The organism is Patulibacter americanus DSM 16676, from assembly GCF_000420025.1.
Classification (GTDB): Bacteria; Actinomycetota; Thermoleophilia; order Solirubrobacterales; family Solirubrobacteraceae; genus Patulibacter; species Patulibacter americanus.
Window position 1 is genome coordinate 1 of the sequence record NZ_ATUD01000007.1, and the last position, 224,798, is coordinate 224,798.

216 protein-coding genes, 2 tRNA genes and 1 other RNA gene (1 of these 219 running past the window's edge) are annotated in these 224,798 nt (G+C 74.5%); 95 read left to right on the forward strand and 124 right to left on the reverse strand.

Annotated elements, in window-relative coordinates; all coding sequences use genetic code 11:
* From F593_RS24845 to F593_RS0112330, 9 genes are all read left to right on the forward strand, one after another.
* Positions 1-537, forward strand: a 537-nt coding sequence (locus F593_RS24845; protein ID WP_245540799.1) for a methyl-accepting chemotaxis protein, incomplete at its 5' end; no start/stop codon positions are given.
* A 493-nt stretch (positions 538-1,030) separates the two neighbouring features.
* Positions 1,031-1,189, forward strand: a complete 159-nt coding sequence (locus F593_RS29905) for a hypothetical protein (protein ID WP_157251776.1) — start codon at positions 1,031-1,033, stop codon at positions 1,187-1,189.
* 17 nt (positions 1,190-1,206) lie between these two features.
* Positions 1,207-1,752, forward strand: coding sequence for a chemotaxis protein CheW (locus F593_RS24850; RefSeq protein WP_022929056.1), 546 nt, complete (start codon positions 1,207-1,209; stop codon positions 1,750-1,752).
* Positions 1,749-2,861 (forward strand): chemotaxis-specific protein-glutamate methyltransferase CheB, encoded by a 1,113-nt coding sequence (gene cheB, locus F593_RS0112305; protein WP_022929057.1) that lies wholly within the window; start codon positions 1,749-1,751, stop codon positions 2,859-2,861. The genes F593_RS24850 and cheB overlap by 4 nt, the downstream gene beginning before the upstream one ends.
* Positions 2,858-3,688, forward strand: coding sequence for a CheR family methyltransferase (locus F593_RS24855; RefSeq protein WP_022929058.1), 831 nt, complete (start codon positions 2,858-2,860; stop codon positions 3,686-3,688). Before cheB ends, F593_RS24855 begins: the two co-directional genes overlap by 4 nt.
* 2 nt (positions 3,689-3,690) lie before the next feature.
* Positions 3,691-5,772: a chemotaxis protein CheA gene (locus F593_RS0112315; protein ID WP_022929059.1), complete on the forward strand. Its 2,082-nt coding sequence runs from the start codon at positions 3,691-3,693 to the stop codon at positions 5,770-5,772.
* A complete protein-coding gene (locus tag F593_RS24860; protein WP_022929060.1) occupies positions 5,769-6,359 on the forward strand; it encodes a chemotaxis protein CheC in 591 nt (196 codons plus the stop codon). Before F593_RS0112315 ends, F593_RS24860 begins: the two co-directional genes overlap by 4 nt.
* Entirely contained in the window at positions 6,356-6,871 is a 516-nt protein-coding gene (locus F593_RS24865; protein ID WP_157251778.1) for a chemotaxis protein CheD, read from the forward strand. Before F593_RS24860 ends, F593_RS24865 begins: the two co-directional genes overlap by 4 nt.
* A gap of 138 nt (positions 6,872-7,009) precedes the next feature.
* Positions 7,010-7,372, forward strand: a complete 363-nt coding sequence (locus tag F593_RS0112330) for a response regulator (protein ID WP_022929062.1) — start codon at positions 7,010-7,012, stop codon at positions 7,370-7,372.
* Positions 7,373-7,708: 336 nt separating this feature from the next.
* Here F593_RS0112330 and F593_RS28335 read toward each other — a convergent pair whose 3' ends face one another.
* From F593_RS28335 to F593_RS0112435, 21 genes are all read right to left on the reverse strand, one after another.
* Positions 7,709-8,215, reverse strand: coding sequence for a GNAT family N-acetyltransferase (locus tag F593_RS28335; protein ID WP_022929063.1), 507 nt, complete (start codon positions 8,213-8,215; stop codon positions 7,709-7,711).
* A gap of 93 nt (positions 8,216-8,308) precedes the next feature.
* Positions 8,309-8,713, reverse strand: a complete 405-nt coding sequence (locus F593_RS0112340) for a hypothetical protein (protein ID WP_022929064.1) — start codon at positions 8,711-8,713, stop codon at positions 8,309-8,311.
* Positions 8,710-9,078, reverse strand: a complete 369-nt coding sequence (locus F593_RS28340; protein ID WP_022929065.1) for a hypothetical protein — start codon at positions 9,076-9,078, stop codon at positions 8,710-8,712. Before F593_RS28340 ends, F593_RS0112340 begins: the two co-directional genes overlap by 4 nt.
* Positions 9,079-9,310: 232 nt before the next feature.
* A complete protein-coding gene (locus F593_RS24880) occupies positions 9,311-9,556 on the reverse strand; it encodes a flagellar FlbD family protein (protein ID WP_022929066.1) in 246 nt (81 codons plus the stop codon).
* A 29-nt stretch (positions 9,557-9,585) separates the two neighbouring features.
* Positions 9,586-10,446: a flagellar hook-basal body complex protein gene (locus tag F593_RS0112355; RefSeq protein ID WP_051160521.1), complete on the reverse strand. Its 861-nt coding sequence runs from the start codon at positions 10,444-10,446 to the stop codon at positions 9,586-9,588.
* A gap of 16 nt (positions 10,447-10,462) precedes the next feature.
* Complete coding sequence (locus F593_RS30590) at positions 10,463-11,008, reverse strand: flagellar hook capping FlgD N-terminal domain-containing protein (RefSeq protein ID WP_022929068.1); 546 nt, start codon at positions 11,006-11,008, stop codon at positions 10,463-10,465.
* 12 nt (positions 11,009-11,020) lie between these two features.
* Complete coding sequence (locus F593_RS0112365) at positions 11,021-12,667, reverse strand: flagellar hook-length control protein FliK (protein WP_022929069.1); 1,647 nt, start codon at positions 12,665-12,667, stop codon at positions 11,021-11,023.
* A complete protein-coding gene (locus F593_RS0112370) occupies positions 12,664-13,314 on the reverse strand; it encodes a lytic transglycosylase domain-containing protein (protein ID WP_022929070.1) in 651 nt (216 codons plus the stop codon). The genes F593_RS0112365 and F593_RS0112370 overlap by 4 nt, the downstream gene beginning before the upstream one ends.
* Positions 13,311-13,766: a flagellar export protein FliJ gene (gene fliJ / locus F593_RS0112375; protein ID WP_022929071.1), complete on the reverse strand. Its 456-nt coding sequence runs from the start codon at positions 13,764-13,766 to the stop codon at positions 13,311-13,313. The genes F593_RS0112370 and fliJ overlap by 4 nt, the downstream gene beginning before the upstream one ends.
* Before the next feature lie 134 nt (positions 13,767-13,900).
* Positions 13,901-15,283, reverse strand: coding sequence for a globin-coupled sensor protein (locus tag F593_RS0112380; protein WP_022929072.1), 1,383 nt, complete (start codon positions 15,281-15,283; stop codon positions 13,901-13,903).
* Positions 15,284-15,507: 224 nt separating this feature from the next.
* Positions 15,508-16,845 (reverse strand): FliI/YscN family ATPase, encoded by a 1,338-nt coding sequence (locus tag F593_RS24890; RefSeq protein ID WP_051160534.1) that lies wholly within the window; start codon positions 16,843-16,845, stop codon positions 15,508-15,510.
* A gap of 26 nt (positions 16,846-16,871) precedes the next feature.
* Positions 16,872-17,492, reverse strand: coding sequence for a FliH/SctL family protein (locus F593_RS0112390; RefSeq protein ID WP_022929074.1), 621 nt, complete (start codon positions 17,490-17,492; stop codon positions 16,872-16,874).
* Positions 17,492-18,583, reverse strand: a complete 1,092-nt coding sequence (gene fliG / locus F593_RS0112395; RefSeq protein WP_022929075.1) for a flagellar motor switch protein FliG — start codon at positions 18,581-18,583, stop codon at positions 17,492-17,494. Before fliG ends, F593_RS0112390 begins: the two co-directional genes overlap by 1 nt.
* A 2-nt stretch (positions 18,584-18,585) precedes the next feature.
* Positions 18,586-20,151, reverse strand: coding sequence for a flagellar basal-body MS-ring/collar protein FliF (gene fliF, locus F593_RS0112400; protein ID WP_157251780.1), 1,566 nt, complete (start codon positions 20,149-20,151; stop codon positions 18,586-18,588).
* Positions 20,152-20,154: 3 nt separating this feature from the next.
* Positions 20,155-20,481, reverse strand: a complete 327-nt coding sequence (gene fliE / locus F593_RS0112405) for a flagellar hook-basal body complex protein FliE (RefSeq protein ID WP_022929077.1) — start codon at positions 20,479-20,481, stop codon at positions 20,155-20,157.
* A complete protein-coding gene (flgC, locus tag F593_RS0112410; protein ID WP_022929078.1) occupies positions 20,478-20,927 on the reverse strand; it encodes a flagellar basal body rod protein FlgC in 450 nt (149 codons plus the stop codon). Before flgC ends, fliE begins: the two co-directional genes overlap by 4 nt.
* Entirely contained in the window at positions 20,927-21,277 is a 351-nt protein-coding gene (locus tag F593_RS0112415) for a flagellar basal body rod protein FlgB (protein ID WP_022929079.1), read from the reverse strand. The genes flgC and F593_RS0112415 overlap by 1 nt, the downstream gene beginning before the upstream one ends.
* Before the next feature lie 220 nt (positions 21,278-21,497).
* A complete protein-coding gene (locus F593_RS0112420) occupies positions 21,498-21,842 on the reverse strand; it encodes a hypothetical protein (RefSeq protein WP_022929080.1) in 345 nt (114 codons plus the stop codon).
* A complete protein-coding gene (gene fliS, locus F593_RS0112425; protein ID WP_022929081.1) occupies positions 21,839-22,207 on the reverse strand; it encodes a flagellar export chaperone FliS in 369 nt (122 codons plus the stop codon). The genes F593_RS0112420 and fliS overlap by 4 nt, the downstream gene beginning before the upstream one ends.
* A gap of 20 nt (positions 22,208-22,227) precedes the next feature.
* The gene (fliD, locus tag F593_RS0112430) at positions 22,228-23,565 is read right to left on the reverse strand and encodes a flagellar filament capping protein FliD (RefSeq protein WP_022929082.1); all 1,338 of its coding nucleotides are present in this window, start codon (positions 23,563-23,565) and stop codon (positions 22,228-22,230) included.
* Positions 23,566-23,568: 3 nt separating this feature from the next.
* Complete coding sequence (locus F593_RS0112435) at positions 23,569-23,976, reverse strand: hypothetical protein (RefSeq protein ID WP_022929083.1); 408 nt, start codon at positions 23,974-23,976, stop codon at positions 23,569-23,571.
* Positions 23,977-24,157: 181 nt separating this feature from the next.
* Here F593_RS0112435 and F593_RS0112440 point away from each other — a divergent pair, with 181 nt between their 5' ends.
* From F593_RS0112440 to F593_RS0112480, 9 genes are all read left to right on the forward strand, one after another.
* The gene (locus tag F593_RS0112440) at positions 24,158-24,853 is read left to right on the forward strand and encodes a flagellar hook-basal body protein (RefSeq protein WP_022929084.1); all 696 of its coding nucleotides are present in this window, start codon (positions 24,158-24,160) and stop codon (positions 24,851-24,853) included.
* A gap of 110 nt (positions 24,854-24,963) precedes the next feature.
* The gene (locus tag F593_RS0112445) at positions 24,964-25,704 is read left to right on the forward strand and encodes a flagellar hook-basal body protein (protein ID WP_022929085.1); all 741 of its coding nucleotides are present in this window, start codon (positions 24,964-24,966) and stop codon (positions 25,702-25,704) included.
* Positions 25,701-26,111: a rod-binding protein gene (locus F593_RS0112450; RefSeq protein ID WP_022929086.1), complete on the forward strand. Its 411-nt coding sequence runs from the start codon at positions 25,701-25,703 to the stop codon at positions 26,109-26,111. Before F593_RS0112445 ends, F593_RS0112450 begins: the two co-directional genes overlap by 4 nt.
* A complete protein-coding gene (locus tag F593_RS0112455) occupies positions 26,108-26,638 on the forward strand; it encodes a hypothetical protein (protein WP_022929087.1) in 531 nt (176 codons plus the stop codon). The genes F593_RS0112450 and F593_RS0112455 overlap by 4 nt, the downstream gene beginning before the upstream one ends.
* Positions 26,638-28,020, forward strand: a complete 1,383-nt coding sequence (flgK, locus tag F593_RS0112460) for a flagellar hook-associated protein FlgK (RefSeq protein ID WP_022929088.1) — start codon at positions 26,638-26,640, stop codon at positions 28,018-28,020. Before F593_RS0112455 ends, flgK begins: the two co-directional genes overlap by 1 nt.
* 66 nt (positions 28,021-28,086) lie before the next feature.
* A complete protein-coding gene (flgL, locus tag F593_RS0112465) occupies positions 28,087-28,998 on the forward strand; it encodes a flagellar hook-associated protein FlgL (protein ID WP_157251782.1) in 912 nt (303 codons plus the stop codon).
* Positions 28,999-29,030: 32 nt separating this feature from the next.
* The gene (gene fliW, locus F593_RS0112470) at positions 29,031-29,459 is read left to right on the forward strand and encodes a flagellar assembly protein FliW (RefSeq protein ID WP_022929090.1); all 429 of its coding nucleotides are present in this window, start codon (positions 29,031-29,033) and stop codon (positions 29,457-29,459) included.
* Complete coding sequence (gene csrA, locus F593_RS0112475) at positions 29,459-29,677, forward strand: carbon storage regulator CsrA (RefSeq protein ID WP_022929091.1); 219 nt, start codon at positions 29,459-29,461, stop codon at positions 29,675-29,677. Before fliW ends, csrA begins: the two co-directional genes overlap by 1 nt.
* Before the next feature lie 119 nt (positions 29,678-29,796).
* Positions 29,797-30,165: a response regulator gene (locus F593_RS0112480; protein WP_033207279.1), complete on the forward strand. Its 369-nt coding sequence runs from the start codon at positions 29,797-29,799 to the stop codon at positions 30,163-30,165.
* A gap of 25 nt (positions 30,166-30,190) precedes the next feature.
* On the opposite strand, the gene F593_RS0112485 is transcribed toward F593_RS0112480, so the two are convergent.
* Positions 30,191-31,294, reverse strand: a complete 1,104-nt coding sequence (locus F593_RS0112485) for an alkene reductase (protein WP_022929093.1) — start codon at positions 31,292-31,294, stop codon at positions 30,191-30,193.
* 78 nt (positions 31,295-31,372) lie between these two features.
* Here F593_RS0112485 and F593_RS0112490 point away from each other — a divergent pair, with 78 nt between their 5' ends.
* A complete protein-coding gene (locus tag F593_RS0112490; protein WP_022929094.1) occupies positions 31,373-32,368 on the forward strand; it encodes a GTP-binding protein in 996 nt (331 codons plus the stop codon).
* Positions 32,365-32,721 carry a hypothetical protein gene (locus tag F593_RS0112495; protein WP_022929095.1) on the forward strand — a complete coding sequence of 119 codons (357 nt, stop codon included), beginning with the start codon at positions 32,365-32,367 and terminating at the stop codon, positions 32,719-32,721. The genes F593_RS0112490 and F593_RS0112495 overlap by 4 nt, the downstream gene beginning before the upstream one ends.
* Positions 32,722-32,772: 51 nt before the next feature.
* Here the strand turns inward: F593_RS0112495 and F593_RS28345 are convergent, their stop codons facing one another.
* Complete coding sequence (locus tag F593_RS28345) at positions 32,773-34,764, reverse strand: hypothetical protein (protein WP_022929096.1); 1,992 nt, start codon at positions 34,762-34,764, stop codon at positions 32,773-32,775.
* 136 nt (positions 34,765-34,900) lie between these two features.
* Here F593_RS28345 and F593_RS24900 point away from each other — a divergent pair, with 136 nt between their 5' ends.
* Positions 34,901-35,578: a DedA family protein gene (locus tag F593_RS24900; protein WP_022929097.1), complete on the forward strand. Its 678-nt coding sequence runs from the start codon at positions 34,901-34,903 to the stop codon at positions 35,576-35,578.
* Between the two features lie 2 nt (positions 35,579-35,580).
* Positions 35,581-36,300, forward strand: coding sequence for an SRPBCC family protein (locus tag F593_RS0112510; RefSeq protein WP_022929098.1), 720 nt, complete (start codon positions 35,581-35,583; stop codon positions 36,298-36,300).
* 124 nt (positions 36,301-36,424) lie between these two features.
* On the opposite strand, the gene F593_RS24905 is transcribed toward F593_RS0112510, so the two are convergent.
* Together F593_RS24905 and F593_RS0112520 are read right to left on the reverse strand one after the other, a co-directional pair.
* Positions 36,425-37,120 (reverse strand): DedA family protein, encoded by a 696-nt coding sequence (locus tag F593_RS24905; RefSeq protein ID WP_022929099.1) that lies wholly within the window; start codon positions 37,118-37,120, stop codon positions 36,425-36,427.
* Positions 37,121-37,162: 42 nt separating this feature from the next.
* Positions 37,163-37,849, reverse strand: coding sequence for an Rv0361 family membrane protein (locus F593_RS0112520; RefSeq protein ID WP_022929100.1), 687 nt, complete (start codon positions 37,847-37,849; stop codon positions 37,163-37,165).
* 76 nt (positions 37,850-37,925) lie between these two features.
* Between F593_RS0112520 and F593_RS0112525 the strand changes: the two genes are divergently transcribed.
* Complete coding sequence (locus F593_RS0112525; protein WP_022929101.1) at positions 37,926-38,489, forward strand: hypothetical protein; 564 nt, start codon at positions 37,926-37,928, stop codon at positions 38,487-38,489.
* Positions 38,486-39,016: a GNAT family N-acetyltransferase gene (locus F593_RS0112530; protein WP_084629968.1), complete on the forward strand. Its 531-nt coding sequence runs from the start codon at positions 38,486-38,488 to the stop codon at positions 39,014-39,016. The genes F593_RS0112525 and F593_RS0112530 overlap by 4 nt, the downstream gene beginning before the upstream one ends.
* A gap of 15 nt (positions 39,017-39,031) precedes the next feature.
* On the opposite strand, the gene F593_RS27420 is transcribed toward F593_RS0112530, so the two are convergent.
* The gene (locus F593_RS27420; protein ID WP_051160523.1) at positions 39,032-42,415 is read right to left on the reverse strand and encodes an NAD-glutamate dehydrogenase domain-containing protein; all 3,384 of its coding nucleotides are present in this window, start codon (positions 42,413-42,415) and stop codon (positions 39,032-39,034) included.
* Positions 42,416-42,549: 134 nt separating this feature from the next.
* On the opposite strand from F593_RS27420, the gene F593_RS0112540 reads away from it, so the two are divergent.
* From F593_RS0112540 to F593_RS0112560, 5 genes are all read left to right on the forward strand, one after another.
* Positions 42,550-44,106 (forward strand): spermidine synthase, encoded by a 1,557-nt coding sequence (locus tag F593_RS0112540; RefSeq protein WP_022929102.1) that lies wholly within the window; start codon positions 42,550-42,552, stop codon positions 44,104-44,106.
* Positions 44,107-44,222: 116 nt separating this feature from the next.
* Positions 44,223-45,272 (forward strand): L-glyceraldehyde 3-phosphate reductase, encoded by a 1,050-nt coding sequence (mgrA, locus tag F593_RS0112545; protein WP_022929103.1) that lies wholly within the window; start codon positions 44,223-44,225, stop codon positions 45,270-45,272.
* Between the two features lie 125 nt (positions 45,273-45,397).
* Positions 45,398-46,123, forward strand: a complete 726-nt coding sequence (locus tag F593_RS0112550; RefSeq protein ID WP_157251787.1) for a hypothetical protein — start codon at positions 45,398-45,400, stop codon at positions 46,121-46,123.
* A 28-nt stretch (positions 46,124-46,151) separates the two neighbouring features.
* Positions 46,152-47,273 (forward strand): alcohol dehydrogenase catalytic domain-containing protein, encoded by a 1,122-nt coding sequence (locus F593_RS0112555; RefSeq protein ID WP_022929105.1) that lies wholly within the window; start codon positions 46,152-46,154, stop codon positions 47,271-47,273.
* A gap of 82 nt (positions 47,274-47,355) precedes the next feature.
* Positions 47,356-48,048 (forward strand): uracil-DNA glycosylase, encoded by a 693-nt coding sequence (locus F593_RS0112560; RefSeq protein ID WP_022929106.1) that lies wholly within the window; start codon positions 47,356-47,358, stop codon positions 48,046-48,048.
* A gap of 26 nt (positions 48,049-48,074) precedes the next feature.
* On the opposite strand, the gene F593_RS0112565 is transcribed toward F593_RS0112560, so the two are convergent.
* Together F593_RS0112565 and F593_RS0112570 are read right to left on the reverse strand one after the other, a co-directional pair.
* Positions 48,075-48,584 carry a hypothetical protein gene (locus F593_RS0112565; RefSeq protein ID WP_022929107.1) on the reverse strand — a complete coding sequence of 170 codons (510 nt, stop codon included), beginning with the start codon at positions 48,582-48,584 and terminating at the stop codon, positions 48,075-48,077.
* Positions 48,585-48,696: 112 nt separating this feature from the next.
* Positions 48,697-50,511: a phosphoenolpyruvate carboxykinase (GTP) gene (locus F593_RS0112570; RefSeq protein ID WP_022929108.1), complete on the reverse strand. Its 1,815-nt coding sequence runs from the start codon at positions 50,509-50,511 to the stop codon at positions 48,697-48,699.
* A 268-nt stretch (positions 50,512-50,779) separates the two neighbouring features.
* On the opposite strand from F593_RS0112570, the gene F593_RS28350 reads away from it, so the two are divergent.
* Entirely contained in the window at positions 50,780-51,421 is a 642-nt protein-coding gene (locus tag F593_RS28350) for an aminotransferase class IV (protein ID WP_169449190.1), read from the forward strand.
* 78 nt (positions 51,422-51,499) lie between these two features.
* On the opposite strand, the gene F593_RS0112580 is transcribed toward F593_RS28350, so the two are convergent.
* Positions 51,500-52,123 carry a TetR/AcrR family transcriptional regulator gene (locus tag F593_RS0112580; protein ID WP_022929110.1) on the reverse strand — a complete coding sequence of 208 codons (624 nt, stop codon included), beginning with the start codon at positions 52,121-52,123 and terminating at the stop codon, positions 51,500-51,502.
* A gap of 205 nt (positions 52,124-52,328) precedes the next feature.
* Here F593_RS0112580 and F593_RS0112585 point away from each other — a divergent pair, with 205 nt between their 5' ends.
* On the forward strand, positions 52,329-53,621 hold the full coding sequence (locus tag F593_RS0112585) for a ribonucleotide-diphosphate reductase subunit beta (protein WP_022929111.1): 1,293 nt from the start codon (positions 52,329-52,331) through the stop codon (positions 53,619-53,621).
* 43 nt (positions 53,622-53,664) lie between these two features.
* On the opposite strand, the gene F593_RS0112590 is transcribed toward F593_RS0112585, so the two are convergent.
* On the reverse strand, positions 53,665-53,958 hold the full coding sequence (locus F593_RS0112590; protein ID WP_051160536.1) for an MGMT family protein: 294 nt from the start codon (positions 53,956-53,958) through the stop codon (positions 53,665-53,667).
* A gap of 76 nt (positions 53,959-54,034) precedes the next feature.
* On the opposite strand from F593_RS0112590, the gene lepB (F593_RS0112595) reads away from it, so the two are divergent.
* Positions 54,035-54,655, forward strand: coding sequence for a signal peptidase I (lepB, locus tag F593_RS0112595; protein ID WP_022929113.1), 621 nt, complete (start codon positions 54,035-54,037; stop codon positions 54,653-54,655).
* 4 nt (positions 54,656-54,659) lie between these two features.
* Here the strand turns inward: lepB (F593_RS0112595) and F593_RS24920 are convergent, their stop codons facing one another.
* Entirely contained in the window at positions 54,660-55,436 is a 777-nt protein-coding gene (locus tag F593_RS24920) for a SigB/SigF/SigG family RNA polymerase sigma factor (RefSeq protein ID WP_022929114.1), read from the reverse strand.
* Positions 55,437-55,903: 467 nt separating this feature from the next.
* On the opposite strand from F593_RS24920, the gene lepB (F593_RS28355) reads away from it, so the two are divergent.
* Positions 55,904-56,620 (forward strand): signal peptidase I, encoded by a 717-nt coding sequence (lepB, locus tag F593_RS28355; RefSeq protein ID WP_022929115.1) that lies wholly within the window; start codon positions 55,904-55,906, stop codon positions 56,618-56,620.
* A gap of 122 nt (positions 56,621-56,742) precedes the next feature.
* Here the strand turns inward: lepB (F593_RS28355) and F593_RS0112610 are convergent, their stop codons facing one another.
* Positions 56,743-57,270, reverse strand: a complete 528-nt coding sequence (locus F593_RS0112610) for a MaoC family dehydratase (RefSeq protein ID WP_022929116.1) — start codon at positions 57,268-57,270, stop codon at positions 56,743-56,745.
* 93 nt (positions 57,271-57,363) lie between these two features.
* Between F593_RS0112610 and F593_RS24930 the strand changes: the two genes are divergently transcribed.
* The 4 genes from F593_RS24930 to F593_RS29915 are packed head-to-tail and all read left to right on the forward strand — an operon-like array spanning position 57,364 to position 61,295.
* A complete protein-coding gene (locus F593_RS24930) occupies positions 57,364-58,668 on the forward strand; it encodes an Nramp family divalent metal transporter (RefSeq protein ID WP_084629977.1) in 1,305 nt (434 codons plus the stop codon).
* A 56-nt stretch (positions 58,669-58,724) separates the two neighbouring features.
* A complete protein-coding gene (locus tag F593_RS0112620; RefSeq protein WP_022929118.1) occupies positions 58,725-59,777 on the forward strand; it encodes an HpcH/HpaI aldolase/citrate lyase family protein in 1,053 nt (350 codons plus the stop codon).
* Positions 59,778-59,787: 10 nt separating this feature from the next.
* A complete protein-coding gene (locus F593_RS0112625; protein WP_022929119.1) occupies positions 59,788-60,477 on the forward strand; it encodes a hypothetical protein in 690 nt (229 codons plus the stop codon).
* Positions 60,474-61,295 (forward strand): hypothetical protein, encoded by an 822-nt coding sequence (locus F593_RS29915; RefSeq protein ID WP_022929120.1) that lies wholly within the window; start codon positions 60,474-60,476, stop codon positions 61,293-61,295. The genes F593_RS0112625 and F593_RS29915 overlap by 4 nt, the downstream gene beginning before the upstream one ends.
* A 72-nt stretch (positions 61,296-61,367) precedes the next feature.
* On the opposite strand, the gene F593_RS0112635 is transcribed toward F593_RS29915, so the two are convergent.
* Both F593_RS0112635 and F593_RS0112640 read right to left on the reverse strand, forming a co-directional pair.
* Positions 61,368-62,573: an ArsA family ATPase gene (locus F593_RS0112635; RefSeq protein ID WP_022929121.1), complete on the reverse strand. Its 1,206-nt coding sequence runs from the start codon at positions 62,571-62,573 to the stop codon at positions 61,368-61,370.
* A complete protein-coding gene (locus F593_RS0112640; RefSeq protein ID WP_022929122.1) occupies positions 62,570-63,508 on the reverse strand; it encodes an ArsA-related P-loop ATPase in 939 nt (312 codons plus the stop codon). Before F593_RS0112640 ends, F593_RS0112635 begins: the two co-directional genes overlap by 4 nt.
* Before the next feature lie 88 nt (positions 63,509-63,596).
* On the opposite strand from F593_RS0112640, the gene F593_RS24935 reads away from it, so the two are divergent.
* Complete coding sequence (locus tag F593_RS24935) at positions 63,597-64,610, forward strand: lysylphosphatidylglycerol synthase domain-containing protein (protein WP_022929123.1); 1,014 nt, start codon at positions 63,597-63,599, stop codon at positions 64,608-64,610.
* A gap of 117 nt (positions 64,611-64,727) precedes the next feature.
* Here the strand turns inward: F593_RS24935 and F593_RS28360 are convergent, their stop codons facing one another.
* Positions 64,728-65,138, reverse strand: a complete 411-nt coding sequence (locus tag F593_RS28360) for a cupin domain-containing protein (protein WP_022929124.1) — start codon at positions 65,136-65,138, stop codon at positions 64,728-64,730.
* 197 nt (positions 65,139-65,335) lie between these two features.
* On the opposite strand from F593_RS28360, the gene F593_RS0112655 reads away from it, so the two are divergent.
* The gene (locus F593_RS0112655; protein ID WP_022929125.1) at positions 65,336-66,283 is read left to right on the forward strand and encodes an HpcH/HpaI aldolase/citrate lyase family protein; all 948 of its coding nucleotides are present in this window, start codon (positions 65,336-65,338) and stop codon (positions 66,281-66,283) included.
* Between the two features lie 5 nt (positions 66,284-66,288).
* Complete coding sequence (locus tag F593_RS0112660) at positions 66,289-67,239, forward strand: ATP-grasp domain-containing protein (protein ID WP_211216168.1); 951 nt, start codon at positions 66,289-66,291, stop codon at positions 67,237-67,239.
* An 88-nt stretch (positions 67,240-67,327) separates the two neighbouring features.
* Here the strand turns inward: F593_RS0112660 and F593_RS0112665 are convergent, their stop codons facing one another.
* Both F593_RS0112665 and F593_RS0112670 read right to left on the reverse strand, forming a co-directional pair.
* The gene (locus F593_RS0112665) at positions 67,328-67,759 is read right to left on the reverse strand and encodes a hypothetical protein (RefSeq protein ID WP_022929127.1); all 432 of its coding nucleotides are present in this window, start codon (positions 67,757-67,759) and stop codon (positions 67,328-67,330) included.
* Positions 67,760-67,887: 128 nt separating this feature from the next.
* A complete protein-coding gene (locus tag F593_RS0112670; RefSeq protein ID WP_022929128.1) occupies positions 67,888-68,529 on the reverse strand; it encodes an NUDIX hydrolase in 642 nt (213 codons plus the stop codon).
* Between the two features lie 113 nt (positions 68,530-68,642).
* On the opposite strand from F593_RS0112670, the gene F593_RS0112675 reads away from it, so the two are divergent.
* Positions 68,643-69,581 (forward strand): Fpg/Nei family DNA glycosylase, encoded by a 939-nt coding sequence (locus tag F593_RS0112675; protein ID WP_022929129.1) that lies wholly within the window; start codon positions 68,643-68,645, stop codon positions 69,579-69,581.
* A 76-nt stretch (positions 69,582-69,657) separates the two neighbouring features.
* Positions 69,658-70,980: a hypothetical protein gene (locus F593_RS29920; RefSeq protein ID WP_022929130.1), complete on the forward strand. Its 1,323-nt coding sequence runs from the start codon at positions 69,658-69,660 to the stop codon at positions 70,978-70,980.
* Between the two features lie 93 nt (positions 70,981-71,073).
* Here the strand turns inward: F593_RS29920 and F593_RS0112685 are convergent, their stop codons facing one another.
* Positions 71,074-71,934: an ABC transporter ATP-binding protein gene (locus tag F593_RS0112685; RefSeq protein ID WP_022929131.1), complete on the reverse strand. Its 861-nt coding sequence runs from the start codon at positions 71,932-71,934 to the stop codon at positions 71,074-71,076.
* A 62-nt stretch (positions 71,935-71,996) separates the two neighbouring features.
* Here F593_RS0112685 and F593_RS24945 point away from each other — a divergent pair, with 62 nt between their 5' ends.
* Positions 71,997-73,697 carry a DUF6909 family protein gene (locus F593_RS24945; RefSeq protein ID WP_022929132.1) on the forward strand — a complete coding sequence of 567 codons (1,701 nt, stop codon included), beginning with the start codon at positions 71,997-71,999 and terminating at the stop codon, positions 73,695-73,697.
* Between the two features lie 80 nt (positions 73,698-73,777).
* Here the strand turns inward: F593_RS24945 and leuA are convergent, their stop codons facing one another.
* Together leuA and F593_RS24950 are read right to left on the reverse strand one after the other, a co-directional pair.
* Positions 73,778-75,523 (reverse strand): 2-isopropylmalate synthase, encoded by a 1,746-nt coding sequence (gene leuA / locus F593_RS0112695; protein ID WP_022929133.1) that lies wholly within the window; start codon positions 75,521-75,523, stop codon positions 73,778-73,780.
* Complete coding sequence (locus F593_RS24950) at positions 75,520-76,320, reverse strand: FadR/GntR family transcriptional regulator (RefSeq protein WP_022929134.1); 801 nt, start codon at positions 76,318-76,320, stop codon at positions 75,520-75,522. The genes leuA and F593_RS24950 overlap by 4 nt, the downstream gene beginning before the upstream one ends.
* A gap of 291 nt (positions 76,321-76,611) precedes the next feature.
* Between F593_RS24950 and F593_RS0112705 the strand changes: the two genes are divergently transcribed.
* Positions 76,612-76,932 (forward strand): YbjQ family protein, encoded by a 321-nt coding sequence (locus F593_RS0112705; RefSeq protein ID WP_022929135.1) that lies wholly within the window; start codon positions 76,612-76,614, stop codon positions 76,930-76,932.
* Between the two features lie 83 nt (positions 76,933-77,015).
* Here F593_RS0112705 and upp read toward each other — a convergent pair whose 3' ends face one another.
* Positions 77,016-77,639 (reverse strand): uracil phosphoribosyltransferase, encoded by a 624-nt coding sequence (upp, locus tag F593_RS0112710; RefSeq protein WP_022929136.1) that lies wholly within the window; start codon positions 77,637-77,639, stop codon positions 77,016-77,018.
* Between the two features lie 99 nt (positions 77,640-77,738).
* Between upp and F593_RS0112715 the strand changes: the two genes are divergently transcribed.
* Positions 77,739-78,206, forward strand: a complete 468-nt coding sequence (locus F593_RS0112715; RefSeq protein ID WP_022929137.1) for a winged helix-turn-helix transcriptional regulator — start codon at positions 77,739-77,741, stop codon at positions 78,204-78,206.
* A 4-nt stretch (positions 78,207-78,210) separates the two neighbouring features.
* On the opposite strand, the gene ilvA is transcribed toward F593_RS0112715, so the two are convergent.
* Positions 78,211-79,467, reverse strand: a complete 1,257-nt coding sequence (gene ilvA / locus F593_RS0112720) for a threonine ammonia-lyase (RefSeq protein ID WP_022929138.1) — start codon at positions 79,465-79,467, stop codon at positions 78,211-78,213.
* A gap of 96 nt (positions 79,468-79,563) precedes the next feature.
* Between ilvA and F593_RS28365 the strand changes: the two genes are divergently transcribed.
* On the forward strand, positions 79,564-79,974 hold the full coding sequence (locus tag F593_RS28365) for a GFA family protein (RefSeq protein ID WP_022929139.1): 411 nt from the start codon (positions 79,564-79,566) through the stop codon (positions 79,972-79,974).
* 49 nt (positions 79,975-80,023) lie between these two features.
* Here F593_RS28365 and F593_RS0112730 read toward each other — a convergent pair whose 3' ends face one another.
* A complete protein-coding gene (locus F593_RS0112730; protein WP_022929140.1) occupies positions 80,024-81,241 on the reverse strand; it encodes an acyl-CoA dehydrogenase family protein in 1,218 nt (405 codons plus the stop codon).
* Positions 81,242-81,471: 230 nt separating this feature from the next.
* On the opposite strand from F593_RS0112730, the gene F593_RS0112735 reads away from it, so the two are divergent.
* The 7 genes from F593_RS0112735 to F593_RS0112765 all read left to right on the forward strand — a co-directional run bounded on the left by F593_RS0112735 (position 81,472) and on the right by F593_RS0112765 (position 89,574).
* Positions 81,472-82,764, forward strand: a complete 1,293-nt coding sequence (locus F593_RS0112735; protein WP_022929141.1) for a cytochrome P450 — start codon at positions 81,472-81,474, stop codon at positions 82,762-82,764.
* Positions 82,765-82,882: 118 nt separating this feature from the next.
* Complete coding sequence (locus F593_RS24960) at positions 82,883-83,620, forward strand: FadR/GntR family transcriptional regulator (protein ID WP_022929142.1); 738 nt, start codon at positions 82,883-82,885, stop codon at positions 83,618-83,620.
* 89 nt (positions 83,621-83,709) lie between these two features.
* Complete coding sequence (eat, locus tag F593_RS0112745) at positions 83,710-85,167, forward strand: ethanolamine permease (protein ID WP_022929143.1); 1,458 nt, start codon at positions 83,710-83,712, stop codon at positions 85,165-85,167.
* Positions 85,164-86,501, forward strand: coding sequence for a glutamine synthetase family protein (locus F593_RS0112750; protein WP_022929144.1), 1,338 nt, complete (start codon positions 85,164-85,166; stop codon positions 86,499-86,501). Before eat ends, F593_RS0112750 begins: the two co-directional genes overlap by 4 nt.
* 37 nt (positions 86,502-86,538) lie before the next feature.
* Positions 86,539-87,360 carry a gamma-glutamyl-gamma-aminobutyrate hydrolase family protein gene (locus F593_RS24965; RefSeq protein WP_022929145.1) on the forward strand — a complete coding sequence of 274 codons (822 nt, stop codon included), beginning with the start codon at positions 86,539-86,541 and terminating at the stop codon, positions 87,358-87,360.
* Positions 87,357-88,718, forward strand: a complete 1,362-nt coding sequence (locus F593_RS0112760) for an aldehyde dehydrogenase family protein (RefSeq protein ID WP_022929146.1) — start codon at positions 87,357-87,359, stop codon at positions 88,716-88,718. Before F593_RS24965 ends, F593_RS0112760 begins: the two co-directional genes overlap by 4 nt.
* A gap of 67 nt (positions 88,719-88,785) precedes the next feature.
* Positions 88,786-89,574 (forward strand): 3-oxoacyl-ACP reductase, encoded by a 789-nt coding sequence (locus F593_RS0112765; protein ID WP_022929147.1) that lies wholly within the window; start codon positions 88,786-88,788, stop codon positions 89,572-89,574.
* A gap of 66 nt (positions 89,575-89,640) precedes the next feature.
* Here F593_RS0112765 and F593_RS0112770 read toward each other — a convergent pair whose 3' ends face one another.
* Together F593_RS0112770 and F593_RS0112775 are read right to left on the reverse strand one after the other, a co-directional pair.
* The gene (locus tag F593_RS0112770) at positions 89,641-90,348 is read right to left on the reverse strand and encodes a hypothetical protein (RefSeq protein WP_169449191.1); all 708 of its coding nucleotides are present in this window, start codon (positions 90,346-90,348) and stop codon (positions 89,641-89,643) included.
* 305 nt (positions 90,349-90,653) lie between these two features.
* The gene (locus F593_RS0112775) at positions 90,654-91,046 is read right to left on the reverse strand and encodes a Rid family detoxifying hydrolase (RefSeq protein WP_022929149.1); all 393 of its coding nucleotides are present in this window, start codon (positions 91,044-91,046) and stop codon (positions 90,654-90,656) included.
* A 76-nt stretch (positions 91,047-91,122) separates the two neighbouring features.
* On the opposite strand from F593_RS0112775, the gene F593_RS0112780 reads away from it, so the two are divergent.
* The 5 genes from F593_RS0112780 to F593_RS0112800 all read left to right on the forward strand — a co-directional run bounded on the left by F593_RS0112780 (position 91,123) and on the right by F593_RS0112800 (position 99,547).
* Positions 91,123-93,069, forward strand: a complete 1,947-nt coding sequence (locus tag F593_RS0112780) for an alpha/beta fold hydrolase (RefSeq protein ID WP_022929150.1) — start codon at positions 91,123-91,125, stop codon at positions 93,067-93,069.
* A gap of 88 nt (positions 93,070-93,157) precedes the next feature.
* On the forward strand, positions 93,158-95,230 hold the full coding sequence (locus F593_RS0112785; RefSeq protein WP_022929151.1) for a thioredoxin domain-containing protein: 2,073 nt from the start codon (positions 93,158-93,160) through the stop codon (positions 95,228-95,230).
* Between the two features lie 174 nt (positions 95,231-95,404).
* Positions 95,405-97,912: an MMPL family transporter gene (locus F593_RS30595; RefSeq protein WP_022929152.1), complete on the forward strand. Its 2,508-nt coding sequence runs from the start codon at positions 95,405-95,407 to the stop codon at positions 97,910-97,912.
* Between the two features lie 63 nt (positions 97,913-97,975).
* Positions 97,976-98,686 carry a hypothetical protein gene (locus tag F593_RS0112795; RefSeq protein WP_022929153.1) on the forward strand — a complete coding sequence of 237 codons (711 nt, stop codon included), beginning with the start codon at positions 97,976-97,978 and terminating at the stop codon, positions 98,684-98,686.
* Between the two features lie 162 nt (positions 98,687-98,848).
* On the forward strand, positions 98,849-99,547 hold the full coding sequence (locus F593_RS0112800; RefSeq protein ID WP_157251791.1) for a hypothetical protein: 699 nt from the start codon (positions 98,849-98,851) through the stop codon (positions 99,545-99,547).
* Positions 99,548-99,685: 138 nt separating this feature from the next.
* Here F593_RS0112800 and F593_RS0112805 read toward each other — a convergent pair whose 3' ends face one another.
* The 4 genes from F593_RS0112805 to F593_RS0112820 form a co-directional block, all read right to left on the reverse strand.
* Positions 99,686-101,023, reverse strand: coding sequence for a glutamine synthetase family protein (locus tag F593_RS0112805; protein WP_022929155.1), 1,338 nt, complete (start codon positions 101,021-101,023; stop codon positions 99,686-99,688).
* A gap of 80 nt (positions 101,024-101,103) precedes the next feature.
* Positions 101,104-102,156 (reverse strand): hypothetical protein, encoded by a 1,053-nt coding sequence (locus F593_RS24975; RefSeq protein WP_022929156.1) that lies wholly within the window; start codon positions 102,154-102,156, stop codon positions 101,104-101,106.
* 71 nt (positions 102,157-102,227) lie between these two features.
* A complete protein-coding gene (locus F593_RS0112815) occupies positions 102,228-102,557 on the reverse strand; it encodes a winged helix-turn-helix transcriptional regulator (protein ID WP_245540800.1) in 330 nt (109 codons plus the stop codon).
* Positions 102,558-102,612: 55 nt separating this feature from the next.
* Positions 102,613-103,164 carry a carboxymuconolactone decarboxylase family protein gene (locus F593_RS0112820; RefSeq protein ID WP_245540801.1) on the reverse strand — a complete coding sequence of 184 codons (552 nt, stop codon included), beginning with the start codon at positions 103,162-103,164 and terminating at the stop codon, positions 102,613-102,615.
* Positions 103,165-103,458: 294 nt separating this feature from the next.
* On the opposite strand from F593_RS0112820, the gene F593_RS0112825 reads away from it, so the two are divergent.
* Positions 103,459-104,988, forward strand: a complete 1,530-nt coding sequence (locus tag F593_RS0112825) for an amino acid permease (RefSeq protein ID WP_022929159.1) — start codon at positions 103,459-103,461, stop codon at positions 104,986-104,988.
* Positions 104,989-105,264: 276 nt separating this feature from the next.
* Here F593_RS0112825 and F593_RS0112830 read toward each other — a convergent pair whose 3' ends face one another.
* The 4 genes from F593_RS0112830 to F593_RS0112845 all read right to left on the reverse strand — a co-directional run bounded on the left by F593_RS0112830 (position 105,265) and on the right by F593_RS0112845 (position 111,797).
* Positions 105,265-105,765 carry a hypothetical protein gene (locus F593_RS0112830; RefSeq protein ID WP_022929160.1) on the reverse strand — a complete coding sequence of 167 codons (501 nt, stop codon included), beginning with the start codon at positions 105,763-105,765 and terminating at the stop codon, positions 105,265-105,267.
* Positions 105,766-106,180: 415 nt separating this feature from the next.
* Positions 106,181-110,182 (reverse strand): DNA polymerase III subunit alpha, encoded by a 4,002-nt coding sequence (locus F593_RS24980; protein ID WP_281166657.1) that lies wholly within the window; start codon positions 110,180-110,182, stop codon positions 106,181-106,183.
* 7 nt (positions 110,183-110,189) lie between these two features.
* Positions 110,190-111,443, reverse strand: coding sequence for a hypothetical protein (locus F593_RS0112840; RefSeq protein ID WP_022929162.1), 1,254 nt, complete (start codon positions 111,441-111,443; stop codon positions 110,190-110,192).
* A gap of 78 nt (positions 111,444-111,521) precedes the next feature.
* A complete protein-coding gene (locus tag F593_RS0112845; protein ID WP_022929163.1) occupies positions 111,522-111,797 on the reverse strand; it encodes a hypothetical protein in 276 nt (91 codons plus the stop codon).
* 151 nt (positions 111,798-111,948) lie between these two features.
* On the opposite strand from F593_RS0112845, the gene F593_RS0112850 reads away from it, so the two are divergent.
* Genes F593_RS0112850 through F593_RS0112860 form a run of 3 tightly spaced genes read left to right on the forward strand, consistent with a single transcriptional unit; the run spans position 111,949 to position 113,981 of the window.
* The gene (locus tag F593_RS0112850) at positions 111,949-112,575 is read left to right on the forward strand and encodes a DUF47 domain-containing protein (RefSeq protein ID WP_022929164.1); all 627 of its coding nucleotides are present in this window, start codon (positions 111,949-111,951) and stop codon (positions 112,573-112,575) included.
* 30 nt (positions 112,576-112,605) lie between these two features.
* Entirely contained in the window at positions 112,606-113,718 is a 1,113-nt protein-coding gene (locus F593_RS0112855) for an inorganic phosphate transporter (RefSeq protein WP_022929165.1), read from the forward strand.
* Complete coding sequence (locus F593_RS0112860; protein WP_022929166.1) at positions 113,715-113,981, forward strand: hypothetical protein; 267 nt, start codon at positions 113,715-113,717, stop codon at positions 113,979-113,981. Before F593_RS0112855 ends, F593_RS0112860 begins: the two co-directional genes overlap by 4 nt.
* A gap of 4 nt (positions 113,982-113,985) precedes the next feature.
* Here F593_RS0112860 and F593_RS0112865 read toward each other — a convergent pair whose 3' ends face one another.
* Positions 113,986-115,254 carry a Y-family DNA polymerase gene (locus F593_RS0112865; RefSeq protein ID WP_022929167.1) on the reverse strand — a complete coding sequence of 423 codons (1,269 nt, stop codon included), beginning with the start codon at positions 115,252-115,254 and terminating at the stop codon, positions 113,986-113,988.
* A 56-nt stretch (positions 115,255-115,310) separates the two neighbouring features.
* On the opposite strand from F593_RS0112865, the gene F593_RS24985 reads away from it, so the two are divergent.
* Both F593_RS24985 and F593_RS0112875 read left to right on the forward strand, forming a co-directional pair.
* Positions 115,311-115,907 carry a GNAT family N-acetyltransferase gene (locus tag F593_RS24985; RefSeq protein ID WP_022929168.1) on the forward strand — a complete coding sequence of 199 codons (597 nt, stop codon included), beginning with the start codon at positions 115,311-115,313 and terminating at the stop codon, positions 115,905-115,907.
* Positions 115,904-116,605, forward strand: coding sequence for an HAD family hydrolase (locus tag F593_RS0112875; protein ID WP_022929169.1), 702 nt, complete (start codon positions 115,904-115,906; stop codon positions 116,603-116,605). The genes F593_RS24985 and F593_RS0112875 overlap by 4 nt, the downstream gene beginning before the upstream one ends.
* A 45-nt stretch (positions 116,606-116,650) precedes the next feature.
* On the opposite strand, the gene F593_RS0112880 is transcribed toward F593_RS0112875, so the two are convergent.
* Positions 116,651-118,549, reverse strand: a complete 1,899-nt coding sequence (locus F593_RS0112880; protein WP_022929170.1) for an LLM class flavin-dependent oxidoreductase — start codon at positions 118,547-118,549, stop codon at positions 116,651-116,653.
* A gap of 11 nt (positions 118,550-118,560) precedes the next feature.
* On the reverse strand, positions 118,561-119,568 hold the full coding sequence (locus F593_RS24990; protein WP_245540804.1) for a LysR family transcriptional regulator: 1,008 nt from the start codon (positions 119,566-119,568) through the stop codon (positions 118,561-118,563).
* Between the two features lie 71 nt (positions 119,569-119,639).
* Between F593_RS24990 and F593_RS24995 the strand changes: the two genes are divergently transcribed.
* Positions 119,640-120,659 carry an EamA family transporter gene (locus F593_RS24995; RefSeq protein ID WP_169449192.1) on the forward strand — a complete coding sequence of 340 codons (1,020 nt, stop codon included), beginning with the start codon at positions 119,640-119,642 and terminating at the stop codon, positions 120,657-120,659.
* A 69-nt stretch (positions 120,660-120,728) separates the two neighbouring features.
* On the opposite strand, the gene F593_RS0112895 is transcribed toward F593_RS24995, so the two are convergent.
* The 3 genes from F593_RS0112895 to lexA all read right to left on the reverse strand — a co-directional run bounded on the left by F593_RS0112895 (position 120,729) and on the right by lexA (position 122,616).
* Positions 120,729-121,367: a class I SAM-dependent methyltransferase gene (locus F593_RS0112895; RefSeq protein ID WP_028721659.1), complete on the reverse strand. Its 639-nt coding sequence runs from the start codon at positions 121,365-121,367 to the stop codon at positions 120,729-120,731.
* Positions 121,368-121,525: 158 nt separating this feature from the next.
* Positions 121,526-121,864, reverse strand: an RNA gene (gene rnpB, locus F593_RS28435) — RNase P RNA component class A.
* A 122-nt stretch (positions 121,865-121,986) separates the two neighbouring features.
* The gene (lexA, locus tag F593_RS0112900) at positions 121,987-122,616 is read right to left on the reverse strand and encodes a transcriptional repressor LexA (RefSeq protein ID WP_022929174.1); all 630 of its coding nucleotides are present in this window, start codon (positions 122,614-122,616) and stop codon (positions 121,987-121,989) included.
* Positions 122,617-122,732: 116 nt separating this feature from the next.
* Between lexA and F593_RS0112905 the strand changes: the two genes are divergently transcribed.
* Positions 122,733-122,817 (forward strand) — tRNA-Leu (locus tag F593_RS0112905).
* Positions 122,818-122,938: 121 nt separating this feature from the next.
* Here F593_RS0112905 and F593_RS0112910 read toward each other — a convergent pair.
* From F593_RS0112910 to F593_RS0112920, 3 genes are all read right to left on the reverse strand, one after another.
* Entirely contained in the window at positions 122,939-124,516 is a 1,578-nt protein-coding gene (locus F593_RS0112910) for a restriction endonuclease (protein ID WP_022929175.1), read from the reverse strand.
* Positions 124,485-125,057: a hypothetical protein gene (locus F593_RS29925; protein ID WP_022929176.1), complete on the reverse strand. Its 573-nt coding sequence runs from the start codon at positions 125,055-125,057 to the stop codon at positions 124,485-124,487. The genes F593_RS0112910 and F593_RS29925 overlap by 32 nt, the downstream gene beginning before the upstream one ends.
* A gap of 182 nt (positions 125,058-125,239) precedes the next feature.
* The gene (locus F593_RS0112920) at positions 125,240-126,295 is read right to left on the reverse strand and encodes a hypothetical protein (protein WP_022929177.1); all 1,056 of its coding nucleotides are present in this window, start codon (positions 126,293-126,295) and stop codon (positions 125,240-125,242) included.
* A gap of 137 nt (positions 126,296-126,432) precedes the next feature.
* Between F593_RS0112920 and F593_RS0112925 the strand changes: the two genes are divergently transcribed.
* The gene (locus F593_RS0112925; RefSeq protein ID WP_022929178.1) at positions 126,433-127,776 is read left to right on the forward strand and encodes a metallopeptidase TldD-related protein; all 1,344 of its coding nucleotides are present in this window, start codon (positions 126,433-126,435) and stop codon (positions 127,774-127,776) included.
* Between the two features lie 211 nt (positions 127,777-127,987).
* On the opposite strand, the gene secG is transcribed toward F593_RS0112925, so the two are convergent.
* From secG to F593_RS28375, 4 genes are read right to left on the reverse strand one after another with little or no spacing between them, the layout of a single operon-like run.
* Entirely contained in the window at positions 127,988-128,215 is a 228-nt protein-coding gene (gene secG, locus F593_RS0112930) for a preprotein translocase subunit SecG (RefSeq protein WP_022929179.1), read from the reverse strand.
* 12 nt (positions 128,216-128,227) lie between these two features.
* Entirely contained in the window at positions 128,228-128,677 is a 450-nt protein-coding gene (locus F593_RS29930) for a hypothetical protein (RefSeq protein WP_022929180.1), read from the reverse strand.
* Positions 128,674-130,941, reverse strand: a complete 2,268-nt coding sequence (locus tag F593_RS25000) for a heme lyase CcmF/NrfE family subunit (RefSeq protein WP_022929181.1) — start codon at positions 130,939-130,941, stop codon at positions 128,674-128,676. The genes F593_RS29930 and F593_RS25000 overlap by 4 nt, the downstream gene beginning before the upstream one ends.
* Before the next feature lie 6 nt (positions 130,942-130,947).
* Positions 130,948-131,388: a cytochrome c maturation protein CcmE domain-containing protein gene (locus F593_RS28375; RefSeq protein WP_022929182.1), complete on the reverse strand. Its 441-nt coding sequence runs from the start codon at positions 131,386-131,388 to the stop codon at positions 130,948-130,950.
* Between the two features lie 102 nt (positions 131,389-131,490).
* Between F593_RS28375 and F593_RS0112950 the strand changes: the two genes are divergently transcribed.
* The 4 genes from F593_RS0112950 to F593_RS25010 all read left to right on the forward strand — a co-directional run bounded on the left by F593_RS0112950 (position 131,491) and on the right by F593_RS25010 (position 135,063).
* Positions 131,491-131,892: a hypothetical protein gene (locus F593_RS0112950; RefSeq protein WP_022929183.1), complete on the forward strand. Its 402-nt coding sequence runs from the start codon at positions 131,491-131,493 to the stop codon at positions 131,890-131,892.
* 205 nt (positions 131,893-132,097) lie between these two features.
* Entirely contained in the window at positions 132,098-132,949 is an 852-nt protein-coding gene (locus F593_RS0112955; RefSeq protein ID WP_022929184.1) for an alpha/beta fold hydrolase, read from the forward strand.
* A 6-nt stretch (positions 132,950-132,955) separates the two neighbouring features.
* Positions 132,956-133,435, forward strand: coding sequence for a MaoC family dehydratase (locus tag F593_RS0112960; RefSeq protein WP_022929185.1), 480 nt, complete (start codon positions 132,956-132,958; stop codon positions 133,433-133,435).
* Entirely contained in the window at positions 133,432-135,063 is a 1,632-nt protein-coding gene (locus tag F593_RS25010) for an MFS transporter (protein WP_022929186.1), read from the forward strand. Before F593_RS0112960 ends, F593_RS25010 begins: the two co-directional genes overlap by 4 nt.
* Here F593_RS25010 and F593_RS0112970 read toward each other — a convergent pair.
* The 3 genes from F593_RS0112970 to F593_RS0112980 form a co-directional block, all read right to left on the reverse strand.
* Positions 135,060-137,762, reverse strand: a complete 2,703-nt coding sequence (locus tag F593_RS0112970; protein ID WP_022929187.1) for a helix-turn-helix transcriptional regulator — start codon at positions 137,760-137,762, stop codon at positions 135,060-135,062. The two genes, F593_RS25010 and F593_RS0112970, sit on opposite strands and share 4 nt — an antisense overlap.
* A gap of 84 nt (positions 137,763-137,846) precedes the next feature.
* On the reverse strand, positions 137,847-138,806 hold the full coding sequence (locus tag F593_RS0112975; protein WP_022929188.1) for an alpha/beta hydrolase: 960 nt from the start codon (positions 138,804-138,806) through the stop codon (positions 137,847-137,849).
* A 142-nt stretch (positions 138,807-138,948) separates the two neighbouring features.
* Entirely contained in the window at positions 138,949-141,771 is a 2,823-nt protein-coding gene (locus F593_RS0112980) for an ATP-binding protein (RefSeq protein WP_157251793.1), read from the reverse strand.
* Between the two features lie 250 nt (positions 141,772-142,021).
* Between F593_RS0112980 and F593_RS0112985 the strand changes: the two genes are divergently transcribed.
* Positions 142,022-144,817: an ATP-binding protein gene (locus tag F593_RS0112985; protein WP_022929189.1), complete on the forward strand. Its 2,796-nt coding sequence runs from the start codon at positions 142,022-142,024 to the stop codon at positions 144,815-144,817.
* On the opposite strand, the gene F593_RS0112990 is transcribed toward F593_RS0112985, so the two are convergent.
* Entirely contained in the window at positions 144,814-145,527 is a 714-nt protein-coding gene (locus F593_RS0112990) for an alpha/beta fold hydrolase (RefSeq protein ID WP_022929190.1), read from the reverse strand. The two genes, F593_RS0112985 and F593_RS0112990, sit on opposite strands and share 4 nt — an antisense overlap.
* A 280-nt stretch (positions 145,528-145,807) precedes the next feature.
* Here F593_RS0112990 and F593_RS25015 point away from each other — a divergent pair, with 280 nt between their 5' ends.
* Positions 145,808-146,716: an NmrA family NAD(P)-binding protein gene (locus tag F593_RS25015; protein WP_022929191.1), complete on the forward strand. Its 909-nt coding sequence runs from the start codon at positions 145,808-145,810 to the stop codon at positions 146,714-146,716.
* On the forward strand, positions 146,713-147,909 hold the full coding sequence (locus tag F593_RS25020) for a low temperature requirement protein A (RefSeq protein WP_051160539.1): 1,197 nt from the start codon (positions 146,713-146,715) through the stop codon (positions 147,907-147,909). The genes F593_RS25015 and F593_RS25020 overlap by 4 nt, the downstream gene beginning before the upstream one ends.
* 94 nt (positions 147,910-148,003) lie before the next feature.
* Here F593_RS25020 and F593_RS0113005 read toward each other — a convergent pair whose 3' ends face one another.
* Positions 148,004-148,405, reverse strand: a complete 402-nt coding sequence (locus F593_RS0113005; protein ID WP_028721661.1) for a cupin domain-containing protein — start codon at positions 148,403-148,405, stop codon at positions 148,004-148,006.
* Positions 148,406-148,564: 159 nt separating this feature from the next.
* Positions 148,565-148,637 (reverse strand) — tRNA-Gly (locus F593_RS0113010).
* A gap of 73 nt (positions 148,638-148,710) precedes the next feature.
* Here F593_RS0113010 and F593_RS25025 point away from each other — a divergent pair.
* From F593_RS25025 to F593_RS25030, 3 genes are read left to right on the forward strand one after another with little or no spacing between them, the layout of a single operon-like run.
* Positions 148,711-149,292, forward strand: coding sequence for a TlpA family protein disulfide reductase (locus F593_RS25025; RefSeq protein ID WP_022929192.1), 582 nt, complete (start codon positions 148,711-148,713; stop codon positions 149,290-149,292).
* Positions 149,289-149,870: a cytochrome c-type biogenesis protein gene (locus F593_RS0113020; protein WP_022929193.1), complete on the forward strand. Its 582-nt coding sequence runs from the start codon at positions 149,289-149,291 to the stop codon at positions 149,868-149,870. The genes F593_RS25025 and F593_RS0113020 overlap by 4 nt, the downstream gene beginning before the upstream one ends.
* Positions 149,867-150,634, forward strand: coding sequence for a cytochrome c biogenesis CcdA family protein (locus tag F593_RS25030; RefSeq protein ID WP_022929194.1), 768 nt, complete (start codon positions 149,867-149,869; stop codon positions 150,632-150,634). Before F593_RS0113020 ends, F593_RS25030 begins: the two co-directional genes overlap by 4 nt.
* A 9-nt stretch (positions 150,635-150,643) precedes the next feature.
* Here the strand turns inward: F593_RS25030 and F593_RS0113030 are convergent, their stop codons facing one another.
* From F593_RS0113030 to F593_RS0113040, 3 genes are read right to left on the reverse strand one after another with little or no spacing between them, the layout of a single operon-like run.
* Positions 150,644-151,822 (reverse strand): BaiN/RdsA family NAD(P)/FAD-dependent oxidoreductase, encoded by a 1,179-nt coding sequence (locus F593_RS0113030; RefSeq protein ID WP_022929195.1) that lies wholly within the window; start codon positions 151,820-151,822, stop codon positions 150,644-150,646.
* Positions 151,823-151,833: 11 nt separating this feature from the next.
* Complete coding sequence (argS, locus tag F593_RS0113035) at positions 151,834-153,495, reverse strand: arginine--tRNA ligase (RefSeq protein WP_022929196.1); 1,662 nt, start codon at positions 153,493-153,495, stop codon at positions 151,834-151,836.
* Between the two features lie 19 nt (positions 153,496-153,514).
* A complete protein-coding gene (locus F593_RS0113040; RefSeq protein WP_022929197.1) occupies positions 153,515-153,931 on the reverse strand; it encodes a 23S rRNA (pseudouridine(1915)-N(3))-methyltransferase RlmH in 417 nt (138 codons plus the stop codon).
* 230 nt (positions 153,932-154,161) lie between these two features.
* On the opposite strand from F593_RS0113040, the gene F593_RS0113045 reads away from it, so the two are divergent.
* The 3 genes from F593_RS0113045 to F593_RS28385 are packed head-to-tail and all read left to right on the forward strand — an operon-like array spanning position 154,162 to position 156,947.
* Positions 154,162-154,893: a metallophosphoesterase family protein gene (locus F593_RS0113045; protein WP_022929198.1), complete on the forward strand. Its 732-nt coding sequence runs from the start codon at positions 154,162-154,164 to the stop codon at positions 154,891-154,893.
* Positions 154,894-154,914: 21 nt separating this feature from the next.
* The gene (locus F593_RS28380; protein ID WP_022929199.1) at positions 154,915-155,592 is read left to right on the forward strand and encodes a hypothetical protein; all 678 of its coding nucleotides are present in this window, start codon (positions 154,915-154,917) and stop codon (positions 155,590-155,592) included.
* Positions 155,589-156,947, forward strand: a complete 1,359-nt coding sequence (locus tag F593_RS28385) for a serine/threonine-protein kinase (RefSeq protein WP_022929200.1) — start codon at positions 155,589-155,591, stop codon at positions 156,945-156,947. The genes F593_RS28380 and F593_RS28385 overlap by 4 nt, the downstream gene beginning before the upstream one ends.
* 97 nt (positions 156,948-157,044) lie before the next feature.
* Here F593_RS28385 and tgt read toward each other — a convergent pair whose 3' ends face one another.
* The 4 genes from tgt to F593_RS31085 form a co-directional block, all read right to left on the reverse strand.
* On the reverse strand, positions 157,045-158,322 hold the full coding sequence (tgt, locus tag F593_RS0113060; protein ID WP_022929201.1) for a tRNA guanosine(34) transglycosylase Tgt: 1,278 nt from the start codon (positions 158,320-158,322) through the stop codon (positions 157,045-157,047).
* A gap of 155 nt (positions 158,323-158,477) precedes the next feature.
* Positions 158,478-158,996, reverse strand: coding sequence for an Hsp20/alpha crystallin family protein (locus F593_RS25045; protein ID WP_022929202.1), 519 nt, complete (start codon positions 158,994-158,996; stop codon positions 158,478-158,480).
* A gap of 165 nt (positions 158,997-159,161) precedes the next feature.
* Positions 159,162-160,337 (reverse strand): hypothetical protein, encoded by a 1,176-nt coding sequence (locus F593_RS30360; protein WP_022929203.1) that lies wholly within the window; start codon positions 160,335-160,337, stop codon positions 159,162-159,164.
* Positions 160,338-160,430: 93 nt separating this feature from the next.
* The gene (locus tag F593_RS31085) at positions 160,431-160,556 is read right to left on the reverse strand and encodes a hypothetical protein (protein WP_281166658.1); all 126 of its coding nucleotides are present in this window, start codon (positions 160,554-160,556) and stop codon (positions 160,431-160,433) included.
* Between F593_RS31085 and F593_RS30365 the strand changes: the two genes are divergently transcribed.
* Positions 160,549-161,331 carry a molybdopterin-dependent oxidoreductase gene (locus tag F593_RS30365; RefSeq protein ID WP_022929204.1) on the forward strand — a complete coding sequence of 261 codons (783 nt, stop codon included), beginning with the start codon at positions 160,549-160,551 and terminating at the stop codon, positions 161,329-161,331. The two genes, F593_RS31085 and F593_RS30365, sit on opposite strands and share 8 nt — an antisense overlap.
* On the opposite strand, the gene F593_RS0113080 is transcribed toward F593_RS30365, so the two are convergent.
* On the reverse strand, positions 161,328-161,813 hold the full coding sequence (locus F593_RS0113080; protein WP_022929205.1) for a MarR family winged helix-turn-helix transcriptional regulator: 486 nt from the start codon (positions 161,811-161,813) through the stop codon (positions 161,328-161,330). The genes F593_RS30365 and F593_RS0113080 overlap by 4 nt on opposite strands.
* Positions 161,814-161,908: 95 nt before the next feature.
* On the opposite strand from F593_RS0113080, the gene wrbA reads away from it, so the two are divergent.
* Positions 161,909-162,523, forward strand: coding sequence for an NAD(P)H:quinone oxidoreductase (wrbA, locus tag F593_RS0113085; RefSeq protein ID WP_022929206.1), 615 nt, complete (start codon positions 161,909-161,911; stop codon positions 162,521-162,523).
* A gap of 112 nt (positions 162,524-162,635) precedes the next feature.
* Here wrbA and gpmI read toward each other — a convergent pair whose 3' ends face one another.
* From gpmI to F593_RS30370, 15 genes are all read right to left on the reverse strand, one after another.
* Positions 162,636-164,324, reverse strand: a complete 1,689-nt coding sequence (gene gpmI / locus F593_RS0113090; RefSeq protein WP_022929207.1) for a 2,3-bisphosphoglycerate-independent phosphoglycerate mutase — start codon at positions 164,322-164,324, stop codon at positions 162,636-162,638.
* Positions 164,321-165,079: a triose-phosphate isomerase gene (gene tpiA, locus F593_RS0113095; protein ID WP_022929208.1), complete on the reverse strand. Its 759-nt coding sequence runs from the start codon at positions 165,077-165,079 to the stop codon at positions 164,321-164,323. The genes gpmI and tpiA overlap by 4 nt, the downstream gene beginning before the upstream one ends.
* Before the next feature lie 115 nt (positions 165,080-165,194).
* Positions 165,195-166,457 (reverse strand): phosphoglycerate kinase, encoded by a 1,263-nt coding sequence (locus tag F593_RS0113100; protein ID WP_022929209.1) that lies wholly within the window; start codon positions 166,455-166,457, stop codon positions 165,195-165,197.
* 163 nt (positions 166,458-166,620) lie between these two features.
* Complete coding sequence (gap, locus tag F593_RS0113105; protein WP_022929210.1) at positions 166,621-167,619, reverse strand: type I glyceraldehyde-3-phosphate dehydrogenase; 999 nt, start codon at positions 167,617-167,619, stop codon at positions 166,621-166,623.
* Positions 167,620-167,822: 203 nt separating this feature from the next.
* Positions 167,823-169,760 (reverse strand): excinuclease ABC subunit UvrC, encoded by a 1,938-nt coding sequence (gene uvrC / locus F593_RS25055; protein ID WP_022929211.1) that lies wholly within the window; start codon positions 169,758-169,760, stop codon positions 167,823-167,825.
* 172 nt (positions 169,761-169,932) lie between these two features.
* The gene (locus tag F593_RS28390; RefSeq protein ID WP_051160527.1) at positions 169,933-172,095 is read right to left on the reverse strand and encodes a transglycosylase SLT domain-containing protein; all 2,163 of its coding nucleotides are present in this window, start codon (positions 172,093-172,095) and stop codon (positions 169,933-169,935) included.
* Positions 172,092-172,445, reverse strand: coding sequence for a hypothetical protein (locus tag F593_RS0113120; protein ID WP_028721664.1), 354 nt, complete (start codon positions 172,443-172,445; stop codon positions 172,092-172,094). The genes F593_RS28390 and F593_RS0113120 overlap by 4 nt, the downstream gene beginning before the upstream one ends.
* Positions 172,442-172,795, reverse strand: a complete 354-nt coding sequence (locus F593_RS25065; protein ID WP_022929213.1) for a TadE/TadG family type IV pilus assembly protein — start codon at positions 172,793-172,795, stop codon at positions 172,442-172,444. The genes F593_RS0113120 and F593_RS25065 overlap by 4 nt, the downstream gene beginning before the upstream one ends.
* Positions 172,796-172,917: 122 nt before the next feature.
* Positions 172,918-173,274, reverse strand: coding sequence for a hypothetical protein (locus F593_RS0113130; RefSeq protein WP_022929214.1), 357 nt, complete (start codon positions 173,272-173,274; stop codon positions 172,918-172,920).
* Between the two features lie 50 nt (positions 173,275-173,324).
* Positions 173,325-174,215: a response regulator transcription factor gene (locus F593_RS28395; protein WP_022929215.1), complete on the reverse strand. Its 891-nt coding sequence runs from the start codon at positions 174,213-174,215 to the stop codon at positions 173,325-173,327.
* A gap of 205 nt (positions 174,216-174,420) precedes the next feature.
* Positions 174,421-175,245: a phosphate signaling complex protein PhoU gene (gene phoU / locus F593_RS25075; protein WP_022929216.1), complete on the reverse strand. Its 825-nt coding sequence runs from the start codon at positions 175,243-175,245 to the stop codon at positions 174,421-174,423.
* 55 nt (positions 175,246-175,300) lie between these two features.
* Positions 175,301-176,179 carry a phosphate ABC transporter ATP-binding protein PstB gene (gene pstB / locus F593_RS0113145; RefSeq protein WP_022929217.1) on the reverse strand — a complete coding sequence of 293 codons (879 nt, stop codon included), beginning with the start codon at positions 176,177-176,179 and terminating at the stop codon, positions 175,301-175,303.
* Positions 176,180-176,222: 43 nt separating this feature from the next.
* Positions 176,223-178,217 carry a phosphate ABC transporter permease subunit PstC gene (gene pstC, locus F593_RS28400; RefSeq protein WP_022929218.1) on the reverse strand — a complete coding sequence of 665 codons (1,995 nt, stop codon included), beginning with the start codon at positions 178,215-178,217 and terminating at the stop codon, positions 176,223-176,225.
* Between the two features lie 107 nt (positions 178,218-178,324).
* Complete coding sequence (pstS, locus tag F593_RS25085) at positions 178,325-179,461, reverse strand: phosphate ABC transporter substrate-binding protein PstS (RefSeq protein ID WP_169449193.1); 1,137 nt, start codon at positions 179,459-179,461, stop codon at positions 178,325-178,327.
* 133 nt (positions 179,462-179,594) lie between these two features.
* The gene (locus F593_RS30370) at positions 179,595-179,951 is read right to left on the reverse strand and encodes a winged helix-turn-helix domain-containing protein (RefSeq protein WP_051160529.1); all 357 of its coding nucleotides are present in this window, start codon (positions 179,949-179,951) and stop codon (positions 179,595-179,597) included.
* Positions 179,952-180,078: 127 nt separating this feature from the next.
* Between F593_RS30370 and F593_RS25095 the strand changes: the two genes are divergently transcribed.
* Positions 180,079-180,720 (forward strand): DUF47 domain-containing protein, encoded by a 642-nt coding sequence (locus F593_RS25095; RefSeq protein WP_022929220.1) that lies wholly within the window; start codon positions 180,079-180,081, stop codon positions 180,718-180,720.
* A gap of 50 nt (positions 180,721-180,770) precedes the next feature.
* On the opposite strand, the gene F593_RS0113170 is transcribed toward F593_RS25095, so the two are convergent.
* Genes F593_RS0113170 through F593_RS0113180 form a run of 3 tightly spaced genes read right to left on the reverse strand, consistent with a single transcriptional unit; the run spans position 180,771 to position 185,183 of the window.
* A complete protein-coding gene (locus tag F593_RS0113170) occupies positions 180,771-181,541 on the reverse strand; it encodes a DUF2334 domain-containing protein (protein ID WP_022929221.1) in 771 nt (256 codons plus the stop codon).
* The gene (locus F593_RS0113175) at positions 181,538-182,764 is read right to left on the reverse strand and encodes a glycosyltransferase (RefSeq protein WP_022929222.1); all 1,227 of its coding nucleotides are present in this window, start codon (positions 182,762-182,764) and stop codon (positions 181,538-181,540) included. Before F593_RS0113175 ends, F593_RS0113170 begins: the two co-directional genes overlap by 4 nt.
* Positions 182,754-185,183, reverse strand: a complete 2,430-nt coding sequence (locus F593_RS0113180; protein WP_022929223.1) for a glycosyltransferase — start codon at positions 185,181-185,183, stop codon at positions 182,754-182,756. The genes F593_RS0113175 and F593_RS0113180 overlap by 11 nt, the downstream gene beginning before the upstream one ends.
* Before the next feature lie 190 nt (positions 185,184-185,373).
* On the opposite strand from F593_RS0113180, the gene F593_RS0113185 reads away from it, so the two are divergent.
* Positions 185,374-187,884 (forward strand): glycoside hydrolase family 31 protein, encoded by a 2,511-nt coding sequence (locus tag F593_RS0113185; protein ID WP_022929224.1) that lies wholly within the window; start codon positions 185,374-185,376, stop codon positions 187,882-187,884.
* A 16-nt stretch (positions 187,885-187,900) separates the two neighbouring features.
* Here the strand turns inward: F593_RS0113185 and F593_RS0113190 are convergent, their stop codons facing one another.
* The 6 genes from F593_RS0113190 to F593_RS28405 all read right to left on the reverse strand — a co-directional run bounded on the left by F593_RS0113190 (position 187,901) and on the right by F593_RS28405 (position 194,057).
* On the reverse strand, positions 187,901-188,557 hold the full coding sequence (locus F593_RS0113190) for an RES family NAD+ phosphorylase (RefSeq protein WP_084630007.1): 657 nt from the start codon (positions 188,555-188,557) through the stop codon (positions 187,901-187,903).
* Positions 188,554-188,943 (reverse strand): hypothetical protein, encoded by a 390-nt coding sequence (locus F593_RS0113195; RefSeq protein ID WP_022929226.1) that lies wholly within the window; start codon positions 188,941-188,943, stop codon positions 188,554-188,556. The genes F593_RS0113190 and F593_RS0113195 overlap by 4 nt, the downstream gene beginning before the upstream one ends.
* Positions 188,944-189,025: 82 nt before the next feature.
* Positions 189,026-190,054, reverse strand: coding sequence for a chorismate-binding protein (locus tag F593_RS0113200; RefSeq protein ID WP_022929227.1), 1,029 nt, complete (start codon positions 190,052-190,054; stop codon positions 189,026-189,028).
* Positions 190,054-192,153, reverse strand: a complete 2,100-nt coding sequence (gene abc-f / locus F593_RS0113205) for a ribosomal protection-like ABC-F family protein (protein ID WP_022929228.1) — start codon at positions 192,151-192,153, stop codon at positions 190,054-190,056. The genes F593_RS0113200 and abc-f overlap by 1 nt, the downstream gene beginning before the upstream one ends.
* A 24-nt stretch (positions 192,154-192,177) precedes the next feature.
* On the reverse strand, positions 192,178-193,473 hold the full coding sequence (locus F593_RS0113210; protein ID WP_084630009.1) for a DUF418 domain-containing protein: 1,296 nt from the start codon (positions 193,471-193,473) through the stop codon (positions 192,178-192,180).
* Positions 193,470-194,057, reverse strand: a complete 588-nt coding sequence (locus F593_RS28405) for a TetR/AcrR family transcriptional regulator (protein ID WP_022929230.1) — start codon at positions 194,055-194,057, stop codon at positions 193,470-193,472. The genes F593_RS0113210 and F593_RS28405 overlap by 4 nt, the downstream gene beginning before the upstream one ends.
* 210 nt (positions 194,058-194,267) lie before the next feature.
* On the opposite strand from F593_RS28405, the gene ade reads away from it, so the two are divergent.
* Complete coding sequence (gene ade, locus F593_RS25105; protein ID WP_022929231.1) at positions 194,268-196,031, forward strand: adenine deaminase; 1,764 nt, start codon at positions 194,268-194,270, stop codon at positions 196,029-196,031.
* Between the two features lie 48 nt (positions 196,032-196,079).
* On the forward strand, positions 196,080-196,274 hold the full coding sequence (locus F593_RS0113225) for a hypothetical protein (protein WP_022929232.1): 195 nt from the start codon (positions 196,080-196,082) through the stop codon (positions 196,272-196,274).
* A 54-nt stretch (positions 196,275-196,328) separates the two neighbouring features.
* Here the strand turns inward: F593_RS0113225 and F593_RS0113230 are convergent, their stop codons facing one another.
* Positions 196,329-198,125, reverse strand: coding sequence for a PKD domain-containing protein (locus F593_RS0113230; RefSeq protein ID WP_157251801.1), 1,797 nt, complete (start codon positions 198,123-198,125; stop codon positions 196,329-196,331).
* A 102-nt stretch (positions 198,126-198,227) separates the two neighbouring features.
* Positions 198,228-198,710, reverse strand: a complete 483-nt coding sequence (locus F593_RS28410; RefSeq protein ID WP_022929234.1) for a DUF4262 domain-containing protein — start codon at positions 198,708-198,710, stop codon at positions 198,228-198,230.
* A 97-nt stretch (positions 198,711-198,807) separates the two neighbouring features.
* On the opposite strand from F593_RS28410, the gene F593_RS28415 reads away from it, so the two are divergent.
* Entirely contained in the window at positions 198,808-199,221 is a 414-nt protein-coding gene (locus F593_RS28415; protein ID WP_022929235.1) for a VOC family protein, read from the forward strand.
* 139 nt (positions 199,222-199,360) lie between these two features.
* Here the strand turns inward: F593_RS28415 and F593_RS0113245 are convergent, their stop codons facing one another.
* The gene (locus tag F593_RS0113245; RefSeq protein ID WP_022929236.1) at positions 199,361-200,548 is read right to left on the reverse strand and encodes a hypothetical protein; all 1,188 of its coding nucleotides are present in this window, start codon (positions 200,546-200,548) and stop codon (positions 199,361-199,363) included.
* A gap of 13 nt (positions 200,549-200,561) precedes the next feature.
* The gene (locus F593_RS31090) at positions 200,562-200,684 is read right to left on the reverse strand and encodes a hypothetical protein (RefSeq protein ID WP_022929237.1); all 123 of its coding nucleotides are present in this window, start codon (positions 200,682-200,684) and stop codon (positions 200,562-200,564) included.
* Between the two features lie 100 nt (positions 200,685-200,784).
* On the opposite strand from F593_RS31090, the gene F593_RS0113255 reads away from it, so the two are divergent.
* From F593_RS0113255 to F593_RS0113275, 5 genes are all read left to right on the forward strand, one after another.
* Positions 200,785-201,258, forward strand: a complete 474-nt coding sequence (locus F593_RS0113255; protein ID WP_022929238.1) for a hypothetical protein — start codon at positions 200,785-200,787, stop codon at positions 201,256-201,258.
* Between the two features lie 146 nt (positions 201,259-201,404).
* On the forward strand, positions 201,405-202,739 hold the full coding sequence (locus F593_RS0113260; RefSeq protein WP_022929239.1) for an RtcB family protein: 1,335 nt from the start codon (positions 201,405-201,407) through the stop codon (positions 202,737-202,739).
* Positions 202,740-203,017: 278 nt separating this feature from the next.
* Positions 203,018-204,136: a carboxylate-amine ligase gene (locus tag F593_RS0113265; RefSeq protein WP_022929240.1), complete on the forward strand. Its 1,119-nt coding sequence runs from the start codon at positions 203,018-203,020 to the stop codon at positions 204,134-204,136.
* A gap of 192 nt (positions 204,137-204,328) precedes the next feature.
* Positions 204,329-204,979, forward strand: coding sequence for a rhomboid family intramembrane serine protease (locus F593_RS0113270; protein WP_051160530.1), 651 nt, complete (start codon positions 204,329-204,331; stop codon positions 204,977-204,979).
* Positions 204,980-205,091: 112 nt separating this feature from the next.
* The gene (locus tag F593_RS0113275; protein ID WP_022929242.1) at positions 205,092-205,907 is read left to right on the forward strand and encodes a GNAT family N-acetyltransferase; all 816 of its coding nucleotides are present in this window, start codon (positions 205,092-205,094) and stop codon (positions 205,905-205,907) included.
* 8 nt (positions 205,908-205,915) lie between these two features.
* On the opposite strand, the gene F593_RS25120 is transcribed toward F593_RS0113275, so the two are convergent.
* Positions 205,916-206,647, reverse strand: a complete 732-nt coding sequence (locus tag F593_RS25120) for an enoyl-CoA hydratase/isomerase family protein (RefSeq protein ID WP_022929243.1) — start codon at positions 206,645-206,647, stop codon at positions 205,916-205,918.
* A 27-nt stretch (positions 206,648-206,674) separates the two neighbouring features.
* On the opposite strand from F593_RS25120, the gene F593_RS0113285 reads away from it, so the two are divergent.
* Complete coding sequence (locus F593_RS0113285; RefSeq protein ID WP_022929244.1) at positions 206,675-206,947, forward strand: hypothetical protein; 273 nt, start codon at positions 206,675-206,677, stop codon at positions 206,945-206,947.
* 125 nt (positions 206,948-207,072) lie between these two features.
* Positions 207,073-209,055 carry an SDR family oxidoreductase gene (locus F593_RS0113290; protein ID WP_022929245.1) on the forward strand — a complete coding sequence of 661 codons (1,983 nt, stop codon included), beginning with the start codon at positions 207,073-207,075 and terminating at the stop codon, positions 209,053-209,055.
* Positions 209,056-209,117: 62 nt separating this feature from the next.
* Here F593_RS0113290 and F593_RS28420 read toward each other — a convergent pair whose 3' ends face one another.
* The 15 genes from F593_RS28420 to F593_RS28425 form a co-directional block, all read right to left on the reverse strand.
* Positions 209,118-209,693 (reverse strand): TetR/AcrR family transcriptional regulator, encoded by a 576-nt coding sequence (locus F593_RS28420; protein ID WP_084630017.1) that lies wholly within the window; start codon positions 209,691-209,693, stop codon positions 209,118-209,120.
* Between the two features lie 355 nt (positions 209,694-210,048).
* Positions 210,049-212,220 (reverse strand): polyphosphate kinase 1, encoded by a 2,172-nt coding sequence (ppk1, locus tag F593_RS25130; protein ID WP_022929247.1) that lies wholly within the window; start codon positions 212,218-212,220, stop codon positions 210,049-210,051.
* Positions 212,221-212,235: 15 nt separating this feature from the next.
* On the reverse strand, positions 212,236-212,844 hold the full coding sequence (locus F593_RS30845) for a CHAD domain-containing protein (protein WP_022929248.1): 609 nt from the start codon (positions 212,842-212,844) through the stop codon (positions 212,236-212,238).
* On the reverse strand, positions 212,841-213,425 hold the full coding sequence (locus F593_RS30850) for a CHAD domain-containing protein (RefSeq protein WP_022929249.1): 585 nt from the start codon (positions 213,423-213,425) through the stop codon (positions 212,841-212,843). The genes F593_RS30845 and F593_RS30850 overlap by 4 nt, the downstream gene beginning before the upstream one ends.
* A gap of 159 nt (positions 213,426-213,584) precedes the next feature.
* A complete protein-coding gene (locus F593_RS0113315) occupies positions 213,585-214,382 on the reverse strand; it encodes an ABC transporter permease (protein ID WP_022929250.1) in 798 nt (265 codons plus the stop codon).
* A complete protein-coding gene (locus tag F593_RS0113320) occupies positions 214,379-215,338 on the reverse strand; it encodes an ATP-binding cassette domain-containing protein (RefSeq protein ID WP_028721670.1) in 960 nt (319 codons plus the stop codon). The genes F593_RS0113315 and F593_RS0113320 overlap by 4 nt, the downstream gene beginning before the upstream one ends.
* A 172-nt stretch (positions 215,339-215,510) precedes the next feature.
* On the reverse strand, positions 215,511-216,125 hold the full coding sequence (locus F593_RS0113325) for a GNAT family N-acetyltransferase (protein WP_022929252.1): 615 nt from the start codon (positions 216,123-216,125) through the stop codon (positions 215,511-215,513).
* 12 nt (positions 216,126-216,137) lie between these two features.
* Positions 216,138-216,836 (reverse strand): universal stress protein, encoded by a 699-nt coding sequence (locus F593_RS0113330; RefSeq protein WP_022929253.1) that lies wholly within the window; start codon positions 216,834-216,836, stop codon positions 216,138-216,140.
* A 7-nt stretch (positions 216,837-216,843) separates the two neighbouring features.
* On the reverse strand, positions 216,844-218,058 hold the full coding sequence (locus F593_RS25135) for a histidine kinase (RefSeq protein ID WP_022929254.1): 1,215 nt from the start codon (positions 218,056-218,058) through the stop codon (positions 216,844-216,846).
* Positions 218,055-220,244: a potassium-transporting ATPase subunit KdpB gene (gene kdpB, locus F593_RS0113340; RefSeq protein WP_022929255.1), complete on the reverse strand. Its 2,190-nt coding sequence runs from the start codon at positions 220,242-220,244 to the stop codon at positions 218,055-218,057. Before kdpB ends, F593_RS25135 begins: the two co-directional genes overlap by 4 nt.
* The gene (locus tag F593_RS25140; protein WP_022929256.1) at positions 220,241-220,969 is read right to left on the reverse strand and encodes a potassium-transporting ATPase subunit C; all 729 of its coding nucleotides are present in this window, start codon (positions 220,967-220,969) and stop codon (positions 220,241-220,243) included. Before F593_RS25140 ends, kdpB begins: the two co-directional genes overlap by 4 nt.
* A gap of 15 nt (positions 220,970-220,984) precedes the next feature.
* On the reverse strand, positions 220,985-222,766 hold the full coding sequence (kdpA, locus tag F593_RS0113350; protein WP_022929257.1) for a potassium-transporting ATPase subunit KdpA: 1,782 nt from the start codon (positions 222,764-222,766) through the stop codon (positions 220,985-220,987).
* A complete protein-coding gene (locus F593_RS30600) occupies positions 222,767-222,856 on the reverse strand; it encodes a potassium-transporting ATPase subunit F (protein WP_022929258.1) in 90 nt (29 codons plus the stop codon).
* A gap of 189 nt (positions 222,857-223,045) precedes the next feature.
* Entirely contained in the window at positions 223,046-224,023 is a 978-nt protein-coding gene (locus F593_RS0113365) for a zinc-binding alcohol dehydrogenase family protein (protein WP_022929259.1), read from the reverse strand.
* A complete protein-coding gene (locus tag F593_RS28425) occupies positions 224,020-224,508 on the reverse strand; it encodes a MarR family winged helix-turn-helix transcriptional regulator (protein WP_022929260.1) in 489 nt (162 codons plus the stop codon). Before F593_RS28425 ends, F593_RS0113365 begins: the two co-directional genes overlap by 4 nt.
* A 128-nt stretch (positions 224,509-224,636) precedes the next feature.
* On the opposite strand from F593_RS28425, the gene F593_RS0113375 reads away from it, so the two are divergent.
* Positions 224,637-224,798 carry the start of an aldose 1-epimerase gene (locus F593_RS0113375; protein WP_022929261.1) on the forward strand. Its footprint extends 735 nt past the window's final position, so 162 of the gene's 897 nt are visible here — the first part of the coding sequence; the start codon lies at positions 224,637-224,639; the stop codon falls past the right edge of the window.

A 224,798-nucleotide genomic window follows, 5' to 3' on the forward strand; every position in this document is an offset into this window, starting at 1 on the left:
ATCGCCGGGCAGACCAACCTGCTGGCGCTCAACGCGGCCATCGAGGCCGCCCGCGCCGGCGAGCAGGGCCGCGGCTTCGCGGTCGTCGCCGAGCAGGTCCGCAAGCTCGCCGAGGAGTCCCAGGACGCCGCGGGCTCGATCGCCGACCTGGTGCAGGAGATCCAGGGCGACACCCAGCGCACCAGCGCGACGATCGACCGGGCGAACGAGCAGATCGCCGTCTGCACGAGCACCTCGGCGCAGAGCACGGATGCCTTCGGGCGGATCACGGGCTCGGTCGCCGACGTCCACGGGCGCATCGAGCAGATCGCGATCGTCATGGACCAGATCACGACGAGCGCCGACCGCGTCCGCGACGACATCGCGGAGGTCGCGGCGATCGCCGAGGAGTCCTCGGCGTCGTCCGAGCAGGTCTCCGCGTCGACGGAGGAGACGAGCGCCTCGACGGAGCAGGTCGCCGCGTCGGCCCAGGAGCTCGCGCGCACGGCGGAGGAGCTCTCGGCCCTCTGCACGCGGTTCACCCTCGCGGTGGCCTGAGCGGCGGACCCACGATCACCCGCCCCCGGCGACCTGCCGGGAACGGGGACACCAGGACGAGAGGCTCCCGACTGCGTCGGGGGCCTCTCGTCGTTCCCGGACCCCTCCGGGACGGCGCCCCTGCCCGGGCACGACCGACGCCAGGACGGCGGCGGTCGGTGACCCGCGCAGGGGCGGTCAACCCCTGGCTCCCTCATCTTCGGCCGCCGGACGCCCTCGGATCCCGATCTGGACGGATGCACTAGGCCGATCGGGCGAGACGGTCCCACGCGGGCCCCGCGTGGGTCCGTCGGACGAGCCCGGGTCGGCGCCCCGCCCGGTCGTGCTTCCGGCCCCCGGGGCGGGCCCGGACCGGCCGTCCCCCCCGCGCGGCCCGACCCCGGCCGGGGGCCGCGACCCCGCGGCCCGTTCGTCCGTCGCGCTCAGGTGCCCGGCCCCCGGGCCGAACACCACGGGCAGCAGGGAAGCCATCCGCGCGCCCGCGCCAGGACCCATGACCCGCACACCGCACCGCACCACCCGGAGCACCCGCACCGCCGCCCCGGCGGCACCCGCCCTCATAGCGGCCGACCTCGCCCCTCAAGAAGGGGCGCGCTCGGCCGACGAACGGGACGAGCTCTGCGGCCGCTTCGTCCTCGCCGGCGCTCGCTGACCACGAAAGACCCACCGATGACCGACTCCCTCTCCATCCACTCCGCCGGCACCGCGCCCGACGGGCCGTCGACCACCCAGCTCGTGGTGCTGCGCCTCGGGCCCGAGGAGTACGCGCTGCCGATCGCGTGCGTGCAGGAGATCATCTTCTTCACGCCGCCCCGGCCCGTCTCGTCGGACGTCCCGTGGGTCAGCGGCGTCATCGCCCTCCGCGGCAAGATCCTCCCCGTCTTCGACCTCGCGATGCGCCTCGGCGTCTCCCGCGGGCCCGACGCCGACCACGACGCGCGGATCGTCATCGTGGAGAGCGGTGGCGAGCAGATCGGCATCGTCGTCGACGACGCCACCGAGGTCCTCACGGTCGAGGACCACGACCTCGAGCCCATGCCCGCCGGCGCGGACCACGACCTGCTGCGCGCGATCACGAAGGTCGACGACCGCCTGATCGTCATCCTCGACGTGGCGCCGCTGTCCCCGGGCAACGTCCCGATGGGCGCCGTCGCCGGCGACGTCCCGGCCGCCGCCCCGGTCGCCCCCGCGCCGCAGCCGGTGTCGGTGGCGTGAGCACCCGCGCCCCCTCCTCCCGGCCGGCCGTGCGCCGGCCGCGCGTGGTCGTCGCCGACGACTCGCGCCTGATGCGGCGGATCCTCGTCCGCGCCCTCGAGGAGGGCGGCATCGAGGTCGTCGGCGAGGCCGCCGACGGCGACGAGGCGCTGGCGCTCTGCGCCTCGCAGCGCCCCGACGCGATGACGCTGGACCTGCACATGCCCGGCACGGACGGCCTCGCCGTCCTGCGGGCGCTCGGCGACGGCCCCGGTGGCCGTCCGCGCGTGCCCTCCGTCGTCGTCTCCGCGTTCTCGCCGGCCCACGGCGCCCGTGCCGTCGACGCCCTCGCCGAGGGCGCGTTCGACCTGGCCGCCAAGCCGGCCGTCGGCGAGTCCGTCGCGGCGTTCTCCGAGGCGCTGTGCCAGAAGCTGCACGCCGCCGCGTCCACCCGCACCCGGCTCGCGCCGGCCCCGGTCGCGGTCCCGCGGCCCCGGGCCGCCCGCGTCGCCCCGGTGGCGCCCGCCGCCCCGGCCGCCCCGCGCGCCGTGCGCCGGCCGGCCGCCGGACCCTCCCTCGTCCTCATCGCCTGCTCCACCGGCGGCCCGAAGGCGCTGGCCGAGCTCATGCCCGGCCTGCCCTCGCCGCTCGGCGCCGGCGTCCTCATCGTGCAGCACATGCCGCCGGGCTTCACCGGCTCGCTCGCGGCGCGCCTGGACAACGCCTCCCCGCTGTCGATCCGCGAGGCCGTGGCCGGTGACACCGTCGCCCCCGGCACCGCGCTCGTGGCCCCGGGCGGCAGCCACCTGCGCCTGTCGGATCCCCGCAACCTGGGGCTCTCCGACGAGGCGGCCATCGGCGGGCTCCGCCCCCGAGCCGACCTCACCATCCTCGACGCGGCGCGCCTCTGGGGCCCCAAGCTCCTGCTCGTCGTCCTGACCGGCATGGGCCGCGACGGCCTGGACGGTGCCCGCGAGGTGCGCAAGCACGGCGGTCGCATCCTGGTCGAGGCCGAGGAGACCTGCACGATCTACGGCATGCCTCGTGCCGTCGCCGAGGCCGGGTTGGCCGACGGCGTCATTCCACTCAACAAGATGGCCGAAGCCATCGTGGCGGAGGCCAACGCATGAGCACCACCCTTCCGACCCCGCGCCGTCAAAGCACGACGGGCGACGTCTACGAGTCCTTCTGCGAAGGCATCCGCAGCCTGACCGGGATCGACCTCAGCCAGTACAAGCGCGCCCAGATGGAGCGTCGCATCAAGACGTTCGCCGAGCGTCGTGGCACGCCGGACCTGATGGCCTACCTCGCCGAGCTCAAGGGCTCGCCCGAGGAGCGCGAGGCGTTCCTGGACCGCGTGACGATCAACGTCTCCCAGCTCTGGCGCAACCCCGAGCAGTGGGCCGTCATCGCCGACAAGATCCTGCCCGAGCTCGCCGAGAACGGTCGCATCCGCGCCTGGAGCGCCGGCTGCTCGTACGGCGCCGAGGCCTACACGCTCGCTGCGCTCTGCGCGCGGCAGGCGGAGAAGACCCCGCGCCTGCGCGCCGAGATCGCCGGCACCGACATCGACCCGCGCATGGTCGACAAGGCCCGCGAGGGCCGGTTCAGCGCCGCCGACGCCCGGGACGCGAAGCGCCCGGACCTCGAGAAGGCGTTCATCCGCGAGGCCGACGGTGGCTGGCTCGCCAAGCCCGAGCTCAAGAAGATGACGCGGTTCTCCGCCGGCGACCTGCTGCGCATGCGGACCCAGAAGGACGCCTACGACCTCGTCCTCTGCCGCAACACGGTCATCTACTTCAACGAGGAGGTCCGCGACGCCCTGCACGCCCGCCTCGTCGAGTGCGTGCGACCCGGCGGCTACCTCGTCATCGGCTCCACCGAGCGCGTCGCGAACGCCGCGAGCCTCGGCCTGAAGAGCACGCACCCCTTCACCTACCGCAAGAACGAGGCCTAGGCATGGACCTGTCCGAATACCTGCCGTTGTTCCTCGCCGAGGCGACGGAGCACCTGCAGGAGCTGAACCTCGCCGTCGTGCGCCTCGAGGAGGCGCCGGGCGATCAGGCCACGCTCGACGCGATCTTCCGCATCGCGCACTCCTTCAAGGGCTCCAGCGCCACCATGGGGTTCCAGGGCATCGCCGCCCTGACGCACCGCATGGAGGACGTCCTCGAGCTGCTGCGCGGTCGTCCCGGCGGCCTCGGTCGCGAGGCGATCGACGTGCTGCTGGCGTGCCTCGACGCCCTGTCCGACGCGGTCGGCGCGATCGAGGAGAACGGCTCCGAGACTCTCGATCCGAGCGCGATCATCGCTCGCCTCGACGCGCTCGTCGCCGCCGACGGCACCGCGGAGGCCGCGGCCGCCGCGGTCGCTCCGGCCGCCGCCAAGCCCGACGCCGCCGGTCCCGCCCCCGTCGTCCCCACGCACCCCGAGGTCCTCGCGGCGCTCGAGGCCGGCACCCGCGTCGTGTCCGTCGAGGTCGAGCTGGACGACGAGGCCGTGATGCCCGCCGTCCGCGCCTACCAGGTGATCGCCGCCCTCGGCGACCACGGCCAGGTGCTCGACTCGTCCCCCACGAACGACGAGATCGACACCTTCACGGGCCAGGTCATCGTCGCGTGGCTCGCCACGGAGCACGAGGACGCCCTCGTGGTGTCCAAGGCCGAGCGCGTCTCCGACGTCCGCCGCGCCACCGTGCGCCAGGCGTCCGCCCGCGCCGCGCAGCCCGTCGCCGCCCCGGTCGCCGACGTCGTCGTCCCGGCCGCCCCGCCGGCCCCCGCGACGCCGGCCCCGGCCGCACCGGCCGCGCCGGCCGCCGGTGGCAAGAACCACCGCGCCGCGGCGAGCGTCCGCGTCGACGCGGACCGCCTCGACATGCTCATGCACACCATGGGCGAGCTCGTGGTGCACCGCACGGCGCTCGAGGCGCTCGTCACGGGCTCCTCCATGCCGGGCCTGGCCCAGGCCGTGCAGGACGTCACGCGCTCCTCGCAGGCCCTGCAGGCCATGGTCATGCAGGTCCGGATGATCGCCGTCGAGGCCGTCTTCCTGCGCTTCCCGCGCGTCGTCCGCGACCTCTCCTCGCGCCTCGACAAGAAGGTCGAGCTCAAGCTCGTCGGCCAGGACACGGAGCTGGACCGCACCGTCGTGGACGCCCTCGGCGACCCGATGGCCCACCTCGTGCGCAACTCGCTCGACCACGGCCTCGAGGGCCCGGACGAGCGGACCGCGGCCGGCAAGGAGCCGACGGGCATCCTCGAGATCTCGGCGCGCCACTCCGGCGCGAACGTGCTCATCACCGTCTCCGACGACGGCCGCGGCATCGACGCGGCCCGCGTCGCCCAGCGCGCCGCGGAGCGCGGCCTGATCTCGCCCGACGCGGTCGCGTCGATCGACATGGCCGCCGCCGTCGAGCTGCTCTTCGCCCCCGGGTTCTCCACCGCGGAGACCACGAGCGACATCTCGGGTCGCGGCATCGGCATGGACGCCGTCCGCACGACGATCCGCGAGCTCGGTGGCGAGGTCACGATGCAGTCGGAGCTCGGCAAGGGCACGACGTCGATCATCCGGATGCCGCTGACCCTCGCGATCATGCCGGCGCTCGTCGTCGGCGTGGACGACGACCCGGCCGGCTCGCGCTACGCGATCCCGATCGACCGCATCGAGCGGATCGTCGACCTGCGGGACGTCACCGTGCGCTCCATCGCAGGCCGCGACATGCTCCTGCTGCCGGAGGGCACCCTGCCCCTCTCGCGTGGGTCCATGGCGTTCGGTGAGGGCGGCGACGCCCGCCCGGCCCACGCCGTGATCGTCCGCGGCGCGGATCGTCGCGTCGCCGTCGGGGTCACCCGTCTGCACGGCCAGCGCGAGCTGGTCACCCGGCCCCTGCCGCCGGACCTCAACACCACGGCCGCCGTTTCCGGCGCCGCCGTCCTCGCCGAGGGCGGCATCGCCCTCATCGCCGACTGCGACGCACTGGCCGAGGCCGGGGCGCCCGTGACCGGCCAGTTCCACGACCAGGAGATCGGGATTCCCGCATGAGCACCTACACAGACCTGCAGCTCGACGCGCTGCGCGAGATGGCCAACATCGGCTCCGGCAACGCCGGGACCGCCCTGAGCTCCATGCTCGGTAAGAGCGTCGACCTGTCCGTTCCACACGTCTCGGCGCTGCCGCTGGCCGACGCCGTCGACGCCCTGGGCGACCCGGAGTCGATGGTCACCGCCGGCGTCCTGCCGATCTTCGGCGACATGGACGGCGTCGTCCTGCTGCTGTTCACGCAGGAGGCGGCCGACACGCTCTGCACGCTCCTGGGCGTCCCGCCCGGAAGCGAGTACGGCGCGTCCGCCCTGTGCGAGATCGGCAACATCCTCGGCTCGAGCTACGTCCAGGCGATCGGCTCCATGGTCGACCTGCACATGGAGCCGCGTCCGCCCGAGGTCGTCGTCGACCAGCTCGGCGCCGTCGTCTCCAGCGTGCTGGCGCACGTCGCCGGCGACCAGGACGTGGCGCTCGTGATGGACACGAACCTCGAGGTCGAGCAGGAGGCCTGCGCCCTCTCCTTCCTGCTGGTCCCCGAGGGCGACGGTGTCAACGAGCTGCTCTCACGGCTGGGCCTTCCGACGTGATCTCCACCGAGACCATGGTGCGGATGGGCGAGCTCGCCGTCTCGACGGGGTCGGGCGACGTCCTGACCTCGATCGGGCTGGGCTCGTGCATCGGCCTGGTGCTCGTGGACCGTGCGAAGGGCGTCGTGGGCCTGGCCCACGTCATGCTGCCTGAGCGGCCGGCGTCCGTCGCCCCGCAGCCCGGCAAGTTCGCCGACACGGCCGTGCCCGCGCTCATCGACGCCGTGGTGGCGAAGGGTGCGCGGCGCGTCCGCCTCGAGGCGTTCATGGTCGGCGGGGCGCAGATGTTCACGTTCGGCGGTGGCTCGATGGACGTCGGAGCCCGCAACGCGGCGGCCGTCAAGGCCGGCCTCGCTGCAGCCCGGCTGCCCGTCCGTGCCGCCGAGACCGGTGGTGACCGCGGGCGGACCGTCCGCGTCTACGCCGAGGACTGCCGCGTGACCGTCAAGGCCGCCGGCGGCCCCGAGACCCCCCTCCTGAGCGCTCCCAGCGCCGGGCGGATGGCGGCCTGATGGCCTCCCCCGCCCCCGCTCCCGCGACGATCGCCGTCCCCGGCGACGTCGGCCCGCGGAGCACCAACTCTTCCCTACGCGCCGTTGGATTGCGGCGCACTTCGTTCAATACCCCTACACCAAGGATGGTGATGACTCATGGCCCGCGTGCTCGTGGTCGATGATGCGCTCTTCATGCGCAAGATGGTGTCCGACACCCTGGCCAAGGGCGGGCATGAGGTGATCGGTGAAGCGGCGAACGGCGCGGAGGCGGTCGAGCAGTTCAAGACGCTCAACCCCGACCTCTGCACGCTCGACATCACGATGCCGGAGAAGGACGGACTCGAAGCCCTGCGCGACATCATGGTGATCGACCCGGCCGCCCGGGTCATCATGTGCTCCGCGCTCGGCCAGGACGCGAAGGTGATCGAGTCCATCAAGGCCGGCGCCCGCGACTTCGTCGTGAAGCCGTTCAAGGCCGAGCGTGTGCTCGAGGCCGTGGAAAAGGCGCTCGCCGCCTGATCGCGCCTCAGGTAGCGCGGTATGCCACGTGACCCGACGGTCCGGCGATTCTCGCCGGGCCGTCGCGGCGTGGTGGCATCCCGCGGCCACGGCGGGAGGTTCCGCCGGGACCCCGGGTGACGGGCACGTCACCCGGGTGCGGTCGGCGGCACGCCGGCCGGATCGGGTCGGCGGGCACGCCGGCCGGATCCGGATGGCGACACGCCGGCCGCGGCCGGCCCGAGGGACGATGAGCGCCCCCGCCGCAGCGGGGGCGCTCATCGTCGTGCCCGCACACGCGCTCGGGCTCGTGCCGGGGGACGCCGCGGCGGACGGCGTCGCCGCGGCCCGATCCGCTTACCCCCGCGGCGGCCACCAGCCCATGATCATCGACGACCACAGCGCGCCGTCCGGGCGGCGCCAGTGGTCGCGCAGGATGCCCTCGACCACGAAGCCCCGCGACACGTAGAGCGCGATCGCGCCCCCGTTGTGCGGCCAGACCTGGAGCTCGACCTTGTGGACGTCGGGGTCCGTCGCGGCGTGGTCGAGCAGGCCGTCGAGGAGCAGGCCTCCCCCGCCCCGCCGGCGCCAGTCCGCGGCGATCGACATGCCCACGCCGTGGGCGCCTCGCACGTGCTCGCGGGTCAGGCTCGCGAGGCCGACGACGTCGCCCCCGCCGCGCAGGACGAGGACGTGCGTCCCGGGGTCGGCGACGGTCGCCGCGAAGCGCTCCTCGAGCGCCGCGACGTCCGTGCCGGCGGGCGTGCCGATCCACCGGCCCTCGTCGGCGACACCCCGCATCACGCGGGCGATGCCCGGCACGTCGTCGGGGGTGGCGACCTCGACGGTCAGCTCCTCGGCCATGGCCGAGGTTCTAGCAACCGGCTCGTGCGTCGGTCCGCTGCCCGCCGCGGGACGACCGGAGGACGCGGGCAGGCGGGAGGGCGGCGGTGCCGATCACCACAGGGAGTCCTCCAGGGGCACCAGCTCGCCGTCGACCTCGACCCAGACGAGGGTGCCGTCGGGGGCCACGCTGACGCTCCCGCACGCCAGCGAGCGGTGGAGGCGGGGCAGCAGCGACCCGGGGAACGTCCGCGCCGGCCGGGGGCGCCACACCGTCGCCGTGACGTCGATGCAGTCGGGGGCGTACAGGTTGGCCCGCACCTCGACCTCGGCGTCCAGCCCCCCGACGTCGTGCCGCACGAGGCCGTGTCCGCGGTCGCGCAGTGCGGCGTACCCCTCCGTGACGAGCTCGTCCACGCGGGCCTCCGCCCACGCCTCGAGCGCCGACGTCGAGGACACGTCGTCGTCGGAGTCCCAGCCCGGCGCGGGGACGCGCCGCGGGGGTCCGCCGGCGCTCATCGTCCCGGTCCGTCGCACCGCGCGGCGTCGGGCCCCGCGGCCCGTCGGGGCGATGGCGCCGCGTGCCACGCGTGGACCCGGTGGGCGACCGCGGAGCGCCGCGGATCCGCCGGATCCGTCGAGAGCCCCATCTCGCTGCGCTCGATCTCGAGCAGGCGGCTCGCGACGTCGGCCACGGACGCGCCGGCGCGCAGCAGGCCCACGAGCCCGAGCAGGTAGGGGTCGTACTCGTCGGCGGCCGCCGGGTCCCCGGCCACCCCGATCGGATCCCACGACCGCATCAGGACGTCGCGGAGCTCGGCCTCGGCTCCCCCGCGCCACCACGCGGCGAACAGCAGGGGGTCGACGGGTGCGGCGGGATGCACGGGCCCAGGGTACGACCCGCGCCCCCACCGCACGAGCGCCCCGGACGGCCGTCGGGGGCGCTGCCCGTCGACGCGGGCACCGGGAACGACGAAGGCCGCCGGCCCCCGAAGGGGCCGACGGCCGGTCGTCTCCTGCCGCCGTTCCCCGAAGGGCCGGCCGGCTCCGCGCCCGCCGTTCCCCGAGAGGCCGGCGGCCGTACGCCTGCGGCGGCCCCGCGGGGCCGCCGGTCGGTCAGCGCCGGCGTCCCATCGGGACGACGGACTCGTCCAGGCCGACGGCGCGCAGGGCGTCGACCAGGAGGCCGCTCTTCCACTGCGCGATGCGCTGGCGGACGTCGATCGGACGCTCGACGATCGAGAGCTTCTCGCCCGACGTCAGGGTGACGATCGTGTCGGGGCGAGCCTCCACGGACTGGATGAGGTCCGGATTGAGGAGGAAGGGGCCGGACTCGCGTCCGAGGCGGTGCAACTCGATCATCGACGTCTTCTATCTCACGCGGTGGCTGATCAGCGCTTCATGTTGACGACGTCCTGCAGCATCTCGTCAGCAGCCGAGATGACACGGGAGTTCGCCTGGAAGCCGCGCTGTGCCGAGATCATCGTGGTGAACTCGGACGCCAGGTCCACGTTGGACATCTCGAGGGCGCCGGCGAACACGGTGCCGTTGCCGTTGACCGCGGCGGTGCCGAGGTTGGCGGCACCGGAGTTGGCGCTGGCCTGCCACGCGGAACCGCCGGCGCGCTCGAGGCCCGCCTGGTTGTTGAAGCGGGCGACGGCGAGGTAGCCCGCGACCTGACGGGTGCCCTTCGTCGGGCTGCCCGCGGCGTTGTCGATGAAGGACACGGCGCCGTTCGCGGCGATCGTGACGTCGGACGCGCCGTCGGGCACGGTGATGTAGCTCGGGGCGCCCGTCGTGTCCGGGCCGCCGGCGGCGGCGGCGGGGTAGCCGAGGACGTACTTGCCCTCGGCCGTCGTCAGCTGACCGGTCGTCGTGGTGTTGAAGTTGCCGGCCCGGGTGTACTGGAAGGTCTCCGGGTTCGGCGCGCCGCCGCCCGGGGTGCCCTGGCCGATCGTGAACCAGCCCTCGCCCTGGAGGGCGACGTCGAGCGGGTTGCCGGTCATCTGCGTGGAGCTCGCGCCGACGAGGTTGTCGACGGACGCGACCTTCACGCCCAGGCCGACCTGCACGCCGTTGGTGCCGGCCGTCTGGGCCGTGGCGCCGGACGCGCCGCGGACCTGCTGCGAGAGCGAGTCGGAGAACGTGGTGCGCGAGGCCTTGTAGCCGACGGTGTTGACGTTGGCCAGGTTGTTGGCCGTGACGTCGAGCATCGTCTGGTGGGCCTTGAGGCCGGAGATGGCGCTGTACATGCCGCGGATCATCTGACTACTCCGTAACGGTGGTGGGGGTGCCGGAACCGGAGTCCGGTGCGGCAGTGGACGGGGAGGGTGTGGAGGCGACGGGGCCGCCGTGGACGATGGAGACGGCGCCGGGCTGCACGCCCTTCGCACCGCCGATCGTGAGGGTCGCGGCGCCCTTGTCGAAGACGACGGCGTCGACGACGCCGGTCTTCGTGACGCCCTTGTCGTCGACGTACGAGACGGTCTTGCCGGTCAGCGCGAGCGCCTGTGAGGTCGCCTGCGCCGACAGCTGGGCCGCCGAGATGTCGCCGAGGTTCGTGATCTGCTCGAGCGTCGTGAACTGGGCCATCTGGGCGAGGAAGGCGGTGTCGTCCACCGGCTTCATCGGGTCCTGGCGCTTCAGCTGCGTCGTCATGAGCTTGAGGAAGGCGTCCTTGCCGAGCGCGTTCTTGGGGGCCGTGGCCCCGCTCGCGGTGCTCGAGGAGGTGCCGGACGCGGCCGAGGTGCCGGCAGCGCCGCTCGCGGCGGTGAACGCCCCGGGCGCGGTGGTCGTGGAGGGAATGGTGGTCATGGGTCCTCGTGGTCAGGCCAGCACGTCCACGAGCGCGCCGTCGGGCAGCGCCAGGGTGGTGGCGGTCGTGGTTGAGGGCAAGGTGGTGGCGTCGTCGCCGGTCTCGACGTCGACGCGGGTGCGGGAGGCGCCGCCGGTCCGGCCGTCGGAGCCGGGCGCCTGGCCGTCGCGACCGGCGGCGTCGCCGCCGCGGGCGTCGGCCGTCGTCGCGTCCGAGATCTCGAGGCGCAGCACGGTGACGCCCTGGCTCTCGAGCTGCCGGCGCAGGCCTTCGGCGGCGTGCGTGAGCGCACGGGCCGCCTCGGCACCGTCGGCCGACAGGCGGACGTCGAGGCCCTGCGCGGTCTGGCGCAGGTGCACGTCGACGCCCCCGAGGGCCTCGGGCTTGAGGTGCAGGCGTGCGGTGCTCGCACCGCGGCTGACGAGCAGGTCGAGCGCGACCGAGACGGTCGACACGACGCGGCCGGCGACCGTGTCGCCGGCGCCCGGCATGGCTGGGGCCACCGGGGCGACGGTCGGCAGGACCGGAGCGGGCGACGCGGCACCCGGGCTCGCGGGCACCGCGGCCGGGGCGGCGGCGGAAGCGGCGGCCGGGGTCGGCGCGGCCGGGGACGTGCCCTCGGCCGCGAGGCCGCGGGCGCCCACGGCGACCGGGGCGCCGGCGGGCACGGGCGCGCCGGCGACGGCCGTCGGCAGCGGCGCGGCCTGCGGGTCCCGCGGGGCGCCGTCGGAGCGGCCGCCCTGTGCGGCGCCGCCCTGCGCGCCGCCACCCTGGGCGTCGTCCGCGCCGGGGACGGCGGCGGTCGGCGCGCCGGGCACGGCGGGCTGGTCGGGATCGGTGGGCGTCGTCGTGGCCGCGGCCGGCGCGGCGGGGACCGAGGGATCCCCGGTCGCGGCGGCGGGCAGGCCCGGGGTGAGCGGGACTCCGGCGGAGCCGACGGGTCGCGTGTCCGTCTGGCCGACGGTCGAGTCCGCGACGACGAGGGGTGCGACCGGGACGGTGGCGACGGGCATGGCCGGAGCGGCCGGTGCGGGCAGGGTGCCCGGCGCGGGCGGCACGAGCGCCGTGGCCGCGCCGCCGGGCGTGGTGAGCGCGGAGGGCGAGACGGGCAGGCCGGCACCGGCCGGCATCGCGCCGACGGGGAGCGCGTCGGCGGGCAGCGCGGCGGCGGGGACGACGGGCGTCGCGACGCCGGGCACCGGGGTCGTCCCGGCGGGGCTCGCGGCGGCCGCGGCGCCGTCGACGGTCTGCGCGGCCGTCGCGGTGGCGGCGGTCGTCCCGTCGGCGTTCGCGGCGGCCTGGTCGGCGCGGTTGGTCGCCGCCTGGTCGGCGCGGTTCGACGCGGCCTGGTCGGCGCGGCTCGCCGCGGCGCGGCCACCACGGCTCGCCGCGGCGTCGGCCCGTGAGGCGTCGCCCCGCGAGCCGGAGCGCAGGTCGTTGGGGTTGCGGCCGTCGTCGCGACCGGCGGACGAGCCGTCCGCCGTGCCACGGCCGTCGGTGCCGGGCCGGGCGGCCTGCGGGCGCGGGCCGTCGGAGATGGCGCCGCCGAGGAGCGAGGCGAAGTCGGACGCGGGCGCGTCCGAGGACCGGCCGCCGCGCGGCGTGGACGCCTGTGGGGCCGGGGCGGGGGCGCTCGCGGCGCGGGTCAGAGCGCTCACGCGGCGGACCCGGTCGAGCCGAGAATGGTCTTCACGTAGTGCTGCGTCTCTGCGTAGGGGGGAACGCCGCCGTGCCGCTGGACGGCGCCGGGACCGGCGTTGTAGGCGGCGAGCGCCTTCGTGTAGTCGCCGCCGAAGGTGTCGAGCTGCTGGCGCAGGTACTTCGCGCCGCCCTCGAGCGCCTGGGCGGGGTCGAAGGGATCCGAGACGCCGAGGCCCTTGGCCGTGGCGGGCATGAGCTGCGTGAGCCCCTGGGCGCCCGCGTGGCTGCCGGCCTTCGGGTTGAACCCCGACTCCTGGCGCACGAGGTTCTCGAAGACCTGGGGATCGATGCCGTGGCGCTGCGCCGCGGCCTGGATCATCGGGCCGTACTGGCCCGGGTCGGAGCCGCCCGTGGGCACGCCGGCGGGCCCCGGGAACTTGATCGAGCCCGTCGCGGAGCTCGCGGAGGCCGGGGCGGTCGACCGCGTGGTCGCCTGTGCGTCGGCGAGGGTGGAGGCGAAGCTGCCGTCCTGCCCCGTGCCGCCGCTCGACGCGGTGGCCGCTGCGGGCGCCGCGGCGGGCGCGGCGGGGACGGGGCGTCCGATCGCGCTCTGCATGAGCGCCTGGATCTCGGCCATGCGGCTCTGGACCGCCTCGACGCTCATGCGCTCCTCCGGCGGTGCATGCCGAGGGCGATCTCGTCGAGCGACTCCTGCTCCTGGCGGGCCATGACGGCCATGTGCTCGGCGCGGCGACGGACCTGCAGGCGCTCGAGGACCTCGCGCTCGCGGGCGGCGTCCGAGAGCAGGCCGCGACGGGCGTCGGTCTCGGTCCGGCGGCGGTCGTGCTCGAGCATGGTGGCCTCGTGCTCGCCGGCGGTGCGGGCGATCCACGCCTCCTGGGCGCGGAGCTGGTCGCCGGTCAGCGGGGCGCCGGCGGAGAAGCGCTCGGCCATCCCGCGGATCGCGGAGTCGGTCAGGCCGCGGGCGGCCTCGACCTGGTCGCGGGCGGCGTTCTCGACGACCATGGCGGCGGCGAGGGCGGACTGCGCTTCGGTCTCACGACGCTCGGAGAGCGCACGGACCGGCTCGAGGCGGAAGCGGAAGGCGGACGGCACGTGCGGGTGATCGGCCCCACACCCGACCCGTGCAGGGCGGGTGGACGTTCGTCCGATGCTTCGTTGCGAAACCCGCCCGCAGGACGGGCGGGTGCGCGCACCCGGAGCGGCGTGGGACCGGACCCGCACGGAGCTCAGTGCGCCTTCCGGCTGACGGAGGCGATGGTCTCGCGCGTGCCGTCGAGCGCGTCGCCGAGGGACTGCGCGAGGCCGCCGAGCTGCTCCGCGGTGCGGGCGACCTGCTCCGACACGCTCGTGAGGTCGCGCGCGGACTGGGAGACGACGTCCACGCCCTCGGCGATCTCGCCGAGCGCCCCTGCGGTGGTGTTCACGGCACCGTCGAGCGCCCCGAACCCGTCGCGGGCGGCCGTGGCCTTCTGCTCGACGTCGGCGACGCCCTCGCTCGTGGCGACGACGGCCGCGCGGACGGCCTCGATGGCCGAGAGCGAGTTCGTGTTGAGCTCGGAGATGTCCGTGAGCGACTCGCGGGTGCGGCCCGCCAGCTTGCGAACCTCGTCGGCGACGACCGCGAAGCCGCGGCCCTGCTCGCCGGCGCGGGCGGCCTCGATGGCGGCGTTCAGCGCGAGCAGGTTCGTCTGCTCGGCGATCTCGCGGATCCCGTCGACCACGGTGGTGATCTCGGCGGAGCGCTCCGCGAGCGCGGCGAGGTGGGTGGCCGTCTCGTCGACGGACTCGCGCATGCGGGCGACCGCCTCCTGCGTGTCGAGCATGAGCTGGCGGCCGTCGGCGGCCAGGCCGACGCCGTCGCCCATCAGCGCGGTCGCGCCCGTGGTGCCCTCGGCGATCGTCGTCGACGTGCCGGAGAGCTCGGAGGCCGAGGCGTGGGACTCCTGGGCAGCGGCGGCGAGCGACTCGGAGACGGACGCGATCTCGCGCTGCTGGGCGGCGACCTCGTCGGCCTGCGATTCGAGCTGCGCGACGAGGTCGACGGTCTTGTCGCGCTCGTCGATGAACACCTGGGTGACCATCGAGACGTCGGCCGTCGAGATCTTGCGGTAGGCCATGAGCGCCTGCACCAGGGTCTCGGGCTCGTCGGCGTAGCGCGCGACGAGCCACGGGATCACGACCCGGTCGATGCGCAGCACCGCGCAGATGAAGGTCATGATCGGCAGGTCGATGCGGTCGTGGACCACGCCGATGCGCAGGACGTCGTCGAGGCGGGAGCGGTCGAACGTGCCGGTGAACTGCGACGCGAAGTAGCGGCGCAGCGTCTTGCCGAGCCGCTCGACGGAGCTGTGCCGCTCGATCAGGGCCTTGAGCTCGGGCTGCTCCAGGACGTGGTCGTAGAAGGACCGCTCGACCTCGTCGGCGAGCGCGACGATGTCGCCCGCCTCGGAGAGCAGCTCCAGGTCGCCCTCGTTGAGCAGGGCGAAGCGCATGAGCGCGTCCCAGCGCTCCTCGCCGAAGGCGACGACGGCGCCGGTGGTGTCGACGCGGACCGGCTCGGGGGGCGCCGGCGGAGCGGCGGTACGGGCGGTGGTGGTGCGGGTGAACATGGTGCTCCTCCCCCGGTCGGGGGCTCGGGACTCCCGGGTCGGTGCGGGGTCGGGCCCGCGGGGAGATCTGGTTCGAGGCGCGTGTCCCGCGCCTCCCCGGTAGTCGGCCCGAGCGGCCGTGCGTTGGGCCGTAGTTCTCCGTGGTCCCGCGGCTGTGGAGCTCCGAGGTCCGGCCGACCACGGGGCCCGGCGGATGGATCCTGGGGCCCGGGCCCCAGGGTCACTCAGGCCGGACCGGCCTGGGGCTCGGCGGCCGGGGCACCCGTGGCGGCGTCGGCGAGCGCCTTGAGCGCCACGTCGGCCTCCTCGTACGTCGAGCGCTCGTCCGGCGCCTGGCGCAGGAACGCCTCGATGCCGTCGCGGGCGGCGATCGCCGCGTCCGTCCGAGGGTCGGTGCCCGCCTGGTACGCGCCGATCGCGATGAGGTCCTCGCGGTCCTTGAAGTCGGCCATCAGGCTCCGGACCGTCGAGGCGGCGGCCCGTTCCTGGGGCCCCGTGATCTCGCCGACCAGGCGCGAGACGCTCTGGAGGACGTCGATGGCCGGATAGTGGTTGCGGTGCGCGAGTTCGCGCGAGAGCACGACGTGGCCGTCGAGGATCGACCGGACGGCGTCCGCGATCGGCTCGTTCATGTCGTCGCCGTCGACGAGCACGGTGTAGAGGCCCGTGATGGAGCCCGACGGCGCGGTGCCGGAGCGCTCGAGCAGCTTCGGCAGGGCCGCGAACACGCTCGGCGTGTAGCCGCGGGTCGCGGGCGGCTCGCCGATGGCCAGGCCGACCTCGCGCTGCGCCATCGCGAAGCGGGTGACGGAGTCCATCATCAGGACGACGTTCTTGCCCTGGTCGCGGAAGTGCTCGGCGATCGCCGTGGCGGTGTAGGCGGCGCGGATGCGCACGAGCGCCGGCTGGTCCGACGTGGCGCAGACGACGATGGAGCGCCCCAGGGCGCTGCCGAGGTCGCGCTCGACGAACTCCCGCACCTCGCGGCCACGCTCGCCGACGAGGGCGATGACGTTGACGTCGGCCGTCGTGGAGCGGGCGATCATGCCCAGCAGGGACGACTTGCCCACGCCGGAACCGGCGAAGATGCCGAGGCGCTGGCCGACGCCGCACGGGATCAGGGCGTCCATGGCGCGGACGCCCAGGCCGACGCGGTCGACGATGCGCGGGCGCGAGAGCGGGTCCGGCGGCGGGGCGACGGTCGCGCGCGGGGTGCCGCTCGGGGCGGCGAAGCCGTCGAGCGGGGCGCCGAGACCGTCGAGGACGCGGCCGAGCAGGTCGTCGCCCACGGGAACGCGGAAGGGGTGGCCGGTGCCGGAGACCGTGGTGCCCGGGCCGACGCCGCCGAGCTCGCCGAGCGGCATCAGCAGCGTGCGGCCGGAGCGGAAGCCCACGACCTCGGCGGGCACGGGGTCGCGCGTGCGGCCCGCGTGGATGTGGCAGAGCTCGCCGACCTCGGCGCGCAGACCCGTCGCCTCGACGACGAGGCCGATGACGTCGACGACGCGGCCGTTGCGGACCCCGAGGTCGGACTCGCGCAGGTTCGCCGCGCGGTCGGCCAGGCGGCTGCCGGAGTGCTCGAGGATGCTCACGCCGGGACCTCGCGCAGCAGCTCGCCGGCCCGCTCGAGCTTCGCCTCGAGGCGGACGTCGATCTCGCCCTCGCTCGTGCGCAGGAGCGCGCCGCCGCGGGCGACGCGGCGCTCGGCCTGCACCTCGCAGTGCTCCACGCCGCCGAGCTCGGCGACGACGGCGCCGATGCCTGCGCGGACGAGCGGGACGTCGTCGGGGTGCACGAGGATCGTCAGGCGGCTGCGCTCGACGATGCCGCGGAGCGTGCCGGTGATGACGTCCAGCACCCGCTCGGGGCGCTCGGCGACGGCACCGGCGACGACCTTCTCGGCCACCGCCATGGCGAGCTCGACGGCCTCGCGCTCCAGCGACGCCGCGAGGCGGTCACCCTGGATGACGGCCTCCTGCAGCGCCTCGGCCAGCGCGCGGCCGGCGGGTGCCAGGTTCTGCTGGGCGTCCTCGAAGCCCTGCGCGAGGCCGGCGGCGTAGCCCTCGGCCCGCGCCTCCTCGCGGATGCGCTCGGCCTCGGCCTTGGCCGCGTTGATCTCGTCCGACAGCTTGCGGACGGTCGGGCGGACGATCGGCTGCAGCGGCTCGAACGCGAACTCGGCGCCGAGCGACGTGGGCGAGCCGTGCATCAGACCACGTCCCCGCCGTCGCCGCGACCGATGACGAGCTGTCCGGACTCCTCGAGCTTGCGGACCGCAGCGACAATCCGGCCCTGGGACTCCTCGACGACGCGCTTGAGCTGGGGCGGCTGGAACTCCATCTCCTCGCGGATGTTCTGCGCACCGCGGGAGGAGAGGTTGGAGAGCAGGCGCTCCTGGACGCTCGTGTCGACGCCACGGAGGGCGAGGGCGAGGTCGCGCTGGTCGACGTCGCGCAGGACCATCTGGATCGAGCGGTCGTCGAGGCCGGCAAGGTCCTCGAACACGAACAGCAGGCGGCGGACCTCTTCCGCGATGGCGGCGTCGGACTCCGCCAGCGCGTCGAGCACGTTGCGCTCGGTCGGCCGGTCGGTGTGGTTGAGGATGTCGGCCAGCGACTGCACGCCGCCGGCGGCCTGCGGGTCGGCGGAGACGACGTTGGCGAGCTTGCCGCGGACGACCGCCTCGATCCGCTTGACGACCTCGGGGTTGGTCTCGTTCATCGTGGCGACGCGCAAGGCGATGTCCGCCTGCTCGTCCGGGTCGAGGATCGAGAGCACCTGGGCCGCGAGGCGGGTGTGGAGGTTGGCGATGACCAGCGCGCGGGTCTGGGGCGACTCGGCGCGGAGGAAGGCGACGACCTGCTCCGGCGGCGTGCGCCGCAGGAACTCGAAGGGCCGCTTCTCGATGACGGACGCGAGGCGCCCGATGATCTCGTCGGCGCGGTCCGAGCCGAGCGAGCGCTCGAGCACGTCGCGGGCGAAGTCGACGCCGCCCTCGGCGAAGGACTGCATCGCGACGGCCATCGCGTCGGCCTCCTCGAAGACGCCCTCGACGTGGTCGGCGGGGACCTGGCCGAGCTTGGCCATCTCGAGGGACAGCGTCTCGATCTCCTCGTCGCGCAGGTGGCGGAAGACGTCGGCGGCGCGGTCGGCGCCGAGCGAGACGAGGAGGATCGCGGCCTTGCGGCGGCCGGCGATCGTCAGCGGCGGGCGGGGCGGCGGCTCCTGCAGGCCGACGGGCTGGCCGTCGACGAGCTCGAAGTCGTCGAATCCGGGGGTGGTGTTCGTGGCGACGGCCATGATTAGTCCTCCGACATCCAGTGACGGACTTGCGATGCGACCTTGGCGGGATCCCGCTCCGCCAGGTCTTCCATGCGGCGGCGGGCCGGGGCCTCGATCACCGCGTGCGGCTGCACGGGCTGCTGGGCCGCCTGGGCGGCGAGGCGGGCCGCGGCCGCCTGACGCTCGGCCTCCAGGTCGCGCAGGGAGCGCGGGGACTGGATCTCGGTCAGCCACACCGGCGAGGCGAGCGACTCCTGCTCCTTCTTGCGCAGGTGGCGCGCGATCAGGATGAAGAAGACGAGCAGGCCGAGGGCGAGGACCGCCCACTTGAGGTTGGCCAGCAGGCCGGTGGGGATGGACGGGCCGGCCTCGGGCGCCGGGGCCTTGGCGAAGGCCATCTGCGAGACGGTCAGCTGGTCGCCGCGCTCGCGGTCGATGCCGGCCGCGGCGGCGATGGCGTTGCGGATCGCCGGGATCTGCGCGGCGGGGACCTCGTCCGAGACGAGGACGGCGACGCTCTGCTTCTCGACGCCGCCGGCGGCGACCATCGTCTTCGTGACGGTCTTGTCCACGCCGTACTCGCGGTCGCCCGTGGTCTTCTGGTAGTTCGAGTTGCCGCCGCCGTTGCCGCCGGCCGCGGCGTAGCCGGGCACGTTGCCCGCGGTGCCGGCCGTGCCGCCCGCGGCGCCTGCGGTGCCGCGCATCCGCTCGTTGTCCGTCTTCTCCTTGAGGGCGACGGAGTTCTTGCCGTAACGGAGCTGCTCCTGCTGGGCCTGGTTCGCGTCGATGTCGGCGGACACCCGCACGCGGGCCTTGTCGGCGCCGACGGTCTGGGCCAGGACGCTCGTGAGGCTGGCCTCGAGCGTGCGCTGGTACTTCTGCGCGGCGGTCTGCTTGGCCAGCGCGGCGCCACCGGCGCCCGCGGCGTCGTCGCCGTTCCCCTGCGGCCAGAGGAGGCGGCCGGCGCCGTCGGTGATGGTGACCTTGGAGGGCTTGAGCGACTTGACGCTCGAGGCGACGAGGCTGGCGATGCCCTTCACCGCGGCGGGCTCCGGATCGCCGGCGCCCGTGAGCAGCACGGCGGCCGTGGCCTCCGGGGCGTCGTCGGAGAGCAGCGCGTCGTTCTCCGTGGGGAGCACGAGCTGGACCGAGGCGCCCTGGACGCCGTCGATCTCGCCGATGGTGCGGGCGAGCTCGCCCTCCATGGCCCGCTGGTAGGTGACCTGCTGCTGCATCTGCGACGAGCCCATCTTCTGGGTGTCGAAGAGCTCGAAGCCGGGCTGCACCGCTCCCCCGGCCACGCCGCCGCTCTCGGCGAGCGCGATCCGGGCCGGACCGACGTCGGCCTTCTCGACGGCGAGCGCCGTGCCGTTGTTCTGCAGCTCGTACGCCACGCCCTTCTCGTCGAGGGCGGCCGTCATCTTGCCGGTGTCGGCCGGGTCGAGGCCCGACACGATCGTGGTGTAGCCCGGCGACGACGCGAAGCTGAACATCATGTAGCCGACGACGAGCACGGCGAGGATCGCCCCGCCGACGGCGAGCCGCCCGCGGGCGGTCATATTGGCCAGGACCTTGGGGAGCGGCACGGGCTAGATCTGGGTGTGGAGGATGTCGGACAGGGCTTCGACGCCCTTCGTGCGCAGCGTGGAGGCCATCTGCATCGCGAGCTTGGCCTTCTCGACGCCCATGACGACGGCCTCGGGGCTCGTCGCCGTGCCGGCGGCCAGGTCGGCGGCGCCCTTGGCGGCCTCCGTCTGGGTGGCCTCGAGGCCACCGATGGCCTTCGACAGCGCGCCGCCGAAGTTCGTCGCGCCCTCGGCTCCGCTGACCGCCGGGGCGGCCTGCTGGAGGGGCGCGATGCCGCCGATGGCGGCCTCGGAGCCGAGCACCATGCTCGGGTCGATCGGAAGGATCATCGGAGGAGGTCCAGGGTGCGGGTGAACATCTGCTTGGCGCTCTGCATCGCCGTCACGTTGGCCTCGTAGGCGCGGGACGCGGCGATCAGGTCGACCATCTCGGTGACGGAGTCGACGGCCGGCATGGCGACGTAGCCGTCGTCGTTGGCGTCGGGGTGGCCCGGGTCGAAGACCAGGCGCGGCGGGGCCTCGTGGGCCACGATCCCGGAGACCTCGACGCCCGCGGGCGCCATGCCGCCGCGGTCCATGGCGCCGGCGAGCACGTTGCCGAAGCGCGGTGCCGCGTCGGCGCTCTGGAGCACGACGGACTTGCGCTGGTACGGGCCGCCGTCGGCGGTGCGGGTGGTCTGCGCGTTGGCGAGGTTCTCCGCCGTCACGGTCATCTGGGTGCGGCTCGCGGTCAGCGCCGAGGCGGAGACGTCGAGCGAGCTCAGGATGTTGGTCATCAGCCCTGTCCGTTGATGGCGTTGATCAAGGTGGAGAGGCGGGCCTGGGCGACGGAGACCAGCGCCTGCTGGTCCAGTGCGTTCTTGGCCAGCTCGGCGGACTCGCGGTCCATGTCGACGCCGTTGCCGTCGGCGGAGATCACGCCGGGCTCGGTGGTGGCAGCGAAGCGCGCCTCCTGCGGCCGGCCCGTCTCCATCGCCTGCTGCAGCGCACCGTGGAAGTCCACGTCGCGGCGCTGGTAGCCGGGGGTGTTGACGTTCGCGAGGTTCCCCGCGAGCAGGTCGTGGCGCATGGAAGCGCCCTGGATGGCGCTGTTGAGCGCACTCTGGGTGGGGTCGATCAGGCTCACGTCAAGGGGTCCGTCTGTCGCTCGTCCATCCGTGGACTGCGGAACGTCCCCTCCGTGGGACGCCTCGATGATCGGCCCGTTCCGGCGCGACTTGAGGCCGTTTCGCATCGAGTTGCGAAACGGAGGGCCCAGAACGCGCTCCCGCCCCACCACGACGACGGGCCCCTGCGCATGCGCAGGGGCCCGTGGGACCGCGTGGGTGGTGGTGACGGAGCGGCCGCTAGGCGCGGTGCTCGGCGTGCATGCCGGAGGCGGCGACGGCGGCCGTACCGGCGCCGTAGCCGGACGCGGTGCGGCGGCCGGTGGCGGCACGGGCGAGCTCGCGGCCCACCTCGTCCCGCGCGCCGCGCAGCAGCACGCCGAGCTGGGCGTGCGCGGCCGCGGCGCGGGCCAGGGCGGGGCCGGCGTGGCCGGGAGGGGCGTCCGGCAGCTCCCGGGCGGCGGCGGACCAGTCGTCGAGCAGGCGGTCGAGCAGGTCGGCGTCGTTCGTGCCGGCGGCCATCAGGGCCCGCTCGGTGATCGCCGCCAGGAGCTCGTACCCCGCGATGTCGACGGCGACGGTCACGACTGGATCGCGGCGAACGCGCCCCGCAGCTCGGCGGCCTGGGCGACGACCTGCAGCAGCTTCGCCGGATCCTGCTCGAGGCGGGCGGCGTCGAGGTGCCGGCGCCAGAAGGAGTAGATGGCGTCGAGCCGCGGCGAGACGTCGCCCCCGCGCTCGTGGTCGAGCGTGACCTGCAGCTCGGAGATGATGGCCTCGGCGCGCTGCATCCGCGCGGACGCGGTCGACGGGTCGCCGTCGCGCATGGCGATGGAGGCCTGCCGGAGGAAGCGGCCGATGCCGTCGTAGAGGGCGACGACGAGGCCGGCCGGCGAAGCGGTCAGCACGGCGTTGTCGCGGTAGGCGTTGGGGGCGGCGTAAGTGCTCACGGTCTGGTGATCGGTCGGGGTCAGCGGGCCTTGAGGCCATCGAGCTGGCCGGAGAGCCAGGAGCGCTGATCGTTGAACTTGGAGATCGTCGCCTCGAGGCGGGAGAACTGCGCCTTCAGCGCCGCCTCCTTGGCCGTCAGGCGGGCGTCGAAGTCGTCCATGCGCCGACCGAGGTCGGCGATCGTCTTGTCGGACGCCGAGATCCGCTCCGTCAGGGATCCGCTCGCGCCCGTGTAGGTGCCGATGGTCGAGGCGAGCGTCTTCAGGACGCCGTCGGTGGCGCCGAGGACGCCGCGGACGGCGGCGGGGTCGGAGGTGACCGCGGCGCTGAGCACGTCGGCGTCGAACTTGAGCTTGCCCGCGATCGCGTCGGCGGAGTACGTCGCCGTGCCGGAGGCCTTGCCCGTGGAGATCCCGAGCTTCTCGAGGGGCAGCGTCGAGACGCCGCCCGTCACCGAGATCATCGCGCTGCGCAGCTGGTTCTGCATGGCGGTGAGCGTCGAGTCACCGCCGAGCTGGCCCTTCGACGAGGCGCTCACGGCGGTGAGCTTGCGCAGCAGGTCGTTCGACGCGTTGTACGCGTCGACGAACGCCTTGGCGGCGTCGCCGACGCCCTTCGTGTCCGCGCCCGGCGCGCCCACGTTGACGGTGGTGCCGACGCTGTCGAGGCCGCGGAGCTGCAGCTTGACGCCGGGAATAGCGCCCTCGAGCACGTTGGTCGCCGAGGTGTGGACCTGGCCGTCGATGCGCACGGAGGCGTCCAGGCCGGCCTTGAGCGCCTCGCCGGACAGGACGTCGGCGGCGGTGGCGGTGAAGCCGCTGGCCGCGCCGGTGGCCCGGCTGGCGAAGGAGAGCCGCTCGACGCCGTCGACGGTCGTGACGGACGCGACGACGTGCAGGGCCGGGTTGCCGTTGATGCGAGCCACCAGGTCGGAGGCCTTCTCGTCCGCCTTCATCGCGATGGAGTCGCTCCACCCGGTGCCGGCGAGCTCGATGGTGCCGTCCGCGGTCGGCGGCGTGTAGGCGTAGCTGGCCTGGGCGGAGCGCGCGAGGCGGTCGACCTGCAGGGAGTAGCCGCCCGTCGGCGCGCCGGAGACGAGCGTCGCCGTCGCGGTCGCGGCGTTGCCGATCTCAACGCTCTGCTTGTTCCCGAACAGCGTCGGGTCCGAGAGCGCCTGAGCCGCGGTCTGGAGCTTCTTGAGCTGATCGGCGACGCCCTGGAGCGCCGTCTTCATCGACTGCTCGCTCGTCCGCTGCGTCACGACGCGCGTGCGCGGCTGGCGCTCGAGGCTCATCAGGTTCGCGATCAGCTCGTCCGTCGGGAGGCCGGTCGCGAGGCCGCTGAGGTTGATGGCCATGGCTCAGGCCTTTCGGTCGAAGGTGAACGACTCGTCGGGCCCGTCCGGGCTCGACGGCGGAAGAACGGGACGCTCGCCGGCGGCGATCTCCATCGCCTCGGTCACCGGGATGCGCCGGCGGACCTCACCGTCCTCGCCGACGACCTCGATGCGCACGCGGTTGCCCTCGCTGACGTCGAAGCGCAGCGAGACGTGCTCGGCGCGCAGGGCGTCGAGCCGGTCGAACTGCGCCGCGACCTCGGCCATCACCTCGAGCGGCGGGGCGGCGGGGATGCCGTCGAACCCGTCGAGCTTCGTGACGTACGCGTCCGTCAGGGCGGGCGCGTCGTCGCGGCGCAGGTGGGCGGGGACGACCCGCGCGACGGTGGTCGAGGAGTCGAACGAGGGGATGGAGGTGATCTGGTGCGTCATCGGGGGACTCCGAGTTCTGTGGACCTGGGTGTGGTCACTGGGGCGGTGGGGGCGTCCGCCTGGTGGTATGGCCCCGTGATCGGCACGCGGCCGAGATCCTTGAGCCGGGGAACCCGCAGGAGTTGCGGGGAACTACGGACGGGCCCTCAAGGCGCCGTGGCCCCGGCCGATCACCTCGCGCATGGACCGAGGCCTCTACATCGCCGCAGCCGGCATGCGTGCCGAACAGACGCGGCAGGATCAGCTGTCGTCCGACCTCGCGAACGTCGCGACCGCCGGCTACAAGCGGGATCGCACGACGCAGGCGTCGTTCGGCGACATGCTGCTGCACAACACGCGCACGGGCGCCCAGGTCGGCCGGGTCGGGCTCGGCCCGTACGCCGACCAGTCGCACACCGACCTGACGTCCAACCCGTCGCGCGAGACGGGCGAGGCGCTGGACTTCGCGATCGAGGGCGACGGCTTCTTCGCGCTCCAGACCGACGCGGGCGTCCGCTACACGCGCGGCGGCCAGTTCCGCGTCTCCCCCGCGGGCACGCTCGCGGACGCACGCGGCAACCAGGTCCTCGGCCAGAACAACCAGCCGATCCAGGTCGGGGCCGACGGTCGCGTCGATCCCCAGGAGCTGGGCGTCGTGGCGCTGACGGATCCCGTCAAGCGCGGCGAGGGCCTCTTCGAGGGCACCGCCGCCGGGAACGCCGGGGTCGGGACCGTCCGGCAGGGCGCGCTCGAGACCTCGGGCGTCGATCCCACCCGCGCGATGGTCGACATGATCGCGTCGCTGCGCGCATTCGAGGCCGGCCAGAAGTCGATCACCACGATCGACGAGACCCTCGGCCGCGCCGCCTCGCAGGTCGGTGACGCCCGGCGCATGTAGCGCCGGCGCGACCTGCACCCCAACCCCTTCCCGTCCTCAAGTCCTCCGGCCCCGAGCCGATGACCGGGACACCGCCGCGCCCCCGCGGGGGCCGACCCCAAGGATCTCCCATGCTCCAAGGCCTGTATTCGGCCGCCGCCGGCATGTCGGCACAGCAGTACCGGATGGACGCCACGTCGAACGACCTGGCGAACGTCAACACGACGGGCTACAAGCACCAGCGCGTCGCCTTCCGCGATCTGCTGTACGTCCGCGACGGCGAGCCGGGCGTCCACATCGGCGCCGGCTCGGCCGCCGCCACCATCGGCCGCAGCGACGCCCAGGGCGCCCTGCAGCGCACGGACCGCCCGCTCGACGTGGCGATCCAGGGCCGCGGCTACCTCGAGGTCCGCACGCCCGACGGCGCCACGGCGCTGACCCGCGCCGGCGACCTGCAGGTCGACTCCCAGGGTCGGCTGGCCACGCCGAACGGCGCGCTGCTCACGGGCGTGCGTCCGGTGCCCAACGGCACCGACCTGTCGAAGGTCTCGATCGCCCAGGACGGCACCGTGTCCGCCCCGGGCGCCAACGGCACCCCGGTCGCCCTCGGCCGGCTGCGCGTCGTCGACGTGCAGTCCCAGGACGGTCTGCAGAGCATCGGCAACAACCTCTACGCCGTGACGGCCGACAGCGGCCAGCCCGCCGTCGTGAACGACGCGCGGCTCGAGCAGGGCGCCCTCGAGGCCTCCAACGTCGACACGGGTACGGCCATGACCGACCTCATCGAGTCGCAGCGGGCGTTTGCCATGGCCAGCCGTGCCGTGCAGACGCAGGATCAGATGATGGAGATCGCCAACGGGGTCAAGCGATGAGCATCCCCGCCGTCGCCCCCGTCGGCCCGGCCACCCCCGCCGAGCCCGCCGCCCCGCGCACGCCGGACGCCCGGACGGTGCACGCCGCCAAGGCGTTCGAGCGCGTCATGCTCGAGCAGCTCACGAAGGAGATGGCCGCCTCGGCCGCCCCGGAGGACTCCGGCGACGGGGCCTCCGCCGCGACGAACGCGTACCGCGACATGCTCCCGGCCGCGATGGCCGACGCGCTGTCGCAGTCCGGCGGCATCGGCATCGCCACCCAGCTGCAGGCCACGCTGGCCGCGGCGAACGCCCCGGTCCCGGCCGACGCGCCGGCCACCGCCGCGCCGTCCGCCGGCACCCCGTCCACCGACGTCCCGGCCGCCACGCCTGGCGTCGCCGCCCTCCCGACCGGGGTCGCCTTGTGAGCCTCGCCGCCAGCACCCCGCTCGGCCGGGAGCTCCTCGGCCACCTCGACGAGCACCTGCGCTCCGTCGGGCGCCTGCGCGACGCCGTGCTCGCGCTCGGTGCCGCCGTCCGCACCCGCGACGTGGGGGCGGTCGTCCGCCACACGGGCACCGTCGACGCCGAGACGACCTTCCGGGCCACGCTCGAGGAGCGCCGCACCGCGCTGCTCGTCCGCGCCGCCGGCCTGCTCGGCCTGCCGCCGTACGAGGTCACGGTCACCGCGCTCTGCGTGCTCGTCTCACCCGACGAGGCCAAGGTCGCCCAGGAGCGCAGCGCTGCGCTCATCGAGCTGACGGACGAGGTCGCCCGCGAGCACGCGTGCAACCGCGCCCTGATGCAGCAGGAGCTCGCGTTCCTCGACCACCTGCTCCGGCTCGGCGGCGCGCCGCCCGAGCCGACGTACGAGCCGCCCGCCGGCTCGCGGCCCGGGCGCCACGCCACGGCCATGCCCTCCGTGCCCCACCACGTCCTCGATCTGCGCGCCTGATGCCCATCTCCTCCTTCCACGGCGTCGAGACCGCGCTGCGCGGGCTGCTGGCCCAGCAGCGGGCGATCGACATCACCGGTCAGAACATCGCCAACGCGTCCACCCCGGGCTACAGCCGTCAGCGGGTCGAGACCTCCGCCTCGCACGCGCTGTCGATCAACGTCGCCGGCGGCAGGGCGCAGCTCGGCCAGGGCGTCGACGTCACGGGCATCGAGCGCATCCGCGACCGCTTCGCGGACGTCCAGTTCCGGGCGCAGAACGCGAAGCTCGGCGAGGCCCAGACGAAGGCGTCGCTGCTCGGCCAGGCGGAGCTCGCGTTCTCCGAGCCCGGCGACAAGGGCCTCTCCGCCCAGCTCAACCGCTTCTGGAGCTCCTGGTCCGACGTCGCGAACTCGCCGACGTCGATCTCGGGCCGCCAGGTGCTGCTCGACACCGCCAAGGGCCTGGCGACCTCGTTCGCCAACCTGGACGACCAGCTCGCCACGGTGCAGAAGCAGGCGCAGGCGGAGTTCGACAACATCACCGCCGCCGGCGGCCCGATCGACCTGGCGGTCCAGGAGATCGCCGAGCTCAACGAGGCCATCGGCACCGCGATCGGCCGCGGCGACGCCCCGAACGACCTGCTCGACCGGCGCGACCTGCTGCTCGACAAGCTCTCCGGGTTCGCCCAGGTGCGCACGGAGCCGACCCTCGACGGGAACGGCGCCCCGATCCCCGGGCAGCTCGACGTCTACCTCGGCACGGACGCGACGCCGCTCGTCTCCGGGGGCCAGTCCCGCTCGCCGTTCTCCCTGTCCTTCGCCGCCACGGGTCCCGGCTCCGGCTCGCTCGGCGCGCTCGCGGCCGTCGCGTCGCCGACCGGTCCGATCGCGGAGTACCGCGCGCAGCTGGCCCAGTCCGCGCAGGAGATCGCCGGCGCCGTCAACGGCGTCCACCAGGCCGCCGGCGGCCCGCCGATCTTCACCGTGCCCGCCGGCGCGCCCGTCAGCGGCGTGCCGCAGCGGCCCCTCGAGGTCGGCGCCGGCATCGATCCCGCCAAGGGCGGATCGCTCGACGCCATCGTCGCCGGATCCACGAGCGTCAACGACGTGGCCACCGCGATCGCCGCGCTGCGCGGCAAGACCGGCGACCAGCGCTACCGCGCCCTCGTCGGCAAGCTCGGCTCCGAGGTCGCGGAGGCCAACCGCGAGGAGGCGACGGCCCAGACGTTGGCCGGCGCCCTGCAGGACCGCCGCGACTCCGTCTCCGGCGTCTCGCCGGACGAGGAGATGGCCAACCTCGTCAAGTTCCAGCGCGGCTACCAGGCATCCGCGCGCGTGCTCTCGACGATGGACGAGATGCTCGACACGCTCATCAACCGCACCGGGCGGGTCGGCCTCTGAGCCCGCGGGCCACCGCCTCCCACCCCGACCGACCCCCTTCCGAAACCCCGCACCAGAGGCCCGACCGTGAGCTATCGCATCACCAGCGGCATGATGAACCGCACCGTCCTGCAGGACCTCCAGTCCTCGTCCGCGCGGCTGACCCGCACGTACGAGCGGATGTCCTCCGGCATGCAGATCACCCGCCCGTCCGACGACCCGTACGGCACGACCCGCGCGATGGACCTGCGTGCCGAGCTCTCCCAGATCGCCCAGGCGCAGCGCAACGTGCAGGACGCCCAGGGCTGGCAGCGCACGACGGACTCCGCCCTGCAGGGCATGACCGACATGGTCCAGCGCGCCCGCGTGCTGCTCGTCGGCGCCGGCAACGACGCCGGCGGCCAGGCCGCTCGCGAGGCCGCGGCGGCCGAGATCGACCAGCTCATCCGCTCCGTCAAGACCACGGCCAACTCGACGTACGCCGGCGTCCCGATCTTCGCGGGCTCGGCCACGGCCGGCCTGCCCTACGCCGTCGACGGCGCCGACACGTTCAACGGCAACGCCGGCACGATCGTCCGCACCGTCGGCGCGGGCGTCGACGTGCAGGTCAACGTCGACCTCGCCGGGCGCGTCACCGGCAACGGCGGAGGCGACGGCAAGCTGCTCGACGCCCTGCGCACGATCTCCTCCCACCTCAAGGGCGGGACCGCCGCGGACGCCAACGCCCTGCGCACGACCGACCTCAAGGCCCTCGACGCCCAGATCAACGCGCTCGGCGGCCTGCGGGCCGAGGTCGGCGCGGCCGGCAACCGCATCACGGCGGCCTCGGATCGCCTGCTGGAGCTCCAGGAGAACGCGGACGAGCAGCGCTCGAACGTGGAGGAGGCCGACGCGGCGTCTACGATGATCACGTACGCGACCCAGCAGGCCAGCTACCAGGCGGCGCTGAAGGCCGGTGCGGGCATCATGCAGAGCTCGCTGCTGGACTTCCTGCGCTAGCCGACCACTCCCCCCAACGGATCCGGACCCCCATGGCGATCACCCTCCAGTCGACCCGCTTCGGCGACCTCGAGCTCTCCGAGGACGACGCCCTCGAGTTCCCCGACGGGCTCGTCGGCCTGCCCGGCACGCGCTACGCGCTGCTGCTCCCGGAGGACCCCGACGGCGCCTTCGCGTGGCTGCAGTCGCTCGACGACGCGTCCCTCGCGCTGCCCGTCACCCGCCCGGGGCGGTTCTTCCCCGACTTCGACGTCGTCCTCGAGGAGGAGGACGTCGACCCGGCGCTGCGCGACACGGAGGCCGTCGAGACGTGGGTCGTCGTCCGCGCCGGCGAGCGGCTCGAGGACTTCTCCGCCAACCTCCGCGCCCCGCTGCTCATCGTGGGCCGCCGCGGTTGGCAGGTCATCAACCGCGCCGACGAGGCGCCGCTGCGCGCCCCGCTCGTGGCCGAGGCCGCCTGATGCTGATCATCACGCGCCGCGAGGGCGAGAAGCTGATGATCGGCGACGACGTCGTGATCACCGTCGTCGAGGTCAACGGCGCCACGATCCGGCTGGGCATCGAGGCCCCGCGGGCGCTCCCGGTGTACCGCGAGGAGCTGTGGGCCGCGGTCCGCGACGAGAACCGCGCGGCCGCCTCGGCCCCGGTCAAGCTCCCCGAGCTGCCGCCCAAGGACTAGGACGAACGTCCACCGCGGTCACCGTCCGGGACCGGGACGCGAACAGGGGATGATCCCGCCGACGGCCACCACCGTCGCCGGGCTCGGCGTCTGTTCCGCCCCCCGATTCGACGAAGGTGATGACTGTGGCCCGCGTGCTCGTGGTCGATGACGCGCCCTACATGCGCCAGATGGTGTCCGACGCCCTGCGCGTGGGCGGACACGAGGTGATCGGCGAGGCCTCCAACGGCACCGAGGCCGTGGAGCGCTTCCGCGACCTGCAGCCCGACATCTGCACGCTCGACGTCACGATGCCCGGCAAGGACGGCGTCGCCGCCCTGCGCGACATCATCGGCATGGACCCGAGCGCCCGCGTGATCATGTGCTCCGCCCCGGGGCAGGACGCCCGCGTCGTCGAGTCGATCGTCGCCGGCGCCCGCGACTTCGTCGTCAAGCCCCCGCGCACGCAGCGCATGCTGGACGCCGTCCAGAGCGCGATGGCCGCCTGAGGCGACCACCGCGCCGCGACGGCGCCTACGAGGTGCCGAGCGCGGTCTCGCCGGCCATCGTCGGGTAGTCCGTGTAGCCCTCCGGGCCGCTGGCGTAGTACAGCTCGGGCCGGCCCTCGTTCTCGGGCTGCCCGGCCGCCCAGCGCTCGAGCAGGTCGGGCGTCGAGATGAACGCGCGGCCCACGACGGACGCGTCGGCGTGGCCGTCGCGCACGAACGAGATGGCCTCCTCGCGCTCCGTCTTCTTGGCGAAGCCCGTGTTCAGGAGCAGCGGCGCGCCGAACGCCGTCCGCAGCTCCTGGAGCAGCGGGTCGCCCGGCTGGCGCATGACGTGGACGTAGGCGAGGCCCAGCGGCGCCAGCTCCTTCGCCAGCGCGCGGTAGGTGTCGCCGCCGTCGAACTCCGTCGCCTCGTGCGCGGCGGGCGCCGGCGACAGGCGGATGCCGGTGCGGTCGGCGCCGACGGCCGCGACGACGGCCTTCGTGACCTCGACGACGAAGCGGGCGCGGTTCTCGGGGCTGCCGCCGTACTCGTCCTCGCGGTGGTTCACGCCGTCCGCGAGGAACTGGTGCAGCAGGTAGCCGTTGGCGCCGTGGATCTCGACGCCGTCGAACCCGGCCTCGATCGCGCGGCGGGCGGCGTCGGCGAAGGTCTGCACCAGGCCCCGGATCTCGTCCGTCGTGAGCTCACGCGGCGTCGGCACGGGCGCCTCGGCCTCGTGCGGCGTGAAGATCGTCAGCTTCTCCACCGCGGTGGGGGACGCGCACACCGTGTCCTCCCCCGTCGTGTCGGGGTGCGCCACGCGGCCCCCGTGCCAGAGCTGCGCGACGATCAGGCCGCCGGCCTCGTGCACCGCGTCCGTCGTCAGGCGCCAGCCCTCGCGGTGGGCGTCGTTCGCGATCCCGGGGGTGCGCGGGTAGGGCTTGCCCTGCTGCGCGACCCACGTGGCCTCGGAGACGATGAGCGCGGCCGAGCCGGCGCGCTGGCCGTAGTACTCCGCCATGAGGGCGTTGGCGGTCCCGTCCTCGTCGGCGCGGTTGCGCGTCAGGGGCGCCATGACGAGGCGGTGGGGCAGGTCCAGCGCACCGAGCTTCAGGGGCTGGCGGAGGACGTCGAAGTCGTCGGTCATGACCACCGACGATGGCAAAGCGGACCGCGGACCGGTGTGCGACGGGGCTCATGGGCGGTGGCGCCGTACGATGGCGAGATGCAGGAGGACCTGGGACGGACCCTCGCGGGCCGGCTGATCGACGGGGATCTGACGGCCGCCCCCGCGGTCCTCAATCTCGTGGAGAACCGGACCCCGGTCGCGCGGACGCAGACGGCCGAGCTGCTTCAGCGCCTCTCCCCCGCCGCCCTGGGCCGCGAGCCGGCCGGGCACGTCGTCGGGGTGACGGGACCGCCCGGGGCGGGCAAGTCGACCCTGCTCTCCGAGCTCGTGCGGACGCTGCGCGCCGGCGGGCGCTCCGTGGCGGTCCTGGCCGTCGACCCCTCGAGCCGCCGGACGGGCGGCTCGCTGCTCGGCGACCGCGCCCGCATCCACGTGGACCCGAAGGACGCGGGCGTCTTCATCCGCTCCACGGCGGCCGCCGACCGCCTCGGCGGCCTCGCCTGGGCCACCCGCGCGGCCGCGCAGGCGCTCGCCGTGGCGTTCGACGTGGTGATCGTCGAGACGGTCGGCGTCGGGCAGTCCGAGACCGACGTGGCCGACGTCGCCGACACCGTCGTCGTGATCGTGCAGCCCGGATCGGGCGACGTCCTGCAGTTCCTGAAGAGCGGGATCATGGAGATCCCGGACGTCCTGGTGATCACGAAGGCCGACCTCGGACGCATCGCCCAGCGCGCCCGCGCCGACGTCCGCTCCGCGCTGCGCTCCGTCGGGGACCGCACCACGAAAGTCGTGGCGGTCTCGTCGCTCCCGCCCGCTCAGGGCTTCGACGAGCTCATCGCCACGCTGGAGGCGCACCGGGAGACGATCGACGTGCGGGCCGCCCGCCGTGACGCGCGCCGACGCACCGCGATCGACGACTTCCGCCTCGAGCACGGCGAGCGGGCCCTGCGCGAGCTGGGCGGCCGACCCGCCGCGCGACGCGTCCTCACCGCGACCGGCGATGATCTGGCCGTGCCGATCCTCATGCAGGAGCTCGAGCGGGCCGCCGGTCTGCGCGACGCCGAGCCGAACACGACCGGGGCGACGCGATGAGCGCGGCCCGCCGCAAGCCGTCCGGCGTCCGCCGTGCCCCGGGGACCGGTGCCGGTTCGGGGTCGCCGGCCGGGACGGACCAGGGCTCCCCGGCCTCCGACGGCGGCCCCTCCCCCGTGCGGCGCCTGACGGACGCCGACGCCCGGCGGTCCCCCGCGCGGCGGCTCACGGACGCCGACGTCGCGGCCCCGCGCTCCCGCCCCTTCGCCGAGAACCTGGCGATCGTCGCCGGCGCCTTCGTCGTCTCGACGCTGATCGCCGAACTCGCGGGCGCCGCGAACCTCGGCACCGCGCTGAGCTTCGGCCAGATCGGCTTCGCGATCGCCCTCGTCTGGGTGCTCGTCCGCCGCTAGGCCCCGGGCGCGCGCGGCGGTCGGCCCCGTGCGCCGGTAGGCCCGCGCGCCTCAGCCCCCGAGGGGTGCGTCCGCGGGCAGGGGGCGGCGCGACTCGAGCCACCACGCCGCGGCGAGCAGGACCGCCCCGAGGGCCCCGAAGAGCAGCGGCCAGGCGGCCCCGGAGTCCCGGACCCCGCTGCCCGCCGCCGCGAACCCCAGCAGCGGATCCGACGGCGCGGTCGGGAGGACATCCGCCCCCGCCCGGACAGCCGCGCCGACCAGCCCGGCGAAGAGCGCGGCCTGCACCCCGCCGAGCAGCACGCCGGCCGTGACGGCGACGGACGGCCTGCGCGCGACGCTCGCGGCCAGGAGCGCGAGGCCGAGCAGCAGTGCGACGACCAGCAGGACCGCCACGACCCGGTCGGCACCCTGCAGCAGCGCGGGCGACGAGCCGTCCGTCGGCCTGCCGATGCCCCCGTACCCGCCGAGCGTCGGCGCGGCGACCGCCGCCGCGTAGGCCAATCCGGCCCCGACGGCCTGGGCCTGCCGCAGCACGCGCGCGGGCCCGACGAGGGCGAGGGCCGCGGCGACGACGAGTCCCACGGTGGGCGCGCCCAGGCTCGCGAGCAGCACGAGCGTGAGGTCGAGACCCTCCCCGCGGCCGAGCACGATGAACAGCATGGTCCCGATCTGCCCCGCCACGACGACGGCCGCCAGCGCCAGGACCGCCGGCTCGCGGTGGCGCCGCAGCACGACCAGGACGGCGGCGAGGTGGACGACGGTCACCGCGACGACCACGGCGGTGTCGTACTCCTCGAAGCCCGAGCGCCACAGGGCGGCCACGGCCGCCAACGCGGGCTGCGTCAGGTGGATCGCGGCCAGGCCGGCGAGCGCCGCGACCACGCCCGGCGCTCCCGGCAGCAGCACGCAGAGGGCCAGGACGACGGCGGCGAGCGCCACGACGGCGAGCGCCGCGAGCGCCGGCGCGTCCGGGTTCAGCCCGCCGATCGTGCCGGCCAGCGTCACGCACGCCACCGCCAGGGCCGCGAGCGCGGCGTCGCGGGACAGCGCCGCCCCGCCGTCCCCGCCGTCGACGTCGGTGGCGTCGCCGCGCATCACGCGGCCCAGCAGCCGGCCGGCGCCGGTGCGCGCGGGCGCCGACGCGACCAGGAGGCCGGTCACGAGCAGGCCGGCGAGCGGCACGGCCCAGAGCGCCGTCGCCGCGTCGTCCCCGGAGCCGGCGGTGAGCAGCAGCGCGGACGCGAGCACCGCCCCGACGACGTACCGGCGACGGGCGGCCACGACGAGCAGCGCGGCGGCGACGAGCAGCACGAGCCCCGCGCGGACGCTCGCGAACGCCTCGGAGGCGCCGCTCTCGGCCGCTCCCGGCAGGAGGTTCCCCGTGACGATCCCGACGAGCTGCGTCGCCTCGCCGCCCACGCACGCGAGCAGCACCGCGGCGACCACCACGGCCACCCGCGGCCCGCCCGCGTCGGTGCGGGCCGTCGCCGCCGCACCGGTGGCCAAGGCGGCGGCCACGAGCACCACGACGGAGCGCTCCTCCTCGTCCAGGACGAGGGCCCCGGCGCCGAGCAGCGCGACGAACGCGACGGCCACGGAGACGCCGAGCAGCGACTCCGCGGCGCGCATCGTCGCCCGCCCACCCTCGGGCGCGCCGAGCAGCGCCACGGCGGTGGCCGCGAGGGCGAGCCAGAAGAGCACGGCGCCCCAGCCGCCGAGGCCGCCTTCGGACCCGTCGATCTCGACCGCCAGCGGGCCCGCCACGAGCCCGACGCCGAGCACGATCACGATCGCCCCGAGCGCGTCGGAGAGCCCCGGTCCCAGCCGGGCGCCGGTGACCGTGCCGTGCGTCCGCAGGAGCGCCAGGCCGAGGACGACCACGGCCACGCCGACGACGGCGCGCGCCCCACCGGGGAGGTGCCCCGCGGCGAGGAGCACGGCGGCACCGAGCGGCACCGCGGCGGCCGCCGTCAGCAGGCCGCCGGGGCGCGGTGGGCGGACGACGTCCTCGGGTTCGTGGCGGGGGAGCACGGCGTCCATGCCGGGCAGCCTACGACCGTCGCGGCCACCGGGGCCTGCGACCGTCGGGAGCCCACGGGCCGCGGGCGCCGACGCGCGCAGCCGCGTTCACTACCCCGCTCAGGGAACGCTCATGCGGCCCCGCTACGCTGCGCCTGTGCTCACCCCGCTCCTGGCCGAGATGACGGCCCCGCTCGCCCTGCTGCCCGACTGGCTGAGCCCGGAGCAGATCCTGAGCAAGTACGGGCTGGTCGCGATCCTCGTGATCATCTTCGCCGAGACCGGGCTGCTCGTCGGCTTCTTCCTGCCCGGCGACACGCTGCTCTTCAGCGCGGGGATCCTGACGGAGCTCGGCACGATCACCGAGCCCCTGTGGATGCTCGTGGTCCTCGTCCCGATCGCCGCGATCCTCGGCAACCTCGTCGGCTACGAGATCGGCCACCGCGCCGGACCGGCGCTGTTCGAACGGGAGAACTCCCGCCTGTTCCGCAAGGACCACCTCGAGCGCTCGCGCCTGTTCTTCGAGAAGTACGGCACGATCACGATCTTCCTCGCCCGGTTCGTCCCCATCGTGCGCACGTTCGTGGCGGTCGTCGCCGGGGCTGTCGGCATGAACCGCCGGCTCTTCCTCCTCTGGTCGATCATCGGCGCGATCGCGTGGACCTCGGGCCTGATCCTCCTGGGCTACGGCCTCGCCGCCGCCCTGCCGCGCAGCACGGTCGACTTCATCCAGGGGCACATCGACCTGCTGATCATCGGGGTCGTCGTCCTCACGATCGCCGGCATCGTCATCGAGCAGCTGCGCCACCGCCCGCCGGCGCGCAACGAGGTCTGAGCGTGACGGCGGGTGACGGCGTCGTCCGGGTCGGCGTCGAGATCGCCGCGCCCGTCGACCACGTGTGGGAGTGGCTCACGGAGCCGGCGCTCATCCCGCGCTGGTTCGGGTGGGAGCACGACGCGCTGGAGGGCGAGATCGACGCGCTGTTCGTCGACGGCGTCGCGAAGTCGCGCGGCCTGCTGCGCTTCGGCACGAACGGCGCCGGGGTGTTCCGGCTCGAGGAGCTCGGGGAGCTCACGCGCCTGACGCTCGCCCGGCGGGCCGACGAGCTCGACCCGGCGGCCCCCTTCGACGGGCTCGACGAGGGCTGGACGACATTCCTGCAGACGCTGCGCCTGGCGCTCGAGCGCCACCCGGACGAGCCCCGCCGCGTCCTGCAGTTCCAGGGCCCGCTGCGCACCGCGGCCGCCCCGCCCGTGCTCGAGGCGCTCGGGCTGGCCGGCCTCGCGGACCTGGCCCCCGGCGAGCGCTACGCCGCAGAGACCGCCGCGGGCGAGCGGCTCGAGGGCGAGCTGTGGTTCCGCTCGCCCCACCAGCTCGGCCTGACGGTCGACGCGTGGGGCGACGGGCTGCTCGTCGTGGTCGACCAGCCGGTCGACGACGCGCGACCCTTCGGCGGCGGGCAGCTGTTCCTCAGCTCCTACGGCCTGGACGACGCCGCGTTCGCCGGGCTCTTCGAGCGCTGGACGCGCTGGTCGAGCACGACCTTCGCCCGTTGAGGGCGGCCTCGTCGACCGGGACCGGCCGGCACCCGCGTCGACGCTGAGGGCAGCGCCGCCGACCGGCCGGCCGGCGCCGTCGCCCGCGCGCCGCGGTCGCCCCGGCGCCCGCGCCCGTCGCCGCTCAGTCGTCGGCGGTGACGACGCCGCGCTCGCGGGCGGCGCGGGCCTCGCGGCGGCGCGCCATGAGGACCTCGACGACGATCGGCAGCACGGAGACCGCGACGATCAGCAGCAGGATCGCCTCGATGTTGTTGTTGATGAAGTCCACGCCGCCCAGCGCGTAGCCCAGCGCCGTCACGCCGGCGCCCCAGACGATGCCGCCGAAGACGTTCCAGCGCAGGAAGTCCGTGTAGTTCCAGCCCGACGCCCCGGCGACGAGCGGCGCGGCCGTCCGCACGACCGGCACGAACCGCGCGAGGAAGATCGTGCGGCCGCCGTAGCGCTCGAAGAAGCGCTCCGCGCGGGCGAGGTGGTCCTGCTTGAGGAACCGCGAGTCCGGGCGGCTGAACAGCGCCGGCCCGGCCTTGCGCCCGATGAGGAACCCGACCTGGTCGCCGAGCACCGCCGCGATCGAGATCGTCAGGCAGAGCAGCCAGATCGGCTGCTCGATGAGGTAGATCGGGCTGTCGGGGTTCGCCATCACGCCCGTGGTGAACAGGAGCGAGTCGCCCGGCAGGAAGAAGGCCAGGAGACCGCACTCCGCGAAGACCACGGCGAGCACGGCGAGGAAGCCGAACCGACGCACGATGTACTCCGGATCGAGCCACTCCGGCATCAGCGCCAGGGGCGGAAGGGCGGCCATCAGGGTCGCGAGCACGCGCCGGAGGGTAGCGGCGGGACGAGCGCCAGCGCGCCACGGTCACTCGCCGCGGCGGCCCTGCTCGCGCAGCGCGCGGCGCTGCAGCGCCCGCAGGCGCCGGTCGCGACGGACCTCGGCGGCGGTCCGGTCCCCGCGGCGCTTGTCCTGGAGCGCCTCGTCGTCGGGCAGCCCCGACGGGTTCGGCGTCAGCGTCCCCGGGGCCGCCGGCGTGGGCGTCGTGACGACGGTCGGCGGCGGCGCCGCGCCGGTCGACGTGGCCGCCGCGTCCGCCGGCCCCTCCCCCTCCGGGACGACCGCCGGCCCGTCCGTGCCGCCGGCGTTCTCGTTCGCGAGCGCCGAGATCCGCCACTCGCCCTGCTGCCGCACGAGCGAGAGCACGTCCTCCGAGGCCGGCTGGCCCGCGGCCGCGGTCCGCACCGCCGCACGAGCCCGGTCCTCCACGACGACGACGTTCTCGACCGTCAGGCGGGGCTCGCGCACGCCGCCCAGGCCGGTCCGCAGCGCCTGGACGCACGGCAGGTCGACGGCCTGCAGCCGCTCGCGCAGGCCGTCGTCGAGCAGCCGGTCGCAGACCGTCGCGTAGTCCCGGTCCTCCACGGCCGCGGCGAAGCGCTCCACCGCCGCGCGTGCCCGGTCGGTCTCGTCCGTCGCCCACGAGCGCACCGCGAGCACCACCGTCACGATCGCGATGACGACCAGCAGGCCGGTGAGCAGGCGACGGCGCACGTGCGGCAGCGTAGCTCGGCGACCGCCCGACGGCCGCCGTCCGGCCCCGCACGCCCCCGGGGTCTACGATCACGGGATGTCCGACGTCGGGTCGCTGCCCTGGATGCGGTGCTACCGCTGCTGGTCGACGGCGCTGGAGCTCCACGTCCACTACGACGGGATCCACCGCATCGATCCCGCCACCGGCACGCCCGTGCAGGCGGTGGAGGAGCAGCAGGAGGCCGTGGTGCAGTGCCTGGACTGCATGCACGACCAGCCGCACCTGATCTTCACCGACGGGCGCCTGATCGCGGACGAGTCCCGCTGGGAGCGGCTCGTCATGGGCACGCCGTGGGTCGCGTCCTGCACGATCACCGTGCCCGCCGACGACGTCGAGGTCTGCTCGGGCCCCGAGGCCGGCGAGGCCCTGAGCTTCGCGGCGCTCGGCGACGCCGGCACGCAGGAGTTCTTCAGCCACGTGCGCTTCCACACGCACCAGGGCGATCAGATCGTCGCCCACCTGCTCGTGGAGCTCTACGCCCGCAACGGCGACGAGGCCGGCACGGTGCTCGACGACGCCGCCCGCGGCCCGCTCGTGATCACGTCGCTCGCCGAGGAGTCGCGGCCGCCGGCCGTCTCCTCCGGCGGGGGCCACGGATGAGCGGCGCCCCGGCCGCGGGGCCGGCGGGCACGGACCTGCGCGTCCGCGCGATCGAGCCACGCGACCACGACGCCGTCCTCGCCCTCAACGCGAAGGACGTCGACAAGCTCAGCCCGATGGACGCGGCGCGCCTGGAGTGGATCGTCGCGCGCAGCGCCGCGCCACTCGTGGTCGAGGACGAGCAGGGCGTGCTCGGGTTCTGCCTGGCGATTGCGTCGGGGACGGACTACGACGGCAGCCACTACGCCTGGTTCGCGGAGCGCTACGACCGCTTCCTGTACCTCGATCGGATCGCCGTGGCCGACCGCGCGCGACGCCGCGGGGCCGGCTCGGCGCTCTACACCGCCTGCGAGGAGCGCGCCCGGCCCTTCGGCCGCATGCTGTGCGAGGTCAACGTCGTGCCGATGAACGCCCCCTCCCTGGCGTTCCACACCGGCCGCGGCTACGTCGAGCTCGAGCGCCGCGCCGCGGACGAGGCCGGCGAGAAGGTCGTCACGATGCTCGCCAAGCAGCTGCCGGCGGCCTGAGGCCCGGCGGGCGCCTCAGTCCGTCCGGATCATCGCCTGCAGCTGGCGCACGGCCAGCAGGCACGCGGCGGAGGACGCCGCGGAGCGGCTCTCGTCGTCCGGGGAGAGCTCGCGGAGGAACCGCCGCAGCCGCAGGACGTCGTGGCCGCGGGGCCGCAGGAACGCGTCGATCGCGTCGTGCGGCCCGGCCTCGGGGGACTCGCGCAGCGCGCCCGCCACCACGTTGACCCGCGCGTCGAGCAGGTCGTCGCGGAGCGCCTGCACGGACCAGCGCGTCATGCGGTCCGGGATCGGCAGGGCCTCGACGGCCGCGTGCAGGGCGCCCAGCCCGAGCTCGTCGCCGAGGTGCAGCACCGCGGCGCCGACGTCGACGACGGGCCGGCCGACGGACTCGGCGGTCGCGACGACGTGCGGCGCAAGGATCAGCGCCGCGTCGCCCGTGGCCTCCTCCGCGAGGTCGCGGGGCACCCCGGTGCTGACGAACGCCTCGACCCGCTTGCGCCGGCGCTCGTCCGTGTCGAGCTCCCGCAGCCGCTCGCGGATGGCGGCGACACCGTCCCGGTGGCGCTCGACCGTCGGGCCGATCGGCGCGCCGACGGCGTGGGCGAGGAACCAGCGGCTCGTCACGCGCACGAGGTCGTCGACCTCGGAGCGCAGCGACCAGACGACCTCGGCCTCGACGTCCGTGAGCCGGTCGACCTGCGCCCACAGCTCGCGGGCGCCCGTCGCCCCGACCGCCATCCGCCACGCGCGGACCACGCTGGTGGCCGACGCGCCGAACTCCAGCGCGCGCCGGGCCGCGAACGTCGGGCCCATCGTGTCGACGACCTCGTTGGCGGCGAGCATCGCGGAGAGGTGCGTGTGCAGCGGGTGCTCGGGCACGAGCGCACCGAACCGCTCCATCACACGCGGCGGGAAGTACGCGAGGACGTCGTCGCCCAGGACCGGGTCGTCCAGCGCGTCCTCGTCCAGCAGCGCCCCGGTCAGCGCGCTCTTGGCCAGCGCGACGAGGACCGCGATCTCGGGGCGCGTCAGGCCCGCGGCGTTCGAGCGCCGCTCCGCCAGCTCGTCCGCACCGGGCAGCCCGTGGTCGGCCCGCACGAGCTCACCGGCCTCCTCCAGGGCCTCCATCAGCTCCTCGGCGGCCAGCGTGCGCTTGGCCGCACGCCGCTCCTCCTGGGTGATGACCCGCGCCTGGGCGTAGGAGTCGTCGAGCACGTGGGCCACCACGTCGTCCGTGACCTCGGCCAGCAGGGCGTCACGCTCGTCCTCGCCCAGCAGCTCGCGGCGGATCGCGACGTCGAGCAGGACCTTGAGGTTGACCTCGTGGTCCGAGCAGTCGACGCCGGCGGAGTTGTCGATGAAGTCGGCGTTGATCCGGCCCCCGGCGCGGGCGAACTCCACGCGGGCGCCACGGGTGAACCCGAGGTTGCCGCCCTCCCCCACGACCCGGCAGCGCAGGTCGCGGGCGTCGACGCGGATGGCGTCCGACGCGCGGTCCTCGGCCTCGGCGTCGTCCTCGTCCGAGGCCTTCACCACGGTGCCGATGCCGCCGTTCCACAGCAGGTCGACGGGCGCCTGCAGCACGGCCTGGATCAGCTCGGCGGGCGCGAGGCGCTTGTCCTCGATGCCCAGCGCCTCACGCATCTCCGGCGTGATCGCCACGGACTTCGCGTCGCGCGGGAAGACCCCGCCGCCCTTCGAGATCAGCGCGCGGTCGTAGTCGTCCCACGACGAGCGCTCGAGATCGAACAGCCGTCGGCGCTCCGCCCACGACGCCTCGGGGTCCTGCGGGTCGGGGTCGACGAAGACGTGCCGGTGGTCGTAGGCGGCCACCAGCCGCATGGACTTCGAGAGCAGCATCCCGTTGCCGAAGACGTCGCCGGACATGTCGCCGATGCCGACCACCGTGATCGGGTCGGTCTCGGGGTCGCCGCCCAGCTCGTCGAAGTGCCGGCGCACCGACACCCACGCGCCACGTGCCGTGATGCCCAGCGCCTTGTGGTCGTAGCCGACGGAGCCGCCGGACGCGAAGGCGTCGCCGAGCCAGTAGCCGCGGCGCAGCGAGATCTCGTTCGCCGTGTCGGAGAACGTCGCCGTGCCCTTGTCGGCCGCGACGACGAGGTACGTGTCGTCGCCGTCGAGGATCCGCACGCCGTCGGGGTGGACGACCTCGCCGTCGTGCAGGTCGTCCGCGACGTCGAGCAGCGCGGTGACGAACGCGACGTACCCCTCGCGGACGGCCTCCCGCAGGTCGGCGCCGGCCGCGGGCGGCTGGCGCAGCAGGAACCCGCCCTTGGCGCCCGTCGGCACGATCACCGCGTTCTTCACCATCTGGGCGCGCATGAGGCCCAGGACCTCGGTGCGGTAGTCCATCCGGTCGGACGAGCGCAGGCCGCCGCGGGCGATCATGCCGCCGCGCAGGTGCACGCCCTCCACCGTCAGCCCGTGCACGTACGTCTCCCACAGCGGCGCGGGCTGCGGCATCGCGGGCACCTCGGCGCTCTTGAGCTTGAGCGCCAGTGCCCCGCGGCCCTCCCGGTAGGCGTTCGTGCGGTACGTCGCCTCGATCGCCCCGAGCTGGTTGCGCAGGATGCGGTCGTGGTCGAGCGAGGTCACGCCGTCGAGCGCGTCGACGATCACGCCGCGCAGCGCCTGCTCCGCCTCCTCGTCGCGAGGGGCCTGGCCGTCCGGGGCGCCGAACCGCAGCTCGAACAGCTCCACGAGCCGCTCCGTGATCGCGGCGTGCTGGACGATGACGTCGTTCTGGTAGCCCTCCGTGAACCGCGAGCCGAGGCGCTGGCGATAGCGCCGGTACGCGCGCAGCGGCTCGAGCCGCTCGTGCCCCATCGACGTCAGCACCACGAGGCGGTTGAGCGAGTCGGACTCGACCTCGCCGGCCCAGACGGCGTCGATGCAGGCCGTCACCCGCGGGCCCACGGCCTCGAGGTCCAGCGGCCGGCCGTCGGGTCCGAGCACCCCGAAGTCCTGGATCCACGTCTCGTCGTCGCCGTGCAGGCGGGCGGAGCGCTCCTCCACGACGTGCAGGCCCAGGTCGCTGAGGATCGGCATGGCGGACGCCAGCTCCACGCGCGGCCCGCCGCGCGCCAGGACGATGCGGGTCATGCCCTCGGCCGAGGGCGACCCTGGTCCGGCCTCGTGCTTGGCGACGACGACCAGGCGGTCCTCGTCCTCGTCCAGCGCGTCGAGTGCGAGCACGTCGTGGGCGGCGGACTCCGGGGCCACCCCCGCGCGGTACGAGGTCGGCAGCCTCCCCGCCCAGCGCCCCGCGAGCGCGGCGCCCCGCCGCTTGCCGACCCGGGCGGCGAGCACCGCCTCGACGCGGTCCTCCCAGGCCTGGGTCAACTGATCGATCTCGCGTGCGTCCCTGGAGGCCATACGACCTCGACACTACTGCCGCGCCCGAGCGTCACGTGAACCGCGCGTGACGCTCCCGACGGGCTTCGGGGCGTACGTCGTCCTCCCCACGGGCCGGACCGGGCCTGGCGCGCCGCCGCTACAGTCCACCGCCGATGCGCGCGTTGACGGTCCTGGTGTTCGTGGTCGGCGCGGGCAGTCTGGGGGCGGAGATCGCCGCCGCCCGCCTGCTGGCCCCGTACTTCGGGGACTCCACGATCATCTGGGCCAACACGATCGGCGTCTGCCTGATCGCCCTGGCCATCGGCCACTGGCTCGGCGGCCGCTTCGCCGACCGCCACCCGCACCTCGAGGGCCTCAAGGTCCTCGTCCTGATCGCCGCCGCGCTGCTGGCGATCGTGCCCCTCGTCTCCGGGCCGTTCCTCGACCTCGCGATCACCGCGTTCGACAAGATCGAGGCCGGCGCGTTCGTGGGCTCGCTCGTGGGCATGCTCGTGCTGATCGCGCTACCGCTGATCCTCATCGGCGCCGCGACACCGTGGGCGACGAAGCTCGCGGTCACCGACCTCGCGCAGACCGGCGAGACGGTCGGCCGGCTCGGGGCGATCGGCACCGCCGGCAGCCTCGTCGGCACGTTCGCCGCCTCCCTCGTCCTGATCCCGTTCGTCGGCTCGCAGCGCACGTTCATCGTGCTCGCGCTCGTGATGGCGCTCGTGGCCGTCTTCCGCATGCCCCGCCGCACGTGGGCCGTCCCGCTCGCCGTCGCCCTGCTCCTGCTCCTGCCGCCGGGCACCACGAAGCCCGCCGGTGCCGACGACCGCGTGCTCGACGAGGCCGAGACGGTCTACCAGTACGCCCGCGTCATCGAGCACCCCGTGGACGACGGCGGCATCTCCCCCGCCGGCACGGTCGAGCGGCGCCTCGAGCTCAACGAGGGCCAGGCCATCCACTCCGTGTGGCGCGCCGACACCGTGCTGACGGGGAACTACTGGGACGCGTTCCAGGTGCTCCCCTTCGCCGTCGCCGACCCGACGAAGGCCCCCGGCACGCCGACCGCCCCGCCGCGGCGGATCGCGATGCTCGGCAACGCCGGCGGCACCGTCGCCCGCGCGTCCCTCGCGCTGTTCCCGCAGGTGCAGTTCGACGGCGTCGAGATCGACGGCACGGTCTCCGAGATGGGCCGGAAGTGGCTCGGGATGCCGCGCGACCCGCGGCTGACGATCCACACCGCCGACGCCCGCCCGTTCCTGCGCTCGGGCGGCCTCGACGACGGGAAGGGCCGCTACGACGTGATCGGCGTCGACGCGTACCGCCAGCCCTACATCCCCTTCTACCTCACGACCCGCGAGTTCTTCCGCCAGGTGCGCGACCGCCTGACCCCGCGCGGCGTGGTGATCGTCAACGTCGGACACCCCGAGGGCGACGACGCGCTCGAGAAGGCCCTGACGGCCACGATGCGCACGGACTTCCCCCACGCCGTCCGCTACGCGATGACGCCGACGAACTCGCTCGTCGTCGCCTCGAGCTCCCCGCTCTCCGCCGCCCAGCTGGCCCGCTCCGTGCCGACCCTCCCCGCCGAGCTGCGCGAGACGGCCGACCGCGCCGCGGACGAGCTCCAGACGGGCCTGAAGGGCGGCCCGGTCTACACGGACGACCGTGCCCCGGTGGAGTGGCTCATCGACGGCTCCATCGTCTCCTACGCGACGAAGTAGTCCCGCCGGCCCGGGGCCCTCCCGGGACGCCGTCCGCGCCACGCCGTGGCCGCCGCCGCGGCGGGGCGGAGGCGGCGGCCCGGGTGCCGACGGGCCGATCCGGGCACAGGCCCTCCATGGGCACCCCCGATCTCCACCGTCCCTGGACCGCCGACCCCGAGCGCTACGACGGGCGCATGCCGTACCGCCGGCTCGGGCGCTCCGGCCTGCAGCTGCCCGCGATCTCGCTCGGCCTGTGGCACAACTTCGGCGACCACGAGCCGATCGCGGACCAGCGGGCGATCCTGCGCCGCGCGTTCGACCTGGGCGTCACGCACTTCGACCTCGCCAACAACTACGGCCCGCCCTACGGGTCGGCCGAGACGAACTTCGGGCGGATCCTCAGGGAGGACCTGAAGCCGTACCGCAACGAGCTCGTGATCTCGACGAAGGCCGGCTGGGACATGTGGCCCGGCCCCTACGGGTTCCTCGGCTCCCGCAAGTACCTGCTCCAGTCGCTCGACGAGTCCCTGGAGCGCCTGGGCCTCGACCACGTCGACATCTTCTACTCGCACCGGTTCGACCCCGACACGCCGCTCGAGGAGACCTGCGGTGCGCTGCACTCCGCCGTCCAGCAGGGCAAGGCGCTCTACGTCGGCATCTCGTCCTACTCCTCCAAGCGCACGCAGGAGGCCGTCGCGATCCTGAACGAGCTCGGCACGCCGCTCCTGATCCACCAGCCCTCGTACTCCATGCTCAACCGCTGGATCGAGGACGGGCTGCTCGACACGCTCGACGAGGAGGGCGTGGGGTCCATCGTCTTCACCCCGCTGGCCCAGGGCCTCCTGACGAACAAGTACCTGAACGGCATCCCCGAGGGCTCGCGGGCCAGCCGCGACGAGGGGATCGCGTCGCAGCTCACGGACGACAACATCCGCCGGATCCAGGCGCTGAACGCGATCGCGGAGGGCCGCGGGCAGTCGCTCGCGCAGATGGCGATCGCCTGGACGCTGCGGGACCCGCGGGTGACGAGCTCGCTCATCGGCGCGAGCTCCGTGAAGCAGCTCGAGGACTCCGTCGGCGCGCTGCAGAACCTCGACTTCGACGACGACGAGCTGCGCGCGATCGACGAGCACGCGGTCGACGGCGGCGTCAACTGGTGGGCCGGCTCCGCCGAGCTGGAGTAGCCGCTTCGGGGGGCGCGGGCGGGTGACGGGCGCCCGCGGGATCGCTCGGGGTGACATCGTGGACGGGTACGGCCCGAGCCTGACACCCGTCGCGTCCTCGCCCCGTCCCGTTCGATCGGCACCGCTTGCCCAGCTCAGTCACCGCCACGGTGGTCGCCCCGGCGACCACCTCCGCCCCCGCCGAGCGCCTGTGCGCCGTCCCGCCCGCGTGGTCGGCGGAGCTCCCCCGCGACCGCGAGGCGCTGGCGTCCGCGCTCGCCGTGGCCGCGGCCTTCCCCACCCGCGTCGGCACGGTCACCGTGGCCGTCTCCGGTGACGTCGAGACCGGCCTGCGCGACGTGCACGAGGACCTCGCCGCCGGAGGCGTCGACGACGCCGACCTGGCCGCCGTCACCCTGACGCCGGCCCCCACGGCCGGCGACGAGCCGTCGATCGCCGGCTTCGCCGAGGCCGTCGCCCTGGCCGACGAGTTCTACCGCCGCCCGTACACGATCGAGGGCGAGCCCGCCGCGGTCTGGGAGGCGGCCCTGCTCGAGGTCGAGGCCCACGCGCCGCGGGCGATCGTCGTCATCACGGACGGCCTCGACGGCGCCGCGGCCGTCGCCGCGGTCACCCCGCTGACCGTCGTCTCGGCGGTCCCGAGCGTCCGCCGGCTCGCGTCCCGCCTGGAGGGCGTCGACACGATGCCGCGCCCGACGGGCTCGTTCGGCCTGCCCGAGGGCGCCGTTGTCGTCACAGGCCCCCGGGCCGACGACCTGCGCCTCGCCGCCGCGGGCGGACGCGAGCGCGTCGTCGTCGCGGGCGAGGTCTCCCCGTTGGTCCTGAGCGCGTTCGGCCTGCGCGCGGACTGACCCCGCCGCCGCCCGGTACCGTCGGCGCATGCAGATTCGCGCCGCGGTGTTGGAGCAGTTCGGCGAGCCGCTCGTCGTGCAGGACGTCGAGCTGCAGGAGCCGCAGGCGGGCGAGGTCCTCGTCCGCCTGCACGCCTGCGGCGTGTGCCACACCGACCTCTACACGGCCTCGGGCGCCGACCCGACGGGCTACGCCCCGTGCGTCCTCGGGCACGAGGGCGCGGGCGTCGTCGAGCAGCTCGGCGCGGGCGTGGACTCGTTGCAGGTCGGCGACCACGTCGTCACGCTCTTCGCCCCGGAGTGCGGCCAGTGCCTCCACTGCCGCTCCGGCCGCACGAACCGCTGCCTCGCCATCCGCGACCAGCAGGGCAAGGGCTACCTGCCCGACGGCACCACGCGCCTGTCCCGCGGCGGCGAGGAGCTGCGCCACTTCATGGGCACGTCGACCTTCGCCGAGTACACGGTGATGCCCGAGATCGCGTTGGCCAAGATCGACAAGGCCGCCCCGCTCGAGGGCGCCTCGATCTTCGCCTGCGGCCTCTCCACCGGCCTCGGCGCCGCGATCTACACGGCCGACGTGCAGCCCGGCTCGACCGTGGCGGTCTTCGGGTGCGGCCTCGTCGGCCTCGGCGCGATCGCCGGCGCCCGCATCGCCGGCGCGACCCGGATCATCGCCGTCGACCTCGCGGCGAACCGCCTCGAGATGGCCCGCCACCACGGCGCCACCGACCTCGTCGACCCCTCCGCCCTGCCGGAGGGCGAGGACGCGGTCTCGGTCATCAAGGGCATGACGGACGGCTTCGGTGCCGACTACACGTTCGAGGCCACGGGCAACGTGCGCGTGATGCAGCAGTCCGTCGAGGCTGCCCGCGAGGCCTGGGGCCTGGCCACGATGATCGGCGTCGCGGGCAAGGGCGAGACGCTCGACATCGTCCCGCGCCTGCTCATCACGGGCCGCCGCGTCACGGGCTCGTCCTTCGGCGGCGTCCGCGGCCGCACCCAGGTGCCGCTGCTCGTCGACCGCTGGCTGCGCGGCGACGTCGACGTGCCCGCGCTGCTCTCGCACCGCATCACGCTGGACGAGGTCAACCACGGGTTCGACCTCATGCACCACCAGGACGGCATCCGCTCGATCATCCAGTTCACCTGAGCGCCGCCCCGGACCCGCCGCGACCCGTGACCTCCTGCCGCTCCGCCGGCCGGGCCCTGCCCGCCCCGGCCGCCACCCGACCGTGAGCACACCCTCCCCCGCGCCGGAGCTCGACCTCGTCGCGCACGTCCCCGAGCCGTGGCGGCCGTACGTCGACCTCGCGGCGCTGCGGGGCGTCGAGGGGTTCCTCGCCGGCGAGGTCGCTGCGGGCCGGCGGATCCAGCCGTTGAAGGCGCACGTCTTCCGCGCGCTGGACCTCGTCGCCCCGGAGGACGTGCGCGTCGTCCTCTGCGGCCAGGATCCCTACCCGGGCCTCGGCGTGCCGATGGGCCTCGCGTTCTCCGTGCCCCCGGAGGCGCCCGTCCCCGGCTCCCTGAAGAACCTGTTCACCGAGCTGCACGACGACCTGGGCCTGCCCGCGCCGCCCACGGGCGATCTCACGCCGTGGGCGGCCCACGGGATGCTGCTGCTCAACGCCTCGCTGACCGTGCGGCCCGGCGAGCCGGGGTCCCACGGCAAGGCGGGCTGGCCGGCCGTGACGTTCGAGCTGCTCCGCCGCCTGGCGAGCGAGCGCCAGGGCATCGTCTTCCTGGCGCTCGGCCGGGCGGCGCAGGGCGTGGTGGCGAAGCTGCCCCTCGACGGCCACCGGGTCGTCGAGGCGGCACACCCCTCGCCGCTGTCCGTGCGGGCGTTCCGCGGCTCGCGGATCTTCAGCCGCACCGACGCGGCGCTGGCCGAGCTCGGCCGGCCGCCGTTCGACTGGCGCCTGGCCTGAGCGCGGGTGTCGACCGCAGCGCGGGGTCAGTCCGTCACGAACACGCCCGTGGCCAGCACGGGCCCGGCGTTGACGTCCGTCCCGCCCCCGGCGGCCACCCCGCGTCGCAGCTCGCAGGAGCGGACGACCTCGGCGAACGGCTTCGGGTCCTCGTACACGCCCTGGACGTCGAGGCTCGCGCCCCAGTCCTTCGACCGCTCGCGCCAGTACAGCGCGATGGTGCCGACAGTCCGCCCGTCGCGGGTGCGGCAGCGGCCCCCGAGCGGCTTGCCGGACGCCTCGGCGAGGAGCGCCCGCGGGGTGTCCTTCGTCGGGCGCACGTAGACGCTCGACTCCTGCACCTCGACCTCGAGCCCCTCGCGGTCGGTGACGGTGCGGATGATGATCGTCCCCGCGTCCGTGGTCACGACGCGCCGCTGCGCGGTGTCCGGGTCGTCGTCAGCGCCCCCGCCGGCGCAGCCCGTCAGGGCGATGGCGCCGGCCACGACCAGGGCGCGGCGCAGGGGCAGCGGTGGGCGACGACGGAGGAATGCCATGGCGGCACCCTAGCCCGCCCGGGAGCGACGAACGCCGCCGGAGGACCGGCGGCGTTCGCGACGTGGGCGGGCGGATCGCCCGACCGGCGGGCCGGCCGGGGCCGGCGGGCGCTCAGGCGCCGAGCGTCGCCTTCAGGGTGTCGAGCTGCGAGCGGATCTCGGCCGGCAGGTGGTCGCCGTAGGTCTCGAGGTAGGCCTCGATCTGCGGCAGCTCCGCCTTCACCGCGTCGGCGTCGACGGTCAGGAGCGTGCGGAGGTCCTCGTCGGGGAGGTCGAGGCCCTCCGTGTTGAGGTCCTCGGGCCGCGGCACCAGGCCGATGGGCGTCTCGACGGCGCCGGGGCGGGAGGCCTCGTCGCCCGTGCGGCGGAAGATCCACTCCAGGACGCGCGAGTTCTCACCGAATCCGGGCCAGATGAAGCGCCCCTCCTCGTCCTTGCGGAACCAGTTGACGTAGAAGATCTTCGGCAGCTTGGCGTCGTCGGCGTCCCGGCCGAGCTTCAGCCAGTGGGCCATGTAGTCGCCGAGGTTGTAGCCGGCGAAGGGCAGCTGGGCGAACGGGTCGAACCGGAGCTGGCCGACGGTGCCGAAGGCGGCGGCGGTCTGCTCCGAGCTCATCGTCGCGCCGAGGAACACGCCGTGCTCCCACGAGGTCGCCTCGCGCACCAGCGGCAGGACGGACGCCCGGCGCCCGCCGAAGAGGAAGGCGTCGATCGGCACGCCGGCCGGGTCCTCCCAGTTCGGGGCGATGGACGGCGCCTGCGCGGCGGAGACCGTGAAGCGCGAGTTCGGGTGCGCGGCCGGGGCGTCGGAGTCCGGCGTCCAGTCGTTGCCGTGCCAGTCGATGAGGTGGGCCGGGGCCTCCTTCGTGAGGCCCTCCCACCAGACGTCGCCGTCGTCGGTCAGCGCGGTGTTCGTGAAGAGCGTGTTCTCCTTGATCGCCGCGATCGCGTTGGGGTTCGTCTGCTCCCCCGTCCCCGGTGCGACGCCGAAGAAGCCGGCCTCCGGGTTGATCGCGTACAGCCGGCCGTCCTCGCCGAACTTCATCCACGCGATGTCGTCGCCGATCGTCTCGACCTTCCAGCCCGGGAGGGTCGGGATCAGCATCGCGAGGTTCGTCTTGCCGCACGCGGACGGGAAGGCGCCCGTCACGTACTTGACCTCGCCCTCGGGCGACGTGAGCTTGAGGATGAGCATGTGCTCGGCCATCCAGCCCTCGTCGCGTGCGAGGACCGAGGCGATCCGCAGCGCCATCGCCTTCTTGCCGAGCAGCGCGTTGCCGCCGTAGCCCGAGCCGTAGGACCAGATCTCACGGGTCTCGGGGTAGTGGACGATGTACTTCGTCTCGGCGTTCGTCGGCCACGTGGCGTCCTTCTGGCCCGGGGCCAGCGGCGCGCCGATGGAGTGCACGCAGGGGACGAACTCGCCGTGGGTGCCCAGGTCGGTCAGGGCGCCCTTGCCCATGCGGGTCATGATCCGCATCTGGACCACGACGTAGGGCGAGTCGGTCAGCTCGACGCCGATCTTGCTCTTGTCGGAGCCCAGGGGACCCATCGAGAACGGGACCACGTACATCGTGCGGCCCTTCATCGAGCCGCGGAAGAGCTCCGTGAGCTCCGCCCGCATCTCGCCCGGCGCGCGCCAGTTGTTGTTCGGGCCCGCGTCCTCCTCGCTCTCGGAGCAGATGAAGGTGCGATCCTCGACCCGCGCGACGTCGGACGGGTCCGACCACGCGAGGTAGCTGTTGGGCCGCTTCGCGTCGGACAGCCGGCGGAAGGTCCCTGCGTCGACGAGCTCCTGGCAGAGCCGGTCGTACTCCTCGGCCGAGCCGTCGCACCAGGCCACGTGGTCCGGCTGCGTGAGCTGGGCGATCTCGTCCACCCAGGCAAGGAGTTTTGCGTTCTCGGTCAGCACGGATGTGTCAGGCACGGGACTGGATCCTCCGGGGAGTCCAACAGGGAATTCGCGGGATATAACCGGAATGCGAGCCCCCCTGCGTCCACCGTTCGGGCACCCGTCACTGACAGCGTACGCGTAGCGCGCTCTATCGCTCAGGGCCGAACACAGTCGCGCAAAAGGCATCAGACACCCAGCGTCTCCGAACGGGCACGAGGGGCGGCGCCGGCGGCCCGTGAGCCCCGGATGGGACGATGTTCCGGTGCTCCGGCGCCGGCCACACCATCCCCTGTTCGAAACCGTGCTCGTCGAGGACGGGCGGATTCGGCTCTTCGACCGCCATCTGCTGCGCCTGCGGCGCTCCGGGGCGAGCCCGCGTCAGATCTCCACCGTCCGCGCGCTCGCCGGGACGTGGCGGCAGACGGCCACGCGGCCCGTCGTGGTGCGCTTCGACATCGCCGCCGGCACGCCGGTCGGCAGCCGCCCGCGCACGCCGGCGCCACCGGACCCGGTGCGGCTGGCGACCGTCCCGGGCTTCGACCCCACGGACGACGCGCGCGAGCACAAGCGGGCGGACCGCGCGTGGGCGGAGCGGGCCGAGGCCCGCGCGGTCGAGGCGGGAGCCGACGCTCCGCTGCTCGTCTCGCCCGACGGCCTCGTCGGCGAGACCAGCCGCGCCTCGTTCTTCGCGATCGACGCCGCGGGCCGCGTCTCCACGCCCCCGGTGGCGGGCATCCTACCCGGGGTCACCCGCGAGTGGGCCCGCGGCGCGATCCGGGCCGACGAGGTCGCCCTGCGCACGCACGACCTGGCCGCCGTCCGCGCCGCCTTCCTGACGACGGCCGGCCGCGGCATCGTGCCCGTCACCGCGATCGACGGCCGCCCGCTCGGGACGGACCCGCGGGTCGAGCAGCTCGCGGTCGCGTGGAGCCTGCTGCGCTAGCGCCCCCGGGCCACCACGCGCGCATCAGTGCGTGCGGCGACGGCCCGTGCGGCGACGGCGACGGCCGCGGCGCCGCGGTTACGCGACGTCGCGCGGCTCGGACACGCTCGAGAGGAACGCGCCGACGAGCCTGCCGAAGAGGTCGTGCGGGACCGCGTCGGGCTGGGCCAGCCGCTGGCGGGCGATGCCGTCGGCGAGGGCGTCGAGCCCGACGGCGACCTCCTCGACCGGCATCGTCAGCCGCAGGCCGAGCTCGTCGGCGCCGGCCACGAGCAGGCGACAGAGCGCGGCGCGGACCTCGGCGAATTGGGCGGCCACGCGCGGCCGCACCCGGGGGTCGCGCACGGCATAGGCCCAGAACTCCGTGTGCAGCAGCAGCATCTCGGGGGTGCGCTCCACGAGCTGCATCCAGTGCTCCGCCCCCACCCGCACGCGGGCGGCGACGGTCTCGCCGGGCGCCACCGCGGCCTCGAGCGAGGCGACGCTGCGGCGCAGGTGCTCGTCCACGACGGCGAGGAACAGCTCCTCCTTCGATCCGAACGCGGAGTACACCGCGCCGGTCGTGAAGCCCGCGGCCTCGGCCACGGCGTCGACGGAGGACGCGTGGTACCCGTGGCGCGCGAACACGTCCGCCGCCGCGTCCAGGAGCCGGCGGCGCGTGTCGGCGCGGCGCTCCTCGCGCGTCATCCGGGACGTCCCCATCGGCCCGATCCTGCCACACGGGACGGGGTGCCCGTCACGGGGCGCGACCGCAGCAGGGTGCCCGCGCGCGGCCCGCCGGGAGGCGCCTCGGCGGTGTACGAGGTTTTCCCGCGACCGTCCGTTATCCGGATAGCGTCCGTTATCGCAGCGCCCCGCCGCCCCGCGCCCCGCCCGTTCCGCGCCCCGCCCGTCGCCCCGGAGACCCATGGCCACCCGCACGCCGTCCCCCGCCCCGCGCATCCGCCCCACGGACCGGATCAGCTACGCCGACCTCTACGGCCGCTGGGAGAAGGGCCACTGGAGCGCGACTGCGATCGACTTCAGCCAGGACCGCGTCGACTGGCAGGAGCGCTTCACGCCGTACGAGCGCGAGGCCGCGCTCTTCAACTACGCCCTCTTCTTCTGGGGCGAGGACGCCGTCGCCGACACGCTCTCGCCGTACATCGACGCGGCGCCGCTGGAGGAGCAGAAGTACTTCCTCACCACCCAGCAGGTCGACGAGGCCCGCCACGCCGTCTTCTTCACCCGGTTCATGCACGAGGCGCTCGACGTCGGCCGCGGCGACGTCCGCTCCGGCCTCGACGAGATCCGGCCCCTTCTCTCCTGGGGCTTCAACCAGGTCTTCGACCGCCTGGACCGCATGGCCGACGAGCTGCGCGCCGACCGCTCGGTCCCGCAGCTCTGCCGGGCCGTCACGCTCTATCACCTGATCGTGGAGGCGACGATGGCCCAGCCGGGCCAGCACATGATCACCTCGTACCTGGCCGAGCGCGAGGTCCTACCCGGGTTCCGCGCGGGCATGGAGCGCGTGGCCGCCGACGAGCTGCGCCACATCGCCTTCGGGGTCAAGCTGCTCGCCGACCTGACGCCGGGGAACGACGAGGCGCGCGCCGCCGTCGCCGAGCTCCTGCGCGAGGTCTCGCCCTGGCTCGGCAGCGTCTTCCAGCCGCCGGGCTGGGACGAGGGATATCTCACGACGTTCGGCTGGTCCTACGACCGCATCGGCGTCGAGTCCGTGTCGTCGCTCGAGACGAAGCTCCGGTCCGCCGGCCTGGCGATGGAGACCCTGCCCGGCCCCGAGGTCCAGCCACTGGACCTGTCGCCCCTCGAGCGCACCCGCCTGGCGCAGACGCTCGCCCGCGGGAACATCACCGGCCCGGGCCTGCACCCGCCGGCGACGGACCCGGACACGATGGCCGCGTTCTTCGACGTCATCCGCCGCGCCGTCTCCCCCGACCACGGGCTGGACGCGCCGACGACGATCGAGTGGGACTTCATCGACGCCCCCGCGTGGCACCTGCGGATCGACGGCCCGACCCGCGAAGTCGTGGCCGGCCACGCACCGCACGCCGACCTGCGGCTGCGCGTCGCCTACCGCGACTGGGTCGATGTCGTGGGCCGCCGCACGGACGCCCGCCGGCTGCTGCTCACCCGCCGCATGCGTCCGTCGGGCTCGCTGCGCCTGCTCGCCCGGCTGCCGAGGATCTTCCCGGGGTAGGCGCCGCCAACGGGCCAGCAGCGGGCGGCGGACGAGCGGGCCGCTACTCGAGGTGCTCGCCGGGCGGGAGCGGCAGCCGGGCGAGCTCCATGTCGACGCGCGCCCCGCGCATCGGCACCCCCTCGGCGAGCAGCAGCGCGCGCTGCCGGTCGTCCTTCGGCAGGCTGCCCTCGGCACGGACGACGCGCTGCCACGGCACGTCCTCCTCCGTCGTCGCCAGCACCCGGCCGACGAGCCGCGGCGCCCCGGGCTCGAGGTCGCCGTAGGAGCGCACGTATCCCTCCGGGATGGCGCGCACCCCGGCGAGGATCCTGGCGTGCCGACCGCGGACGTCCACGGGCCGGATGGTGCCCTGCCCGCCGGACGACGCCGTCGCGGCTCGGCGCACCCGGGATGGTGCAACGATCTGTTGCGTGCGCGCGACCCTGCACCGCTGGCGGCGGAACTCCATCGTGTCGACGGTGCTGTCGGTCGTGCTGATCCTGGGCCTCGTCTTCACCGTCCAGGCCCTGGCGGTCAAGCCGTACGCGATCCCGAGCGAGTCGATGCTGCCGACGCTCAAGGTCGGCCAGCGCGTGATCGTCGAGCGCGTCGGCCACCGTCTGGGGGCGACGCCCTCCGTCGGCGACGTCATCGTCTTCCACCCCGCCGCGGGCGCCGACGACGAGGCGTGCGCCTCGGACGAACAGGGCGCGGGCACCCCGACGCCGTGCGCGATCCCGGCGACGGACCACGCGAAGGAGACCTTCATCAAGCGCGTGGTCGGCGTCCCCGGCGACCGCATCCGCCTGCGCCGCGGCCTCGTCATCCGCAACGGCAAGGCGACGTCCGAGCCGTTCATCCGCCGCTGCGCCGTCGGCGCGGAGTGCACCTTCGACCACACCATCACGGTGCCGCCCGGAACGGTCTACGTCCTGGGCGACAACCGCGGCGACTCGAAGGACAGCCGGTACTGGGGCCCGGTGCGCGTGGACTGGATCATTGGCCACGCCGTCGGCTCGTACTGGCCGCCGAAGCAGGTCGGCGGCCTGTAGCTCCTCAGGCGGCGAGCAGCTCGCCGCCCGCGGCGGGCGTCTCGAGCTCCTGGCGCATCTGCCGCAGCGCGTTGTCCAGGATCCGGGACACCTGCATCTGGGAGACGCCGATCCCTCCGGCGATCTCGCGCTGCAGGCGCTCGTCGTAGAACCGCTCCTCCACCACGCGGCGGGAGCGCGGGTCGAGCGCCCGCGTCGCCTGCTCGACGTAGTGGCGGTCCTCGACGGTGGAGAACCCCGGGTCCTCGCGACCGTGCAGCTCGTAGACCACGCCATCGCCGTCGGCGGCCGGGCGCTCGAGGGGCGCCGCGCGGTATGCGCGGCCCGCCGCGATCGCGTCGACGACCCGGTCGGCCGGCTCCCCCAGCTCCCGGCACAGCTCCTCGACGGTCGGCTCGCGCCCGACCGCGTCGGCCCACCGGCGCTGGACGATGTGGATCTTGGCCGCCAGCTCCTGCGCGGCGCGCGGCACGTGCACGGCCCACGAGTGGTCGCGGAAGTGCCGCTTGATCTCGCCGGACACGTTCGGCGCGGCGAACGAGATGAAGCGGTGGCCTGCGTGCGGGTCGAAGCGGTCGATCGCCTTGACGAGGCCGAGGCAGCCCACCTGCACGAGGTCGTCGAGCGGCTCGCCACGGTCGGCGTAGCGGCGAGCGATGGACCGCACGAGCGGCATGGCGCGGCGCACCATCTCGTCGCGGGCTCGCAGGTCGCCGCGGTCGTGGTACCGGCGCAGGAGGTCGAGATCGCGCCGGTCGCGGCGCAGGACGTCTTCGGACATGGAGGTGCTCCAGAGGGACGGATTCGATGCGTCTGGCGGGCCCGGCACGGACGCATCGCGCCCCTGCTGCTCCCCACCTGCGGTATCTGCGCCTCACCCCGGGGTTGCCCCATGCCCTCGACTCGCCACCCCTGGCCCCGGTCGGGAGCCAGTCAAGGTCGAGCCGCGTCACGTCGATCGGCGCAGTGGAAACTGTACCAGATCCGTCTCGGTACGGCGGCCTTTTGAGGCAATCGCCCGCCGGGAGGTCCGCCCGATCCGAGACGCCTTGTGCCCGATAGGCCTTGTGGCAGCCGGTTTCGTACGTCCGTGTCGCGTGTGACGGACCGCAGGGGCCCGGCCCACGCTGCCGCATCTGAGACTCCCGTCTCGATTCGCCGGGCCGACGGGTCGGGCCTGCCGACCGGGACGGACGTCCGAGGCGCGCGTCGGCCGACACGCGGGCAGCGGGCGGTAGCGTCGGCCGCATGCGTGTCCCGTCCCGGTCTCCCGTCCCTCCTCTCACCCCCGGGCGCACCCGTCGGCGCCTGGCCGTCGGCGGCGCCGTCGTCGCGGCGCTGACGCTGTCCCCCGCGGTGGCCTCAACGGTCGCCGACGAGACCCCGCCGCCTGCGCCCGCGCCTGCGCCTGCGGCGACGAAGGTCTACCGCGTGCCTTCCGGGGCGATGGAACCGACGATCTCGGTGGGGCGGAACATCCTCGTCTCGCTCTTCCCGTCCAGCGAGAGCCTGCGGCCCACCGTCGGCTCGATCGTGGTGCTCCACCCGCCGCGGGGGGCCGACCCGACCCGGAGCGGCGCCCGCGGCCACGAGTGCGCGGCGGCGGCGAACATCGAGCGCGGCATGCCGTGTCCCCGTTCCAGGGGCGGGCGCTGGGCGGACGAGGTGTACGTGAAGCGCATCGTCGCCGGGCCGGGCGACTCCGTCGCCATCCGCGACGGCCGGGTCATCCGCAACGGTCTGCCTGTCGACGAGCCGTTCGTCAAGCCGACGTGCGAGGGAACGGGGGATGTCGGGCCGTGCACCCTTCCGCGCGCCATCCGGCTGCCGCGCAACCGCTACTTCCTGATGGGCGACAACCGCGGCGAGTCGAACGACTCGCGGTTCTGGGGCCCGGTCCCTCGCGCCTGGATGGTCGGCGAGGTCACGCAGATCGGCGTGCCGGACCCCGGCCTGTTCCGTTGACGGAACGGGGCCGGGCCCGAGACGCTCGGGGTGGGCCCCGGCCCCTTTCCGGGTGCCCCGAGCCCCGCCGCAGTCCGACGCGGCCGGGCCCGAGACGCTCGGGGTGGGCCCCGGTCCTCTGCCTACTCGCCCGGGGTCTTCTTCGGGACCAGCACGCGGCGCTTGAACTCCGCCACGAGCAGCCCGTCCTGGTTGAAGACGCGCGTGTGGACGATCACGATGCCGCGGTCGGGCTTGGACTTCGAGGCGCGCTTCTCGAGCACCTCGGTCTCGACGAACAGCGTGTCGCCGTGGAAGACCGGGTTGGGGTGCGAGAGCTCGTCCGTGGCGAGGTTGGCGATCGCCAGGCCCGAGATGTCGGAGACGGAGATGCCGAGCGCCAGGGAGTAGACGTACGGGCCGACGACGACGTTCTTGCCCTGCTGCGAGCGCTTCGCGTAGACGTCGTTGAGGTGCAGCGGGTGGTGGTTCATCGTCAGGAGGCAGAAGAGGTGGTCGTCCCCCTCCGTGACGGTCTTGGCGGGCCAGTGCTTGTAGACGGCGCCCTCCTCGAACTCCTCGAAGTAGCGGCCGTACTGGTGCGCGCCGGAGGCGTGACGGACCTCGGGAAGGTCGTCGGTACCGGGGATGAAGGTCGACTCGTCAGACATTGCTACTCCAGGTCGGGTCAGGGGTGCGCTGCGTGCGGGAGTCTGCCTCATGCGGGCCGAAGGCGAGGTTTTGGTGATTGATAAAATCGAGTCATCGAGTCCACACTCCAGGCCGAACCACCGCAGAACGCGGCACCGTCCGGCCCGGCCCGTACACCGTCCGCGCTCGAGGCGGCACGCGCGAAGGGCCGCCTGCGCGGTCGCCTCGCCCTCCTGGGCCCCTCCTTTGTCGCCGCCGTCGCGTACGTCGACCCGGGCAACTTCGCCACGAACATCGAGGCCGGGTCGAAGTTCGGCTACCTGCTCGTCTGGGTCGTCGTCATGTCGAGCCTCATGGCGATGCTCGTGCAGTACCTGTCGGCGAAGACCGGGCTGGCGACGGGACACAACCTGCCCGAGCTGGCCCACCAGCGGTACGGGCGCAAGACGCGGTTCGGGCTGTGGCTGCAGGCCGAGGTCGTGGCGATCGCGACCGACCTCGCCGAGTTCGTGGGCGCCGCGATCGGCCTGAACCTGCTCTTCGGCATCCCGCTCTTCCCGGCCGGGCTGCTGACGGCCGTCGTGGCGTTCGCGATCCTCGCGCTCCAGCAGCGCGGGTACCGCCGGTTCGAGCTCGCCATCGCCGCGATGCTCGGCCTCGTCGCGCTCGGGTTCATCTACGACCTGCTGGTCGTCGGACATCAGGACGCCGGCGGCATCGCGTCCGGCCTCGTCCCCCGCCTGGACGGCTCCGCCTCGATCCTGCTGGTCGTCGGGATCATCGGCGCCACCGTCATGCCGCACGTGGTGTACCTGCACTCGGCGCTGACGCAACATCGGATGGCCCCGCGCGACGAGGGCGAGCGCCGCGAGCTCCTGAAGTGGCTGCGCATCGACGTCGGCCTGGGCCTCGGGGCCGCCGGGATCATCAACCTGACGATGATGCTCGTGGCCGCGGCGCTGTTCTTCCGCGTCGGCGCCACGGACGTCGACTCCATCGAGGCCGCGCACCGCGGGCTCGGCGAGCTCGTCGGCGGCGGGGCGGCGCTCGCGTTCGCCGTCGCCCTGCTCGCCTCGGGCCTGTCCTCCTCGAGCGTCGGCACCTACGCGGGGCAGATCGTCATGCAGGGGTTCATGGGCTGGCGGATCCCGCTGTTCCTGCGCCGCGCCGTGACGATGACCCCGGCGCTCGTCGTCCTCGCCCTGGGCCTGCCGACGACGGACACCCTGGTCGTCTCGCAGGTCGTCCTCTCCTTCGGCATCCCCTTCGCCCTGATCCCGTTGATCCTGATGAGCAGCAACCCCGAGGTGATGGGCGCGATGGTCAACCGCCGCCGCACGACGCTCGCGGCCAGCGTGGTGGCCGCGATCATCATCGCGCTGAACCTCTACCTGATCGTGGACACGGTCTTCGGCTGAGGGGTGTCGCCGACGGCGCGGTGCCGTCTCGCCGACCGGGGGTAGGATCGCGCCTCATGCGCAATCCCCGTGACTTCTTCAAGCCGCTCGCCGTCGGTGCGCCGGAGCCGGTCCGCGAGATCCCGGTCCCGCCCTCGCGGATGATCCACTTCTTCGACCCGAGCAACGAGAAGATGCGGTCGAAGCTGCCCGCGATCGCCGCGAAGGCCGACATCGTGCTCGGCAACCTCGAGGACGCGGTCTCCATCGACAACAAGGAGGCCGCGCGCGCCGGCCTCGTCGAGGTCGGCAAGACGGCCGACCTCGGTGGCACGCCGCTGTGGACCCGTGTGAACTCGCTCGAGAGCCCGTGGGTGCTCGACGACCTCACCACGCTCGTCACCGAGATCGGCGACCAGCTCGACGTCATCATGATCCCGAAGGTCGAGGGCGCACAGGACATCCACTACGTCGACCGCCTCGTCGCCCAGCTCGAGGCGAAGGCCGGCGTGAAGCGGCCGATCCTGCTGCACGCGATCCTCGAGACCGCGTCCGGCATGGCCAACGTCGAGGAGATCGCCGGCGCCTCCCCCCGCATGCAGGGCATCTCGCTCGGCCCCGCCGACCTCGCCGCCTCGCGCCGCATGAAGACGACCCGCGTCGGCGGCGGTCACCCCGGCTACGTGTCGATCTCGGACCCGACGAACCCGGACGACCTCGAGGCCGGCCGCGTCCGCGCCCAGCAGGACCCGTGGCACTACACCGTCGCCCGCATGGTCGACGCGTGCGTGGCCAACGGCATCCTGCCCTTCTACGGCCCGTTCGGCGACATCAAGGACGTCGTCGCGTGTGAGGCGCAGTTCCGCGCCGCGTTCATCCTCGGCTGCGTCGGCACGTGGTCGCTGCACCCCGTGCAGATCGACATCGCCAAGAAGGTCTTCTCCCCCGACCCCGACGAGGTCGCCTTCGCGAAGCGGATCATCGAGGCGATCCCCGACGGCAAGGGCGTCCACATGATCGACGGCAAGATGCAGGACGACGCCTCGTGGAAGCAGGCCAAGGTCCTCGTGGAGCTCGCGGAGCAGCTGGCGGAGAACGACGAGGAGCTGAAGGCGGCGTACGGCTTCTAGACTCGCCGGCGTGACCGGTGCTCGCGACGCGTTCGGCAGGATCGCGGGCACCGACCGGGAGGCGCGCGAGGGCACGTCCTCGACCGCCCCGGAGGCCGCCCCCGCAAGCTTCGGGCCCTCCGACCGTCGGAGGCTCCGCGGGGCCGGGACGCTCGGGCTGCTCCTGACGATGCTGGTGTGCGGCGCCGCCGTCTGGGGCACGCTCCGCGCAACCGTCGACGCCGCCGACGGCGACACGCGGGCGGTGGCGTTCGCGCTGGCGAAGGACCCCCTGGCCCCGCGGTCGCTGTTGCGGGCGGCCCCCCTGCGGTCCGCCATCGCGCGGGCCGGCCGCGAGCTGCGGGCGGGCGAGGCGTTCACCGACCTCACCGTCTCCCCCCTGCGCGTGACGCTGACCGCGGTGGACCGCCGCGAGCAGCGACGGTGGTTGATCGTCGGCGCTGACGGCGACGTTCGCACGATCACCATGCCGGCGACGTCGAACGCCCCACCGGTGGACGTGCAGGCGCTGGACCTGGAGGTCCCCGAGCGGGCCGTGGCCGCGCGCCTGCGCGCCCTGGCGCCCCACGCGCGCGAGCCGCGCTTCTCGCTCGTCACGGACGCCGCCACGGGCCGGCCGACCGGCTGGGCGCTGTCCTTCTCGAACGTCCGGCGGACCGAGTCGTCCTACGTCGTGGACCTGGGCGGGCGGCCCCGGTGACCGCCGCCGTCGCGGCGCGCCGTCCGTCCGTCCTGCGTGCCGTCGTGGGGGTGCTCGTCCTCGCGGTGGGCTGCGCGCTCCTGAGCCGCGGGGCGTTCTTCGTCGCACGGGCGCCCGCGGAGTGCGGTGGAGACGCGGGGCCCTGCCCCGACGGGTTGGGGGGCGCCCTCGTGGGCGGCGTCCTCGCGTTCATCTTCGTCGTGCCCGCGGGTGCGGCGCTGGCCGTGCGCCGCGTGCCGCTGGTCCCGGCGGCCGCGGCGGCCCTGGCCTCGGGGGCGATCGCGGCGGGCGTCTACACCGCGCGCTTCGTCGCCGACCCCGTCACGGACGCCACCGTCGTCACGTGGATCATCACCGCGCTGTTCGGCGGGGTCGCCGTGCTCGTGGGCCTCGGGGCGCTCCTGAGCGCCGGGGGGAAGGCCACCGCCGCCCGGGCCGCGGCAGGGAGCGCCGTCCGCGACCGGGCGTCCGCGGCCACGGCCGCGTCGTCCCCTCGTGCGGCGCCGTCCCCCCGTCCGGCGTCGCCTCCGCGCGCGGCCTCATCCCCGCGTCCCGCGCCGCCCGCGTCCCACGGGCCCCACGACGCGGCCGCGTCCCGTCCCGCCCGCCCCGCCGCAGCGGCTCCGCCCGGGCTCACCGCCGTCCACGACCTGCTCGCCCACGGCCTGGCCAGCGGGGCGCTCGCGCGCGACAGCGGGGCACCGCCGGCGTCAAGCGGACGGGACCGGGTCGTCGAGCTCCTCGACCTGCACCGCCGGGGCGTGCTCGGCGACGACGAGCTGCGGATCGCGCTCCGGGCGCTGCGGCCCGGCGGCTGACCGGCTCCGGGGCCCGCCCCAGCCCCGGGTCCCGTCCCGCCTCCGACCGTCCCGGCTCCCCCTCGGGCCGGCTCAGGCGCGCGCGTCGAACAAGTGCGCGGTGAGGCCCTGCAGGCCTGCGACGTCGTGCACGTCCTCGGCCAGCTGCGGCACGAGCAGGAGCGGGTCGTCTCCCGGGATCCGGGCGAGGTGCTCGGCGACGAGGCGCTCGTCGCGCGCCGCCTGGGAGCGCACGCCCTCGTGCATCGTCGCGGCGGCGTCGGCGGTGTCCTCGTCGTCCAGCTCGGCGCGGAAGGCGGCACGCACCGCGTCGTCGTCGGCGTCCAGCGCCGCGCGGGTCATGCGGTTGACGATCAGCCCGCCGTAGTGGATGTCGCGGCCGGCGAGGGTGCGGCGGAACTCCCCCGCCTCGGCCAGCGAGTCCGGTCGCGGGGAGGCGACGAGCAGGAACACCGTGCGCGACTCGGCCAGGAGCGCACCGACGGCCTTCGCGCGCTGGCTGAACCCGGCCGTCAGGCCACTGGCGGCGGAGAAGAACTCCGTCAGGTCCGAGAGCAGGTCCATGCCCGTGACGCGCTTGAGCAGGCCGGTGAACACGTTGGCGCCGCGGCCGATCAGGCCCAGGCTGCCGGCGGCCGGGCGCAGCAGCAGCTGGAGCGCGCGGGAGTCGAGGAACGCGTGCAGGCGCTGCGGGGCGTCGAGGAAGTCCAGCGCGTTGCGGGTCGGCGGGGTGTCGAGCAGCACGACGTCCCAGCGGTCGGCCGCGAGCAGCTCCTGCAGCTTCTCCACCGCCATGTACTCCTGCGTGCCGGCCACGGCGCTGGAGAACTCGCGGTAGACGCGGTTCTGCAACAGGCGCTCCGCGGCCTCCGGGGTCTCGGAGTGGCGGCGGATGAGACCGTCCCACGTCGACTTCGCGTCGAGCATCACGACCCACAGCTCGCCGTCATCCGGGTCGCGCCCGGGCGCGGCGGCCGGCGCGTCGCCGTCCCCGTCGACGGGCACGCCCGCGGCCTCGGCGGCGTCGGGGTCGACCGGCGGAAGCGGCACCTGGACGGGCTCGTCGGCGTGGCCCTCGAGCCCGAGCGCGTCGGCCAGGCGGCGGGCCGGGTCGATCGTCAGCACGCAGACGCGGCGGCCCGTGCGGGCGAGGCCCAGGCCGATCCCCGCGGCGGTCGTCGTCTTGCCCACCCCGCCGCCGCCGGCGAGCACGATCACCCGCGCGTCGGCGGTCGTCCCGGTCAGGTCGAGCGTCGAGGCGACGCGCTCCGCCCTCATCGGACGGCCTCCGCCAGCTCGGCCCCGAGGAGGTCGATCTCGTCGAGGTCGACCTCCTCGTCGCGGCGCGCGAGCGGGACCAGGGGCACCCCGTCGGCGAGCCCGGAACGCAGCCGCCCGAGCTGCCCGGCCTCGCGCTGCGCGCGGTCGTGCTCGACGGACACGGGGGCGGCGGCGCGGACGGCCAGCCCCGTCTGCCCGGCGGCCTCGCGGTCGCCACCGGCCAGCGCGTCGACCGCCGCGGCGCCCGCGTCGGTCAGCAGCGTCTCGCGGAGCTGGTTGACGACGACGAGGCCGAGACCCACGTCGAGGTCCCCGAGCTTGCCGGCCGTCTCGAGCGTCTCGTTCACCGGCGTCTCCTCCGGCAGCGCGCAGACGACGACGGCCGTGCGGGCGCGATCCGAGGCGTGGGCCGAGATCTCGTCCGCCCGCTTGCGGATCGGTCCCCCGCGCGCCAGGTCGCCGTACGTGGCGGGCGAGCGCAGCATCGCCATCGCGTGGCCGGTGGCGGCGACGTCGACGATCACGAGGTCGTAGACGGGCTGACGGCGGCCGCGCTTCTCGCGCGCCAGATCCCACATCGCGTCCATCGTGCAGACCTCGCGCAGGCCCGGCGCGGCGACGAGCGTCAGGTTGAAGAGCCGGTTCTGGAACATCACGCGGTGGACGGCCGCGCCGACCTGGCCGCGGAGGAAGTCGTGCGCCGCGTGGATCGGGTCGATCGACATGAGGGAGAGCCGGTCGTCGATCGGCGTCTCGTGGTGGCCGACGGGCCCGCGGCCGAAGAGGGCCGAGAGCCGCTCCCCGCCGATCTCGGCCAGCAGGACCCGGCGCCCGTCGGCGGCCGCACGGCGGGCCAGCGCGGCGGCGACCGTGGTCTTCCCGGTGCCGCCCTTCCCCGTGACGAGGAGCAGCCGGCGGTCGAAGAGCGACATCCCCGTCCAGCCTACGGGGCGCGCCGCTCGGGGCGCGTCGGCGCTCGTCCGTCACGCCCCGCCGCCGTCCCGGGTACCTTCCTCCGCGATGTCCGCCGACCCCCTCGCCCCGGTCCCCGCCGCCGTCCTGCCGGCGGAGCCTCCTGCGGCGCCCGCCCGCGGCCTCAAGGCGTTCCTGGGTCGTCATCAACGCGCGATCGTCGTCGTCGGCTCGATCCTCACCGCGGGCATCATCGTCGCCCTGCTCTGGGGTCGCCGCGACGAGTTCGCCACGGCGATCAGGGAGGTCTCGCTGCCGATCCTGCTCCTGACGACCGCGCTGCAGACGCTCGGGCTCGTCTCCCGCAGCGAGTCGTGGCACCACGCCGTGCGGGCCGCCGGCGCGACCGTCTCGCGGCGCATCCTCTTCCGCGCGTCGGCGATGCAGGTGCTCGGCAGCGTCATCAACGGGCAGCTCGGCGTCGCGATGCGGATCGCCGCCCTGCGCCGCTCGTCACCGGAGGTCACGCCGAAGATCCCGACGCTCGTCGCCGCGGAGTTCCCGATCGTCGCCGTCGAGCTCGCGTTCGCGGCCGTGGCGTCGTTCACGCTCGTCGGCCCGCTGGGGATCCCGTGGTGGACGCCGATCGTGGCGTTCGTGCTCGCCGGCGGGGTCGCCTACGGCATGCGGCACCTGTCCCGCCGCCCGGGCCGCGACTTCTGGGCGGGGCTGAAGGTGCTCGAGCACCCCCGCGACGCGACGCTGCTCACCCTCGCGCTGATGGTGGCGATCCTCTGCCAGATCCTGCGCAACTGGATGCTGCTGCACGCCGTCGGCGTCGACGCCTCCTTCTGGGACGCCACCGCGGTCCTGATCGCCGTCGCGACCCTGGCCCAGCTCCCCACGGGCCCGGCGGCCGGCGCGGCGGCCGCCCTGCTCATCCTGGGCGACCAGGGCGCCGCGGCCGCGGCGGCCGCCGGCGTGCTGATGACGGCGACCGGCGTGATGGGCGGCGCGATGTTCGCGGCCTGGTCGGGCACCGACCAGCTGCTCGCGTACCGGGCCGCGGGACGGGCCACGGCGGGTCGGCCGGCGACGCGCCGCAACCGGCGCGACGACTGACCCGGACGGCGCTCTCGCGGGTCGGGCCGGCGTGCTGCGGCGCTCAGGCCTGGTCAGGGGCCGTGCCGGTCGCTACGAGCCGGCAGCCGACCCGCTCTGGCCCGACCCGCGACCGCCTTATGCGTCCCAGAACTTCGTGTAGGTGATGCTGTCGCCGCCGCCGACCTTGGCGGGGTCGCCGGCCGGGGAGCCGAAGATGAGGAGGTCCATGCCGTCGGGGCCCGCCTCGAACTGGCGGATGACGTCGGGGGCGATGCGGATGGCGTCGAGGGTCTTGACGTCCATGAACTCGCGGTCGATCTTCACGCGGCCGGAGCCGGCGATCACCACGTGGATCTCCTCCTGCTCCTTCTGCTTGTGCCCGAAGGGCTGCTTCTGGCCGGGCTTGATGCGCTGGAACCCGAGCGCGCCCTCCTTGCTCTCGAGGGCTGCCCGCGCGAACCGCGTCTCGAGTTGATCGCCGAAGCCGCCGACCTTCGCCAGGTCCTTGAGGTCGTCGATCAGGTTGATCTTCGTGACGTTCGCCATGGGGTCATCGTCGCACGGACCGCCGGGCGGACCCCGTCCGCCCGGGTCCCCGCCGCGCGTCCGCTCCGGGCCCCGCCGTGCGTCGGGCGCCGGAGCGCGGCGCGCATCGCGCCGGCGGCCGGGCCGTCGCGACGGCCGCCCGGCCAGCGTGTCCTACCAGCGGTCGCGACAGGCGGCGACGTGGCACGATCCCGCGCATGAGCGCACGCTACGGATCCACCCCGGCCCGTCCTCTCCGGCCCCGCCGCACCTGCCACTCCGTTCCCGGCTCGAGCGAGAAGTTCCTCGCGAAGGCCCCGACGCTCGCCGCGGACCAGGTGTTCCTCGACCTCGAGGACTCGGTCGCGCAGAGCGAGAAGGACGCGGCGCGCGCCCGCATCATCGAGGCGCTCGGCACGCTCGAGTTCCCGGCCGACAAGACGGTCGTCTTCCGCGTGAACGGCACGGACACGCCGTTCTACTACCGCGACCTCATCGACGTGGTGGAGCGCGTCGGCGACAAGATCCACGCGGTGATGCTGCCCAAGGTCCAGACCCCGGGCGACATCGAGATGACGGACAAGCTGCTCACGCAGATCGAGCTGGCGAAGGGCTACGAGGTCGGCCGGATCGGCATCGAGGCGCAGATCGAGGACGCGAAGGGCCTCGTGAACGTCGAGGCGATCGCCACGGCGTCGCAGCGCATGGAGACGCTGATCTTCGGCCCCGGCGACTACTCCGCCGCCATCGGCATCCCGATCACCCAGATCGGCGGCACGCCCGAGGGCTACCCCGGCGACCACCTGAACTACCTCTACTCGCGGATCGTCGTCGCCGCCCGCGCCGCCGGCATCCAGGCCATCGACGGCCCGTACGCGGCGTTCAAGGACGAGGACGGCCTGCGCGAGCGCACCAAGCTCGTCCGGGCCCTGGGCCTCGACGGCAAGTGGACGATCCACCCCGCGCAGATCGACGTCATCAACGAGATCTTCACCCCCACGAAGGAGTCGTGGGAGAAGGCCGAGGCGATGCTCGCCGCCTACCGCGAGGCGACGGAGTCCGGCGCCGGAGCGGCGATCTTCGAGGGGGAGATGGTCGACGAGGCCAACCGCAAGATGGCCGAGCGCATCGCCGGCCAGGGCCGCGCCGCCGGCTACGGGGAGTGACCGCGATGGCTGCAGGGACCGCCGAGAACGGACCGGGCGTGGGCGGGGCGGACGCGTCGGGGACGGACGCCGTTGCGACCGACACCGGCGGGTCCGACGCACCGCTCCAGATCGCGCTGGCGACGATGTCCGGGGAGACGCACGGCGACGGCGAGTCGCTGCTCCTGATCGCCGCGCTCGCCGAGCGGGGCGTCCGTGCGGAACTCGTGCCGTGGGACGAGGACCGCGACTGGTCTCAGGTCCCCCTCGTCGTGTCGCGCTCGCCGTGGGACTACTTCGACCGCCACGACGAGTTCGTCGCGTGGGTCCGCGCGACCGGGGCGGCCACCCGGTTCGTCAACCACCCGGAGCTCCTCGTCTGGAACACCCACAAGGGCTATCTCGCCGAGCTCGAGGCCGCGGGCGTGCCCGTGGTCCCGACGACGATGGTCGCCCGCGGGGCCGGCGCGGACGAGCAGGCCGCGGCGCTCGCCGCCCACGACGGGCGGATCGTCATCAAGCCCGCCGTCTCCGGTGGCGCGCGCGGCACCGTGCTCGTGGCCGCGGACTCGGGCGAGGCGCGGGAGCACCTCGCGGGGTTGGTCGCCGAGGGCGAGGCGCTCGTGCAGCCGTACCTGCCGGAGGTGGAGCAGGGCGAGGTCTCGCTGCTCCTCTTCGCGGGCGAGCTGAGCCACGCGCTGCGCAAGGTCCCGGCCGGCGGCGACTTCCGCGTGCAGGAGATGCACGGCGGGCACATCGTCGACCACGCGCCGACGGACGCCGAGCGCGAGGTCGCCCGCCGCGTGCTGGAGGCCATCCCCCACCCCGCGACCTACGCGCGCATCGACCTCGTCACGACCGACGCGGGCCCGCTGCTGATGGAGGCCGAGCTCGTCGAGCCCGAGCTCTTCCTCGGCCGCGACGCCGAGGCGCCGGGGCGCTACGCCGACGTGCTGATCGCCGCGCTGCACGGCTGAGCGCCTGGCCGTCCCTCACCACGGCCCGCGGTCGTGCGGGCCCGCGCGTCGGTCGTCCGGCCCGCGGGCCGGCGCGTACTGCGGCCGGCTAGTAGCGGCCCTGCTGCTGCGGGCGGCGCGCGCCGCCGTGGTGGCTGACCGGCGCCGTGCCGTTCTGCTCCTCGAGCGCCTTCTGCTTCGCGGCGGTCTTCGAGACGACCTGGCCGATCAGGCGGATGTACTCCTCGACGCCCGACGCCCGGAACTTGCCGTGGTCCCACGCGCGAACCCACGCCTGCAGGTCGTTCAGGTCGTTCATCTCGTTCAGCAGGTCGCGCCGGATGGAGACGGTGACCCGCGCGTCGGGACTGACGGCCTTCGTGACCTTCGCCCCCGGCATCTGGATCCGGATGAGCTGGATGTCACGCCCGCCCTGCACCTCGGCCGCGGCGACGATCTTCATGCGCTTGAGGGCGGGGACGTGCTCCAGCAGCTGCTTGATGGCGGTCTCGACAGCGGTGCGGGAGTCAGCGTTCGACATTCTCGGACTCTATCGCCGTGTACAAGCGTGCAACGCACGGCGGCCTTCACGGCTCTGCGGGCGTCGCCCCGCGGCGTCTACGTCGCACGCACCCGGTCGTCGCGGCGCGCGCCCGGCCGCGTCACCCGTCAGTCGTAGTCCGTCGGCAGCGACGGGTCCGCGGCGTGCGCGAACATCCGCGCGATCTGCCCCGACGTCACCCGCGATCCGGACAACGGCGGCAGGTCGTCCGGCGCGAAGTACGCGGCGGCGTCCACCTCGTGCCCGTCCGGCTTCGGCACGCCTGCGCCCTCGCAGCGGAAGAACAGCTTGTAGACGCGGAACGGCAGCGGGGCGTGGGCGTGCTTCGCCCGGTCGGAGACCGCCAGCAGCTTCGTCGCCCGCACCTCGAGACCGGCCTCCTCGCGGACCTCCCGCTCCGTGGCCTCGCTCGGCGTGTCCGTGGTGTCGGCCCAGCCCCCGGGGAGCGTCCAACGGCCGTCGGAGACCTCGCGGACGAACAGCAGCCTGCCGTCGTCGGAGAAGACGACGCCGCGCACGTCGACCTTCGGGGTCGGGTAGCCCTCCTCGAACGCGAACGCGGACCGCACCTCCGCCAGCGGGACCGCGGCGACGTCGGCCAGAAGACGCTCCGCAAGATCCGAGACCTCCGCGAACCGCTCGAGGTCGAAGCGGTCACGGGAGTAGGCGGTCCCCGTCTGGCCGATCGCCCGCAGGCGCAGGGCGGCGGCGATCAGTCCGACGGTCGACGGGGCCTCGGGATCACGCACGCCCCCACGTTCGCAGCCGGGCGGGCGCCAACCATCCGTGCGGCGACCCGCCGAGCGCGAGTCGCCCCCGAGCACGCGTCGTCGCAGGCCGCCCCTCCTCTAGCCTGCCCCGCGTGCCTGAGCTGCCCGAGGTCGAAGCCGCCCGCGCCCTCGCCGAGCGCTGGACGGTCGGCCGCACGATCGTCGGCGTCGACGACGGCGACGAGTGGGTCAACCGCCCGCACCCGCCAGGCGAGATCGCCGCGGCGATCACGGGCCGCAAGGTGCTCGAGGTCGGCCGGATCGGCAAGTCGATGTGGATGGACCTCGACGGCCCCGACGCTCCGCGGCTGGGCCTGCACCTGGGGATGGCCGGCCGGCTCGTCGGCCTGGGCCCGGAGGGCGTCGGCGGCGCCACGGCCGTCGGCCCGGCGGACGGCCTGTACTTCAAGGGCATCGACGTGCTCGACGAGGACGACGGCCTGTTCGGCTCCGCTGGCGAGCCCCTCACCGCCGCCGAGCGCGCCGCGTGGTCCATGCCGGTGCGCTCCGGCCAGCGGCAGCTCCCGGGCGACGGCAGCTGGAGCCGGTTCGCGCTCGACCTCGACGACGGCGGGCGCCTCATCCTCTTCGACAAGCGCCGCCTCGGCCGCGTGCGCCTGAACCCCGACCTCTCCTCGCTCGGCCCCGACGCCCTGCTGATCACCGAGGACGAGTTCGTCGCGCGGGTCGGCAAGGGCGCCGCGCCGCTCAAGGCCCGGCTGATGGACCAGGCGACGATCGCCGGCGTCGGCAACCTCCTCTGCGACGAGCTCCTGTGGCAGGCCGCCCAACCGCCGCTGCGCCCCGCGAACGACCTCGCCGAGGACGAGCTGCGCGAGCTCCACGCCACGATGGTCGCCTCGACCCGCGAGGCCATCCACCGCGGCGGCGTGCACCTCGGCGACGTCATCGCCTACCGCAAGAAGGGCGAGCACTGCCCGCGCTGCGGGGCCGAGATGGTCAAGGCGGCCGTCGGCGGGCGCACCACGTGGTGGTGCTCGCGCGAGCAGGCCTGGCCGGAATCCGGTTGACCCCGGGGCGGGGCCAGCGCATCGTTCGATCCCGAGCGGGGTTCCCGTGGATACCCCGTCCCGTCCCCGGAGCCCCATGCGCCCAGCCGTCCCGTTCTTCCCCGCCGCGATCCTGGCGGCGGCCTTCGCCCCGGGCATCCCGGCCGCGTCCGCCGCACCGTGGACGCCGCCCAGCACCGTCGGCCCCGCCGCCATGGAGCTCTACCGCGCCGTGTCCGGCGTCTCGGGCGCGGCGCTCGCAGCGGGCTACGGGTCCCAGACGACCCTGGCGCCCGTCGCGGCCGACGGCTCGCCGGGACCGACCCGTGAGGGTCGCACCGTGGTCGACCTCGCCGCCTACGCCGACCGCGCCGTGTTCCTGCGCCGGTCGTCGAACCTCCGCCGCGTCGGGGTGTCGTTCGGCGACCTCGGCGCGCGCCGGCTGGGACGCGAACGGGTGCTCCACCGCGGGACGGCGGCCGACGCCGCACTCGCGGTCGGGCCTGGCGGGCAGACGCTCGTCGCCCTCAGCGTCGACGGCGACGACGAGGACGGTGACGAGCTCGACAACGCGCGGGTGCGGTTGACCTGGTCGGTGGACCGAGGGCATCGGCGGTGGCGCTCGCAGGCGCTCCCCGGGCGTACGGACGTCCTCGACATGGCGGTCGACGCCCACGGCACCGCGATCCTGCTGCTGCAGCGAGGACGCATCGACGGGGCTCCGGTGACGGCGCGTACCCTCGACCTGCGCCGCGGCCGGCTCGGCAAGGAGCGCACGCTGGACCGGCCGCGCGTCGACTGGCTCTGGGGCTCCATCGCCACGGACGGCGCCGGCCGCGCGGTGCTCACCTGGGGCGCCCAGGACGGCGGCGAGGAGGCCGACCGACGCATGGTCGTGAAGGCGGCGTTCCGCCGTCGCGGCACCGACCGGTTCGGCGCGACGCAGACCCTCGACCGGGGCGGTGCGGTCGACCGGACCTCCGGCGGGCCCTACGCGGCGATGGACGCCGCGGGCAACGCCACGGTCGCGTGGAGCCAGACGGTGGCCGCCCGGGGGACGAACGAGACGTACTCGGTGCCGCGGGCCGCGACAGCCGTCACCGACGGACGCCTCGGGTGCTTCCGCACGCTCCTCACGGATGGGGCGGTCTCCGACGCCGTCGCGGCCGGGGGCACCACCCTGGTGGCCGCGACGGGGAGCGCGCAGCCGTCCGAAGGCGCCGCCGGGGCGGCCGGCGTCAGCGGCGTGTTCGTGCGTGAGCGCGGATCGGGATTCGCTCCGCTCGAACCCGTCACGGGCGACGACCCCCGCGACGCCGAGCCGCTCGACCTCACCGCCGGCCCCGGCGGCTTCCGCGCGTTCTGGGTGCCGGGCGGCGACGACGACCGCCTGCGCTCCGCCTTCCGGCCGACCGGTTGACGCGCCCCCGCGGCCCTGCCTCCGCCGGTCGCCGCCCCTGGAGCTGCCGCTCCCTCTGGCGGCCCGCACCGCGAGGGCGGCGCGGCTCGTGTCTCACCCCCCGGCCAACCGCGCCGCCCAGCGCCCGCCGCTCCGCTCCACCGTCACGCCGAGCCCGAAGCACGCCGACACCGGCCCCGACGCGAGCACGTCGGCGGCCGGGCCCTGGGCCAGCACCCGCCCGCCGCGCAGCAGCAGCGCGTGGGTGGTGGTCGGCGGAATCTCCTCGAGGTGATGCGTGACGGTGATCGTCGGCAGCGTCGGCCAACGGTGGGCGCTGGCCACGAGCGCGCCGACGAGCCGCTCCCGCGAAGGCAGGTCCAGGCCGCTGGCGGGCTCGTCGAGCAGCAACAGCGCGGGCGTCGCCTCCCCCGCCATCAACGCCCGCGCCAGCAGCAGCCGCTGGCGCTCCCCCTGCGAGCAGTCGTCGAACCGGCGCACCGCCAGCGCCTCGGCCCCCGTCAGCGCCAGCAGCGCGTCGGCGCGGGCCTCGTGCTCCGGGCCGAGCCGTCGACCCTGCGGTGCCAGGCTGCCGAACGCGCCCGAGAGGACGACCCCACGGCCGTCGAGCCCGCGCTTCAGCCCGCGCGCCGTCGCCGCGTCGACGTGGCCGATCCGCTCCCGCAGCGCCCGCATGTCGACCCGCCCGATGCGGTGGCCGAGCACGTCGACGGTGCCCTGGGTGGGGTGCGTGACGCCGCCGGCAAGCTGCAGCATCGTGCTCTTGCCTGCGCCGTTGGGCCCCAGCACCGCCCAGTGCTCGCCCGGCTGCACGCGCCAGTCCACCCCGTCGAGCAGCACGAGCTCGCGGCCGTCGCGGTCGTGGCGGCGCACGGTCACGCCGGTCAGGGCCACCGCGGGGGTCGGCGGGTCGGCGGGCGCGGTCGCCGCCGGGGTGCTCGTCGCGTCCGTCATGGTCGGCGCCCCGGCGACGCGGCGTTCACGAGCGTCACGCAACGGTCCGTCAAACTCGGGCCATGACCGAGCGCATCGCCACCCCGGCCCCCGGCGGCACCGATCGGACGGCGGGGCTCTCCGACGAGGTCGGCCTGTACCACCGCACGTACACGACGCTGCTGCGTTCGACGGGCGAGACGCGGCTGCGGGTGCTCGAGCCCTCGCACGTGGCGATGGGGTCGAGCCTGCACCCGATGGCGGGCCGCGACGAGATCGACCTGGGCGCGTTCCTCTACGCCGTGCGGCGCCTGCCCGACGTGGTCGCCGAGGCGCGACTCATCGTGCTCGGCCAGGAGCAGGCGCAGTTCGACGACGCCGGCTTCGACATCGCCTCGTGGCCGGAGGCGGAGAGCCCGGCCCGCCGGCGGCTGTGGCGCGTCGGCGGCGACACGCTCGCCGTCCTCATGGCCAGCTCGTCCGACGTGGACGACCTCGTGCCGACGCTCGTCGCGTTCCAGATCGAGTGGAACAAGATCCGCCAGCGCCTGCGCGGCTCCGGCCACAACGAGGTCCCGACGGACCCGGCCGAGCTCGCCCGCGTGCTCGGCGGCGGCGAGGACGACTGGACGCGCCTGCAGGAGTCGTGGGGCGCCCAGTTCGAGGAGCGCCTGCGCGAGATGCCGCGTCGCCGCTGCGACCTGCGCCTGCGCTCGCTCGGCATGAACTACGTCGGCTACGGGCGGCTGACCCGCGACTGGTGGCGCCCCGTCCGCGACGCGCTCGTCGTGGAGGACCTGCACGAGCGCCCGATCTACTTCGTCTCCTCCAACACGCACGCGCTGACGAACCTCGTCACGGGCATCGCGCGGCGCAACGCCGACGGGCTGCTGCGCGAGGTCGAGCGCCACGGCCCCGACGACCTGCGCACGGAGCTCGGGCGGATCCGCGAAGGCCGCAGCGACGGCTCGATGGAGAACCTCCTCTACTTCGCCGCCCGCGGCGCGTTCGAGCGCCACCCCGACGAGCGGATCGCCGCCGAGGCCCGCGCCGGGGTGCTCGACCTCATGCCGACGGGCGCCCTGCGCGTCCCCGCCCAGGTCATGGCGCTCGACCGCCTGGACCCGGAGAACCTCGACCCGCGCCTGGGCGACGTCGACCCCGAGGCGCTCAAGCAGAGCGACGCGGTGGTCATCAACATCGACTACCCCCTGGGCTCCGCGGCGTACAACATCCTCCGCGAGGTCGCCGTCGACGTCACGCGCCTGAAGGGCGTCTACGTGCTCGGCAAGGCGGCGACGCTCAACGCCGACGTCGGCGACGTACTGATCTCGGGCGTCGTCCACGACGAGCACACCCGCACGACGTACTGGCTCGACAACGCGTTCACCGTCGAGGACCTCCAGGGCGACCTGCGCTACGGCACCGGGCTCGACAACCAGAAGGCCGTCACCGTCCGCTCGACATTCCTCCAGAACCGCGACCACCTCGACTTCTACTACCGCGAGGCGTACACCGTGGTCGAGATGGAGGCCGGCCCGTTCTGCGCCGCCGTCCACGAGCTCGCCGACGCCGACCGCCACCCCGTCGGTGACGCGGTCTCGCTGACCCGCCTGCCGCTGGACTTCGGCGTCATCCACTACGCCTCGGACACCCCCTACACCCAGGCCCGCACCCTCGGCGCGCGCGGCCTGAGCTTCTTCGGGATGGACTCGACCTACGCCGGCTCCCTCGCGATCATGCGGCGGATCCTGCGGCTCGAGGGCGCGCTCCCGCGGGCGTAGGGCGTCTCGGGCGCCGGCCCGGGCGGCGTGGGGCGCCAGGTCGGCGTGAGGCGCCAGGTCGGCGCCCCGCGCCGCAGACCTCACGCCCGCTGCGCGCGGTTCACCGCCGAGACGATCGCCTCGAGCGACGCCCGCACGATGTTCTCGTGGATCCCCACGCCCCAGACCTCGCGGCCGTCGATCTCGCAGCGCACGTAGGACGCAGCGCGGGCGTCCTCGCCCTTGCCGATGGCGTGCTCGACGTAGTCGTCCACGCGGACGGTGATGTCGAGCGTGCCCAGGGCGCGCACGAACGCGTCGATCGGGCCGTTGCCGGTGCCCTCCAGGCTCTGCGGTCGGCCGTCGACGTCGAGCTGCACGCCCAGCTCATCGGTGCCGTCGGCGCGCGAGCTCGTGCGGTGCTCCCACACGCGGTAGCGGCCCCAGGGCGTGGCGCCGCCGGCCAGATAGGCGTCGGAGAAGATGTCCCACAGGCGCTCGGGCGTGACCTCGCCGCCCTCGGCGTCCGTCCGCGCCTGCACGACGCGGGAGAACTCGACCTGCAGGCCGCGCGGCAGGTCCAGGCCGTGCTCCGTCTTCATGAGGTACGCCATGCCGCCCTTGCCGGACTGGCTGTTGACGCGGATGACGGCCTCGTACGTGCGGCCGACGTCGTGGGGGTCGATCGGCAGGTACGGGACCTCCCACGGCTGCTCCTCGACCGGAACGCCGGTCTCCTTCGCCGTCTGCTCGCGGCGGGCGAAGATCTTGTTGATCGCGTCCTGGTGCGAGCCGGAGAACGAGGTGAAGACGAGGTCGCCGCCGTAGGGCTGGCGCTCCCCCACCTTGAGCTGGTTGCAGTACTCCACGGTCTCGCGGACCGCGTCGATGTCGGAGAGGTCCAGCTCCGGGTCGACGCCCTGCGTGTGCATGTTCAGCGCCAGGGTGATCAGGTCGACGTTGCCCGTGCGCTCGCCGTTGCCGAACAGGCAGCCCTCGACGCGGTCGGCACCGGCCATCAGCGCCAGCTCGGTGGCGGCCACGCCGGTGCCGCGGTCGTTGTGCGGGTGGACGGAGACAATCACCGCGTCGCGCTTGGCGAGGTGGCGGTCCATCCACTCGATCTGATCCGCGAACACGTTCGGCGTCGACACCTCGACCGTCGAAGGCAGGTTCAGCACCATCGGCTGCTCCGGCGTCGGCTGCCAGATCGCGGAGACGGCGTCGGACGCTGCCAGCGCGATCTCGGGCTCCGTGAGCGAGAACGTCTCGGGCGAGAACTCCATCCGCACGTCCGTGCCCGGCAGCGACTCGGCGCCGCGCAGCACGTCCTCGGCGCCGGCGCGCACGAGCCGCAGCAGCCCGTCCGTGTCCTGACCCAGCACGTCCTCGCGCCACAAGCGGGAGGTCGCGGCGTAGAGGTGCACGAGCGCCCGGTCGAGCCCCTCGAGCGCCTCGAAGGTGCGCGCGATCAGCTCGGGCCGCGCGGGCGTGAGCACCATGATCCGCACGTCGTCGGGGATCGCGTCGTCCTCGACGAGCGAGCGGACGAAGTCGAAGTCCGTGGCGCCCGAGGCGGGGAACCCGACCTCGATCTCCTTCACGCCGATCTGGACGAGCAGGTCGAACATCCGCCGCTTGCGGTCGGTGTCCATCGGGTCGATGAGCGACTGGTTGCCGTCGCGCAGGTCGACGGCGGCCCAGATCGGCGCCCGCTCGATGCGCTTGGACGGCCACGTGCGGTCCGGCAGGTCGAACGGCACCCGCTGGTGGAACGGGAGGTAGCGCTGCGACGGCATGCCGCTGGGGCGCTGGGTGCTCCACGAGGGCGGGATCTGGGTGTTCATGCGCGGGTGCTCCGGGAGGGATCGGGCGGGGCCACGGCGGACGACGCGTCGCCCGAAGGGACGGCGCCGGCACGGACGGCCGGGGTGGAACGGGAAGCGGTGCCCGCCGCGGACCCGGTCGCGCGGAGCGACCGGCCGGTGACGGTGACGTTGGCGTGCGTGGCGGCGATCGCGGCGTCGGGATCGCCGGCGCGGATCGCGGCGGCCAGGGCGGCGTGGGCGTCGGCGGCGTCGACCTCGTCGATCACCACCTCCTGCACCACGGTGACCAGCGCCTCGCGCAGCACGCCGAGGAAGGACGAGAACATCTCGTCCAGCAGCACGTTGTGCGCGGCCGCGACGACGGCACCGTGGAAGGCGAGGTCGGCGTCGACGAACGGCTCGACGTCGCCGGTCGCCCGGGCTGCCTCGCGCTCGCGCAGGGTGCGGTCGATCTCGTCGAGGTCCTCGTGGGTGCGGCGCTGCGCGGCCAGACGGGCGGCCTGCACCTCGAGCGCCTCGCGCACCTCGTAGACGTCGAGCACCGCGGCGCGGCGCGCCCGCGGAACCCACTCGGCCGCCGGCTGCAGCGCGGTCACGAACGTGCCGGACCCCTGCCGCGTCTCGAGCTGCCCCGCGGCGACGAGCACGCGCACCGCCTCGCGGACCGTCGACCGCCCGACGCCGAGCTGCGTCGCCAGCACCGTCTCGGCCGGCAGCCGCGTGCCGACGGGCCAGGTGCCCGCGGCGAGCTGCTCGCGCAGCTGCTGGGCCGCGAGCTCCCCCAGGGAGCCGCGACCGAGGGAGGTCATCGCCATCACCGCGGACGATACGGAAGTCCTCAGATGTCTGTCGTCTGCGCGGGCGCGGTCGGATGCGCGGGTGCTTCTGTGCCGGCTTCGTGGCGCGCGCGAAGCGCACACCCATCAGGGCGATATGTCCTCAGATGCATAGTCCATGTCGCCGAGGACATACCGCCCAAGCGTGTGTGCGATCCCGGCGGGCCGCCGGCATCGCGCCTGCGGCATAGCGCCCAAGGCCCCGGCAGAGGCGGCGCGGTCACGGACCCGACACCCCCGCGACGGGGGCGCGCCACTAGGGTCGCCCGCATGCTCATCGTCACCACGAACGACGTCCCCGGCCACCAGATCGAGGAGGTCATCGGCCAGGTCTTCGGCCTCACCGTCCGCTCGCGCAACATCGGCTCGAACATCGGCGCCGGGTTCAAGTCGCTCGTCGGCGGCGAGCTCAAGGGCATCACGAACCTGCTGCACGACAGCCGCGCCGAGGCCCTGCAGCGGCTGACGGACGAGGCGCAGGCGAAGGGCGCGAACGCCGTGCTGGCGTTCCGCTTCGAGACCACCGAGTACGCCCAGACGGGCACCGAGGTCTGCGCCTACGGCACGGCCGTGCGGGTCCGCCCGGCCTGAGGGCGGTACTGGGCGGCGGCGCGCCTCCGTCGGCCGGTGCGCATCGCGCCTCCGCCCCGGGCCGCGGCCCGGGGTGGGCGATCCTAGGTGCCGAAGACGCGGTCGCCCGCGTCGCCGAGGCCCGGGCGGATGAAGCCGTTCTCGTCGAGCTGGCGGTCGAGCGTGGCGGCGATGATCGGCACCTCGGGGTGCGCCGCCTGCACGGCCGCGACGCCCTCGGGCGCGGCGACGAGGACGACGAGGGCGAGCTCGCGGGCGCCGGCCTCGCGCAACGCGTCGAGGGCGTGGACGGCGCTGCCGCCCGTCGCGAGCATCGGGTCGAGCACGAGGGTCCGCGCGACGGGGACCTCCTCGGGCAGGCGCTCGAAGTAGCGGCGCGGCTGGAGCGACACCTCGTCGCGCTCCAGGCCGATGTGGCCGACGCGCGCCTCGGGGACGACGTCGAGGAACGCGTCGAGCATGCCCAGGCCCGCGCGGAGTACCGGGACGAGCACGACGTCGCCGGCGATGCGGCGGGCCTCCGTCTCCTCCAGGGGCGTCTGCACGGTGCCGACCTCGACCGCGAGGTCCTTCGTGGCCTCGACCGCGAGGAGCACCGTCGCCGCACGCATGGCGCGGCGGAACCCGGAGCGGTCCGTGGACTCGTCGCGCAGCACGGCCACGCGGTCCGCGAGGAGGGGGTGGTCGACGACGCGGAGCTCCGGCACGCGCGCATCGTCCCACGCCGCCCGGATCCGTCGGGCGCCGGGTACACCCGCAGGCCCCGACTCCAGGTCGCGTGACACGACGGTCGCTACGCTGGGTGGGTGCTGCCCCGCGAGTACGACACCCAGGTCTGCTCCGTCGCGCGCGCCCTCGAGGTCGTCGGCGAGCGGTGGTCGCTGCTCGTCGTGCGCTCCGTGATGCTGGGCTGCCACCGCTTCGACGACCTGCAGGCGATCCTCGGTGTCACGCGCAGCGTGCTCTCGGCCCGGCTGAAGCGGCTCGAGGCCGAGGGCGTCATCGAACGGCGCCCGTACCAGGACCGCCCCGTCCGTCACGAGTACCACCTGACGGAGAAGGGGCGCGGCCTGTGGCCGGTCATCACGCACCTCATGCTCTGGGGCGACGAGCACTACCCCGAGCCCGGCGGCACGCCGTGGATCCTCGAGCACCGCGACTGCGGCGGCCAGCCCGACGCCGGCCTCGCCTGCGACCGCTGCGGCGAGCCCCTCGGCCCCCGCGACATCCGCGCCCGCCCGAACCCGGCGGTCGCCGCCGTCACCGGCGCCTAGCGGTTCACTCCCTGTCGGTTCGCTTCACGGGGAATCCCGCCTCGGTGATCGCCGCGAGCACCCGGTCCGCGTGATCGGGGCCGCGGGTCTCCAGGGTCATGCGTACGGCGGTGTCGCCCACGTGCAGGTCGACGCCCTCGCGGACGTGGGAGACCTCGGTGACGTTCCCTCCCGCCCCGGCCACGACGGCGACGAGGCGCGCGAGGGAGCCGGGGCGGTCCGGGATCATCGTCACGAGACCCAGGCGCCGGCCGACGAGCGTCTCGTGACGGCGCGCGAGCTGGGCGAGCAGGCCCGTGTCGACGTTGCCGCCCGAGAGCACGAGCACCGTCGACCCCTTGTCGGGCCGGGGCACGAGGTCGCGCAGCAGGGCGGAGAGCCCGACGGCGCCGGCGCCCTCGACCACGAGGTTCACGCGGTCCAGCAGCAGGACCATCGCCTCGGCGATGGAGTCCTCGTCCACGGCCACGAGCTCGTCGACCAGCTCCGAGACGAGCGGGCCGGTGAGGATCCCGGGCTTCTTCACGGCGATGCCGTCGGCGATCGTCGTCGTGGGCTCGGCGTCCGCGAGCCCGCCGAGGGACAGCGGGGAGCGACTCGACCGGGTGGCGATGACGGAGCCGCGTGCCGCGGCGCGCACGCCGACGATCCGCACGTCGGGCCGCTGCTCCCGGACCGCGACGGCGATCCCGGAGATCAGCCCGCCACCGCCGACGGGCACGACGATCTGGGCCATGTCGGGCACCTGCTCGAGGAGCTCGTCGCCGAGGGTGCTCTGGCCGGCGATGACGTCGAGGTCGTCGAAGGGGTGCAGGAACACCATGCCCGTCCGCGCGGCGTGGTCCGTCGCCGCCGCGAGGGCGTCCTCGAGCGGTCCCGCGACCAGCTCGACGTTGGCGCCGAGCTCGCGGCAGGCCTCGACCTTCGCGATCGGCGCGCCCTCCGGCATGAAGACGGCGGCGGGGACGCCGCGGATCTTCGCGGCCTGTGCCACGGCCCGCGCGTGGTTGCCGGCGCTGCCGGCGACGACGCCCGGGGCGGCCGCGTCGCCCAGGGCCGCGAGCTTCGCCAGCGCGCCGCGCAGCTTGAACGCCCCGGTCCGCTGCAGCGACTCGGCCTTGAGCACGACGGGCGCGCCGAACCGCTCCTCGAGCCCCTGCGAGGCGACCACCGGCGTCACGCGGATCTGCCCCTCGACGGCGGCCCGGGCCCGCGCGCGCCGTTCGGCGTCGGGGGCTCCGGGCGGCAGCGAGGCGTACATGGCCCGCACCGTAGCCGACGCCCGCGCGGCCGCCCGCCCCGGGCCACCGCGGTCCACCCGAGTGGGCGCCGTCGCCCCGCCCGCTACGGTGGCGCCATGACTCCCGTCCTCACCGGTGGCTGCGGCTGCGGCGCCGTGCGCTTCGAGATCTCGGAGCCGCTGGTCGCGGCGGCCTACTGCCACTGCACCCGCTGCCAGCACCGCACCGGCACGGCCGCCCAGGCGTCGGCGAAGACGGTCGACGGCTCGTTCCGCATCGTCGCCGGGGAGGACGCCGTGGGCCGCTGGACGCCCGGCGGCTTCGACAAGGCGTTCTGCACCCGCTGCGGCTCGGCGGTCTTCGCCCAGGACCCCGAGGACCACGCGCGCGTCATCGTCCGGATGGCGGCGATCGACGGCGACCCGGGCGTCCGCCCCCAGGCCCGCCAGTTCGTCGCCTACGCCGCCGAGTGGGAGCCGATCCCCGACGACGGCCTCCCGCGCTTCGACGAGCGCCTGCCGGCCTGAACGACGAAGGGCGCCTCGCGGCGCCCTCCGATCCGGATCCGGCTTCGCCTCAGATCGCGAAGCGCTTCAGCAGGCCCTTGGCAATCCCCATGCGCTGGATGTCGGAGGTCCCCTCGCCGATCAGCAGCAGCGGCGCGTCGCGGTAGATGCGCTCGATCTCGTACTCCTTCGAGAAGCCGAAGCCGCCGTGGATCCGCAGGGAGTCCTCGGCGTTCTTGTGGCCGGCCTCGGACGCGGCGAGCTTGGCCATCGCGGCCTCGGTGTCGGAGCGCTCGCCCTTGTCCTTCAGCTCGGCGGCGCGGTACGTCAGCAGGCGCGCGGCCTCGAGGCGCGTGTACATGTCGGCCAGCTTCTCCTGCACGAGCTGGTGCTGGGCGATCGGCTTGCCGAACGTCTCGCGCTCCTGGGCGTAGCGGATGGCCAGCTCGAAGGCGCGCTGCGCGACCCCGACGCCGCGGGCGGCGACGTTCACGCGGCCGACCTCGAGCGAGTCCATCATCTGCTTGAAGCCCTTGTTCAGGCCGCCCTCCTCGCCGCCCAGGATCTGGTCGGCGGAGAGCTTGTAGCCGTTGAAGACGAGTTCCGTGGACTCGACGCCCTTGTAGCCCATCTTCTTGATCTTCGGCGGGACCTCGAAGCCCTCGTACTCACCCGTGTTGACGCCGACGCCCGGCTCCTTCTCGCAGATGAAGCACGTCATGCCCTTGTACTTCGGGCTGGCCGTCGGGTCGGTCACGACGAGGACGAAGACCAGGCCGCTCATCAGGCCGTTGGTGACCCAGAGCTTCTGGCCGTTGATCTCGTAGCGGCCGTCGTCGAGCTTCTTCGCCGACGTCTTGATCGCCTGCACGTCGGAGCCGGCGTGCGGCTCGGAGAGCGAGAAGGCGGCGCGCAGCTCGCCCGTGGCCATCTGCGGCAGGTACTTCTGCTTCTGCTCGTCCGTGCCGAACTTCATCAGCAGGTACGCGCCGATGAAGTGCGTGTTGACGATGCCGGGGACGGAGATCCAGCCGCGGGCCAGCTCCTCCGCGATGCGGGCGTACGTCTGCAGGTCGAGGCCCAGGCCGCCGTACTCCTCCGGCAGCGTGACGCCGAACAGGCCGAGCTCCTTCAGGCCCTCGACGATCGGCTCCGGCCACGTGTCCGTCGCGTCGTAGTGCTCCGCGTTGGGGATGATCTGCTCGTCCGTGAACTGGCGGACCAGCGCGACGATCTCGTCCCGCGTCTCGGGATCCGTGGGCTCGGTGGTGAAGGCGGCGGTGGCCATGGGTGCTCCGGTGACGACGACGTGGTCCCGCTTTCGTACGCGACGGGCGTCCGGGCGCGGAGAGAGGCCGAGGATACTCCGAGTAGGGAAATCTTCGTCCTCTCGGGGTGTACGGGGCACGGAGCGCCCGCGGTTGCGGACCGGACGGCTCGCGTGCCCGTCGTGTCGCCCGGGACTTGACACCGTGTCAAACCTCCTGTCGAATCCCTCGGGACGACCCCGGAGCCCCCATGACCGAGCACGCCCCCGCCCCCTCCTCCGCCGCCGCGCGCGACGCCCCCAACCCCGTCGCCGACATCTCGGCCCAGGCGTTCTGGGCCCGGCCGCGGCCGGAACGCGAGGCCGCCTTCGCCCGCCTGCGGGCCGAGGATCCCGTCTCGTGGCAGCGCCAGCCCGAGGGGCTGCTCGTCGAGCTCGGGGTGGAGCTGACCGGCGGCTACTGGGCGCTCACGCGGTACGACGACATCCGGTCCGTGTCCCGCAACCCGCAGGACTTCCGCTCGGGCGACGGCGTGATGTTCGAGGACGCCCCGCAGGAGTTCCTCGACATGGCGATCTCGATCCTGGCGATGGACGACCCGCGCCACGCCGCCGTCCGCGGCCTGATCTCGAGCGCGTTCACCCCGAAGCAGGTCCGGGCGCTGGAGGACGGGGTCCGGCGCGACGCCCGGCAGGTGGTCGACGAGCTCGACCCCGCAGAGAGCGACGACTTCGTCACGGGCGTCGCGAAGCGCGTGCCGCTCATGACGATCATGCGGATGCTCGGGGTGCCGGAGCAGGACCGCGAGCGGCTCGTCTACTACTCCGACGCCATGGTCTCGGGCGCCGACCCGGACTACCTGCAGGGACGGGAGCCGCTGGCGGTGCTGGGCGAGGCGCTCTGGATCCTGCACCAGGCCTCCACGGACCTGGCCGAGCAGCGTCGGAAGCACCCCACGGACGACCTGCTCTCGGCCCTCGTCCACGCGCAGATCGACGGCGAGTCGCTGCGCACGGAGGAGATCGCGGCGTTCTTCGTGCTGCTCAGCGTGGCCGGCAACGACACGACCCGCCACACCAGCTCGCACGCGGCGATCGCCCTGGACCGCCACCCCGACCAGCGGGCGCTGCTGCTCGAGGACCCCGAGGGCCGCCTGCCCGTCGCGGTCGAGGAGTTCGTCCGCTGGGCCACGCCCGTGATGACGTTCCGCCGCACGGCGACCCGCGACACCGAGATCCGCGGCCGGGCGGTGGCGGCGGGCGAGAAGGTCGTGCTGCTCTACCCGTCGGGCAACCGCGACGAGGCCGCGTTCGAGCACCCCGACCGCTTCGACGTCTTGCGCACCCCGAACCGCCACCTCGGCTTCGGCGGCGGCGGGCCGCACTACTGCCTCGGCGCACCGCTGGCCAAGGTGCAGCTGCGGGCGGTGTTCGGCGAGCTGCTCGACCGCTACCCGCGGATGAGCGTCGGGGAGCCGCGGCTCGTGGTGGGCAACTTCGTCGACGGCATCAGCCGCCTGCCGATGGAGCTGGAGCCGGCGTAGGGGCGCCAGCCCACCCCCCTGCGGGTGCGCCGAGCCGTGCCGACGTCCGACACGGTCCGGCCCGAGACGCTCGGGGTGGGGCCCGCACCCCTTCCCCGGGGCACGCTACGGTCGCCGGATGGCGGCCGATGCCACCGACGCGGTCTTCTCGCCCGTCGTCGCCCCCACGACGTTCGAGGAGACCGTCGAGCGGCTGGGCACCGCGATCCGCTCCGGCGTCCTCTCCCCCGGGCGCCGCCTGCCCGCCGAGCGCGACCTGGCCGAGCAGCTGCGGATCTCGCGCAGCACCCTGCGCCAGGCGCTGACGGCCCTCGCCGAGTCCGGGCACCTCGTCGCCCAGCGCGGGCGGGGCGGCGGCACGTTCGTCGCCGAGCGCCCGCCGTTGGCCGCCGACCCCGAAGGCGGGTTGCCGGACGACTGGCGCGAGAGGATCGCGGTGCGCCGCGCGTTCGAGGTCGGCACGGCGTGCCTCGCCGCCGAGGCCGCGGCCGCCGACCCCGACGCCGCTGCGCCCGGGATCGCCGCGCTGCGCGAGCAGATCGTCGCGATGGAGGCGGCGGCGGAGTTCGACGCCTACCGGCGCGCGGACGTGGCGCTGCACGTCGGCCTCGCCGAGCTCACCGGCATCCGGCGGCTCGTCCTGCAGGCCACGGAGCACCAGGCGGCCGCGACGGAGCTGATCGCGCGGATCCCCCACCCGTGGGCGGTCCTGGCGCACTCCAACGCGGAGCACCGGCGGCTCGTGGCCGCGGTGGAGCGGGGCGACGTCGCCGCAGCCGTCCGCACCGTCCGCCGGCACCTCGCGGGGACGCAGCACGTGTTGGCCGGTCTGGCGCCCGGCCGGGCCGGCACGTAGGACAACGGGTGGTTGCGCCGTCTGGCCGACGGGGATAGGTTCGCCGGGCGGGTAAAGGTACGCCACTCACACCTTCGGGGAGCACCATCGTGGAACAGCAGGGCGGCAAGCACGGCACGGCAGGTCCATCCGGTACGGCGGAGGGCAAGGAGTACCTCGCCAAGCGCTCACTGAGCTCCGGCAACGCGGGCTGGCTGCTGCTGGCCGGGCTCGGCATCGGGTACGTCATCTCGGGCGACTACGCCGGGTGGAACAACGGCCTGGCGGAGGGCGGCTGGGGCGGTCTCATGATCGCCACCGTGCTCATGGGGGTCATGTACACGGCGATGATCTTCGGCCTCGCCGAGCTCTCGTCCGCGATCCCGGCCACGGGCGGCGGCTACGGCTTCGCCCGCCGGGCGCTCGGGCCCTTCGGCGGCTACCTGACCGGCACCGCGATCCTGCTCGAGTACGCCCTCGCCCCCGCGGCGATCGTCACCTTCATCGGGGCCTACGTCGAGGCGCTGGACATCGGGATACCCAACGCGTGGTGGGTGTACGTCCTCTTCTACGCGGTCTTCATCGGGATCCACCTGCTGGGCGTGGGCGAGGCCCTGCGCGTGATGTTCGTCATCACCGGCGTCGCGATCGTCGGCCTGGTGCTCTTCGTGATCGCCGCGATCCCGGAGTTCGACTCCTCGCGGCTCACCGACATCGCGCCGAACCCGGACCGCAGCGGCTCCTCGAGCTTCCTGCCGGAGGGCTGGCTGGGCATCTGGGCCGCGTTCCCGTTCGCGATCTGGTTCTTCCTCGCGGTCGAGGGCGTCCCGCTCGCGGCGGAGGAGACGAAGGACCCGCGGCGCGACCTGCCGCGCGGCATGATCGCCGCGATGGGCACGCTGCTCGTCTTCGCGGCGCTCATGCTCGTCCTCGTCCCGGGCGTCGGCGGCGCGGACGCGATGAAGGCGTCGGGCAACCCGCTGCCCGAGGCGCTGCGCGTCGCCAACGGCGGCAACTCGACCGCGGCCGACATCGTCAACTACGTCGGCCTCGCCGGACTGATCGCGTCCTTCTTCTCGATCATCTACGGCTACTCGCGGCAGCTCTTCGCCCTGTCCCGCGCCGGCTACCTGCCGCGCGCGCTCTCCGTCACCTCCGGGCGCCGCGTGCCGACCCTCGCGCTGCTGCTGCCGGGTCTCGTGGGGCTGCTCGTCGCGATCATCGCCGACGACGGCGCGACGATCCTCAACATGGCGGTCTTCGGTGCGACGATCTCCTACGCGCTCATGACGCTCAGCCACATCGTGCTGCGCCGCCGCGAGCCCGAGCTCGAGCGCCCGTACCGCACCCCCGGCGGCGTCGCCACCACCGGCGTCGCGTTCGTCCTCGCCTGCGCCGCCGTGATCGCCACGTTCGTGGTCGACACGAACGCCGCCCTGCTCATGCTCGGCGTCTACGCCCTGTTCGCCATCTACTTCCTCGTCTACAGCCGCCACCGCCTGGTGGCGAGCGCCCCCGAGGAGGAGTTCGCCGCCCTCGCCGCGGCCGAGAAGGAGCTCGATCGATGACCATCACCCTCGAAGACCTGCGCACCGAGGTCGAAGCCGGCCGGATCGACACGGTCCTGCTGGCCATCACCGACATGCAGGGCCGCCTGCAGGGCAAGCGCATGGTCGCCCAGCACTTCGTCGACGACATCGCGGAGGAGGGCGCCGAGGGCTGCAACTACCTCCTCGCCGTCGACGTCGAGATGAACACCGTGGAGGGCTACGACCTGGCGTCGTGGGCCGGCGGCTACGGCGACTTCCAGATGATCCCGGACCTCGACACGCTGCGGCTCGTGCCGTGGCAGCCGGGGACGGCGGTCTGCCTGGCCGACGTCCGCTGGGGCGACGGGACCGACGTGGCCCCCTCCCCGCGGCAGGTGCTGCGCAAGCAGCTCGACCGGCTGGCCGAGCGCGGCTGGACGTGCAACGCCGCCACCGAGCTCGAGTTCATGGTCTTCCGCACGGGCTACGAGGACGCGTGGAAGCAGGCCTACCGCGACCTCGTGCCGGCCAACCTCTACAACGTGGACTACTCCATCCTCGGCACCGCCCGGGTCGAGCCGCTGCTGCGCCGGATCCGCAACGAGATGCTCGCCGCCGGGATGCCGGTCGAGGACTCCAAGGGCGAGTGCAACCTCGGCCAGCACGAGATCAACATCCGCTACGGCCACGCGCTGACCAGCGCGGACCAGCACGTGATCTACAAGAACGGGTCGAAGGAGATCGCCGCGCAGGAGGACATGGCGATCACGTTCATGGCGAAGTTCGACCAGCGCGAGGGGAGCTCCTGCCACATCCACTGCTCACTCGCCGACGCGAAGACGGGCAAGAACGTCTTCGCCCAGGACGAGGCGCTCTTCCACGCGTTCGTGGCGGGCCAGCAGGCGCACCTCGAAGAGCTGACGATGCTCTTCGCGCCCAACGTGAACTCGTACAAGCGCTACGCCGCGGGGTCCTTCGCGCCGACGGCGATCGCGTGGGGCAACGACAACCGCTCCTGCGCGCTGCGCGTCGTCGGGCACGGCGAGGGCCTGCGGGTCGAGAACCGCGTGCCGGGGGCCGACGTCAACCCGTACCTCGCGCTCGCCGCCACGATCGCCGCGGGGCTCGACGGCATCGACCGCAAGCTGGAGCTCGGGCCGCCCATGACGGGCAACGCCTACGAGGCCGACGTGCCGCAGGTGCCCAAGAGCCTCTTCGCCGCCCGCGAGCTGTTCGTCGGCTCCGCGCTGGCGCAGGAGGCGTTCGGCGCGGAGGTCGTCGACCACTACGCCAACATGGCGCGCGTGGAGCTCGAGGCGTTCGGCGCCGCCGTCACGGACTGGGAGCGATTCCGCGGCTTCGAGCGCATGTAGGCCCCGCCCGCACCGCCCCTCCTCCCCGGAAGACCCGATGTCCTCCTCCCCCCACCCCGACGCCGCCGGCGTCGTCGTCACCACGCCCCGCCCCGTCGTCGGGATCACCTGCGCCCACGAGCCGATCCGCCACGGCGCGGCGTGGGAGCAGGCCGCGGACTTCGTGCCCGCCAGCTACGTCGCGGCCGTCCAGCGCGCCGGCGGCCGCGCCGTCCTGCTGCCCGTCGATCCGGTCGACACGGAGCGGCCCGACGAGGTCCTCGCGGGCCTGGACGGCCTGATCCTCACGGGCGGCGTCGACCTGGACCCGGCGACGTACGGGGCCGAGCGGCACCCCGCGACGGTCGGCGACACCCCGCAGCGGGACCGCTTCGAGGTGGCGCTGTCGACCGCCGCGATGGAGCTCGACCTGCCGCTGCTGGCGATCTGCCGCGGCATGCAGATCGTCAACGCCGCGGCGGGCGGCACGCTCCTGCAGCACCTGCCCGAGACGCTCGGCACGGACGAGCACCGCCGGGTCGCCGGGACGCTCGACGAGCGCAACGCCCACGGCGTCGAGCTCGAGCCCGGCTCGCTGGCCGCCCGCGCGTCGGGCGCGGAGACCGTCTCCGTCCGCTCCCACCATCACCAGGCGCTCGACCGGATCGCCCCGGGCTGGACCGTGACCGGCCACGCGGTCGGCGACCGCCTGACGGAGGCCATGGAGCGCCCCGACCTCACCTTCTGCCTCGCGGTCCAGTGGCACCCGGAGGGCGACCCGCGCTCCGCCGTGATCGCCGCGCTCGTCGACGCCGCCCGCACCCACGCAGGCGCCGGCGCACCCGCCGGGCAGAACCCCACCGAACAGGAGACGCGATGACCCTCACCGTCCTCGAGCCCGCGACCGCCCGGTCGATGGCCGAGATCCCCGAGGCCACGCCGGAGGACGTCGACCGCGCCGTCGAGCGCGCACGGGCGGCCTTCCCCGCGTGGAGCGCCGTCGCGCCGAGCGACCGCGCGCGGCTGCTGCTGCGCCTCGCCGACGCGATCGAGGCCGAGCTCGAGCCGCTCGCGCTGCTCGAGGCCCGCAACGCCGGCCACCCGCTGGCCTCGGCCCGGGGCGAGATCGGGATGGTCGCCGCCACCTTCCGCTACTACGCCGGCGGCGTGGAGCGCAACCTCGGCGACACGATCCCCGTCGCGGGCGGCGTGGCGATGACGTTCCGCGAGCCGCTCGGCGTCGTGGGGCTCATCACCCCGTGGAACTTCCCGCTGCCGATCGCGTCGTGGAAGCTCGCCCCGGCTCTGGCCGCGGGCAACTGCGCGATCCTCAAGCCCGCAGAGCTCACGCCGCTGACGGCCGTCGAGCTCGAGCGGATCGCGCTGCAGGCCGGGATCCCGGAGGGCGTCCTCCAGGTCCTCGTGGGCCCGGGCCGGACCGTCGGCCAGCGGATGGTCGAGCACCCCGGGATCGCGAAGATCGGCTTCACCGGCTCGACCGCCGTCGGCGCCGGCATCCAGCGCACCGCGGCGGACACGATCAAGCGCGTGACGCTCGAACTCGGGGGCAAGTCCGCCAACGTCGTCTTCGCCGACGCGGACCTCGAGGCCGCCGCGGCCTCGGCCCCGGGCGCCGTCTTCGACAACGCGGGCCAGGACTGCTGCGCCCGCTCGCGGATCCTCGTCCAGCGCTCCGCCGTGGACCGCTTCCTCGAGCTCCTCGAGCCGGCGGTGACGGGCTTTTCGGTCGGCGACCCGCTGCAGGACGGGATCGCGATGGGCCCGCTGATCTCGGCGTCGCACCGCGAGAAGGTCGCGTCCTTCGTCGACGACGACGCCCAGGTCGCGTTCCGGGGCAGCGCACCGGAGGGCGAGGGGTTCTGGTTCCCGCCGACCGTCCTCGCACCTGTCGACCCCTCCGCCCGCGCGGCGACGGAGGAGATCTTCGGGCCGGTCGTGGCCGTGATCCCGTTCGACGACGAGGCCGACGCGATCCGCCTGGCCAACGATTCGATCTACGGCCTCTCCGGGTCGGTCTGGACGGAGAACGGCGGCCGCGCGCTCCGGGTCGCCCGCGCGATCGAGACCGGCGTGATCTCGATCAACTCGAACAGCTCCGTCCGCGTGTCCACCCCGTTCGGCGGCTTCAAGCAGTCCGGGATCGGCCGCGAGCTCGGCCCGCACGCGCTCGAGGCGTACTCCGAGCTGAAGACCGTCTACTACGCGACGGGCGCATGAGCCGCACCCCGTCGCACCCCTTGGCCGGCGCCCGCCGGCCCGTCACCCAGCACGCCGAGGAGGCCGCATGAGCACGACCCCGAACACCCCTGAGACCGCGTCCTCCCACCACGGCCGCCTCGAGCGCAAGGTCGCCGTCATCACGGGCGCCGCGTCCGGGATCGGCGCCGAGACCGCGAAGGTCTTCCGCGAGCAGGGCGCGACCGTCGTCGGCTTCGACCTGACGGCCGACCAGCCCGAGGTCGACCTGGCGATCCAGGGCGACGTCACCTCGGGCACCGACGTCGCAGCGGCCTACCGACAAGTGCGCGACACCTACGGCACCGTCGACATCCTGTTCAACAACGCGGGCATCTCGCCGCCGGACGACGACTCGATCCTCGAGACGGAGGAGGACGCCTGGCAGCGCGTGCAGGACGTCAACCTGAAGTCCGTCTACCTCTGCTGCAAGCACGGGATCCCGCACCTGCTCGAGACGGGCGGCGGGTCCGTCATCAACACTGCCTCCTTCGTGGCGCTCATGGGCGCGGCGACATCGCAGATCGCCTACACCGCGTCGAAGGGCGGCGTGCTGTCCATGAGCCGCGAGCTCGGCGTGCAGTTCGCCCGCCAGGGCGTGCGCGTCAACGCGCTCTGCCCCGGACCGGTCGACACCCCGCTCCTGCGCGAGCTCTACGCCAACGACGCCGAGGCCGCCAACCGCCGCCTCGTCCACGTGCCGATGGGCCGGTTCGCCCAGGCCCGCGAGCTCGCCAACGCGGTGCTCTTCCTCGCCTCGGACGAGTCGAGCTTCATCACGGCCTCGACGTTCATGGTCGACGGCGGACTGACGGCGGCGTACGTCACGCCGATCTGAGGGGGCGGCCGGCGCCGGCCGCGTGGCCGGTCGGCGGGGTCGCGGATCGCCGGCGGTCCCTCGGCCCTACGGGTCGGTCGGCGCCGGAGCCGGAGTCGCGGCTGGGGCCCGCTCGGGCAACCGCGGAACCGCGTAGCGGTAGGGCAGGAAGGACGCGGGCGACGGGGTCGGGGGCTTGTGGAGGAACCCCGCCCCGTCGTCGGCCCCGGCGACACCCACCGGACAGCCGAGCGCCGCCACATCTGCGGCCTGCTCCGGACCGTTGGGGTTCTCCGCCCCACCGGACGGGTTCTTCGACCCGGCGATGATCGTCGCCGGCAGCGTCAGCCGCTGCCTCGTCCGCGGGAGGTTCACGCGGACCGCCACCGTCTTGCCGACCGCGTATCGCCGGTCCTTCGTGGGCAGGAAGACCTCCTTGACGTAACACGACGACGGCGCCGAGGTCACGGTCGCGGTGAACGGTCCGATGAAGTCGTCCCAGGCGTATCCGTCGTGGAAGATCGCCCTCCCGATGGTCACCGACGCCCGGACGTCGCCCGACCGCGGCGGGACGATCGGGTAGTTCGCCCGGTACACCACGCGGAAGAGCGTGATGCCCTTCACGCCTCGGGTCGCGGGCGAGTGCTCGAGGTATTTCCCGGAGTCGTCGATGCGGTGGAGCGCCACCCTGCCTCCGAGCAGCTTCACCCGTCGCGGCACGGGGTGCCGCTCCTCCGGCCGATCGAACTCCGGGTTCGACCGCCGCCCCTGAGCCGCGTCGGCCGGGGCAGTCATGCCCGCGCTCGAGACGACTGCCGCCAGGGCCACGGCGAGCGCCCGCCCCGCCGACGCCGGGCCCTGGCGACCCGCCGCTCGGGGTTCGACCCGTCCGGGCTCCTCCGGTCCGGCTGACCCGAGCCGCTCGTCGGACCCGGGTCGGTCGCGGCGCATCCCCGACGATGGGGATCGACGGAGGGCAACGCCACTGGGCGAACGGGGACCACGCACGACCGGGACTGTCGCAGCCGCGGGCTTGTACGACAACGGGCAAGTGGGCCCCGCGGCCCGGGTCCCGACGGTCGGTGCGACCGAGACGGGCCCTAGGACGCGAGCGCCACCACGGCCTCGACCTCGACCAGCGCGCCCTTCGGCAGCGCCGCGACGCCGAGCGCCAGGCGGGCCGGGGGCGAGTCCGGGAAGAAGCGGGCGTAGACCTCGTTGACGTCCGCGAAGGCGCTGATGTCGGTCATGTAGACGGTGCAGCGGACCGCGTCGGCCATCTTCGCGCCGGCGCCCTCGATGATCGTCTGCAGGTTCTTCAGGGCCTGCTCGGCCTGCTGCACCGGGGTCTCCCCCACGATCTCGCCGGTCTCGGGGTCCAGCGGGATCTGGCCGGAGCAGAACAGCAGGCCCGCGGCGGAGACGGCGTGGACGTAGGGGCCGATGGCGGCGGGGGCGCCATCGACGACGAAGGGCTGACGATCGGTGCTCATGCGGTGGTGGTCTCCAAGGAGGACGGGTGACGGACGATCGCCACGATACCCGCGGACGGCCTATACCCTCCGGCGCGTGCCGCGCCGCGTCCGTCCCCTCCTCGTCGCCGTGCTCGGCGCCCTCGCCCTGTGGCCCGCCGGCTCGGCCTCCGCCGCCGGCTACGCGTGCGGAGACCAGGGCGTCGGCCGCACGCGCTGCACCCGCGTCGCCGTCCCGGTCGACCGGACGGGCGTGGTCGAGGGCCGCGTCGGCCTGTCCGTCCGCACGATCCAGGCGGGTCAGCGGAGGAGGAAGACGCGCCGCGAGGCCGTGCTGTTCCTCGCGGGCGGCCCCGGGCAGGCCGCGACCTCCTTCGCCTCCGAGCTCGTCCCCGAGCTGCGGCCGCTGCTGCGCCGTCGCGACCTCGTCACGGTCGACACCCGCGGCACCGGCCGCTCGACCGACCTCATCGTCTGCCCCGAGCTCGAGACGGGCGCGTTCACCGGCATCTCGTCCCCGGAGTCGCTGCGCTCCTGCGCCCGCCGCCTCGGCCCCACGGCCGACCGCTACGGCACCACCGACGTCGTCGCGGACCTCGAGGCGGTGCGGGTCGCCGGCGGCTACGACCGCCTGCTGCTGGTCGGCGTCTCGTACGGCACCTACACCGCGCAGCGCTACGCGGCCGCGCACCCGGACCGCGTCTCGGGCCTCGTCCTCGACTCCGCCGTCGACGTGACGGGCGACGACCCCTACTCCCTGGCGACGTACCGGGCCATCCCGACGTCGCTCTCCGCCGTCTGCCGCCGCGGCGCCTGCCGCGGCGTGACCCGTACCCCGAGCGCCGACCTGACCCGCGTGCGCGCCCGCCTGCCGATCGCGGCCACCGTCGACGGCGGCGAGGGCAGGCGCGTGCCCACCACGGTCGACGCGACGGCGCTCCTGACGCTGATCCAGACCGGCGACATCGACCCGATCGTGCGCGGCGCCCTGCCCAGCGTGCTGCGCCGCGCCGCACAGGGCGACGCGGCCCCGCTGGCGCGCATGGCCCGCGAGACCGGCGTGCTGACCCTGCCCGGCGACGACGAGGACCCGGCCCAGGGCGTCGCGAACGCCGCGGCGATCAGCACGGGCAGCTACATCGCGACCCTCTGCCGCGACGTCCGCCTGCCGTGGACGACGGCGACGCCGGTGGGCGAGGCCCGGCGCCAGGCGGCGCTCGCCGCCCTGTCCGCCCGTTCCGACCGCGCCCGCGGCGGCTGGTCGGCCGCGTCCCTGCTCGACCTCACGCCCGGCGGCCTCTGCGCGGAGTGGCCGACCGGACCCGACAACGCCCCCGTCGGCCCCGCGCCCGACGTCCCGACGCTGGTCCTCAGCGGCCAGGACGACGTGCGGACCTCGCCGGAGGAGGCCCGCCGCGTCGCGCGCCGCCACCCGGGCGCGCAGCTGCTCTCGGTCCCCGCCCAGGGCCACTCCGTCCTCGGGGCCGGGCGCGGCTGCGTGCAGGGCGCCCTGAGGGCCTTCGCGAAGGGCCGGCCCGTCGGCCGCTGCCGCGTGCCGAGCGCCATCCCCTCCGTCGCGCCGCTGCCGCCCCGCTCCGCCGCCGAGCTGGGCCGCACCGGGGTCGACCGCGCCCGCGCCGTCGGCACCGCGACCGTCGTCGACGCGGTGCGCACCCTCGCGATGCGCGTCGCCTCGGAGGACGACGGTCTGACGATCAGCTTCGAGGAGCCCGAGCCGATCCGGGTCGCGGGGCTGCGCAGCGGCCACGCGATCCTCAGCGGCGAAGGCGACCTGTCCCTGGAGCGCATGGGGTTCGTCCCCGACACCGCCGTCACGACGCGCGGCGGGAACGGCAAGACGATCCGCGTGCGGGTCGACGGTCGCGGCCTGCGCCCGGGCGTCTATACCGTGCCCGACCCGCTGCGCAGCGGCGAGGCGCTGCTCGAGGCCCTCGGCCTGGACCCGTCGCTGCTCGAGGCGGCCCGGAGCGGTCTGCCCGGGAGCGGCCTCGCGCGCACCGTCGCGCGCCTGCTGCGCGACTGAGGCGGACCGCCGCGGGCCGGCCCGGCGCCCGGGCGGCCCGCGCCCCGTCGTCTGCCCGGCGCCGGGGCGGTGTGGGACGCTGGGGCGGATGCCGAACGCCCTGGCCCAGGAGACCTCCCCCTACCTGCTGCAGCACGCGGAGAACCCCGTGGACTGGCTGCCCTGGGGACCGGAGGCGCTGGCCCGGGCGCGCGACGAGGACAAGCCGCTGCTCGTCTCGATCGGCTACTCCGCGTGCCACTGGTGCCACGTGATGGCCCACGAGTCGTTCGAGGACCCGGCGATCGCCGCCGTCATGAACCAGCACTTCGTGTGCGTGAAGGTCGACCGCGAGGAGCGGCCGGACGTCGACGCGATCTGCATGGAGGCCGTGCAGGCGATGACGGGCCAGGGCGGCTGGCCGCTGAACATGTTCCTCACCCCGGAGCAGGCCCCGATCCACGGCGGCACGTACTTCCCGCCGCAGCCGCGCCAGGGGATGCCGTCCTGGCGGGTGGTCCTCGACGCCGTGGCCGAGGCGTGGCGGGAGCGCAAGGACGAGATCCGCCAGGAGCTGGCGACCGTCGGCGAGCGGCTCGCGGGCGCGGCGAACCTCACCCCCGCCGACGACGTCCCCGGCCCGTCCGTCCTCTCCGCGGCCGTCCGCGCGATGCGCGAGCGCTACGACGCGATCCAGGGCGGCTTCGGCGGGGCCCCGAAGTTCCCGCCCCATCCCGCGCTGCTGTTCCTGCTCGCCCGCGCGGCCGGCGACGGCCCGAGCACGGGCCGGGCGGGCGGCGGCGCGGCGATGCCCGGCGACGAGCGCTCCCTGGCCGGCGCGATGGCCCGCCAGACGCTGCGCTCCATGGCCTCCGGCGGCATCCACGACCAGCTCGGCGGCGGCTTCTCGCGCTACGCCGTCGACGCCACGTGGACCGTCCCGCACTTCGAGAAGATGCTCTACGACAACGCGCTCCTCGCCCGCGCGTACGTTCAGGGCTGGCTCCTGTGGCAGGACGGCGCGCTGCGCGACACCGCCGAGCGCACCCTGGCGTTCATGGCCACCGAGCTGCGGGGCCCGGAGGGCGGGTTCCTCGCCGCGCTCGACGCCGACTCCGAGGGCGTCGAGGGCAAGTTCTACGTATGGACGCCGGAGGAGATCCGCGCGGCGCTCGACCCCGCCGAGGCCCAAGCCGCGATCGAGTGGTTCGGCGTGACCGAGGAGGGCAACTTCGACGGCCGCAGCGTGCTCGAGGACCGCGGCACGTCCCCCGATCCCGTCACGCGCCAGCGGATCCGCGACGGCCTGCTCGCCGCCCGGTCCCAGCGGGTCCGTCCCGGCACGGACGACAAGCGCCTGGCGGGCTGGAACGGCCTGGCAATCCAGGCCTTCGCCGAGGCCGGCGCCGCCCTGAACCGCGAGGACCTGCTCGACGTCGCCCGGCAGGCCGCCGCCTTCCTGCGCTCCGAGCTCGTCGTGGACGGCCGCCTGCGGCGCTCCTGGTCGCACCGCGGTGCCGGCGGCCCGGGCGGCGGTGCGGCACCCCACCCGGCCGTCCTCGAGGACCACGCCTACCTGCTCGAGGCGGCCGTCGCGCTCTACGAGGCCGGCGGCGACCCCGAGCACCTCGCCTGGGCCCGCGAGCTGGCCGCCACGATCGAGGAGCGCTTCGGCGACCCGGAGCGCGGCGGCTTCTTCTCCACCGCCGACGACGCGGAGCAGCTGCTCGCCCGCCGCAAGGAGATCGACGACGCCCCCATCCCCGCCGGCGGCGCCTCGGCCGCCCGCGGCCTCCTGCGGCTCGCCGCGCTCACGGGCGAGCACGCCCACGCCGAGGCCGCCCAGGGCTGGCTGCGCCTCGTCGCCCCGCTGCTCGAGCGCCACCCCCAGGCCGTCGCCTACGCCCTGCTGGCCCTCGACGAGCACCACCGCCCGGCCCGGGAGGTCGCGATCGTGGGCCCCGAGGAGGAGCGCGAGGCCCTCGCCCGCGTCGTCCGCGAGCGCCTGCGCCCCGGCGTCGTCCTGGCCGTCGGCTCGGGCGAGGACGCCGGGACGACCACCGTCCCGCTGCTGCTCGGCCGCACCCCGGTCGACGGCCACGCCGCCGCCTACGTGTGCGAGGGGTTCACCTGCCGGGCGCCGGTGACGGACCCGGAGGCGCTGCGCGAGGCGCTGGGGTAGGGAAGGGGACCGGGCCCCGCCCGCCACGTCTCGGGCCCCGCCGCGTCGGACCTCGTCACGGCGGCGGGCACCCGGAGAAGCCGGCCCCGTCCGTCGCCTCGCGGATCGCCGCCGACGTACGTCGTCCGCATCGTCACAGGACAACCGCCCCGGGCCGGGTACCGTAGCCCCGACATGAGCCGGATCCTCGCGTTCGCCGCCCACCCACGCCGGCGCATCGTCGTCCTCGTCGCCTGGCTCGTCTTCGTCGTGCTGGCCGCCGGGCCGCTCGGCCTGATGACGAAGTTCTCCGACGCCGAGGACAACGAGAGCTCCTCGTTCCTCCCCGGCGACGCGGAGTCGACCGAGGCCCTGGAGCGGGCGGAGCGGCTGCAGGGCGGCGAGCTCGCCCCGGCGGTGATCGTCTACCACCGCGACGGACGCCTGACCACCGAGGACCGCCGCACGATCGCGGCCGATCGCGCCGAGCTCAACGCGCTGCGCGAGGGCCGCGGCCTGACGGCGGACGAGCGCGAGCGCGACGGCGACACGCCCTCGACCGCCGACGTCCTGCGCTCCCAGACCTCGCCCTTCGGCGAGCCCGTCCTGTCCGAGAACGGCACGACCGCCATCCTCACCGCGCAGGTCCGCGGCAACGGCGAGACCGAGACGCTGCTGGACCCCGTCGAGGCGTGGCGCGACCGCGTCTCGACCCCGAAGGACCGCACGGAGGCGCTGCAGGTGCAGGTCGGCGGCCCCGCGGGCAGCGCCGCGGACGCGGTCAAGGTGTTCAGCAGCATCAACGGCACCCTCATCGGCGCGGCGCTCACGCTCGTCGTGATCCTGCTGATCCTCATCTACCGCAGCCCGATCTTCTGGCTCGTCCCGATCGCGGCGGTGATCGGCGCCGAGGTCGCCTCGCGGTCCGCCGGCTACGGCCTGAGCGAGCTCGGCGCGACCGTCAACGGGCAGTCGTCCTCCATCCTCTCCGTGCTCGTGATCGGCGCGGGCACGGACTACGCGCTCCTGCTCGTCTCGCGCTACCGCGAGGAGCTGCACAGCTTCGACGACCGGCTCGAGGCGCTGCGCCATGCGCTGACGTCGTCGGGCCCCGCGATCGTCGCGTCCGGCGCCACCGTCGTCGCCGCGCTCCTGACGCTGACCCTCGCGAAGGTCAACGCGACCTCCGGGCTCGGCCCGATCGGCGCCATGGGCGTGCTCGTGGCCGTCGTCGCGATGCTCACCCTGCTCCCGGCCCTCCTGGCCGTCTGCGGGCGCCGGATCTTCTGGCCGTTCGTGCCCCGGACGGCGGCCCACCCCGTGAGCGACCTGCGGATGTCCGAGCGCGGCCGGCGGCTGTCGACCGGCTCGCGCGGCCGGGTGGCGTCGGTCGCGATCGGCCTGGGCATCCTCGTCCCGCTCGTGGCGATGATCGCGGTCGGCGGTGCCGTCGGCGCGGGCCTCGGTGCGCTGGGCCTCGGCGGCCTCGCGGTCCTGCTCGGCCTGGTCGCGGCGGTCGTGACCGTGGTGGTCGTCGTCCGCGCGCTGGCGCCGCACGTCCACAACCCCGTCGAGGTCCGCCTGGCCGACCGCGCGGCGAAGACGACCGAGACGGGTGCTTGGAACGGCCTGGGCGAGCGGATCGCCCGCGGTCCCCGGCGGATCTGGATCGGCGCCACCGTCGTGCTCCTCGTCTGCTGCCTCGGGCTGACGCAGCTGAACACGAACCTCACGCAGAACGACTCCTACCGCAGCGAGGTCGAGTCGCAGACGGCCGCGAAGCTGCTCGCGAAGGGCTTCCCCGCCGGCGGCGACGCCCCGACGGACGTCATCGTCCCCGACGCATCGAAGGTCGAGGCCGTCGTCGCCGCCGCCAAGCGCGTGCCCGGCGTCGCCGACGTGCGCCCCGCGGTCGGCAACGACGGGGAGCCGGTGGTCGGCACCGACGGCACGCTGCTCAGCCTGCAGCTCCGCGAGAACCCCTACAGCGTGGCCGCGCAGGACCGGATCCCCGCGATCCGCCGCGCGGTGCAGGAGGCAGGCGGCTCCGCCGTGCTGGTCGGCGGACAGACCGCGATCGCCTACGACCAGAAGGACGCGGCCGCGCGCGACACGATCCTGATCGTCCCCGTGGCGCTGCTCGTGGTGCTGCTGATCCTCATGCTGCTGCTGCGCGCGTTCGTGGCGCCGCTGCTCCTGATCCTCACCGTGGTCCTGTCCTTCGCCGCCGCGCTCGGCGTGAGCGTGCTCGTGTGGGAGCACGTCTTCGGGTTCTCCGGCACGGACCCGTCCATCCCGCTCTACGCCTTCGTGTTCCTCGTGGCGCTGGGCATCGACTACAACATCTTCCTCATGGCCCGGGTGCGCGAGGAGGCCATCCACCGCGGCACCCGCGCCGGGATGATCCGCGGCCTCGGCGCCACGGGCGGAGTCATCACCTCGGCGGGCATCGTGCTGGCGGGCACCTTCGCCGTGCTGGGCGTCCTGCCCCTGGTCTTCCTCACCGAGATCGGGTTCGCGGTCGCCTTCGGCGTCCTGCTGGACACCTTCGTCGTGCGCTCCATCCTCGTCCCCGCGCTCACCCTCGACGCCGGCCGGCGGGTGTGGTGGCCCTCGGCGCTCAGCCGCCACGACGCGCCGCACGGAGGCGGGGAGCGGCGCCCTCACGAATCTCTCAAGGATCCGGGGGACGCGACGCCGTAGAGTCCGGGCGGCGAGCGGCTCCCCCGGCCCCGCGCCGTCCCCTCCCCCCGAACCTGGAGCACCATGCCCCGTCCTCTCTCGCTGGCGACCATCCCGGCCGCCGCCATCCTCGGCCTCGCCGCGATCCCCGCCACCGGGTCCGCCGCGACCATCGCGCCGAGCGCCCCCTGCTACGCGACGTCGTACGACCAGAACCGGCCGTCGGGTGAGCGCCTGCAGTGGCAGCCGATGACGGGCACGATCTCCGGCGGCACGCCCGGCGGCCGCTTCCAGATCTACGGCGTCGGCGGCAAGGCCGGCAGCCAGGTCGGCACGTTCGACGCCGCCGGCAACGCTCCGTACACCATCACGAGCTACAGCAACCCGGGCATCTCCCCGAGCGCCGGCCGCACCGTGCGGCTCGAGGTCACGGAGTTCGTCAACGGCACCTCGCCGGTCACGGGCGCGGTCGACGTCAAGGTCACCACGCTCGCCGTCGACGTCGCCTCGCGCCCGAGCAGCCCGCTCCGCAAGCGCGTCGTCCGCGTCTCGGGCACCCCGTTCGCCGGCCAGCAGCTCTACGGGTTCGTCGTCCGCGGCCAGAAGGGCTCGCGGGTCCTCAAGCGCATCTCGCTCGGCCGCGCCAACGCCTGCGGCTACGCCCGTACGCGCGCCGTCGTCGCCCCGAGCCGCTACCGGACCGGCACCTACTCGCTGTACATCAACCCGGGCAAGAAGCTCAACAAGTCCACGGCGGTCGGGTACTCCTTCCGCATCACGCGCCGGTACTTCTAGTCCCCGCGCCCACCCGCTCCGGCGGTCGTCTCCGACGATCACCGGGGCGGCTTCGGACCGGGACCCGACCGTGCGCGGTGGCGACGCCGCCGCGCACACTAGGATCCCGGCCACGGAGCGCCCAGGCGCTCTCGTCCCCTTCCCTCTCCCCTCAGGAGCACCATGTCCCGCCGCTCAATCGCCGCGGTCGTTCCGGCCGTCGCTCTTCTCGGCCTCGCCGTCGCTCCCGCGATGAGCTCCGCCGCCACGATCACCCCGGACCGCGCGTGCTACAGCCGCGTGCCCACGCAGGGCTCGCAGCCGATCAACCTCTCCATCGCCGGCGGCGTCCCGAACGCCCGCTTCTTCGCCTTCGGCGTCGGCGGCAAGGCCAGCTCCAGCACGACGACGACGTTCGACGCGGCCGGCAACGGCGTCGCGCAGATCACGAACTTCTCGACGGGCGGCATCAACCCGAGCAAGGGCCGGTCGCTCTCCATCGGCCTGAACCAGTACGGCCCCGGCACGCCGAACGGCCAGACCGACACGGCGACCGTCAAGGTCACGAACGCCGCGCTCGACGTGAACATCAAGCGCCGCAGCCCGTACTCGCGTGCCACGTGGACCGTCTCGGGCCTCACCCCGCTGTTCGGCCAGGGCACCCTCTACGCGTCCTACACCAAGGGCACGAAGAGCCGCAAGGTCATCAAGCGCATCAAGCTCGGCACCCCGAAGAACGCCTGCGGCTACCTGCGCGTGAGCAAGGTCCCGCCGCCCGCCAAGCGCACCGGCACCTGGACGATCTGGGTCCACGTCGGCAAGAAGTTCGTCGAGAAGCAGTCGCTCGCGACGTCCATCCGCGTCTTCCGCCGCTACTTCTAGCCCGTCCGGGCGGCCGCGCGACGGCCGTCCGCCCCGAGCTCCCGCGCCCCGGGTGGGCGAGGACCACGGTCCTCCCCCGCCCGGCGGCCGGGACCGCCACGGCGCTCCGGCGCCGCGCGGCGGTCCCCCTGCCGGCCCCTAGAGGACCGGCAGGTAGCGGTCGAGCTCCCACTGCGTGACCTGCACGCGGTAGTCCTCCCACTCCTCGCGCTTGATCTCCACGAAGCGGTCGAGGGTGTGCTCCCCGAGCGCCTTGAGCACCAGCTCGGACTCGGCCGCCAGCTCGACGGCCTCGCCGAGCGTCTCGGGCAGCTGCTCGATGCCGAGGCGACGGCGGTCGTCCGGCGACAGGTGGTAGAGGTTGCGCTCCATCGGCTCGGGCAGCTCGTAGCCCTTCTCGATGCCGTCCAGCCCGGCGTGCAGCAGCAGCGCGAAGGTCAGGTACGGGTTGCAGCCCGGGTCGGGGCAGCGCAGCTCCATCCGCGTGGCCTGCTCCTGGCCCGGGTGGTAGTTCGGGACGCGCACGAGCGCGGAGCGGTTGCGGCGCGACCACGCCACGTAGACGGGGGCCTCGTAGCCGGGCGCCAGGCGCTTGTACGAGTTGACCCACTGCGCGTACACCGCGGACATCTCACGCGCATGGCGCAGCTGGCCGGCGATGAACGCCTTGCCGATGTCGGACAGGTAGTAGCGATCGTTCGGATCGTAGAACGCGTTGCGGCCGTCCTGGAACAGCGACAGGTGCGTGTGCATCCCCGAGCCGTTCTCGCCCGTGAGCGGCTTGGGCATGAAGGTCGCGTGCCAGCCGTGCTGCATCGCGATCTCCTTCACGGTCAACCGGTAGGTCATGCAGTCGTCGGCCATCTTGAGGGCGTCGGAGTACCGGATGTCGATCTCGTGCTGCGACGGACCGCCCTCGTGGTGGCTGTACTCCACCTTCATGCCGAGCGCCTCGAGCGCGAGCGACGTGTCGCGGCGTACGTCGGAGCCGGCGTCCAGCGCGGTCAGGTCGAAGTAGCCGCCCTCGTCGAGAACCTCGGTGTCCTTGCTGTCCTTGAACAGGTAGTACTCGAGCTCCGGGCCGACGTTGAAGGTGTCGAAGCCCATGCGCTCCATCCGCTGGATGGCGCGCTTGAGGATGTAGCGCGGGTCGCCCTCGTACGGCGTGCCCTCGGGGGTCTGCACGTCGCAGAAGATGCGGGCGACGCCCTCCTCCTTCGGCGCCCACGGCAGCACGGCGAAGGTGGCGGGGTCGGGCATCGCGATCATGTCCGACTCCTCCACGGCGTTGAAGCCGGTGATGGAGGAGCCGTCGAAGCCCATCCCGCCCTCGAACGCGTCGTCGAGCTCGGACGCGTTGACGGAGAACGACTTGAGCCGGCCGAGGATGTCCGTGAACCACATCCGCACGAAACGGATGTCCTGCTCGGCCACCAGGCGCTTGATGTCCTCGGGGGTCCGCGGGGTGTCGGGCACGGTCTGCTTCGCTCCTGCGTGGGTTCTGCCGGTCCGGAGGGACCGTTCGCGCGCGCGGGTGCGCGTGCGCCGGGTGAAGGCTAGCGGGAGGGGCCGTCGGCAGCGGGCGCGGCCGGCGCCCCGCCGGGCGACCCGGACGACGGGTCGTCGGCCCGGCCGGCGGGCCGCCCGCCCAGCCCGCCCATGAGGACGCCGTCCGCCACCTCGTCGCCCTCCGCCGCGGCCAGAGCGAGCAGCGCCCACGCCACGTCGGCGCTGCCCTGCTCGCCGCGCAGGTGGGTGGCCAGGTTCGTCGCCGCGTCGACGTGCCCGGACGCGACCGCCCGGCGGTACAGGAGCAGCGCCTCGGGGAGCGTCGCCTCGTCCTCGGCCAGGAGGTTGCCGAGGTCCATCATCGCCCCGGCGTGGCCGCGTTCCACCGCCGCACGCAGCACCTCGACGGCGTCCGCGCGGCGCCCCCGGGCGCCGAGCGCGGTGGCGAAGCAGACCGCTGCGTCCTCGACGTCCGCCTCGACGGCCGCGCGGTAGAGCGCCTCCGCCTCGCCCCAGCGATCCGCGTCCTCCAGCAGGAAGATCCGGGCGAGCACCGCTTCCTCGTGGCCCTCTTCGGCCGCGCGCTCGAACAGCCCGAAGGCCTCGTCGGTCCGGCCCGCGCGCGCCATCGCCCGCGCGAGCGAGTCCAGGACGTCGGGATCGTCGTCCTCGGCGACGGCGCGCTCCAGCAGCGCGATCGACTCCTCCAGCTCACCACGGCGCAGCCGCAGCAGCCCGAGCTGGTGCAGGGCGCCGGGCTCGCCGTCGACGACCGCGTCCTGGAGCAGCGTCGCGACCCGCGGGACGTCGCCGTCGCGGTGCGAGAGCTCCACCGCCAGGGCTACGCGGACGTCGCACTCCAGCGCCAGCGCGCCCTCGTAGGCCGCGATCACCGCGTCGGACGGAGCGTCGGCGCGCTCGAGCGCCGCGCCCAGGTCGGCGAACGCGGCGGCGTCGCCGAACGTCGCCGCGACCCGCAGCAGCGCCAGGCCCTCGTCCTCGCGGCCGGCGTCGAACGCGGCCTTCCCGAGCTCGTGCAGCCCCTCGCCGTCCCCCGCCTGCAGGAGGTCGTCGATCTGCGGGTCCACGACGTTCGTCATGCGGACGACCGTAGGTGGTCTCGGCGCGGAAGGCGGGGCGATCCCGTGAAGCCGGCCGCCGCGCCGGAGGCCTAGCTCGCGCTGGTCGACCGCGCGGCGTCAGCCTTCGGCGCGCCGTCGGCGCCGCACGACATCCAGCGCTGACCCCACGACTCCAGCGCCCGGACGACCGGCTGGAGCTCGACGCCTTTCGGCGTCAGCGCGTACTCCACGCGCAGCGGCGGGCCCGGGTGCACGGCGCGCTCCACGAGCTCCTCCGCCTCGAGTTCGCGGAGTCGCTGCGTCAGGACGCGGTCGGACAAGCCCGGCACCTCGCTCTTGAGCTCGCTGAACCGCAGCGGCCCGTCGGCCAGGAGGACGGCGACAATCGCCCCCGTCCAGCGTCGGCCGATGAGCTCCACCGCGAGGTGGTACTGCGGGCAGCAGCCCCCGGAGTGCGGATCCCCGCCCACGGGACTACGCCGCCCTGAGCTGGCGGGACTCCTCGGTCGAGCCGTCGACGGGCACGTCGCCCGCGATGTTGATGAGGGCCGAGAAGACCTCGACGGACGCGAAGGCGATCGACTCGAGGAGCTCCTCCTCGGTCCAGCCGAGCTCGAGGGCCTCCTCCTGCAGGGCCGCCGGCGGCTGCGAGCGCTTGCGCAGCAGGTGCCCGACGTAGCGCAGGAGGACGTCCTGCTTCTCGTCGGCCGAGGCGAAGTTGCGGGCGAGCTTGACCTCGTCGATCCCGATCCCGCGGGAGCGCGCGAGGCGCTGGTGCATCTTCACGCCCGGCGTCGAGCGGAAGTGCTCGGCGACGGCCAGGGAGAGCCGCTCCTTCGTCTCCACGTCGAGGATGCCGTGGCGCAGCTCGCCGGCGAAGCGGGCGTAGCCGCGCAGCGCCGCCGGGGAGCCGGCGAGCACGCCGACGAGGTTCGGCAGCTGGCCCGCGGAGGCCAGGGCGCCCTTGATGACGGGCAGCGAGCCCTCCGGCGCGGAGAGATCGTCGTGGATGGTGAAGCGGCTCATCGCTGTCGGCATAGCGGGGACCTTCCGGGGTGGAGACCTGGGTTGCTTCACCGAATGAAGCAACTAACAAGATGTAAGTTAGCTCGTCCGGGCGCCGGATGCAACGACCTTGGCGGGCTGGACCGAGACGCTCCGTCCCGGTCGTGCTGCACGGCACCTGTACCCATCACCGTGCCGGTCCCAACCGCGCCGCGCGTGCGTCGAACGACTGCCGGTCGCCGGGCATCCGCCGTCGGGCGGGGAGGTGCGCAGGCCGGATTGCGTCGTCGGGCCGTCTCGTGAAGGATGCCCCCGATGAGCACCCTCACCAGGAAGAAGACCGTCGCGGCGTCCATCGCCGACACCGAGGACCCAGAGAGCGGGCTCAAGCGCGAGATGGGCGCGCTGCAGCTGACGATCTTCGGTGTCGGCGTCATCGTCGGCACCGGCATCTTCGTGCTGACGGGCGTCGCCGCGGCGGAGAAGGCCGGCCCCGCCGCGCCCCTCTCCTTCGTCGTCGCCGCGATCGTCTGCGGCCTCGCGGCCCTCTGCTATGCCGAGTTCGCCTCGTCCGTCCCGGTCGCCGGCTCCGCGTACACGTACTCCTACACGTCGCTCGGCGAGATCTTCGCCTGGATCATCGGCTGGGACCTGATCCTCGAGTTCGCCTTCGGAGCCGCGACCGTGGCGAAGGGGTGGTCGGGCTACTTCTCCCGGCTGATGGAGGACCTGGGGATCAACCTGCCCGCGTCCGTCGTCGGACAGGAGGCGTCCTTCAACGTGCCCGCGGTCGTGATCGTCGCGATCGTCGCCGCCGTCCTGATCGTCGGGATCCGCGAGAGCTCGCGGATGAACATCGTCGTCGTCGCGATCAAGCTCTCCGTGATCCTGCTCGTGATCGCGCTCGGCTTCTTCTACGTGAAGTCCGGCAACTGGACGCCGTTCATCCCGGAGTCGCAGCCCGGCGCCGCCGGCCAGGGCTTCGACGAGACCCCGTTGATCCAGGAGATCCTCGGGCAGCCCACGAGCGCCTTCGGCGTCTCGGGCATCTTCTTCGGCGCGTCCCTGGTCTTCTTCGCCTTCATCGGGTTCGACATCGTCGCGACCGCGGCGGAGGAGACGAAGCGCCCGCAGCGCGATCTGCCGATCGGCATCTTCGCCTCGCTGATCATCTGCACGATCCTCTACGTGCTCGTCAGCCTCGTCGTGACCGGGATGGTCCCCTACAAGGAGCTCGGCAGCCCGGAGGCGATCGGTGCCCCGCTGGCCTACGCGTTCAAGGTCAACGGGGTCGACTGGGCCTCGACGGTGATCTCGATCGGCGCCCTCGCCGGCCTGACCTCGACCGTGCTGATCCTCATGTACGGCCAGTCGCGCGTGTTCTTCGCGATGGGCCGCGACGGTCTGCTCCCGCCGTGGCTCTCCAAGGTCCACCCGACCTACAAGACCCCGTACCGGATCACCATCATCACGGCGATCGCCGTCGCGCTCCTGGCCGCGTTCCTGCCCCTGAAGGTCCTGGGCGAGGCCACGAACATCGGCACCCTGTTCGCGTTCGTCCTCGTCGCGATCGCCGTCCCCGTCCTGCGCAAGTCGCAGCCGGACCTCGAGCGCCCGTTCCGCACCCCGCTCGTCCCGCTGATCCCGATCCTCGCCGTGCTGGCGTGCCTCTGGCTCATGCTCAACCTGCCCATCGGCACCTGGATCCGCCTGGCCATCTGGATGGCGATCGGCTTCGTCGTCTACTTCGGCTACGCCCGCAAGCACAGCCGCCTGAACCGCAGCGGCAGCGATGACGGCCCCGGCACGGGCGGTCCGGCGCCGACCGCCGGCGCGGCCGACTGAGGTCCGCGGCGGTCGGGGCGGCGTGCACGCGCGCCCGCCCCGGCCGCTGCGTCAGGTGTTGCCGGGGACGGCCATCGCCGCGGCAGCTGTTGCCGCCTGGCGGCGAGGCGTGGCGACCGGCGCGGTTCGCCGGCAAGGCCTGACGGACGGACGCGGCCGGAGGGGCGCGCCGACGCACGCGGAGGCGCGGAGCCTGGACCGGCAGGCGGGGACGTGCCGGCGCACGCGCGGGCACGAAGGCTGCGCCGCCAGCAGGGGTAGCGCGCCAGCGCCGGGCTAGCGGGCGAGGCTCGACGCGGCCTGGTGCACGACGGCCGCGTCGGAGTTGCTCGCCGCGGCCAGCACGAGGAACAGGCCGAGCAGCGCGATGTAGAGCAGCAGCTTCTCGGGGCGCGCGAGCAGGCCGGTGGTACGACGGCGCGAGACCCGGGACGACGGGCGGCGGGCGACCTCGCCACCGGGACGGCGGGAGCGCTCCGCGGCGCGACGCTGCCCCTCGGGCGTCGAGGGCCGCGGCCGGCTGCGGCCCCGGTCGATCGGCGCGAAGGGGGACTCGTCGACCCAGCCGAACTCCTCCGGCTCGGGACGACGCTGACGGGCGCGGCGCTCCTGGGCGGAGGCCCGGGCGGCCGCGGCACGGCGACGGCGCGCGGCGTTCGCCGCGTACTCGTCGGGGGACCGGGAGGGGACGTCGTCCAGGGTCGGCCGGCGTCGCGTCTCGCGATGCCGGTACTCCTGCGCGTCAGCCCACCACGGTTGGTCGCGTTCAGTCGACATGGTGTTCGGAAGGGTGCCTGCGGGAGGTTGCGGACCGGCCCCGCACGAACGCCACGACCCCTCGGCCCCGGCCCTCCACGCGAAATCGATCCCCCGCTTCCCGGACGCCGGCGGCATGGCGCTACCCGGGAATCAGCGTTACGAATCAGGATAGCAGCGTCGACGGCGCGCGCAACCGTGTCCGCCGACACACCCGTCGGCGAAACTGTTCCATTTTGCGGGGTCTTCTCCGCGGACTGCACGCCGACGCCCGCTCGCCGGGCCGCGGATGGGGCACGCGCCGGCCGACGCCCACGGGTCCCTGCAGCCGGCCCGTGCCGCACCCTTCCCGTCCTCGCGGTGGGCCCGGCCGGGGCCCACCGCGCTCGTCCCGCCAAGGGTGGCTCGGGGGGCGGTCTGTCCCGGTCCCCCCGCCTCAGCGACTCCTCCCCCGCCCGAAGTTCAGGGCGGACGGCGCGACCTCATGGAAGCTGCCCGGGTCGTCCTCGTGCTCCGGTCCCCCCTCGCCCTCTTCGAGGGGCCGCGGTCCGCCCGCCGGGTGCCGCGGCGCCCCAAGGCCGCCAGGCCCGACGGGCCCGCCACCCGGTCCACCCCGGCCACCCCCGGTCCCGCCGCGGCCGCCGCCGGTCCCACCCGAGCCGCCACCAGGCCCGACCGGGCTGAGGCGGCCCACTCCGCGTCCCGGACCCGAGGCGCCGCTCGAACCGGCCCAGCCCCCTGAACCCGAGCCGCCGCCGGAGCCGGTCCCGCCGCCGGCCGCGACGCTCAGGCCGTCGCGCCCACCGCCGGCGGGGACCGCCACGCCGCCGCCGACCGCGACGAGGCCCTGACTCGCCTGCTCCTGACGCCACCGCTCGAGCTCCTCCGGCGACAGGCGCTGCAGGCGCGTGACCTGGCGTGCGCCCTCCTGCGCGGCCTCGGGCATGACGTCGTCGAGGGCCCTGATGCGGCGGACGACGACGTTGATCTGGCCGCCCGCGGACGGGTGGCGCTCGAGGCGGCCCTCGGCCACCACGAGGGGCTCCGTGCGCACCGCGAGCCGCTCGCGGGTGTAGACCGCCGGCGGGATGACGAGGTTGACCGTGCCCAGTTCGTCCTCGAGCAGCAGGAAGACGACGCCCTTCGCGCTGCCCGGTCGCTGCCGCGCGAGCACGAGGCCACCGACCCGCACGGGCGTGCCGTGGCGGAGGCGCCCGAGCTCGCCGCTCGCCACGACGCCGCGGCCGGACAGGCGCTCCCGCAGCAGCGCCAGCGGGTGGATGCCCGTCGTCAGGGCGGTGGTGTCGTAGTCGGCGATCAGCCGCTCCCACGCGGACATCGGCGAGAGGCTCGGCTCCTCCACCGACTCCAGGCCGAGGGCGAGCTGCGTGCCGGCCGCGACGCGGCGCCCGGCGGAGACCGCACCCACCCGCCACAGCGCGGCCCGCCGGCGGCGGGCCGCGGGGATGCCCTCGTCCCCCGCCAGGCCGTCGCACGCGCCGGACCACGCGAGCCGCTCCAGGGAGGGCAGGCCGGAGCCGAGCCGCCCGGCCATGTCGGCCAGCGAGGCCCACGGCCCGTGCGCCTCGCGTTCGGCCACGAGGGCCGCGACGTCCTCCGCGCGCACGCCCTTGATGTAGCCGAGGCCCACGCGCACGGCGCCGTCGTCCTCCACCGTGCAGACGTCACGGCTCACGCGGACGTCGGGCGGGAGCACCGTGATGCCGCGGCGCTGGGCGTCGTGGATCAGGGCGTCGGGCGGATAGAAGCCCATGGGCTGCTCGTCGAGCAGGGAGCAGAGGAACTCCGGGCCGTAGTGCACCCGCAGCCACGTCGACTGGTAGGCGAGCAGGCCGAACGCCGCGCCGTGCGCCTTGGGGAAGCCGAAGCCGGAGAAGCCGCGGATCATCTCCCACACCCGCTGGGCGACCTCGGGCGTGACGTCGCCGTGGGTCTCCATCGCCCCCTGGACGAAGCGCTCGTAGTGCGCGTCGATCGCCTCCTGCGAGCGCTTGCGGCTCATGGCTCGCCGCAGGCCCTCGGCCTGGCCGGCCGTGAAGCCCGCGAACGCCATCGCGGCGTCGATGACCTGGTCCTGGAAGATGATCGTGCCGAGCGTCTCCTCCATCACCGGCTTGAGCGAGGGGTGCAGGTAGGGCGGCTCGTACGTCGGGTCCTGCCGCTGGCGCTGGCGTCGCTCGATGTAGGGGTTCACCGCGCCGCCCTGGATCGGGCCGGGGCGGACGATAGCCACCTGGATCGTCAGGTCCTCGAGCGTCTCGGGCCGCGTGCGCAGGAGCGAGCCCATCTGCGCGCGGCTCTCGATCTGGAAGACGCCCGTGGTCTCCGCCCGCTGGATCGTCCCGAACGTCTCGGGGTCGTCGAGCGGGATGCGCGAGAGGTCGACCTGCTCGCCGCGGCGGTCCGAGATCAGCTCGACGCAGCGCTCGACGCTCGAGAGCATCCCCAGGCCGAGCAGGTCGATCTTGAGGAACCCCGCGTCGGAGCAGGAGTCCTTGTCCCACATGACCATCTGCCGGCCCGCCATCGAGGCGGGGACGACGGGGCAGCAGGCGACGAGCGGGCGGGTCGCCACGACCATCCCGCCCGGATGCTGGGAGAGATGGCGCGGCAGGCCGTGCGCCAGGCTCGAGAGCTTGGCGAGCCACTCCCAGCGGTTGCGCGGCGGCCGGTCGAGCTGCACCGGCAGACCCTCCGGGGCGTCGCGGGTGTCGAGCACGCCGGGGCCGTCCGGCATGCCGCCGCCCACGACCATCGGCACGCCGCCGTCGCCCCAGGCCTCGCGCCCGCCCGCCCGCTCCTCGCGCCGGGAGGGGTGGCCCGGGTCGCCGGGGTGGGTCGTCGGGTAGGGCACGTCGTCGTCCGCTCGCGGGGTGTCGCCGAGCGCCATCGCGATGTCGTCCGCCACGCCGTGGCCGGACCAGCCCTCGGAGGAGCGCGCGACCCGCTCGAGCTCCGCGGCCGGCAGGCCCAGGGCCGCGCCGATCTCGCGGATCGCCCCGCGGGCGCGGTAGGTCGGGAACGCCGCGACGAGGGCCGCGCGGTCCGTCCCGTAGCGCTGGTGGACGCGCGGGATCAGCTCGGCGCGGACGTCGCGCGGGAAGTCGAGGTCGATGTCGGGGACACCCGAGACGTCGTCGTTGAGGAACCGGCCGAGGGACAGCCCCGACTCGATCGGGTCCACGTGCGAGAGGCCCGTGAGGTAGCAGACGACGGAGGACACGGACGAGCCGCGCCCGCGGCCCGGAGGGAGGACCGCGCGCGGCGAGGAGCCGTCCCGGCCGCGGACCTCGAAGGCGACCTCGCGCGCGAGCTCGAGGATCTCGTGGTGCAGGACGAAGAACCCGGGCAGGTCGAGCCGGCCGATCAGCGCGAGCTCCTCGTCCAGCCGCTCCCGCGCCTTGCGGCGGTGGCGGTGCCCGTGCGGGAAGCGCTCCTGGAACGCGGCGTCGCAGACCGCGGCGAGCCGCCGGCCCGCCTCCGCGTCCTCCGCGCCCGGGTAGTGGTAGCCCAGGTCCTGGGTGAGGTCGAAGCGCAGCCGCTCCGCCAGCCGGACGGTCTCCGCCACCGCCTCGGGATGGTCCTCGAGCCGGGCGACCATCGCGCGCGGCGTGGCCAGGACGTGGCTGTGGTTGCCGCGCCGCGCGGGCTCGGAGGCGTCGAGGGTGGTGTGCCGGCGGATCGCGACGAGCGCGTCCTGCAGGAGCGCCCGCTCCTTCGAATGCGCGTGGACGTCGCCGGTGGCCACGCAGCGCAGGCCGAGGCGGTGGGCCAGCCGCTCCCGCCGGCGCCCCCGCTCGCGATCGCCGCGCAGGTAGCGCCGCTGCAGCTCGACGTAGAGGTCCTCCGGGCCGAAGGCGTCGCGCAGCACCTTCAACGTCGGCTCCTCCTCCACCCCGTGGTCGGCGCAGCCGCTGAGGCAGACGAGGCCCTCGTGCAGCTCGCAGACGTCGGCGACGTGCACCCACGGGGCCGTGCGGACCCGCCGGGGGTGGTCGCGCGTGTGGGCGTGCGCGCGGGTGAGCAGCCGGCAGAGGTTCTCCCAGCCGCGAGCGTCCTTCACGAGCAGCGTGAGGTGCCGGCGGGTGGCCGGGTCGGGCTCCATGTCCGCCGGCGGCAGCAGCACGCCGGACGGGTCGACCCGCACCGTCACCTCGGCCCCGTGGATCGCCCGGATGCCGTGCGCCGCGGCCGCGTGGGCGAACTCCATCGCCCCGTAGACCCCGTCGTGGTCCGTGAGCGCGAGGGCGTCGTGGCCCTGGCGGGCGGCGGCGAGGACGAGCTCCTCCGGCAGGGACGCCCCGTCGAGGAACGAGTACGCCGAATGGCAGTGGAGCTCGACGTAGGGGGCACCGGGCACGAACGTATGTTCGCACCGCAGTCGGCGGATCCGCGAGGCCTGCAGAAGCCCCTGCAAGCGCCCATCATCGGGCCGCGAAGCAGTCCGTCCGGCCCTCCCAGAGCCCACCCGGCGGCCGGGTCCGGGCCCGCAGGAGCCGCTCCGTCGCACGGGTGTCCTGGTCCGTGATCCCGACCTTGATCCCGAGCGCGAGCTCCGTGTCGATGCCGTCGGTCTCCGACCCCGTGCGGTACTCCCGCTCGTCCACCCAGCCCTCGGCGGCGGCCCAGCGGCCGAGGGCCTTCGCCGCGTCGCGGGCCCGCCGACCGTCGCCGGCGGCCAGGGCGTCCAGCACACCGCGCAACCCCGCGCCGGCCGCGGGACGCGTCAGGTCCACCCGCAGCTGCACGTCGCGCCGGCGGTCCTCGCCGCGCGTGGACCGCCGGCCCAGGAGCCGCAGCTCGACGGGGCGCCCCGTGCGGTCGAGCACGACCGTCGCGCCCGCCTCGACCTCGAGCCCACCCCCGAGCGCCAGCCCCAACGGCCCCGCGAGGTCGCCCGCCACCGCCGTCGGCACGCCCAGGCTCAGGGTGATGCGCCCCGTGCGGCGGTCCCGCGCGCCCTCGCCCCGCAGCCCGCGGAAACCGCTGGCGGAGAGGTCGACCCCAAGCGCCCCGGAGGCCTCGCCCGTGACCGTCGCATCCGCCCCGACCCGCACGCGCTCGACGTCGGGCGGCGGGATGGGGTGCCCCGAGGCGTCGCCGCCGCCGAGCTTCGCCTTCGTCCGCGCCGCGTACCGCCGCACGAAGGCGTCCGCCGCCGGCCCGTCCCGGAACTCCCAGGTGCGCCCCCACCCGCCGCGCAGCCGCGCCTCCACCCCCGCGGAGACGTCGAAGCCCGGGGCGCCGTCGCCGACCCGGACGAGCCGGGTGTCGCCCTTCGCGTTGCGCCCGATCCCGAACCGGGCGCCGACGGACAGGCCGACCCCGCCCTCGACGTCCTCATAGGCCGTGACGGCCACCGTGCCGTCCGACCGGCGTTCGACCGCCAGGGCGGTGCTGCCCCCGATCCGCCAGATCCCGAGGCTCGCCCCCGACGTGTGCGTGTCCTCGTCGCGCGCCGTCGTGCACGGCGGCTGGACGTGGAAGGGGGCACACCCGTCGCCCCCGGCCACGCAGAGCGCCCGCCGGATCCCGGAGTGGACCGCGTTGACGATGCCGACCCCGGAGAAGCCGCCCGCGACGGCCACCGCCGCGGCCAGGACGATCGCCACGAGCGCCGCGACCGCCGCGTGCTCCACGGTGGCCTGCCCGTCCTCGCCCCGCGCCGTCCTGGTCATGGGGCGAGCGTCGCGCCCCGGGCAGGACCGGCTCCAGCCCCGATCCGTGCCGATCCCGTGCCGGACCGGCGACGCCCCTCAACGCGAGCGCCACCAGCGGCCGTCGACGAGGTCGCGGTGGACCACGATCGCCCGCCCCCGCACCGTCACGACCTCCCACATCCGGCGGCGCAGCGGAGAGTCCGTCCACCAGCGGTCCTCGAGCAGCCACGTCTCGACGATCCCCTCCACCCGCTCCCCGTCCACCCACAGGGGACGGCCGTCGGGACCCGCCCGGACCTCGGCGGGTCGCGGCTCGCCGAGCCGGCGCACCGCCCCCGCCCCCCGCTGGACCCCCTCGACACCCCGAGCCATACGAACGCATGTTCGCACCTCCAGCGGATGGCGAGCGGCCGTCGGCCTCGCGCGCGAGCCCGGAACGGGCGCCTGCGTCGGGCACGCGCGCCCCCGCGTGGACCCCGGCGCGCCGCGCTGCGCATTAACCCCGTGATTACATCGACCGGCCATGGCTCGCCTCACCAAGCTCTTCACCGGTCGCGACACGCGGTACTTCGAGCTGTTCGAGGAGTCGGCACAGAACGCCGTGCGCGCCGCGGACCTCCTGCGCACCTTCGTGCAGGAGCTGCCGGACCAGCCAGAGCTGGCGAAGGAGATCAGCGCGGTCGAGAGCGACACCGACCGCGTCACGCACGACATCATCAGCCACCTCAACCAGACGTTCGTCACGCCGATCGAGCGCGAGGACATCCTGGAGCTGGCGTCCGCGCAGGACGACATCGTCGACCTGATCGACGAGGCAGCCGACCTCATCCTGCTCTACCGCGTCGAGGCGCCGATGGAGCAGGCCCACGGGCTCTGCGCGATCCTCGTCGAGGCGACGAAGGCCGTCGCCGCCGCCGTGCCGCGCCTGCGCGACTTCGGCGACATCCGGCACTACACCGTCGAGGTCAACCGGCTCGAGAACGACGGCGACCGCCTCTCGCGCGCCGCGATCGCCGGGCTCTTCGACGGCGGCATCGACCCGATGTTCGTCATCCGCTGGAAGGACATCTTCGAGCGGCTGGAGGACGCGATCGACTCGTGCGAGCGGGTCGCGAACATCCTCGAAGGCATCGTCATCAAGAATCGATAGCCCCCCCCCTTCGGCTACCGGTTCCGGCCCATGTCCTCCGACATCCTCCTGGCGCTCGTCGTCGCCGCCGCGCTCACGTTCGACTTCACGAACGGGTTCCACGACACCGCCAACGTCGTCGCGACGTCGATCTCGACGCGCGCGCTCCCTCCACGCCTGGCGATCCTCATCGCCGCCGTCCTGAACTTCATCGGCGCGTTCCTCTCGCTCAAGGTCGCCGCCACGATCGCCTCGGGCATCGTCGACTCGGGGCAGGTCACGCTCCAGGTGGTCTTCGCGGGTCTGATCGGCGCGATCTTCTGGAACATGCTGACCTGGTGGTTCGGGCTGCCCTCGAGCTCCTCCCATGCCCTCATCGGCGGCGTGGTCGGCGCGATGCTCGCGGCCCACGGCTTCGGCGCGATCAACGGCGAGGGCCTGCTCGGCAAGGTCGTCATCCCGGCCCTCGTCGCGCCCGTCCTCGCGTTCGGCGTCGCCGGCGTGGCCATCCTCTTCATCTACCGCATCGTCGGACGCCTCCGGCCGGGCCCGGCGACCCGCGGGTTCCGGCTGGGCCAGATCGCGTCGGGCTCGCTGCTGGCCCTCGCGCACGGCACGAACGACGCCCAGAAGACCATGGGCATCATCACCCTCGCCCTCGTCGCCCACGGCTCGCTCAGCCCCGTCGACCCGCAGGTCCCCTTCTGGGTCGTGGTCTCCGCCGCCTCTGCGATCGCGCTGGGGACCTACTCCGGTGGCTGGCGGATCATCCGCACGATGGGCTCGAAGATCATCAAGATGGACGCCGCCCAGGGCTTCGCGGCCCAGGGCTCCGGGGCCGCCGTGATCCTCGCCGCCACGCACGTCGGGTTCCCGCTCTCGACCACCCACGTGATCTCCGGCGGCGTCGTCGGCGCCGGCGCCGCCAAGCGCGTCTCCGCCGTGAAATGGGGCGTGGCGGGCAACATGGCCATCGCCTGGGTGCTCACGATCCCCGCGGCAGGCCTGACGGGCGGGCTGGCCTACGGGATCTCCGCGCTCGCCGGCGGCGGTACCCAGGGCCCCGCGGCGGTCTGCGTCGTGATCGCGGTCGCCGTCGGCGCCCTGCTGCGCTCGCGACGCGTGCGGACCCCGCCCCCGATCGCCGAGGAGCCCGCGGTATGAGCCCCGTGTCCGTCCTCGCCGCGGAGTCGTCCGACCTGAGCGTCTGGGAGCAGCTGCTCGAGGTGATCGTCGTCGGCTCGATCGCCGGCATCGGGCTGAGCATCGCCTTCTCCCTGCTCGTGCGGGGGATCATCCAGGCCGGGAACGCCCGTCGCGGCGACGGCGGGAGCGCGCTGCTGCCGAACGTCGCCCTGGCCGCGGTCTCGGGTCTCATCTGCGTGGCCGCCGTGCTGTTCGCGGTCTACGAGATGGTGGACGGCTGAGGGCTCAGGCCTGGAACGGCGTGAGCGCCATCCGGCGCTCCGCCACCCGCGATTCCGGGTCGACCGCCACGACGCGCAGAGCGCCCTCGGGGCCCGCCACCTCGCGCACCTGCCGCACCGCCTCGTGCAGGCGCGCCTGGCGGATGACCCCATCCTCCTCCAGCAGCGGGCGGTCCGCCGGGACGGGCGCGCCGAACCCGTCGACCCGCAGCGTCAGCCGCTCCGCCGGGGACGGCAGCTCCTCGAGCCGCCGGCCGAGCGCCAGGCGGATCCGCGCGGCGTCGCTCATCGCCTCGCGCAGGACGACGCGCTCCTGCCACGTCCCCCGCTCGACGAGCGTGGCCTGCAGCAGCAGCGAGCGCAGCGGACGGTGACGGCGGGCCGGGTGGGCGAGGACCCGGTCGATCAGCAGGCCGAGCGCGTGGCCGAGCTGCTGGCCCGAGGCGGCCTCCGGCAGCAGCAGGTCGGCCTCCAGCCGGGTCGCGGGGTCGCGCGGGCGCAGTGGCGCCTCCTCCCCGCGCAGGAGCGCCTGGGCCCGCAGCCCGCGCCCGCCGAAGCGCTCCCCGACGGTGCCCGGGGGCAGCGCGACGAGCTCGCCGAGGGTGGCGATGCCGAGCCGCTCCAGCGACGGGACGAGCCGCTCGAGCTCGGGGTGCAGCGCCAGCACGGAGACGGGCTCCCCCGCCAGGATCCCGAGGGCGACGGCGCCGGGGCGCGCCGCGGTCGACGGCGCCCCCTCGAGCACCACGGGACGGCGCACCCGCGCACGGCCCGCGGCGACGCGGGAGAGGAACCGGGTCGGCGCGGCCCCGATCCGCACCGGCATCCCGAGCGCGCCGCGGACGGCGGCGACGATGCCGTCGAGCGAGCCGCCGTGCAGCCGCCGCACGTTCGAGGCGAGGAACCAGGCCGTGCCGGGCTCCCCCTGCACCGCGTCGCCGTTCGCCGATCGCGTGGTGCCGTCGGCGTCCTGCGCCGTCTCGACCGCTGCGCCGATCCCCTCCAGGCGCAGCACGAGCTCGTCCCACCGCGTCTGGACCGCGACGGGGTCCGGGGGGAGCAGCCGGAGGCGCGGGCAGCGGGCCAGGGCCTCACCCAAGGGCAGACCCCGACGCACCCCCGCGGCCTCCGCCGCCGGCGACACCTCGCCTATGACCGGCGTGCGTCCGGGCTCGGGCGCGAGCGCCACGGGCTCCGTGAGCAGCTCGCGCCGCCCGTCCGCCGCGACCACGAGCGCGAAGCGCGACAGGTGGACACAGATCACCGACGACACGAACACATGTTCGCACAGCCGGAGGACGGGAAGGCCCCGCGCGCTACGCTCGACGGGTGGACGCCGCCGCCCTGCAGACGACCCCCGAGGTGCGGATCCGCCCGTACGCCCCGGACGACGCCGACGCCCTGTGGGCCATCCTCCACGCCGTCTTCTCCACGGGCGAGACCTACGCCTACCCGACCGACGTCGGGCGGGACGAGGCGCTCACCGGGTGGACGACGCCGCCCGCCCGCGCCTGGGTCGCAGAGGCCGCGGGCACGGTCCTCGGCTCCTCGCGCGTCATGCCCAACCAGCCGGGCCAGGGCGCCCACGTGGCCAACGGCTCGTTCGTCGTCGCCCCCGAGGCCGCCGGCCGCGGCGTGGGCCGCGCGCTCGGCGCCCACGCGCTGCGGGCCGCCGCGGCGCTGGGCTACCGGGCGATGCAGTTCAACCTCGTCGTTAGCACGAACCATCGCGCGATCGCCCTCTGGGAGTCGCTCGGGTTCGCGACCGTGGGCCGCCTCCCCGGCGCCTTCCTGCTCCACGGCGAGGAGGTCGACGCGCTCGTCATGCACCGGCGCCTGGACCCGCCGGTCGGGGCGGACGTGGGGGCGCCGGCCGACGCCAACGACCCGGCCGGCGCGGGCGCGACGGAGAGCGGCCCCTCGTGAGCGAGCCCGTCGAGGTCGTCACGCCGCCGGTCCCGGCCGACCGCCGGCGGACCGTGCTCATGGACTTCGACGGCGTGATCGTGCGCGAGGACTCGCTCGGCCAGTTCCTGCGCCACCACCTCGCCCGCGAGCCGTGGAGGATCCCCGGGGTCACGGCCTCGCTGTACGCCGCGGCGCCGCTCATGGGCCCCGCGCCCCTGCGGCCCCACGGGCTGCGGCTGATCGTTCGCTCGCTGCTGGCGGGCTGGAGCATGCAGAGCTACGAGGAGCGGGCGACGACGTTCGGGGCGCGGCTGGCGGCCCGCGACGGCGCGCTGCTGCGGGGCGGCCTGGCCGCCGCCCGCGTGCATCTCGACCGCGGCGACCGGCTCGTCGTGGTGACGGGCAGCGAGGGCACGCTGGCCCGTGCGATCCTCGACGCCGCGGGCCTCGGCGACGCCGAGCTCGTGGCCTCGCGCGTCGGCCCGTGCCCCGGCGGCCTGGGGCTCGAGGTCCACAACTACGGCGCGGCCAAGGTCGTGCAGCTCGCGGCCCACGGCATCGACCCGCCGTGGGACGTCGCCTACAGCGACTCGCTCAGCGACCTGCCGATGCTCGGCGGCGCGCGCCGGCCCGTGCTCGTCGGCGGCGGTGCGCGCGCGCTGGCCCGCGCCCGCGCGGCGCTGGGGCCGGCCGTGGTCCAGGTGCACTGGAAGTAGCGGCGCGCGTCGCCGGCGGGCGGGGGCGGTCCGAGCCGTCGCCCGTCAGCGGCGGAAGAGGTCGCCCATGCGGACGGCGAGGGCCAGGTCGCCCTCGAGGTCCAGCCGGCCGTCGAGCACCGCGCCGCCGGCGTCGAGCCGGCCGCTGACGAGCCGCAGCAGGTCGTCGCGCGTCAGCCGCAGGGTCAGCGTCGGCTCGCGGGCCGGGCCTCGGCGGGCGAGCGCCCGCAGCGGGCCCGCCTCCACGGTCCACGGCGCGACCTGGCCGTCGGCCTCGACGAGCTCGAACTGCAGCTCGCCGCGGAACTCGCCCGAGCGCGCGGCGGGACGCAGCGCGCGCGCCATCCCGCCGAACACGACGCGCAGCGCGGGGTCGCTCGCCAGCGTGCGGCGCACGATCCCGGACGAGCCGCGGTCGAGGACGTTGCCGAGCGCCGCGCCCCCGCGGCGGCCGATCGCCGCGCGCACGCCCGCCGGACCGGCGCCGCCAGGTCCACGTCCGGCCCCACCGGGACCGCGTCCGCCGCCGGTCGCGTGCCCCGAGCCGCCTGCGGCGACGGCGCCACCCGGCCGCCCGGCGCCGTTCTCGCCCCCGGTCGGCGGCGCGCCGGAGCCGTCGCCCGGCGGGCCGGCCGTGCCACCGCCGACGGCGCCCGAGACGGTGCCGACGCCGATGGGCGGCGCGGGGACGTCGTCGAGCACGCCGTCCTGGCGGGGCAGCACCACGGTCTCCTGCTCCACCGGCACGGGCCGGCGGCGCCCGAGGGCGGCGCGCAGATCGGGATCCTCGGCCTCGACGACGTCGTCCTCGTCCTCGTCGTCGTCCAGTCCCGGCAGCACGCGCGCGCCCAGGAGCTCGAGCGAGCGCACGAGGATCGCCGGGTCGAGCAGGCCGAGGGGCGGCACGAGGACGACCTCGTCGACGCCCGCGTCGCGGTAGGCCGCCAGCAGCGCGGCGACCTGCTCGGGGTCCCCCACCGCGCCGCGCAGGCTGCCGCCGACCCGCAGGGCGAGCGGCCCGTCGGGGGCGGCGAGGATCGGCGCCGGGTCGAGGCCCGTCTCCGTCCGGCGCCGGGCGAACTCCTCCGCCGCGCGGGTGCGACCCGGCCGGTGGGCGCCGAAGCGCTCGTGGTGGTCGGTGAGGTGACGGTGCAGGTGGACGGCGTCGAGGCCCTCGGCCAGGGCCGTGGCGGCGTCGGCGGCCACGTGGACGGGCAACGCGATCGCCACGCCCGTCTCGATCGCCGCGCCGAGCGGCTGGCAGCGGGCGGAGCGCTGGACGGCCCGGTGCTCGGCGACCCACTCCGCGGCCTCGGCCGGCTCGAGCGGGGCGCGGACGAACGCGCCCAGGCCGGACTCGGCCGCCGCGCGCACGTCGTCCGGGCGGTCGCACGCCCGCCACAGCGCCGGGTGGGGCCGGGTCTGCGGGCGCGGGACGAGCTGGCGGACGGGCAGCCCCTCCCCCTCGCCGGAACGCTCGGCGTCCTCACCCGAGAACGGCTCCTCCGCGAGCAGGCGGGCGACGAGCTCGATCGTCCGGTCCGCGGCCGCGCGGGTGCCGGCGCGGGCGATCCGGAACGGCCCCAGCTCGATCGCGGCGCGCGGCTCGGCGAACGCCACCGCCGCCCGGCCCGCCGAGAGCGCGTCGAGCGCCGCGACGACCGCCGCCAGGCGCGCCGGATGTTGGATCCGCGGGTGGGCGCCGACGGGGCCGAGGCCGAGGCCGAGCCGCCGCGTCCGGGTCGCGATCGCGCCGAGGACGACCTCGGGCGGACCGGCGTGCTGCAGCTCCTCCTGGAAGTGCCGCTCCGGCACCCAGACGCGCGCGAACCCGAGGCCCTCGGCCCGGACGGCCACGTCGACGAGCTCGCGGAGCCGTCGCCCGTCACCGGTGGGGGCCCAGGGGCGCGGGTGGAGCGCCTCGAGCAGCAGCGCGAACCGCATCGCGGGCCACGCTAGTCCGTGCTGGGCGCGCGGACGTGACCGTCCGGTGACTTCGGGTCGCGGCGCCGTTTGACCTGCTCGGCGAACCGGCCCGCGGCCTCGACCACGAGCCCGAGCATCGCGTCGACCGCCGGGGACCGCCACGCGCGGCCGTCGACCGCCGCGACGACACGCCGGTGCGGCGGGTGCTCCAGGTCGCGCACCACGACGTCCTCGCGCAGCGTCACGAGGGACATGTCCGGCGCGAGCGCCACGCCGACACCGGCGGCGACGAAGCCCTGGATCGCCAGGTAGTCGTCGGACTCGAACGCCATCTGCGGCTCGAACCCGGCGGCGCGGCACGCGCGCTCGAAGATCGCCTCGTCGGGCACGTAGGCGCGGCGGCCGAGGATCCACGACTCGTCGCGCAGCTCGTTCAGGCGGATCCGGCGGCGCGACGCCAGCGGGTGCCCCGACGGCAGCATCACGTTCATCCGGTCGTCGAGCAGGTGCGTGCGGAGGAACGGGTCCTCCACGCCGTCGCGGGCCCCGGGACCGGAACCCGACCACGAGTCGTCGCGCCCCTCGTCGGGGTCCTCGACGAGCAGCGCCAGGTCGCACTCCCCCGCCTCGAGCGCCGCGCGCCCGTCGGGGACCTCGAGCGGGACGAGGGTGAGCTCCACGTCGGGGTGGCGCTTGCGGAACGCGGCGATCGCGGGAGGCAGCACCGTCGCGCCGGCGGTCGGGAACGCCACCATCCGCAGCGGGCCCGCGTTGCCGCCGCGCAGGGCGGCCAGCTCGGCCTCGGCGTCCCCCACGCGGGCGAGGATGCCGTCCGCGTGGCGCAGCAGCACCTCGCCCGCCCCCGTCGGCCGCACGCCGCGGTGGCGATCGAGCAGCGGCACGCCGACCTCGCGCTCTAGCGCGGCCACCTGCTGCGAGACGGCGGACTGGGTGTAGCCCATGGCCTCGGCCGCTGAAGAGAACGAGCCCCTCCGCGCGACCTCCCGCAGGATCCGGACTTTTCTCACATCCAGCATCAGCTCCACTTATAGCAGCGATGAAACAATCGCGTTGTACTACTGATGGCGCGTGCGCAACCATCTCTTCCGTGGTTCTCTCTCGTCGCCCAGCCCTCCGCCGTCCCTCCGTGTCGCTCGCCCTGATCCTGGCGGTCGCCACCGTCTGGATCGTCTGGGGTTCGACGTTCCTCGGCATCCGCGTGATGGTCGAGACCATCCCCGCGCTGCTCGGCTCGGGCGCGCGGTTCCTCGTCGGCGGCTCCCTGCTGGCGGCGTTCGTCGTGTGGCAGCACGGCCGCGGTGCGTTCCAGGTCACGGCCGAGGAGTGGCGCGGCAGCGCGGCCATGGGCCTGCTGCTGGTCGCCGGCGGCGTCGGCATGGTGGCGCTCGGCGAGGAGCGCGGCCTGCCGTCGTCCCTGGCGGCGTTGCTCGCCTCCTCCGAGGCGGCGATGGTCCTCGGCCTGCGCGTCGCGGCCGGGCGCGAGCGGATCTCCGCGGCCACGGCGGTCGGCGTCGGCGTCGGCGTGGTGGGCGTCGTGCTGCTGCTCATGCCGGGCAGCCGCCCCGAGGGCACGCCGATGACCGCCGTGCTGCTCGGCCTGGGCGGCGCGGTCACGTGGGCCGTGGGCACCTACACGGGCTCGCGCATCCGCACCGCGCCCAACCTGCTGGCCAACGTGGCGATCCAGATGCTCGTGGGCGGCATCATCCTGCTGCTCGTCGGCCTCATCGTCGGCGAGCACGTGGCGGCGGGTGCCGTGTCGTCGCGCTCCTTCGTCGCCCTGATCGCCCTGACGGCCGCGTCCGTCGCGGTCTACGCGGCCTACGCCTGGCTCCTGCGCAACGCCTCGCTGTCCCTCGTCACGACCCAGTCGTACGTGAACCCCGTCGTGGCGGTCATCCTCGGCGTCTTCGTGCTCGGCGAGACGGTCGGCGTGCTGACCGGCGTCGGCATGGTGATCACGCTGCTGGCCGTCGTCCTCGTCCTGCGCGCCGAGCGCCAGGGCACCCCGCCGGAGGGCCTCCCCACCGTTGGCGAGGACAGCCCGACGATGGAGTTCCCCGCCCCGCGCACGGCCGGCCCCGCCGGTCCGGCGCGGACCGCCTAGCGGCGGAGCGGGTCCGCCGCCGGGCGACCGCGCCGGGCCGGCGGAGCGGGTCGCCGCCGAGCGGTCGCGCTAGGCCCGGCGGCGCGCCTCGAGCCGCGCGTCGTGCATCGTCACGACGCCGTCGGGCCGCTCCACCGTCCGCGCCGGGGCGTCGGCGAGCACGACCTCCCACGCCTCCGGGTCGAGCAGGCCTGCGACCTCCTCGGCCGTGAAGCGCATGTGGTGCAGGTGCCGGTAGCCCTCGGGGGCCAGGTCGACGGGGTGGTGCCCGACGATCAGCAGCGTGCCGCCCGGCGCCACGCCGGCGGCCAGACGGGTGAAGAGCGCCGCCCGCGGCTCCGGCGGCAGGTGCATGAACTGCGCGGAGACGAGGTCGAAGGCGCCCGCGTCGGGCCCCCACTCGAGCACATCGGCCCGGGTCCACGTGATCCGCTCCGCGACCTCCGCCCCCACCGCGGCGGCGCGCTCGGCCCCCTTCCGCAGCGCGACGGGTGACACGTCGATCGCCGTGACCCGCCAGCCCCGCTCGGCGAGCCACAGCGCGTCGGCCCCCTCGCCGCTGCCGACGTCGACGGCCCTCCCCGGCGCCAGCCGCGCGACGCGGTCCACCAGGTGCGGGTTCGGGTTCCCGCTCCAGATCTGCGGGCTCGAGCCGTAGCGGTCATCCCAGAAGTCCTGGCGGAGCATGCGGAGGTCGTCGTCGGTCATGGACGGGAGCATGGGCCCCGAGCCTAGCGATGGCAAGGGAGCTTGCCCAACCGGCAATTCACGGGACGCCGCCCGCTCGCGGGACACCCCGGTCGCTGGTGTGGCCCGCTCGGCGAGGTCGCCCGGAAATAGCGAAGGCCCCGCCGGAGCGGGGCCTTCGCCGTAGCAGACCGGTAAGCCGGATTCTGTCGTTGCGCAGCCATCCATCTATTGCGACCTACCTGAACCTCGACGGGCCGCCTACTGACGGTTCTGCTCGGTCTTGCACCGGGTGGGGTTTACCTGGCCGCCGCGTCACCGCGACGCCGGTGCGCTCTTACCGCACCATTTCAACCTTGCCTGTGCGCCGGGGTAGAGGCCCCTGGCGCCATCGGCGGTGTATTTCTGTGGCACTGTCCCGCGGGTTTCCCCGGGTCGGCTCCCCGACCACCCTGCCCTGCGGTGTCCGGACTTTCCTCGAACGGGTCAAGCCCGTCCGCGGCTGCGTGGCCTGCCCCAGGGACGATACCCGGGGCGGGCCCGCCGACGCCGGGCCCTCGGGGCCACGCCGCGCGCCACGACGCGCCTCCCGCTCCGCGCGGTCACCGGCGGGACGGCCGGGCGCGCGGGGCGGGAGGGGTCAGCCGACCTTCCGCAGAACGCCCACGACCTTGCCGAGCACGCGCGCCTCCCGCGAGCGGATCGGCTCCATGTCTGGGTTCTCCGGCTGCAGCCGGATGTGGTCGCTCTCGCGGAAGTAGCGCTTGACGGTGGCGTCCTCGCCCACCAGGGCGACGACGATCTCGCCGTCGCGTGCGGTCTCCTGCGGCCGGACGACCACGAGGTCGCCCGCCAGGATGCCCGCGCCGATCATCGACTCGCCGCGGATCCGCAGGAGGTACTCGCCCTCCGCGCCGCCGGCCATGTCCGGGACGGGCACGTGCTCCTCGACGTGCTCCTCGGCGAGGATCGGCGGACCGGCCGCGACCTGGCCGAGCAGCGGCAGCCGGCGGGACTCGCCCACGGCGTTGCGCACGCCCTCCACGGCCTGCTCCACGCCGCGACCGAGCAGCTCGATCGCGCGGGGCTTCGAGGGGTCGCGGCGCAGGAGGCCGAGCTTCTCGAGGTTCGCCAGGTGCGCGTGGACCGTCGACGAGCTCGCGAGCCCGACCGCCTTCCCGATGTCGCGCACGGTCGGCGGGTAACCGAAGTCCGTGGTGTATCGACCGATGTAGTCGAAGATCTCTTGCTGGCGCTTGGTCAGGTCCATGGTGGGCCGGGTCGAATCGAACGTCTGTTCGCCACCCTACTGGGACCACCGGCGGCAGGCAACCCGGCCGACCGGGCGACACGATCCGGGCCCTTCGTGTACTTTTCTCCGTCCGCGCGCCAGTGGCGGAATTGGTAGACGCGCAAGGTTGAGGGCCTTGTGGGGGATAACCCCGTGGAGGTTCGAGTCCTCTCTGGCGCATGGAAACGACGGCCCCGTGATTCACGGGGCCGTTTGCGTTCCCGGGGGAGTCACGGCCCCCACAGCCGGGCAGACCCCGGCCATCGATGCCGACCGTAGCGTCGGACCAGATAGCCCGTCCTCAGTCGCCTGAGGGTTCCTCGGTGCCCCGGAGGTTCACCGCTTGGGAACCTGCCACCGCGGGAAGCGCGCGGTAGAAGTGCCGGTCTCGCAGGGCACTCGATACAGCAAGAAGATCCCAGGCGTCTCCCGACTCGCAAAGGTCCTCCCCGACTGGGTCAACATGGTGGGGGGCGGCCGCAGCTCCCGGCTCACAGGACTCTGAGTACGGGACGTTCGGATCAACTCGGTTGTCGGTCCCGGTTCGAGACCACATACTCGGGCCCGGGGCGAGCCGCAGCACCGAAGGAGCGAGGCGCACGGCCTCGAGATCGTTGCGGACGTCTTCATAGAGCGTGGTCAAGCCCAGGGCGGCGCACAGATCTAGGACCACCGCGGCGACCCGAGAGTCGCGTCGCTTGCTGATCTCAACGTGCTCGAACGGAGGCCCCAGCAGCTGATCAATCACTTCGGTTGCGTCAGCATCAACGTGCGCCAGACCAAAACAGTGCTTTTCGTAGGCGTCGCAGAGCCAGACCGTGACGTCGGTCAGGTAGCGTTCAACTGCACCGTTGCCCCGCAGGGCGAGCGTGAGTGCCGTCGGAACAAGGGCCACGGCGTACTCGTCCCCGATCGGGCGGGCCGCACCGGGCTGGGCGGCTACGAAGTCGGCGAGCCAGTCCGCAACCGCCACCCATTCGGGGTCGCCGGAGGAACGCATCCGCAAGGCCAGTAGGCCGAGAAGCTCAGCGAGGCGGGTGCAACGAGCGGGATACGTCACCCATCCGGAGACGCCGCTGAAGCCTGTGAGGGCCCGTCTGCCCAGCAGCCGGTTATCGCACTCGGCCCATAGCCGCCGTCCGTAGACCTCGAACAAGCGTGTCGCGGCCTCGACAGCTGGGCTAGTCTCACCAGCTACCGCGGACCGCGCTCCCCGGATGAGACAAAGGCCGAGATGACACGCGAGATCGAGGCGATCCGCGTGTTCAAGGCGGTCGCACAAGATCGCGGCTTCGACGACGCCGAGGCCCGTGAGCCGCGACTCGTCCCACGTCATCCACCGCTGGGAGAACGTCTCCAGGCTACGCATCGTGGTCCGTCGCTCCTCTATCGAGCCGAGCGCCGCGATGAGGTGACCGTCAGAAGAGCCTCGAAGGACGGCATCACGATTGCCGCTGAGATCGCCGAGCAGGGTGTCCTTGTCCCAGAGCTCGAGCAGAGGCTCGTCGCGTCGTCGTGCCCGGTCGTTGTAGTCCCTGAAGAGATCCGGGGCGTTGCCTGTCAATCGCCCGGTCGTTACGAGTACGGCTCGCCGCGGAAGGCTCGTGTCCAGCGCACCATGGCCGAGGTTCGTAAGCCTGAGCTCCCCCAACTGGTCCACGATCTTGCGCCATTCGGCCTGGTTGATGTCGCCGGCTTTGGATTGCCACACCCATTGCTCGCCGTCAAGCTTGGCCACTACGTCTTTCCCGAATTCCCGGGCACCGTGGGTCAGGTGCACGTCGCTGTACCCGCGACTCCGGATCAGTGCGAGCAGCGGCTCATCGAACTCGCGTTCTCCGACGGCATCAAGAAAGGCGGCGACGGCGTCGTCGAGCAAGGAGTTCCCGGTGCTTTCGGTCTTCGAGGTCTCGGATGGTTTGGAGCTGTTCGGCCGTACCCTGCGGGAACTTCTTCGCGGTATCGGGGTGCACCACCAGGCTGGGCTTGACTAGCTGGTCATCTTCGTCCAACGACCACTCGATCCGTTCGAGCATCTCGACGTACGACTCGAACGTAAGCCCGCCCTTCGACTTGATCGTGTTCCCGGTGAAATCGGTGACCTTGCCGATCGTGTCGACAAAGAGCTCGACGAGCCCCTTGCCGAGTTCCTCCGCGGCGCTATCCAGCTCAAGCGTGAGCTGCTCAAAGTTCGCAGTGCGTACGGCCTCGAGATCGAGCGTCATCGAAGCCCCGACGGGGGTTTCGGGGAGGCTCAGCTCCGCACCGTCGTGACCCGAGACGACCGACGAAACCGTACTCGCGGTCTGCATCTGTCCCATTCCTGCGAGGAGCGGACTCCGAGCTCTTGCAAGGGCGTACAGGGTGTCGTTGACGAAGTGCGTAAAAGCCGCGTCAAGCTCCCAGGTAGCGAACGGCATACCGCATCGTCGCCTCGTCCCCGGACGGATCGACTCGGCTGACCCGCGCCACGCGTGACCAACCGCGCCCCGCCTCGGTCCGCCGTGGGGCGAAGCGCCCCCTGTGGGCGGCTCTCGTACAGGCTGTCCATGGACACCCCAGACGGACGACAACACGAACCGGCTCAACGAGGCCGGCATACTCAGTCCTCCAGCGCCGGCGCCCCGAGGAGCTCCGCGTCCGTCCCCACCGCGGTGATGGTCCCGTCGTCCCCCGACGCCCACAGGCGTCCGTCCGTGCGTGTCATCCCGTAGCGGCACCGCGCGTCGAGGACGTCGGCCTGCGCCCGGGGTGCCCCCGTGCCGCCGTCGTCGACGAGGGTCCGGTCGATCCGCCCCGAGCGCAGGCCGCAGACGAACAGCGCGCGGCCGTCCGCCGACGAGGCCACGGCCACGGGCACGCGCCGGAACCCGCTGCGGACCACGGCGCCCCCGGGGCGGCCGGCGCGGCCGGTGCGCTCGGGCTCCCCCGCCCCGGCGCGGTCGGCGACCCACAGCTCGCCGCCGCGACCGCGGGCGAGCGCCACCGGGTCGTGCCAGCCGCGCGAGCGGCGTCGGGGCTCCTGCGACGCGGGGCGGTCGGGGTCGAGCGTCACGACGCGGCCCAGGACGCTGGCCGCCGTCGCCGCGCGCCCCGGGCGGGCCTGGTCGCCCACGCCCAGCGCCAGGCGACCGCCCGGGAGCGCCAGGAGGCCGCCGCCCACCCGCGCCCGGCCCGCGAGCGGCCCGCGCCAGACGATGCGCGGCCGGGGCCGCGAGATCTCGGCCACGACGAGACGTCGGCCCCGGGCACGTACGTAGGCGGCGAAGACGCGGCCGTCGCGGCCGACGGCGAGGCCCCGCACGGCGAAGCCCGGGCCGGGGGCCACGTCGAGGCGGGCGAGCACCTCGGCGGGGCCGACCGTGGAGCCGGCGAGCGGGGCGCGGCGCACGACGCCGGTGCCGCGCTCCGCCCAGAGCAGCCCGAGGCCGTCCGCCGAGGGGGTGAGCGCGACGGGTGGCGTTCGCGGGCGCTCGGCCGGCGGGGGCAGCCGCACGGTCCCCGGGGCGTCCGGCAGGGCCGCCACCGGTGCCGGCCGCGGAGCGAGGCGTGGATCGGGCTCCGTGGCCGCAAGCGCGAGCGCGCCGCCGGCGGCGGCGACCGCGGCGATCCAGGCGCCGACGGTCCGGCGTGTCGTGAGGCCGCCGCCCGGTCGCATCGCGCCCAAGGGTACGGGGCCGCGCGGGCGGGAGGTCCGACCCGGCCCGCGGCCCGCCCGTCGTCCGTCGCGGCCAGGGGCTAGCTTTGCGGGGGCGCGGCGCATCCCCGCCGCCGACGCCCCGCCCGAGGATCCGCATGAGCACCCCGCCGCCCGCCGACATCGCCTCTCGGGCCCTCGACGCCCTCGACGGCGACGGCTGGGTCTCCGTCGTCCACGACCGCTCCGCCACGGTCGCCCTTCCGCGCGGCGGGCAGCTGCGTACCGCGACCGTGGACCGCACCGAGGTGACGTTCACCGCCTGGCGCGACGGGCACGTCGGCACGGCCACGGTGGGCGGCACGGACGGCGCCGCGCTCGCCGCCGCCGCGCGCCGCGCCGTGCGCACGGCCGAGGCGGTCGCCGCGTCCTCCGACGGCCCCGGCGACGCGACGCCGCCGCCCGAGCCCGCGGCCGTGCCGGCACGCGACGACGCCGCCGACCCCGCCACGGCCGAGGCCGACCCCGAGGCGGGCCTGCGCGCGGTCGCCGCCGCCCGCGACGCCGCCCAGGGCGCCCCCGTCTCCGTCGCCTGGCATCACGGGGGCGTCGTCCGTGCGCTCGCCGCCTCGACGGGGCTTGCGCTCGTGGAGGGCACCACGGACGCCCACCTGCGGGTCCGCGCCGGCTCCGGCGGGGTGCGCGCCGCGGTGGCCGCCGCCAGCGCCCGCGCGGCGTCCGGCCTCGACGCCCGCGCCACGGCCCTGCGTGCGCTCTCGCGCGTCCCCGGTGGCGACTGGCACGACCCGACCCCCGGCGAGCAGACGATCGTGCTGGCCCCGGAGGCCGTCGCCGCGATCCTCGAGGTCGCCGCGGTGCTCGTCTTCGACGGCTTCGCTGCGGCCGACGGCCGCACCCGCGCCGCCGGGCGCCTGGGCAGCCGCCTGGGGTCCCTCCCCCTCGCGCTCTCCGACGACCCGGACCACACCGCGACGCTGCCCCGCTCCTTCGACGCGTCCGGCGCCCCCAAGGCGGCGCTCGAGCTCGTCGCGGACGGCGTGCTGCGCAGCCTGGTGCACGACGGCCGCTCCGAGGCCTCCACGGGCCACGCCACGGCGCCGGGCGGCGGGCCGCTGGGCCCGCGGGCGACGAACCTCGTGCTCGCCGGCGGCGACGCGGCCGACGTCGAGGCGCTCGTCGCGGGCGTCGACGTGGGCCTGCTGATCACCTCGATCGAGGACCTCCGCCCGATCAACGCCGAGCTCGGCCTCGCCTACGGCCTGGCCCCCGACGGCGCCGCCCGCATCCAGGACGGCCGCGTGGCCGGCGCCGCGGGCTCCGTCCCGCTGCTCGTCTCGCCGCTCGACGTCCTCGCGGACGCGGACGCCCTGACCGCCGAGCGGCTGCTCGTGGGCGGCCCGGCGTTCGAGGGCCGCCGCTTTGGCCACGCCGTCCTCGCCCCCGCGCTGCGGACGCACGGCGGCATCACCGTCACGGACTGAGCGCGTCCGCCGGGGGGCGCCCGCCGCTGCCGCTCCCTGCGTGCGGCGGGAGCGGATCGGGTGGCCCCCAAGGACCGTCCCCCGGTCCCACAGGCGCCGCCCGTTGCGGGCGCCGGCACCCCGGAACGACGAACGCCGCCCGACGGGCGGCGCGGAGGCCTGGCCGCCCCGAGGGCGGCGGAGGGTGCGCGCCGCAGCGGGCGCGCGGCGCTCAGGCGATGCGGATGAGGACGATCGTGTTCACGACGAACACGATGCAGAAGAAGATCGTCCAGCGGTTCAGGTTGCGCTCCGTGTTGGAGCCACCGCCGAGCGGACCGGTGCCGGAGCCGACGCCGAACGCGCCGGAAAGCCCCGCGTCCTTGCCGGAGTGCATCAGGATGAGGGCGATCACGAGGATCGACACGGCGATCTGCAGGATCGAGAGAACGGCCTCCATAGGGATCGCAGCCTACCGGGTCGCGGCGGCGTCGGCCGCGTCCGCGGACGGCGCGCGGCCCCCGGGGGTGCCGGCGGCAGGCTCGTCGCCCTGCGCCGCGTCCGTCGCGGCGCCCCCATCGGCCGTCTGCGGGTCCGCCGGGGCGACGGGCAGGTCGTCCGTGCGGGGCGCGCGCGTGTCGCCGCCGAGGCCGTCGAGCTCGTCGAGGATCCGCACCGCCTCGGCGCGCAGCCGCGCGTCGATCGGGCGCCAGTCCGCGTCGGAGAGCTTGCCCGTGGCGTGGTCGAGCTCCGTGTCGCGGATCTCGCGGTACTTCGCGATCTTCGCGGCCTCGAGGTCCGCGCGGCGCAGGTCGTCGCGCTCCGCGACCTTCTCCACGTGCCCCGGCCAGAACGGCTGGGACAGGAGGAACAACGCGGCGCCGAACGCGACGAGCACCAGGAGGGGGCCGGCGACGGTCACGAGCCCTGCTCGCCCGTGCGGGCCATCTCGGTGACGGTGGTGCCCCGGGTGCGGCCGAGATCGCGGGCCACCCGCGCCTTCTGCTTCGCGGTCACGCGCCGCGTGGCCAGGTCCGGGGCCGGCCACAGGGCCAGCAGGGCGCCGAGGCCCATGAGGATGCTGCCGATCCAGATCCAGGTGACCAGCGGCGAGACGATGACCTGGAACGTCACGGCCGACGGACGCTCGCGATAGAAGAGCGCGAACCGCAGGGCGAGCTCGCCGCCCTTCGCGAACGGGGCCTGCACGCCGGCGAGCTGCTTGTCCAGCGCGTCGAGCGACGTGGCGAGCGCGTCGCCGTCGGGCTGCATGGCGACCCAGAGGTCGCGGGTCAGGCCGGCGTCGAGGGCGACCTCCGTCGCCGACTCGCCCAGGAAGTAGCGGGAGACGGGTCCGGAGGACGTGTCGAGCGACGGGAAGTACTCGCGCGTCGGGTGGATCGTCCGGATGCGCTCCCCGTCGCGGTAGACGCCGACCGTGGCGCCGAAGATGATCTTCTGGACGCGCTCGTCCTGGAGCTTGAAGTCGCCGATGGCCCCCTCGTAGCGCAGCTCGTAGCCGCCGGAGCGGAAGCGGTCGCCGACGTTGGCGTGGATCCGCTTCGTCTCCTTGAACGCCGACGACGCGGCGACGGCGACGATGAGCACGGCGAAGCCGGCGTGGACGAGGTAGCCGCCGTAGCGCCGGCGGTTGCGGCCCACGAGCCGCGGCAGCGCGACCGCGGCCGACTCCCCCGTGGCCGTCCGCCGGGCGCGGACGCCGCGGACGAGCTCCTGGCCGACGGCCCCGAGGACGAACCCGGCGAGGGTCACGGCGATCGCGACCTCGAGGTGCGCCCCGGCGCCGAGGACGAGCGCCACGACGAGCGCGAGCACGCCGACCGCCAGGGGCGCGCGGACCTGCCGCCACGCGTGGGACCGCGTCGTGCGGCGCCACGCGGCGAGCGGGCCCGCGGCCATCAGCAACGTGAGGAGGAGAGCGAGGGGTCCGACGAAGCGGCCCCACCAGACGGTCTCGAGCGGGCGCTGCTGGCCCGTCAGCAGCTCGCCGATCAGCGGGAAGAACGTGCCCCACAGGATCACGACGACGAGCAGCACGAGGACGACGTTGCCCGCGAGGAAGATCGCCTCGCGCGAGAGCAGGGAGTCGATCCGGTGCTCCGAGCGCAGCATCCCGCGGCGCCAGGTGACCAGCCCGATCGAGGCCCCCGTCATCACGGCCAGCAGGAGGAGGAACTGCACGCCGACGGTGGAGGAGCCGAACGCGTGGATCGAGGAGAGGATCCCCGAGCGCACGATGAACGTTCCCAGCACGCACAGGATGCCTGTGGCCAGGATCAGCGAGACGTTCCACGTGCGGAGCATGCCCCGCTTCTCCTGGATCATCACGGAGTGGATGAAGGCGGTGCCGAGGATCCACGGCATCAGGGACGCGTTCTCGACGGCGTCCCAGCCCCAGTAGCCGCCCCAGCCCAGCTCGGCGTAGCTCCAGCGCGAGCCGAGCACGATGCCGATGCCCAGCAGCAGCCAGGCGCCGAGCGCGAAGCGGCGGGTGTGGCGGATCCAGTCCGACCCGACGTGCCCCGCGATGAGCGCCGCGATCGCGAACGCGAACGGGATCGTGAAGAGCGTGTACCCCGCGTACAGCATGGGCGGGTGGATCATCATGCTCGGGTACTGCAGGAGCGGGTTGAGCCCCTCGCCCTCGAACGGGACCGGCGACGCCAGCCGGAACGGCGAGCTGTAGAAGGTCAGCAGGAGGAGGAAGAAGACCGCCAGCGCCAGCAGCACGGCCTGCGCCCACGGCACGACGTCGGCCATCCTCCGCCCCGCCCGGCGCACAACGAGCGCGCTCCAGAGGGACAGGAACCAGACCCACAGCAGCAGCGAGCCCTCCTGCGAGCTCCACGGCGCGGCGATCCGGTAGCCCAGCGGCGTGGTCGCGGAGGAGTGGCTGCCGACGACGTCGAAGCGCAGGTCCGTCCGGATGAAGGCGATCTCGACGAGGACGAACGCCGCCGTCGTCAGGGCCGCGACGAGGTAGATCGCCCGGCGGCCCGAGGTCACCCAGGCGGTGCCGCTGGCCGAGACGAGGGGCTCGACGACGCCGTCGGGTCCCGCGGCGCCCGGGGCCCGCAGCCGGCGGGCGCCGACGATGCTGGCGACCGTCCCGTAGACGCCGATGGCCAGCGCCAGGACGAGCAGCCCGCGGCCGAGGAGGTCCATGCCGGACTACTCCCCGTCGACGACGCGGTCCTGGGAGTCGCGCCACTCCATCTTCTGCCCCGACCCCGACTTGCCGTCGTCGAACTTCGACGGGCACTTCGTGATCAGCGTGTCGGGCTTGCCCGTGAAGGACTCCCCCGTCTTCTCGACGGTCACGATGACCTCGCGGCCCTCGCGGAACGGGTCCGGCACCTGGCCGGTGTAGGAGACGGGCACCGAGGCGTTGCCCTTGCGGTCCTTGACCCGGAAGCGGATCGTCTCGTTCTCGCGGGAGAGCGAGCCCTTGACCACGACGCCCGTCAGCCGGTAGCTGCGACCCGCCTCGGCCGACAGCATCTGGCTGGGCTCCCGTGCCTCGGCCGACCCGGCGAAGCTCGTGTAGAGCAGCGCTCCCGCGAGCGCCACCGCAGCGACGATCGCGAAGGTGAGGCGCAACGTCCGCGTCATTCCACAGAGTATGGCCAGGTTGGGGGCCCGAACGCCCCATGACCCCCGGGTGTGCGCCGTCCATCGCGCCACGGCGCTCCCGACCACGAGTAGGATCCGCCTGTGAACGCGGCGCGCAAGCTCACCGGCGGCCTGATCCTGCTCGTGATGCTCGCCGGGGGGCTGTTCATGTGGGCCGGCAACCCGTACCTGTGGATCCGGGTCGTCGCCGCCCGCGCCGACACCCAGACCCTCTCCATGGGTCAGGCGGTCTTCATCCTCGCCGCGATCGCCATCACCGGGTTCGTGATGGTGAAGATCCTCGCCTGGCTCAACGCCGTCTACGCCCGGGCGATGGGCGGGTCGGACGACGTCACGATCCGCATGCCGTGGAACCAGTCCATGCGCGACGGCCGCACGACGGGCCGCACGACCTCGGCGCTCGACGTCGTGATGGTCGTCTCCGTGGTGGTCGCCCTCTTCGCCGCGACGATCTGGTTCTTCTTCTTCGCCTCCTACGGCTAGGCGGCCGTGCGGCGCCACGGCCCGGCGCCTCACCCGGCCTTTCGGGCCCCGCTGCCACCGGGTCCCGCAGTTGCTCGTTGAGTCATGCAACCGTCATCCGCCCCCGCGCGGTCGGATGACCGATGGAAGCCCCGGCCCCCGCTCCTAGGTTCGGACGCACCGCAGGGCCTCGATCCCCGAGGCCCCCGTCCGAAGGAGCATCACCGTGTCCCCGAAGTCCCCCCGCCGGCTCGCCCGTCGCCTGTCCCGTGCCGTCGCCGGCACCGCCCTCGTCGCCTCCCTCGCGGTCGTGCCGAGCGCCTCGGCCGCCGACGCACCCGCCCCGCGTCCCGCCGCCGCGGCGAAGAAGCCGACCATCGTCCTCGTGCACGGCGCGTTCGCCGACGCGTCGGGGTGGACGGGCACGATCACCCGCCTGCGCCGCCGGGGCTACACCGTCGTCGCGCCCGCCAACCCCCTGCGCTCCCTCGTCTCCGACGCGTCGTACCTGCGCGGCGTGCTCGGGACGATCGAGGGCCCCGTCGTCCTCGTCGGCCACTCCTACGGCGGCATGGTCATCACGCAGGCCGCGGCCGGCGACAAGGACGTCAAGGCGCTCGTGTACGTCGCCGCCTACATGCCCGACGTCGGCGAGAACGTCCTCGACATCAACGGCAAGTTCCCCGGCAGCCAGATCAACACGTCGCTGCTCGCCACGCCGTTCCCGGCCGCCGGCGGCCGCAAGGGCACGGAGTACCGTCTCGACCCGGCGAAGTTCCGCGCGCTCTTCACCGGCCCGGTGCCGAAGGACGAAGCCGCCGCGCTGGCGGCGGAGCAGCGGCCGATCGCCGACCTCTCCAACACGCAGAAGGCCACGGCCGCGGCGTGGAAGACGATCCCGTCCTGGGACCTCATCTCGGAGCACGACCAGCTCATCCCGCCGGCCGTGCAGCGGTTCATGGCGGCCCGCGCCCACGCCCACGTGACCGGCGTGCCGGCCTCGCACGCCGCGATGCTCCTGCACCCCGGCGCCACGGCGAAGGTCATCCTCAGCGCCGCGCGCAGCGTGAAGAAGTAGGCGGCCATGAGCACCGCGCCCTTCGACCCGGCCGACTTCGCGGTCGTCCCGGCCCGCACGTTCGAGGACCTGCGGGTCGGCGAGGTGTTCCGCGCGCCGAGCCGGACCCTCACCGACGCGCACGCCTCGGCGTTCCAGGCGGTCTCCGCCGACAACCACCCCGTCCACTACGACACCGAGTGGGCCCGGCGCCACGGGCACACGGCGCCCGTCGTCCACGGCCTGCAGGTCCTGGCGTTCACCGCGCCTGGGGCCACGCTGTTCCCGCACGTGATCGGCGAGGTCTTCGTGCGCTTCGTCGACGTCTCCGCCGCCTTCCTCGGCGAGGTGCACAGCGGCGACACCCTCTACCCCGCGCTCACGATCACGGCGCTGACGCCGAGCGAGGAGGGTGGGATCGTCACGACGGAGGCGACCGTGCACAACCAGCGCGGTGAGCTCGTCCTCTCCGGACAGCACCGCTACCTGCTGGAGCTGACGGCATGAGCACCGGGCGGCCCACGGGCTGGGCGCCGTTGCGCCACCCGGCGTTCCGAGCGATGTGGACCGCCCAGTTCGCCAGCAACGTCGGCGGCTGGATGCAGACCGTCGGCGCGCAGTGGCTCATGCTCTCGCTGAGCGGCTCGGCGGCGTACCTCGCGTTCATCCAGTCCGCGGCCAGCCTGCCCGTCCTGCTCTTCGCGATCCCCGCCGGTGCGCTCGGCGACGTGATCAGCCGCAAGCGCCTGCTGCTCGTCTCGCAGACCGCGATGGTGATCGCGTCCGTCGCCCTGGCGGTGCTCGCCGTCCTCGACGTCCTGACGCCGTGGCTGCTGCTCGCGCTGCTGTTCCTCGTGGGCGCCGGGCAGGCGTGGACGTCGCCGACCTGGCAGACGCTGCAGCCGGAGCTCGTGCCCGCGGAGGAGCGACCCCAGGCGATCGCGCTGGGCGCCGTGAACCAGAACCTCGCCCGCGCCGTCGGTCCGGCGATCGGCGGCGCGCTCGTCGCCGCCACCCAGCCCAGCGTCGCGTTCTTCGTCAACGCGGCCACGTTCCTCGTGGTCATCCTCGCGATCGTGCGCTGGCGCGAGACCCGGCGGGCGGTCGCCGCGACGCCGCCGGAACACCTCGGCTCCGCGATCCGGGCCAGCGGGCGGTACGTGCGCAACAGTCCGGCGCTGCGGGCCGTCCTGCTGCGCGCGGGCGCGTTCATCTTCTTCGCCAGCGCGCTCTGGGCGCTGCTGCCCGCCATCGCGCACGGGCCGCTGGGGATGGGCTCCGGCGGCTACGGCCTGCTGCTCGGCGCCGTGGGCGTCGGCGCGGTGGGCGGCGCGGCCCTGCTCCCGCGTCTGCGGGCCCGGCACTCCGCCGACCGGATCCTCGGCGCCGGCGCGGTCGCCGTGGCGGTGCCGACGGTCGTCCTCGCCCAGGTCCACGTGGCGGCCGTGGCCGGCGGCGCCCTCGTCGTCGCGGGCGTGGGCTGGATCCTGGCGCTGGCGACGCTCAACTCGTCCTACCAGGGGATGCTGCCCGGCTGGATCAAGGCGCGGGGGCTGGCGTTCTACCTCATCGTGTTCCAGGGCGGCATGGCGATCGGCAGCGCGGTCATCGGCGTGCTCGCCGGCCCGCTCGGGGTCGCGCCCGTCCTGACGGGCGCCGCCGTCGCGCTCGGCCTCACGCCGCTGCTCGCCCTGCGGTGGCCGGTCCCGCACATCGACCCGGACGACCTGCTCCCGGCCGGTGACGCCCCGGCTCCCCACCACCCGGGCCCTGCCGCCCAGCACGGTCCCGTGCGCGTGACGCTCCGGCGCCACGCCGTCCCGGGGCAGGAGGAGGCGCTCGCGGCGGCCGTGTTGGACCTGCGCCGGATGCGCCGCCGCACCGGAGCGAGCTCGTGGGCCGCATGGAGCGCCGCGGGGCAGCCCGGGGTCGTCGTCGAGGAGTTCGTGGTGTCGTCGTGGGACGACCATCTCCGCCAGCTCGGGCGCGTGACCGTGCGCGACCGGGACCGCATCGACCGCGCCGGAGCCCACACGGACCCGGCCCACCCGACGGTCGTGACGCACTGGGAGGCGCTGCCGGCCCCGGCCGGCGCCGAGCGCTGGGGCGTCGGGGCCGCGCCGGCGGAGACCTAGCCGACCGGCTCGGCCGGACGCGCCTGCGTCAGGGCGTCGCGCAGCTGCGCCCGGTTCGTCACGCCGAGCTTGGGGAAGACCCGGTAGAGGTGCGAACCGATCGTGCGGTGCGAGAGGTACAGGCGCTGGCCGATCTCGCGGTTCGACAGGCCCGAGGCCGCCATCTCCGCGATCTGCAGCTCCTGCGGCGTCAGCTCGTCGCGGCCCGGACCCACGACGACCACGGGCGTGCCGTCCCCGGCAGCGCGAAGCTCCTGACCCGCCCGGTCGGCCCAGTGCGCCGCGCCGATGGCGTCGAACGCAGCCCGCGCCGCCCGCAGCTCGCGACGGGCCTCGACGATCCGCCGGCGCCGCCGCAGCCACATGCCGTGAGCGAGCTGCAGGCGCGCGGTGGCCATGGGGCCGCGCGGGCCGGGAACGGCCAGGGCCGTGGCGTAGGCCTGGGCCTCGCCGTCGCCCGTCGTCGTGATCGCCCGGGCGAAGGCGACGGCGTGCGCGAGGCGCGGGGCACTGGGCACCCGCCTCGCATCCGCCTCGAGCCGCGCGACGTAGGGGCGCACCTCGTCGACCCGGCCCGCCCACACGGCCGCCTCGGCGAAGGCGTCGGCGACGAGCCACCGGCGTGTCCGCAGGGCGGCGGCGCCCGTGTCGTCCCAGAGCCGGGCGAACCAGTCGAACGCCTCGTCGTAGCGGCCGCGCGCGACGCAGATCGCGCCCCGGGCCATGTGGACGTCGGCCATGGCAGCGGGCCGGCCCAGGAGCACGCGCTCCGCCTCGCCCGCCCGCCGCTCCGCCCGGGCCGGATCGCCGTCGACCGCCTCGACCACGGCCTCGAGCGCACGGATCTCGCCGAGCAGGACGGTCTGCCCGGTCTCGTCCGCCAGCCGCGCCGCCTCCGCGATGTCCGCGCGGGCACGCGGGAGCCCGTCGGTGTTGAGGAGGGCCCAGCCGCGCTGGTGCAGCGCGTGCGGGAGCATGCCGAAGCGCCCCTCCATGCGCAGGAGGCCGGCCGTCGCGGACAGGAAGCCGACCGCGAGCTCGTCGTCCCCCAGCTCCACGGCGGCATGCCCGAGCAGCCGCCCCAGTCGCGGGTCCCCGGAGGCGTCCAGGGGCTGCGCCCGCAGGACGGCGAGCGCGCGCTCGCCCTGGTCGAGCGGCGCGGCGACCGCGGCCAACCCGGCCAGCATCGGGCGCTGCTCCATGCCGCCCAGCCGCTCGGCCGCGGCGAGCAGCTCGGGCACGGGCAGGACGTTGGCGGGGGTGACGCGAGCGCGTTCCCCGGCGTGGACCACCAGCGTCCGTACCGTGGGCAGCAGCCCGTCCGCGAGCGCCCGCTCGGCGCGCCGGACGTGGGCCACCGCGGTGCGGCCGTCGTCGGGGCGGCCGAGGTCGTAGAGGTTCTGGATCCACGCGACCTGCTCGTGGTGGTCCGGGGTGCGGGCCAGGGACGCCGCTTGCCGCACGAAGCGCGAGACGAAGTCGGGGCGTCCGATCTCGAACGACAGCTCCGCCGCCGCGAGCAGCCGCACGACGCAGGCGTCGTCGGACTGGCTGAACCGCACGGCCCGGTCCATCTTCGCCAGCGCCACGCGCAGCTCGCCTCGGTCCCGGGCGTCACGCGCGCCGGCCTCGAGCGCCGTGGCGAGCCGCTCGTCCGGCCGCAGCGAAGCGGCGGCCCGGTGCCACGCCGCACGGGCGGGTCGGTCCTGGAGGCCAACGGCCAGCGCGCCATGGATCGCATGCCGGCGGGGCAGGGAGGCGGTCCGGTAGACGGTCGAGCGCATGACCTCGGTGCGGAACCGCAGCGTGCTCCCGTCGCACTCGACGGCGCGGCGCGCGACGGCGCGGGAAGCCGCCTCGAGCACGTCCGTCTCGGCCGCGCCGGTGACGCGCACGACGGCCGCGACGGCGTCGCCGAGCGCCTCGCCGTCGTTCGCAGCCGCCGCGAGCAGCAGCTGAGCCTCGAGCTCGTCGACGTCGCGGAGTGGTGCGCTGAGCCGTTCGACCAGCGTCGTCGGCATCGGCAGCGCGACGGGCGCGCGAACGCAGTGGGTGCTCCACTGGGCGGAGGGCACCGTGGCGAGCTCGACGATGCCCAACGGGTTCCCGGCACACGCCTCGAGCACGCGGGCCCGGACGAACGCCGGCAGGTGTGCACCCGTCCGTGCGAGCAGCTCGGCGCTCGCGTCGGCGCCGAGGGGCCGGAGGGGCAGGACGTCGAGTCCCTGCCCGCGCAGGCGAGGGTCGCCCGAGTGCCCGGCCGCGAGCAGGACGACCGGCTCGCCGCGGAGCCGGCGGGCGGCGCCTGCGAGGACGTCCCAGCTGCCGTCGTCGACCGCTGCGAGGTCGTCGAGCATCAGGAGCGTGGGCTGCCGGCGGGCCGTTGCGGCCAGCAAGGCGGCGACGTGCGCCGCGGCGCCCCCGGGATCCCGCGGTCCGACGGCCGGCTCGTCGAGCTGCACGAGCAGCTCGGCGAGGACACCGAACGGCCGGACGGCCTCGGCCGGCGTCAGGGTGATGACGCGCAGCCGGCGCTCGTCCGCCATCCGCAGGGCGGTCCGCAGGAGGGCGGTGGTCCCGACGCCGGCCTCGCCGGCCAGGACGAGACCGGAACGCCCCGTCGGCTCGTCGAGCAGCTCCTCGATCGCCCGCGTCTCGGCGTCACGATCCAGGAGCTGGGGTACGGGAACGGCGCTCATACGGGCAGATTCGCACCCTCTCGCACGCGGTTCATCACACGGATGCGTGATAGACGCCGACCGGCGAGCCTGCGCCGCGCCGGTTCAGCGCAGGGCGGCGCGCAGGAACGCCGAGGCCTGGGCGATCGCGGCGCCCGCGCCGTTGGACTCGCGCAGCGCGTTGAGCATCATGAAGTCGTGGATCATCCCGCCGTAGCGGGTGGCCTCGACGTCGACGCCGGCCTCGCGGAGCTTGCGGGCGTACGCCTCGCCCTCGTCGCGGAGCACATCGGCCTCGCCCGTGATGACGAGCGCCTTCGGCAGGCTGGAGAGCTGCTCCTTCGTGGCGCGCAGCGGGCTGGCCGTGATCTGCGCGCGCTCGGCCTCGTCCGTCGTGTACTGGTCCCAGAACCACTGCATCGCCTGACGGCGGAGGAAGTACCCCTCGGCGAACTCGTGGTAGCTGCCGGTCTCGAACGTGGCGTCCGTCACGGGGTAGAACAGCGCCTGGGCGGCGAAGGTCACGTCGCCGCGCTCCTTGGCCATCAGCGTCAGGGCGGTGGCCATGTTGCCGCCGACGGAGTCGCCCGCGACGGCGACGTGCTTGGGGTCCAGGCGCAGGTCGGCGCCGTTGTCGCGGATCCACTGCGCGGTGAGGTACGCCTCCTCGATCGCGACGGGGTAGCGGACCTCGGGCGAGAGGTGGTAGTCCGGGAAGACGACGGCCGCGCCGGCGCCGACGGCGAGCTCGCGGACGAGACGGTCGTGCGTGTGGGCGTTGCCGAAGACCCAGCCGGCGCCGTGCACGTAGAGGATGACCGGCAGGACGCCGAAGGCGTTGGCCGGGCGGACGATGCGGACCTTGAAGTCGCCCGCGGTGCCGGAGAGCGTGACCCAGTCCTCGTCCACGGAGGGCTTGTAGACGTCGCCGGACTGGACCTCGTCGACGGTCTTGCGACCCTCGATCGGCCCCAGGTCGTTCAGGTAGGGCGGGTTGGCGGTGGCCTCGGCGAACGCCTGGGCGGCGGGCTCGAGGACGTGGACGGGGGTCGTGGAGTCGGACATGTGGATGCTCGTTTCGGGGAGGAGGAGTGCTGGTATGCAAGCTAGGGGCGCGCGCCGCGGTCTTCTTGCGTCAACCGACTCCTCCCCCGGGGCGTACGCCGCACGGCGCCATCGCCGGCCGTCACGCGGCGTGTGGCCGCGCTCAGCTGCGCTCGGCGACGATGCGCGCGAGCTCGACGCGCGACGAGATGCCGAGCTTCGCGAACGCGCGCCGCAGATGCGTGCCCACGGTGTGCGGCGAGAGGTGCACCACCAGGGCCACCTCACGGTTCGTGCGGCCCTCCGCGACAAGGCCGACGACCCGCAGCTCGGAGGGCGTGAGCGACTCCCACCCGGCCGGCGCGACGACGTCCCGGGCCCGGCGCCCGGCGCCGAGCGCGGCCAGCCGGCGGAGCACGCGCGCGGCCTCCCCCGCCGCGCCGGCGGTGCGGTGCAGCGCCAGCGCGGCGTCGAGGTGGACGACGGCCTCGGCGGGCTCGGCGTCGGCGAGCGCCACGGCGAGATCCTCGTGCGCCCAGGCCCGCGGCAGCGGCCGCCGGGTCCGACCCAGCACCTCGACCGCCGCGCGGAGCCCTCCGACGTCGGCGTCCAGCAGCCCCCGGGCGTGCAGCGCCGCCGCCTCGAGCACGGCGTACCCCGGCGCCCGCGTCGTCCACCGCTCGGCCATCGAGACCGCCGTCTCGGCGCGCTCCCGCAGGCCCGCGGCCAGGGTCATGCGCACGTAGGCGGGGACGTCGAGCGGATCGAACGGGGTCGCCAGCGCCGGATCGATGCCCCGGAACGCCTCGGCCGCCTCGGCGGTCAGCCGGCGGACCTCGTCGATGTCACGGGTCGCGTGGGCGATCAGCGCGCCGAGCCACGCGCCGGCACGGCGCACGAGCGGGGCCTCGTCCCGGCGGAGCCGCTCCGCGTGGACCCGGGCGGTGGCGACGGCGTCCGGGTCGCCCTCGAGCAGGGCGACGCGCCCGTAGGCGTAGGCGGCCGTGGCGTCCGTGAAGTTGGCGGAGCCGAGCTCCTCGACCATCGTGAGGGCGGCCTCCGCCTCGGTGCGGGCGTCCTCGAGGCGCCCCGCGTCGAAGAGCACGCGGCTGCGGGTCGCGCTCCACAGCTGCATCGCCGAGGCCTGCCCCCGGTGCTGCGCCACGCGGATCCCCGTCTCCGCCTCCGCCAGGGCGTCGTCGAGCCGCCCGCACGCGTTCCAGAGCAGGCAGCGCCACAACGACTCCGGGACCCACAGGGCGTGCGAGACCAGGCCGGCCCCCCGCGCCGTGGCGAGCGCCTGCTCGCACAGTGCCTGCGCGGCGTCCCAGTCCAGGCGGTAGTACGCGACGACCGACTGGACGGCGACGGCGGTCGCCTCGGCGTACTCGTCGCCGACGACCCGCGCGGCGTCGAGCGCCCGTACGACCGCCACGTCGGTGGCCTCGATGTCACCGACCATCGAGAGGTTGAGCGCCTCGGACGCCAGGAGTTTCGCGCGCAGCGCCGGCGAGATGCCCGGGAGCGCCGCGCCGGCGGCGCTCTGGCGCACGGCCTCCGCGAACGACTCGCCACTGGCCACGCGCGCCAGGCCCAGGCGGATCTCCCCTTCGACCTCCGGCTCAAGGCCGCCGCCCAGCGAGCCGCTCCACAGGGCCCGGGCCGCGCCCGACTCCCCCGCCTGCCACAGCAACGACGCCGTCTCCCCGACCAGCGCGCCACGTCCCGGGTCCGCAGCCGGCAGCAGCTGCAGCGCCCGGCGGCTCAGGGCCGCGGCCGACGACGGATCGGACGCGGCGAGCTCGCCGGCCGCCCGGCGCAGCAACGCGATCGCCTCGTGGTCCCCGGGACGCGCCGTGTGCACGAGCACCTCGGCGACCTCGACGTCCGATGCCCGGCGGCGCAGCAGCACGTCGACGGCGCGGCGACGGAGCTCCTGGTGCTCCGCGGGGGTCAGGGCGCCCCGCACCGCATCGCGGACGAGGTCGTGCCGGAACGCGAGCTCGTCGTCCCGGGCGACGAGGAGTCCGGCATCGAGCGCGTCCTGGACGGCGACCGCCACCCGCGGCGGAGACGCGTCGAGGAGCTCGGCGAGCCGGCCGACGGAGAACCGGTGCCCGAGCACGGAGGCCGCACGCACCACCTCGCGAGCCGGCTCGCGGAGCTGGTCGACACGGGTCCGGGTGGCGTCGACGAACCGCGCCGGCACGGGTCCCGCGTCCGCCCGGGCGACGCCGTCCTCCACCCGGACGCGCCCTTCCGCGACGAGCCCGCTGAGCAGCTCGAGCAGCGCGAACGGGCGGCCCTGGGCAGCGTCGACGTGGCGCATCAGCCCCTCGTCGGGCGGGGCGCCGACGACGTCGGTCACCACGTCGGCCACGGCCGCGGGGGTCAGGGGCTCCAGGGCGAGGCGGCGGGCACCGAGGTGTTCCAGGCGCTCGAGCGCGTCGCGCACCTCGCCGTCCTCGTCCGCGGGCCGGAACGCGAACAGCCACGCGACGGCGTGCGTCGACAGCCGCGCCGGCAGCGTCCGCAACGCGAGGAGCGTGGCGGCGTCGGCCCACTGGAGGTCGTCCACGACCACGAGCAGCGGGGCGCTCAGTGCGGCGTGCTCCAGCGCCTGCTGCAGCTCCTGCAGCACCCAGAAGACGCCCTCGGACGCAGGCGGCAGCGCGGCGAGCGCGTCGCTGGTGAGGACGGGCTGCGGCCCGGCCGTCAGGGCGTCGAGCACCGGCTGCAGAGGGCGCAGCCGCGACGCGGGATCGGCGCCACCCGCGGCCACCCGCACTCCGAGGGACGAGGCCGTCGTCACGGCGGCCTGCAGCAGACGGCTCTTGCCCAGGCCCGCAGCGCCCTCGACGAGGGTGACGGACCCCCGGCCGTCGCGCAGCCCATCCAGGGCGGCCTCGAGCTCGAGGAGGGGCGCGGTCCGGCCCCGTACGGGGCCCGCGGGCTGCTCCGAGCCGGGTCCGGAAGCGCCGTTCACGGGCACACGATGGATCGCACGGCACGGAAGGCGGCCGGGCGGCAGGCCTGGAGGCGGGGCGCGACAGGCACAGCGTCCGAGGCTACCTGGCGACGCCCCGATGCCCGACGGCGGACCGGACGCTCGTCCGGGGACGGGTTGCCGGCGCCGGTATCGTCGGCACCCATGCCATCGGCCCGACGACTCCCCCGCACGTCGCCGACCGCCACGCCGCCGTCACCGGCGACGGCCGTGCCGCGGGGGACGTGACGTGGACCGCAGGCTGCCGCTGAGGGGCCGCCGTCCGCAGCTCGAGGTCGTCCGGGGCCTCCTGGACGACGCGCGAGCCGGACGGGGCGGGGCCGCCACCCTCGTCGCCGAGGCCGGGAGCGGCAAGTCGCACCTGCTCCGCGCGGCGGCCCGGCTGGGGCGGGAGGCGGGGGCGACGGTCGCGACGGGTGGTGCCGCCCCGGGGGACCGCACGCTCCACATGGCGCTCCTGACCGAGGCCCTCGTCCCCGTGCTCGGGTCCGGCGCCGTCGCGCTGCCCGACCTCAGCGCACATCCCGACCGCGCCTCCTGGTTCCTGCAGGAGCTCGAGATGCTGCTCGAGGAGCGAGCGCGGGTCGCTCCCGTGCTCGTCTGCCTCGACGACCTGCAGTGGGCGGACCGCGGCAGCCTCGATGCCCTGCGGGCCGTCGTCCCCCGGCTCGCCTCCGTGCCGATCGCCTGGGTGCTGGCGTCGCGTCCCGCCCCCGGTCACGCTGCGCTCGACGCCCTGCTCGACCGGCTGCGCGGAGTCGGAGCGACGGAGCTGACGCTCGGCCCGCTGAGCCCGGACGACGCGTTGCGGGTGGCGCAGGACGTCATCGGTTCGCCCCCGGGCCCGCGGCTCCAGCAGGCCGTCGCCCGCGCCGACGGGCATCCGTACCTCGTCGTGGAGCTCGTCCGGGGCCTCGTGGACGACGAGCACCTCGACGCCGTGGGGCCCGCGCGCGAGCTGCCCGCCGAGCGCTTCGACGAGGCGCCGGCCCGGGTGCGCGAGGCGACCCGTGCGCTCCTGCGCGGCCTGTCGGCGTCGGCGCGCGAGGTCGTCGGCGTCGCGGCCGTCATCGGCCGGCGGTGCGGATGGGACGATCTCGCCGCGGCCGTCGAGGTCGCCCCGGAGGAGCTGGACCCGCCGCTGGAGGAGCTGGTGCGCGCGGGGGTCTTCGTCCGTGCCGACGGGGAGTACGCCTTCCGTCACGACCTCGTGCGGGAGGCCGTCCTCGCGGCCCTCGGCGTTCCGGTCCGCAACGCGCTGGAGCGACGGGTCGTCGATCTGCGTCTTGCCGCCGGTGCGCAGCCCGTCGAGGTCGCCGGCCAGCTGGCGCGTTCCGCGTCGGCCGGGGACGACACCGCGGCCGAGGTGCTGTTGGACGCGGCCAGGACCCTCGGGGCGTCCGACCCGTCGACCGCTGCGGACCTGGCCCGGCGGGGCTTCGAGGTGGCGCCGCCGTCGCACGCGGCGCGCGCCGCGCTCGCCGCCGAGACCGTCACGCTCCTGCACGCGGCGGGGCGGGCCGCGGAGGGACGCGCGTTCGCCGACGACATGCTGCCCCGCGTGCTCGACCCGACCGGCCAGGCCGAGGTGCTCCTGGCCGTCGCCTGGATGTTCTCCGCCGCGCCCGACGACGCCGTCCGTGCGGGGCGGACCGCCCTGGGCCTGCCCGGGGTGCCGGCGGCGTTGCGCGCCCGGCACCTCGGCAAGCTGCTTCACAGCCTCGGCATCGCCGGCCGGCCGGACGAGGCGGAGCGCCGACGGCCCGAGGCCGTACGGGCCGTGCGCGCAGCCGACGACGCCGATGCGACCTTCGCCCTCGTGGTCGGCGAGACGCTCCTGGACCTCACCGCCGGGCGGTATACGGCGGCCCTGCGCCGGATCGACGCGGACGATGCGGCGTGGCCGGAGCACCCGCTCCGCGGGATGATCTGGCCCCACTGGCGGGCCGACCTCGCGATCGGACGCGACGACCTCGACGAGGCCCTGGAAGCCTCGACCCGCGGTGCGAAGACCGCCCGCGCGGCGGGGCAGGCGTGGGAGGCCGAGCTGTGGGAGCAGCGCCGGGGCCTGGTGCTCCTGCAGCGCGGGCGGCCGGCCGACGCCGTCGCGGTGCTCGAGGGCCTGAGCGTCCTGGACGAACAGACCGTCGTCCGGACGGGCCCCGACGCCATGGCCCTGCTCGCGCTGGGCCGCGCGGCGATCCACACGGGCGACGCCCGCCTGACCCGCGTCACGGGCGCGGTCGCCGACCGGATGCTCACGGAGTCGGCGCCCGAGATCCGCCGGCACGGCGCGTGGCTGCTCGCCCTGCAGGCGATGGCGGCCGGCGACCCGCGGGGCGCGCGGGCGGCGTTGGGGCGGCTCGGCGACGACGCCGAGCCGACCGTGCTGCCGACGGTGATCGCCGACCCGCTCTACGCGCCGCAGCTCGTGCGCCTCGCCACGGCTGCCGGCGACCTCGACCTGGCCCGGCGCGCCGTCGTGGACGCCGACGCCGCGGTCGACCGCGAGCCCGGCATCCCGGTCGTCCGCGCCGCGGCCCTCCACGCCCGCGCGCTGCTCGAGCACGACGACGACCTGCTGGCCGACGCGGTCGCCGCGTTGCGCAGGACGGAGCGTCCCCTGGGGCTCGCCTCCGCGCTCGAGGACCGCGGCCGCCGGTGCGCCCAGCGCCGCGCCGGGGACGAGGCCGTCGCCCTGCTCCGCGAGGCGGCGGCGCTCTTCGACGCGGCCGAGGCGTCGTGGGACGCGGCCCGGGTCCGGGGCCGCTTGCGGGCCGCGGGCGTGCGCACCGGGCGTACGCGGGCACGGGCCCAGACGTCGGGGTGGGAGGGCCTGACGCGCGCGGAGCTCGCCGTCGTCGAGCTCGTCGCGCAGGGACTCTCGAACCGGCAGGTCGCCGACCGCCTGTTCCTCTCGCCCCACACCGTCAGCACCCACCTGCGCCACAGCTTCGGCAAGCTCGAGGTGCGCTCGCGCGTCGACCTCGCCCGCGTGGCGCTGGCGCAGGCGGGCGGCGGCTAGGCGACCGACGCGACGGCGGCCCGGACCACGTCGGCGACGGCCTTCGGCTGCGACAGGGCAACGGCGTGCGACGCGCCCTCGACCTCGACGACGGTCATCCCGGCGCGGTCGAAGCCGAAGCGGTGCACCTCGGGGTTGATCGTCGTGTCCGCCGTCGGGATCAGGCCCCACGAAGGGGTCGTCTTCCACGTGGCGGCCGGGGCGGCCTCGGCGAACGCCGACGCCGCCAGCGGGCGCTGCGCGATCGCGAGGAACGCGGTCACGTCGGTCGGCACGTCGTTGGCGAAGACGGACGGGAACGCCTCGGGGGCGACGGAGACGTCGGTGCCGTCGGGCTCACCCGCGATCGGGAACGGCGCGGTGCGGAGGTTCGCGGCCAGCGCGGAGTCGGCGAACCGGCCCTGCAGCTCACCGAGGCTCTCGCCCTCGTCGAGCGCGTAGGCGGCGACGAAGACCAGCGCCTTGACCTTGTCGTCGACGACGTTCGAGATCACGGCGCCACCGTAGGAGTGCCCGACGAGCACGACGGGACCATCGATCTGGTCGACGACGCTCTTGATGTAGGCCGCGTCGGAGGCCACGCCGCGCAGCGGCACGGGCGGGGCGACGATCGTGAGGCCGTCGTCCTTGAGCTCGCCGTAGACGGCGGACCAGCTCGACGCGTCGGCGAAGGCGCCGTGGACGAGGACGACGGTGGGGGTGGCGGACATGAGGACCTTCTCGGTTCGGATTGGGGGTGCGGTGCAGGGGTGGCCTGCGGACCGCAACTTGGCCCCCGCCTGAGGCCCGCTCTAGGGTCGAACGACCGTGGGCCGACGGCGGCGCCCGGCCGCGGCGTCGCGGTCGACGGCGGCCCCGGCGTGCCGATCCCCGGTGGGCACGGGCGACGCGTGCCCTCGGCCGCCCGGCCGTCGCGGCGGCTGGCGGCCTTGGGTCATCCGACGGTGATGGGCTGACAGGGCAGCTCCGGGGCGCCATAGTCGCGTCGAGATGTCGTCCTCCCCCGCCCCGTCGTCCCCTGATCCCGCGGCCGGCGGCCCGGTCCTCGTGCTCGGCGCGACGGGCACCCAGGGCGGGGCCGTCGCCCACGCGCTGCTCGGGGCCGGGGTCGGCGTGCGGGCGCTCGTGCGCGACCCCGCGTCGGCGCGCGCAGCGGCGCTGGCCGACGCCGGCGCCGAGCTCGTGCGCGGCGACCTGACGGACGAAGCGTCGCTCGAGCGCGCCTTCGCCGACGTCGGCCGCGTCTACGCGGTGACGACCCCGTTCGGCCCGGACGGCGCGGCGGCCGAGGTCGAGCAGGGCGCGGCGATCGTCCGCGCCGCCGAGGCCGTGGGCTTGGACTGGCTGCTCCTGGCCTCGGTCGCCTCGGCCGGCCGCGCGCCCGTGCCGCACTTCGAGAGCAAGGCGCGGATCGAGGCGGCGCTGCGGGCGTCGGACGTGCCGTGGACGGTGATCGCGCCGAGCTACTTCTACGAGAACGTCCTCGGCGCCGCCCGCGACGCCGCGGCGTCGGGCGAGCTCCCCCTGCCCCTCCCCTCCGACGTGCCGCTGCACCAGGTCGCCCTCGCCGACCTGGGCGGGGTCGTCGCCGCCGTCCTCGGCCGCCGCGACGAGCACCTCGGCCACCGGGTCGAGGTCGCCGGCGACGCGCCGACGCCGGCCGAGATGGCCGCAGCGTTCGGCGCGCACCACGTGTGGACCTCGCTCGACGAGGTCCGCGCCCGCAGCGCGGACCTGGGCGCGATGTACACGTTCCTCACCGACCCGGGCTACGGGATCGACGTGGCGGCGGTCCGGGCGCGGTACCCCGAGGTCGAGTGGACGCGCTTCGCGGACTGGGCCGCCGGGGTCGTCGGCGACGGCGGCGCTCCGGGCACCGGAGCGGGGACGACCGCATGAGCGCCCCCGAAGCCCTCCGGGCGCAGCGCCCAGGGGCCGCCGGCCGGAGCCGCCACCTCCGCGACCGGTCCGGCGGCCACGGCTCGGCCACGACGGTCGAGCTGTTCTTCGACCTCGTCTACGTCTTCGCGATCACCCAGCTCGCCCACCTGCTGATCGGCCACCTCGACGCGGAGGGTGCGGCTCGGACGCTGTTCCTGCTCGTCGTCGTCTGGTGGGCGTGGAACTACACGACGTGGATGGTCAACTGGTTCGACCCGGGTTCGCTGCCCGTTCGCCTCGTCCTGATCGGCGGGATGCTCGCCTCGCTCGTCATGGCCACGGCGATCCCGGTGGCGTTCACCACGGGCGGCATCGTCTTCGCCGCCGGGTACGTGGCCCTCCAGTGCGGACGCAACCTCGTCGGCATGCTGCTCCTGCCCCGCGGCGAACCGTTGCGGGGGACGTTCGAGCGCCTGCTGGCCTGGAGCGTCGCGTCCGGCGTCCTGTGGATCGCGGGCGGCCTGGCCGACGAGTCCGTCCGGCCGCTGCTGTGGATCGCGGCGCTGGCGATCGACCTCGCGGGGCCCTTCGCCCGCTACCGCACGCCGGGCCTCGGGCGGTCGGAGACGAGCGACTGGACGATCGACGGCACGCTCTTCGCCGAGCGCTTCCACCTCTTCATCATCATCGCGCTGGGCGAGTCCATCGTCATCACGGGCGCGACGAGCGCCGACGCCGGGCTGGGCGTCGAGACCATCGCGGCGCTCGCCGTCGCGTTCACGGGCACGGCCGCGCTCTGGTGGCTCTACTTCGAGACGGTGGCGGGCAGCTCGCAGCGCGACATCGCGCAGCACGAGGACCCCGGACGCATCGCCCGCGACGCGTACACCTACCTGCACGTCCCCATCGTTGCGGGCATCATCCTCGTCGCCGTCGGCGACGAGCTCCTGCTCCTGCACCCCCTGGACGAGCTCGACGGCGCCGGCATCGCCGTCACCCTCGGCGGCCCGGCCCTCTACTTGCTGGGCGAGCTGCTCGTGCGCCTGCGCATGGTCGGCCGCGTGAGCGTGCGCCGGTCGGTGGCGATCGCCGCGCTCGCGGTCCTCGTCGTGCCGGCGCTCGTGCTGCCGGCGATCGCCGTGGCCGGGCTGGCGACGGCCGTACTCGTGGCGCTGGCGGCGTGGGAGTACGAGGGGCGGCCCGCGGGCTGAGGGGCGCCGAGCGCGCCGGTGGCCGGACGCTGCGGGCGGCCCGACGGGACGCCGGAGGACACGCCCCGCAGACGACAGCGCCGCCGGACGGCGATCAGGTCGCCCACCAGTCCCGCCGGCCCTCGACGTCGGCGCGTGGGTCGTCGCCGAGGTGGGGCGCGCCGACGACGAGCAGCTCGAGGCCGTCGGGCCCGGCCTCGTAGCCGCGCCACGTGCCCGGGGCGACCCGCACGACGTCGAGACGCCCGACCTCGATGACGACCTCGTCGAGCTTCATGCGCCCGCTGCCGCCCACGACCACGTAGACCTCCTCCTGCTCCCGGTGCGTGTGCCCGTACGGGAACCGGTAGCCCGGTGGGACCCATTGGTAGCTCAAACCGGACCGTTCGAGCCCGAGCGCGGCGCTCGCGTGCCGGAACTCGAGCTCCGGCGGACCGTCGAAGTTCGACCCGACGTCGGGCACGTCGGCCCGCAGGTTCCGGTGCGTGAAGGGCATGGCCCGAATCTACGGGGCGCACCTCCCAGCGCGGCCGGGGTCGCGTCGGGCTCGCCGCCATCGGGCCGGACACCGCCACCACCGGCCGGGGTGGCATCCGGCCGGGGCCGTCGCACCCGAAACGCAGAAGGCCCCGCCGGGGCGGGGCCTTCGTTCAGGAGCGGCAGACGAGATTCGAACTCGCGACCCTCAGCTTGGGAAGCTGATGCTCTACCAACTGAGCTACTGCCGCACGCCCGGTCACGATACCGCGGACGGCCCGGCCGTGGCGCTCCGGCGGGCGCGAGGGACTACCGTTGAGGCTGATGCGCCGCTCCGCCGTGCCCCTGCTGCTCGGGTCCCTCGCCCTGGTGCTCGTGGCGGTGCTCGCCTACGCGCTCAGCCGGTCCGACCCGGGCGAGAGCCGGCAGCGGTCGCTGGACGCGAAGGTCGAGGCCGGCCAGCCCGTCCCCGCCCCCGGCTCGGACCGGACGCTGCTCCCCGTCACCGAGGGCGTGCGCAAGCGGCTGGCGGACTACCGCGGCCAGGTCGTCGTCCTGAACTTCTGGGGCTCGTGGTGCGACCCGTGCAAGAAGGAGGCCCCCCTCCTCGAGCGCTACCACCAGCGGCTGACGAAGGCCAAGGTTGGCACCGTCCTCGGGGTCACCTACAAGGACACCCCGGAGGACAGCCGCGAGTTCGAGCGCGAGTACGGCCTGACGTACCCGTCCTTCCGCGACCCGGGCTCGGACCTGGCCCAGGAGTACGGCGCGGCCGCCATGCCCGAGACGTTCATCCTCGACCGCGAGGGCCGCATCCACGCGATCGCGCGCACCGCGGTCAACCAGGAGTTCATGGACTCCGCCCTGGAGCGCGCCGGCGTCCCGAAGGGCACGCTCGCCCGATGAGCGCGACCCTCCCCCGCGCGGCCGGGCCGGCGGCCACGCCAGGCGCAACCCGGCTGACCGCCCCGGCCGTCTCCCGCTTCGCGCGACTCGCGGCCTCGGTCCTCGCCCTCGCGGCCCTGGTGCTCGTCCTGCTCGCCGCCGTCGCGCACGCCGCCACGCCCCGCACCACGCTGGAGGACGTCGAGCGCGAGCTCATGTGCGTCACCTGCGGCACGCCGCTGAACCAGTCCGACGCCGTGCAGGCCAACCGCGAGCGCGGCGAGATCGAGCGGCTCATCGCCCAGGGCAAGACGAAGGACCAGGTCATCGACGGCATGGTCGACGTCTACGGCCCGGAGGTGCTGCTCAACCCGCCGGAGGACGGGCTGCGCGCCGCGCGCTGGCTCTTCCCCGCCGCCGGCGCGCTCATCGGCCTCGCGATCCTGCTCGTGGTCGTCCGCCGCTGGCGCCGCCGGCCCGACGGACCCGACGACGACGACCCCGCGCCCGACGACGGGCCGGACCTCGAGTCCTCCTCCCCCGACCTCACCGCCGACGACCAGCGCCGGCTCGACGCCGACCTGCGCCGCTACGCGTGAGCCTGGCGCTCCCCCTCGCGTCGGCCAACCCGACGGTCTTCGCCGCGTTCGCCGCCGGGCTGCTCTCCTTCGCCTCGCCCTGCGTGCTCCCGCTCGTCCCCGGCTACCTCTCCGTCCTCACGGGTGGCGAGAGCGTCCGGCCCAAGAGCGACCGGCGAACGGGCGCGATCCTCGGGCCCGCGGCGGTCTTCTGCCTGAGCTTCATCCTCGTCTTCGTGGTCCTCGGGCTGTTCGCCCAGGGCCTGAGCGCCCCGCTGCGCGACCAGCGGGGCACGCTCGACGTGATCGCCGGCGTGCTGCTGATCGCTATGGGCGTCGTCTTCCTCGTCAGTCCGTTCGTCCCGCTGCTGAACCGGTCGATCCGCCCCGACGCGCTCATGCGCCGCGCGGGCACCGGCGGGCCGATGGTGGCCGGCATGGCCTTCGCGGTCGCGTGGACCCCGTGCGCCGGGCCGATCCTCGGCGCCATCCTCACCGCCGCGGCGACCCAGAGCGGCGTGGGCGGCGGGGCGTTCCTGCTGCTCGCCTACGGCCTGGGTCTGGCGGTGCCGTTCCTCGCCGCCGCGCTCGCGCTGGAGCGGGTGACGAACGCCGCGCGGATTATCCGCAACCACTACACCGTCATCACGGCGGTCGGCGGCGTGCTGCTCATCATCATCGGCTGGCTCGTCGCCAACCACGAGATGGCGCGCCTGGCCGCGAACGCCCGCGACGTGGTCGACGCGCTGGGCCTCGGCGGCCTGGTCCGCGCCCTCGAGCGCTGAGGGCGCCCCTCAGACGACCTGCGCGGCCGCGTACCCCGAGGCCCAGGCCCACTGGAAGTTGAACCCGCCCAGGTGGCCGGTGACGTCCAGCACCTCGCCGATGAAGTACAGGCCGGGGCTGCGGCGCGACTCCATCGTCTTCGACGAGATCTCGCGCGTGTCGACCCCGCCCAGGGTCACCTCGGCGGTGCGGTAGCCCTCGGTGCCGGCGGGGACGACCTGCCACGCGGAGAGCTTGTCGGCGACGTCGCGCAGCTCGGCCGCCGTGTACTGCTTCATCGGCTTCGACACGAACCAGCGGTCGCTCAGCAGGCCCGCGGTCTTCTTCGTGAAGATCTCGCTCAGCACCGTCTTCAGCTCGGCGTCGGGGCGCGCGGCGCGCTGGCCCTCGAGCCACTCCAAGGCGTCGCGGTCGGGCAGCAGGTTGATCTCGACGGCGTCACCGAGCTGCCAGAAGCTGGAGATCTGCAGGATCGACGGGCCGCTCAGCCCGCGGTGGGTGAAGAGGATGTTCTCGTGGAAGCTGTGGCCGTTGCAGCGCACGACGCTGTCCACCGACGTGCCGGAGAGCTCGTTGCAGAGGTCCTTCAGCGCGTCGGTGATGATGAACGGGACCAGGCCCGCGCGGGTCGGCAGCACCTCGTGGCCGAACTGCTTGGCGACCTCGTAGCCGAAGCCGGTGGCGCCGAGAGTCGGGATCGACAGGCCACCCGTGGCGATCACGAGCGACGCGCAGGCGACCTCGCCGATGTCGGTACGCAGCGCGTAGCCGTCGCCCTGCTTCTCGATCTTGCGCACCGCCGTGTTCAGGCGCACGTCGACGCCGACCTCGTCGCACTCCTTCAGGAGCATGTCGCGGATGTCGCGCGACTTGTGGTCGCAGAAGAGCTGCCCGAGCTTCTTCTCGTGGTACGGGATCGCGTGCTTGTCGACCAGGGCGATGAAGTCCCACGGGCTGTAGCGGGCCAGCGCCGAGTGGCAGAACTGCGGGTTCTGGGAGAAGTAGTTCTCCGGCTCGGCCCACATGTTCGTGAAGTTGCACCGGCCGCCGCCGGACATGAGGATCTTCTTGCCCGCCTTGTTGGCGTGGTCGAGCAGGAGCACCTGACGGCCGCGCGCGGCGGCCGTCATGGCGCACATCAGGCCGGCGGCGCCGGCGCCGATGACGACGACGTCGGTCGTGCGCACCGCTGCCCGCCCTACATCCGCTCGGGCGCGGTGACCCCGAGCACGCCGAGCGCGCCGGCCAGCACCTGGGCCGTCGCGCGGCACAGGTCGATGCGGCGGGCCCGGACGTCGTCCGGCAGGTCCGCCGCCAGCACGGGGCAGTCGCGGTAGAACGCGGAGTAGCCGCGGGCGAGGGACAGCGCGTAGGTCGCCAGGCGATGCGGGGCGCGGCGGTCGGCGGCCTCGGCGACCTCGTCCGGCCAGGCCAGAAGCGCCAGCAGCAGCTCGCGCTCCGACGACTGGATCGCGGTCTCCTTCACGGCGTCGTCCTCGCGGGCGGCGGTGGTCTCCCCCGCGTCGGCGCGCGCCAGGATCGACTTGATGCGGGCGTGCGCGTACTGCACGTAGTAGACGGGGTTCTCCGCCGACTGCTCGCGCGCCTCGGCCAGGTCGAGGTCGATCGTGGTGTCGTGCGAGCGCGCCAGCAGGTACCAGCGGGCCGCGTCGACGCCGATGTCCGCCACGAGGTCGTCGAGCGCCACGAACTCGCCGGCACGCTTGGACATCCGCGCCCGCTCGCCGTTTTCGAACAGGTTCACGAACTGCGTGATGAGCAGCTCGATCTGCTCCTTCGTGCCGCCCAGGGCCACGAACGCCGCCTCGATACGGGCGACGTAGCCGTGGTGGTCCGCGCCGAGCACGTTGATGATGCGGTCGTAGCCGCGCACGCGCTTGTCGTGGTGGTACGCCACGTCGGAGGAGAAGTACGTGGGGCGGCCGTCGGCGCGCACGATCACGCGGTCCTTGTCGTCCCCGGAGTCCGTGGTGCGCAGGAACAGCGCGCCGTCCTGCTCGTACGTGCGGCCCTGCTCGGCGAGCACCGCGAACGCCTCGTCGACCTTGCTCGGCTGCCCGTCGTGGGACTGGTGCAGCGAGCGCTCGGAGAACCACTGGTCGAACGTCGTGCGGAACGCCTCGAGGGAGGCCTTCTGGGCCGCGACCATGAGGGCGATGCCCTCCAGGGCGACCTCGTCGACCGGCCGCGTGGCGGCGTCGGTGATCCGCGAGGCGACCTCGGTGACGTACTCCCCCTGGTAGCCCTCCTCCGGCGGCTCCTCACCGCGCGCACGGGCCTGGAGCGAGGCGCCGAAGAGCGCGACCTGGTTGCCGTGGTCGTTCACGTAGTACTCGCGATGGACGCGGTGCCCGTGGAAGACCAGGAGGTTCGCGAGCGCCGAGCCGAACGCTGCGCCGCGCGCGCCGCCGATGTGCACGGGGCCCGTCGGGTTGTTCGAGACGAACTCCAGGTGGACGGACTCGGCCGTGCCCGCCTGCGTGGCCCCGGCGGCGCCGTAGTCGTCGCCCGCGGCGAGCACGTCGGCCAGCGCGGCGATCAGCCACGCGTCGGAGAGCCGCAGGTTCATGAAGCCGGGGCCGGCGACGTCGATGCCGAGGAGGTCGTCGCCGAGGTGCTCGGAGAGGGCCACCGACAGGCGCTCGGCGATCATCGGCGGCGCGGCGCCCACGATCTTCGGCAGCAGCATCGCCGCGTTCGTCGCGTAGTCGCCGTGCGCGGCCTGCTTCGGCCGCTCGAGCGTCGGCGCGGACTTCGGTCGCTCCCCCCCGGTCACGGCGAGCACGGCGTCGTCGAGGACGGTGCGTAGGCGCTGCAGCGGGGAGGGTGTCGCGGTCACCCTCCCAACTGTACGGCCACTAATGGTGGTAGGGCTCGTTCCTCAGGATCCGGTGCGCGCGGTAGAGCTGCTCGAGCACGATCACCCGCGCGAGCTGGTGCGGGAGGGTGATCGGCCCGAACGAGACCCGCTCGTCGGCGCGGGGCAGGTCCAGCCCGTCGGCGCCGCCGATGACGAAGCAGAGATCGCGGCCGCTGGCGCGCCGCTCCTCCAGCCACGTGGCCTGGGTGACGCTGTCGCGGGCCGGGCCCTCGATCGCCAGCAGGACGCAGTGGGCGCGGTCGGGGACGCGACGGGTGACCTGCTCGGCGTCGGCGTCGTCGCGCAGCTCGATCTGCTCGAGCTTCACGTACGGGCGCAGCAGCTTCTCGTAGTGCGCCAGGTCGTCGAGGTACGGCGCGCGGGCGCGGCCGACCGCGATCAGCGAGACCTTCACCGGACGGACCGCACGGCGGAGGACGCCGTCTGCCGGCGGACCGGGGTCGCGGGGCGGGCGGGACGGCCGGGCGCGGGGGTCGGGTAGGATCCCCGCTCGGCCTGCGGACCCCGCCCGCGCCCCTCCGGGCACGACGGGGCGCTCCGCCGCGCGGACCGGTGCCCCTCGCCCCTCGCGACGGGCGCTCCGACGCACCACCTGCGGTCCCGCACCAAGGCCATCGCCCGAGTATGCACGTCGCCGTCATCTCCGACATCCACGGCAACCGCCACGCGCTGGACGCCGTCCTGGCGGACGCCGACGACCGCGGTTGCGACGAGATCTGGTGCCTCGGCGACATCGTCGGCTACGGCGCCGACCCCAACGGCTGCTGCGCGACCGTCCGCCGCTTCTCCACCGTCACGCTCGCCGGCAACCACGACCTCGTGGCCACGGGCGCCCTCTCCCCCGAGTCCTTCAGCCCCGACGCGGCGACCGCGGCGACGTGGACCCGCGACGCGCTGACCACGGAGCACCGCACGTGGCTCGCGACGCTGCGGCCCGAGGGCACCGCCCAGTCCTTCCTGCTCGCGCACGGGAGCCCGCTGCACCCCGTCTGGGAGTACGTGCTCTCCGCGGAGCAGGCCGAGCGCTCGCTCGACGCGTTCGAGGAGCAGGTCGCGCTCATCGGCCACAGCCACATCCCCCTCTCGTTCTCCCGCGACGGTACGCAGCCCGTCGTCACGGAGCGTCGCCGCGACGGCGACGAGGCCACGATCGGCGCGCGGCGCTGGCTCCTGAACCCGGGGAGCGTCGGCCAGCCGCGCGACGAGGATCCACGCGCCTCGTGGATGGAGCTGCACCCCTACGACGGCCGCGTCGCGTGGCGCCGCGTGCGCTACGACGTGGACGGCGCCGCGAAGGCGATCCGCGACGCCGGTCTGCCCTCCTCGCTGGCGGACCGCCTCGCCTACGGCCGGTAGCCTTCCCCCATCGCCTCGTCCATGCGCCCCCGCACGTCCGTACCCCTCGCGCTGAGCTGCGCCGCCGTCGCCCTGACCGGCTGCGGCGGCTCCAACCTCCTCGACGGCAGCACCGCCCAGGACCTCCAGAAGAGCCTGACGAGCGTCTCCCAGGCCGTCGACGCCGGCGAGTGCTCCGACGCGCGCAAGGCCGCCCGCACCGGGCTGCAGCGCGTGCGGGACCTGCCCTCGAGCGTCGACGGCGAGCTGCGCTCCCGCCTGCGCACGGGCTTCGAGGAGCTGCAGGACCGCATCGCCGCGGACTGCACGCCCGAGACGACGACGGAGGAGACGACGACCACGGCGCCTCCCGAGACGACGGAGGAGACGACGCCGGCCGAGCCCGCCCCCGAGCCGACGGTCCCCGAGAACACCACTCCGGAGAACACCACCCCGGACCCGTCGACGACCCCGGACGACAGCAGCGGCAGCGGCAACGGCGGCTCCGGCGGCACGGACGGCGGCGGTGGCGACGACGACGGTGGGGATGTCGGCGGCGACGACTTCGGCGGGGTCGTGCCGGGCGTCGACGGCCCGGGCGCGGCCGAGCGCGGGGTGCAGCGGTTCGAGCAGCGCAGCAAGGAGCTGCGCAAGCGCGCCGAGAAGGCCCTGCGCGAGTGGCAGAAGCGTGCCGAGAAGAACATGCGGGGCGAGGGGTGAGCAACGACCTCCTCTCGGGCCGCTACGAGCTCGGCGAGCGCCTCGGCTCCGGCGGCATGTCCACCGTGCGGCTGGCGTTCGACCGCCGCCTCGAGCGCCACGTCGCCGTCAAGCTGCTCGCGGAGCACCTGGCGGACGACCGGCAGTTCGTCTCGCGGTTCCGGCGCGAGGCGCTGTCCGCCGCGCGCCTGGTTCACAACAACATCGTCCAGGTCTTCGACTTCGGCTTCGACGACGACTCGGGCCGCTACTTCATCGTCATGGAGGCCGTGCGCGGCCAGTCCGGCGCGCAGCTGCTGCACGAGCGCGGCTATCTCTCCGTCCCCGAGACGATCTCCATCGTCGGCCAGGCCGCGCGCGGGCTGGACTACGCCCACCGCAACGGCGTGATCCACCGCGACGTCAAGCCGGGCAACATCCTCCTGGCTGAGGACGGCACGGTGAAGATCGCCGACTTCGGCATCGCCAAGGCGATGTCGGAGGAGTCCTCCATCACGCAGATCGGCTCCGTCGTCGGCACCGCGAGCTACCTCGCCCCGGAGCAGGCCACCGGCGGCGATGTCGGCCCCGCCGCCGACATCTACGCCCTGGGCGTCGTCACCTACCAGATGCTCGCCGCGCGGCTGCCCTACGAGGCGGCCTCGCTCGCGGCGCTGGCGCTCAAGCAGCAGCGCGAGGCCCCGCCGCTGCTCGACCAGCTCAACGCCGAGGTCCCGCCGGAGATCGGCCTCGTCGTCGACCGAGCGCTCAGCCTCGAGCCCGAGATGCGCTACGGCAGCGCCGAGCTCTACGCCACGGCGCTCGACGACGGCGTGAAGGGTGTCGGCCCCGCCGAGGACCCCGACCGCACGCGCGTCCTCGGCACCACCGGCGCGTTCACGGGCGCCACGGCGATCGTCCCCCGCGGCGGCGCCGACGCCATCGCGCGCGACTTCGATCCGGACGAGGACGACGACCAGCGCACGATGATGCAGCCGGCCCCGGGCCGCCGCCCGGCGCCGACGGCCGACCGCCCGGCGGTCCCGGCCCGCACCGTCCGCGAGCCCCGTCGCGCCGCGCGCGACACGACGAGCTCCTGGGCGCCGGAGCCCGCCGCGGCACCGCGGCGTGCGGCCCCGGCCGCCGGCTGGGCGCCCGAGGCCCCCGCCGCCCCGAAGGCCCGCCGCGGTCCCGGCTGCCTGGGCCGGATGGTCCGCAACCTGGTCATCCTGCTCGTGCTGCTCGCCGTCGTCGGCGGCGGCATCTACTACGTGGCCATGCGCGAGGTCGCCCCGCGCCTGCGCGACGTCGCCGGCGACTCGGTGACGAACATCAAGAACGACCTGGACAAGCTGATCCAGGACAACACGAAGTAGCCCTCCCCCGCGCCCGGCCGGCGCGGGTGGTGGGAGCCTTGTGTTCCGCCCGCCGGGCAGCCCTCGGCCTCGGCTCCGGCGAGCGGTCGCGCCGCCCCTACGGCATGACGCCGCCGCGGATCGCGGCGGCCTCCTCGCGCAGGCGCCCCTCGAGGATGCCGTTCCGCAGCCGCTGCATCACGCGCGAGACGAACGCGAGGTTGTGCTGCGTCAGCAGGCGCATCCCCAGCAGCTCCTTGTGGTGCACGAGGTAGCGCAGGTAGCCGCGGGTGAAGCCGTGCGCGCACGCGGGGCAGTCGCAGCCCTCGCACAGCGGCTCCTGGCTGTCCTTCCACCGCGCCTGGTTCAGGTCGACGCGCCAGCGGTGCTCCGGGTCCGGGATGAGCGCCATGCCGTGGCGGCCCAGGCGCGTCGGCATCGCGCAGTCGAACGTGTCGATGCCCTGCTCCACGCCGCGGACGAGGTCGTCGATCTCGCCGATCCCCAGGAGGTGGCGTGGCTTGAGCTCGTGCGCGCCGCCCAGGCGGGCGGTCGCCCAGCCGACGACCTCGTTCATCTGGTCCTTGTGCTCGCCGAGCGAGCCGCCGATCGCCACCGCGTCGACCCGCGAGGCGGCCACGTGCTCCGTCGCCTCGACCCGCAGGTCCTCGTACACGCCGCCCTGCACGATGCCGTAGACGAGCTGCCAGCCCGGGGCGTGCTGCTCGTGCCAGGTCAGGCAGCGCTCGAGCCAGCGGTGCGTGCGCTCCGTGGAGCGCGCCGTGTACTCGCGGTCGACGTTGAAGGGCGTGCACTCGTCGAAGACGACGGCCAGGTCGGTGCCCAGCGCGGCCTGGACCTCCATCGACCGCTCGGGCGACAGCGCCTGCTTCGAGCCGTCGACGTAGGAGCGGAACCGCACGCCGGACTCCTCGATCGCGTCGATGCGCCCGTGCCCTCGCAGCCCCTTGCCGGCGGTGCGGCCCTTGATCTCGTCCGCCACGGTGCCGTGGCCCATCGAGAAGACCTGGAACCCGCCGGAGTCGGTGATGATCGGGCCGTCCCAGCCCATGAACTCGTGCAGCCCGCCCTGGCGACGGATCAGCTCGTGCCCGGGCGTGAGCATCAGGTGGAACGTGTTGCCCAGGACGATGTCGAAGCCCAGCTCCCGGACCTCGGACGGCAGCAGCCCGCGCACCGTCGCCTTCGTGGCGAGCGGGACGAACCCGGGCGTGCGGACCTCGCCGTGCGCGGTCGTGATGACGCCCGCGCGGGCGCGCAGGCCGTCGTCCTCCGCGCGTGCCTCGATGCGGAACACCTCGCGCGGGCGCTCCGCGGCGGGGCGCGGCGGAGCGTCGAGGGACGGGGAGGACGGGGCGGAAGACGGCTCGGCCATGAACGGTCATCGTAGGCCCCGCGGCCGGACGGCCGGGCCCCGGTCCCCGCACTCCTCGCGCCCCGGGCCGGGACGCACGTCGACCCGCCGGCAGCGGGTCGAACGGCGATCCCGCCGCCCTCGCGGACGGCGGGCCGGGTACTGCGGGACCGGGCCTACGCCGCGGTGGTCGCCGGCTCCGCGGCGGAGCCGGCGCCCTCGCCCGCGGACGAGGCGCCCTCGATCGTCCCGGGACGACGGCCGACCTCGATCGACACGCGGCGGGGCTTCGCCTGCTCCGGCTTCGGGATCGACACCTCGAGCACGCCGCGGTCGAACGACGCGGTGATGCGGTCGGCGTCGACGCCCTCCGGCAGCGTGAGCGTGCGACGGAACTGGCCGGCGGCGCGCTCGGCGCGGATCACGCCGTGCTCGCGACGGGTCTCGTCGTGCAGCGTGCGGGCGCCGCTGAGGGTGAGGGTGTCGCCCTCCACCTCGATGGCGATGTCGTCCTCCGCCATGCCGGGCAGATCGGCGACGAGGACGAAGCTGCCCTCACGCTCGATCAGGTCCACGGCGGGCGTCCAGCGCGGCGTGCTGCTCACCGCGGGATCGAAGAACGTCGAGAAGACACGGTTGACCTCCTGCTGCAGCGAGCCGAGCTCACGAGCGGGCTCCCAACGAACGATGGCCATGACGGCTGACCTCCTGGTCGACGGGTGATGACTACGCGAGGGAGTATGAAATCTCAGTCTCGGTGTGTCAAGTCCGCGACAGCCGCCGAGACATCGAACGTCCGTTGAACCCGGCGACCGACCTACGGCACGCAACCCATCCGCCCCGCCCGGGCGGTCGGCCACTCAGTCGGCGAACACCGGCGCGGTGTACCCGAGCGACGGCGTGCCCTGCGCGTCGGGCCCGACGGCCAGCACGCGCGACTGCGTCGCGTCGTAGGAGGCCGAGCCGAGCGAGCTGCCGAGCGGGTAGGCGAGCCTGACGGTCGACGCGGCGCCGCCGCCGATCGGGGCGCGCGTGACGACGAGCGTGTCGGAGGCCTCGGCCTCCTGCAGCGTCACGAGCGCCTGCCGGTCGCGCGTGAAGCCCAGCACGAACACCGGGCGGTAGCCGCCGGAGAGGATCTGCACGTACCCCGTGCGGCTCCAGGTGCCGCGCGGCGTTCCGAACGCGACGTCGACGTCCGTCCCGGTCTCGCCGTTCACGCGGACCCGCCGGGCCGTGGCGATGGCGACCCGGTTGCGGTCGGCCACCACGTCGCTCCAGACCTCGCCGCGCCGCGACGTCCGCAGCTTCGCAACGCGCCCGATCGAGGTGCCGGTGAGCGTGGCGCGCCACAGCCCCGAGGTGTTCCGCGCCCCCGGCGTCTTCGCGTGCAGCGTGTAGTAGTAGCGGCCGCGGTCCAGGCCGACGCCGCCGATGGCCTGGCCACTGCGGGTCGTCGAGACGGAGCGCACCTGGCCCGTGTCGAGACGCACGAGGCGCAGGTCGGTCGCCCGGTCGCGACGGGTCGAGGTGACGATCGCGACGGGCGCGCCCTGCGCGTCCGTCCCCACCTCGAGCGCGGAGATCCCGTCCGGGACGACGTCCAGGAACCGGGCGACCTGCACGGCGGCCCCGGCACGCATCGTCCAGAGCTCGGCGGGACGGTCCGCGTTCGGGTCGCCGCCCGCGATGGCCGGGCGGGTGATCCACGCGACGTGCCCGTCCCCCGTGGCGGTCACCTCCACGGGCGCCTCGGCGAGCGCGACCTGCAGGGGCTGCTCGACGACGCGCAGCGTGGGCGTGGCGGCCGAGGCGACGGAGGAGGCGCCGAGCGTGGCGACCAGGGCACCGGCCACGACGGCCGCCCGGCGTGCACCGGCACGGCCGGCCGCGCCGCCCCGGCCGGCACCCGCGCGGTCGGACGGCCGCGGCAGCCCTCCGGGACGCTCGCCGGCGGTGGTGGAGGGCGGAAAGGGGATGGCGGGCGGGACGGGCGTGGCGGTGGGGACGGGCGGGATGGTGGCGGTGCGGGACATGTCTCTGCAAACGCCGGCGAGCACCCGAAGTTGCGGGATGCCAGCAAGTCGTCCCGTCGGGCCGCCCCCTGCGACCGTCGCCCCGGCGCGCCCTCAGTCGAGGCCGAGCTCGGCCAGCAGGTGGTCGAGGTCCTCCGGGCTCGGACCCCCGACGAGGTGGTCCGCCCGCAGACTCCTCCGGACCTGGAAGTGCCCGGGGTACCGTACGGCCGTGCCCATACGGAGCCGTACGAACGTCGCAGCGCGCTGGCCACGGCGAGCCCGAGGCCTGCCTCCGGGGCAACGTCGCCTCGGGACCTTCCCGCGGTTCTCCGATCAGCCGCACCGCCGGCCGCCCCCGCCGCCCGCCCGGGTCGAGCTGCGTATCGGCGGCCCGGGGCTCGCGGACCGGATCGTCGCCCTCGACGAGCTGCTCGCCCTGCCGCAGCACGAGCGGCGCAGCGACTTCCACTGCGTCACGACCTGGTCGTTCCAGGGCCTCACGTGGGGCGGCGTGTCGTTGGCCGACGTGTGGCGAGCGATCGTCGAGCCCCACGCCGACACGGCGGCGGTTGCGCCCTTCGCCGTCGCGGCCGGCGCCGACGGCTACCGCGCCGTGCTCCACCGCGACGACCTGCTGAGCGGCGACGTGCTGATCGCCCACACGTTGGACGGCGCGCCGCTCGACGCCCGCCACGGCGCCCCGCTGCGGCTCGTCAGCCCGTCCCAGTACGGCTACAAGAACGTCAAGCACCTCGCCGCCCTCGAGCTGCACGCCACCCGACCGGCGAGCACCCTCAGGCCCAAGGAGCACCTCCGGGCACGCGTGGCCCTCGAGGAGCGGCACAGCCGGATCCCGGGACGGCTGCTGCGCCTGCCCTACCGCGCCGTGGTCCCCGTGACGATCGCGGTCGCCGAGCGCCACGCCGAGCCGCGGCCGGCGGCGGACCGGGACGACGGGCCGCCGACCGACGGCCCGCGGGGACCAGCCCGCCGAGGCGGGCCGACGGACTAGGGCTTCAGCCCCGGCTCGAGCCGGTCGAGCACGCGCGTCCACAGGTCGCCGAGCAGCTCCTGCTCCTCCGGCGTCATGAGGTCGTGGAACCGCTCGCGGACCTCGTCGAGGTACTCCGCGCGGGCGGCCGTGACGCGCTGCCGACCGTCGGCGGTGAGGACGGCGTAGTAGCCGCGGGCATCGGTCTCGCAACGCTCGCGGACGACCTGGCCCTCCTTCTCGAGCCGGTCGATCAGGCGCGTGAGCCCGCTGCGGCTGAGGACGGCGAGGTTCGCCAGGTCGGAGAGCCGCATGCGGCCATCCGGCGCGTCCGAGAGGTGCATGAGCACCTCGTAGGTGGAGTTCTGCAGCCCGTGGCGCTGCTCCAGGCCCTGCTCGAGGTCGCGCTGGAGATACGCGTAGGCCCGCAGCATGCCCCGCCAGGCGGCGAGCTCGCGCTGGTCCAGATGACGAACGGTGGTGTCGGTGTCCGGGGTCGCCATCCACACATTGTTGCACCTACAAATGCCTTTGTGAAATCGCTATGGTCGGCCGCGGGCAAGCCGCCCCACCCCCGTCTCCCCACCGTGGAGGACCTATGAGCACGAAGATCCTGGTCGCCTACTACTCGTCGACCGGCAACGTCCACCAGCTCGCGCAGGCCGTCGCCGCCGGCGCCGAGTCCACCGGTGCCGAGGTGCGCCTGCGCAAGGCGCACGAGCTCGCGCCGCAGGCCGCGATCGAGTCCAACCCCGCCTGGAAGGCGCACATCGACGCCACACAGGACGTCCCGGAGGCGACGGCGGACGACTTCGTGTGGGCCGACGGCTACGCGCTCGGCACCCCCACGCGCTTCGGCACGCCGTCGGCGCAGCTCAAGCAGCTGATCGACACGCTCGGCCCGCAGTGGGCCACGGGCCAGCTCGCGAACAAGGCGGCCACCGCCTTCGTCTCCGCCTCGAACGCCCACGGCGGCAACGAGTCGACGATCCTCACCCTGCACAACGTGTTCGCCCACTGGGGCGCCATCGTCGTGCCCACGGGCTACACGAGCGACGATCCCTACAGCGCCGGCGGCAACCCGTACGGCATCGGCTACCCGGCCGGGCAGTCCGCGGGCGAGCCGCTCCCGGACGACGTCCAGGCCGCGGCCCGCTACCAGGGCTCCCGCGTCGCCCGGGTGGCCGAGCTGCTGGGCCCGCTGCGCGGCTGAGCGCGGCCCAAGGCCACCTGCCGTCCGGCCACGCGCCGGACGGGCGGGGACGGCCGGCCCCCACGATCGGCCGCGACCCGACGGTCGGAGCCTCCGTGGTCCCGCGGCGCCCCTATGCCCCGCGGATCATCGACTCGCCCGTCATCGCCGCGGGCTGCTCGATGCCGAGCAGGTCCAGGACGGTCGGGGCGACGTCGGCGAGGATGCCCTCGTCGCGGAGCGTCAGGCCCTCGCGGGTGACGACGAAGGGCACCGGATTGAGCGAGTGCGCCGTGTTCGGCGACCCGTCCGGCTCGAGCATGTGGTCCGCGTTGCCGTGGTCGGCGGTGACGAGGCAGACCCCGCCGCTCTCCGTCACGGTGCGCACGACGTCGGCGAGGCAGCCGTCGACGAACTCGATCGCCTGGATCGCCGCGGGGATCGACCCCGTGTGCCCGACCATGTCGGGGTTGGCGAAGTTGATGATCCCGAACGTCGGGCTGCGCTCGCCCCAGAGCCGCACGAACGCGTCGGCCGCCGCCCGCGCCGACATCTCCGGCTTCTGGTCGTAGGTGGCGACGTCGCGCGGGCTGGGCACCACGTCGCGGTACTCCTCGCGGTGCTCGTTCTCGATCCCCCCGTTGAAGAAGTACGTGACGTGCGGGTACTTCTCCGTCTCGGCCACGTGGACCTGGGCGCCGCCGGTGCGCTCGATGACGTCGGCGAGCGTGATCTCGGGCAGCCGCGGCGGGAACGCGACGGGGTAGGGCCAGTCGGCCTTGTACGTCGTCATGCAGACGTAGTCGTCGACGGCCACCACGGGGGCGCCGTCCGGCGTGCCCCGGTCGACCTCGGCGAAGCCCGGCTCGGCGAGCGCGCGGGTGATCTCGCGGACGCGGTCGGGGCGGAAGTTCGTGACGATCACGGCGTCGCCGCGGCGGATCGTGGCCTCCTCCCCGACGGTCGTCGCGGCGACGAACTCGTCCGTCTCGTCGCGCGCGTAGGCGTCCTTCACGGCCTGGACGGCCGTCTCCGCGTGGTGCTGCCCCTTGCCGTGGACGAGCAGGTCGAACGCCTGCTGCACGCGGTCCCAGCGCTGGTCGCGGTCCATCGCGAAGTAGCGGCCGACGACCGAGCCGACGCGCACCGTCGTGGCGTCCGTCGACGCGTCCGCGGCCCACTCCTCGACCGTCCGCAGGTAGCCCTCGCCGCCGTGCGGCAGCGTGTCGCGACCGTCCGTGAACGCGTGGATCACGAGGTCGGAGACGCCCTGGTCGATGCCCGCGCGGATCAGCGCGTGCAGGTGCTCCATCGAGGAGTGCACGCCGCCGTCCGAGACGAGGCCGATGAGGTGCACGCGACGGCCGGCGCGCGGGTCGGTGGCCGAGGCGCGCTGCGGGACCTCGCCGGCGGAGCCCGTGGTGCTCGCGTCGCCCTGCTCCCCGCCTTCGCCGCCGAACGGATCGCCGCCCTGGCCCCCGTCGGCCGTGCCGTCGCCCGCGGGCGCGTCGCCCGTGAGCGCCAGGCGGATCGCCTCGGTCGCGGCGATCGTGCCGGTCCTCACGGCCTCGTCGATGCGGACGAGGTCCTGCTTGACGATCGAGCCGGCGCCGAGATTCAGGTGGCCGACCTCGGAGTTGCCCATCTGGCCCTCCGGCAGGCCGACCGCCGGGCCGCACGCGATGAGCTGCGCGTGCGGGTAGCGCTCCCACAGACCGTCGAACGTGGGGGTGTTCGCCAGGCTGACCGCGTTGCCCGGTCCGTCGGGGGCCAGCCCGAAGCCGTCCAGGATGATCAGCGCGACGGACGGGGCGGGGCTCATGCGCGCGCCGCCTGCACGATCGCCGCGAAGTTCTGCGGCTCGAGCGCCGCGCCGCCGACCAGCGCACCGTCGACGTCGGGAAGCGCCAGGAGCTCCTGGGCGTTGTCCGGCTTGACGGAGCCGCCGTACTGGATGCGGACGGCCTCGGCGGCCGCGGCGGAGCGGTCCGCGACGAGGGAGCGGATGAACGCGCAGGCGTCCTGCGCCTGCTGGGGCGAGGCGACCTTGCCCGTGCCGATGGCCCACACCGGCTCGTAGGCGATCGTGACCTTTGCGAGGTCCTCGTCCGCGACGTCGGCGAGGCCCTCGGTCACCTGGGTCCGCAGGACGGCCTCGGTCTCGTCGCCCTCGCGCTGCGCGTCCGTCTCGCCGACGCAGAAGATCGGGGTCAGGCCGGCGGCGAGCAGGGCGGGGACCTTCGCGCGCAGGTCGGCGTCGGTCTCGTTGAAGAGCTGACGGCGCTCGGAGTGCCCGACGACGACGCCGTGGACCTCGAGCTCGTCGAGCATCGCGATCGAGATCTCGCCCGTGTAGGCGCCCTTCTCGGCCGCGTGGACGTTCTGCGCGTAGACCTCGATGGACGAGCCGCGCGTCGAGTCGACGACGGCCTGGATCGCCGTGAAGGGCACGCAGACGCCGATCTGGACGTCGTCGATCGCGCCGGCGAGCGGCAGGAGCCCCGTGATGAACTCCTCGGCCTCGGCGATCGTCTTGTGCATCTTCCAGTTGCCGGCCACGAACGGGGTGCGGGACATCGCGAGAACCTCGGGGAGTTGGGGTGTGGGGTGATCGGGGTGCCGCCCCTCCCCCGCGTGTGCGCCGCGTGGAAGGGAGAGCGGCGGGGCCGGCGGGCGCGACGCGCCCGCCGGCTCAGGGGGCGCGGAGGACCTCGACGCCGGGGAGCGTCTTGCCCTCGATGAGCTCGAGCGACGCGCCGCCGCCCGTGGAGAGGTGGGTGACCTGGTCGCCCAGGCCGAACTGCTGCAGCGCCGCGGCGCTGTCGCCGCCGCCGACGACCGTGGTGGCGTTCGTCTCGGCGACCGCCTCCGCGACCGTGCGGGTGCCCGCGGCGAACGGCTCGAGCTCGAACGCGCCCATCGGGCCGTTCCAGAAAACGGAGCCGGCCGAGAGGATCTCCTCGCGGTACGCCTGCGCGGTCTTCGGGCCGATGTCGAGGCCCATCCAGCCGTCGGGCGTGTCGACGCCGTCGAGGTCGCGCTGCTCGGTGTCGGGCGAGAACTCGCGCCCGAGGGACAGATCGCTCGGGAGCAGCAGGCGGCAGCCCTTGAGCTCGGCGTCGCGCAGGGCGCGGGCGGCGGGCTCGACGCCCTCGTCCTCGCACAGCGAGCTGCCGATGTCGTGGCCCTGGGCCTTGAAGAACGGGAACGCCATGGCGCCGCCGATGAGGATCGTGTCGGCGCGGTCGAGGAACGCGTCGATGACGCCGATCTTGTCGGTCACCTTCGCGCCGCCGACGATCGCTACTAGCGGGCGGCCCGGGTCGGCCAGGATGCCCTCGAGCGTCTCGACCTCGCCCTGCAGCAGCAGCCCGGCGGCCTTGTGCTCGACCTGACGGGCGACGCCCTCGGTCGAGGCGTGGGCGCGGTGCGCCGCGCCGAACGCGTCGTTGACGAAGATGCCGTCGCAGAGCGCGGCGTAGGCCTTCGCCAGCGTCTCGTCGTTCTTCGTCTCGCCCGCCTCGTAGCGGACGTTCTCGAGCATCAGGATCCGGCGGTCCTTCGTGCCGGGCTCGAGCGCCGCGGCCGCGGCGGTGACCTCGTCCCCCACGACGGCCGGGGCCAGCGTCACCGACTCCTCGAGCAGCTGCATCAGCCGCGCGGCGACGGGTGCCAGGGAGAGGTCCGGGTCGACGCCCTTCGGCCGGCCGAGGTGGGCGGCGAGCACGAGGGCCGCGCCCTCGTCGAGCAGGCGGCGGAGCGTCGGGACGGCGGCGCGGATGCGCGTGTCGTCCGTGATCGCCTCGTGCGGGGCGTTCGAGTCGGCCGGCGGCTCCCCGGCGAGCGGGACGTTGAAGTCCACGCGCACGAAGACGCGCTTGCCGGCGACGGCCAGGCCGTCGAGGGTGGCGATCGGCGCCCGTCCTCCGGTGGTCGATGCGGAATCGGTGCTCATCGGAGGGCGGTCTCCTCGGGGTGTGGACGGGTCTTCGGTGCTGCGGGGGTGCTGCGGTGCCGCCGCCGTGGGGCAGCGCCTGCCTACGCCGCCGCCGGGCGGGCGGCGTCGCCCCGGTCTCGTCACCGCGGTGCGGCGACGGGACTGCGGGGCGCTGCGGGTCCTACAGGACGCGGCCGACGAGGTCGACGACGCGGTTGGAGTAGCCCCACTCGTTGTCGTACCAGGAGACGACCTTGACCATCGTGCCGTCGATGACCGACGTCAGCAGGCCGTCGACGATGGACGAGTGCGGGTCCGTGACGATGTCGGAGGAGACGATCGGGTCCTCCGTGTACTTCAGGATGCCGGCCATCGGGCCGTCGGCCGCGGCCTTGAGCGCGGCGTTGACCTCGTCGGCGGTCGTCTCGCGCTCGGCCTCGAACGTGAGGTCGACGACGGAGCCGGTCGGAGCGGGGTAGCGGATGGCGAAGCCGTTGAGCTTGCCCTTCAGCTCGGGCAGCACGAGGGACACGGCCTTGGCGGCGCCGGTCGACGTCGGCACGAGGTTCGTGGCGGCGGAGCGGGCGCGGCGCAGGTCGGCGTGCGGCGCGTCGAGCAGGCGCTGGTCGCCCGTGTAGGCGTGGATCGTCGTCATCAGGCCGTGCTTGATGCCGACGGTGTCGTTGACGACCTTGGCGAACGGCGCGAGGCAGTTCGTCGTGCAGGACGCGTTCGAGATGACGTGGTGCTGCGCCTTGTCGTACTGGTCGTCGTTGACGCCCAGGACCAGCGTGATGTCCTCGTTCTTCGCCGGGGCGGAGATGATGACCTTCGAGACGTCGCCCTTCAGGTGCGCCTTGGCCTTCTCTGCGTCCGTGAAGAAGCCGGTCGACTCGACGACGACCTGCGCGCCGACGGACGCCCAGTCGATGTTGCCGGGCTCGCGCTCGGCGAAGACCCTGATCTCGTTCCCGTCGACGATCAGGCCGTTCTCCGTGGCCTCGACGGTGCCCTGGTACGGCCCGAGGATCGAGTCGTACTTGATGAGGTGGGCGAGCGTCTTCGGGTCCGTGAGGTCGTTGACCGCCACGAACTCGATGTCGGCGCCCGACGCCTTCGCGGCGCGGAAGACGTTGCGGCCAATGCGGCCGAAGCCGTTGATGCCGACGCGTACGGTCATGGAGCCGTCCTTCAGATCGAGTCGAGGTGCGTTGCCCGGTGGCAGGCGCGGTTCCCGCCGTCGCAGCGGCGGGTTCCGGGAGCCCTGAGGCTATAGGAGCGCGCCGTGAGAGCGCCGTCACGCGGGCGCGCGCGGGACGACCGGCGGGGTGCGCCCGAAGCGGCCGGTGGCCAGCAGCTCGAACCCTCGCCCCCGTCCCCCGCTCAGGACCCGCCGCGGTGCAGCTGCCCGTAGATCTCGCGGGCCAGCTTGCCGGGGAGCCCGGGCGTCGCCTCGAGCTCGTCGCGGCTGGCGTTGACGACGCCCTCGGGCGAGCCGAAGTGCTGGATCAGCGCCTTTCGACGGGCCGGCCCGACCCCGGGCAGGTCGTCGAGGACCGAAGCCGTGAGCTTCTTGTCGCGCCGGCCGCGGTGGTGGGTGATGGCGAACCGGTGCGCCTCGTCGCGGGCGCGCTGGAGCATCTGCAGTCCCGGCGTGTCGTGCCCGAGGATCACGGGCTGGCTCTTCCCGGGCAGGAAGACCTCCTCGATCCGCTTGGCCAGCGAGACGACCGCCACCCCGCGCTCGACGAACCCCTCGAGCGCCCCGATGCCGGCGGACAGCTGGCCCTTGCCGCCGTCGATGACGATGAGATCGGGCAGCGCGGCGAACGAGGCGTCGCGGTTGGGCTCGTTCATCCCCTTCTCCTGCTGCCGGGTCCACTGCGCCATCCGGCGGCGGAGCACCTCGTTCATGCTGCGGAAGTCGTCCGGCGTGCCCTCGTCGAGGTCGCGGATGACGAACCGCCGGTACTGGTCCTTCGCGGGCATCCCACCCTCGAGCACCACCATCGACGCGACCGTCTCGCTGCCCATGAGGTGCGAGATGTCGTAGCACTCGACCCGCATCGGCAGGCGATCGAGCCCCAGCGCCGCCTGCAGGTCGTTCAGCGCGCCGGCGCGCTGCTCGCGGCTGCGCTCGGCCTTCAGGCGCTCCTGGCCCAGGGCGAGCTCGGCGTTGCGCATCGCCATGTCCAGGATGCGCCGCCGGTCGCCGCGCTGCGGGGTGGCGACGTCGACCCGCTTGCCGCGCACCTCGCCGAGCGCGTTCGAGAGCGCCTCGTGCTGGGTGACCGCGTCGGGCACGAGCACCACGGGTGGGACGACCGCCCCGGTGTAGTACCGCAGGAGGAACTGCTCGAGGACCTCGGCGATCACCGCGTCCTCGTCCACCCCGTCCTCTCCCCCGGCCGCCCGGCCGGCCGTCGCCTCGCCAGCCACGCCGGAGAGATAGAACGACTGGCGGTCGACCAGGGAGCCGTCGCGGACCTGGAACACCTGGGCGTTCGCGTCGTCACCGTCGACCGTCACGGCGATCGCGTCGAGCGAGCCGATGGAGTCGCCCGTGACGCGCTGGCGCTCGAGCAGCGAGCGCACGGACTGCAGCCGGTCCCGCTCGCGGGCGGCCCGCTCGTAGTCCTGCTCCTCGGCCGCCTCCTTCATCCGGGTCTCGATCGCGCCCTCGATCTCGCGGTAGCGGCCCGCGAGGAACGCCATCACGCCGTCGATCGAGTCCCGGTACTCCGCCTTCGAGACGAAGTCGACGCAGGGGGCCGTGCACCGTTCGATGTGGTAGTCGAGGCACGGCGAGCCGGAGCGCCGCCCGGGCTCGATCCCGCGGCAGGTGCGGTACTGGAACAGCCGGCCGAGCAGGTCGAGCGTGTTGCGCACGCGCTTGGCGTTGGAGTACGGCCCGAAGTAGCGGTAGCCCGGCCGGTGCTTCTCGCGCGTCGCGTAGACCCGCGGGTAGTCCTCGGAGAGCGTGACGCAGATGTACGGGTAGGACTTGTCGTCCCGCAGCCGGATGTTGAACTGCGGCTGGTACTGCTTGATGAACCCGTTCTCGACGAGCAGCGCCTCGGTCTCGCTCGACACGAGCACGAACTCGATGTCGTCGATCACGTCGACCATCTCCACCGCTCCGCGCGTGACGGAGTTCGCGAAGTGGTTGGCGACCCGCTTGCGGATCGAGATCGCCTTACCGACGTAGATGACCGTGCCGTTGCGGTCCCGGAAGAGGTAGACCCCGGGCCCGTCGGGCAGGGCGCGTCGCTGCACCTTGAGCCGCTCGACGCGCCCCGGGTCCGTGGGGCGTGCTGCCATTCCATCGAGGATACGACGCCCGGCCCCGCGGCCCGCCGCGCCCGGGTCGCCCCCGCGGACACCCGGCGACCGCGGCCGTGCGCGTACCCCGTCCCCGCCGTCGCGTCGGCGGCGCAGCGGCCCGGAACGCGCATCCCGGGAGCGGGGCGCTCCACGGCGTTCACCGGACCGCTCACGCGGTCAACCGGATGGCGAGCGCGTCGGCCAGCCCGCCCGAGGGGTCGTAGCCCTTCATGAGCGCGATGATCGTGGCGACGTAGTGACGGGTCTCGGGGTACGGCGGCACGCAGTTGCACGACCCCACCGCACCCGGTCCCGCGTTGTAGGCGGCAAGCGCCAGCGGCACCGAGCCGAACTGCCGCAGGTGCGCCGCCATCAGCTTCGCCTGCGCCGGGATCGCCTGGTCGGGGTCGAACGGGTTCGCCAGCCCGACGGACCGCGCGGTGGCCGGCATGAACTGCGCGATCCCCTGGGCGCCGGCGCCCGAGCGGGCGCCCGGGTCGAACCCCGACTCCTGCTTGAGCTGCGCGGAGAGCAGTGCGGCCGAGACCTTGAAGCGGATGCTCGCCGCCCGGATCGTGTCGCGGAACCGCTCGGGCACCCACGGCGGGATCGCCCCGGACTGCGCCGGCGCGTCGGGGTTGCGGTCCTGCTCCGCGACGTGGCTCGAGCCGGTGTCGCGGACGTAGCCGAAATGCCACGGCTCCCACGAGTACCGCTTCTTGAACCCGAAGCGCATGGAGTTCGCGGCAAGCCAGCCGTACGCCGCGGGTGGCCCCAGGTCGAGCTCGGTGCCCATCCGGTGCAGGCTCGTGCCGGGCCGGGCCACCCACTTCGGGTCCGGGTGGGCCGCAAACAGCTTGGCCTGCTCGGCGTTGGAGCGATAGCCGCTGGTCACGGTCAGGGGGTGCCCCGCCTTCGTGGCCGCGCGGTCCATCCGGTCGTAGGCGATGGCGACGTCCGGCCGCATCGGCTTGCCGTCCCGAACGGCGAAGGGCCCGCGGTACTCGTCGCCCGTAGGCGTGTCGTCGAGCGGCAGCGCCGGCGGGGAGAGCTCGGCCGTCGCGCGGACAGTCGTCCCCAGGGCGACGCCGGCGACCTGCACGCTCCCCTCCGCCTCGACCCGGACGGCGAGCGGCCCGGCCGCGTCCTCCTCCAGGTCCGGGAAGCTGACCGCGATCCCTTCCAGCCCGTTGGCCCGCGCGGCGCGTCGGGCGGCGGCCTCGGCGCGCCCCCGGTAGGCGTCGAGGCTCAAACCGGCCGGCGCTCCGGCACGCCGCGGCCAGTCCGTACGCATCCGGTCCGCCGCGGCCAGCGCTGCGACGTCGATCGCCCGCTGGCGCTCCTCGCGGCCACCCATCGCCGACGCGACGCCGCCGAGCACCACCGCCAGCATCAGGGCTACCGTCAAACCGAGCAGCACCACCATCAGCGCCTGACCCCTCTCCCCCGCGGCAGGCCCCTCCGAGGGAGGACGACCCGCGACGGTCGCGCGGCTCAGCCAGCCGGCGCGCAGCAGCGCCCGCGCCACGGGTCCCGTCGGCCGGGGCACCGCTGCGACGGCCACACCGTGCCGGGCCAGCGTCCGCTCGCAGGCTGCCACCGTGGCAGGCGCGCCATCGGCGTAGACGCGTCCCGCCCGCTCGATCGGCCTGAGGAACGGCGGCCCCCACGCGCCAGAGACCACGAGCACGACGGGCGCCAGGCCGGGCGCGGCCTCCAGGCGTTCGAGCGCCGCCACGGCCTCCACGTCGTCGGCCGGCAAGGTCACCCGGACGGTGCGCCCCACGGCGTGCGCGCGCACGCCGCAGGCCTCGGCGTCCGTGCCCCCGCGACGTGCCGCGGCGGTGCTCGACGCCTCCCCCTCCGTGCCCTCTGCGGCCTGCGGGTCCCAGGACGCCAGCACCGGCACGGCGCGGGGCGACCGCGGCAGAGCCGCGGCGACCGCCGCGGCGGCGAGCACCGCGCGGTCGGCCGGCGCCAGGACGATCGTGGCCGCCGACGTCGAAGCGGCGAGCGCCGCACGCGATCCGCCCGTCGAGCCGGCCTGCCGCCCGCGGCGCCCACGACCGGCTCGGGACTCGCGGCCGGTGCGCGGCTCGCGATCGGTGCGCAGCTCGCGGCGGGTGCGCGGCTCGCGATCACGCTCACTCCCGCGACGGTCGTCGTCGTCGAGCAGCCGGTCGCGTGCGCGATCACGACGCCGCCGCTCGCCGCCGAGCTGCCCCTTCGACCGCTCGAGCAGGCCGTCCTGCGCCTCCGCGGTCCCGCCGTCCGGCGGCTCGTCCACGTCCGCCTCCGGCCGCAGCAGCAGTCCCCACCGCCCCGAGCTCATCGGTCGTCCTCCCGCCGCGCGACGACGGTGCGCTCGGCGTCGAACGGCGCGACGAGGCTGCGCGGCCCGCTCGCCCGGACGCGTACGACGATCTGCGCGCCGTCGACGCGGATCCGCAGGCGCTCCCGGCCCACGTCGGGGACGGCGGCACGGGCCGCGTCCTCGACGTCGCGCCCCTGCATCGCCGCCAGGGCCGCCGCATGGCTGGCCAGGCCGGCGGCCTCGCCCGCCCGGTGCGCCTGGAGCGCGACGACCAGCGCGATCACGAGCGCACCGACGATCGGAGCCAGCGCGACCGTCTCGACCGACGCCTGGCCGCGCTCGCCGCCGCTCCACCCCCCGCCGCTCACCGCTGGGCCTCCAGGTGCGCGACGCCGCCGACCGTGCCGAGCGCGACCGCGGGCAGCACGGACGGGATCGGCAGGCGCACGCGGAGCGTGTCGCCGTCGCGCCGCAGGGTTGCCCGCGCCCCGCCGATCGGGGCGGCACGGCGCACCGCGGCCGCCGGATCCTTCCCGACCGCGGCCGCCCGGGCGCCCGCGCGCGCGGCGGTGCTCGCCGACCACGCGGCGTACCCGGCGAGCGTGGCCTGGAGCAGGCCGAGCAGCAGGATCGCGAGCAGCGGCAGGAGCGCCACGAGCTCGACGGACGCCTGGCCCGCAGACGGCGCGGCGGGCGGCGGAGCGGGTGGGGCGGACATGTCTCCACCCTCCCGGGGACGGCGTGACCGAACCAGACCCGGTCAGCGTCGCGGCCGTGGCGAGGCCGCTACGAAACTGTGCGCCCTACCGTCGCCGGGCCGACGACGGCCGCGAACCGCCCTCAGGCGTAGTCGCGGAACCGCTGCCAGACGGCCCACAGCATGAGCACGGGCATCGCCAGCAGGACCACGAAGAGCAGCGTGCCCGGGCCACTGCCGACGAGCTGCGGGCGGGCCGCGAGCGCGACCACGATGAGGCCGATCGCGCCGAACAGCATCAGCCGGTGGGCGTCACCCAGCAGGTCGATGCGGCCGCGCGTCTCGCGGTAGATGCGCACGCCGATGAGGACGAACGCAGCGAGGAAGACGACGCTGAGCGTGTTGCTCACCGCATCCGCGCCCTCGCCGCCGCTGGGCACGGCATACACGATCGCCGCGAGGGCGACGACGATCAGCGCGGTGCGCGCTCCCCTGGTCACCCCGTCAGGGTACCGCGCCGGGGGCTCGAGGCCGCCGGCACGGACGGACGTCAGCCCGTGACGCGCTCGGCGAAGGCGGCTTCGAGCTCGGCCTCGGACACGACGGAGCGGTCCTCGGCGAGGAGCTCCTCCGGCGTGCGGAGACGGCCGGCGGGACGCTCGGGCTCGGCGACGACGTCGGCGGGCTCGGGGGCGAACCGGTAGCCGACACCGAAGTGCGTGTGGATGTAGCGCCAGCCCGGCGAAGCCTTGTCGAGCTTCTGGCGCAGCTTGCGGACGAAGACGTCGACGGAGCGGTCGCCGCGGGCCATGGCGTAGCCCCAGACGCGCTGGTAGATCTCCTCGCGCTCCAGGACGCGGCCCTCGGCCGTGGCGAGCAGATCGATGAGCTCGAACTCGCGCTTCGTGAGCTCGGCGGAGCGGCCGGAGACGAAGGCCTGGAACTGGTCGCCGCGGATCTCGAGCTCGCCGGTGACGCGCGGGCCCTTCTCCTCCTGCGGCTCGACGCGACGGCGCCGGCGGGCGACGGCCTCGATGCGGGCCATCAGCTCGTCGGGGTGACAGGGCTTCGAGACCCAGTCGTCGGCGCCGAGACGCAGGCCGCGGACGCGCTGGGCGACGCTGGACTGGCCGGTGCAGACGATGATGCCGAGACCCGGCATGCGGGTCGCGACCTTCTCGAGGTACTCCCAGGCCTGCGGCCCGAGCACAGCGACGTCGACCACGAGCGCACTGAGGCGCATGGCGACGAGATCCTCGACGGGCACGGGGCTCGCGAGCACCCGCTGCTGCCAGCCGGCGCGCTCGAAGCGCTTGCCGAGGACGTGGAGAAAGCCGCTGTCGTTGTCGATCAGCGCGACGCGGAGCGTGCGCGCTGCCGACGATCCCGAAGCGGAGGCCGCGGCGCCATCTGGTGCCGGGGCGGACGTGAGCTCCTGCATCCCGAGGGAGTGTAGAGGGCGTTCGGACGGCCAACCGGCGTTCCTGCCGCCGGACACAACCTCTTCACAAGTCGTGACCCCCGGTAGGGAAGCCCCGGGACCCGCATTCCCAGTGGCCACCGAACCTCTACGCCGTATCGCCCTCGGCGGCCTGACCTGCCATCTGGCGGAGCCCCTGAGACAGCGCGTCTCGGCTCCGCGAACCCTACGCCGCGGGCTGGGGCGGGTCGTCCGACGGCCGGTTCGGGCCGCCACCCTCGCCCGTCGCATCGTCGCCCGGCGCCGCGGGACCATCGATCGGCCCCGGCGGGGGGCCGGGGGACGAGATCTCGGCGGCCTGCGCCTGGGCGCGGGCCAGCCGCGCCGTGCGGTCACCGAACTCGGGGAACGCCCCCTCGACCACGAACGCGACCTGCTCGCCGATGTCGACGGCGTTGTCGCCGATCCGCTCGAAGGCGCGGGCGACCATGGTCATGGTCATCAGCCACTCGCGGGTGTCGATGTCGTCGCCGAGCTGGATGGCCAGGCGGAAGACCTCGCGGTTGAGCTCGTTGAGCTCCTGGTCGCGGCGGACGATGTCGAGCGCCAGGTCGACGTCGCGCAGGCCGAGCGCCTGCCGGGCCTGGACGACCTCGTCGCGGGCGAGCACGCCCATCCGCAGGATCGGCTCGAGCACCTCGCGCCGGCGCGGCGGGTCGTTGCCCGTCAGCGGGATGAGCTTGGCGATGTTCACGCACTGGTCGCCCATGCGCTCGAAGTGCTTCGCCACGTGCAGCAGCGACGCCACGAGCCGCAGATCCCCCGCGACGGGCGCCTGGAGGGCGAAGAGCGAGAGGACGCCCTGGTTGACCTCGAGGTAGCGGCCGTCGACGCGGTCGTCGTCGGCGATGACGAAGGTGCCGAGCTCGACGTCCTGCTGCTCCAGGGCCTCCGTGACCCGCTCGACCTGCTGCACGATGAGGTCGAGCGCCCCGAGCGCGGTGCGCTCGAGGTTCTGCAGCTCGGCGCGGTATTGCGAGCGCGTGGTCACCTGGTCGTCCTCCGGATCACCGGATGACCCTACCCTCGTCCGTTCCGCCCGAACCCTAGGAGAACTTGCCCGACACGTACTCCTCCGTGCGGGAGTCCGAGGGGTTGGTGAAGATCTTGTTCGTCTCGTCGACCTCGACGAGGTCGCCCAGGTACATGAACGCGGTGCGGTCGCCGACGCGGGCCGCCTGCTGCATGTTGTGCGTGACGAGGACGATCGTGAACTCCTCCTTGAGCTCCTGGATCAGCTCCTCGACCTTCAGCGTCGCGATCGGGTCGAGCGCCGAGCAGGGCTCGTCCATGAGGATCACGTCGGGCTTGATCGCGATCGTGCGCGCGATGCAGAGCCGCTGCTGCTGACCGCCGGAGAGGCCGACGCCCGGGGCGTTCAGGCGGTCCTTGACCTCGTCCCACAGGCCCGCGCCGCGGAGCGCCCACTCGACGCGCTCGTCGTGGTTGACGTCCTTGATCTTGTTGAACTTGAGGCCGGCCGCGACGTTCTCGCGGATCGACATCGTCGGGAACGGGTTCGGCCGCTGGAAGATCATGCCGACCATGCGGCGGATCGCCACGACGTCGGTGTCGGCGGCGTTGATGTCGACGCCGTCCAGGAGGATCTCGCCCTCCACGCGGGCGCCCGGGATCTCCTCGTGCATGCGGTTGATGGAGCGCAGGAGCGTCGACTTGCCGCAGCCCGACGGCCCGATCATCGCGGTGACCTGGTTGGCGTGGAAGTCGAGGTCGACGCCCTTGACCGCCATGTTGTCGCCGTAGAACGACTTCACGCCGCGGAGGGCGACCTCGTGACCCTTGGCCTTGGTGGCGGGCGCCGGCGTGCCGGTGCCCCGCTCGCCGAGGTGCGCGTCCGGGTGCTGGGTCGGGGAGACGTCGCTCGGGGCGTCGGTGGAGTCGTACGTGCGGTTCGGGGCGTTCATGGGGTCACCTGCGGGGCTCTGCGAGGACACGGACGGTTGGCTGCTACGAGAGCCGGCTGCGGCGCTGCGCGAGGCGGGCCACGAGGCTGAGCAGGAGGATCAGGACGACGAGCGTGAGGGCGGCGCCCCACGCACGGTCGTGCTGGGCTGACGAGGACGCCGTGACGTCCGCGTAGATCTGGGCGGGAAGGGTGTTCAGCGGCCCGTTCGGGTCGCCGGCCAGCGCGGTGGCGACACCGGCCGTGAAGATGATCGGCGCGGTCTCGCCGGCGGCGCGGGCGATCGCCAGCAGCGCGCCGGTGACGAGGCCCGGGAGGGCCGTCGGCAGGACGATGCGCAGGATGACCTTCCAGCGCGGCACGCCGAGGGCGAGCGCGGCCTCGCGCAGCGACGCGGGGACGAGGCGCAGCACGGGGAGCGAGGAGTTGATGACGATCGGCAGCATCAGCAGGCCAAGGGCGACGGAGGCCTTCCAGCCGGCGAACGGCACCCCACCCACCTGGCTCACCACGAGCGAGATGTAGACGAAGAGGCCGAAGACGACGGACGGGACGCCCGTCATGACGTCCACGAGGTAGCGGACGAAGCTGCCGAACCAGGTGCCCTGACCGTACTCCACCAGGTACACCGCCACGGCGATACCGATCGGCACCACGACGGCGGCGGCGAGGCCGACCACCTCGAGGGTGCCGAGGATCGCCGAGCGGATGCCGCCGAGGTCGTTCGTCGCCGCGGGCGCGGCCTCCTCACCCAGGAAGCGGCTGGCGTTCGAGACCGCGCCGGCCGCGCCGGTCGGGTCCGTGGTGAAGAAGCTCCAGGAGATCGCGCCGCCACCCCGGATGATCAGGAAGGCGAGCAGCAGGGCGAGCGGGAGCAGGGCCAGCGCCGTGAGGGCGCCGACGGAGCCGCGGGCGAACTTGTCGACGCGCTTGCGGCCCTTGAGCGACGTGACGAGCTCGGGGCGCGGGATCCAGGAGAAGACGCCGCGGCGGCCCGTCTTGGGGAGGTCGCCCCGGCCCGCGGCCTCGGAGGCGCGGGCGGCGTCGCGCTGGGCGCGCTCGAGGCGGCTCTCCGACCGCGAGATGTAGGCACGGGCGATCGCGTTGATGAAGAGCGTGACCGCGAACAGCAGCAGGCCGGCGCCGATCAGGGCGGCGCGGTGCTCCGGGCTGGCCGTGGCCTCCTGGAACTCCAGGGCGATGACCGAGGCGAGCGTGGAGCCCTGCGAGAAGATGGAGTCGCCGACGCCGGCGGTCGCGCCACCGATGAGGATGGCGACCGCGATCGTCTCGCCGAGCGCGCGGCCCAGGCCCAGCATGGAGCCGCCGACGATGCCGGCGCGCGAGTACGGGAGGACGGCCGTGCGGATCATCTCCCAGCGCGTGGCGCCGAGGGCGAGGGCCGCCTCCTTCTGGTCGGCGGGCACCGTGGCCATGACCTCGCGGGAGATCGCGGAGACGATCGGGATGATCATGATCGCCAGGATCAGGCCGGTGATGAAGTAGTTCGCGGCCGAGACGTCGCCCCCGATGAAGGGGATGAACGAGAAGGTGTCGGCGACCCACTGCTCCGCACCCTTGATCCGCGGAGCGAGGAACAGGAAGCCCCAGAGGCCGTAGACGACGGACGGGACGGCGGCGAGCAGCTCGAGCGTGCCGGAGATCAGGCCGCGGAAGCGGGCCGGCGCGAGCTCGGTGACGAAGAGCGCGGTCGCGACGGCGATCGGCACGCCGATGATCAGCGCGATGGCCGACGTGATGGCCGTGCCGGCGACGAGGGCGCCGGCGCCGTAGGTGTCCTGCGACGGGAGCCAGTCGACCTTGGCGACGAAGTCCCAGAGCCCGTAGGCGCTGAAGACGGGCTCCGCCTCGAGACCCAGCTTGAAGAGGAAGTAGACGAGCAGGACGAAGATCAGACCCGCAAGCGCGGTCAGGCCGCCCTTGACCCACGGATCTAGCCAGCTGCCGGTCTTCGTCCGCGCGAGGTGGTCGCGCAGGCGGGCACCGGGATCGGCTGCTGCGGCGGGACTGGTTGCCATGGTGGTGTCTGGTCTCTGCTGTGGCGGATTCGGACGGGTCACTGCGCGTCCGGCCCCGGCGCGGGTGCGCCGGGGCCGGACGGTGCTACGAGCGGGTGCTCGTGGGCTCAGCGGGTGGCGGCGATCGGCGACCCGTTGCACTCGAGGGCCTCGACGGCGGCCTTCGACTTGGCGAGGATGCTCTCGGGGAGCGGCGCGTAGGCGAGCTGCTTCGCCTCCTCCTGGCCCGTGGTCAGGCCGTACATGAGGAAGTTCTTCACGTCCTTCGCGACGGTCTCGGACTTGCCGGCCTTGCAGAGGTCCTTCGGCACGACGATGAACGTCGCGGAGGCGTCCGGGTACGTCTGGGCGCCCGGGGCGTCACCGATGGAGAAGCGCAGGTCCTCGGGGACCTCGGCCGAGTCACCGGCGGCCGAGACGGACTCGAGCGTCGGCTCGACGTAGTTGCCTTCCTTGTTCTTCAGGGAGGCGTACGTGAAGTCGTTCTGCAGCGCGTAGGCCTGCTCGACGTAGCCGATGGAGCCGGCCGTCTGCTTGATCTGCGCGGCGACGCCGTCGTTGCCCTTGGCGCCGGTGCCGGTCGGCCACTTGACGGACTTGTCGACGCCCGGGCCCTCCTCCCACTCCTTGGAGTAGGCACCGAGGTACGACAGGAACGCCTTCGTCGTGCCGGACTCGTCCGAGCGGTGGACGACGGTGATCTTCTCGTCCGGGAGCTCGACGCCCTCGTTCTGCGAGGCGATCGACGGGTCGTTCCAGGTCTTGACCTTGCCCAGGAAGATGTTGGCGAGCGTCTCGCCGTCGAGCTTCAGGCCCGTCTCGACACCCTTGAGGTTGTAGGCGGCCGTGACGGCGCCGAAGAACGTCGGGACGTGGACGACGTCGCCGGCCTTGCCCTTCTTGGCGGCGGCGAGCTCCTCGTCGTCCATGGCGGAGTCGGTGCCGCCGAAGTCCAGCGTCCCGTCCGTCACGCCGGCGATGCCGGCGCCGGAGCCCGTGCCGGCGAAGTTGAAGGTGAGGCCCTTGTCCTTGAGCTTGGAGCCCCAGGTGTCGTAGACGGGCTTGGCGAACGTGGAGCCACCGGCGGTGATGCTGCCGGAGAACGACGCCGTGCTGCTCTCAGCAGCGGTGCTGCCGCTGGCGGCCGTCGTGGTGCTGTCGGTGTTGTCGTCGGAGCCGCAAGCTGCGACTCCCATGGCGAGGACGGCGGAAGCGCCGAACGCGGCGAACGTACGAGTGCGCACGTGGTCTCCTTGATTGCTCAGAACGTGGCGCAGGGCAGGCTGGCAGCGCGTGCTGCTCATCCTGTTACCTGGCTGTGGCTTCGGTGTGAACTGCGTGTGAAAGTCCGGTATCGATCGCGTGCAGGGCGCGTGATCAATGGGCTGGTTCAGGGGAGAACCGGTAGCCGAACCCGATATGCGTGTGGATGAAGTGCCACCCCGGCGAGGCCGCCTCGAGCTTCTGGCGGACCTTGTGGACGTAGACGTCGATCGACCGGTCGCCCCGGCGCAGCGGGCCGCCCCAGACGGAGGAGAACAGCTCCTCCCGGGCGACGACGTGGCCGGACCGCGAGGCGAGTGCGGAGAGCAGCTCGAACTCGCGGACCGAGAGCGGGACGGCGCGACCGGCCACGACGGCCAGTCCCTCCGTCGGCCGGATCTCGACCTGGGCGATGCGGATCGGGTCTTCCCCGGGCGTCGCCGACTGCGGGGCCTCGGTCGGGGTGCTCATCGATGGACGAGTCTGCTGTGCGGGCGGCCCGCGCTCGTTACCGAGCGGTGAACCGCCTGTGAAAGGCACGTGAACAACGGTGAATCCCCCGTCTGCACGGGGGTCCCAGGCGGTAGCTTGGACCGCGATGCCGGACTTCTTCCGCGCCGCCGCGACCGCGGACGGCCCGCTGCACGACCTCCTCGGCGAGTACGGCCGGACCATCCGCCGCTCGACGATCGTGCTGCGCGACCTCGTACGCGACTACCCCGACGACGCCGGGCTGCTGCGCGAGCTCGTCAGCTGCGAGCGCGAGGGCGACCGGATCGCCCACGACCTCATCCACCGGCTCAGCCGCGCCGTCGACGCGAAGGGCGCCCGCCCGTTCGACATCGACGACGGCTACCGGCTCGCCACGGCGCTGGACGACGTCGTCGACGACGCGGAGGCGGCCGGCGACATGATGGCCGTCTACCGGGTCGAGGCTCCGACGGACCAGGCCACGCAGCTGGCCGAGATCCTCGTGCTCGCCGGGGACCAGGTCGGCCTGGCGCTCGACGCGCTCTGCGCGGGCAAGGACCTCTCGCCCTACCTCGTCGAGATCCACCGGCTCGAGAACGACGGCGACCGCATCAGCCGCGACGCGATCGCGTCGCTGTTCGCGGAGGGCGTCGACCCGCTCTTCGTGATCCGCTGGAAGGACATCTACGGCGCGCTCGAGAACGCGATCGACTCCTGCGAGACGGTCGCCCACAACCTCGAGGGCATCGTCCTCAAGCGCGCCCGCTGAGGCGGGCGGTCGGCCGCGGGCCGGCCCATCGGGCACGGCGCGGGTGGCGGTCAGACCGCCGCGAGCTGCCCGCACGTCACGGCCCGACGGTGGGCGTGGCGACGCAGCACCGCCTGCGCTGCCGCGATGGAGCGCGGGTGGTCGACGTCGCCCGGCCGCAGCTCGAGCCGCACCGGCCCGCCGCCCGCGATGCGCGAGGCGGTCCGGACGAGGAACGGCGAGGCCGCACGGCGCATCGGGTCGGTCGCGCCCCGGCCGATGGCGTGGGAGCGCACGGGCCGCGGCGCGGAGGTGCGGTGCAGGCCCTCCGCCGTCGCCCACCAGGAGTAGCGCGAGCGCAGCGCCTCGTGCAGGGCCGGGGTGTACGCGAACCCGGGGGCCACGAATCCGTGGGCGACGATGCCCGCGTCGGCCAGGATCTTGCGTCCCGCGTCCAGCGCGCGTGCGGTCTCCGCCGGGTCCAGCCCGACGAACTCCGCGGCGTCGCGGAGCGTCCGTCCCGCGCCGTGGCGACGCGCGTGGCCCGGCCTCGTGCGGCGGTGCAGGAGCCCGTGCTGGGCGACCTCGTCGCCGTCGGCGATGCGCTCCTCGAGCCAGGCCTGCAGGTCGGGGCAGCGTCGGTCGAAGGGGTGCAGGTCGGGGGCGGGCACCACGAGCAGCGTCGCGCGGGCGACGCCGTGGTCGGCCAGCCATTCGCGCAGGAGCGCGCACCGCTCCCACGTAGCCGGCTCGATCTCGTGGATCGTCACGGCCAGGGTGCCGCGTGCCGTGGCCGCCGGCGGGGCGGGCAGGACGACGGTGGAGGGCACCGCCGGGCTCACGAGCGGCGTGCTCCCCCGGCACGGACCCGGGCGCAGAGCGCCGTGAGGTCGCGCTGCTCGGCGTCGAAGAGGACCGGCCAGGCGTGGGCGTCGGCCAGGCGCGCGGCGGCCCGCAGGTCGAGGGGCGCCCGCCGGGCCCGGCCGATGGCCTGGCCGAGCGCCACGGGGTCTCCGACCGGGAAGGTCTCCCCCAGCCCGCCGATCGCCGCGGCGGCGGGGGCGCCCGAGGTCGTCACGACGCGGGCGCCGGAGGCCGCGGCCTCGAGCCCGACCAGCCCGAAGGTCTCGTTGGGCCCCGGCATCACCACGCACGAGGCCGCGGCGTAGCGCCGTGCCAGCTCGGCGCGGTCGGCGACGTAGGGCAGCAGGCGGACGCGGTCCTGCAGTCCCAGTGCCGCGATCTCGCGCGGCAGGCCCTGCCGCCACGGGCCGTCGCCGACGATGTCCAGCCGCCACGGCTCGAGCGCGCGCCGGGCCGCCTCGAGCAGCTCGGGCAGGCCCTTCGCACGGGACAGCCGTCCGACGTAGAGGACGTGGTCGCCGCGACGCACGCCGGCCTGCGGGCGGAACGCCGGGTCGAGGCCCAGGCGCAGCGGCAGGTCGGCCGCGCGGCCACTGCACGGGCCGGGGTCGATGACGGACATCACGGCGTCGACGTCGCGGTAGGCGTGCGTCATCCAGGCCCGGAACCCGCGGGCCCAGGGGCCGTCCGGACCGGGCATGCCCGCTGCCGCCAGCGCCACGGAGCCGTGGTGGACCGCGACGACCGCGGCGCCGTGGACGTGCGCCTCGGCGATCGCGGCGCGCGGGGTCCAGTACGGGTCGTGCAGCAGCACGACGTCGGGGCGGATCCGCTCGAGCGCACGGCGCAGGCCCCGGCCGCCGGGCGGGATCCGGTAGTCGTTGCGGGTGACCTTGACGCCCCGGACGGTGTGGAGCCCGTCGCGCTCCGTCGTCTCGCGGCCGGGCACGACGACGTGGTGGTCGAACGCGCCGGTGAGCGCGACGTGGCGACGCTTCGCGTCGAGATAGGTCTTGATGCCACCGCTGCGCGCGCCGTACCAGAGGGTCACGTCGACGACCCGCAGGCCGCTCGGGCGGCCCGCGGCGGGCGTGCGGCTCCCGAGGGCGGGCTCGCCCCCGGGCGTCGGGCCCGCACCGGGCTCGCGCCCGGCCCGGGGACCGTCCCGTCCGGGGGCGAGCGTCGCGCCCTCAGGCGACACGCGCCGTCCCGGCGGGGCCCGCCGGGCGGACGGCCTCGCGGGCGGCCTCGGCCTCGGCGTCGCGGCGGGCGGCGCGGAGGGTGCCGGCGGACAGCGCGCGGCCGTAGCCCGTCGCGAGCCGGCCCATGGCCGCGTCCCAGGTGCGGTCCTGCACGCTCTCGAGCCCGCCCGCGGCGAGCCGGGCGCGGAGGGCCGGATCGGCCGCCAGCGCGACGACCGCGCCGGCCAGCGCGCCGGCGTCGGCGGGGCGCAGGAGGCCCGAGACGCCGTCGGCGATCAGCGAGCGCGGTCCGCCCTCGTCGACCGCGACCACGGGCAGCCCGGAGGCCTGGGCCTCGAGCAGCACCTGACCGAACGTGTCGGTGGAGCTGGCGAAGAGGAAGACGTCGGCGTTCGCGTAGGCGTCGGCCAGTGCGTCGCCGGAGAGCCAACCCAGGAAGGTGGCGTGCGTCCCGAGCCGCTCGCGCAGCAGCTCCTCCTCGGGTCCGCCGCCGGCGAGCACGAGGTGCAGGCGCGGGTCGCGCTCCCGTGCGGCGAGGAACGCGTCGGCCAGCAGCTCGACGCCCTTCTCCTGTGTCAGCCGGCCGGCGTAGAGCACGTGGATCCGGTCCTCGACGGCGGGACCGAAGAGGCGCGCGGCCGCCTCGGCGCTCCGGCGGGCGGGGCGGAAGCGCGAGATGTCGACGCCGCGGTCCCACCGGCCGATGCGGTCGGCGGGGATCCCGAGGGCGCCCAGTGCCTCGTCGCTCTGCGGGCTCGGCGTCAGGACGACGTCGGCCTGCCCGTAGAAGGTGGCGAGCACCATGCTCGCGTAGGTCTCGAGCCGCGAGTCCGTGGAACGCAGTCCCGTGTAGGTGGCCAGCTCCGTGTGGTAGCTGCCGAGCACCGGGATCCCGAGCATCTTCGCCAGGGCGGCCGCGACGATCCCCGCCGGACCCGGCGAGCAGAGGTGGACCACGTCGTAGCGGCCCTCCGCGATCTGCTCCACGAGCGCGGGGAGGCTCGGCACGCCGACCTGCAGGCCGTCGTAGAAGGGGATGTCGACCTCGCGCACCGCGGGGATCCGCCGGTCGACGTTCAGGTCGGTGCCGATGACCTCGACCTCGTAGCCCGGCACGCCGCGCTCGCGGATCGTGTTGAGCGTGTGGGTCACGCCGTGCATGCCGCCGATGCCGTCCGCGACGAGCGCGACGCGCGGCAGCTCGCCGTCGAGCCGGGTCTTGAGCTTGCGGCGCTCGCGGCCGAGGAACGCCGCCGCGGGCATGTAGGGGATCGCCGGCAGCAGGGCGTCGAGCAGGCGCCCGCCGATCGCGGCGAGGTCGGGGTCCTCCCCCGCGCCCATCTCGCCGGCGGCCACCAGGACCTCGTCGATGACCGCGCCGAGCTTGCGCTCGTGGGCGGCGCGGGCACGACGGAAGAGGTCGCGGTGGTCGAAGTCGTCCTCCTGGAACATCGCGAGCAGCTCGCGGGCGCTCGAGCGCTCGAGGCCGACGGCGTCGAGCCAGGCGCGCAGCAGCAGCCGGGCGTCGTCGGGCGACAGGTCGTCGTCCTCCGGGCCGCGACGGACGTCGCCGTCGCTCATGACGCTGCCGACGATCTTCACGATCGCCTCGGGCCGCGGGCGCTCGGCGGGGGCCTCGGGCTCGGCCTCGCCGCGCGGGTCGACGCCGAGGGAGCGGATCGCGATGCCCATCGCGGCGTGCGCCCACTTGGCGGCCCCGCCCTGGCTGCCCTTCGCGACGGCGCGGCCGGCGCGGATGTGGGCCAGGTACTCCGCCGGCGTGTAGGCCAGCGGCGTCTCGGTGAACGTGCGACCGATGTCGACGCCGGCGTGGTCGTCCGTCCCGCCGATGCCCGTGCCGCCGCTGACGTCGATGAACGTCGCGGCCGGGGCGTTGAGCTCGCGGGCGCGGGAGCCGTTGCGGACCTCCCAGATCGGGAACAGCTCGGCCAGCCGGCGGCGGTGCCGGGCCGTGAGCGGGGCCTCGACGGAGTAGAAGGGGTGCGCCAGAGCCGTCGTGATCTCGCGCTGGTGCATGTACTCGGCGCACAGCTCGACGTCGTAGTTGTGCGCCTGCAGCCAGTCGTGGTCGTCCTGGTTGATGCCCAGGCAGAGCACGTGGACGGCCTGCGGCTCGCCGCGGAACCAGGCCGTCAGCTCCTCGCCGACGAACACGTCCGGCCGGTCGGCGATCTGCAGCGCGCCGGCGATGGTGTCGTGGTCGGTGATCGTCACGAAGTCCATGCCGCGGCGCTTCGCGAGCTCGTAGACCTCCTCCGGCGGCGTGGCGCACTCCGGCATGCCGACGGAGCGCTGCACGCCGAGCTTGGAGAACTCGGACGCGGTCGAGTGGACATGGAGGTCGCACCGCGAGAGCGCGGGCGGGACGTCGACGGAGCTGCCTGGGTTGGTGCTCATACCTGTGCAGCGTGCGCTCCGACCGCGAGTCGGAAGTGACGGTGTGGTGTCCGAGCCGTGACGATGGTGTGAAGGGCGGGAGGAGTCCGGGTCCGCCGCCGAAGTGGCCCGTTTGCAGGCCCTTCGGCTGCGCGTCCGACCTTCACGGGACGTTCACGTGGCGGCGTCGCGAAGGCCCCAGCATGCCTCCGTGTCCTCGGTCGCCCCGCTCGCCTCGCTGCCGGTCCTGCTCGAGCGCGGACGGGTGCGCGTGGCGGTCGCCACCTCGCCCCTCCGGGTCGTGGTGCTGCGCGACGACCGGCCCATCGTGGCCGGCCTGGGGCTGTGGGCGTGCGACGGCACCGTCGACGACCGCTTCGTGCGCGTGACGGAGGGCGTGGTCGCGCGGGAGCACCGCGAGGCCGAGGATCCCGTCGTCGAGGTCCACCCCGTCGTGCTGCCGCCCACGCGCGCGCCGATCGGCCGCGAGGAGCGCGACGCGGAGCCCGCGGTGGCCCCCGACGGGGGACGGGCCGGCGGCCGGCCGGCGGACCCGAGCGCCACCTTCGCCGTGCGCTTCGGCTCCGGCCGCACGGGCACGCTGCGCGTGCTCCTTCCCGCCCCCGACGTCGTCACGCTCGAGTTCGCCGGCGACCCCGGCGACGGCGCGCAGCCGCACCTGCGCACGGGCTTCCGCTGGCCCGTCGCCGCCGGCACCCGCCTGGCGGGCCTGGGCGCGCGGCACCACCCCGCCGTGGACCACGCGGGCCGCGACATCCAGCTCGGGGCGGACCGCCGCTACCTCGGCCCGGGGTGCGCGCCCGAGATGGCGGCGCGCGGCGGGATCCCCCAGGGCGACTACGCGCCGATCCCGTTCCTCCAGTCCGGCGCGGGCTGGGCCGCGTGGCTCGACACCGCCGGCAACGGCACGCGGTTCGACCTGGCCGACGACGCGGTCGCCCCGAGCGTCCGCACCGTGGCCGGCCCCCTGCGCCTGCACCTGCTGCTGCAGCCCGGGCCCGCCGCCCGGCTCGGCGCGTTCGCCCGCGCCACGGGCCGGCCGGCGCTCCTGCCGGCCTGGGGCTACGGGTTCTGGAAGTCGCGCGACATCCACCGCCACCAGGACGAGGTCGAGGAGGACGTCCACGGCTGCCGGTGGCACGGGATCCCCGTCGACGCCGTCGTGCTCGACTCGCCGTGGGAGACGAACTACAACACCTGGCGCCCGAACCCCCACCAGTTCCCGGACTTCGCGGGCATGGTGGCGCGGCTGCGCGCCGACGGTGTGCGGACCGTCGTCTGGGTGACGCCGTGGGTGAACGTCGACTCCGCCGGCGGCCAGACCCCGCCGGACCCCGCGTCGATCCGGCTGCACCGCCGCCCGGCGGAGACCTACGCGGAGGGCGTGCGCGTCGGGGCGTTCGTCCGTCCCCCGGCGGGCGAGGAGGCCTACCACGCGGCGGCGGCCGCCCCGGCGTTCGCCACGGAGGCGGGCACCGCGGAGGCCGGCGCCCCGGAGGCGGGCGCCGGGCCGCGTGCCGGGGCCGGCGCCCGGGCCCGGCGGGGCAACGGTCCCGAGCCCGGCGCCGGTGTCGAACCGGCCCGGGAGGACGCCCCCTACGTCGCCCAGTGGTGGATGGGCCGCGGCTCACCCATCGACTTCACCGGGCCCGGCGAGCCGTGGTGGCGGGCGCAGGCGCACGAGACCCTGGCGCTGGGCGTGCAGGGCATCAAGGCCGACGACGGCGAGGGCTACTACCTGCCCGAGGACGTGCGGTTCGCCGACGGCAGCGACGGCGCGCGCCGCGCGTGGCGGTGGGGCGACGACTACCGCCGCTCCATGCGCCGGGCGCTGCAGGACGTCCACCCCGGCGACGGCGTCCTCTTCGGCCGCTCGGGCTGGACGGGTCAGCAGGCCACGGGGATGCTCTGGGCCGGCGACCAGGCGTCGGACTTCTGGTCGCTGAAGGTCATGCTCGCGGCGACGGTCTCCGCCGCGCACTCCGGCGTCTCGAACTGGTCGCACGACATCGGCGGCTACCTCGGCGACGCCGGCGTGCGGCGCGCGACGGGCGAGCTGCTCGTGCGCTGGGCGCAGCTCGGCTGCTTCACCCCGCTCATGCAGGCCCACGCGCGCCTGGAGCAGGAGCCCTGGACGTACGACCACGAGACGCTCGCGCACTTCCGCGGCGCCGTCCTGCTGCACGAGATGCTCGTCCCGTACGTGCGTGCCGCCGCCCGCACGGCCGCTCGCAGCGGGCTGCCGATCACCCGCCCGCTGAGCCTGCTGGACCCCGGCGACGACGAGGGCTGGGCGACGCCCGACGCCTTCGGCTACGGACCCTCGTTGCTCGTCGCGCCCGTGGTCGAGGAGAGTGCCGAGGAGCGCACCGTGCGCCTGCCCGCCGGCCACTGGATCGCTGCGTGGTCGGGCGAGCGCTTCGCCGGCCGGCAGACCGTCACGGTGCCGGCCCCGCTGGGACGCGTCCCGGTGTGGGTCCGCGAGGGCGCGATCGTCGTCTCGCATCCGGCCGAGCACGTGGCCCGCGGCCTCGGCTCGACGCCCGACGCGGAGGCCCCCTACGTGGCGACGCTGTGGGGCACGCCCCGCCACGGCCGCGCGCTGGCGCACCTGCCGGACGGGTCGCCGGTGCGCTGGGTGCGCGGGCGGTGGGAGCTGCCGGAGGGGCGCGACGTGACGACGGTCGAGCGGCGAGCGTAGTCCGGCAGGGGTGCCGCTACGGGACGACAACGAGTCCGAGCTCCAGGACCGCCTCGCGGACGATGGCCGCGGCCTCCGACGGCGTGAGCAGCACGTGACGGGTCGGGTCGTGCTCGAGCGCGTACCGCCCCTCGAACAGCGCGAAGCACTCCCCTCCGTCGACGTTCGACGCGTATCGCACCCCGTCGAGACCGTCGGCGTAGAACCTCCGCGTCAACGCGCGGGTGAACCGGTGGTCGCGCGTCGTGACGTCGGTGTCGTCGAGGTGGGCGACGCCGTGGGTCGCCAGCACGTCGGCGTAGCGTTCCGCGACCACCGTCCGGCCGCCTGCCGTCGAGACGTCGGCGAGCGCGCCGAAGCGCACGGTCGCGGAGGCCAGCCGGCGAGCGCGGTCGGTCTCGCCCAACGGCACGCGACGCGCGGCCTGCACCTCGCGCGACGCGGCACCGAACGCGTCGACCATCGCGGCGTCGGGGCGCAACGGCGCGAGGACCTCGCGGATGGCCGTCCGCGGATCGGACGCCACGTAGAGCGTGCTGAACGCGCGGTCGGGGTCGTCCCACCGTCCGGCCCAGCCGGCGTGCTCGTGCGGCGGCGGGGCCAGCGGGCCCCGCACGTGACCGAGCCGCCAGACCTCGACGGCGCCTGGCGCGGGCGGGGGGTCCGCGCTCAGGACGGGTCCCCGGCGACGAACGCGCGCACGGCGGGCATGACGAGATCGAAGTCCCCGGGCTTCGTGGCGTTCGCGAGCACCGTGGCGGGCGCCCGGTCACCGAGCGTGCGGTTGCTGCCGAAGAACCACGATCGCGCCGTGGTGTCGCCGAAGGCCTCGTGCAGCGTCCGCGCGGCCTCGTAGGTCGTCTGCATGCGGTGCAGCACGAGCGGACGCGGGGCCGCCTTGCCGGCGCTATAGCGGCCGATCATCTTCGGGTCGCGGAGGCCGACGGCGTACGCGGCGAGCTTCTGTCCCAGGTGCTCCTGGAGCCAGGCGGCGAGCTGCGGGGCCGGGAGCGTCAGGGCCTCGCGGTTCAGGGTGTCGGCGACGACGGTGGTGGCCACACCAGAGACTCTACCGCGTTTCACACCTACCGACGACGGGCGCGGACCCGCTGTGCGGCCCGACGGCCCGCTCTGGCCGGGCTCACTCCCCCGCCGCGACCGCCAGCAGCCGCGAGGCCTTCAGCTCCGTCTCGCGCCACTCGCCCTCGGGATCGCTGTCCCACGTGATCCCGCCGCCGGTGCCGAAGCGCAGGGTGTCCCGCGTGCGCCAGAACGTGCGGATGCCGACGGCGAGCGCGGCGGTGCCCGCGTCCGCGTCGACCCAGCCGATCGCGCCGCAGTAGGGGCCGCGCGGGGCGGGCTCGAGCTGGGCGATCACGTCGAGCGCCGCGAGCTTCGGGGCGCCGACGATCGAGCCCGCGGGGAACGTCGCCTCCAGCAGGGCCGGCCAGCCCGCGTCGGGGCGCAGTCGACCCTCCACGGTGGAGACCAGGTGCACGAGCCCCGGGTGCTCCTCCGTCGCCAGCAGCTCCGTCGCCCGGACCGTGCCCGGGACGCAGACGCGGCCCAGGTCGTTGCGGACGAGGTCGACGATCATCACGTTCTCCGCCGCGTCCTTCGGCAGCAGCTCGGCCGCGGTCGGCGCGGTGCCCTTGATGGGCCGCGAGACGACGAGGTCGCCGTGACGGGAGAGGAACAGCTCGGGCGACGCGCACGCCACGTCGACGTCGTGCTCCGGCAGGAACACGTGGGCGGCGTAGGGCGCGGCGTGGCGGGCGGCCAAGCGGTCGTGCAGGCCGTGCAGCGTCGTGCCGGCGGGGAGCTCCGCGGCGAGCACCCGGCACAGGTTGACCTGGTAGACGTCGCCGGCCGCGATCCGCTCCCGGATGACGCGGACGCCGGCGCGGTAGGCGTCGCCGTCGAGGCTCGACGACCACGCGGCGGCGGGAATTCCCGGCCACGCTGCGGCGGATGCCGGGGCTGCGCCCCCGTCGGGGCCTGCGTCCCCCGTCCGCTCCCAGTGCCCGAAGCGCGCCGCGGTCAGCCGGCCCTCGAAGTCCCGGGCGACCGCCCAGCGGCCGCCGGCGTCGAGTGCTGCCGGGTCGTGGGCGACCTCGAGCAGCTCCGTCGCCCTCCAGCCGCCGAGCGTCGCCCGTGGCGGCGACGCCATCAGACCGCGAGCTGCTCGAGCCGCTCGTAGAGCTCGGCGACCTTCGCCTTCGCCGCCTCGTGGCGGGCGGTGTTCTTCTCCGTGCTCTCCGGCGTCGCCCACGCACCGGGCGCCGCGAGCTCCTCCTCGAGCTTCGCGAGCTCCGTCTCGGCCTGCTCGATCCGGGACTCCGCCTTCTCGATCTCGCGGCGGCGGTTCTTCGACATCGGCGGGCCGGCGGGGAGCTTCGTGGCCTTCGGCGCCGCATTGCCGCCGCCGTTCTTCGCGCCGCCGTTCTGGCCGGCCTGCGCGCCGTTCTTCGCCGCGGCGCCGTTCTGGGCGCCCGCGCCGTTCTTCGCGCCGGACGCCCCGCCGTCCTTGGCCGCGCCGTTCTTCGCCGCCGCAGCCTTGGCCGGGGTGTCGCCGCGCCGGGCCGCGTCCTTCGCCGCGCGCTCGGCGGCGAGGCGGTCCTCGCGCACCTCGACGTACTCCTGCCAGCCGCCGAGGTACGAGATCAGCTTGCCGTCCTCGACCGCCACGGTGCGGGAGCCGATCGCCTCGAGCAGCGCGCGGTCGTGGCTGATCATGATCATGGAGCCCGGGTAGTCCTTCAGGGCGTCCTCGAGCGCCTCGCGCGACTCGATGTCGAGGTGGTTCGTGGGCTCGTCGAGCACCAGCACGTTCGCACCGGACGCCACGAGGACGGCGAGGCCCAGGCGCTTGTGCTCGCCGCCGGAGAGGCCGTCGAGCGACTTCTCGGCGTCCTGGCCGGTGAAGAGGAACTTGCCCAGCAGCGAGCGGGCCTCGCCCGGCTTGAGCCCCGTGGCCTTGATGCAGGCCTCGATGATGGTGCGCGCGCCGGGGAAGTGCAGCTCCTCCCCGTGCTGGGACAGGTAGCCGATCTGCACGTTGTGGCCCGTGCGGATGACGCCGTCGGCGAGGGGGCGGCGACCCGCGAGGGTCTCGATGAGCGTCGTCTTGCCCACGCCGTTGGGGCCGACGAGGTTGACGTGCTCGCCGCGCTCGAGCCAGAGGTCGGCGTCGCCGAGCAGCACCCGGGCGTTCGGGGCCGACGTCGTGATGACCTCACCGGTGCTGTGGTCCGTCGCCCTCGTGGGCGGCGGCACCTCGATCCGGCCGTGCTCGAGCTCGAAGATGACCTTGCCGGCGCGCTCGGGCTTCTTGAACTGGAAGCCCATGGTGCGGGTGTCCGTGGGGTCGCGCTCGATCCGCTCGATCTTGTCGAGCGCCTTCACGCGGGACTGCGCCTGCTTCGCCTTCGTGGCCTTCGCCGAGAACCGGCGGACGAAGTCCTCCATGCGGGCGATCTCCGCCTGCTGCTTCTCGATCGCCTTGCCCAGCGCCATCTCCCGCGCGGCCTGCTCGCGGCGCCACGCGTGCCAAGTGCCGGGGAAGAACTTCGCGCGGCCCGCCTCGATCTCCAGCACCGAGGTGCCGACGGCCTCGAGGAACCAGCGGTCGTGGGCGACGAGGATGATCGCCGACTCGTACGTGACGAGCGTCTTCTCGAGCCACTCGAGGGACTCGAGGTCGAGGTGGTTCGTCGGCTCGTCCAGCAGCAGGAGGTCGGGCTTGGCCGAAAGCGCGCGGGCGAGCGAGGCGCGGGTCAGCTGGCCGCCGGAGAACGTCTCGAGGTTGCGGTCGAGGTCGTCGTCCGTGAAGCCGAGGCCGCGGACGACGTCGGCGGCCTCGTCCCGCCAGCGGTAGCCGCCGAGCGACTCGAGCTGGGTCTGCGCGCGGGCGTACGCGTCGAAGACGTCGAGGTCGCCGTCGGCCATCTTCTGCTCGTAGGAGCGCAGCCGCACCTCGAGGTCGACGAGGTCCTGTCGGCCCGACGTGACGTACTCGCGCAGCGTCATCCCCTGCTCGCGCGGGGGCCGCTGGTCGTGCAGGATCACGCGGGCGTTCTTCTCGAACGCCAGCTCGCCGCCGTCCCGGTTGGTCTGCCCCGCCAGGATCCGCAGCAGGGTCGTCTTCCCCGCCCCGTTGCGCCCGGACAGGGTCATCCGGTCCTTGCGCTCGAGCTTGAACGACAGCCCCTTCCACAGCGGGTTGCCGTTGATGTCCTTCTTGAGGTCGGAGGCGATGAGAACGGCCATGTGCGACCCCCCAGTGTAGGCGGCCTACGCGGGGCTGGGTGTGCGCTCGGACGCAGCGTCCGGAGTCCGTCGCCACGGCGGACGGGCCCGGTTCGTCAGCCACCGCAGGGCCCACTCGAGCGGGCCGTAGGGATGGCGACGGAGCCACGCCGCGCTGAGGCGCAGCTGCAACGCGTAGAGCACGACGGCGACGCCGAGGACGGCGAGCGGCGGGACGTGCCCGACCAGCCCCAGGCCGTACCCGGTGAACAGCAGCGCGCAGACCAGCGACTGCAGGACGTAGTTCGAGAGGGCCATCCGCCCGGCGGGGGCCAGCGCGTCGCGCACCCGCGCCCCCGCGGGCGTGCCGAACGCGAGCAGCAGCGCGCAGACGTACCCCGTCGCGAGGACGGGCGAGGACAGCACGTCGATCGCGGCCCCGAACGTCGCACGCGGGGTTCCCGCCTGTCCGATCGTCGCCCAGGCGTACGCGACGCCGCCGGCGAGTCCGACCGGGAGCGCGACCCGCACCACCCGGACGAGCACCGGCCGCAGAGGCGTCACGTCCGCCAGGAGGCGACGCCTGCCGGCCGCGAGACCCACGAGGAACATCGCCAGCGCGGACGGTGCCTGGAGCACGATCAGGAGCTCCGCCGTCGACGGCATCTCGGCCAGCCGCTGGGCGACGACGTCGCCGAAGGAGCCACGCCAGTACGCGGTCGCGTCCGTGGCGCCCTGGATGCGGCGGGCGAGATCGGGCGTGGTGTCCCGAGCGAGCTCCTCGAGGCCGGCCAGGACGAACACCGACGCCGACAGGAGCAGGATGCCGCCGGCGATCCCCAGCGCCACCCGCGGGCGCAGGCCGCGGAGGAGCAGCAGCACGAGCCCGAGCACCGCGTAGGTCGTGAGGATGTCGCCCTGCCAGAGCAGGACGGCGTGGGCGGCGCCGATGACGAGGAGGCCGAGCAGCCGGCGCAGGAACCGAGGCCCGAACGCCGCGCCGCGCCGCCGGGCGGACTCGAGCTGCAGCGTGAAGCTGTAGCCGAAGAGGAACGAGAACAGGACGTAGAACTTCGACGTGAACAGCACGTCGACGATCCAGCTCGCCGCGTCCTCGGTCCAGCCGGCGTACGCGGGGTCGGCGATCTCGTAGATCGCGAACGCCGACGAGAAGAAGGTGATGTTGACGACGAGGATGCCCAGCAGGGCGAACCCGCGCAGGGCGTCGACGTCGGCGATGCGCGCGGGCGCAGCGGTGCTGCCGGGCGTCGGTGACGCCGGCGCGGTGGTGCCCACCACGGGGGGCGCCGTCGCCGCAGCGGCCGGGGACGGCGCGGTCATGCGCGCCGCCGGCGACGGCCCACGAGGGCGGTGTCCAGGTGCCGGTCGACGGCGGCGATCGCCTCGTCGGCCGTCGGTGCGTCGGCGCCCGCGAACAGCAGCTGCGTGGCGAGGCCGTCGGCGAGCGCCATCGCCGCCGTCGCAGCGGCCACCGGATCGGCGACCTTCGCCGCCGCGAAGCCCTCGGCGAGTCCCGCGCGCAACTCCCCCAGGTCCGAGGCCAGGACCTCGCCCAGCGCCGGCACCGTCATGGCGCGCGCCGCGAACGCGAGGCCCACGCGGAGCTCCGCCTCCCGGCGCTCGTCGAGCGGCAGCAGCTCGAGCAGGATTCCGCGGATCGCCGCGCGGGCCGTGAGGGCGCGACGGCCGATGCGCTCGGCGCGCTCCGTCAGGTCCGCACCCGTCTGCCGGAAGGCGGAGAGCAGCAGCTCGTCCTTCGTCCGGAAGTGGTGCTGCACGGCGCCGATCGACACGCCGGCGGCGTCCGCCAGGGCCCGGATCGTGGCGCCCTCCAGGCCGTGCTCGGCGACGAGGCGAAGGAGCACGCTGACGAGCTCGGCACGGCGCTCTGCGGGGTCGACCATGGGATCACAATACAGCTGTATGGTGTGCATCGGCGCTCACCATACAGACGTATGGTCCGGCGTGCACGAACCGCCCTCGAGGCACGACGACTACCCCTGGACGAGGGACCGACGGCGGCCGCCGCGCCGGCACAGGCGTCGCCTGCGGGTGGCTCCGGGCGCGTCGGGCCGGGGGGTCCCGGGCACACAGCCACCTGCCACCCTCTCCGGATGCCCTCCCCGTCGCACCACCTGCTCGCCGTCGCCCGGGGCGACGCGCGCCCGGACCTCGTGATCCGCGGCGCCCGCGTCTTCTCGAGCTTCACGAAGGAGTGGCTGCAGCTCGACGTGGCCATCGCCGACGGGCGCATCGCCGGGTTCGAGCCGCGGATCGACGACGAGACGCCCGTGATCGACGGGGCCGGGAAGTACCTCGTCCCGGGCTGGGTGGACGCCCACATGCACATCGAGTCGTCCAAGCTGCTGCCCGTCGAGCTGGCCCGCACGGTCGTCCCCCGGGGAACGACGACGATCGTGGTCGACCCGCACGAGATCGCCGGCGTGCTGGGCACGGAGGGCGTCCGCTGGATGCTCGACGCCTGCGACGGCCTGCCCCTGTCCGTCCACGCGATGCTGCCCTCGACGATCCCCGCCAGCGACCTCGAGTCGCCCCGCGGGCCGCTCGACGCCGACGCGCTGCGCGAGCTCCTCACGCATCCGCGGATGAACGGCGTCGGCGAGATGATGAACGCGCCCGGCGTCGCCCACGGCGACGCCCACGCGCTGGCGGTCCTCGAGCTCGTCGAAGGCGCCGCCCGCGTCGACGGCCACGCCCCCGGCGTCACGGGCGCGATGCTCGACGCCTACCTCGCCGCGGGCGTCGCCACGGACCACGAGGCGACCACGCTGGAGGAGGCGTACGAGAAGCGCCGCAAGGGCGCGTGGGTGCTGCTGCGCGAGGCCAGCAACGCGCGCAACCTCAAGGATCTGCTCCCCCTGGTGCGCGAGCACGGCCCGGAGCACTGCGCGTTCTGCACGGACGACCGCGAGCCCGGCGACCTGCTCGAGCAGGGCCACATCGACCTGATGGTCCGCACCGCGGTGGCGGAGGGCGTGAGCCCCGAGGACGCGATCCTGCTGGCGTCGCTGCACGGCGCGCGCTGCCACGGGCTGGACCGCGTCGGCGCGATCGCCCCGGGCTGGGCCGCCGACCTGCAGCTCGTCGACGACCTCGTCGACTTCGGCCCCTCCCTCGTGCTCCACGCCGGCCGCGTCGTCGCCCGCGACGGCCGCCCGGTCCGCGAGGCCGAGCACGTGTGGCCGCAGGAGCCCATGCCGGGCAACCCGAACCCGACCCCGGAGTGGGTGCGCGGCACCGTGCGGTTGGCGCCGACGAGCCTGGACACGTTCGCGCTCCGCGCGCCGGGCGGCCGGGTCCGGGTCATCCGCGCGATCCCGGACCAGCTCCTGACGGGCGAGGACGTCGTCGAGCCGCTCGTGCGGGACGGCCTCGTGGTCGCCGACCCGGACCGCGACCTCGCGAAGATCGCGGTCATCGAGCGCCACCACGCGACCGGCCGCACCGGCCTCGGCCTCGTCACGGGCTTCGGCCTGCGCTCCGGCGCGTTCGCCGGCACCGTCTCCCACGACGCCCACAACGTCATCGCCGTGGGCACGCGCGACGAGGACCTGCTCGCGTGCGTCGAGCGGCTGCGCGAGCTGGGCGGCGGGCTCGTCGTCTGCGACGAGGGAAAGGTCATTGCCGAGATGCCGCTGCCCGTCGCGGGCCTGCTCTCGGACCGCCCCGCGCGCGACGTGCACGTGGAGCAGGAGCGGCTGGACGAGGCGCTGAGCGCCCGCGGCGTCACCCTCCCCTCCCCCTTCATGGCCCTGAGCTTCCTGGGTCTCTCCGTGATCCCGGACCTGAAGATCACGGACCGCGGGCTCGTCGACGCGGCGAACCTCCAGCCCGTGAGCTTCGGCGTCGACGAATAGGCCACGCGCGGGGGTGCGGCCTGCGGCGCTCCGGCCGATAAGACGGCCATGACCGCGCCCGCCGCTCTCCTGCACCCGTCCGCGCCGGCGCCCGCCCGCAACGTCGTCATCGACGTCGCCCGCCCAGCCGTCCGCCGCCCCGCCCCGCTCTCGCGCGGCGTGGCGATCGCCGACCTCATGAGCCTCGGCGCGACGGGCGAGGCGCTCGTCGTGCGCGACTTCCGGCCGGGACGAGGCGCCTGAGGGACGGATCCGCTCGGCCCGCGCCGCAGCGCGGGCGGAGGCGCAGCGGGGTCTCTACCGCGCGCGCCGCAGCATCGTGAGCACCCGGGGGCTCTGGCCCGGCGCGGAGACGGTGACCCGCACGCGGTACGTCCCCCGCCCGATCATCCGGGGCAACCGGTGCACCACCGCGCCGCCCGCCCGCCGGGTCATCCGCACCGTCGCCACGCGGCGGTAGCGCGGCGACGCCCCCCTTCGGGCGCCTCCGCTGGACGCCCGCCGACGGGCGAGCTCGACCCGCAAGGTCGCCGGCGCGCTCAGGTCAAACCGCAGGTAGCGCTGCGTCAGTCGGACGTCGCTCACCGTCGCCGGGCTGGCGGGCGGCGCCTTCGGGAGCACGACCGCCGGGGTCCCTGCGGCGGGACCGGTCGCCGGGGCGTCCACGAGGGGCCCGGGGAGCGACGGACCCGGCGGGAGCACCGGCGGCGCAGGCAGGATCGTCACCTCGCTCGCCGTCGTTGCCGACGGGCCGCCGTTGCGCAGGACGCGCCCGGTGTAGAGCACGCTCGTAGAGGTGCCGACGGCGTCCGTCACGGTCAGCCGCACCGTGTGCGCGCCCGGGGCGTCGTAGACGTGCTGCGGTGTGGGGCCGGCGTTCTCCGCCCGTCGGCCGTCACCGAAGTCCCAGTCGTACCGGACGACCGTCCCGTCGGGGTCGGTCGATGCCGTGGCGTCGAACGTCGTCGGAGCGCCGGCGGGGGCGGTGGCCGCCCGGAAGGCGGCTACGGGCGCCTGGTCGGGGACGACCGCGACGGCCCCGAGCGAGGCCGTCGTACCGATGCCCGTGTCGACCGCCGGGCGCCGCTTCGACGGCAGGCCGTCGGGACCGAGGGCGTAGCTGAACAGGCGGCGGCTCGACCAGTCCGTGAAGTACAGCGAGCGGCCGTCCGGGCTGATCGCCATGGAGTTGTTCGCGTTGCCGGTCAGCTCGTCGGCGCGCCCGACGAACACGGGCACGCCGTCGGCGGCGAGCCGGAACGTGAACACGCCGAGGCTCGAGGCGGTGTAGAGGAACCGCCCGTCGGGGCTCAGCGCGAGGTCGTCCGCCGAGCCGTGCGTCCCGGCGTGGGGCGACGCCAGGTCGCGCACGGATCCGTCGGCGGCGATCGCGTAGGCGTTCAGGTCCTCGTAGCCCGCCACGCCGTAGAGGAACCGTCCGTCGGCGGAGATGGCGAGCCGCTCGGCCGAGCGGCCCCGCAGCTCGTGGCCCGTGTCGGACAACCGCCCGTCGGCGCCGATGGCGAAGGTCGTCAGCTGTTGGTCGCCCACCCCGCGCGACTGGCTCACGAACAGGAACCGCCCGTCGGGCGACACAACCATCGCGGCCGGTGTGGAGCGGCGCACGGAGTTGATCCGCGTCGCGACGCCGTCGTCACCGAGCCGGAGCGCGGTCACGCTCGAATCGTCCCAGTTCGACGTGAAGGCGAAGCGTCCGTCGGGGGAGTAGGCCTGCGCGCCCTCGAGGGCCGCCCCGGGCGGCGTCGCGTAGCCGTCGCCCGTCACCGAGAGGCGTCCGCCCGCGCCCACGTCGATCCGGCGCATCGGGTAGTTCGGCCCGCCGCTCACCCAGGCGTGGCGTCCGTCCGGGGCGGCCCATACCTCCTGGGTCGACGCCCGTCGGAAGTGCGCCGTCACGAGCGGGACGCGCGGGACCGGCGTGCCGTCGGGTGCCGTGGCGATCGAGGTGACCTGCCCCCAGTCGCCGTCCCCGGCCACGAGGACCGTCCCTCCGAGCGCCGCGGTCGGCGCGGCGAGCGCGAGCCCGAGCACCCCCGCAGCGATGGACCATGGCCGCCGGACACGCACACGCATGCGCGCATCCTAGGGGCGGCTGTCGGGCTGCGTGCGACCGTCTCGTGACCCTCGTGACGCCTCGGCCACGACGACCGGCTGCCTCGGCCCGCCGGCGCGGGCTCAGCGCAGCAGCGACGGCTGCGGGACCCCCGCGTAGCCGTCCTCGCCCGGCCAGGTCCCCGCGCCGTCGGGCACGAGCAGCTGCACGGCCTGGAACCCGCGGCGGCGATGCACCCACGAGGCGTAGGACAGCGGCCCCGCCTGGTGTTCGCGTGCGACGGCGACGAAGCGCACGGGCGCACCGTCCAGGATGCCCTCGGCCACGGCGCCGGGCAGGAATCGCTCGCCCTGCTGCACGCGCAGCGCGGTGGCGGCGAGGATCTCCTGCGCGTGGGCGAACTCGCCGACGAGCACGAGCTCGGGGTGGTTGGCCGTGAGCCACAGGCCGGCGGTGTACGCGAACGGGACGCCGGTCAGCGGGGCGGGGTGCTCCCCCGCCCGCACGTGCACGGCGTGCCAGCCGTGCTCGAGGACGTCGGCGGCGAGGCGCCGCTCGAACTCGTCCGTGGGTTCGGGGACCGGCGGGTCGGCTCCGGGCTGCATGGGGCGGAGTATCGGGCACGACGGCCGCGCCCGGCGGAGCGTCGGCACACGGCAGCCGCGTCGTTTCGCGCCGGGTCGGCGCGGGCACCGTCCTCCCATGGACGTGAACGACGTCGTCGAGCTGACGCTGGAGACCGACGATCCCGAGGGCCTCGAGCGCTTCTACTGCACCGCGTTCGGGCTCGAGGTGCTGGCGCGGGAGGACGATCGCACCTGGCTCAAGCTCGGGGAGCGAACGCGGCTCGGGCTGTGGACGCCGGGCAAGAAGGAGTTCGACGACCAGGGCGGGCGCCACGTGCACTTCGCGATGTCGGCCGGCCCGCAGCGCCTGGACGCGATCCTGGGCCGGCTCCGCGACGAGCTGGGCGTCGAGGTCGAGGGCCCCATCGAGCACGACGGCGGGGACCGCTCGATCTACGTGCGCGACCCGGCGGGCAACCTCGTCGAGGTCTGGGACTACTTCGAGCGCGGGAAGGGCGCGCAGGAGGGCGCGGACGGGCTGGCCGCGTAGGCGGTCGGCCTCGCCGGACCCGGCGGGGCGGTCCCGAGGCGAGGGCCCGCAGATCCACTCCCCCGGCGGACTCGGGTCCGCGGGGCGAAGGACCCTCAGATCCGCTCCCCTGGCGGACTCGGATCCGAGGGCTTCGCCCTCAGATCCGCTCCCGCCAGGCGACCGCCGCGCGGGCGACGTGCCAGAGCGCATCCCGCACCGCCGGAGTCCCACCGGAGCGCCGCGCCCGGGCGAGCCCGGCGATCGCCGCCCCCAGGGCCGCCGGGCCGGCCTCCCCGGTCGCGGCTCCCTCGCGGAGCGCCGCGACCTGCGCCGCGGACGGGCTGTCCGGCCGGTCCGCCGCGACGCGCTCCCGCAGCGACCGTTCCGCAACGGCCGCACGGCGCTCCGCCGCCGCGGTCGCCCGCCGAGCCGCCGCGACCTCGGCCCGCGCCTCGCGGAGCGCCGGCGCCGCGACACCGCCTCGGGAACCGGACTCGACCGGCGTGACGTCCGCGGCGTCGTCCGCCACGGTCCCCGCCGCCGGCCGGTCCGGCACGAGCTCGGCCAGCGCCTCGCCCTCCGCGATCGCCTCGTCCAGCCGCTCCCGCAGGTCGTCCCGGTCGGCGCGCAACGCGACCGAGGTCCGCTCCGCCGCCCCGAGCCGCAGCGCCATGGCCTCGACCTCGGCGCGAGCGTCCGCCGCCGCGCACGCCGTGACCGCCGCGTCCTCGCGGACACGGACGACCTCGCCGTCACGGCGCCGCAACGCGGCCTCCGCCCGGCGCAGCTCGGCCTCGACCGACGCACGGGCCCGCGCGTCCGCCCCCGCCGACCGGCGGCGCGCAGCGTCGCGCTCCGCGGCCAGGGCCGTGGTGCGCGCCGTAGCGCGGTCCAGTCGGGCGGCGAGGGCGTCGGCGCGCCGGTCCGCGTCGCGGGCGGCGGCCAGCGCGGCGTCGAGCACCACGCGGACGTCCGGCGTCATCTGCACCCGGGCGGCCTGCGCGGGCACGACCTCTCGACGGCGCGGACCCGGCCGGCCCGGCTCGAAGCCCGCGGCGCGCACGGCAGCACCGAGCGACCCGTCGAACGGGCGCTTCGCGGCGTTCAGGGACGGCCAGGCCGTGCCGTCGGCGCGGCCGGCGCGGTAGCGCTCGACGCGCCACGTCTGGCCGGACCACTTCGCCGAGGACGGGTTGAGGTCGGCCGCACGCGGCGGCTCGTCGTATGTGGCGACCCATTCACGGATCGCCTCGATGATGGAGTCGCGGTCCCACGTGACCCGGCCGGCGTCCTTGACGGACGTCGAGCACCGGATGGTGGCTCCCGCGACGGACGCGGGAGCCATGAGAGGACTCCCGCTAGAGGCGGCGCTGGAACGCGTCGACCGGTCGCACACCCTGCCACGACACCGCGGGCTGACGCACCGGGAACGCCTTGGGGGCGCCGGTGGAGCTGAACCGGGTCGGGACGGGCAGGGACATCGACGGTGACCGTAGCGCTCGGCCCCCGCTCCCGCAACCCTGCGATACCGGGGGTCGAAGGGTTCGAATCCTCGGCCGGTACGGACCTAGACTGCCCGCCATGCCCACCGGCGACCCCGACGGCCGAGCGCTGGACGCCCTCGATGCGGGCATGGCGCACCTCGCGCCGGTGCTCCTCCCCCACGGGTTCCGCCCGCGACCGCCGCACGGCGGCGCGAGCAGCGGCGGGGCGTTCGCCGCCGCCTCGTTCGTCCGTGCCGAGCGGCGGCTCGATCTCTCCATCCGCGGTGGGTCCCTCACCGTCGGCTACCACGTGGCCGGCGACGAGCTCGGTCATGCGGCCTATATGCGCGCGCTCCTCGGCCCGGCCGGCACCAACGCGTTCCCTGCCTACGCACACGACCTCGCCGGCGCCTTCGAGGCCCTGCGCCACGACCTCGAGCTCCATGCGACGGATTTCGTCTCCGGCGACGGCGCGGAGTTCCGACGGTGCTGCGTGGTCGCCCGGGCCGCCGAAGGGCGCAGCGGCTTCGCCCGGCTCGGCGACGCCGCCCGGGACCTCCGCGGCTCGTAGGCGGTGGTGGCGGGCGCACGGGCGGAGCCGCTCGCGAGCCACGGGCCGGACGTTCGTCGCCTCCGCAGGACTCGAACCCCGGGCAGACCCGCGGCCCCCGCCGAGGCCGCCGCCTGTGGCCGTCCGCCACCGGGCATGCTGGCCCCATGAGCGAGATCCCGATCACCGTCCGAGGGGGCGTCGACGACCGTGCCGTCGCCCAGCTCGAGCGCTGCGCTCGGGCCGGTGACGCGGTGGCGGGCGCCCTGTGCGCCGACGGCCACGTGGGCTACTCGCAGCCCATCGGCGGCGCGATCGCCTACCCCGACCACATCAGCCCCAGCGGCGTGGGGTACGACATCGGCTGCGGCAACAAGGCCGTGCGGACCGACATCCGCACGGACGAGCTGCGGGCCGACCTGCCGCGCGTGATGGACGAGATCTTCGACCGGATCTCGTTCGGCATGGGGCGCAAGAACGACGAGCCCGTCGAGCACCCGGTGCTCGACGCGATCGCCGACGCCGACTTCGCGCCGCAGCGGTCCCTGGCCAGCGGGGCGCGCAAGCAGCTCGGGACCGTCGGGGCGGGCAACCACTACGTCGACCTGTTCGCGGGCGACGACGGGTTCGCCTGGGTCGGCGTGCACTTCGGCTCGCGCGGGTTCGGGCACAAGACGGCCTCGGGGTTCCTCTCGCTGGCGGCGGGCGGCCGGTTCACCGACCGCGCGCCGAACGGCGAGATGGACGCCGACCCGATCCTGCTGGAGGCCGACTCCGAGCTCGGCGCGTCCTACATCGCGGCGATGGAGCTCGCCGGCGCGTACGCCTACGCCGGGCGCGACGTCGTCGTCGACAAGGTCCTCGAGATCCTCGGGGCCACGGCGACCTACGAGGTCCACAACCACCACAACTACGCGTGGCGGGAGCGGCACCTCGGGGTCGACGCCTGGGTCGTCCGCAAGGGCTGCACCCCGGCGTTCCCGGGCCAGGAGGGGTTCGTCGGCGCGACGATGGGCGAGCCGTCCGTGATCCTGCGGGGCCTCGACACGGCGGGCACGGCAGGCCTGCTCGGGTCGACCGTCCACGGCGCGGGACGCGTGATGTCGCGGAGCCAGGCGGCGGGCCGGATCGCCAACCGCATGGAGTGCAACGCCCGCGACTGCGACTTCTGGGCGCCGATGGCGGAATTCCGGGAGGCCCGGGAGCGTGCGGGTGCGGAGAACGGGCGCTTCACGCTCTGCCCGCGCCACCCCGACGGGAAGATGACGAAGCGCCGCGGCCGCGTCCGCGACGGCGTCATCGACTTCGGGGCGGTCCAGGCCGAGCTGCGGGGCGCGGGCGTCGAGCTGCGCGGCGGCGCGGCCGACGAGGCCCCGGCGGCGTACAAGCGACTCGACGCGGTCCTCGCGGCGCACGCCGACACCGTCGAGGTGCTGCACCGCCTGACCCCGATCGGCGTCGCGATGGCGCCGGCCGACACGGCCGATCCCTACAAGGACTGACCCCGTCCTCCCGCCGCGCCGCGGTGGGAGGGCCCGCGGGGCCGGCATCCGGCGGCGGACCACGGCGACCCGGCAGGCCCACGCCCGCCGCACGGGCGACGCCGACGGCGCCCGCCCCCGGCGCCTCCGGCGCCCCCTGTCCGTCGGCCGGAGAACCCCCGGCACCGTTTGCCGGCCTGCGGGCGGGGGCACGTCTTCCCCATGCCCCGCCACGCGCACGGACAGCGACCGCCCCGCACGACGACGTCCGCCGGTGGCGGCGTCTAGGGTCCTCGGCCATGGAGCACGCCTTCCGCGCGGCCCCCGGGCGCACGCCCTTCTCGATCGGTGTCGAGGAGGAACTCATGATCGTGGACCCGGAGGACGGCCACGACCTCGTCAACGCGATCGAGTCGCTGCTGGGCGACGCGCCCGTCGGCGAGGTGAAGGCCGAGCTCATGGAGTCCGTCCTCGAGATCGCCACGGAGCCCGTGAAGAACGCCGCGGAGGCCGGCGAGCAGCTGCGGCAGCTCCGCACGCACGTCCAGGACCGCGCCGGCGAGCACGACCTGGCGATCGCCTCCGCGGGCACGCACCCCTACGCCCGCTGGGAGGACCAGCGGATCGCGGCGCGGGACCGCTACCGCGACCTCGTGCGCGAGCTGCGCTTCGTCGCCCGGCAGGAGCTGCTCTTCGGGCTGCACGTGCACGTCGGCCTGGACGACCCCGACCAGGCGATCCACGTCGCCGACGGCATGCGCGTGCACCTGCCGATCCTGCTGGCCCTGTCGGCCAACTCGCCCTTCTGGCGCGGCGACCGCACGGGCCTGATGTCGACCCGCACCTCGATCTTCCGGGCGTTCCCGCGCGTCGGCGTGCCGACCGCGTACGGCTCGTGGGACCGCTACGAGCGCGAGATCGAGTTCATGATGCGTTCCGGCGTCATGAGCGACCCGACCTACGTGTGGCACGACGTGCGCCCGCACCCGACGTTCGGCACGGTCGAGATCCGCGTCTGCGACGGCCAGACCCGCGTGGAGCACACCCTCGCGCTGACCGCCCTGATCCAGGCGATGGTGCACGAGCTCGCGAGCCACTACGACGACGGCAAGCCGCTCGGCGACGTGCCGTGGCAGATCCTCGACGAGAACAAGTACCTCGCCGCGATCCACGGGCTCCACGGCGAGCTCGTCGACCTGCCGTCGAGCGAGCGGGTCCGCACCGTGGACCTGGCCAAGCGCCTGCTGGAGCGGCTGCGCCCCCACGCGCAGGAGCTCGGGTCGGAGAACGAGCTCGAGGGCATCGTCGACCTGCTCGAGCGCGGCACGGGCGGCGACCGCCAGGTCCTCGTCTACGACGCGAACAAGGACCTCCGCGAGGTCATGGCCGAGATGGCCGACCACACCACCTGCGGCTGAGGCCGGCGCGCGCCGGTTCGGGGCGCCGGGTCGGCACCGGGTCACCGCCGTCGAGATGGCGGGCCGACTCCCTGCCGGAGAGCCCCCGGCGGGTCCCCCGCCACCGCCTACCGATCCGGCGCGTGCGCCGTCCGGAGGGGCCTTGGGCCCCCAACCGTGGCGCCGCGCCGCTCGATGCGCCACCCTTGGTGCATGAGCACGAACCCCAGGACGGGACGCGGCAGGGCGCTGTTGGGCGGCGGGCAGCGCGAGAACGGCTTCCTGTTCGTCGGCGCGATGGTCGCGCTGATGTGGATCGTGGAGGTGATCGACTCCGTCGCGGACCACCGCCTGGACCAGTACGGGATCAAGCCGCGCGAGGTCGGCGGCCTCGACGGCGTGCTGTTCAGCCCGTTCCTGCACGGCAGCTTCGGCCACCTGCTGTCGAACACCGTGCCCTTCGTGGTGCTCGGCCTGGTCATCGCCTTCAACGGCGCCGTCCGTGTGCTGCTCGTGACCCTCATCGTCGGGCTCGTGGCCGGCCTGGGCACCTGGCTCATCGCGCCGGAGAACACGCTGACCGTCGGCGCCAGCGGGCTCGTCATGGGCTACGCGACCTACCTCATCGCGCGCGGCGTCTTCAGCCGCCGCATCGTCGAGCTCGTGCTCGGCGCGCTCGTCGCGGTCGTCTGGGGCGGCGCGCTGCTGTGGAGCCTCGTCCCCCGCGAGGGTGTCTCCTGGCAGGCGCACCTCTGCGGCGGCATCGGCGGCGTGATCGCCGCGTGGCTGCTCACGAAGGACCGTCGCGAGGAGCGCGACGTGCGCGCCCCGGGGCGCAGCCACGGCCCGCTCGACCTCGTCTGACCGATCCGCCCGTCGCCGCGCCCCGCGGGTGGCGCGGGGCGGCGGACGCACCGGATCGCCGCGGCTGCTGCGGTGCGACGACGGTACGCCGTCCTCGTCTAGCGTCCCCCTGGTGCACCCCGCGGCCGAACGCAGCGACCAGTGGTGGGCGGAGCTCACGATCGGTCACGCCGCCGGCGTGACCCGCGCCCGTGCGGCGAACGCCCGCCGCACGACCTTCGGCTGGATGCTGACGACGCCCGCCGCCCCGCGGGTGTGGGCGCTCAACCGCGCCCAGGTCGTCCCGGGCGCGGGCGGCCTCGACCCCGCCGACACGGTCACCGCCGTCGAGGCGGCCCACGACGCCGCCGGCCTGACGCACCGCGCCGTCGACGTGCGCTCGCGCGGCGACGCGCGGCGGCTCGGGGCGGTGCTGCGCGCCGCCGGGTTCACGGTCTTCGAGCTCGCCGTCCTGGCCGCCACGCCGGCCGAGGTCAAGGACCACACGGCCCCGCGCCCGGGGCGCACGTGGACCGTCGCCCCCTACGGCCCGCGGGCCGCGGAGCCGGTCCGCCGCGCGGCCGAGGAGCTCACTGACCGCGGCCCGGAGGAGCGCGAGCAGGTCGCCACGCAGTGGAGCCTGGCGCCGGCCGAGGCCGCCGCCCACCTCGTGGCCCGCAACGACGCCGGCGAGGCCGTCGGCTCCGCGGTCGTGCACCGCGCGAGCCTCCACGTCGAGCTCGACGACGTCCTCACGCACCCCGTGCACGAGCGCTCCGGCGTGGGCAGCGCCCTCCTCCGGACCACCGCCCGGATGGCCGACGACCTCGACGTCGCCCGGATCACGCTGCTCGCCGAGCCGAACTCGTACGCCGCGGGCTGGTACGGCCGGCTCGGCTTCCGCGAGATCGGCCGGACGACCCAGGCCCACCGCGACGCGGTGGTCTGAGGCCGCCCTCAGCGCCCGCGCATGCCCCCCTGCGGCAGCCCCTGCCCGTAGCGCTGCCAGTCGAGCAGGGTCACGTTCTCGCGCGCCGTGCGGCCGGCCAGGTCCTCGAGGTCCCGGAACATCGTCTTGAGCCGGCGCATCCCGTCCCCGGGGCGGGACGCGAGCTCCGTCGCCAACGCGATCGCGGCGGCCTCCGCCTCCTCCGTCGGCACGACGCGCTCGGCCAGGCCGATCCGCCCGGCCTCCTCCGCGCCCACCGGACGGCCGCTGTAGATGAGGTCCTTGGCGCGGGAGAGTCCGACGAGGGGGACGAGCCGGGCCGGGCCCACCGGCACGCCGAGCTTCGCCCCCGCCCACGCGAGCTTCACGTTCTCCCCCGCCACCCGCAGGTCGCAGGCGGCCGCGAGCTCGGCGCCGGCCCCCACGACGTTGCCGACGCAGACCGCGACCGTCGGCACGGGCAGGTCGGTGACGGCCTGGTACATCCGGGCGAACCGCTCCATCCGCGCGATGCCGCCCTCGCGGTCGAGCTCCTCCGCCACGTCGGCACCGGCGCAGAGGGCGCGGGTCGAGGTCGTGGAGAACACCACCGTCCGCAGGTCGGCGTCGGCCGCAAGCTCCTCCAGCGCCGCCAGCAGCTCGTCGAGGGTCTGGGTGTCCATGGCGTTGCGTCGCTCGGGGCGGTCGAGGCGCACGACCTCGACCCCGTCGGCGACCCGCTCGCGCTGCAGTCCGGTCATCGGCGGGGTTCTATACGATGGAGGCCCATGCGCCGTCTTCTCGTCCTCGCCGCGACCACGATCGCGACGCTCTCGGCCACCGTCGCCACCGCCTCGGCGAAGATCGACTCCGGTCAGGGCACCGTGGGCGAGAACAACGACCTCATGGTCACGCTCTTCGGCTTCGCGGTCCTCGTCGGCATCCCGGCCTTCGCCGCGCTCGCCAGCCTGCTCCAGGCCCGCCTGGACAAGCGCAAGTACGCGCGCCTCGCCGCCGCCCGCGCCCGCAAGGCGTCGAGCGACCGTCGCCTCGGCTGGTAGCGCCGCCTCCCCCTCCACGGGGCCGTCGGTGACGGCCCCGTCAACGTCTCCCGAGGCACCCGTCCGTCGGGTACGCTCGCGCCCATCGGGCGTGCGTCGCACGCCGCACGCCGAAGGGACGACGCATGGCCTACCTGGTCACGGGAGCAACGGGGTTCATCGGTCGCCATTTGGTGGCGACCCTGCTGGAGAAGCGCGAGGGAGAGATCTTCCTCGTCGTCCGCGACGCCTCCCAGCCGAAGGTCGACCGGCTGATCGAGGGCTGGCCCGAGGGCGCCGAGGAGCGCATTCGCGTGATCGTGGGCGACCTCGAGAGCCCCGCCATGGGCGTCGAGCCGGGCTGGATCGACGAGCACCGCGGCCAGATCGACCACGTCTTCCACCTCGCGGCGATCTACGACATGACCGCCGACGAGGCGCGCAACGAAGCGCTGAACGTCGAGGGCACCCGCCACGCCGTCGAGCTGGCCAACGTGCTCGAGGCCGGCCGCTTCCACCACGTCTCCTCCGTCGCGGTCGCCGGCGACTACGACGGCGTCTTCCGCGAGGACATGTTCGACGAGGGCCAGCCGCTGCCCTCGCCCTACCACCGCACGAAGTTCGCCTCGGAGCGGATCGCGCGCGGCGAGACCCTCATCCCGTGGCGGATCTACCGCCCGTCCATCGTCGTCGGGCACTCCGAGACGGGCGAGATGGACAAGGTCGACGGCCCGTACTACACGTTCGGCCTGATCAAGGCCATGCGCAAGCTCCCGGGCTTCATCCCGCTCATGGCCCCGGACATGGGCGCCACGAACATCGTCCCGGTCGACTACGTCGCGAACGCGCTGGACCACATCGGCCACGCCGAGGGGCTCGACCAGCAGGCGTTCCACCTGACGGCCCCGCGCCCGCAGCCGCTCGTCGAGGTCATCAACCTCGTCGCCCGCGCCGCCCGCGCCCCGCGCCTCTCGCTGCGCCCGCCGGGCATGCCGCCCGTCGACGTCCACAAGGGCGTCCTCGGCGCCGCCCTGCGGGCCCCGGCTCTCGCACCGCTGCGCCGGATCCTCCTCTCCCCCACCGGGATCCCGGACGAGGTCCTGCCGCACATGAGCTTCGTGCCGGTGTTCGACGCCCGCCGGGCCGAGCAGGCGCTGAACGGCTCCGGCGTGACCCTCCCCCGTCTGCGCGAGTACGCGGCCAACCTCTGGGACTTCTGGGAGCGCAACCTCGACCCGGCGCTGCACAACGACACGCGCCTGCGCGAGGCCGTCGTCGGCCGCACGGTGCTCATCACGGGCGCCTCCTCCGGCATCGGCGAGGCCACGGCGCTGAAGGTCGCCCTCGCCGGCGGCACGCCCCTGCTCGTGGCCCGCACGCGGTCCAAGCTCGAGGCGCTGAAGCGGCTGATCGAGGCGCACGGCGGGACGGCATACGTCTACCCCTGCGACCTCAACGACATGGAGGCGATCGACGAGCTGGCGAAGACCGTCACCCGCGAGCACCGCGTCGACGTCGTCATCAACAACGCCGGCCGGTCCATCCGCCGCTCGCTCAAGCTCAGCCTGAACCGCTTCCACGACTTCGAGCGGACGATGCAGCTGAACTACTTCGGCGCGATCCGGCTCGTGATGGGCGTCGTCCCGCACATGGTCGAGCACGGCGGCGGCCACATCGTGAACATCTCCTCCATCGGCGCGCAGACGTGGCCGCCGCGGTTCTCGGCCTACGTGGCGAGCAAGACCGCACTGGACGCGTGGACGCGCATCGTGGCGGCCGAGCTCCTGGGCGCGAACGTCACGTTCACGACGATCCACATGCCGCTCGTGCGGACGCCCATGATCGCACCGACGAAGCTCTACGACCGGATGCCGACGATCACCCCGGTCGAGGCGGCGGACATGGTCGCCGAGGCGATGATCAGCCACCCCAAGCAGATCAACACGCTGCTGGGCACCGCCGGCGAGGTCCTCTACGCCGTGGCGCCGCAGGTCAGCGACTTCATCCTGAACATGGGCTTCCGAGTCTTCCCGGACTCCGCGGCGGCCCGTGGCACGGAGAACCCCGACGAGCGCGCCGGGGTCGAGATGCGCGTGCTCGCCGCGCTGACGCGCGGCATGCACTGGTAGCCGGCGGCGCGGGAGGCCCGGCGTCCGGCCGGGCGTCCGCGCCGCTCAGGCGGCGCCGGGACTCAGGCGGTGACGCGGGCGCTCAGGCCCGCGGTGAGCATGCCGACGGCGTGCTTGAGGAAGTCCTCGGCCTGGTGGTCGCCGATCTCCTCCCGGGTGTTGCGCATGATCGGCGCGTCCTCGGGACCGCCGGCGGAGATCTGCTCGAGCGACTGCATGACCTCGGACCACTCGCCGTCGAGGCGGGCGGCGCCGCGGAGCATCCACACGAGGGCGGGCGTGAAGCCGACGCGCTGCTCGTACGGGATCCCCGCGTTGGTCAGCGGCGAGTTGATCGCCTCGAGCCAGCGGACGAGGCCCGGGCGGCTCAGCGCCCGGCCGTGGAGGTGCTCCGCCAGGCCGGGAACGCTGAGGAAGACGGCGTAGGACCGCTCGACGAGGAGCATGATCTGCTCCTCCCACGAGGCGTCCTCAGGCACGTCGAGGTCGATGGAGGCCACTGCGGCCTCCAGGACGTCGTCGACCAGCGTGTCCTTGCCGGCGACGTGGCGGTAGGCCGCCATCGTGGACACGCCGAGCTCCTCGGCGAGCCGTCGCATGGAGAGCGTATCCAGCCCGTCACGACGGGCGATGGTCATCGCCGCATCGATCACCAGCGCGCGGCTCAGGCGCTCGGCCTGAGGCGCACGCGGCGCAGAGGTGGTTGCCTGAGAAACCGGAACGTCGGGCACCGCAGGGATGGTACCGATGGTCAGCGTGAGCGCCGCCACTCGGTGTGACCAAAAAGGACGTTCGTTGTACGCCAGAAACACCGTGCCGGTCCGATGTCCGTCGCGTGTGTGCGAGGCGGCACGGACACCACCCAGGCTAGGAGCGCCCAACCGCCAGATAGCGATATCAGCGCCACGTCCCCGGACGGGTGACCGGGAGCGGGGAGCACATGTCTCGCCCGCGACGGACGAGTATGCGGCCCCGGACCCGGTCCGACGGCCCCTATTCCGTGTCCGCCTCGCGGGCGCGGCGCGCGTGCAGCTCCATCAGCTGGCGCTGCAGGCCCTTGGGGTTCTCGGGGTCGGCCGGCTGCACCCGCTCCCACGTGTCGTCCGGGCGGAGGACCCAGGAGCCCTCCTCGTCCTCGAACGCCCGGTCCAGCGCGTCGAGCAGCTCGTCGCGCGCGGCCTCGTCGTCGACGGGGACGACGAGCTCGACGCGGTTGTCGAGGTTGCGCTCCATGATGTCGGCCGAGCCCATGTAGACCGTGCGCTGGTCGCCGCGGTCGAAGGCGTAGATCCGCGAGTGCTCGAGGAACCGGCCGAGCACGGAGCGGACCTGGATGGTCTCGGAGAGGCCCGGGACGCCGACGCGCAGGCAGCAGATCCCGCGCACGTTGATCTCGATCGGCACCCCGGCCTGCGAGGCCCGGTAGAGCGCGTGGATCGACGCGCGGTCGACGATGGAGTTCATCTTGAGCCGGATTCGCGTGGGCAGCCCCTGGCGGTGGGCCTCGACGGTCCGCTCGATCTCCTCGATCAGCCCGTCGCGCAGGCCGTTCGGGGCCACGAGCGCCTTGCGGAAGCGCCCCGGCTTCGCGAAGCCGGTCAGCTGGTTGAAGAGGTCGGCGACGTCCTGGCCGAGCCGCTGGTCGCGCGTGAAGAGCCCGAAGTCCGTGTAGAGGTTCGCCGTCTTCGCGTGGTAGTTGCCCGTGCCGATGTGCAGGTAGTGGCGGACCTTCTCGCCCTCGCGGCGGACGACGAGGATGCACTTGGCGTGGGTCTTCAGCGCCGGATGGCCGTAGACGACGTGGACGCCGGTGTCCTCGAGGACCTGGGCCCACCGGATGTTGGCCTGCTCGTCGAAGCGGGCCTTCAGCTCCACGAGCGCCACGGTCTGCTTGCCCCGCTCCGATGCGCGCACCAGCGCCGGCAGCAGGGTGCTGTCGGCGTTCGTGCGGTACACGGTCATCTTGATCGCGAGGACGTCGCGGTCGACGGCGGCCTGCTCGAGGAACCGCTCCACCGAGGTGTGGAAGCTGTCGTAGGGGTGGTGGACGAGCACGTCGCCGCGGCGCATCGCGGCGAAGACGTCGGACTTCTCGTCGTCGCCCTCGCGCAGGCGCGGGTGCGTGACGGCGCGCCACGGGTCGTCGAGCAGCTCGTTGTGGCCCGGCGCCTTGACGAGCTGCCACAGGGCGGTGAGGTCGAGCAGGCCGTCGAGGTCGTAGACCTGGCGCTCCTCCACCCCCAACTGCTCGACGATCTCGGTGCGCAGGGCCTCGGAGACCTTGCCGTCGATCTCGACGCGCACGATCTCGCCGAACCGCCGGTTGCGCAGCTCGGCCTCGAGGGCCCGCTTGACGTCGTCGGCGTCGTCCGAGATCTCGAAGTCGGCGTCGCGGGTCACGCGGAACATGCCGCGGTCGAGGACCTCCATGCCCGGGAAGAGCGCGTCGAGGTGGGCCTCGACGATCTCCTCGAGCGGCACGAAGACCTGCTCCTTGGACTCCGCGTTCGGGTTCGCCGTGTTGTCGACGAGCTCGAGGCGGTCGACGACCTCCGTCGGCAGCTTGACGCGGGCGAACACCGTCTGACGGGTGTCGGGGTCGCGGACGAGCACGCCGAGGTTCAGCGAGAGGTTCGAGATGTACGGGAACGGGCGCCCGAGGCCGACGGCCAGCGGGGTGAGGACGGGGTAGATCCGGTTCTGGAACCGCGTCTTGATGAGCGCCTTCTGCTCGTCGTCGAGCTCCTCGTGGCGCGCGATGCGGATGCCGTGCTCGCGCAGCAGCGGCCGCAGGTCCTGCTCCACGACCCGCGCGTGCTCGTGCACGAGCGGCTCGAGCTTCGCGCGCAGCGCGTCGAGCGTCTGGTCCGCGGTGCGGCCGTCGGGGCCGCGGCGGCGGTTCTCCGCCCACACCTTCGCGTGCTGCCCGGCGACGCGGATCATGAAGAACTCGTCGAGGTTCGACGCGAAGATCGCGGCGAACTTCACGCGCTCGAGCAGCCGCGTGCGCTCGTCCTGGGCGAGCTCGAGGACCCGCTGGTCGAAGTCGACCCAGGAGAGCTCGCGGTTGACGAAGAACTCGGGCGCCGTCGGGTCGACCGCGGGGCCTTCGGCGTTCGTCGCGCCGGGCGTGGTGTGGTCGGAGGCGAGGGTCTCGTCGAGCATGAGGGACCCCGCAGCCTACGGCGCGTGCGGGACGCCGACGTTGCTGTCCGGTGAATCCGGCGTGAACGCCTGGGGGCGCTCCGCGAGGGCGAACTCCAGGCGGGCCCGGAAGCCCTCCCGGCCCAGCTGCTCCCAGAGCGCGAGGAATCGGCCGTAGAGCAGTCCGCGGCGGGCGACGAGGTACGCCTCGAGCGTCGCGAGGCCCCGGTGCTCCTCCGCGTGCGGCAGTCCGGCGGCGAGCCCCGGGTCGAGGTCGCGGGCGTCGGCGTCAGCGCGGTCCAGCAGCGCCTCGGCGTCGGCGGCGCGCCGGGCCTCGGCCGCCGCACGGACCCGCGGCAGCGCGACATCGCAGTCGTGGATGTCGCCGATGAGGTCCTGCAGGTCCCGCGTGCGCTTGGCGGCGGTGCGGGCGTAGGGACCGAAGCAGGGCTCCGCCGTCACCTCGAGCACATAGCGCAGCCGCTTGGCGGCGATCCGCATGTCGTGCAGCGCCTCGACCTCGGCCACGTCGAGGACCGCGGGGTGAAACGCGTAGAGCTCCTCGATCCGCAGCCGGACGATCCGCTCGGCGTTGTCGGCCAGCGGCGCCGTGACGTCGAGGCCGGGAACCCTCCCGGCCTTCATGCCGGCTCCCCCGCGACGTCGTCGGCCGGCGGGGCCTCCGGGTAGGACGCTCCGTGATCCGGCTCGTCCTCGGCCTCCGCCGCGGCGGCCCCGGGGGCCCCGGCGCGCTCCTCCGCGGAGGCCACCAGGGCGTCGACCCGGCGGCGCAGGCCGTCGCGGTCGAGCGCCGCCAGCGCCGCGGAGAGCGTCTCGTTGCCGGCGCGCTGCTCCGCGCGGATCTCGTCCATGAACGCCTGCAGCCCCGGCCCGTCCTCGGGGGTCAGGCTCGCGGAGAAGCGCTCGAGGCCCTCGAGCTGGACGTCCGGGTCGCGGCGGGCGCCGAGCGCGTCGGCGAGCCGCTTGACGTCGCGGAGCACCGCGCGGCCCTCGTCCTTCGGGAAGCACGGCGCGTAGATCTCGAGCACCGCGCGCAGGCGGCGCGTGGCGACTCGCATGCCGTGGACGCGCTCGATGCGCTCCGTGTCGAGCACGCCTTCGGCCTGGGCGAAGAGCTCGTCGGCGCGGACGCGGACCGTCGCCGCGGCGGCACGGGCGTAGGGCGTGTCGGCGCGGAGGCCGGGGATCGGCTGAGCCTTCGCCACGGGACCACCCTAGGTGGCCGTCCGGCGGCGGTTGCGACCGTCCCGTGAACGGCGCGGCGCGGTCATCGTCCGGCCCCCGCGCGGCGCGGTACGAATATGCACGGTCCGCTTGCCATATACGGACTGCGCGTGGCGGGCGGGCCCCGGGCGGGCGCGGCGCTACTCCCAGCGGAAGGTCGCCGCGGCGGCCGTCAGGGAGACGACCGCCCAGAGCCCGAGGACGATGAGGTCCTTGAAGGGCGCGACGTGGCCGTGCTGGAGGACCTCGCGCAGGCCCGTCGAGAGCGCTGCGCTCGGCAGCAGCTCGAAGGCGCCCGCGGCGGCGCCGAGCTCGGAGAGCGGGTAGACGATGCCACCGAAGACGAGCAGCACGAACCAGAGGATGTTCGCCAGCGCGAGCGTCGTCATCGCCCGCAGTGCGCCGGCGAGCAGGAACGCGAGGCCGCAGAACGCCGCGGTGCCGAAGGCGAGCAGCAGAAGCACGGAGAACGGGTCGCCCTCCGGGTTCCAGCCGAGCGCGACGCCGACCGTGACGAGCAGCACGAGCTGCAGGAGCTCGACGACGAGCACGGCGCCCGTCTTGCCCAGCAGCAGCACGGAACGGGGCAACGGCGTGGCGCCCAGGCGCTTGAGCACGCCGTACTGGCGGTCGAAGCCCGTGGCGATCGCCTGGCCCGTGAAGGCGGTCGACATGATCGCCAGCGCGAGGATGCCGGGGACGAAGAAGTCCGCGCGCTCGCCCTCGGCCGCGTCGACGGAGATGAAGGGGATGGTCGTGCAGACCACGAGCAGCCCGAGCGGGACGATCAGGGACAGCAGGACCTGCTCGCCGTTGCGGAGCATGAGCTTGAGCTCCATCCACACCTGGGCCAGGGCCATGCGGGCGATGGGCGCGCGGCCGGGGCGCGGGGCGAACTCCCCCACGTCGGCGGCCGAGACGGGCGTGACGCGGGTCATGCGCGCAGCTCCCTTCCGGTCAGCTCGAGGAAGACGTCCTCGAGGGTGCGCTGCTTGACCTGCAGGCCACCGAGCAGCACGTCGTGGGCGGCGCACCAGGCCGCGACGGCCGCGACCAGCGCGGGGCTGACCGGCCCGACGACGAGGTAGGTCCCGGGGGCCGGCTCGCTCACGCGGCAGTCCTCGGGCAGGCTTGCGCCGAGCGCGACGACGTCGAGGCCGGGGGGCGCCTGGAAGCGCACCTCGCGCTCCGCGGCGCCGCGGATCAGCTCGTCGGCGGTGCCCCGGGCGATGACCTGGCCGTGGTCGACGATGACGACGTCGTCGGCGAGGCGCTCGGCCTCCTCCATGTCGTGCGTCGTCAGCACGACGGAGACGCCGTCGCGGCGCAGGGCCTCGACGATCCGCCAGGTCTCGTGCCGGGCCTGCGGGTCGAGGCCGACGGTCGGCTCGTCGAGGAAGACCATCTCGGGCCGGCCGACGAGGGCCATCGCGAGCGAGAGCCGCTGCTGCTGGCCACCGGAGAGCCGCCGGTACGGCGTGTTGCGGACGGGCGTGAGGCCGAGGCGGTCGAGCAGCTCGTCCGGGTCGAGCGGGTCGGCGGCGTAGGCCGCGACGAGCCGCAGCATCTCGCCGCACCGGGCCGCCTGGTAGACGCCGCCGTTCTGCAGCATCACGCCGATGCGTGGACGCAGCGCGGCGTTGTCGTCGCGCGGGTCGAGTCCGAGGACGCGCACGGTGCCGGCGTCCGGGCGCCGGAAGCCGATGCACGTCTCGATCGTGGTCGTCTTGCCCGCGCCGTTCGGCCCGAGCAGCGCGAGGACCCGTGCGCGCTCGAGGCGCAGCGAGACGCCGCCGACCGCCGTGCGGTCGCCGTAGCGCTTCACGAGCCCGTCGATGACGAGGGCCGGGGCGGCGCCGGGGTCACCGGGGGTCGCGGGCGCCTCGGGGGGCATCGCGACGTCGGCGGCTCGGGGGGCGTGGAGCGTGGGGCGCAACCCGACCATGATGCCCGATCGCCCCGGGGGGACGGGTCGCGGGGCGGGCGGGCGCTCGCCTGGCGGCGGGCCGCCGTACGCGCCGGCCGCGCGACGCGAACGCCGGCGGCGCCGGACGTGGGCGTGCGTCTCAGAAGGCGTCGGCCACGAACGCCGCGGGCGGTTCGCCCTCGACGCTGATCGCGCCCTCGAACTCGGCGCGCAGGTCCGAGGTCTCCCATTCCTCGCGCAGCAGGCCGAAGATGTTGACGTCGAGGAAGGCGTCCCCGTGGCGGTGGTAGCCGCGAAGCACGCCCTCGTGGCGCAGCCCGACGCCCTGAAGCGCCCGCGTGGAGCGCTCGTTCTTCGGGTTGGAGTACGAGCCGAAGCGCTGCATGCCCAGGAGCTCGAAGGCGAGGTGCTGCAGCAGGGCCTTCGACTCGCGGTTGGCGCCCGTGCCCCAGAACGCGCGGCCGAACCACGTGCCGCAGACGCAGCGCCGGTCGCGCAGCGCGAACTCGTAGAGCCCGGTGATCCCCGCGGGCCCCTGCTCGTGGTGGACGGCGAGCAGGTCGAGCTTGATCCCCCGGCGGCGCTCCTCCGCCAGGCCCGAGAGGAACCGGCGCGGCTGGGCGATGTCGGTGTAGGGGCCCCAGGAGAACCAGCGGGTGACGTCCGGGTCGGACGCCAGCCCCAGGAGCGCCTCGGCGTCGTCCTCCGTCGGGATCCGCAGGGAGAGGGTCGGGCCGCGCAGCGCGAAGGACATCGGCGCCCGACCCTACCGGTGGGCCGCCGGTGCGGCTCGGGTCGCCGGAACGGCCGGGGTCGCAGCCGCGGTCCCGGTCCCCGATGTGGCCGCGCTCGCCGATACGGCCGCGGCCGCCGGCGCCCCCGGGCCCGCCCGCAGGACGAGCACCTCGCCCTCGACGTGGGCGAGGATCCACGCGACGTCGTCGGCGCCGAAGCCGCCCTCCCCCGCGTCGGACGCCGGGACGACGAGGCGATCGAAGCGCTCCTGCTCCACGAGCCGCCGGACGGCGTGGCGGCGCGTGCGGCCCTGCACGACGCGCCCGTCGACGAGGACCCCGGCGCGGGTGAGCCGCCGCTCCACCGCCTCGAGCAGGTCGAGCGCGGCCGAGCCGGCCTCCTGCAGCGGGCAGTCCAGCGGCAGGCCGTAGGGCGTCGGCAACAGCACCGCGGGGACGACCACGGCGCGGTCGGCGCGGCCCAGGCGGGCGGCCGCGTCGATCGCGGCGCACGGCAGCTCGTCGCCGGTGAGCGCCACGAGAATGCGCCCCGGCGGCGTGGCGTCGCGGGCGCGCCGGCGGGCCGCGCGGCCGAGCACGAGCGCGCCGCCGACGGCCACGCCCACCACGAGGGTCAGGAGGGTCAGCGCGACGTCGGCGGCGTGCGGGAGGGAGAAGACGGCGGGGCCGGGCACGAGGGCGGAGGGCGGCAGGAGGGCGGTCGGGACCACGGGCGGCTCAGCGCTCCGGGTGGTGGTCGGGGCGGTCGCGGCGGTCGCTCACCACGCGGACGTCGACGCCCGGCAGCCGGCGCCAGAGCCGGACGGGCAGCAGGTCGCGCCCGCGGCCGGGCAGCCGGTCGAGCCCGCGCGGCGGCTGGGGCACGCCGACGAAGAGGTACGTCGAGCCGCGCTCGCGGGCGACCCGGGCGGCGGCCACGTCGACCTCGTCGTCCTCGACCACGATCAGCTCGGCGCCGAGCAGCGCCGTCAGGCCGCGGAGCCCGTCCAGGCGCTCCTCCTGCAGGGCGGTGGGCGGCCGGCCGGGACGCCGCACGTGGAGCACGTCGATCTCGGCGCGCAGCCGGCGGGCCGAGCGCCAGGCGCGGCGCAGTACGCGCTGGCCGCTGGCGTTGGCGGAGACGAGGACGAGGATCCGCTCGCGCACGGCGTCGGCGACGTCCTCCCCCATGCGCGTGCCCTCGCCCCGGTGCGCGCTACGCCCGTCGGCCTGACGGGCCGGTGGCGGGTGGGTACCGCGCGCGGGCTTGGCGGAGAGCCGGCGGGCGCCGACCTCTTCCGCCGCCTGCAGGAGCGCCGTCTCGCGCAGCGCCGTCAGCTGCTCGATGCGGAAGAAGTTGTTCAGCGCCGCCGAGATGCGCTCGGCGGGGTAGATCTGGCCGTCGCGCAGGCGCTGCAGCAGCGCCTCGGGCGGGAGGTCGATCACGACGACGTCCTCCGCCGCCACGAGCACGCCGTCGGGCACGGTCTCGCGCACGCGGACCCCGGTGAGCTCGGCGACCCGGTCGTTCAGCGACTCGAGGTGCTGCACGTTGACCGTCGAGATCACGTCGATGCCCGCCGCCAGCGCGACGTCGACGTCCTGCCAGCGCTTCGCGCGGGCGCTGCCCGCGGCGTTCGTGTGGGCGAGCTCGTCGACGAGCGCGAGCAGCGGGCCCGTCCGGCCGGGCGGCGTCGCGGTGGCCCGGGCCAGCAGGCCGTCGAGGTCGAGCTCGCCCTGCACGATCCCGCGGTACTCCACGGAGCGCCGAGGCAGGACCTCGAGCCCCTCGACCTGGGCGGCGGTGTCGGCGCGGCCGTGGGTCTCGACGACCGCGACGACAGCGTCGCGGCCGGCGTCCCGTGCGCGGCGCAGGTCCTGGAGGGCGCGGAAGGTCTTCCCCACCCCCGGGGCCATGCCGAGCAGCACGGTGTGCCGGCCGCGGTCGCTCACGCGCCGAGCACCCCGTGGACGACGAGGTCGATGGCCTTGATGCCGACGAACGGGGCGACGATGCCGCCGAGGCCGTAGACCAGCATGTTGCGCCGCAGGAGCGCGTTGGCGCCGAGGGGCCGGTAGCGCACGCCGCGCAGCGCGATCGGGACCAGCAGCGGGATCACGATCGCGTTGAACACGATCGCCGAGATGATCGCCGACTCCGGGGTGCCGAGGTCCATGAGGTTGAGCCTGGCGAGCGGCCCCTCGGCGGCGCCAACGGCCGACGACGCCAGGGGGGCGGGGTCGGTGGGGTGGGTGGTGGACCAGGTCCCGGCGAAGATCGCCGGGAGGATCGCGAAGTACTTCGCGATGTCGTTGGCGATGGAGAACGTGGTCAGCGCGCCGCGGGTGATGAGCAGCTGCTTGCCGACCTCGACGATCTCGATGAGCTTCGTCGGGTCAGAGTCGAGGTCGACCATGTTCCCGGCCTCGCGGGCCGCCTGGGTGCCCGTGTTCATCGCCACGCCGACGTCGGCCTGCGCGAGCGCCGGGGCGTCGTTCGTGCCGTCCCCGGTCATCGCGACGAGCCGTCCTCCCTCCTGCTGCTCCTTGATGAGCGCGAGCTTGCGCTCCGGGGTCGCCTCGGCCAGCACGTCGTCGACGCCGGCCTCCTCGCCGATCTTCGCGGCCGTCAGGCGGTTGTCGCCCGTGACCATGATCGTGCGGATGCCCATGGCGCGCAGGCGGTCGAAGCGCTCCCGCATCCCCGGCTTGACGACGTCCTTGAGGTAGACGACGCCCAGCACCCGACCGCCGTCGGCGACGGCCAGCGGCGTGCCGCCCTCCCCCGCGACGTGGTCCAGCGCCGCGCGGAGGCCCTCGGGCACGCCCCCGGAGCCGGACTCCTCGACCCAGCGGATGACCGCGTCGCCCGCGCCCTTGCGGACGGAGCGCACGGCGCCCTGCAGGTCCTCGACGTCGACGCCGCTCATGCGGGTCTGCGCGGTGAACGGCACGAACTCGAGGTGTCCGCCGCGGGTCGCGTCGTCGGGATCGAACGCGAAGGACTCGCGGGCGAGCGTGACGATGGAGCGGCCCTCCGGCGTCTCGTCGGCGACGGAGGCCAGCGCCGCGACGTGCGCCAGCTCCTCCTCGCCCACGCCGGGCATCGGCAGGAACGCCGCCGCCTGGCGGTTGCCGAGGGTGATCGTGCCCGTCTTGTCGAGCAGGAGCACGTCGACGTCGCCCGAGGCCTCGACCGCGCGGCCGGAGAGCGCGAGGACGTTGCGGCGGACGAGCCGGTCCATGCCGGCGATGCCGATGGCGGAGAGCAGCGCGCCGATCGTCGTCGGGATGAGCGCGACGAGCAGCGCGATCAGGGTCGTGGTCGACACCGTCGAGCCGGCGAAGTCGACGAAGGGTCGCAGGGTGACGGTCACGACGAGGAAGACGATGGAGAGGCCGGCGAGCAGGATGCCGAGGGCCACCTCGTTCGGCGTCTTGCGCCGCGCGGCGCCCTCGACCAGGGCGATCATGCGGTCGAGGAACGAGCCGCCGGGCTCCTGCGTGATCTCCACGAGGATCCGGTCGGAGAGCACCCGCGTGCCGCCCGTGACCGCGCTGCGGTCGCCGCCGGCCTCGCGGATGACGGGCGCGGACTCGCCGGTGATCGCGGACTCGTCGACGGAGGCGATGCCCTCGACGACGGTGCCGTCGCCCGGGATGACCTCGCCCGCGTCGACGACCACCACGTCGCCGGGGCGCAGGTCGCCGGCGGCCTTCTCGCCGCCGTCCTTCAGCCGCGCGGTCGTCTCCGTCCGCATGGCCCGCAGCGCGTCGGCCTGCGCCTTGCCGCGGCCCTCGGCCAGCGCCTCGGCGACGTTGGCGAAGACGACGGTGAGCCAGAGCCACAGGGCGACGACGAAGGCGAACCAGGCGGGCTGACCTCCGTTCCCGCCTCCCGCCCCCAACGCCCCGTCGTTCGCGGACAGCCCGGTGGCCTGGGCGATCCAGATGCCCGTCGTGACGACGGCGCCGAGCTCGACGACGAACATCACGGGGTTGCGCACCTGCACGCGCGGGTCGAGCTTGACCAGGCTCTGCACGAGCGCGGGCCGCAGGATCTCCGGGTCCAGCAGGCGGGCCTCGCTGCGGCGGCGGCCCTCGGGCGCCGCGGTCGCGGTGTCGGGTCCTTCGGTCATCGTGCGCCGCCGGTGGTCGTCGTGGTGGAGGAGGTCGTGGGGCCCGTCGCGGCGGACGGGGCGGCCGCGGTGGGCCGGCCGGCGCTGAGCGCGTCGAGGGCGAGGTTGAGCCGCAGGACGTGCACGCCCGGCTCGCCGAGCACGCCCAGCGCGCGCCCGTCCGTGGCGTCGTCGACCGCGTCGAGCACGCGCGGGAGCGGCAGGCGCCGCAGCGCCGCGATCCGGCGCGCCTGGATCCGGGCGTTGGCGACGGAGACGTGCGGGTCGACGCCCGAGGCGGAGTCCGTCACCGCGTCGACGGGGACCCGCGCGGCGGTCAGCCCGGGGTCGTACGGGCGCTCGAGAGCGAGGTAGGCCCGCAGGTTCGCGGCGAGCGCGTCCCTCGTGTCGGTCGCGTTCGGGCCGCGGTTGGAGAAGGCCGTGGCGTTCGGGGCGTAGCCCGTGACGGACGGGCGGCTCTGCACGTACCGCGGGTCGGCCTCGAGGACCGGCTCGCCGTCGGCGTCGACCTGCGGGCGGCCGTCGGGGCTCGTGACCGGCCGGCGGAAGTCCTGGCCGATCGGCTCGGAGCCGACGGCGGTGCCGCCGCGACGGACGATCGAGCCGTCGGCGCGGCCGCCCATCGTCACCTGGCTGACGCCGGTGACCGCGAGGGGGTAGAGCACGCCGAGCAGGACCGTGAGGGCCACGACGGCGAGGAGGGAGGTGATGACGTCCTTGCGCATGGGGTGCACCGAGGCCTAGTAGAGGTGGCCGGTCAGGCTCTGGACGACGGGGCCCAGGAGGAAGGCCGGGAAGAACGTGAGGGCGCCGACGAGGACGATCACGCCGATCAGCAGGACCACGAAGGTCGGGCTGTCGGTGCGCAGGGTCCCGGGGCCCGTGGGCGCGGGCCGCTTCCGCGCCAGGGAGCCGGCGAGCGCGAGCACCACGAGGATCGGGAAGAACCGGACGACGAGCATCGCCACGCCACCGAGGAGGTCGGCGAAGGTGATGCCGAACGCCCCGTCGTTGTTCCCGTTCGGCTGGACGAAGCCCGTGTAGCCCGCGAACGCCGAGCCGTTGTTGTTGCCCTGCGAGAGGGAGGCGTAGAGGGCCTCGGAGAAGCCCTGCGGCCCGCCGGCGGCGTTCGACACCTTCCCGTGATCGGTGCCGACGGCCAGGGCGGTCATCGTGAGCACCGTCAGCGGCATGTAGAGCGCGCCGAGCATCGCGAGCTTGATCTCGCGCGCCTCGATCTTCTTGCCGTGCAGCTCCGGCGTGCGGCCGACCATCAGGCCGCCGACGAAGACGGCGAGGACGACGAAGAGCAACATGCCGTAGAGCCCGGAGCCGACGCCGCCGAAGATGACCTCGGACGAGCCCATGCCGGTCATCGGCACGAGCCCGCCGAGCCCGGTCAGCGACTCCATCGCGGAGTTCACGGCGCCCGTCGAGGTGACGGTCGTGACGGTGTTGAAGAGCGCGGAGCCCGAGATGCCGAAGCGCTGCTCCTTGCCGACGAGGTTGCCCCCGGTCGAGCCGTCGAAGGACGCGGTGGCCAGGCCCGCGGCGTGCTGGGCCGGCGAACCGTGCTGCTCGGCCAGGCTGAGGACGACCGCGAGGGCGACGAACATCACGGCCATCGCGCCGAAGATCGCCCAGCCCTGGCGGCGGTTGCCGACCATGCGGCCGTACGTGGCGGTCAGCGCGGCGGGGATCGCCAGCACGAGCACCATGGAGAGGAAGTTCGAGAACGCCGTCGGGTTCTCGAACGGCATCGCCGAGTTGACGTTGAAGTAGCCGCCGCCGTTCGTCCCGAGCAGCTTGATGGCCTCCTGCGAGGCGACGGGGCCGCGGACCAGCGTCTGCGTGCCGCCGGCGAGCGTGTTCAGCGTGGTCTCGCCGCCCAGCGTCTGCAGCGCGCCCTGGCTCACGAAGACGAGCGCGCCGAGGAACGAGATGGGCAGGAGCACGTAGAGGACGGCCCGCACGAGGTCGACCCAGAAGTTGCCCAGCGACCCGAACCGGCGCGAGGACGGGTCGCCGCCGCGGGCCGCGATGCCGCGGACGACCGCGATCAGGACGACGATGCCGACGGCGGCGGAGACGAAGTTCTGGACCGCCAGGCCCGTCATCTGCGAGACGGAGCTCAGCGTCGTCTCGCCCCCGTAGTACTGCCAGTTCGTGTTCGTGACGAAGGAGGAGGCGGTGTTGAAGGTCACGTCCCACGGCATCGCGCCCATGTCCTTCGGGGCGCCCGGCAGGACGCTCTGCAGGCGCAGGAGCGCGTAGAGCACGAGCCAGGAGGCGAAGGAGAAGAGCAGGACGGAACGGCCGTAGGCCTTCCAGTCCTGGCCGACGGGACCGTCTTCGTCCCGCCGGACGCGCATGGCGCGCAGCAGGAGCCGCTCGACGGGACCGAGGAGCGGGCTCAGCAGCACCCGCTCGCCCGCGAACACGCGGGCCATGTAGCCGCCGAGGAGCGGCGTGAGCGCGACGACGACCGCCACGAGCAGCGCGAGCTGCAACCAGCCGGACACCTAGAGCTCCTCACCGCGCAGCAGCGCGTAGAACAGGTAGGCCGCGACGAGCAGCGCCGCGGCGAGACTGGGGACGACGGACCCGCTCATGCGTGGTCCAGTCCTTCGATGAGGAGCAGCATCGCGACGAAGAACACGGCCGCGATGCCGACGGCGAGGAGATCCATGTCTCCAGCGTGCGGCCGGGCCCGTCAACCCCGTGTGGGGGCTCCGGGCACCGGCATCAAGACGCTGTGAAGACGCTCCGTGCGCGGCGCACGTACGCCGTTCCGGCCGCGGCTACGGCACCACGACCAGCTTGCCCGTGGCGCGGTCGTGCTCCATGTCGTCGTGGGCCTGCCGGATCTCGTCGAGCCGGTAGACGCGACCGGCGGGCACGCGGACGCGGCCCGCCGCCACGTCGTCGAGGAACCCCTGCAGCACCTCGGCGGGCAGGTCCGATGCGTCGCCGCTGTACGCCGTCAGACGCACCCCGGCCCGCAGGTGGTCCATCGGGTAGAAGTCCCGCACGATCCACTCGTTCGAGAGCATCCCGGCGAAGCACGCGATGCCCCGCGGCGCCACGGCGTGCAGCGTGTCGCGGAGGGTCGGCGCGCCGACGAGCTCGATCGCCGCGTCGACGCCCCCCGGCACGACCTCCCGCACCCGGGCGGCGACCGCGCCGTCGTCGATCACGACGTGGTCGGCGCCCGCCGCGCGCAGGGCGTCGGCGCGTTCGGGCCGGCGGGTCGTCGCCACGACCGTCAGCCCGCGCTGCTTGGCCAGGCCCGCCGCGGCGAGGCCGACGGAGGACGTGCCGCCGCGTACGAGCAGCGTCTGGCCGGCGCGTGCATCCAGGGTCGTGAGGATGCCGTGCGCGGTCTGGAGCATCTCGGGCACCGCCCCGAGCGTGCTCCAGTCCAGCTCGGAGGAGAACGGGATGACGCTCGTGGCGGGCACGCGGACGTACTCGGCGTAGCCGCCGTCGAACGCCCGGCCCATGCCGCCCATCATCGCGACGGCCTGCTGCCCCGGCTGCAGGCCGGTGCCCGGGGCGGCGACGACCTCGCCCGTGGCCTCGATGCCGGGGACGCGGGGGAAGGTGACGCCCTCGGCGAGCCCCAGCCGCAGGTGCAGCTCGGACCGGTTGAGCCCGAACGCGCGGACGCGCAGCAGGACCTCGCCGTGCCGCGGCACCGGGATCGGCCGCTCGCGGATCTCGAGCGCCGACGGCGGACCCGGAGCGTCGAGGACGACGGCCCGCATCGTGGCGCTCATGCCGCACCCCCCTGCCGTTCGGCGGCCAGCAGGCCCGTCGCGAGCCGCCCCAGCGCGGCGAGGTCGGCCGCGCGGTCCGCCGGGAAGGTCTCGCGCAGCTCGGCGGCGCAGACGTCGACGCCCCGGCGGGTCCGGTCGCGGCCCGCCGCCGTGAGCCGCACCCGGGTGACGCGCCGGTCCGTGGCGTCCGGCTCGCGCTCGGCCAGGCCGAGCCCGACGACGCGGTCGACGAGCTTCGAGACCCCGCCGGCGGTGATGCGCAGCGCGTGGGCCAGGTCGACCGTCCGGGCGCCGGCCTCCTCCGGCGCGCGGGCCGCGAACCACAGCGTCTCGAACTGTCCGAGCGTCAAGCCGAGCTCGTCGCGCAGGCGGCGGTCCACCCGGTTCCACAGGACGATCTGGAGGCGGACGACGTCGAGCAGGCCCGAGACGTCGTCCTCGGCGGCGCGGGTGTCGGGGTCCGGGGCGGGAGGCGGTGCGGTCATGGAAAGCACCATACCGTATCCACGGAAACCTTTGCTTCGTAATTGTTTCCTCGGCACGTGATCGACGGCGGGCCGCCTCGCCCGGCGTGCTGCGGACCGGCCCCACCCCCAGCCGTCATCCTGTCCCCATGAGCGAGCTGCGCGCCGGGGACCTGACCGCCGTCTGGCGGCCGGACGTGGGGATGGTCGGGTCGTCCCTGCGCCACGGCGGCGAGGAGCTCCTCGGCCAGCGCGGTGGGCTCGACGCCTACCGCGAGCGTGGCTCCGCGTTCGGCATCCCGCTCCTGGCC

Excerpts from the sequence above, each read along its gene's own strand:
- F593_RS29905 (WP_157251776.1), top strand. The coding sequence starts at position 1,031 with ATGACCCGCACACCGCACCGCACCACCCGGAGCACCCGCACCGCCGCC.
- F593_RS24850 (WP_022929056.1), top strand. The coding sequence starts at position 1,207 with ATGACCGACTCCCTCTCCATCCACTCCGCCGGCACCGCGCCCGACGGG.
- F593_RS24855 (WP_022929058.1), top strand. The coding sequence starts at position 2,858 with ATGAGCACCACCCTTCCGACCCCGCGCCGTCAAAGCACGACGGGCGAC.
- F593_RS0112315 (WP_022929059.1), top strand. The coding sequence starts at position 3,691 with ATGGACCTGTCCGAATACCTGCCGTTGTTCCTCGCCGAGGCGACGGAG.
- F593_RS24860 (WP_022929060.1), top strand. The coding sequence starts at position 5,769 with ATGAGCACCTACACAGACCTGCAGCTCGACGCGCTGCGCGAGATGGCC.
- F593_RS0112330 (WP_022929062.1), top strand. The coding sequence starts at position 7,010 with ATGGCCCGCGTGCTCGTGGTCGATGATGCGCTCTTCATGCGCAAGATG.
- F593_RS28335 (WP_022929063.1), bottom strand. The coding sequence starts at position 8,215 with ATGGCCGAGGAGCTGACCGTCGAGGTCGCCACCCCCGACGACGTGCCG.
- F593_RS0112340 (WP_022929064.1), bottom strand. The coding sequence starts at position 8,713 with ATGAGCGCCGGCGGACCCCCGCGGCGCGTCCCCGCGCCGGGCTGGGAC.
- F593_RS24880 (WP_022929066.1), bottom strand. The coding sequence starts at position 9,556 with ATGATCGAGTTGCACCGCCTCGGACGCGAGTCCGGCCCCTTCCTCCTC.
- F593_RS0112355 (WP_051160521.1), bottom strand. The coding sequence starts at position 10,446 with ATGTACAGCGCCATCTCCGGCCTCAAGGCCCACCAGACGATGCTCGAC.
- F593_RS30590 (WP_022929068.1), bottom strand. The coding sequence starts at position 11,008 with ATGACCACCATTCCCTCCACGACCACCGCGCCCGGGGCGTTCACCGCC.
- F593_RS0112370 (WP_022929070.1), bottom strand. The coding sequence starts at position 13,314 with ATGAGCGTCGAGGCGGTCCAGAGCCGCATGGCCGAGATCCAGGCGCTC.
- F593_RS0112380 (WP_022929072.1), bottom strand. The coding sequence starts at position 15,283 with ATGTTCACCCGCACCACCACCGCCCGTACCGCCGCTCCGCCGGCGCCC.
- F593_RS0112390 (WP_022929074.1), bottom strand. The coding sequence starts at position 17,492 with ATGCACGGCTCGCCCACGTCGCTCGGCGCCGAGTTCGCGTTCGAGCCG.
- fliG (WP_022929075.1), bottom strand. The coding sequence starts at position 18,583 with ATGGCCGTCGCCACGAACACCACCCCCGGATTCGACGACTTCGAGCTC.
- fliE (WP_022929077.1), bottom strand. The coding sequence starts at position 20,481 with ATGATCCTTCCGATCGACCCGAGCATGGTGCTCGGCTCCGAGGCCGCC.
- flgC (WP_022929078.1), bottom strand. The coding sequence starts at position 20,927 with ATGACCAACATCCTGAGCTCGCTCGACGTCTCCGCCTCGGCGCTGACC.
- fliD (WP_022929082.1), bottom strand. The coding sequence starts at position 23,565 with ATGGCCATCAACCTCAGCGGCCTCGCGACCGGCCTCCCGACGGACGAG.
- F593_RS0112435 (WP_022929083.1), bottom strand. The coding sequence starts at position 23,976 with ATGACGCACCAGATCACCTCCATCCCCTCGTTCGACTCCTCGACCACC.
- F593_RS0112440 (WP_022929084.1), top strand. The coding sequence starts at position 24,158 with ATGGACCGAGGCCTCTACATCGCCGCAGCCGGCATGCGTGCCGAACAG.
- F593_RS0112445 (WP_022929085.1), top strand. The coding sequence starts at position 24,964 with ATGCTCCAAGGCCTGTATTCGGCCGCCGCCGGCATGTCGGCACAGCAG.
- F593_RS0112450 (WP_022929086.1), top strand. The coding sequence starts at position 25,701 with ATGAGCATCCCCGCCGTCGCCCCCGTCGGCCCGGCCACCCCCGCCGAG.
- flgK (WP_022929088.1), top strand. The coding sequence starts at position 26,638 with ATGCCCATCTCCTCCTTCCACGGCGTCGAGACCGCGCTGCGCGGGCTG.
- fliW (WP_022929090.1), top strand. The coding sequence starts at position 29,031 with ATGGCGATCACCCTCCAGTCGACCCGCTTCGGCGACCTCGAGCTCTCC.
- csrA (WP_022929091.1), top strand. The coding sequence starts at position 29,459 with ATGCTGATCATCACGCGCCGCGAGGGCGAGAAGCTGATGATCGGCGAC.
- F593_RS0112480 (WP_033207279.1), top strand. The coding sequence starts at position 29,797 with ATGACTGTGGCCCGCGTGCTCGTGGTCGATGACGCGCCCTACATGCGC.
- F593_RS0112485 (WP_022929093.1), bottom strand. The coding sequence starts at position 31,294 with ATGACCGACGACTTCGACGTCCTCCGCCAGCCCCTGAAGCTCGGTGCG.
- F593_RS0112490 (WP_022929094.1), top strand. The coding sequence starts at position 31,373 with ATGCAGGAGGACCTGGGACGGACCCTCGCGGGCCGGCTGATCGACGGG.
- F593_RS0112495 (WP_022929095.1), top strand. The coding sequence starts at position 32,365 with ATGAGCGCGGCCCGCCGCAAGCCGTCCGGCGTCCGCCGTGCCCCGGGG.
- F593_RS28345 (WP_022929096.1), bottom strand. The coding sequence starts at position 34,764 with ATGGACGCCGTGCTCCCCCGCCACGAACCCGAGGACGTCGTCCGCCCA.
- F593_RS0112525 (WP_022929101.1), top strand. The coding sequence starts at position 37,926 with ATGTCCGACGTCGGGTCGCTGCCCTGGATGCGGTGCTACCGCTGCTGG.
- F593_RS0112530 (WP_084629968.1), top strand. The coding sequence starts at position 38,486 with ATGAGCGGCGCCCCGGCCGCGGGGCCGGCGGGCACGGACCTGCGCGTC.
- F593_RS27420 (WP_051160523.1), bottom strand. The coding sequence starts at position 42,415 with ATGGCCTCCAGGGACGCACGCGAGATCGATCAGTTGACCCAGGCCTGG.
- F593_RS0112540 (WP_022929102.1), top strand. The coding sequence starts at position 42,550 with ATGCGCGCGTTGACGGTCCTGGTGTTCGTGGTCGGCGCGGGCAGTCTG.
- mgrA (WP_022929103.1), top strand. The coding sequence starts at position 44,223 with ATGGGCACCCCCGATCTCCACCGTCCCTGGACCGCCGACCCCGAGCGC.
- F593_RS0112555 (WP_022929105.1), top strand. The coding sequence starts at position 46,152 with ATGCAGATTCGCGCCGCGGTGTTGGAGCAGTTCGGCGAGCCGCTCGTC.
- F593_RS0112565 (WP_022929107.1), bottom strand. The coding sequence starts at position 48,584 with ATGGCATTCCTCCGTCGTCGCCCACCGCTGCCCCTGCGCCGCGCCCTG.
- F593_RS0112580 (WP_022929110.1), bottom strand. The coding sequence starts at position 52,123 with ATGGGGACGTCCCGGATGACGCGCGAGGAGCGCCGCGCCGACACGCGC.
- F593_RS0112585 (WP_022929111.1), top strand. The coding sequence starts at position 52,329 with ATGGCCACCCGCACGCCGTCCCCCGCCCCGCGCATCCGCCCCACGGAC.
- F593_RS24920 (WP_022929114.1), bottom strand. The coding sequence starts at position 55,436 with ATGTCCGAAGACGTCCTGCGCCGCGACCGGCGCGATCTCGACCTCCTG.
- lepB (WP_022929115.1), top strand. The coding sequence starts at position 55,904 with ATGCGTGTCCCGTCCCGGTCTCCCGTCCCTCCTCTCACCCCCGGGCGC.
- F593_RS0112610 (WP_022929116.1), bottom strand. The coding sequence starts at position 57,270 with ATGTCTGACGAGTCGACCTTCATCCCCGGTACCGACGACCTTCCCGAG.
- F593_RS0112620 (WP_022929118.1), top strand. The coding sequence starts at position 58,725 with ATGCGCAATCCCCGTGACTTCTTCAAGCCGCTCGCCGTCGGTGCGCCG.
- F593_RS0112635 (WP_022929121.1), bottom strand. The coding sequence starts at position 62,573 with ATGAGGGCGGAGCGCGTCGCCTCGACGCTCGACCTGACCGGGACGACC.
- F593_RS0112640 (WP_022929122.1), bottom strand. The coding sequence starts at position 63,508 with ATGTCGCTCTTCGACCGCCGGCTGCTCCTCGTCACGGGGAAGGGCGGC.
- F593_RS24935 (WP_022929123.1), top strand. The coding sequence starts at position 63,597 with ATGTCCGCCGACCCCCTCGCCCCGGTCCCCGCCGCCGTCCTGCCGGCG.
- F593_RS28360 (WP_022929124.1), bottom strand. The coding sequence starts at position 65,138 with ATGGCGAACGTCACGAAGATCAACCTGATCGACGACCTCAAGGACCTG.
- F593_RS0112655 (WP_022929125.1), top strand. The coding sequence starts at position 65,336 with ATGAGCGCACGCTACGGATCCACCCCGGCCCGTCCTCTCCGGCCCCGC.
- F593_RS0112660 (WP_211216168.1), top strand. The coding sequence starts at position 66,289 with ATGGCTGCAGGGACCGCCGAGAACGGACCGGGCGTGGGCGGGGCGGAC.
- F593_RS0112665 (WP_022929127.1), bottom strand. The coding sequence starts at position 67,759 with ATGTCGAACGCTGACTCCCGCACCGCTGTCGAGACCGCCATCAAGCAG.
- F593_RS29920 (WP_022929130.1), top strand. The coding sequence starts at position 69,658 with ATGCGCCCAGCCGTCCCGTTCTTCCCCGCCGCGATCCTGGCGGCGGCC.
- F593_RS0112685 (WP_022929131.1), bottom strand. The coding sequence starts at position 71,934 with ATGACGGACGCGACGAGCACCCCGGCGGCGACCGCGCCCGCCGACCCG.
- F593_RS24945 (WP_022929132.1), top strand. The coding sequence starts at position 71,997 with ATGACCGAGCGCATCGCCACCCCGGCCCCCGGCGGCACCGATCGGACG.
- leuA (WP_022929133.1), bottom strand. The coding sequence starts at position 75,523 with ATGAACACCCAGATCCCGCCCTCGTGGAGCACCCAGCGCCCCAGCGGC.
- F593_RS24950 (WP_022929134.1), bottom strand. The coding sequence starts at position 76,320 with ATGGCGATGACCTCCCTCGGTCGCGGCTCCCTGGGGGAGCTCGCGGCC.
- F593_RS0112705 (WP_022929135.1), top strand. The coding sequence starts at position 76,612 with ATGCTCATCGTCACCACGAACGACGTCCCCGGCCACCAGATCGAGGAG.
- ilvA (WP_022929138.1), bottom strand. The coding sequence starts at position 79,467 with ATGTACGCCTCGCTGCCGCCCGGAGCCCCCGACGCCGAACGGCGCGCG.
- F593_RS28365 (WP_022929139.1), top strand. The coding sequence starts at position 79,564 with ATGACTCCCGTCCTCACCGGTGGCTGCGGCTGCGGCGCCGTGCGCTTC.
- F593_RS0112730 (WP_022929140.1), bottom strand. The coding sequence starts at position 81,241 with ATGGCCACCGCCGCCTTCACCACCGAGCCCACGGATCCCGAGACGCGG.
- F593_RS0112735 (WP_022929141.1), top strand. The coding sequence starts at position 81,472 with ATGACCGAGCACGCCCCCGCCCCCTCCTCCGCCGCCGCGCGCGACGCC.
- F593_RS24960 (WP_022929142.1), top strand. The coding sequence starts at position 82,883 with ATGGCGGCCGATGCCACCGACGCGGTCTTCTCGCCCGTCGTCGCCCCC.
- F593_RS0112750 (WP_022929144.1), top strand. The coding sequence starts at position 85,164 with ATGACCATCACCCTCGAAGACCTGCGCACCGAGGTCGAAGCCGGCCGG.
- F593_RS24965 (WP_022929145.1), top strand. The coding sequence starts at position 86,539 with ATGTCCTCCTCCCCCCACCCCGACGCCGCCGGCGTCGTCGTCACCACG.
- F593_RS0112760 (WP_022929146.1), top strand. The coding sequence starts at position 87,357 with ATGACCCTCACCGTCCTCGAGCCCGCGACCGCCCGGTCGATGGCCGAG.
- F593_RS0112765 (WP_022929147.1), top strand. The coding sequence starts at position 88,786 with ATGAGCACGACCCCGAACACCCCTGAGACCGCGTCCTCCCACCACGGC.
- F593_RS0112770 (WP_169449191.1), bottom strand. The coding sequence starts at position 90,348 with ATGACTGCCCCGGCCGACGCGGCTCAGGGGCGGCGGTCGAACCCGGAG.
- F593_RS0112775 (WP_022929149.1), bottom strand. The coding sequence starts at position 91,046 with ATGAGCACCGATCGTCAGCCCTTCGTCGTCGATGGCGCCCCCGCCGCC.
- F593_RS0112785 (WP_022929151.1), top strand. The coding sequence starts at position 93,158 with ATGCCGAACGCCCTGGCCCAGGAGACCTCCCCCTACCTGCTGCAGCAC.
- F593_RS30595 (WP_022929152.1), top strand. The coding sequence starts at position 95,405 with ATGAGCCGGATCCTCGCGTTCGCCGCCCACCCACGCCGGCGCATCGTC.
- F593_RS0112795 (WP_022929153.1), top strand. The coding sequence starts at position 97,976 with ATGCCCCGTCCTCTCTCGCTGGCGACCATCCCGGCCGCCGCCATCCTC.
- F593_RS0112800 (WP_157251791.1), top strand. The coding sequence starts at position 98,849 with ATGTCCCGCCGCTCAATCGCCGCGGTCGTTCCGGCCGTCGCTCTTCTC.
- F593_RS24975 (WP_022929156.1), bottom strand. The coding sequence starts at position 102,156 with ATGACGAACGTCGTGGACCCGCAGATCGACGACCTCCTGCAGGCGGGG.
- F593_RS0112820 (WP_245540801.1), bottom strand. The coding sequence starts at position 103,164 with ATGAGCCGCTTCACCATCCACGACGATCTCTCCGCGCCGGAGGGCTCG.
- F593_RS0112825 (WP_022929159.1), top strand. The coding sequence starts at position 103,459 with ATGAGCACCCTCACCAGGAAGAAGACCGTCGCGGCGTCCATCGCCGAC.
- F593_RS0112830 (WP_022929160.1), bottom strand. The coding sequence starts at position 105,765 with ATGTCGACTGAACGCGACCAACCGTGGTGGGCTGACGCGCAGGAGTAC.
- F593_RS0112840 (WP_022929162.1), bottom strand. The coding sequence starts at position 111,443 with ATGACCAGGACGGCGCGGGGCGAGGACGGGCAGGCCACCGTGGAGCAC.
- F593_RS0112845 (WP_022929163.1), bottom strand. The coding sequence starts at position 111,797 with ATGGCTCGGGGTGTCGAGGGGGTCCAGCGGGGGGCGGGGGCGGTGCGC.
- F593_RS0112850 (WP_022929164.1), top strand. The coding sequence starts at position 111,949 with ATGGCTCGCCTCACCAAGCTCTTCACCGGTCGCGACACGCGGTACTTC.
- F593_RS0112855 (WP_022929165.1), top strand. The coding sequence starts at position 112,606 with ATGTCCTCCGACATCCTCCTGGCGCTCGTCGTCGCCGCCGCGCTCACG.
- F593_RS0112860 (WP_022929166.1), top strand. The coding sequence starts at position 113,715 with ATGAGCCCCGTGTCCGTCCTCGCCGCGGAGTCGTCCGACCTGAGCGTC.
- F593_RS0112880 (WP_022929170.1), bottom strand. The coding sequence starts at position 118,549 with ATGCGGTTCGCGCTGCTGCTCGAGGCGCTCCACCCGCGCCCCTGGGCC.
- F593_RS24990 (WP_245540804.1), bottom strand. The coding sequence starts at position 119,568 with ATGCTGGATGTGAGAAAAGTCCGGATCCTGCGGGAGGTCGCGCGGAGG.
- F593_RS0112895 (WP_028721659.1), bottom strand. The coding sequence starts at position 121,367 with ATGACCGACGACGACCTCCGCATGCTCCGCCAGGACTTCTGGGATGAC.
- lexA (WP_022929174.1), bottom strand. The coding sequence starts at position 122,616 with ATGGACCTGACCAAGCGCCAGCAAGAGATCTTCGACTACATCGGTCGA.
- F593_RS29925 (WP_022929176.1), bottom strand. The coding sequence starts at position 125,057 with ATGCCGTTCGCTACCTGGGAGCTTGACGCGGCTTTTACGCACTTCGTC.
- F593_RS0112920 (WP_022929177.1), bottom strand. The coding sequence starts at position 126,295 with ATGCGACCGGGCGGCGGCCTCACGACACGCCGGACCGTCGGCGCCTGG.
- F593_RS0112925 (WP_022929178.1), top strand. The coding sequence starts at position 126,433 with ATGAGCACCCCGCCGCCCGCCGACATCGCCTCTCGGGCCCTCGACGCC.
- secG (WP_022929179.1), bottom strand. The coding sequence starts at position 128,215 with ATGGAGGCCGTTCTCTCGATCCTGCAGATCGCCGTGTCGATCCTCGTG.
- F593_RS25000 (WP_022929181.1), bottom strand. The coding sequence starts at position 130,941 with ATGGACCTCCTCGGCCGCGGGCTGCTCGTCCTGGCGCTGGCCATCGGC.
- F593_RS28375 (WP_022929182.1), bottom strand. The coding sequence starts at position 131,388 with ATGACGCGGACGTTGCGCCTCACCTTCGCGATCGTCGCTGCGGTGGCG.
- F593_RS0112960 (WP_022929185.1), top strand. The coding sequence starts at position 132,956 with ATGAGCACCGCGCCCTTCGACCCGGCCGACTTCGCGGTCGTCCCGGCC.
- F593_RS25010 (WP_022929186.1), top strand. The coding sequence starts at position 133,432 with ATGAGCACCGGGCGGCCCACGGGCTGGGCGCCGTTGCGCCACCCGGCG.
- F593_RS0112970 (WP_022929187.1), bottom strand. The coding sequence starts at position 137,762 with ATGAGCGCCGTTCCCGTACCCCAGCTCCTGGATCGTGACGCCGAGACG.
- F593_RS0112975 (WP_022929188.1), bottom strand. The coding sequence starts at position 138,806 with ATGTCCGACTCCACGACCCCCGTCCACGTCCTCGAGCCCGCCGCCCAG.
- F593_RS0112990 (WP_022929190.1), bottom strand. The coding sequence starts at position 145,527 with ATGTCCGCCACCCCCACCGTCGTCCTCGTCCACGGCGCCTTCGCCGAC.
- F593_RS25015 (WP_022929191.1), top strand. The coding sequence starts at position 145,808 with ATGTCGTCCTCCCCCGCCCCGTCGTCCCCTGATCCCGCGGCCGGCGGC.
- F593_RS25020 (WP_051160539.1), top strand. The coding sequence starts at position 146,713 with ATGAGCGCCCCCGAAGCCCTCCGGGCGCAGCGCCCAGGGGCCGCCGGC.
- F593_RS0113005 (WP_028721661.1), bottom strand. The coding sequence starts at position 148,405 with ATGCCCTTCACGCACCGGAACCTGCGGGCCGACGTGCCCGACGTCGGG.
- F593_RS25025 (WP_022929192.1), top strand. The coding sequence starts at position 148,711 with ATGCGCCGCTCCGCCGTGCCCCTGCTGCTCGGGTCCCTCGCCCTGGTG.
- F593_RS0113020 (WP_022929193.1), top strand. The coding sequence starts at position 149,289 with ATGAGCGCGACCCTCCCCCGCGCGGCCGGGCCGGCGGCCACGCCAGGC.
- F593_RS0113045 (WP_022929198.1), top strand. The coding sequence starts at position 154,162 with ATGCACGTCGCCGTCATCTCCGACATCCACGGCAACCGCCACGCGCTG.
- F593_RS28380 (WP_022929199.1), top strand. The coding sequence starts at position 154,915 with ATGCGCCCCCGCACGTCCGTACCCCTCGCGCTGAGCTGCGCCGCCGTC.
- tgt (WP_022929201.1), bottom strand. The coding sequence starts at position 158,322 with ATGGCCGAGCCGTCTTCCGCCCCGTCCTCCCCGTCCCTCGACGCTCCG.
- F593_RS25045 (WP_022929202.1), bottom strand. The coding sequence starts at position 158,996 with ATGGCCATCGTTCGTTGGGAGCCCGCTCGTGAGCTCGGCTCGCTGCAG.
- F593_RS30360 (WP_022929203.1), bottom strand. The coding sequence starts at position 160,337 with ATGTCCCGCACCGCCACCATCCCGCCCGTCCCCACCGCCACGCCCGTC.
- F593_RS31085 (WP_281166658.1), bottom strand. The coding sequence starts at position 160,556 with ATGGGCACGGCCGTACGGTACCCCGGGCACTTCCAGGTCCGGAGGAGT.
- F593_RS0113080 (WP_022929205.1), bottom strand. The coding sequence starts at position 161,813 with ATGGCGACCCCGGACACCGACACCACCGTTCGTCATCTGGACCAGCGC.
- wrbA (WP_022929206.1), top strand. The coding sequence starts at position 161,909 with ATGAGCACGAAGATCCTGGTCGCCTACTACTCGTCGACCGGCAACGTC.
- gpmI (WP_022929207.1), bottom strand. The coding sequence starts at position 164,324 with ATGAGCCCCGCCCCGTCCGTCGCGCTGATCATCCTGGACGGCTTCGGG.
- tpiA (WP_022929208.1), bottom strand. The coding sequence starts at position 165,079 with ATGTCCCGCACCCCGTTCGTGGCCGGCAACTGGAAGATGCACAAGACG.
- F593_RS0113100 (WP_022929209.1), bottom strand. The coding sequence starts at position 166,457 with ATGAGCACCGATTCCGCATCGACCACCGGAGGACGGGCGCCGATCGCC.
- gap (WP_022929210.1), bottom strand. The coding sequence starts at position 167,619 with ATGACCGTACGCGTCGGCATCAACGGCTTCGGCCGCATTGGCCGCAAC.
- uvrC (WP_022929211.1), bottom strand. The coding sequence starts at position 169,760 with ATGGCAGCACGCCCCACGGACCCGGGGCGCGTCGAGCGGCTCAAGGTG.
- F593_RS28390 (WP_051160527.1), bottom strand. The coding sequence starts at position 172,095 with ATGAGCTCGGGGCGGTGGGGACTGCTGCTGCGGCCGGAGGCGGACGTG.
- F593_RS25065 (WP_022929213.1), bottom strand. The coding sequence starts at position 172,795 with ATGTCCGCCCCACCCGCTCCGCCGCCCGCCGCGCCGTCTGCGGGCCAG.
- F593_RS28395 (WP_022929215.1), bottom strand. The coding sequence starts at position 174,215 with ATGCAGGAGCTCACGTCCGCCCCGGCACCAGATGGCGCCGCGGCCTCC.
- pstB (WP_022929217.1), bottom strand. The coding sequence starts at position 176,179 with ATGAACGCCCCGAACCGCACGTACGACTCCACCGACGCCCCGAGCGAC.
- pstC (WP_022929218.1), bottom strand. The coding sequence starts at position 178,217 with ATGGCAACCAGTCCCGCCGCAGCAGCCGATCCCGGTGCCCGCCTGCGC.
- F593_RS30370 (WP_051160529.1), bottom strand. The coding sequence starts at position 179,951 with ATGAGCACCCCGACCGAGGCCCCGCAGTCGGCGACGCCCGGGGAAGAC.
- F593_RS25095 (WP_022929220.1), top strand. The coding sequence starts at position 180,079 with ATGCCGGACTTCTTCCGCGCCGCCGCGACCGCGGACGGCCCGCTGCAC.
- F593_RS0113180 (WP_022929223.1), bottom strand. The coding sequence starts at position 185,183 with ATGAGCACCAACCCAGGCAGCTCCGTCGACGTCCCGCCCGCGCTCTCG.
- F593_RS0113200 (WP_022929227.1), bottom strand. The coding sequence starts at position 190,054 with ATGGCGTCGCCGCCACGGGCGACGCTCGGCGGCTGGAGGGCGACGGAG.
- abc-f (WP_022929228.1), bottom strand. The coding sequence starts at position 192,153 with ATGGCCGTTCTCATCGCCTCCGACCTCAAGAAGGACATCAACGGCAAC.
- F593_RS0113210 (WP_084630009.1), bottom strand. The coding sequence starts at position 193,473 with ATGACCGCGCCGTCCCCGGCCGCTGCGGCGACGGCGCCCCCCGTGGTG.
- F593_RS28405 (WP_022929230.1), bottom strand. The coding sequence starts at position 194,057 with ATGGTCGACCCCGCAGAGCGCCGTGCCGAGCTCGTCAGCGTGCTCCTT.
- ade (WP_022929231.1), top strand. The coding sequence starts at position 194,268 with ATGCCCTCCCCGTCGCACCACCTGCTCGCCGTCGCCCGGGGCGACGCG.
- F593_RS0113225 (WP_022929232.1), top strand. The coding sequence starts at position 196,080 with ATGACCGCGCCCGCCGCTCTCCTGCACCCGTCCGCGCCGGCGCCCGCC.
- F593_RS0113230 (WP_157251801.1), bottom strand. The coding sequence starts at position 198,125 with ATGCGTGTGCGTGTCCGGCGGCCATGGTCCATCGCTGCGGGGGTGCTC.
- F593_RS28410 (WP_022929234.1), bottom strand. The coding sequence starts at position 198,710 with ATGCAGCCCGGAGCCGACCCGCCGGTCCCCGAACCCACGGACGAGTTC.
- F593_RS28415 (WP_022929235.1), top strand. The coding sequence starts at position 198,808 with ATGGACGTGAACGACGTCGTCGAGCTGACGCTGGAGACCGACGATCCC.
- F593_RS0113245 (WP_022929236.1), bottom strand. The coding sequence starts at position 200,548 with ATGGCTCCCGCGTCCGTCGCGGGAGCCACCATCCGGTGCTCGACGTCC.
- F593_RS31090 (WP_022929237.1), bottom strand. The coding sequence starts at position 200,684 with ATGTCCCTGCCCGTCCCGACCCGGTTCAGCTCCACCGGCGCCCCCAAG.
- F593_RS0113255 (WP_022929238.1), top strand. The coding sequence starts at position 200,785 with ATGCCCACCGGCGACCCCGACGGCCGAGCGCTGGACGCCCTCGATGCG.
- F593_RS0113260 (WP_022929239.1), top strand. The coding sequence starts at position 201,405 with ATGAGCGAGATCCCGATCACCGTCCGAGGGGGCGTCGACGACCGTGCC.
- F593_RS0113265 (WP_022929240.1), top strand. The coding sequence starts at position 203,018 with ATGGAGCACGCCTTCCGCGCGGCCCCCGGGCGCACGCCCTTCTCGATC.
- F593_RS0113270 (WP_051160530.1), top strand. The coding sequence starts at position 204,329 with ATGAGCACGAACCCCAGGACGGGACGCGGCAGGGCGCTGTTGGGCGGC.
- F593_RS25120 (WP_022929243.1), bottom strand. The coding sequence starts at position 206,647 with ATGACCGGACTGCAGCGCGAGCGGGTCGCCGACGGGGTCGAGGTCGTG.
- F593_RS0113285 (WP_022929244.1), top strand. The coding sequence starts at position 206,675 with ATGCGCCGTCTTCTCGTCCTCGCCGCGACCACGATCGCGACGCTCTCG.
- F593_RS0113290 (WP_022929245.1), top strand. The coding sequence starts at position 207,073 with ATGGCCTACCTGGTCACGGGAGCAACGGGGTTCATCGGTCGCCATTTG.
- F593_RS28420 (WP_084630017.1), bottom strand. The coding sequence starts at position 209,693 with ATGACCATCGCCCGTCGTGACGGGCTGGATACGCTCTCCATGCGACGG.
- ppk1 (WP_022929247.1), bottom strand. The coding sequence starts at position 212,220 with ATGCTCGACGAGACCCTCGCCTCCGACCACACCACGCCCGGCGCGACG.
- F593_RS30845 (WP_022929248.1), bottom strand. The coding sequence starts at position 212,844 with ATGAAGGCCGGGAGGGTTCCCGGCCTCGACGTCACGGCGCCGCTGGCC.
- F593_RS0113315 (WP_022929250.1), bottom strand. The coding sequence starts at position 214,382 with ATGACCCGCGTCACGCCCGTCTCGGCCGCCGACGTGGGGGAGTTCGCC.
- F593_RS0113320 (WP_028721670.1), bottom strand. The coding sequence starts at position 215,338 with ATGCCCCCCGAGGCGCCCGCGACCCCCGGTGACCCCGGCGCCGCCCCG.
- F593_RS0113325 (WP_022929252.1), bottom strand. The coding sequence starts at position 216,125 with ATGTCCTTCGCGCTGCGCGGCCCGACCCTCTCCCTGCGGATCCCGACG.
- kdpB (WP_022929255.1), bottom strand. The coding sequence starts at position 220,244 with ATGACCGAAGGACCCGACACCGCGACCGCGGCGCCCGAGGGCCGCCGC.
- F593_RS25140 (WP_022929256.1), bottom strand. The coding sequence starts at position 220,969 with ATGCGCAAGGACGTCATCACCTCCCTCCTCGCCGTCGTGGCCCTCACG.
- F593_RS30600 (WP_022929258.1), bottom strand. The coding sequence starts at position 222,856 with ATGAGCGGGTCCGTCGTCCCCAGTCTCGCCGCGGCGCTGCTCGTCGCG.
- F593_RS0113365 (WP_022929259.1), bottom strand. The coding sequence starts at position 224,023 with ATGAGCGCCACGATGCGGGCCGTCGTCCTCGACGCTCCGGGTCCGCCG.
- F593_RS28425 (WP_022929260.1), bottom strand. The coding sequence starts at position 224,508 with ATGACCGCACCGCCTCCCGCCCCGGACCCCGACACCCGCGCCGCCGAG.